Below are 228,764 nucleotides of genomic sequence, written 5' to 3'. Positions count from 1 at the left end.
TAGGCAATCGTCGCGGGCACGCCGCCCAGCCGCGCATTGCCCCGCAGGGACAGTCCTTCGGTCGTCGCGTCGATGGCCAGCCGTCCATCATCCAGCCCGCGTCCCAGCACGACCTTGCCCAGATGAACGTGGGTCAGGTCGGCATGGGCGTCCAGCCTGATCTCGGCCACCTTGACATGGGCCGTCAGCGGCAGGGCGAGATGCAGCCCGATCCGGGCCTGCCCCGACGGCTGGCTGAAGCCCAGCGGATGACGCGACAGCAGATGCAGCCGCGGTTCGGCCAGCAGGGCCAGGACGTCGCGCGCATTGCCGCGCAGGGTCGTGGAGATATCGCCGATCTGGTCCTTTACCAGCAGGCCGTCGATACGCATGTGGCCGGGTCCGACCTCGACGCGGCCGGTGCCGGTCGCATCGACGTTCCGGCCGGTGCGGTCCACCAGCTGGACCCCGTGGTCGAAGGCGATCGACAGCGAATCCGGCCCGTCGAACGTCAGATGGGCATCAAGGCCGTGCACCGGCGGGATCGGACGCAGCCAGTGCAGGTCCATCCCCGATCCGGTCACCCCCCCGCCCAGCGAGACCAGGCGCATCCCGCGCCAGCCGGCACGTCCCTGCAGCCCGATCGAAACATGCAGGTCGGATGCCGCGCCGCGCGTGATGTTGCGCGTTACCCACAGCCGCGCGCCCTTCGCCGCCCCGGCCGGCCAGTAATCGCCGAGGGTCGCGAAATCCAGCGCCGGAATCCCGGCCGAAAGCGTGATCCGGACCGCCCCCGCCCCGGTCAGGGACGCTGCGTCCAGCACGCCGTCGGCCCGCAGCACCGGACCGCTGGCCGGCAGGTCCGGATGGTCGGAGGCACGCAGCTGTGCCACCAGATTGTCGAGGCGCACCGTCGCCGGCCCGGCCAGGAAGGCCCCGGCATGCGACGGTCCGAATGTGGCGGACAGATGCGCATGTCCGCTGTCCACCAGCAGGTGGCCATCCCCGCCGCTGTCGATATGTCCGGCCCCGGCATCGAGACTCAGGTCGGCGGCACCGGGGCGCATCGCCATGCCCGGCCCGTCGGCCAGCAGATGCACCGTTCCATCCAGGCCCAGCGGCAGGTCGACGGCCGACAGCGCCGGCGCGAAGGCCGCGAACGCGGACAGGGTGACGGGCGTCGCCGAAACATGCCAGCCGATCCCCCCGCCGTCGCGCCGCCCTTCCGCCCGCACCACGCCGCGCATGTCCTGCCCGGGCATACCCGGTCCCGACAGGGCGAGGACGGCCCGGCCGGTCAGGCCCAGATGGCCCGCGACCCATTCCGTCCGCACATCCGCCCCAATGCCCTCCAGCCGCCAGCGGGCGGCCGAGCGTGCGTCCGCCAGCGTGACCGCCCCGTCCGCGATCGTCAGGCGCCGGATCTGCATCGGATCCACCGGAAAGCCGGACGCGCCGTCATCCGGCGGCGTCGCCGACCCCAGATCCAGCGCGATCGCCCCGCCCGCCCCCCGACGCAGCGCCAGGCGAACCGAGGACAAATCCATCGTCAGCAGCGCGATCCGACCATGGAGCAGGGGCGCGCCGGCCAGTACCACCCGCATGGACCCGATCCGGTCGGCCACGACCCCGTCGGCCCGCAGCAGGCGCAGGCCATCGGCCTGGATGTCGACCGGCGCGACCAGTCCCCGATGCAGGACGTCCCACCCGATCCGCACCCGTCCTGCCTCCAGCCGGGCCGCCGCCGGACGTCCCGCGCCGCCGGGCACGATCGTCGCCGGCAGGGCCAGCCGGACCAGCGGCGTGACATCCACCGGTCCCATGGACAGGCGCAGCCCCAGGACGACAAGTCCCACGACGGGTACGGCAACCGCCCCCGCCACGATCGGCAGGATACGCCGAAGCCGCCGCGTTTCCCGCCCGCGACCGCCGCCGTCCCCCCCTTCGGGGGCGGCGCCTTGACCCGGGGCCGTCATGCCGTCCACGGTGCGCCGCCGCACGCGGCGGACGCCGCGCCCCCCGCCAAGCCCGAAAACGGATCATGCCCCAGCCGACGACGCCCCCTGCCCCGCCCTGGACGGATCGCCCCTGGCCCGAGCCCGCCGACGCCCGCGGCGCCGCGCTGCTGCTGGAGGACGTGCGCGAAATCTGGGTGGAACACGGCCTGGATCCCGAGCTGCTTGCCGCGGCGGGGGTTGACCGCCTGCTGGCGGCGCTGGGCGGCAACAGCCCGTACCTGGCCGGCCTGGTCCGGCGCGATCCCGAACCGTTCGCCCGCCTGCTGGCCGACGGGCCGGACCGCGCGATGGCCGCCATCCTGGACCGCCTGGCGTCCCTGACGCCGCGCGACAGCCGCGCCGACATCGCCGCAACGATGCGCGCGGCCAAGCGCCAGGCCGCGCTGGCGATCGCACTGGCGGATATCGGCGGCCTGTGGACGCTGGAACAGGTGACGTTGTCCCTCAGCCGCCTCGCGGAGAGCGCGCTGGATGCCGCCGTCAGGCATCTGCTGCGCTCGGCGCATGATACGGGACAGATCGTCCTGCGGGACCCCAATCGCCCCGCGCGCGGCAGCGGCTTCGTCCTCCTGGCGATGGGAAAGCTCGGCGCGCGGGAACTGAACTACTCCTCGGATATCGACCTGATCGTCCTGTACGATCCGGACTGTCATCCCGGGCACGAGGATCTGCGCCGGATCTTCATCCGCATGACTAGCGATCTTGTCGGCCTGATGGAAGCGCGCGATGCCGACGGCTACGTCTTTCGCACCGACCTGCGCCTGCGTCCGGACCCTTCGGCGACGCCGCCGGCCATCCCCTTCCCCGCGGGCATCGCCTATTATGAAAGCCTGGGCCAGACCTGGGAACGCGCGGCGATGACCAAGGCCCGGCCCGTTGCCGGCGACATCGCCGCCGGCCGGCGCTTCCTGCGCGCAATCCATCCCTTCGTCTGGCGCCGCCACCTCGATTTCGTGGTCATCGACGACCTGCACGACATGAAGGCGCGGATCGACCGCCACCGCAACGCCGGCCGCGCCGGCCTGTCGCAGCTGACGGACCGAACGGTCCACGACCCCGGACAGGCCCGCGACTGGCTGCTGGATCACGACCTGAAGCTGGGCCAGGGCGGCATCCGGGAAGTGGAGTTCGTGGCCCAGGCGCTGCAGCTGGTCTGGGGCGGACGCAAACCCGAATTGCGCGACCCCACCACGCTGGGCGCCCTGCGGCGGCTGGTGCGGACGGGCCTGCTGCCCCGCGCCGAGGGCGAGAGCCTGGCGCGGACCTATCGCATGCTGCGCCGGGCGGAACACCGGCTGCAGATGCAGGCCGACCACCAGACCCACCGCCTGCCGGCGACGCGCGACTCCTTCAACGCCTTCGCCACCTTCATGGAGGAAAAGGGCGGCCGGGCGCTGGCGGCCATGATGCTGCCGATCATGCAGGATTCGCGCCGGATCTTCGAACGCCAGTTCGCCGAACCCGGCGGCCCCGGCCCCTCGGTCGATCCCGAGGCCGAGGACCTGGCCGACCATCTGGCGGCGGCCGGCTTCGTCCCGGCCGACATCCCCCCAGCCCAGGCCCTGCTGCAACGATGGAGCGGCAATCGCCTGCGGGCCCTGCGTTCCGACCGCGCACGCATCCTGCTGCGGCGGCTGTTGCCGGCCCTGCTGACCCGGTTCGGCCAGCGGCGCGACCCGCTGACCTGCCTGCGGCGGTTCGACGCCATGCTGGCCCGGCAATGGGCGGGCGTGCAGTTCCTGTCGCTGCTGGAACGCAATCCGGCATTGATCGACCGGATCGCGACCATCCTGGACGGATCGCCCTTCCTGGCGGACCATCTGGCCGAAACACCGGCGGCACTGGACGGCCTGCTGGACACCGCGACCGACGCCCAGGATGAGGCCGAGGACGTGCCCGCCCCCCAGCTGGTGCGGCAGCACGTCGCCCGCGCCACCTCGACCGAACAGGTGCTGCCCATCCTGCGCGGCCTGGTGCGGGGCGAGGAATTCCGCCTGTCCAGCGCACGGCTGGAAGGGCGGATGGACGTCGACCGGGCCAGCCTGGCGCGCACCGGCATGGCCGACGCCGTCATTCGTGGCCTGCTGAAGACCGTGACGGCCGAACACCGGCGGCGCCATGGGCGCGTGCCCGGCGGGGCCATGGCGGTCATGGCGCTGGGCAAGGCAGGATCGCGCGAGATGATGCCGGGATCGGACCTGGATCTGATGCTGGTCTTCGACCATCCGGAAGGGGTTGGCGAAAGCGTCCTGCCCCGGCGCGGGGCGCCCGCGGACGGCGGCCTGCCGCCGCGTCCGCTGGCGGTGGGGCCGTATTTCGTGCGGCTGGCGCATGCCTTCATCGGGGCATTGACCGCCCCGGGGCCGGAAGGGCCGTTGTATGAGGTCGACATGCGCCTGCGACCGTCGGGTTCGAAGGGGCCGGTGGCGGTCTCGCTGGCCGCGTTCCGGCGCTATCATGCCGAAAGTGCCTGGACCTGGGAACGCATGGCCCTGACCCGCGCGCGCGTGGTGGCCGGACCGCCCGCCCTGGTCCGTACCCTGCGGACGGCCATCGGCGTCGCGCTGGACGGCCAGGCCCGAACGGCCAGGGCCCGCAGGACGATCCTGGAGGACGCGCGGGCGATGCGCGAACGCCTGGCGCGGGATCTTCCCTCCACCGGTCCGTGGGATATCCGACGCCGGCCCGGCGGCTTGACGGATGTCGAATTCATCGCGCAGGCCCTGCAACTGGTCGCCGGCACCGCCGTCGCACGCGATCCGTCCACGCGGGTGGCGCTGCGGCGCCTTGCTCGGCACGGCGACCTGTACCCGGCCCACGCACGCCTGCTGGAACAGGCCGATCATGACTGGCGGTCGGTGCAGAGCATGCTAAGAATCCTCTTCGGGCCGCGTCTGCCCGCCGACCCGGTCGCCGCGATCTCCCCCGCCACGGCGGAGATCCTGCTGCGGGAGGTCGGGGCCGGAACGGTGGACGCCGCGCTGGACCTGATGGATCGACGGGCCCAGGCGGTACGGGCGGCCTTCACCCACCTGATCGGCCCGATCTGAACGATCCGGCCCCGCCTTTGACGGAGAACACGCATGCCGGACACCGCACTCCCGATCTTTCCCGCCCCCGGCGCGCCGGTACCGGATTTCGACATGCCGGCCAGCCGGAACCGGCATGTCAGCCTGGCCGGCATGCGCGGGCGACCGTTCATCCTGTATTTCTATCCCAAGGCCAGCACGCCGGGCTGCACTACCGAGGCATGCGGCTTCCAGGAGGCATTGAACGCCCTGGGATCCACCGGGATCCCCGTCATCGGCGTATCGCGCGATGCGATGAAGGCGATCGAGAAATTCGCCGACGCCCAGGGCCTGGATTTTCCCCTGGCCTCCGACACCACCGGCGCGGTGACCGAGGCCTATGGCGTCTGGGGCGAGAAATCCCTGTATGGCCGCACCTATATGGGTATCGAGCGCGCCACCTTCCTGATCGACGCGCAAGGCCGGCTGATCCGGGCCTGGCGCAACGTCAAGGTCCCCGGCCATGTCGCCGAGGTCATGACGGCGGCCGGGGCCGCGTGACCCCGGCCCGCGCGGCCCTCGGGAACCCTCGGGAATCAGTAGCCCGGATAGGCGTATCCATACGGCGCGCCATAAACCGGAGGTGGAGGCGGCGGCGGGGGGGCATAGGCCTGCTGCGCGATCGCCACGCCGGCCGCCCCGATCAGCGCACCGCCGACCAGGCCGCCGACAAAGGCGCCGCCGGGACCGTAGCCCCGGTGATAATAGCCCGGACCCGGGCCGCCCCATCCGCGGCCGCCGCCGCCATGCCACCCGCGATCATGCCATCCATGATCGCGCCACCCGCCATGGTCCCGCCACTCCGCATGAGCCGCGGGCGACGCCGCCGCAAGGCCCCCGGCCACGACCGGAACCACCAGCAGGAAACGTACCATCTTGCGCATGTTCCGCATGTTCGAATCCTCTTGCTGCGCGGGGACTGGCCCGTCCGGACCCCACCGATCCCCGCTTCACCAGCAAGCAGACACGACCGACATGGCGATTTGCGGGCGGATCCGCCTTTTTCCGGTCACAAAACATTTCGATGCGCCATGGGACCGTCAGATCCGCGTTCCCTGGTCCAAATTCCGCTCAGGATCGCACCACAGGGCGAATTTCAAACCTGCCTCCACGGGGCCGCTTGATGTGCCTGCCTGACAATATGGGCCGCCAGGCCAGAACGATCCCGCAGCCACGGCCGACGCAGGTTTTCGAGCACCGAGCGCAGAAATCACGCGTCGAATCGCCTCGGGGCGCATCTGCAGGCAGGCTCTCAAGCAGCCTCTATGGATGGGCTGCCCGTACCTCGGCCAGTCCGTCGGGAATGGCGAAAACCGGGTCGGGCTGCGCGCTCCGCGACAGGCTGTCGGCCTGGACCAGGACACGGCCGTTCTGGACGACCTGCAGCATGACCCCGTCGTCGGTATAGCAGACGTCGCTGGCCCGTCCGTCGGTATCGGTGGTGTGCCAGACGATGCAGGGCTGCCCCGCCACGGTCATCGACGGTCCCCTCGCCCATACGCCCGTGGCCCGCTGGCCGGGCGTCGTCAGCGCCGGCCCCGGCGCCGGGATGGTCGTACGCGCCCGATGGGCCATGTCCACGACCGTCAGCAGGCGCTTGCGGTAATCCGTGATCATGAATGTCGACGACCCCTCGGGATCGACACGCTGGCGTTGCTGCTCCCCGGACCAGCGCATGCGCTGGCGAAACTGCGGCCGCGACGGATCGGGCGAGGCGATGGCATAGGTCACGTCGACATCGTGCTGCGGCGTGACGAAGGGCGCGTCGTCGGCCGCGCGCGACGCCACGGGTGCCATGACCAGCATGCCGGCCAGCACCCCCGCCAGGGGGGGGCGAACGAATGCGGTCATTCGCCCGAATGCGCCATGCCGCCGGTCACCACCTGGCCGCCGCCGATCGCACGCGATGGCGCGACGCGATGGCGCGTCACCTGCTGGTAATCCGCAGGCGGCTGGAAGATCGCCGAGGCGATCGGGCCATAGACGACTTTCGTCGCCTCCAGGCGCCCCTTCATGCCGTCGCCGTCCACGCCGTCCTCTCGCAGGATCACGCCGTCATCGGTCACGCACGCGGTGGCCGATCCGCGGCCCGACACCACGCCCCATTCCGTGCAGGGCACGCTGGCCACCTGCGCCGCGCCCTTGCGCGTGAACTGCATCGACAGGTCCAGCAGGAACGGGTTGCGAATGCCGTACTGCGCGTCGAGCCGGGTATAGACCTTCTGTTTGTTCAGGACGATCGTCACCTGCCGCGCCGCGCGATCCAGGATCGTGGACCCCTCGCCCTCGGGGCTGTCGATTCGCATCATGCCGCCATTGGAGGTGAACCAAGCCTGCACGGTCTTGGGCGCGGGCGCGCCCTCGGGCTGCACGCTGTACTCGACCTGCACGTCGCGCGTGGGCGCCAGCGGCGGATGCGTGACGGCGTCGCCGACCCCCTGGGCGTGGGCCGGCAGGGTCGTCCCCCCCATCGCGGCCGCGAACGCCAGCCCCGAACTCGCCAGCGTCGCGATCGCCAGCCCCGATATCGGCCGGCGGCGGCCCGTCGATGGAACGGTCATGGTCGTGCTCCCTTTTTGATCCGATCGATTCTGTCTGGTCCGGCTGGCCCCGCCCCGCCGTCACCCCGCCCGTCCGCGCGCATTTGCACGATCTCCTGCCGGATGGCGGCGGCCTGGTCGTCGTCCGGCCATGCCGCCGGATGCGCCAAGGCCTGGGCCAGTCGTTGCTTGTAACGCCAGGACGGGATTTCGATCCCGCCGAATCGCGCAAGATGTTCCGTCCCGAACTGCGTATCCAACAGGGTGTACCCCCCCACCCGCAGCCGCGCCACCAGCGCCACCAGCGCCACCTTCGACGCGTCCCGGCAACGGCTGAACATGCTTTCGCCGAAGAACGCCCCGCCGATCGCCACGCCGTACAGTCCGCCCACCAGTTCGCCGTCCCGCCAGCTTTCCACGCTGTGGGCATAGCCCATGGCGTGCAGGTCGCAAAACAGGCGAACGATCTCCTCGTTGATCCAGGTCTTTTCCCGCCCCGGCGCAGGGGCGGCGCAGGCACGTATCGTGGCGCCGAAATCGCGGTCCGCCACGATCGTGAATGAATCGGACAACACGGTCCGCAACAGCCGGCGCGCCACATGGAACCCGTCCAGCGGCAGGATGCCGCGCATGTCTGGATCGTACCAGTCCAGCTGCGTGGCGCCGGCATCGGGCGCCATGGGGAACAGGCCGATGGAATAGGCCCGGACCATCATCTCGGGCGTGATCCTGGATGCGTCGCGCTTGCCCATGGTTCGCGTGCCATCTCCCCCGGAGTTCCGCGTCGCGGCGCCCCCCAATGCCCATGATCGTGACGCCGTGACCGCTGGACACACTTCGCCAATAATCCGATCCTGATACAGGAGCGAGATAAACCGCATCTGTCAAAGAGGTTCCCAATGCCCGACACGCGTCCCCGCCTGATCTACAGCCAGCGCATGCCCACAAACGTCGCCCGGCGAATCGAACGGGATTTCGATGCCCCGCCCGCGCCGGACCACAAGCTGACATCCGACGAACTGGTCGCCCTGGCGCAGGATTTCCGGCCGCATGCGGTCATGGTGACCAGCAGCACCCCGGTCTCGGCGGCGACCGTCGCCGCCCTGCCCGACAGCGTGCGCGTCATCGCCACCGTCAGCGTCGGCACTGACCATCTGGACGGGCCGGCCATTGCCGCGCGGGGCCTCTCACTGACCTATACGCCCGACGTCCTGACCGATTGCAACGCCGACCTGGCGATCATGCTGATCCTGACGGCGGCACGCCGGGGGGCCGAGTACCTGTCGCTGATGCGCGCGGGCTGGGGCCGGGCCCTGGGGATGGAGGAAATGCTGGGCGTCCGCGTGACCGGCAAGACGCTGGGCATCATCGGCATGGGGCGGATCGGCCGGGCGGTCGCCCGGCGCGCCCGCGGATTCGACATGAAGATCCTGTATTCCAACCGCCGCCGCCTGGCGCCGGAACTGGAGGAGGGCGCGACCTATTTCGCCGAGATCCGCGAGATGCTGCCGCAGTGCGATATCCTCAGCCTGCACATGCCCGGCAGCGCCAGCGCGCCGCCCGTCATCACCGCTGAAACGCTGGCCCTGCTGCCGCAGGGGGCGATCTTCGTCAACGCGGCCCGCGGCAATCTGGTGGATGAGGACGCGCTGATCGCGGCGCTGACGGACGGCCATCTGGCCGCCGCCGGCCTGGACGTCTACCGCAACGAACCCCATCCCGACCCGCGCTTCCTGGACCTGCCGAACGTATTCCTGACCCCGCACATGGGCAGCGCCACGATCGAGACGCGAACCGACATGGGCATGCTGGCGCTGGACAATATCGACGCGGTCCTGTCCGGCCGGCCGGCCGTTACCCCCGTCCCAGCCTGACCGGAGGCCCGCCATGCCGTCGCGCATCACCTTCCTGCTGGCCTGTCTGGGCGGGTGCCTGCTGGCGGTTCTGACCGCCCTCGCCGCCCCCCATTACGCCAGGACGGCGCAGATCCTCTGCCTGTTCTATGTGGGCGCCGGCGCATTCGTCTCGCTCCGGCTCCTGCTGCGTCCCGAGGACTGACCCCGCATCGGGACGCACCGACGGATCAGAACGCCGGGTTCACCAGCCCGGCGCGCAGCGATTCGGCGGTGCGGCGAACCTCCGGCCCATGCTCGCGCTCCAGCCGGCGGATGGTGAAATGCGCCCGAGCCAGCGCGCGGTAATGGGCCAGGAACGCCGCATTCAGCGATGCCCCGCACAGCGCGCCGGCGACCGGCATCATCTGCAGCGCCAGCTTGCGCGACAGACCCAGGCCGTAATGCGACGCGACCTCGGAAATCAGCATGACGACCGGCCGGCCACGCAGCAGCGCCCGCGCCGAGAAATAGCCCAACTCGCTTTCATCGTCGGTCGCACCGACGGGAAAGGCGCGCAAGGCGAAGACTTCCAGGCATGCCCGGCGCGCCTCGGGCGTCGACAGGTCCTCGCCTTCGTCGCGGGCGATACGCGCGATCTCGCGCATGATCGTCAGCGTGGTGAAACCGATATCGGGGACCAGCCCGACCAGCCCCGCGAATCCGCCTACCGCGCCGGACAGGGTCACGGCGGCCTGCACCGCCGGCCCGCGCCAGGGCGGCGGCGGCGTGTGGGCGATCGCCATGTCGTCCGGCGCGCGCATGCCCACGATCGCCACGTCGAACGCACGTGACACCGCCGTTTCCGCAATGCCTTTCAGCTTGGCCTCCAGCCCCGGCGCCATGCCGATGCCCCGCAGGCCCAGCCGCGCCGCCTGTCCGACCGCGCCGCCCATCAGGTCGGCCAGCCGCACCAGCACCCCGCGTCCCGATTCGACCTGTTCAAGAGCACGCTGCAACTCGGCAATTGCCGGCGCGTCCAGCACCAGGGGGGCCAGTTCGGCCCCGGTTCGTGTGGTCATTCCCATGCCCTCCCGCCAGTCCGCCGGCCACACCGGCCCGGTCGGGCAGCGTGGCGCCGGATACACAATTCTCCGTCAATCGGAACGGAACCCGTGTTTTCCATCATATTACCCCTCACGCCAATTCATCGCCACGCCGTATATGGTCGAAATGCAGGGCCGCCATGTGTGTGCGGCGGCCGATGGCTCCGGGGTGGCTCCTCCCGGCTGACGCAGTCCTGCCGTGAAGACAGGGCGCGTTGACCCGGCGATGCGACCGCCCTTCCATAAGGCCGAACGCAAGGAGAACCCCGATGGACGCATTGATTGCCGCACGGCTTCCCGGACGGACGACCCATCTGGCGGCCGGCGCGCTGCTCTCCATGACCATGCTGGCCGGAGGGGCCGCCGCCGCACCGCATGCCGCACGACCGGCGCGTGACGCGCTGTCGGCTCCGACCCATTCCCTCCTCGGCCCCGCCACGCCGGCCCCCGCCGCGGCGGAAGACCCGGACAACCCGACGGCCCCGCCGCCGCCCGACGGCTACCAGGTCGTGCAGGACGAGGACGTGAGCGTCCAGGCCTACAGCCCCGCCGTCACGGCTGTCGGCGGCGCCGGCCTGCCGTCGATCGAGGCCCGGCAGACCCCGCGGGAGCCCAATTCCATCCCGTCGCATGTCAGCGTCTTCGGCGTGCCGGTCAAGTTCAACGCTCCGGTGGTGCCGCCCTATAACGCCGCGTTCACCTATTCGACCTACGCGGGGCAGTCCGGCCGTGGATGGGACGCAACCGGCGCCGAAGGCGCGGCCGGGCAGCCCTGACCTGCGTCAGGGGACGGCGATTTCTTTCATCGCCGCTCCCACTCGCCCATCCGGCACAGATGCGCCCAGTGCGCGTCTGAAACCGGCACGACCGACAGCCGCGACTGCCGCACCAGGGCCAGGTCGGCCAGCGCCGGGTCGGCCTTGATCGTCGCCAGGGTCACGGGACGGGGCATCGGCCCCACCGTGCGCACGTCGACGCAGATCCAGCCCCCGGACTCGGCCGTGGGATCGGAATAGGCCTCGCGGACGATTTCGACCACGCCCACGATCTCCTTGCCGATGTTCGAATGGTAGAAGAACGCCAGGTCGCCGCATTTCATGGCCATCATGTTGCGCTTCGCCTGATGGTTGCGCACGCCCGTCCAGGGTTCGACCCCGTGGGCCACCTGCTCGTCCCAGGAAAACGCGTCGGGTTCGGACTTCACCAGCCAGTACGCCATTCCCCCTATTCCACCAGCGCGCCGTCTCGGAACACCGGGCGATAGGCCCGGATCACGACGCTTTCGAACACGTCGGCGCGGGCATAGGGATCGCTGGCGGCGAACCCCTCGGCCGCCGCGCGATCCGTCACGTCCACCAGCAGCAGGCTGCCGCAGGGACGCCCCTCCAGGTTCAGCAGCGGGCCGGCCTGCACGATCCGGTCCTGATAGGCCGCAAGATAGGCCAGGTGCTGCGCTCGTGTGGCAAGCCGCGTGTCCAGCGCGCCCGGCTTGTCCGTGCAGATGATCGCGAAAAGCATGAAGAACACCCTCGTCCAGAATGACCGGCGGGTCCGCCGGGTGAACAATCTGCCATGATCAGCAGAGGCCGTGCCTTTCTTCGCATGATAGTGTAGGAGCGGAAAGCGGATCGCCCTTCCGTCGCCCGACGACGCATTTGCCAGGAGCCTTCCGCCCGACGCGGAGGGATCGGAACCGTCTTGAACGCTACCCATAGTCTCGTCGCACGCACGGGCACATTCTTTCACCGCTACGCCAATCCCGGGCGCTTCCTGCGGCTGGGCGCGCGCCTGCAACCCTGGCTGACATGGCCGGCGCTGATGTTGTCGGTCACCGGCATCATATGGGGCCTCTTCTTCTCCCCTGCCGACTGGCAGCAGGGCGACAGCGTGCGGATCATGTACGTCCATGTGCCTGCCGCATGGCTGGCCTCGTCCGGCTACGCGGGTCTCGCGGTGTGCTCGCTGCTGTCGCTGGTATGGCGCCACCCCCTGGCCGATCTGGCGGCGGTGGAAATCGGGCCGGTGGGCGCGGCCATCACCGCCGTCTGCCTGGCCACCGGCTCGCTGTGGGGCAAGCCGATGTGGGGGACATGGTGGGTATGGGACGCGCGCCTGACCTCGGTCCTGGTGCTGTTCTTCCTGTATCTGGGCCATATCGCGCTAATCCGCGCGTTCGACGAGCCGCAGCGCGGCTATCGCGCCGCCGCCATCCTGGGCCTGGCCGGCGCGATCGACCTGCCGATCATCAAGTTCAGCGTGCAATGGTGGAATACCCTGCACCAGCCGGACAGCATCACCCTGACCGGCGCGCCGACCATGTCCACGGCCATGCTATGGCCGCTGCTGGTCTGCACGCTGGGCTTTACGCTGGGCTTCGCCGCCATCGTGGTGGCGCGCCTGCGCGCGGCGGTGATGGAAAGCCGCATCCGCGCGGCCCTGTCGGCGCGACGCGGACGCGGCGGTACGGTCGCCGGGGACGCCCACGGCAGGGATGTTCCGGACGGGGCGGTCGCATGACCCATCTGCCCTACATCGCCGCCGCCTACGGCATGACCATCAGCCTGGCCGTCCTGCTCGGGACGAACGCCGCCCTGCGGCTGCGCCGGGCCCGCGCGCGCCTGGCCACGATCGACCGTCCGGCCCGGACCGGCCGGGGGACGGAACGATGACCCGCAAGTCACGGCGGCTGTGGCTGGCCTGCGCCTGCCTGATCGGCCTGGGCTCGGCAACGGCGCTGACCCTCAGCGCCTTTTCGTCCAACATCGTCTTCTTCATGGCGCCGTCGCAGATCCGCGCGAAGCCCCCCGCGCCGGACCGGACGGTCCGTCTGGGCGGCATGGTGGTCGCGGGTTCGGTCCGCCGGCAGACGGTCGGGGACACGCCGGTCGCGCTGTTCGACGTCACCGACGGGCAGGCCGCGGTGACCGTCCGCTACGAAGGCATCCTGCCCGACCTGTTCCGCGAGGGGCAGAGCGTCGTCGCCATCGGCACCGCCAGCCCCGACGGCGCCTTCCGCGCGTCCGAGGTCCTGGCCAAGCACGACGAAACCTACATGCCCAAGGAAGTCGCCGAGGCCCTGCGCCGCAGCGGCAAGTGGGATCCGCGCTACGGCAAGGCCCCCGACGCGGCAAGCTGGGACACGATGACCGTCCGCAACGCCCGCAAGGACGCGGCCGGCCCCCAGCAGCAGCATGGAAGCTGAGTGAACATGAGCCCCGAACTCGGAAATTTCGCGCTGGCCCTGGCCTGCTGCCTGGCGGGCGCGCAGGCCGTCCTGCCGTTGATCGGGGCGCAGCGGCGCGATCCGCGCCTGATGGCGATGGCCCCCGCCCTGGCGGTGGGGCAGTTGCTGGCGTTGCTGGCGTCGTTCGCCTGCCTGGTCAATGCCGCGATCAGCGACGATTTCTCGGTCCAGAACGTGGCGGCCAACAGTGCGGTCGCCAAGCCGCTGCTGTACAAGATCACCGGGGTCTGGGGTAACCACGAGGGCTCGATCCTGCTGTGGGCGCTGATCCTGGGGATCTGCGGCGGGGCGGTGGCGCTGTTCGGCCGCAACCTGCCGTCCGCCCTGCGGGCACGGGTCATCGCGGTGCTGGGCGGGGTGTCGGCGGGCTTCCTGCTGTTCTGCCTTACGACCTCGAATCCGTTCGACCGGGTGTGGCCCGCACCGCTGGACGGCCAGGGCATGAACCCGCTGCTGCAGGACCCGGGCCTCGCATTCCATCCGCCCATTCTCTACACCGGCTACGTCGGCTTCGCCGTGCCGTTCGCCTTCGCCATCGCCGCGTTGATCGAGGGCCGCGTCGACGCGGCCTGGGGCCGGTGGGTCCGCCCCTGGGCGGTCGCGGCCTGGTGCTTCCTGACCTGCGGCATCGCGCTGGGGTCGTGGTGGTCGTACTATGTGCTGGGCTGGGGCGGGTACTGGTTCTGGGATCCGGTGGAAAACGCGTCGCTGATCCCGTGGCTGACGGGCACGGCGCTGGTCCATTCGGCCATCGTGGTCGAAAAGCGCGAGGCACTGAAGATCTGGACCGTCCTGCTGGCGATCGGCACGTTCTCCTTCTCGCTGTCGGGCACGTTCCTGGTGCGCTCGGGCATCCTCAATTCCGTGCATGCCTTCGCCAACGACCCGGCGCGCGGCGTGTTCATCCTGGGCCTGCTGGCACTGGTCATCGGCGGGTCGCTGCTTCTGTTCGCCATCCGCGCGCCGGCGCTGACCGCGGGCGGTATGTTCGCCCCGGTGTCGCGCGAAGGGCTGCTGGTGCTCAACAACATCCTGCTCTGCTCGATCTGCGCGGTGGTGCTGACGGGGACGATGTATCCGCCCTTCATGTCGCTGCTGTTCGGCAGGACGATTTCGGTCGGCAAGCCGTTCTTCGACGCCACCGCCGCCCCGCTGGCCATTCCGCTGCTGGCCTTCATGGGGTTCGGGCCGATGATGCCGTGGAAACGCGCGCAATTCTGGCCGGTGCTGCGCCGCCTGTGGTGGGCGGGCATCCTGACGGCGGCGACGTTCGTCCTGGCGGCCTGGCGCATCCGCGACATCCTGCCGCTGCTGGCCGCGACGTTCGCCGTGTGGGTCATCGCCAGCAGCGCCGCCGACATCGCCGAACGCATCCGCCTGTTCCGCCTGCCGCTGGGCCAGAGCCTGCAGCGTGCGCGCCTGCTGCCGCGCGCGGCGCTGGGCGCCGCTCTGGCGCATGCGGGCGTGGGCGTCAGCGTACTGGGGCTGGCCGCGATGTCGCAGGCGTCCCACAAGATCGTGGAGGTCCGCGTCGGGCAGACCGAGATGCTGGCGGGCGACGCCTGGACCCTGACCGACGTTCACGCCGCCCCCGGCCCGAACTACACATCCCTGGTCGCAACGATCGAGGTCCGGCACGACGGCCGCCTGGTCACGGTGCTGCACCCGTCCAAGCGGACCTTCGCCAGCCAGAACCAGACCACGACCGAGGTCGCGATCCACACCAACCTGCTCTCCGACCTGTATGGCGTGCTGGGTGACCGGCACGGCACGAACGCCGATCCGACCTATGTCCTGCGCCTGCATTACAACCCGTTGGCGCCATGGATGTGGCTGGGCGGCCTGATCATGGCGATGGGCGGGGCATTGTCGCTGTCCGACCGGCGCATGCGTGTCGGCGCGCCCCGCCGGGCCCGCCTGGCCGGACTGGTGGCCGCACGATGAACGATACGGTCTCCTCCTCCACCTCCCTCACCCGCCGCCGCGTGCTGATGGCGGCCCCCCTGGTCATCGCCGGCGCGGCGGGGGTGGGATTCTGGCGCATGCTGTCGGGCATGACGCAGGGCTCGTTCGACCCGCATGACATCCATGCCCCGGCGCTCGACCGTCCCGTCCCCGATTTCACCCTACCGGACCAGGCGCCCGGCCAGGGGTTCGGCGCCGCCGACCTGCGCGCGCTGACGCGGCCGGTACTGGTGAATTTCTTCGCGTCATGGTGCATCCCCTGCGTCGCCGAGATGCCGGTTTTGAACGCGCTGAAGGACCGGCTGCCGATCTGGGGCATCGCCTACAAGGACAAGCCTGGGAACGCGGCGGGCTTCGTCCGGCGCGCCGGCAACCCTTATGCCCGCATCGCCAGCGACCTGCCCGGCCTGACCGCGATCGACTGGGGCGTGTCGGGCGTGCCGGAATCCTTCCTGGTCGGGCCGGGGGGCATCATTCGCTGGCACACCGCCGCCCCCCTGGGCGACGAGACCATCCGCGACACGCTGCTGCCCCTGGCCGCGAGCCTGGCACGATGACGCCCCCTGCCGCGCGCCGATCCGTCCTCACCCGCCTCCTCTTCGTCCTCGCGGTGCTGGCCGGCCTGTCCCCGCTGGCGGCGGCGGCGGTGGACGATCCGGCGGAAATGCTGCCCGACCCCCGGCAGGAAGCCCGGGCCGAGGCCATCGGGGCGCAGCTGCGCTGCCTGGTCTGCCAGAACGAATCGATCGAGGACAGCGGCGCCGACCTGGCCCGCGACCTGCGCCACGTGGTGCGCGAACATGTGGCCAAGGGCGAGTCCGACCGGCAGATCATGGACTGGATGGTCGGGCGCTACGGCAATTTCATACGGCTGCGCCCGCCGTTGACGGCCGGCACGCTGCTGCTGTGGATCATGCCGGTCCTGGCATTGCTGGTGGGCGCGGGGGCGGCGTTCCTGTCCTTCCGGCGCAGCCGCCCCGCCACTCCGGTTCCGTTGACCGACGCCGAGCGCGCTCGCCTGTCCGACCTGACCCGACCGCGCTGACCGTCCACTTGAAAACGCATGCCAGGGCGCGATCGGGGCATCCGGTCGCGCCCCCCATCGAACTGATTCTGGGACCGAGATGATCTGGATTGGCTTCTTCCTGCTCAGTACGCTTGCGCTGCTGCCCTCGATCGCCGCCTTCCGGCGCACGGCGCGCCTGCGCGACGAGCGCGAGGCCGCGCTGATCCTGCACCGCGCCCGGCTGGCGGAACTGGACCGCGACATGCAGGACGGGCTGATCGCGCAGACCGAGCATGCGGGCGCCGCGCTTGAAATCCAGCGCCGCCTGCTGGCCACCGACGCGGCCGAGGCCCGTGGCGCCGGACGGCGCATTGCCGGTCCCATCGTGGCCGGCGCGCTGCTGCTGGTCCCGCTCTCGGCCCTGGGGCTGTATCTGGCCTGCGGCCATCCGTCGCTGCCGGCCCAGCCCCTGGCCCCCCGCCTGGCGGAAATTCGCAAGCAGGATCATCGGAGCGACGCATTGCTGGCACAGTTGCGCGCCGGCCTGGCCCACATGCCGGCCGACGATCCGAACCGGTTCCGCGGCTACCTGCTGCTGGGCCAGGCCGAGGCCGCGCGCGCTCATTACGCCGACGCGGCCGCCGCATGGCGCCAGGCCATCGACATCCATTTCGATCCGGAGATCGCGGCCCGCACGGCGGAAGCCCAGACGCTCGCCGATGGTCGGGTCACCCCCGAGACCGCAGCGTTGTACCGCCGCGCCCTGGACGCGGCGCCGGCGGACGCGCCCTGGCGCATGGCGGCCGAACAGCGCATCGCCCAATCCGAGCACCAGTAGGCCGCCCATGATGGAACCCATCCCCAACAGCGTCGAACAATGCCCGTTCTGCCGGCAGACCATTCGCCGCACGGCCGAAATCTGTCCCGGATGCGGGGCGGAACGGCAATATGGCCCGACGCGCCGGGAAAGCCTGACGACCACGGGGATCGGCCTGGTCGCGGGCCCGGCCGCGATCATGGTGGTCGGCGCCGGCCTGACGCTGGCCGTGGTGGCGGCGGCGATCGGCGCCCTGATGGGCTTCTTCGTCGCCCATGCGCGTCATTCCAGCGATCGATGGATGCCGCCGCCCAAGCCGTGACGGACGTAACTGCTGCTGGCAGGACAGGTCGGTATGGCCCGGATCCACCAGGGCCCGATCACACTCCTGTTCCCCGGTCCGGTCCTCGCTTGCCCGCCGGGGCCAGCCGGTCAACACTGCGCGCATGAGCAGCACAGACACCCATACCGACAAGCCGGCGGACGAAACCACGGCCGAGACGACGGGCAAGCCCCCCGAGCCCCCCAAGGAGGCCCAGGAATACGGCGGTCCCAAGGAAGAGCGGCCGACGCGCTATGGCGACTGGACCGTCAAGGGACGCTGCATCGATTTCTGACCGGCCAGCAGGCCGCCAGGATATGAGAGCCTGCTTGTGAAATATGGGCGCTCGTGCGCGAGCGGCCCTAGAGGCCGGTTTCGCCTTGCAGACGGCCAAAGCCCGCGCGGGCGGTCTGCCGATGGCCCGGCGGCCGCACCTCGCATGAAATCAGGTAGATCCCGGCGACGAAGATGATGTTGGCCAGGGAATTGAACCACAGCGCGATTTCGAAATGCGGCGGGGCCGTCGCGCCCTGGTACAGCGCATAGAACGCGAACGGGATCGAAAGCGGCCGCATCCCGGCCAGCATGATGCGCAGCGGATTGAGGTGCCCCGGCCGGACCATCGGCCTGACCCGGTTGATGCCCGTATAGAACGCCAGCCCCAGGCACCAGACCAGCACGTTGAACATGGCGTCGCTGAGGGACATGTGGCCGATCACGATCATGGCCACGATCGACGCCGCCGACAGCATGATCGCCCCGAACTGGAAACTCATACCCAGCGCCAGCGCCGACAGCCGTTCCGGCAGGCGGTCGGCGAAGGGTTGAAAGACCCGGTCCAGCAGCCAGGCATCGAACCGGTTGACGCGATCACCAAGAGACATGCGCATCTTGTATCAAGCCCGTACCGCGACCGCATCCCTTTTCACGGCGCGACGATATTACGGCAGGCCTAGCCCGCGGCCGCGCCATCCAGGGCCATGCCCTCGCCCAGGCCCATCGCGCCCGCCAGTCCGCCCTCACGGGCCTGAAGCGCCCGGCGCAGCAGGCACAGCACGCCCGGCACGCAATTCCCACATTGCGCCCGGCATCCCTTCGACGCGTAAATATCCCGGGGACGGGTGGCGCCGCCATCCACCGCCGTTTCCACATCCCGGTCAGTCAGCAAGTTGCAAGAACAGACAAACATGGTGCGTCCCATTTCCGTGCCGCTCTCTTGAAGCACAGCTGATAACGGTTCGCAATCTCATTCTCAACAACTCAGCGTCCCGCACCTCCTGCATGCGGCAGGCAGGCCGCCGGCCCATTGTGCCGGCAATCCAATGGGAAAAAGGAGCCCGGCGCACCCGATCCCACCGGGGCGTCACAAAACTGGGCAAGCACGAATGCGGCGAGGCGATCGAGAAATCCTGAAATGCGACCCGACGCTGAAGGAAAAGGCGACCGCCGACCGGCGCGAGGGAGTCTCCTATTGCGAATCAGTGCGCTAGACGCCGTAGACCGCGTTCCGAACCGCGTCGCAATAGGGGCCGGCCATTCCGGCCAGGGCCGTATTGCTCATCATCACGATCGTCGTGCCCCGGGCGGGATCGACGATCCACTGGTGGCCGTAGACGCCGCCCCAGGTAAATCCCCCACGCGAAACCGGCGTCCGCACCCGTTCCGGATCGTCCACCACGGCCGCGCCGAGGCCGAAGCGCATGCCCACGTTCATCGGGCCCATCGACACGTCGCCGATCGCGTTCCGCCCGAAGGCGGCCGCACTGTCCGGCGACAGGATCGGGCCACCGCCCGTCCGCAGGGCCTCCAGAAAGCGCAGGAACTCGTCGGCGGTGCCGACCATGCCGGCTCCGCCCGACGGGTAGGAGTCCGGATCCAGCACCCGGTCGGGCGCGAACACGATTTCGCTGGTACGGCCGTCGGACAGCAGACGCGGCATGACGTAGCGTTCCCCCATGGCGATCGGGGCCGGACGGCCGTCGGCATAGGCCCCGGTCAGCACGCCGGGCCCGGATACGGTGAAGCCGGTTTCCGTCCAGCCCAGCGGATCGCCGATATACCGCTGCACCAGTTCAGGCAGAGGCGCATCGCCTGCGCGTTCCAGCACGCCGCCCATGACGTCCAGCGCCAGGGAATATTGCCATCCCTGCCCGGGCGCGAACACCAGGGGCACCGCCGACAGGCGGGCCAGATTCTCGGCCAGCGTCATGCCCGGCTCGGCAATCCCGTCCGATATCCCGGCCTGGGCATACGGGTTGTCGTCGCGCGGGAAGGCAAAGCCGTAGGACAGGCCCGCCATATGGGTCAGCAGATGATGCAGACTGATGACCGGCACGATACCGTCGGGGCCGGCCGGCCGGAAATCGGGCAGGAAGCGCGTCACCGGGTCACCCAGTTCCAGCCGCCCCCGTTCCGCCAGCGCCAGCGCCAGCGCCGTGACCACCGGCTTGGTCAGCGAGGCCAGGCGCATCAGGGCGTCGGCGCGCATCGGGACATCGGCTTCGCGGTCCGCAAGACCGGCGGCGTAGCGCACGACGACCGCGCCGTCCACCGCCACCAGGACGACCGCCCCGACCAGCCTGCCCCGCGCCACCGCGCCCTGCACGACCTGTTCGACCCGTTCCACCATTCCCTCGATCGGCATGGTCCCGGACATCGGCGTCCCCCTTTATTGCTGTTCGGAAGCAGTCAACCGCCATCGCCCGCCATGAACAAGAGGACATGTTCCCGAAATCTGTGCGCGGTTTCCAGGATGCCCGGCCTTCTCTAGGCTGTCGCAGTCATCAGGAGTTCCCACGCGATCATGACCGCCCGCCTGACCACCACCGCCCTCAGCCTCTCCCTCGCCCTGCTGGCCGTCGTTCCGGCCCGCGCGGATACAATGCCGCACACCGGCGCCGCCACGCCGCCGCCGGCGCAGGAGACGCCGCACGCGGAGGCGCCGGTGCGCGCGACGCTGTCCAACGGTCTGCGGGTGGTGGTGGTGCGCGACCGGCTGGCCCCCGTGGTCACGACCGAGATCAACTACCTGGTGGGGTCCAGCGCCGCCCCGAAAGGCTTTCCCGGCACTGCCCACGCACTGGAACACATGATGTTCCGTGGCAGCCAGGGCCTGGACAAGGACCAGCTGGCAGCCATCGGCGCGCGGCTGGGCGGCAGCTACAACGCCGACACGACCGAGAACGTCACCCAGTATTTCTACACCGCTCCCGCCGACGACCTGGGCGTGATCCTGCATATCGAGGCGCTGCGGATGCAGGGACTGACCCTGGATGCGGCCGATTGGGACAAGGAACGCGGCGCGATCGAGCAGGAGGTCGCGCGCGACCTGTCCAGCCCCAGCTACCAGTACCTGTCGCGCCTGCAATCCATCCTGTTCGCCGGCACGCCGTACGAGCAGGACGCGCTGGGCACCCGTCCGTCCTTCGACAGGACGGATGCCGCCCTGCTGCGCGGATTCTACGAAAAATGGTACGCGCCGAACAACGCGATCCTGATCATCACCGGCGACGTCGATCCCGATCGCGCCATCGATCAGGTCCGCACCGCCTTCGGCGGGATTCCGCGCCGCGCGCTGCCCGAGCGCACGCCGGTCCGGCCCGGTCCGGTTGCGGCACAGACCCTGCATTTCCCCACCGACTATCCCGTCGGGCTGATCACCGTCGCGTGGCGCATGCCCGGCCTGACATCGCGCGATTACGCGGCCGCCCAGATCCTGTCCGACGTGCTGTCCAGCCAGCGCGGGGCGCTGTACGACCTGGTGCCGTCGGGCAAGGCCCTGTTCGCGGGCTTCGAATTCGCCCCCAAGGCCGACGCCGGAATCGGCATCGCCGTCGCCGCCTTCCCCAAGGAACAGGATCCCACCCCGCTGCTGCACGAGGTCAACGCGATCCTGGCCACCATCCGCGACAAGGGCGTGCCGGCGGATCTGGTCGAGGCCGCGCGGCGCAAGGAACTGGCGCAACTGGGCTTTTCCGCCAACAGCATCAGCGGCCTCGCCGAAAACTGGTCCCAGGCCCTGGCGGTCATGGGGCTGAATTCGCCCGACGATCTGGCCGCCGCGCTGAACGGGGTGACTCTGGCCGACGTCAACCGTCTGGCCCGCCAGATCCTGGACCCCGGCGAGGCGGTCACCGCGCTGCTGACGCCCGAGGAGTCGGGCAAGCCGGTGGCCGGCAAGGGCTTCGGCGGATCGGAATCATTCGCCGCGACCCCCGACCATCCGGTGCCCCTGCCCGATTGGGCGCGGGCGGCGCTGACCAGCCTGTCCCTGCCCCCGTCCACGACGCCGCCTTCGGTCTTCACCTACCCCAATGGACTGCACCTGATCGTCCAGCCGGCCCATGTCGGCCACACCGTGAATGTCTACGGCATGGTGCGGCAGAACGCCGACATGCAGGAACCGGCCGGGCAGGAAGGCATCGCCGCGATCACCGAGGATCTGTTCACCTACGGCACCCGCACCCTGGACCGACTGGCGTTCCAGAAGGCGCTGGACGACATCGCCGCCACCGAAAGCGCCGGCCCCAGCTTCGGCCTCGCCGTGCTGACCCCGGATTTCGAGCGCGGCATGCAGTTGCTGGCGGATAACGAACTGCATCCCGCCTTCCCCGATCGCGCCTTCCAGGTCGTGCGCATGCAGACCGCCCAGGCATTCGCCGGCACGTTGCGAACCCCCGGCTACCTGTTCGGGCGGGCGGTCAAGGCGGCGGTGTCGCCGCCGCACGATCCTACCCTCCGCCAGCCCGACCCGCAGAAGATCATGCGCCTGACCCTGGCCGACGTGCGGGCGTTCTATGCGGGGGCCTATCGCCCCGACCTGACCACCATCGTGGTCGCGGGCGACATCACCCCCGAACGCGCGCAGGCGGTCGTGGACCGGGATTTCGGCGCCTGGACGGCCGCCGGCGGCGCGACACCGGCCGTCGACCTGCCGGCACGCCCCGACAGCCGCGCGTCGCGCACCCAGGTGCCCGACCGCACCAGCGTGCAGGACACCGCCATGCTGGCCGAAAGCCTGGGCCTGACGGCGGCGCATCCGGACCATTTCGCCCTGACGGTGGGCAACGAGGTCCTGGGCGACGGCTTCTCGTCACGCCTGTACCGCGATCTGCGGGTCCGGACGGGCTATGTCTATTCAGTCAGCAGCCATTTCTCATGGTCGCGGAACCGGGGCGGATACAGCATTTCGTTCGGCGCCGCCCCGGACAAGGTCGGCAAGGCGCGGGATGCCGCCGTCCACGATGTCGCGGCAATGCAGAACAGCCCGGTCTCGGACGACGAACTGACCCTGGCCAAGGCGTCGCTGCTGCGCGGCCTGCCGCTGCAGCGCGCCAGCCTGGATTCGATCGCCGCCGAAGACCTGCATCTGGTCGATCTGGGGCTGCCGCTGGATACCCCGGACCGCGCCGCGCGGGCCTATTACGGCATGACGGCGGCGGCGGTGCAGGCAGCCTTCCGCACGTGGATCCGCCCCCGGGACCTGGCGGAAATCGTCAAGGGACCGGCCCACTGAGTGAAGGCAAGGGCTTTGCCTTTGACCCATCAAAGGGCGAAGCCCTTTGGAAACTCAGGACTTCATAAACGACCGGATCCGGCAAGGGCCTCAGTCCTCCTTGCCGGATCCGGGCACAGCCCGGTCCTCCTGTCCCTGTAGCCTGCAGCGCCGCACGCGGAACCCGGCGGCGCGCCCGGAGTTAGGTTTTCCGGACATGCGACGCGACCGGATCGCGACCCGCACGCATGCCTCGAACCGACTCAGAGAGGGGACGCCGTGCGCGAATGTCATCCCGGGGCGTCCTGCGATCGTACGAACACGGCCCCAAGGACACATGGCCGGGTTCTCGGCCTCGCCGTGATCTGCTCCAGGATTGCGCTTCCCGTCATGGGTCTTGCCGCCCTGGCGCCTTCCGTCCCCCCGGCCCATGCCACCCCGACGATGGCGGAACGGCGGCTATGCGGTGCGACACCGGTCTTCGACGATGAATTCGATGAACTGAACCTGTCGGCATGGATATTGGGCGCCGCGCGCTGGATCACGCATACGCCCTGGGCCGGCGATTTCGGGGACGCGCGCTTCACCGACCCCGGCCCGGGCTCGGCCTTTTCGGTCCATGACGGAATCCTGTCCATCACCGCGCGCAAGGATGCTGAGGGGCACTGGTCATCGGGCCTGCTGGCGTCGGCGGACCGGGACGGCCACGGCTTCTCGACCATGTACGGGTATTTCGAGACCCGTGCCAAATTCCCCCCCGGGCCGGGCACATGGGTCGGGATCTGGCTGAATGAAAACGTGCCGCAGAACTGGATGCGCCCGACTGTCGAGGTCGATACCATCGAATATTATGGCCAGTTCACCGACGCATTTCATTCGACGGTGCATGTCTGGCCCGGACACTCCTCCGAACCCCAGGGCGGGGCCGCGCAGTTGAACAGCGTGCCGGCCCATTCGCTGGTCGATGATTTCCACACCTACGGCACGCTGGTCACCCCACGCTGGATCAGCTTCTATCTCGACCACAAGGAATTCTGGCGGACGCCGACGCCCCCGCAACATCGGCTGCCCTTCATGTTCCTGGTCAATCTGGCGCTCGGTTCGGGGTGGCCGATCGACAAGACCCCCAATCCGACGGCCATGCAGATCGATTACGCGCGGGCCTACCGCCCCGCCGACGCGGATGCATTCGCACGCTGCCTGGTGGCCAGCGCCTCGCCGGGCGGCCCCCGCTGATCGGAACAGGTCGCCGGCTTCGTCACGACCGGCCCCGTCACGACTCGAACAGCGGACAAAAAAAGGGCGGTGCCGAACCCGGCACCGCCCCTTCCTGTCCGCGAAGGACGATCAGCCTTCTGCGTTGCGACGACGGATCGCCGCACCCAGAATGTCGCCCAGCGAGGCGCCGCTGTCGGACGAGCCGTACTCGTTGATCGCCTGCTTGTCTTCCTCGACCTCACGGCCGCGGATCGTCAGCGCCAGCTTGCGGGCCGCGCGATCGACCGAGACGATCTTCGCATCGACGCGCTCGCCAACCGCGAAACGCTCCGGACGCTGGTCGGCCTTGTCGCGCGCCAGCTCGGCCCGGCGGATGAAGCCCGTCAGGACGTCATCGACCTTGACCTCGATGCCGTTCGACTGGACGGCGGTCACGATGCAGGTCACGACCGCACCCTTCTGCACCTTGCCCAGGGCGTCGGCGGCCGGATCTTCATGCAGCTGCTTGATGCCCAGCGAGATACGCTCTTTCTCGACGTCGACATCCAGCACCTTGGCCTGGACGACCTGACCCTTCTCGTAATGGGTCATGGCGACCTCGCCCACCTCGTCCCAGGACAGGTCGGACATGTGGACCATGCCGTCGATGTCCGCGGACAGGCCGACGAACAGCCCGAACTCGGTGATGTTGCGGATCTCGCCCTCGACCGTGGAGCCGATCTTGTGCTCCTCGGCGAACAGCTCCCACGGGTTGCGCTGCACCTGCTTCAGGCCCAGCGAGATGCGGCGCTTCGCGCTGTCCACATCCAGGACCATGACGTCGACTTCCTGCGAGGTCGCGACGATCTTGCCCGGATGGACGTTCTTCTTCGTCCAGGACATCTCGGAGACGTGCACCAGGCCCTCGACCCCCGGCTCCAGCTCGACGAACGCGCCGTAGTCGGTGATGTTGGTGACGCGGCCGGAATAGCGGGCACCCGGCGGATACTTGATCGCCACGTTCTCCCACGGATCGGCCTCGAGCTGCTTCATGCCCAGCGAGATGCGCTGCGTATCCGGGTTGAAGCGGATGACCTGCACGCGGACCGGCTGGCCGATCTGCAGGGCCTCGGACGGGTGGTTGATGCGCTTCCAGGCGATGTCGGTGACATGCAGCAGGCCGTCGACGCCGCCCAGGTCGACGAACGCACCGTAATCGGTGATGTTCTTGACCACGCCGTCGAGGATCATGCCTTCCTTCAGGCCCTGGATCAGCTCGCTGCGCTGCTCGGCGCGCGTCTCTTCGAGGACGGCGCGACGCGACACGACGATGTTGCCGCGGGCGCGGTCCATCTTCAGGATCTGGAACGGCTGCGGCACGCCCATCAGCGGGGTGACGTCGCGGACCGGACGGATATCGACCTGGCTGCCCGGCAGGAACGCCATGGCGCCGCCCAGATCGACGGTGAATCCACCCTTCACGCGGCCGTAGATCGTCCCATTGACGCGCTGGTTGCCTTCGAACGCCTTTTCCAGGTTCGTCCAGGCTTCCTCGCGCCGCGCCTTCTCGCGCGACAGCACGATCGAACCGTCACGGTCCTCATAGCGCTCGACGAACAGCTCGATCACGTCGCCCGGCTTGACGTCCGGGGTCACGCCCGGCAGGCCGAATTCCTTGAGCGCCACGCGCCCTTCGCTCTTGAGGCCGACATCGACGATGGCGAATTCGTCGGTCAGGCGGACGACTCGGCCGGTGACGACCGAACCGTCGAACGCGGTGTCGCGGCCCAGGGTCTCGTCCAGAAGGGTCGCGAAATCCTCGCCGCCGAAATGATCGGTGGTGGATTGTAAGGTGGCTGAAGCCATATGTACCGTAAATCCCGTATCGGGTCCCGCCTGGCGGAACACCGCAAGTCTTGCGCGCCGCCGACTGTGGACGGAACGACTTGCCCGGCTCTATCCGCGACCCGTGTCGCGGCATGCCTGACGGCCGATGCAGACCACGCGCCAACCCCATTGCCGGGTTCCGGCGCGTGGACTCGCACAGACACCCTCAACCCCCGGCCTGTCAACAGAAACCGGCCGTCGCGCGGCCCTTTCCGCCGGAAAACCGATCAACCCGTCTTGAGGTCTTCCGTCCGCCGGCGGACGATCCGCAGGGCCTCGTCCAGGACCTCGTCGGCGGTCATGTCGTCGGTATCGATCCACACCGCGTCATCGGCCGCCCGCAGCGGGGCGACGGCACGGCTGGCATCGGCATCGTCGCGGGCCTGGAGCTGCGCCGCGACCTCGGCGATGCGGGCCGCGCGGTCCGGCACATCGGGGTCGGGCGCCATCTGTTCCCAGCGCCGGCGCGCCCGCGCCTCGGCCGATGCCGTGATGAACAGCTTGACCGTCGCGTCGGGGAAGATGACGGTGCCGATATCCCGCCCGTCCAGCACCCCGCCGCGGGCGACGGCGAAATTACGCTGGGTATCCACCAGAATCGCCCGCACCGCCTTCTGGGCCGCGACCAGGCTGGCGGCCCGATCGATTTCGGGCACGCGCAGGTCGTCGCGCTCCAGGTCCGCCAGCATGATCCGCCGCGCCTGCTCGTCGGCCGGATGGGTCGCCGGGTCCAGTCCGGCATCGACCATGCGCCGCCCGACCGCGCGATACAGCAATCCGGTGTCCAGGTAAGGCAGGTCCAGCGCCGCCGCCAGGCGCCGCGCCAGAGTCCCTTTTCCGGCGGCCGCCGGGCCGTCTATGGCGATGACCAGCGCCTTCTTCATGGCGCAAGACCCGCACCGATCCCGTTCATCAGGTCGATAAAGCCAGGAAAGCTGGTATCGATGAAGGCCGTGTCGTCCACGTCCACCGGCGCGGACGCGACCAGGCCCAGGACGGTGGCGCTCATGGCCAGGCGGTGGTCCATGCGGGTCTCGACCACACCGCCGCCGGGAATCGCGCCGCCGGTGCCGGTGACGATCATGTCGTCGCCCACGACCTGGACCGCCACGCCGTTGCGCTCCAGCAGCGCCACGGTGGCGGACAGGCGGTCGCTTTCCTTGACGCGCAGTTCCTCCAGCCCCCGGAAGCGGGATGGACCGGTGGCATGGGCGGCGGCAACTGCCAGGACCGGATACTCGTCGATCATCGAAGGCGCGCGGTCGGCCGGAACGTCCACCCCATGCAGCGGGCCGGCAATCGCGGTCAGGTCGCCCACCGGTTCGCCGCCCTCGATGCGCTCGTTCGACAGGCGCAGGTCGGCCCCCATCTCGCGCAGGGTGGTGAACAGGCCGGTGCGCAGCGGGTTCAGCCCGACGCCGCGCACCGTGACCGCCGATCCCGGCACCAGCAGGGCCGCGACCAGGACGAACGCGGCCGAGGACGGATCGCCCGGCACCACCACGTCCCGCGCCACCAGGTCCGGCCGGCCGGCCAGCGTGATGGTGCGGCCACCGGCGCCCAGCGGCTCCACCGTCACATGGGCGCCGAAATGACGCAGCATGTTTTCGGTATGGTCGCGGGTCGCCACCGGCTCTTCCACCCGGGTCGTGCCCACGGCGTTCAGCCCGGCCAGCAGCACGGCCGATTTCACCTGGGCCGAGGCGACCGGCAGGCGGTAGGACAGCGGCGCAGGGTCGGCGACGCCCCGGATCGCCAGCGGCAGCCGTCCGCCCGCCCGCGACAGGAAGGCCGCGCCGGTGGCCGCCAGCGGGTCCGTCACGCGCTTCATCGGGCGGCCGCGCAGGCTGGCGTCGCCGGTCATCACCGAAAAGATGCCGTGGCTGGCCAGGATGCCGGACAGCAGGCGCGCCGCCGTGCCGGAATTGCCCATGTCCAGAACATCCGCCGGTTCCTGCAGCTGGCCGATGCCACGACCCGTCACGTGCCACGCGCCCGGACCGGTGCGCAGCACGACGGCGCCCAGCGCCCGCATCGCATCGGCGGTGCGCAGCACGTCCTCGCCTTCCAGCAGGCCGGAAATATGCGTCTCGCCGCGCGCCAGCGCCGCGAACATCAGCGCACGATGGCTGATCGACTTGTCGCCCGGAACCGTGACGGATCCGGAAAGGGGGGCGGCCGGCGCGTGGACGCTCAGCGGGCGCGGGGAAGGAGCATGCACGGTATCCATAGGGGCATCCACTTCCGGATTGTTGGCGGTGAAGTCAATTGCCGGCGCGACAAAAAAAACGCAAAGCGACAGGCCGGGAACGATCATGGTTTGACAGCCGGTCCGCAAGCTGGCATGGGGCTGCGCCTTGTGCCGCTCTCCGTCGCATTTTTTGTCCAACAATATCAGGATCGACAGGTTCAAGATGGCCCAGCCTAATCTCGGCACCAAGCGCGTCTGTGTTTCCTGCAGCGCCCGTTTCTACGATCTGAACAAAAACCCGGTCGTCTGCCCCAAATGCGGCACCGAGCAGCCTGCGGACGTGCCGCGCATCCGCCGCGCCCCCGACGCGGCCGCAGTGGCCCCGGTCAAGCCGAAGGACGATGATGCCGATACGGCCGTCGATCTCGACGCCGACGACGCCGATGGCGAAGACGACGTGATGGAGGATACCTCCGACCTCGATGACGATGACGACGAGATCAGCGCCGACATCGACGTCAGCACGGACAACGACGAGAACGACAACTGACCGCCTGCCCCGCCGGCCTCATCGGGGCGGCGGGACGTGACGCGGTCGGCCGCGCGCCGGGCGCGGCCGCATCCTATCCCAGGTTCAGTACCGCCAGCCCGACCAGGACCCCGACCATTCCTAGCCATTGGTGCGTCGCCACCGGTTCGCGGATGATCAGGCGCGCCTGCAGGACGGTTACCATGCTGGTCAGCGACGACAGCACGGTCGGCAGGGCGATGCTGCCCAGACCGGCGGCGACCGACAGCGACAGGTAGGCCAGTCCCGACAGCAGGCCGGTCAGCGCGGTGACGGCGCCGTAATGCTGTCCCGGAAAGGTGATGTCGCCCCGCATCAGCAGCGCGACCGCCAGCAGGACGACCATCCCGACGGTATAGAACGCCCACACGGTCCCCAGTGCCCCCAGGTACGGGGTCACGAAGCGCCCCTGCACGCAGAACCCGGCGCCATAGAAACAGGCCGACAGCGCGGCCAGCCAGACCCCCTCGCCACCTCCCCTGGCGACTGTCGCGCCCGGGTCGTCGCCCCCCGCCCCCGCTGGCGGAATCGAGGACACGACGCCGCCGGCGATGGCCAGGATCACCCCCGGCAGCACCGACGCCCGAAGGGGTTCGCCCAATGCGGCCGCGCACAGCGCCGCCACGATTCCGTAGCAGGCCATGACCGGCGTCACGACCGAAAAGCGGCCCACCTGCAACGCCCGGAAATACAGGCCCGACGCCCCCAGGATCAGGAAGGTGGAGCCGATCGCCCATCCCCAGACCGCCCAGCCCGCGCCATAGACGGGCCGCCACGCCCCCAGGCCCGCCACGCACATCGCGGCGGCCATGCCCACCGACACGGTGACCTGGCTCCAGAACATCATGCGCAGGACGCCGATCGCCCGGCTGGCGAAGCCGGCGAGAAAATCCCCGGTGCCGTAGAACAGTGCGGCGGAAAGACCCAGCAGGATCGCCGCCGTCACGGCACCGGCCGCCGCCGTTCGATCTCCACCCCCACCGCGTCCAGATCGTCGAAGATATCGAGCTTCTCGACACGCACGCGCACGACCGCCACCCGATCGTCGGCCAGGACGCCGATGGCGATCCGTTCGGCCAGCGTCTCGACCAGGCGGACATGGCCCTCGGCAATGATCCGGCGCACCATCAGCACGATGCGTTCGTACGAGACGGTACGGCTCAGATCATCGCGTCCGACCGCCAGGCCAGGTTCGTCGGCGACTCCGAACGAGATGTTGACCCGGATCCGCTGGGTCACGCCCTGTTCGTGCGGATAGATGCCGATATTGGCGTCGAGCACCATGTCCTTGAGGAAGACGCGGCGCAGCGGCGGCTGCTCCGGCCAGGCGGGAAAGATGGCCATTGCGGTATGTCTTATTCCTCGGGGGCCAGGCCGGGACGCAGGGCCGGCGACCATTGCATGTGTTGCCCGCCATCCAGGGCGAGCATCTGTCCCGTCACCGACGGCAGGCACAGCAGCGCCAGCGCCGCCCGCGCGACCTCGTCCGGCGAGGTGCCAACGCCCAGCGGCACCGACGCGCATTGCCGGGCGAACTGCTCGGCCGACTGGCGCGGGCTGGGCAGCGCCGGGCCCGGCCCGATCGCGTTCACGCGGATCCGCCGCGGCGCCAGCGCCAGCGCCATGCTGCGCGTCAGGGTCCACAATGCCGATTTCGACACGGTATAGCTGACGAAATGCGGCGTCAGCGACCAGACGCGCTCGTCCAGCATGTTCAGCACCATGCCCTCCGCGCCCTCGGGCAGGTGGCGGGCGAAATCCTGCATCAGGACGAAGGGCGCGCGCAGGTTGGGCTCCAGATGCGCGTCCCAGCCGGCCCGGGTCGCATCGTCCCATTCATCGCGCTCGAACGTGCTGGCATTGTTCACCAGCACCCCGACCGGCCCCAGCGACTCGGCCGCCCGCGCCAGCAGGGGCGTCACCTCGGCCTCGCGCGACAGGTCCGCGCGCAGCATGACGGCGCCCACCCCGCGCGCCGCGATGTCGGCCACCGTCCGTCGCGCCTCGTCCTCGGCCGAACGATAATGGATGACGACGGAAAATCCGGCATCCGCCAGCGCCAGCGCCATCGCGCGGCCCAGCCGGATCGCCCCGCCGGTCACGAACGCCACCCGGGGAATGGAAGGGGGAATGGGCCACATGCTCATGTGTCTTTCAGGCCGGCCGGCGCGCCAGCAGCGCCGCCGCCAGCGTGCCGTCATCCAGGACGTCCAGCGCGCCACCCATCGGCACGCCCTGCCCGACGCGGCTGACGGGCACGTCGAACCGCGCCAGGCGGTCCTGCAGCCAGTGGCTGGTCGTCGCTCCCTCGACCGTGGCGCCCAGGGCCAGGATGATTTCCCGCACGCCGCCCTGCTCCAGCCGGGCGAACAGCGGGCCGACATTCAAATCCTCCGGCCCCAGCCCCGCCAGCGCCGACAGCGTGCCGCCCAGCACCTGATAGACGCCGCGATGCACGCCCGCACGCTCCAGCGCCCAGAGGTCGCCCACCGTCTCGACGACGCAGACCAGCCCGCGATCGCGCGCCGGATCGGCGCAGATGCCGCAGGGGTCGCGCGTGTCCAGATTGCCGCAGGTCGCACACGTCTTCACCGCGCGCGCCGCCTGCTCCATCGCCTGCGCCAGCGGCAGCATGCGGGTCTGGGGCTGCCGCAGCAGGGCCAGCGCCGCGCGACGGGCCGAACGCGGACCCAGACCCGGCAGCCGCGCCAGCAGCGCGATCAGCCGTTCGATATCCGTGCCGCCCATCGCGCCGCCCCTATGCCCCGCCGCGCCGTGGGATCAGAACGGAAATTTCAGGCCCGCCGGCAGGTTCATGCCGCCGGTGACCTTCTTCATTTCCTCGGCCGCACGCTCGTCCAGTTGCTTGCGCGCGTCGGCGCAGGCGGCGACCAGCAGGTCCTGCAGCATTTCCATTTCCGAGGGATCGGCCAGCTTGGGGTCGATCTTCACCGCCTTGAGGTCGCCCTTGCCGTTCAGGGTGACGTTGACCATGCCGGCGCCCGCGCTGCCTTCGATCGTCATCCCTTCCAGCGTGGTCTGCATTTCCTCCATGCGGGCCTGCATCTGGGTCGCCTGCTTCATCAGGCCGGCTAGATTCTTCATCGGTGTCGTCTCCTCACCTGTCGTCGTTCATGTCGAGATCATCTTCATCCACCAGGTCGGCGTCGAGGGGCGCGAATTCCAGATCCGGCGCCAGCATGGCAGATGCCGCCTCTTCGGGGGGCAGGCCGTAATCGTCAAGGGAATGATCGGTCACGGCCCCCAGGCGGGCATCGGGAAAGCGCGCGAAAATAGCCCGCACCAGCGGATGGGCCTCGGCCGCCGCACGGTGGAACTGGATGATCTCCGCCCCCTGCTCCGCCAGGGTCGGCTCGCCCTGCTCGGTCGAGGACCGGACCTCCCAGATCGTCTCCGTCTCGCGCCGCAGCAGGGTCTCCAGCCGGCGGGTCAGGCCCGGCAACCCGGCCCGGTCCACCCGAAGGTCGATCCGCGGCGGCGCGAAGGCGACCAGATGCGTGGAATGGCGCAGATGGCCATGCAGCATCGCATCCTTGCCCGAGACGAACGCCACGACCTCGCGCCACGTCGCCAGCGCCGGGGGGGACGGCTCGGACCGGCTCTCCGGCTCGGGCTCGTGCTCCGATTCGTGCTCCGGCACGACCAGGGCCTGGGGGTCGGCCGGCGACAGGTCGGCCACGCGCACGCCGCCGTTGGCGACCATCCGCAATCCGCCATGGGCCGTGACGGGCATCCCGCCGGCGTGGTGTCCGCCGCCCCCGGCCACGCCCGTCCCCGCCGCAGTGACCGGGGATCCCCCCGCCGCAGCGGGCGCTCCGTACGCCGCCGGGACGGTCGCATCGGGGGCTGGGCCGTCCTTGCCGGCCAGGCGGCGCACCAGTTCGCCCGGCGGCGGCAGGTCGGCCACGTAGCACAGGCGGATCAGGATCATTTCGGCGGCTTCGCGCCGGTCCGGCGCCATTTCGATTTCCGACAGGCCCTTCAGCAGCATCTGCCACGTCCGCCCCAGCACCGGTACGGACAGGCGGTCCGCCAGCGCGCCGCCACGCTCGCGCTCGGCCTCCGGCAGTTCGCGACTGTGCCGCAGCGCCGGCAGCGCCTTCAGGCGCGACACCGTATGGACCAGTTCCAGCACGTCGCCCAGCATGACGCCCAGGTCTGCACCCCGGGCATGGGCCTCGTCGGTAATCGCCAGGGCCCGGTCGGGCTGGCCGACCAGCACGGCCTCCAGCAGGTCGAACACCCGTCCCCGGTCGGCCAGACCCAGCATGTCGCTGACCAGATCGGCCTCGATCCGGACGGGGGCGCCGTCCGCGTCCCGGGTATGCGCGCCCTGCGCGATGGCCTGGTCCAGCAGCGACAGGCCGTCACGCACCGAACCGTCCGCCGCGCGCGCGATCAGCGCCAGCGCGTCGGGCGCGCACAGCGCACCTTCGGCCTGGGCGATGCGGCCGAAATGGGCGGCCAGGTCGGTCTGCGGCACGCGGCGCAGGTCGAATCTCTGGCACCGCGACAGGACGGTCACCGGCACCTTGCGCAATTCGGTGGTGGCGAAGACGAAGGTCACCTGCGCCGGCGGTTCCTCCAGCGTCTTGAGCAACGCATTGAAGGCGTTGCGCGACAGCATATGGACCTCATCGATGATGAAGACCTTCATCCGTCCCTGCATGGGTCGGAAGCGCGTCGCCTCGATGATTTCGCGCACATCGTCGACACCGGTGCGCGACGCCGCGTCCATTTCCAGCACGTCGGGGTGGCGGTCGGCCAGGATCGCGACGCAATTCGCGCAGACCCCGCATGGATCGGCGGTCGGGCCGCCCGTGCCGTCCGGCCCGACGCAGTTCAGGGCCCGGGCAATGATCCGCGCCGTCGTCGTCTTGCCTACCCCGCGCACGCCCGTCAGCATGAACGCATGCGCAACGCGCCCCAGGGCGAAGGCATTGCGCAGGATCCGTACCGTCGAATCCTGACCGATCAGGTCATCCAGCGTGGTCGGCCGGTATTTGCGTGCCAGCACCCGATAGGGGACGGATGCCGGCGCAATCGACGCGGAAGGGGCAGCAGGCGCGTCACCGAACAGGCCGGGGCCGTCATCGGGCGACGGCACGGGCAGATCGTCCGCGTCGGCGCGATCCTGGTCCGACGAAACAATCATCGATGCTTCCGGGTAGATGTCGGCGCCAGGCCCGGGGCGGCGGCGCGATCGGGGATATGTTTCCCGGGGTGGGAGACCGGACTGATGACCCGGGCGAAACTCACTGCGGCTGCTTCCTTCCGGACCTGACCGGGTTGGCAAGGCGCCCGTCCACAGCCGGTCTCCCGGCGCCTTCTTAACACGCAACCGGGTGTCGGGCACAAGAGGGTGGACAGGGAAAAGAGGCACGCCATGAGCACCACCCCATATGCGCCCCCCCTCAAAGGTGGGAACTTCTATTCCGGCAGTCCCCTCGACCGTGCCGCGCACGACCGCGCGGACGCGGCGCGAATCGCGTTCTATCTCCTCAAGGCCACCACGCTGTTCCTGCCCTGCTGGCGCGGGCTGCATCTGATCGTCCGGGAAGCCGACGACCGGGCGCGGATCGAACTGCCCACCCGGCGCGATACGCTGATGACACCCGAAATCCTGGAAGCGGCGGACTGGACGTTCCTGGGCTACCTGGACGAACGCCCGCTCTTCGCCCTGGATCTCAGCCTGATGGACCAGCCCGAACTGCTGTTTCCCCGGGCCCGGGGCCGATTCATGGAACTGCGCCCGCTGGCCAGCCTGCTGCCGCCGGACCAGGCGGCCATCCTGGCCCAGGCGCGGGGCCTCGTGCACTGGCGCAATGCCACGCGCTTCTGCGGCGTCTGCGGCGCGCCCAACCGGCCGGACCAGGCCGGGCATCGCCTGGTCTGCACGGCCGATTCCAGCCACCTGCATTTCCCCCGTACCGATCCGGTGGTCATCATGCTGGTGCGGCGGCAGGACCGGGTCCTTCTGGCGCGCGGCGTCCGCTTCGGCCCCGACAGCCGCACGCTGTCGGCGCTGGCCGGCTTCGTCGAACCCGGCGAAACGCCCGAGGAAGCCGTCGCGCGCGAGGTGCTGGAGGAAACGGGCATCCAGGTCGGACACATCCGCTATCACTCATCCCAGCCCTGGCCCTATCCCGGCACGTTGATGCTGGCCTTCACCGCCGTCGCCATCGGCGCCGACGATACACTCCGGCTGGATCCCGAGGAAATCGTCGAGGCCCGATGGCTGACCCGGGACGACATCCGCAACCACGTCGCCCTGGGCTTCACCCTGCCGGCATCCACGACCATCGCGCGAAGGATGATAGAAGACTGGTTGAGCAGCCCCTGAAAAGGGGACCAACCCTTCCGGCCGGAATCGATCATGGACCGGCCGACCGGTTTCCAGAGGGCAATGCCCTTTGGCGGGTTTCAGGGCAGGGCCCTGAACGCACCGCCGAACAGCCCTACCTGACGCGGCACCGGATTATTCGCCGACCGCGGCACCGCCGGCATGGCGGCGGTCGAAGCCGCCATAATAACGCGCCGTCCCCCGTTCGCCGAGGCGCGGCCCCCCGACCAGGATGCCCTCGGCCAGTCCCCAGGGGGCGTGGGGCGCGATCTCATAGCCTTCCTGCGTCAGGGTCCGGGCGACCTCGGCTGTCAAGGCGCCCTGCTCCACCTCGACATGCGAAGGCTGCCATTGTTCGTGGATGCGCGGCAGGTCGACCGCCTGCTGGATGTCCAGCCCGTAATCGACCACGCCCAGGATCGCCGACAGGACGATCGTGGGAATCCGCGACCCGCCCGGGCTGCCGATCACCATGACCACCTTGCCATTGCGCGACAGGATCGTGGGCGACATGGACGACAGCGGCGTCTTGCCGGGGGCGATCTCGTTCGCGCGGCTGCCGACGATGCCGAACATGTTGGGCACGCCGGGACGGGACGAGAAATCGTCCATCTCGTCGTTCATGAAGATGCCGGTGCCGCCGCCCAGGACCTTGGCGCCGAACCAGCCGTTCAGCGTATAGGTCACCGACACCGCCAGTCCTTTGTTGTCCATGACCGAAAACTGGGTCGTCTCGTGCTTTTCCGGCTGCGCCATGCCCGGACGCAGCGAGTCGGACGCCACCGCGCGGTCGGTCGGAATCGCGTCGCGCACCTGCACGGCGTAAGCCGGATCGATCAGATGCCGGACCGGATTATGGACGAAGGCCGGATCGCCCAGGTCCTGGCGGTCGGCATACGCATGGCGCATGGCCTCGACCTCCCGCTGGACCGCGGGGGCGGTATGCAGCCCGAGCCCACGCATGTCGTAGCCCGACAGGATGTTCAGGATCTCGCACAGCGCGACGCCGCCGCCGCTGGGCGGCGGGGCGGTATCGATGCGATAGCCGCGATAGGAACAGGTCAGCGGCGCCATGACGCGCGGGGCATATTTGCGGAAATCCTCCACCTGCAGAATGGCGCCCCCTGCCCGGCCGGCCCGCACGATCTCGTCGGCGATCGGCCCGCGATAGAACGCATCGGCGCCGTCCCGCGCGATCAGCGACAAGGTCCGGGCCAGATTGGCCTGCACCAGCCGGTCGCCGGCCATCAGCGGCGTGCCGTCCGGCCGCAGGAAGATCTTCCGGGCCTCGGCGTCACGCGCGAAATCGGCGGTCGAGGTATTCAGCAACTGGATGTCGCCGTCGGCCAGGACGAAACCGTCCCGCGCCAGGGCGATGGCCGGCGCCATGACCTGCTGGCGCGACAGCCGCCCCCAGCGATGCAGCACCAGGTCCATCCCCGCGACGGTACCGGGCACGCCCACGGCCTTCCAGCCGGTGATCGACAGGCCCGGAATCACATTGCCCTTCGCATCCTGGAACATGGTGGCAGTCGCGGCCAGCGGCGCATGTTCGCGGAAATCGACGAATTGCGTCCGGCCATCTGGCGTGCGCAGGGTCATGAACCCGCCCCCGCCGATATTTCCCGCCGCCGGATAGACGACGGCCAGTGCGTACGCCACCGCCACCGCCGCATCCACCGCGTTGCCGCCCTGCGCCAGGATCCGTGCCCCGGCCTCCGACGCCAGATGCTGCGCCGATACGACCATGCCATGCTGCCCGGCGGCGGGCGCCAGCGGGCCCAGCGCGACCGGCCCGCCACCGAAGGTCAGGGCATCGCCCTGCGGCGCAGGCGCCGACGGGGGCACCGATGCCGCCATGGCGGGCAAAATCATGCCGGCCAGCATCGAACCCGCCAGCATGCACGCGGCCAGGCGCCGTCGCAGGATGGAATACCGCATCATGGTCCCTTCGATCTGTGGATGTGTGCGCAGGCGCGTGTACGCAGGACAGGCGCGGCCGTCACCGGGCCGTATCGTAGGGCGGCCGGTCGAGACCGGCCGGCGAGAACGTGAAGATCTCGCACCCGTCCTCGGTGACGCCCAGCATGTGCTCGAACTGGGCCGACAGCGAACGGTCGCGCGTGACGGCGGTCCAGCCGTCATCCAGCACCTTCACGTCCGGGCGCCCGCCATTCAGCATGGGTTCGATGGTGAAGAACATGCCCGGCCGCAGCACCAGGCCCTGCCCGGGCCGCCCGTAATGCAGCACGTTCGGCGCGGCGTGGAATGTCCGGCCGATGCCGTGGCCGCAGAAATCCCGCACGACCGAGAAACGATGGGATTCGGCATAAGTCTGGATCGCATGCCCGACATCCCCCAGCGTCTTGCCGGGACGGACCTGCTTGATCCCCAGCATCAGGGCGTCGTACGTCACGTCGATCAGCTTCTCGGCCTTCCGGGGCACCGCGCCGACCGTGTACATGCGGCTGGTATCACCGAACCAGCCATCCAGGATCACGGTGACGTCGATGTTCAGGATATCGCCGTCCTGCAACTGCCGCTCGCCCGGAATGCCGTGGCAGACGACATGGTTGAGGGAAATGCAACTGGATTTCGGATAGCCGCGATAGCCCAGCGTGGCCGGCGTCGCACCGTGGTCAAGCATGAAATCGTGGATCAGGCGGTCCAGGGCCTCGGTCGTGACCCCGGCCGTGACGTGGGGCACGATCATGTCCAGCGTCCGGGCCGCAAGCTGGCCCGCCGCGCGCATGCCGACGAAATCCTCTGGCGTATGAAGAATAACCCGCCTTGCGTCCGTATCGCCGTCCATGTCGATGCCCTCTCGCTATCCCATCCAGCCGCCGGAACGGCATCATCATGGGGATAAATGCGCGGGTCGTTCGATCAAGGCAAGGGCGATGCCCCGCTGAGTGCGGTTTTCAGGCCGGCCGGTCAGCCGTGGTTGGCGCCACGATGGCGGTGAACGGCATGCCCTGCGGAGACCATGTGCACATGGGCCGGAAGGTGGGCATGCCCATGCCGCAACGACGTGTGGCGACGCGAGGCCACCGGCAGTTCGGCCAGCTGTTCGGGCCCGGCACCGGCCGAACGCGACGCCGCGGCCAGCATGATCGCCGCCCGGCCGTGGCGGGTCCGCCCGCGTGCCAGGACCATGACGCGCGGCACGTCAGCGACGCCTTCCTGATGGAAACCGTCATCCAGCAGGCTGGCCATCACCGCGCTGCGCTGCGGGTTCGTCCGCGCACCCAGCACCACGCCGATCAGTCGGACATTCTCGCGAATGGCCGACGTCACCAGATTGCGCCCGGCATCGGCGGTGTAGCCGGTCTTCAGCCCGTCCGCACCGGGATAGACCCGCAGCATCGGGTCATGGTTGGGCACCTGCCGGCCATGGAAATAGAAGGCCGGCACTGCAAAATAATGATAATATTCAGGGAATTCGGCAATGATCTGCCGGGTCAGGATCGCCAGGTCGCGGGCCGACGTCACCTGTTCCGCGTTCGGCAGGCCGGATGCGTTGCGGAAGGTCGTGTTGGTCATGCCCAGGGCATGCGCCTGACGGGTCATCATGTCGGCGAAGCGGACCTCGTCCCCGCCCCCCAGCAATTCACCCAGCGCACAGGCCGCGTCATTGGCCGATTTCGTGACCAGCCCCAGCACCGCCTGCTCGACGGTCAGGTAACTGCCAGGCACCAGCCCCAGCTTGGACGGTTCCATCGAGGCGGCATGGGCCGAGACAGGCACCGTTTGATCCAGCGAGACCTGGCCGGCCCGCAGGCCCTTGAAAGCCAGGTAGAGCGTCATCAGCTTGGTCAGACTGGCCGGATAACGCTGAAGGTCAGGGTTGCTCTGGGACAGGACGGCCCCCGTACGGGCATCCATGACGATCGAGCTCAGCTGTCCGACATACTGGGCGCGGGCCTGGGGCGCGAACCCCGCCATCGCGGCGACCCAGCCCGCCGAGAGGCCGAGCGACAGGCGGACGGCCCGCCGCCGGTGCGGCAGGAACGCGATCTGGCGCAAACGGGCGAACCAGCCCTGCTTCTCGAGCACCCTAGAGCAGTCGGCCACCACCCGTTCCCCCGTCACCGGATCCGCATCATCCGCCGACTTTATGGGCAATATTCGGAACCCGTCCAGAGGAAACAACGATAACAGAAAGAAAATGCTGCATTTTCGTCCGGCAGGCCGATGACCCATGCATGCGACGGCGGTCTTCGATGCGGAGACACCCGCCATTTTGATCCGCTCCGGCCCGCAAAACATGCTTAATTTGGCCCCCTGCCCTTTCAACCCGACACGCCTTTCCAATATGGTATCAACATGGCTGTTGCATTTCCCCTCGCCGGGTCTCCTGGAACCGACGCCCGCATGTCCGAACACCCTCATCATGCCCATGGCGGCAACAACCCGGCACGGCGCGGCGGCAACGACCAGGACGGACAGTCCGACAATCCGGATTCGCCCACCATCGGCGTCGTGGTGCGGACCCGCCCGCAGACGCGCAAGCCCGCGATGTACAAGGTCCTGATGCTGAACGACGACTACACGCCGATGGAGTTCGTCGTTCATGTCCTGGAACGTTTTTTCCAGAAATCGCGGGAGGAGGCGACCGACATCATGCTGCATGTCCACAAGCGCGGCGTGGGCGTCTGCGGCGTCTTCACCTACGAGGTCGCGGAAACCAAGGTCACGCAGGTAATGGACCTCGCCCGGCAGAACCAGCATCCGCTGCAATGCACGATCGAGAAGGACTGAACCCGGGGAATCCCGCCCCGGGCGACGACGCGCGTCCCCAGCGCATGGACGGGCGAATTATTTTTCTTTCCACTGGCTTTCCGATCGAAACACACCAAATATGGTCCTGATTTTCCGGTAGCCTTACCCGGGCCCCCCGCCCGTTTTTGGAAAAGGAGCGTCCTGGCATGTTGTCACGCAATCTCGAACAGACGCTTCATCGTGCCCTGACCCTCGCCGGGGAACGCAGACACGAATATGCGACGCTGGAACATCTGCTGCTGGCGCTGGTCGATGACAGCGACGCGGTCACGGTCTTCCGCGCCTGCGGCGTCGATCTGGACAAGCTGCGGTCCGACCTGACGGAATTTCTGGACAAGGATCTTGCGGGGCTGGCGTCCGACCGGACGGTCGATCCCAAGCCCACGGCGGCGTTCCAGCGCGTGATCCAGCGCGCGGCGATCCACGTCCAATCGACCGGCCGGGACGAGGTCACGGGCTCCAACGTACTGGTTGCCCTGTTCGCCGAGCGTGAGAGCCACGCCGTCTATTTCCTGCAACTGCAGGACATGACCCGGCTGGACGCCGTCAACTTCATCTCGCACGGGATCGCGAAGGCGCCCGACCGCTCGACGCGGCGCCCCGTTTCCGGCAGCGCGCCCGAAAGCCCGGAAGGCGAGCGCGAGGAACGCGGCAAGAGCAGCCAGAAGAACCAGGATGCGCTGACGGCCTATTGCACCAATTTGAACCGCAAGGCCGAGGACGGGAAGATCGATCCGCTGATCGGCCGGGATTCCGAAATCGAGCGCACGATCCAGATCCTGTGCCGCCGCACCAAGAACAACCCGCTTTATGTCGGCGATCCCGGCGTGGGCAAGACGGCGATCGCCGAGGGCCTGGCCAAGCGCATCGTCGAGGGCGACGTGCCCGAAGTCCTGCTGAAATCCACGATCTATTCGCTGGACATGGGCGCGCTGCTGGCCGGCACCCGCTATCGCGGCGATTTCGAGGAACGGCTGAAAGCCGTCGTGACCGAACTGGACAACAATCCGGGCAGCATCCTCTTCATCGACGAGATCCATACCGTGATCGGCGCCGGCGCCACCTCGGGCGGGGCGATGGATGCCTCGAACCTGCTGAAACCGGCCTTGGCGGCGGGCACGCTGCGCTGCATCGGCTCGACGACCTACAAGGAATACCGCCAGCATTTCGAGAAGGACCGCGCGCTGGTCCGGCGGTTCCAGAAGATCGACGTGGCCGAGCCGACGCTGGAGGACGCGGTCAAGATCCTGCGTGGCCTGAAAGGCAATTACGAACGCCACCACAAGGTCCGCTATACCGAGGAAGCCATTCGCGGCGCGGTGGAACTGGCGGCCAAATACATCCATGATCGCAAATTGCCCGACAAGGCGATCGACGTGATCGACGAGGTCGGGGCATCGCGGATGCTGGTGCCCGAGAACCGGCGCCGCAAGACCGTGACCCTGAAGGATGTCGAGGACATCGTCGCCAAGATCGCCCGCATCCCGCCCAAGAGCGTGTCGTCCGACGACAAGGAGACGCTGCGGACGCTGGAGCGCGATCTGAAGGGCATGGTCTACGGCCAGAACCGGGCGATCGAAGCCCTGACGGCGGCCATCAAGCTGTCGCGTGCCGGGTTGCGCGATCCCGAGAAGCCGATCGGCAACTATCTGTTCTCCGGTCCCACCGGGGTTGGCAAGACCGAGGTCGCCAAGCAGCTGGCCAAGACGCTGGGCATCGAGCTGGTCCGCTTCGACATGTCCGAATATATGGAACGGCATTCGATTTCCCGCCTGATCGGCGCGCCGCCGGGCTATGTCGGCTTCGACCAGGGTGGGCTGCTGACCGACGCCATCGACCAGCATCCGCATGCCGTCCTGCTGCTGGACGAGATCGAGAAGGCACATCCCGACCTCTATAACGTCCTGCTGCAGGTCATGGACCATGGCCGCCTGACCGACCACAACGGCAAGACCGTGGATTTCCGCAATGTGGTGCTGATCATGACCACTAACGCGGGCGCCGCGGACCTGAACAAGGAGGCCATCGGCTTCGCCCGCGATTCCCGCGAGGGCGAGGACGAGGAGGCGATCAAGCGGATCTTCACGCCGGAATTCCGCAACCGCCTGGATGCGGTCATTCCGTTCGCCAACCTGACGCCCGAGATCGTGGGTCGCGTGGTCGAGAAATTCGTCTTCCAGCTGGAAGCGCAATTGGCCGACCGCAACGTCACGATCGAGATCTCGTCGGCCGCGAAGGAATGGCTGGCCGAGCGCGGATACGACCGCCTCTATGGCGCACGGCCGCTGGGCCGCGTGATCCAGGAGCACATCAAGAAGCCGCTGGCCGAGGAATTGCTGTTCGGCCGGCTGGTCAAGGGCGGCGCGGTGAAGATCACCCTGAAGGACGGGGCGCTGGATTTCGAATATATCGAATCCACCCCCGATAGCCCGGCCGAGGGCGACGAAGGCAGCGAGCGGGAATCCGAAGCCGCAGGCTGATCCGTCCCGATGAAGGAGGGGCCGCCCGGTGCATCACCGTGCGGCCCTTTTTCTTATGGCAAGCCCAGGGCTCTGCCCTGAAACCCGCCAGAGGCCGTCGTCTTTGGAAACCAATCGTTTTCATTCATGATCGGGGGGCCAGGGCCTCAGGGCCCTGGCGGGTTCGGGCAAGGCCCGACCTTTTGCCGGTCGGGATTATTGGTACCGGTTGCCGTTGACGGCGACATATCCTTCCATGCCCCATTTGCGGCCGGTGCCGTGATGGGTCCAGTCGATGCCCTGGCTGCGCGGACTGTCGTAATAGTACCGGCCGACGACATCGGCCATGTCCCCTTTCGCAACCCACGGCCAGGGCGGCGCCACCATCCGGTCGAGGTCGGAAACGATGCGAATGGACACCCCCGCCCCGGTGTCGACGTAGAAATAGCCATGCCAGCCGCTGCGCGTGTGTTTTGGCCGGGAGACCGCGACCACGCGGCCGCAGACATGCACCGGCCGGTCGCCGCGCAGCGACCCGCTTTCGAACGCATGCTGCATCGCCAGGAAATGGCGATTGTCGCAGGCCGGTCCGATCGCCTCCTGTGCATGGGCCGGAACGCCGGCCACAACTGCCCCGGCCAGTGCCAGTACGCCCGCCATGCCGGCCGCGTATCGCGTCATGTCGTCCCTTTCTCCGTGGCCCTCGTCATGCGCGGCATGAGCCGATGCCTGTCCTTTGGGGCCTCGGCCTCCAGCTTCGTGCGGACGTCGTCCATCTCGCGGACGATATCCGGTGCCGGATCGGGAATGGTCATGTTCAGCGATTCCAGCGCCTGGATCATGGTTTCCACCACCAGGATACGCGCCAGCCATTTCCGGTCGGCGGGGATGACGATCCACGGCGCATAGGGTCGCGCCGTATTCCTGATCGCGTCATGATAGGCCTGCTGATATGCATCCCAATGTTCACGCTCGCGCGCGTCGGCGGCCGAGAATTTCCAGTGTTTGTCGTCCTCGTCGATCCGCTGGAGGAAGCGTTTGCGCTGCTCCTCCTGCGAGATGTTCAGGAAGAATTTCAGCACTACCGTCCCCTGCCGCGACAGATAATGCTCGAAATGCCGGATGTCGCGGTACCGCTCGTCCCAGATCGCCGAGGTGCGCAGCGCCGCCGGGATCTTCTGCCTGACCAGCAGTTCCGGATGCACCCGCGTCACCAGGACTTCCTCGTAATGGCTGCGGTTGAAGATGCCGATCCGTCCGCAGGACGGTGCCGCCAGGTGCACCCGCCACAGGTAATCGTGCGCCAGTTCCACCGGCCCGGGCTGCTTGAACGAGGTAACCGTCACGCCCTGGGGATTCACCCCGGACATGACATGCTTGATCATCCCGTCCTTGCCGCCGGCATCCATCGCCTGCAACGCGACCAGCAGCGACCATGTCCCGTTGGCGTACAGCAGGGTCTGCAATTCAGCCAGGCGCCTGACGCCCTGGCGCAGCAGATGCTTGCCTCCTGCCTTGTCCAACCCCTCGATCGCCGTCCGCATCGGGTGGCCGGCCGGATCGAAACGCTCGCCGTTCTCGATGCGGCAATGGGCCAGCAGCGTCCGCAGGTCGGGGTGCGCGGCCATGCGCCGTCAGTCCCCCAGCCCCTTCACGACCGCAAGGCCGGCCGACGCCTGGCAGGTCGGCATCATCTCGATCCGGTTGATATTCACATGGGCCGGCAGGCCAAGAACCCACGATACGGTCTCGGCGATGTCCTCCGGCTGGATCGGATGCGTCCCCTCATAGACGGCGGCCGCCTTCGCATCGTCGCGCAGGCGCACGTTGCTGAATTCGCTGCCGCCGCACAGGCCGGGCTCCAGATTGGTGGCGCGCACGTGGGTTCCCAGCAGGTCACAGCGCAGGTTGCGCATGAATTGGGACACGAACGCCTTGCTGGCGCCGTACACATTGGCCCCCAGATAGGGATAGGTGCCGGCCGTGCTGCCAAGCGAAATAACGTGGCCCCGATTGCGCTCCACCATGCCGGGCAGCAGCGCCCGCGTGATTTCGACCACGCCGGTGACGTTGGTTGCGATCATCCGCTGCCAATCCTCGACCGACGCCTGCTGCGCCTTGTCCAGGCCCAGCGCAAGGCCGGCATTGTTGATCAGGACGTCGACCTCGCCCCAACCGTCGGGCAGACTGCCGGGCAGGGCTCCCATCGCGGCGGAATCGGTCATGTCCAGCACGAACGGCAGCAGGGTCGGCCCCAGCGCGGCCGCCAGTTCATCCAGCCGTTCCTTGCGCCGGCCCGTCGCAATCACACGGTAGCCGTCCCGTACCAGCCGTTCCGCGATCGCCTTGCCGAACCCGGCCGTTGCCCCCGTTACCAGTACCGTCGTCACCATCACGTCGCTCCTGCCTTCTGGTCCATCCGCCGGATCGCCTGGCGCATGGGACCCGATGATCCCTCCCCGTATTAAGCGCCAATCCTGGTGGGGCCGCAAATCGACATGCCAATGGTTGCAAAGCCTGACGGTTCTGTTTCTATCTGGGGTAATGTTCCCCTATCCCCCGACATCGGCCGACACCCTGGCCGGATCCCTGCTGATCGCGACACCGGCCCTGGCGGATGGCCCGTTCGCGCGCAGCGTCATCTATCTGTGCGCACATACCCCGGGGGAAGGCGCGATGGGGCTGGTGGTCAACCGCCGCCTGCCGCAACCGGGGCTGGACGACGTGTTCGAACAATTGGGAATCGCACCGGTGCCACCGCGCCGCCGGATCGATCTCTGCGCCGGCGGCCCGGTGGATGGCGCCCGGGGCCTCGTCCTTCATTCGGCGGACTGGACCGGTGACAGCAGCCTGGCCGTCGATGACCACACCATGCTGACCGCCAGCGTGGACGTGCTCAGGGACATCGCCGACGGCGCAGGCCCCCGTCGCGCCCTGCTGGCGCTGGGCCATGCCAGTTGGCAGGACGACGAACTGGAGGACCAGATCATCCACCAGAATGCGTGGCTACCTGCACCGGCCAGCGACACGATCGTCTTCGGAACCGATCACGCCGCCAAATGGGGGCAGGCGCTGGCCGCCATCCACCTGGACCCGATGCGGTTGAGCTTCGTCGCCGGCCACGCCTGACTTCAAGTCCAGCGGAAACCGGGAACCGTCGCGACCGGCGCCAGCCCGGCAGCGCGGGCCTCGGCCTGCGCCAGGTCGGTGTCATCGCCGATCATTTCCTGGTGAATGCCGCCCAGGACCCAGCACCCATCCACCCCGGCCCGCCGCGCGCCGCGCATGTCGGTGGCCAGCGCGTCGCCGACGGCCAGAACCCGGTCGCGCGGCAGGTCGAGCATGTCCATGACCGGTCCGTAAACCTCGGGGTACGGCTTGCCGATCCAGCGGACCTCGCCCCCTTTCTGCTCGTAGAGACTGGCCAGCAGCCCCGCACAGATCAGGCGACGACCGCCCCTGATGACCTCCATATCCGGATTGGCGCAAACCATCTTCAGCCCATGGGCCGCACACGCCGCCAGCACCGGCAGGTACGGCGCCGGATCGTTTTCGCCGCGAGCCTGATCCGGGCCGGTATTGAGGATGAAATCCGCCGCCGCCGGGTCGGCGACCTGTTCGAGATCCAGCCCTTCGAACAGGTTGAAATCCTTCGGCGCCCCGATATGGAACATGCGCCGGCCCAACCCGGCGAACCAAGAATCGGTCCGTGTCGCCAACTGGCCACGCGTATATTCGCCGCTGGTCATGATCCCGTCATACAGATCGTCCGTCACGCCCATGGCACGCAGGCCGTCGCGCACCACGTCGATCCGACGCGGCGCGTTGGACAGCAGCACGACGCGACGCCCCAGCCGGCGCAATTGGGCCAGACAATCCCGCGCGCCCGGATAGGGCGCCACACCGTCATGAATGACGCCCCACAGATCGACGATGAACCCGTCATACCGCATCGCAAGCGGGGCGAAATCGTCCAGCGTCTTCATCACAGGGCGGTTCCCTTCGCATCGGCCAGCGTTTCGAATCCCTCGGCGTTCAGGGCCCGCACGGTCTCGCGCTTCAGACGGCGCAGGATGGACGGACCTTCGTAGGCGAAGGCGCTGTACAACTGGATCAGGTCGGCACCGGCCCGGATGCGATCCACGATGTCGCCCCCCGTCTCGATCCCGCCGCAGGCAACCAGCGTCAGCCGGCCGGCGGCGACCCGTGCGACCTCGCGGAACACCTCCATCGCACGGACGCGCAGCGGCCGGCCGGACAGGCCGCCGGCTTCACCGGCATGGACGCTGCACAGGCCGGCGGGGCGGGAAATCGTAGTGTTGGTCACCGTCAGGCCCTGCGCGCCGCCGGCGATCGCCGCCTCGACGATCGGACCGATCTCGTCAAATGCCAGGTCCGGCGACAGCTTGACCAGCAAGGGCGGTCGGTCGGGATGGGCCTCCGCAATCGCCTGCAACAGGGTCTGCAGGCGTGCCGCGTTCTGCAGGTCGCGCAGGCCCGGCGTGTTGGGCGAGGACAGGTTGATGACGATATAATCGGCATAATGCTTCACACGGCCGACCAGAAACGGATAGTCGCGATCGGGATCGGCGCCGATTTTATTGATGCCGAGATTGGCCCCCACCGGCACCCGCCCGGCGGCATGACGGCCGGCAGGCGCCGCACGATGCAGGCGCGCCATCCGCACCGCAAACCGGTCGATGCCCTGGTTGTTGAAGCCCATGCGGTTGATGATCGCCCGGTCTTCCTCCAGCCGGAACAGGCGGGGACGCGGGTTTCCTGCCTGCGGCCGCGGCGTGACCGTCCCGGCCTCGACAAAGCCGAAGCCCGCGCGGGCCAGCGGCCGGACCACCAGGGCGTTCTTGTCGAACCCGGCGGCGATCCCGATCGGGTTGGCGAACCGCAGGCCCATGGCCCGCACCGCCAGTGCCGGATCGTCACCCCCCGACCCGTCGCCGCCCCCAAGGCCCAGCAGAAGTGCGTTCAGGGCGAGCCGGTGTGCTTCCTCGGGATCGAGGCGCCGCACCAGAGGCATCATCATGCTCGACACAATATCCATCATGGCCGGATTTTCTGCCGTATATCGCCCGCCAAGAAAAGGGCCCTGTCCAGAAAGACGCGCGACGGCGCAATGCGATCAGGCAGGCTGGCTGCTAAGCGGCGCGGCCACGTCGATGGGACAGCGGATCAGGTAATAGGGAGGCGCCCGCAGGTCGTGGCCGCCATTGAAGCTGGCCAGGCGATTCCATTGCCCCAGAGTGCAATAGACATGCGGGCCGAAGACGAAGATGCCGTCGGGCGACAGCACCCGCGGATCCCGGACGATGGTGTCGAACGTGCCGTCCGTATTGCGCCGGAAGATCGCATCATGTTCGAAATTGGTGGTGTAGATCCGACCTTGCGGGTCGGTGGCCAGACCATCGGCCACGCCCTTCTCGCCCAGGTCGCGGATCGCCTGTGCCAGGTCCTCGTCAGTCTTCGTGAAATCCGCCAGCACGGCGGTGGGAATGCTGTACAGCCGCCGACTGGTCAGCGCGCAGTAATACAGCAGCGCGCTGTCGGGGCTGAGCGTGATGCCATCCGCGCCCCCGGCCACGAAAGCCGGATGTTTCGGATCGAAGGCCAGGGGCCGGCCCTCGACCACCGCCATGAAACCGGCCTCGGCCTGGGTCGAGGGATGGCTGGCCAATACACGGCGCTGCCGTCCGGTGGCGATGTCGACGACGACCAGCGCCGGCGTGGACCCGAACGAGGAATCGGTCACGAACACCGTGCCCTGCGCCCCATGCGTCAGGTCGACCCGCAGATCGTTCATATGGCTTTCGGGCCGCAGGGTCGGCGCGGTCAGGACGATGCTGGCGAAGATCCGGTCGGTCGCGGGATCGATCCCCACGATCTTCGCCGCACCGGGCTGCAGCGGCAATCCGGCCATCTTGCCGTCATCGATCATCCATAGCCGGCCCCGGCTATCGGTCGTCATGCCATGGACCGACACCAGCCGGTCCGCCAGCCGGCGGCCGGAGGGCAGGCTGGTCGCCGCATCGGGATAGGGAACCAGCTTCCCGTCCTTCAGTTCGGCCAGCGTGGCGCCCTTGTGATTGACGGCATGACGGGGAAACCCGATGAACAGCCGACCGCCGGGCGTCAGCGCCACGCCAGACGGACCCGGATCGGCGAATTCAGCGACGATTTCGAACGCGCCGGCGGAATTGAAACCGTGGTCGGTGTTCGTCGCCAGCGTGGCCGGAGGGGCAGCCCGCGCCGCCCGTGCGGCGGCGGCCAATGCCAGCGGCACAGCGGTGCCGAGAACCGATCGACGTTTCATCCTGCCTCCCCTTCTTCATGCGATCGCCCGTCCCGCCATCCGGAGGAACGCCCGGATGGCGGGAGGGCGTGGGCCGCCCTCTTGCCGCGCGATCAGGCCTTGCGGCGCCGGGCGACGATCAGGCCGATCAGCCCCAGCAGCACGACCGCACCGGCCACCATCGCCGGTACGATATAGCCACCCACCCGCGCCAGCAGCGGCTTGGGCCCGCCATTGCGGATCGACACCACGTCCGCCACCGACACCTTCACCGCCGGATTGCCGAACTGCGTCAGGACATAGTTGGCGACATCGGCGACATCCTGGTCCGACAGCTCGTCGACATAGGACCCATGCGAGAAGCCGGGCATGAAGACATGCTGGCCATTCACTGTCCGGTCGACACCTTCCAGGATGGCGGCGATCAGATTGTCGGGGATCGAGGCACCGGTCGCCGTATTGTGGAACAGCTGCGGGTAATAGCCATCCTTGCTGCCGCCGCCGCTCGGGTGATGGCAGGCCGCGCAATCGCCGGTGAAGATCTTCTCGCCGTTGTCCAACGTGCCGGCCGCGCCGCGAATGACGGCCTCACGCCCGGACGCCAGGCCGAAGGAATCGCGTGACTTTCTGTCGGCTGCGTCGCGGATGGCAGGCACCTGCCGGACATAGGCGACGATCGCCTTCAGATCGTCATCGGTCAGATGCTGGAAGCTGTGCTCGATCGCCTCGGCCATCGGGCCGGCGGCCTGCGCCTTGCCCGGCACGTCGCCGGTCTTCAGGTAGCGGAACAGGTCATCGCTGCTCCAGCTACCGATACCGCTGACCGGGTCAGGCGTGACGTTCGGCGCAATCCAGGATCCCAGGGACGCGCCGCCCAGTTCCTTGCCGCCGATTTCGGCCATCATCACGTTGCGCGGCGTATGGCAGGTATCGCAATGCCCCAGCGCGATGGCCAGGTACGCCCCGCGATTGACCTCCGCCGACTTGGCGGGATCGGGGGTGAAGCGTGAATTGTCCAGATACAGCGCGTTCCAGAACATCATCGAGAAACGCAGGTTGAACGGGAATGGCAATTGCGTCGCCGGAGCGCGTTCGTCCACCGGACGGACCTCATGCGTGAAATACGCATAAAGGGCATGGATGTCCTGATCCGTCAGCTTGGCGTAGGACGTATAGGGCATCGCGGGATAGAGATGCGCACCGTCACCGCGAATACCTTCGCGCACCGCACTGCTGAACTGGGCCTCGGTATAATTGCCGATGCCCGCGGTCCTGGACGGCGTGATGTTCGACGCATAGATCGAGCCCAGCGGCGAGGCGATGCCGTAGCCGCCGGCAAACGGCTTGCCGCCATGCGGCGCCGTGTGGCAGGCCGCGCAGTCCGCTGCGGTGGCCAGGTAACGTCCACGCGCGACCAGCGCATCGCTCGCCGCATCCTGGGCCAGGGCGACGCCGGTCATCGACGCCATGCCCAGCGCGGCGCCCAGCACATATCGGACCGAGGCGGCCCGGGTTCCCTTGCCGATCATACCCGGCCTCCCTGGAAATCGGCCTGGATCGAATCAGCGGCCTTGATCCCGAGCGCCACCATGCTGAGCGTCGTATTCACTACGCTGGCCGACGGCATCGCGCCGCCGCCGGGCAGCCAGAGGTTTGAATGGTCATGCGCACGGCAATCGCCATCGACGACCGAATCCTTCGGGTCGCTGCCCATGATCACGCCGCCCATGATATGGTTGTTGGCGTTGAACGACGTTGTGATGCGCAGCTCCGTCCCGCCCAGCAGGCCCGCGACCTGCTTGATCTGGTCGGCGGCGGCGCCGGCACCTTTGCGCACATATTCGCCGACGTCGTAATAGATGTCCGGGCAGGCCAACCCCAGCGGATCGCGCCGCGTCTTGCTCAGCGTCAGGCGGTTGTTCGGATCGGGCAACGGCTCCAGGCTGACCGACAGATCGACGCCGCAGGCCGCGCGGCGACGGATCTCGTCTTCCAGCGCCTGTCCGACCAGGCCCAGTTCCAGTGCCTGCTGCGTCGCGGGGCCGACGCGGCTGATATTGTTCAGGATCATCTTGTTGGCGGAATAGGTGCTGCGGAACCCACCGTCGCGGGGACCGACGATGCAGCTGCTCTGCGCCGGACCGCGACCGAACCACAGCGGTTCGTTGGCCAGGAACGTGGCATGCACGCCCGAATGGTCCATCATGTTCCGGCCGACTTGGTCTGACGAATTGGCGATGCCGGTGGGGTTGTGTTCGTTCGCCGCCAGCAGCAGCAGGCGCGGCGTCTCGATTCCGTTGCAGGCCAGGACGAAGGTGCGGCCCGTCGCCTTGTGCGACTTCTTGTCCGCGTCGTACCAATGGATGGCGGTAACGCGGTTCTTGTCGTCGGTGTCGATGCGGTACGCCACGGCCTGGTCCAGAACGACCGCACCGGCGTCTTCGGCCTTCACGACATGCTGGATGCCGTTGTACATCGCGCCGATCGGGCAGATCGGCTGGCAGTTATTGTTGCCGCAGCAGGACGGACGGTCCTCGAACGGCTGGATGCTGCGCCCCTGGGGAATGGGCACCAGGTGAAAGCCGTGCGGATTGACCAGTTCGGCCACGCGGCGATCGCCATAGCCGAAGGGGATCATGTCGCGCGGATACGGACGGCTGCGCTCCCGCGGGGATTGCAGTTCCGGATCGTGCGGGCCCGAAACGCCCATCGCATCCTCGGCGCGGCAATAATAGGGTTCCAGGTCGTCGTAGGAAATCGCCCAGTCACGGCCGACGCCGTAATTGGTCTTCATCCGGAAGTCGGCCGGCAGATGCCGCCAGCAGGACGCGGCCCAGTGCCAGGTCGTTCCCCCGACGGTCCTCAGGTAGCCCTGCTTGAACGCCGAACCGTCCGGCCCGTTGAGGCCGACATAATCGTTCGCGGGGAAATAGAGCGGGGCCGGGGCCAGAGGCGCCTGCGGATACAGGCCCTGGAAATCCGAATGGACCCGGTTGTGGAACGACATGTTCCGCCAGTTTTCGACGATGTCGGAACGCTTCAGCCGCAATCCGGCCTCCAGCATCACGACGGAATGCCCGGCGGCGGCCATCTGGTGGGCAATGATCGCCCCGACAACGCCGGAACCGACAATAACGACATCGGCCGTGACGTCACCGGAACTGGAAAAAGTGGGATGCGCCACGGATCAGTGCTCCTTCGCGGGGGGCTTGGTGGGCAGGACTTTCGACTGCGCCGGGGGTGGGGACTGGATGCCTACGGGCGGCGGAGGCGGCGCCGGAACCGGGACGGGCGACGTCACCGATACGCCCAGTGCGGGCGGTGTTTCGGTCCACCAGGCGGGAACCGCGAAGCAGTAGGTCGGCACCGGCAGGGCATCGTGGGTGGGCCGGTACATCAGCGCGTCATAGTAGGCGACCATCGGCGCATTGGTCTTGTCCTGCACCGATCCGGTGAACCAGGCCGCGACCAGGCCCAGCATCGTCTGCCGCTGGTTGGCTTCCTCGGCACGGGCCAGGATTTCCTCGGGCTTGCCGCCGGCCTGGGTCAGATGCGACAGGGCTTCGATCCGGGCCCCGTAGCCGGGGAAGGTCCGGACCATCGCCGCGAAAAGGCGCGTCGCGATGTCGGGGTTCAGGTCCTGATGGCCGGTCACGGCCTTGGATACGGCAAGGAAACGTTCCTCGTCCGCACTCAGCGCACGGGCCGCCGCCCGACCGGGTGCCAGCATTTCCGGCGCCAGGGTCGAGACGCCGGCCACCGCCGTCGCCATCATCAGGGTTCGGCGACTGACGCCGGGTCCGGATTCGACCACGTCGGGTCCTGTCCGTAAAGGATCGCTCATTGTCTTGTCACTCCAGCGGAGGCGGTATGTCGTCCGCCACGCGACGGGCATGAAAGAGAATCATGCGCCGCGCGGCAGGGCATTTCGGAAGGGCGCCTAGTTCGGGCCATGGGCGGGCAGCGTCGTCATGCCGGCCTCGGCAGCCAGCTGGTCCTGGGCGTTGGACCCGCCGCTGACCCCGATGGCACCGACAACCTGGCCGTCCTGCAGGACAGGAATGCCACCCGCCGCCGGCATCGCATCCGGCAGCGCCAGCACGGCCATCTTCCCGCCCGTCAGGGCCTGTTCGAAGGCGCCGGACGGCCGTTTGTAGAAGACGGCACTACGAGCCTTGCGATCGGCGAGGGTCAGGCTGGCCAGTTGCGTGCCTTCCATCCGCTCCACCAGGATCGGATATCCGCCGCCGTCGACCACCGTCACCGCAACGCTGGTGTGGTTCTCGGCGGCCTTCCGCTCGGCGGCGCGGGCCATGGTGCGGGCCTGCTCCAGTGTCAGGATCGTACCGGGCTCGCGGGCCTCGGCAGCAGTCTGGCGAATCATGGGCAGGACCGTAGCCGTCCCGGCCAGAAACGATATTAAAAAAAGCTTTCTATTCATCATGACTTCCGAATGGCTTTCACACCGGAGTGGCTACCGGCCGCGGCCCTCCTGAAAAGCAGACAGCCCACCCTTGGGGGGTGGGCTGTCGGTTTCTTCAACTCAGTTCAGCGGCAACGCCGCGTCGCCTTCCGCCTTGGGAAGGGCCTTGCGCACCCGGGCCACGTCCTGTGCCGTCACCGGCGCCGCATTGTTGCCCCAGGCCTTGCGAATAAAGCTGACCACATCGGCAACTTTCTCGTCGGACAGGCGATCGGCGAAGCCCGGCATGACGAAGGCGGACGGCGCATCGTGCGTGGCGCGCAAGATATCGCCCGTCAGAACGATATGGATCAGAGAATCCGGCACCTTGTCCATCACCACCGGGTTGCCGGCCAGCGGCGGGAAGACGGTCGGATAGGCCTGTCCGTCGGTCCGGTGACAGGCGGCGCAGCTGTCGACATAGGTGCGCGCGCCACGGGCCGACACGTCGCCCGAATGCAGCGCCGTCGCCAGCGTCGCGTCATAGGTCCACGGCGTCTGTGTCGTATCGTCGGGCGGCAGCGCCTTCAGATAGCGGGCGATCGCATGCAGATCCTCGTCCGTCAGATGCTGCGTGCCATGTCCCACCGCGTCCGACATGCCGCCGAACGCCGAACCGCGCCGGATGCGGCCGACCTTGAGGAATTCGACAAGGTCGTCCTCGCTCCAGCGCCCCAGGCCCGTCCGGTTCTCGCCGCGCAGACTGGTCGGGATCCAGCCGTCGACGGCGCCGCCGCCGGCCAGGAAACGGGTTCCATCCGCGCTGGTCAGGGCGACTTCCTGCATCGTGATCGCACGCGGCGTATGGCACGCGCCGCAATGGCCCGGACCTTCGACCAGATAGGCGCCGCGGGCCAGGACCGGATCGGCGAACGGACGGGCGCTCTTGGCCTGCGCGTCCTTGACCGACGGTGCGAACATCATCCGCCAGCCGATCAGCGGCCAGCGCATGGACAGCGGCCAGGGAATCGTGCTGGCCTTTACCGTGTTGGCGACCGGCTTCACGCCCTGCATGAAATAGACATACAGCGCATGGATGTCGGCATCCGTCATCCGCGCATAGGACGGGAACGGCATCGCCGGATACAGCGACGCCCCGTCGCGCCGCACGCCCTCACGCACGGCACGGGCGAACTCCGCCTCGGTATATTTGCCGATGCCGGTCTGGGCATCGGGCGTGATGTTCGGCGCGTAGATGGTGCCCATCGGCAGCGCGAAGGACAGGCCGCCGGCAAAGGGCGTGCCCCCCGGCGCGGTGTGGCAGGCCACGCAATCCGACGCGCGCGCGACATATTCGCCCTGCGCGACCAGACCGGTGGTCCCGGGGGCGGATGCCGCGGGCGCCGGGACCTGCGCATGGGCCGTGGGGACGATTGCCGACAATCCGGCCAGCGAAATGCCCAGGCCGCCGAACAGGGCCGCGGCGGTGACCCGCTTACGTTGTCTCATCACAGCTGCACCAGGGGGCCGGGGTTCTTGAGGTAAGTCGTGCGAATATGATGCGCCGACCAGTAAGCCAGCGCCGCCACCATGCCGGTCGGGTTGTAGCCTGTTCCCTGCGGGAAGGCGTTGGCGCCGATGACGAACACGTTCGACACGTCCCAGCTTTGCAGATAGCGGTTCAGGGCGCTGGTCTTGGGATCGTCGCCCATCACCGCCCCACCCGCGAGATGCGTGGTCTGGTAGAAGCGCGTATCGAAATGCTCGCCCGGCTGGCGTTGGCCCAGATGCACGTCCGTGGCGCCCATGGCCTTCGTCACCTTGGCGATCTGGCTGACGACATACCGGTTCATGCGGATGTCGTTGTCCTTCCAGTCGAAGGTCATGCGCAGCATCGGCAGGCCGTACGCGTCCTTCCAGGTCGGATCCAGATCCAGGTACACGTCGCGATAGGCCATGTTGGTGCCGTGCGCGTCCATGCGGACCGAATGCTGGTAGGTATCGACCATGGCCTTCTTCCAGGCCGACCCCCAGTGCGGCGTGCCCGGCGGGCCGCCGATCTTGGCGGCGGCGATGCCCTTGATGCCCGCCTGGTTCACCCAGACCGGCGACCCGCCGATGAAGCCCAGCGGCCCGTGATCGAAATTCTCGCTGTTGAAATCGTCGAAGGCGACGCCGCCGCCGCCCGTCCCGATAAACTGGTTCGTGTAAACGGATTTATCGAACCAGGCCGTCGTGGTGGTGACGTTCTGATAGACGAAATTGCGCCCGACGACACCTTCGTTCGCGACCGGATCGTACGGCTTGCCAATGCCCGACAGCAGCATCAGGTGAACATTGTGGAACTGGAATGCGCTGACGATCACCAGTTCGGCCGGCTGGAACACTTCGTTCCCCTTCCGGTCCAGATAGGTCACGCCCGTCGCCTTGGTCTTCGTGCTGTCAAGCTCGACGCGCAGGACATGCGATTCGGCACGCAGCTCGAATTTCGGGTCGTTGCGCAGCGCCGGCAGGATGTTCACGTTCGGCGACGCCTTCGAGTACATGTAGCAGGCATAACCGCTGCAATATCCGCAGAAATTGCATGGCCCCATCTGAACGCCATAGGGGTTGGTGTACTGCGCCGAGGCATTCGCGGCAGGCATGGCGTAGGGATGGAACCCCACTTCCTCGGCGGCCTTGCGGAACATGTTGGCGCCGTAGACATCCTTCAGCGCCGGCAGCGGGAAATTGTCGGACCGCGACGGGGCGAAGAAATTCCCCTTGCCGACAACCTGCCCGTTGACGGTATAGGCCTCGCCCGACGTGCCGAAGACCTTCTCCGCCTTGTCGAAGAACGGTTCCAGATCGTCATAGGTGACGCCGTAATCCTGGAGGTTCATGCCCTCGGGGATGAATTTCTCGCCGTACTTTTCCTTGACCTTGGTGCGCATGATCAGGTCGTCGGGCGGCATGCGGAAATGCACTCCGGACCAGTGCAGGCCGGCGCCGCCCACGCCCTCGCCCGGGAGGAACGCGGCCATCTGGCGATAGGGGAGCGCGGTCTGATCGGAAGAGTTACGAATTGTAACCGAGCTTTTCGAAAGATTCTGAAAAATCTTGTGCCGGAAGTTCGCCTGCAGTTCGTCGATCGAACCGGGGTAGGCTCCGTCGCTGGCGGTGCTGCGATCGGCGCCACGTTCCAGCATGACAACGCTCTGCCCGGCCTCGGTCAATTCCTTGGCCAGGATCGCGCCCGCCCATCCGCCGCCGATCACCACCGCGTCGACGGATTTCATCTTGATGCTTGCCATGTCAGGCTGTTTCCCCAGAAATCGAAACAGTGCCGAGAGGATACTGCTTCCCGTACTGATCGACCCAATCCATGAAGTCGGCCCGCGCCCCGGGGAAACCGATCGTCGTCCAGCCCCCCAGCCCCTTGTTGCCGCCATGGCTGGGGTCGGCGAACGCGCCTTCCATCGTATTGCCCAGAAGCTGCGCGAAGAAGACCTTGGCCGGCAGGTCGCCGAACAGCGCGTCGCCCTTCTCCAGTCCCGTCAGGACTTCATCCCGGGTCGCGGCATCGAGGTCCTGGAACGCCTTGCCGTACTTCGCCTGGACGAATGCCGCGGCCCCGGCGATCCCCTTGCGGTAGATGTCACGCGGCGCATAAGGAAGCTGGTAGCCGAGATTGGCGGGCCCCTGAACGAAAGGTGCCTGCATGTACCACAGCTTTCCAAAAGCGTATGGCGTGGCCATCTGCCGGTCGATGAATTCCGGCACCCCCAGGGCGATCGCACCCGGGCCGACCGCGTCCTCAGGGATCAGGCGGTCGCATGCGGCGTGCAGGAACGCCCATTCCGCCGGCGTGAAGAAGGTCGGGGAATAGGCCGGTTCACTGGCGGAACGGGCAGCATTGACCGGCAGCGTGGTCGAGGTCAGCGCTGCGGCGCCGGCCAGACCCTGCATGAAGGTCCTGCGAGACGGATCGGGGGGGGGCGTCGTCATAACATCTATGGCTCCGGAACATCTGTCAGGCGACGGCTCACCAAAAAAAACCGTCACCTCGCAGGCAGAGAAACTCTACGGGATTTCATCTGTTACTGGATGATCGCGCGGTTGTGTCCGCTTCACAGACTGCCTAGAGCAGAAATCCCGTCCGTGGCAACCCTGCCAGACGCCGGTCTACCGCGCTCAAAACGGGATTCGGGGATAACGCCGGCAGTACGGAAGGCCCGATTCACATGTCCGCGATCACCCGGAAGCACATCCAGATTGTTACAAGAAATCCATAGCCTGTCGCCAATGTCCCGCAGGTGTACGCCCCTGGGCGGACCGACGGCGGGGTGATGAAAAAGCCAGTCAACACCCGGTACTGGACGAGATGACAGGCCAAATTCTCACACAAATGTTATCTCGTCCCGCCGCAACCATTTCCCGAATATTGAAACCCTGGATTTGTGAATTTAAATTTAAATTTACAAAATTCCGGAATAAATTTAATTCAGATAATCAATATCTTCCATCGTTTATCCCCACGATTAGGGCTGGAAAACTTGCCGCGGCGGTGGGGTCGGACGGCGATCAACTTCCCCACTTCACAACGATCTCAATTGGCCCGCGGATCTTTTATTTCAGAAAAACGTTATGTGTTATCAGGAAGTATGGAAAATGCCCTACAACCATTGACAAGAACGGCGACAAGCCCTCTTTCTAGACTGAACAAATCCAAGAACAAATATTCCCCGTCGCCGTCGTCCCTGCAAGTGACATGCCCAAAATGATGAATCGCACGCTCGCCGTTCTTTCTGTGTCCGCGTTGTCCGCCTGGGCATGGGGATCCACCCCGTCCATTGCGGACGCCGCCCCCACGGCGCCGACCACTCCGGCCCAGGCGGCATCGCCGATGGCGACAGACCCCACGGCGGCGGGCAACCCGACCGCCCCGGACCGGACGGCAGTGCCTCAGGAATCCGGGTCCAACCTGCATATCGAACGCACCCACGGTGCCTCCTATGTCGCACCTCATGTCACATACCGTCCCGCCAGTGCCAGTTCGGTCCCCCCCCTCCCCCGGCCCGAATCGGTCTTCACCGATCCGGGCGGCATTACGTCCTGGCTCACGAATCGCGGGATCTCGTTCCATTTCGACAATACGAACGAATTCGCCGGCGCGGTAACGCCGCCTACTCGTGGCGCCCGCTATGTCAGCTATCGCCAGGGCGCCAGCAATGCCGGGCAGTACTCGGCCAACCTGAACATCAACTGGGAGCAGTTGGCGGGCATACGCGGCTTTTCGACACATGTGATCACGGTCGGACGCTATGGCACGACCGCGAACCGCATGTTCGGCGACTGGCTGGCCCATAGTTCCGAGATCTATGGCGGCGGCGGCAACGTCGCCGTCCATCTGGTATCGGCGTACGGCGAGGAAACGCTTCTTGGCGGCCGCCTGGATTTCGCGGGCGGCCGCATGTCCCAGATGTCGGATTTCGCCGCCAGCCCGCTCTTCTGCCAGTTCATGAACAATTCGATGTGCGGCCGCCCGAAAGGCGCAGCCGACAGTACGTTCTACGGCTCCTATCCGGCAGCGACCTGGGCATTCCGCATCAAGGCCCGCCCCCGCCCGGACATGTATATCCAGACCGGCGTATATTTTGCCGAGAACGGGATCTACATGAACTTCCAGCACCGCACCGGCTTCAAGTTCAACGGCGCGAATATCATCGGCTATGAAGTTCCCGTGGAATTCCAGTGGGAGCCGAAATTCGGCGCCCACGGCAACTTGCCCGGTCATTACAAATTCGGCTTCACGTACGAGGACGTGCCGCGGCCGGACAATTATTACAATGTCAACGGGCAGCCCTTCGCATCCGCCGGCGGGACCGCGATGACGGACCCGCACTCCTGGCAGACCTACATGATGACCGACCAGAAGCTGATTCATTACAAGGGCGGTTCGCCGACGGCGGGCCTGACCTTCCTGGCCGGCTTCATCTACAACGACCCCCGGACCGCAGTCCGCGATTTCGAAGTTTACGGTGCGCTTGAAAATCGCGGGTTCTGGCCGGCCCGTCCCATGGACAGCATCGGCCTGGCCTTCACCTATACCAGCATCGCACCCGGCACCCGCGATACCGAAGCCCTGCTGATGTCGGAAAACAAGGGCGGCCTGCCAAACCACGCGACGGGCGTGCAGACCAATGCCGAGATCATCGAATTCAACTACGCCATCCACGTCATGCGCGGTGTGACGTTCGAACCCGATTTCCAATATTATTTCAACCCGAACGGCCAGCATGCTTTGCGCGACGCGGCAATGCTGGGCTTCAAGACCTATATTTCCATCTTCTGACGGCCTGGGAATCCGCCGGCCGCGTCGTTCCACGACGCAGCCGGCGCGGATTCCAAATCCCGACTTGCAGAAAAGACCCGCCGGATCTCCTGCGCACATATGCAAACAGGCCCCTCAGGCGCCTGCGACCCCGGATCCAACCATATCGATCGGCCTGACCAGCCGGTCGAAAGTCTCGGCGTCGACAGCGCCGGATCGCAGGGCGGCATCGCGCAACGACGTATCGTGGTCCATGGCATCGTGCGCGATGGCCGAGGCCCGATCGTACCCGATCACGGGGCTGAGGGCCGTCACCAGCATCACCGAGCCCTCGACGTAATGACGGATCCGTTCGCGGTTCAATTCGGTGCCCTCGACCGAATATCGGCGGAATGACCGGCAGCCATCGGCCAGGATGCGGATCGCATGCAGGACATTCGCGATCACCACCGGCCGCATGACATTCAATTCGAACTGCCCCTGGCTGCCGGCGAATGCCACGGTCGCATCGTTGCCGAACACCTGCGTGCAGATCATGACCAGCGCCTCGCACTGGGTCGGGTTGACCTTGCCGGGCATGATCGACGATCCGGGCTCGTTGGCCGGCAGGCGCAGTTCCGCCAGCCCGCACCGCGGGCCCGATCCCAGCCAGCGCATGTCGTTGGCGATCTTCATCAACGTCATTGCGACGCCACGCACCGCCGCCGACATCCGCACCATGGCATCCAGGCCGCCAAGGGCTGCGAACTTGTTCGGCGCGGTCACGAAGCGGGCCCCTGCCAGTTCGGCGATGCGCGCCGCGATCGCCGGGCCAAACCCCGCCGGTGCGTTCAACCCCGTCCCGACGGCGGTACCGCCGGCCGCCAGCTCCAGCACACCGGACCGCGCCGCCCGCACGCCAGCCGCCGCGTCACGGATTTGATGGGCCCAGCCCGACCATTCCTGGCCGACGGTCAGCGGCACGGCATCCTGCAGGTGAGTACGCCCGATCTTCACCACATCGTCCCACCGCCTGGACCGATCCTCGATCACCGTGGCCAGGGCATCGAGTTCCGGCAGCAGGCGTTCATCCACGGCCCGCAACGTCGCCACATGCATCGCGGTCGGGAAAGTATCGTTGCTGGACTGCCCCATATTGACGTCGTCATTGGGATGAACCGGATCCTGTGTACCGGGCGTGCCCCCCAGCAGCTGGATCGCACGATTGGCGATGACCTCGTTGGCGTTCATGTTCGTCTGGGTGCCGGAACCGGTCTGCCAGACGAACAGCGGAAAATGATCGTCCAGCCTGCCATCGGCGACCTCTTCCGCCGCGTGGATGATGGCATCGGCCTTCCAGCCCGGCAGGCGTCCATCGGCCAGGTTCACCTGCGCCGCGGCCTTCTTGACGATCCCGTAGGCGCGGCACAGTTCCTGCGGCATCCGGTCGGTGCCGATCGAGAAATGGACCAGGCTGCGCTGCGTCTGCGCCCCCCAGTACCGATCGGCGGGAACCGCGATTGCGCCCAGCGCATCATGCTCCTGCCGCTCGCCGGTCGCGTTCAGCCCGATCGGCAGATCGGACAGGACCCGGGATTCGCCCGTCGCGTTGTCCATCATGTCGTCCTCCCACATCAAGGGGCCGTCTCCCCTTGCCCAGGTGAACGCGGGCAAGGGGGAGGCGGATCCGTCTCGACATGCGCCCTCCGCGTCGGCGCCGCGCGGGCAGACAAGAAAAAAGGCGGTCCGCCACAAGGACGGACCGCCTTTCGTCGGCCTGAAAAGACCAGGCCGTCAGACGACGTTCGCCGTCGTCAGGGCCTGAACATCAGGACTTGGCAGTACCCTTGGTCGCCTTCAACGCGGCAAGGCGAGCCAGCCGGACCTGCTTGCGGGCCTCGCGCGCCTCGCGCCACGCTTCGACGGCCGTGCGCGTGCCCTTCGCGGCACGGCGGGTCGACACCGACTTGACCGCGGCCGGGGCTGCCTTCGGCGCGCGCGCAGCGGGCGCCTTCTTCGCGACATCCTTCGGCGCCACCGTCTTGCCGGCAGCCTTCACCGGCGCGGCCTTGGGCGCCTTGGCGACCGGCTTGGCCGGCGCGACCTTCGCCTCCGGCGCTTTTGCCGCCTTGGCCTTCGACGCCGTCACGGCTGCCTTTGCTTCCGCCTTGGCACGCGTCTTCGGGACTTCAGCCACAACCGGAGCTGGGGTGGCCTTGCGGGCCGCGACGGCCGAAACCCGACGCGCCGGGTTCTTGGCAACGGCAGCACGCACAGTCGTCCGGGTGGCCGGCGCGCTTCGCGGCGCAGGCGCCGCAACCGCGGCGGGCTTGCGGGCTGCCGGGGCCGCGCGCTTGGCGGCGGCGGGCTTGCGGGCGGTGGTCACCACATCCTCGGCAACCGCGCGGATCTTGGCCGCCGGACGCGCCGCGACCTTGGGGCGACCTGCGCCGCGCGCCGGAAGGACCGGAGCGACCGGGGCAACGGCGACCGGTGCCACGGCGGCGCGACGACGCCGCGGGGCCGCAACAGGTTCGGGCACCGGCGCGGGCTCCGGCTCGGCGGCCTTCACGGCGCGCTTGCGCTTCGCCGGCTTGGCCTCGGCCTTCGTTTCGACGGGCGCCTCCACCACGACCGGCGCGATCTCGGCCTTGGTCTCGGCAACCTTCGCCTTCTTCCCGGCGACCTTGCCCTTGGCCTTGATTGGCGTCTCGACCGGCGCGACCACCGTTTCGACGACCATCACCTCGGCCGGCGCGGCCACGACCGGGGTCGCGGAGGATTTCTTCGCCGATACCTTGCGACGACCGCCGCGGGCAGCCGTCTTCGTCTCATCACTCATATACACACAACCTCTTGCAGACCCAGGTTTCCATCGTTCTGGCCAACGACGCGACATTGCCACATGCCAGAGATCAAACGGGTGTCCTGAAAAGCCTTACCGTTCCCCGCCACGCCAGACGCCCCGTCCGCCCGAAAGGAGGCAATGAAATTACCCCATTCTTCCGCATCATCTCGACTCTGAAGGCAGGCATGTCAAGTCAAAGCCACTGCAAATCGTCATTTTTTCTTAGCGCATGACAAAAAATCACACGGCCGCAGATGTTCGTGAAAATAGAAAATGAGTTTCCTCTTTATCATATCTTAATTTTTTCAAATATCGTTCACAATCTCCGACTTCGACCCCAAACTTACCGATCCGGCCGCAATCCGCGCGAACGGCCGGGCCGGCGGGGCTCCTGCCTGGACCGAGGCTGCGATTCCCGCCCGTTTCCGAAACCGGTCGGCTCAACCCTCAAGAATTACGGAGTCGGGATGCGGCATGCACGGCCGGATATTCTCCCTCCCGGAACCGGCGGACGGATGACCGGAAAACCGACCACCCATGCAGCCGAAATCACAAGGGCTGGAGGCCGGCACCCTACCCCGCCGGTCAGGCGATGGTATCGACCAGCACCAGTTCGGAATCCTCCAGTGCCGTCACGCGCAATGTCTCAGTTCCGGCAATGGCCGCCCCGTCCCGTGCGCCAACGCGCTGTCCCTCGATCTCCACCACTCCGGCCGCGGGCACCAGATAGGCCCGCCGCTCCGTGCCCAGCATATAATCGACGGTCTGGCCGGCCTTCAGCGACGCCCCCAGGATACGGGCCTCGCTATGGATCGGCAGCGCCCCCTCGTCGGATGCATAGCCCGAGGCCAGCACGACGAAGCGTCCGGCGCGTTCGCCCCTCGGAAAGGGCCGCGCCCCCCAGGACGGCGCATGGCCGCGCGCGGTCGGCAGGATCCAGATCTGGAAAAGACGTGTCTCCTGCTTTTCCAGATTGAATTCGCTGTGCGTGATTCCGGTACCGGCCGATATGACCTGCACGTCGCCGGCCTCGGTCCGGCCCCGGTTCCCCAGGTTGTCCCGATGCGTGATGGCGCCCTGGCGGACATAGGTGATGATCTCCATGTCCCGATGGTGATGCGCCGGAAACCCGGCACCCGGCGCGATGGCATCATCGTTCCAGACCCGCAGGCGTCCCCACCCCATCCGGTCCGGATCATGATAATCGGCGAACGAGAAATGATGCCGCGCATCCAGCCAGCCGTGATTGGCGGCGCCCAGCGTGTCGAACGGTCTGACATCGATCATGGGAAAATCCTCCGGCCCGCGGGCCTTGTCCATGGACAGGCATAGACCCGGCGGGCATCGTGCAAAATGGCAATGGTGGAAACATATCGGTTCTGGAAATGACATGACGAGACTCCCCGACCTGGAAGCCTGGGCGATCTTCGCCAAGGTGGTGGAAACCGGTTCCTTCGCGCGGGCGGCGGAGGAATTGCAGATCTCGAAACCCACGGTGTCGAAGGCCGTCGGCCGACTGGAACAGCGGCTGGGTTCGCCGTTGCTGCATCGTACGTCGCGGCAATTCTCGCTGACCGAGGTCGGGCGGGGCGCGCTGGACCGTGCCGCACGCATCCTCTCGGACGGTGAAATGGCCGAGGCCGAGGCCCGCGAGCAGACGGTTCATCCGCGCGGGCTGATTCGCCTGACCGCGCCGATGACGTTCGGCATCGCCCACCTGTCGCCGGTCCTGCCCGATTTCATGGCACGCTATCCCGAAATCGACATCACGATCGAGTTCAGCGACCAGATCGTCGACGTGGTCGGGGGCGGATACGACCTGGCCGTACGGATCGCCTCGCTGGCGGATTCATCGTTGCGCGCGCGGCGCCTGTGCGCGGTGCGGCTGCTCATGGTGGCGTCGCCGGGATTCCTGGAGGAACGGGGACGGCCTACCCATCCCCGCGACCTGGAGCAGATGCAGGGATTCATCTACACCAATACATCGTCTCCCGGGCAATTCCGCCTGCACCATGCCGAATCCGGCAATTATACGATCGTGCAGCCCGGCCGCCTGCGCGCCAACAATGCCGAGGCCTTCCGCCCCTTCCTGCTGGCGGGGCTGGGCGTCGCACTGCTGCCGGAATTCATGATATGGGACGATTTGATGGCGGGCCGGCTGGAACCCGTCCTGCCCGACTGGCAGATGACGCCCGTGGCGATCCACCTGGTCACCCCGCCGGGGCAGATGCGCCCGGCACGGGTGTCGGTACTCCTGGATTACCTGGCGGGCCGTTTCGCGACGGCGCCCTGGGCGCAGGTGCAGCCGGGGCCGAACGACGTCGCCCCATGAGGACCGGGAACGCAAAAATACCGAAACCTGCCGCACGGCGCCGATCACGCGTCACAAGGCCGCCGGATTCGTGAAATCCGGCGGCCTGCGGCAGTCAGGACCGGATCAGACCTGGCGTTCGAACGCACCCGCGATGCGAAGCGACACCCCGTCCCCAACCAACGGCACATAGATCTTCACGCCGAAATCGCTGCGCCGGATCTGCCCGGTCGCCTCGAACCCGACCGTATAGGCCCTGTCCAGCGGATTGACGCCGGCGCCAATGAAACGGACCTGCAGCGTTTCGGGCCTGCTGACACCATGCAGGGTCAGGTTCCCGTCACGCTGGCCTGGCCGGTCCCCGTCACCACCACCCGGCTGGAGACGAAAGTGGCATCGGAAAAACGATCCGCATCGAACCAGTCCGCGCCCTTCAGTTCACCGTCCAGCTTTCGTGCTGGTCGTCCGCACCGAGGCGATGGGAATCGTGACGTTCAGCGTTGCGGCCGACGGTGTTGCCGGATCCAGGACCAGCGTGCCCGACACGCCGGAGAAGACGCCCGCATAATAGATGGAACCCAGGTGCAGCAGGGAAAATCCGACCTGCGTGTGCGCAGGCTCGACATGGTGCATGTCGGCCTGGACCTGCGCGGGGCGAATGGCGACAGATTGCGCCGATGCCGCGACAGGGGCCGCGCCAGGGGACAGGACCGCCAGGATCGCGGCGGCCGACAGAAAGGAAAACCGTTTCATGGACAGGATCTTTTCGTAAAGTCAGGGCGCCGCGGCGCGGGCCGGACGTTCAGGCCGCGATCTTCGCCGTCAGACGCGCAACGCGGTCGCCAAGGAAACGCGCGCCATCCGGTTCGGTCTCGCTGCAGGGCAGGTCGTTGATCACCATGCCGTGGTACAGCAGCATCATCAGCAGCAAGAACAGGGGCGTTTCCCGACTGCCAAGCTGCATCGCAGTCGAGATGAAGGCCGTGCCGACCTTGCCGATCAGGCGGCCGGTCTGGTCCCAGAACACCGCCATCTGCGACGGCAGGCGCCCGAAGCGCGTCGGCGCGCCGACGATGATCGCGCCATCTTCCGCCAGACTCTCGGGCCGGGCGACCGGGGCTTGAAATGGCCGGCCTGGACCAGCTCGTCCGGCACGGCTTCGGAAAGGTGGCGGATATCGACTCCGGCCCCCGCGTGCCCTCGGCCACTGCGCCGGCCATGGTTTCGAGATGGTCGTTGGTAGAATAATAGAGCACGAGAACCTCGGTCATGATCGCTCGTCGCACACGTCTCGGATCGTCCGCATGCCGTGCTGTTCCGAGATCCTCCCCCAGGACGGCGAACCCTGGACGCGATGGCGGGGAACTTAGCCCCAGCCCCGCCGTCATAGGATCCGGGCAGGCAGGCAGGCGATGCGTCCTGATATCCCGACAATGGGGAGGAGGCGCGGCATCCGCCGAAAATATAAAGGAAATCTGACGTTTCCGGATCTTGATGAATGCGGCCCGTCCCTGTCGTATCTGGAGAGAACCGACATGACCGATACAGCCGAGCTCACGATCCTGGGCATTTCCGGCAGCCTGCGGAAAGGTTCGTTCAACACCGCGCTGCTGCGGGCGGCCACGACGCTTGCCCCGCCGGGCATGCACATCGCGCTGTACGACGAACTGGCGCTGCTGCCGCCATATGACGAGGATGTCCGCGCCCAGGGCTTCCCGGCGATCGTCGCGCAATGGCGCGAACGCATTCGCCAGGCGGATGGCCTGCTGATCGCGACGCCGGAATATAACCGCTCGATTCCCGGGGTCCTGAAAAACGCCATAGACTGGGCGTCCCGCCCGCCCGAACAGCCCTTCGCCGGCAAGCCCGCGGCGGTCATCGGCGCCACCCCGGGCGCGGTTGGCACGGCACTGGCCCAGTATCATTTACGGCAGGTGCTGGCCGCCGTGGACGTGACCGTCCTGCCGGGCGCGGAATTGATGGTTGGCGCCGCCACCGCGAAATTCGACGAGCAGGGACAATTGACCGACGAGCCGACGCGCCAGCACCTTGCCCGCTACCTGACGCGCCTGCGCGATCTCGTGCAGCAGAGGCGCCGGATGCCGGAACAGTGACAGAGGCACAGTGACATGCGCCCACGCCCCCGCGCGATCAGCGCCGATCCGACTCCTTGACCGTCATGGGCAGGCCCGCGACCATGAACACCACCCGGGTGGCCACGCGCGCGACGGCCTGATGCAATAACCCCGCCTCGTCACGAAAACGACGGCCAAGGGCGGTCTCCGGCACGACGCCCAGTCCGACCTCGTTTCCCACCAGGACGGTGGGGGCATGGCGGCGTTGCAGCGCCGCCAGCAACTCCGCGCTGGCCGCGGCGATGTCACGCCCCTCCAGGATCAGGTTCGTCAGCCACAGCGTCAGGCAATCCACCAGCACCGGCGCGTCGGCCGCCGCATCCAGCGCGCCGGGCAGGTCCAGCGGTTCCTCGACCGTTCGCCAGCCGGCTATCCGCGTCGCGCGATGATGCGCGATCCGCAGCCGCATTTCCTCGTCCCAGGCGCGCCCGGTGGCGATATAGGTCCACGGCCCCGGCCGGGCGGTAATGATCGCCTCGCCCTGCCGGCTCTTGCCCGAACGAACACCACCCAGCACCAGCACGCACGCCGCGCCGTCCTCCTGATCGCCTCCGTTCCCGGCTTGCTCCATTCCGCGTCCTCCATCTTGCGCCGGGCGGCATAACGCCACACAAAATGCGCCATGCCAGCCCCCGAATGCACCGATATCCTCCCCCCTCCCCCAGCCTTCACGACGATGGAGGCACTGCGCACCGCCTGCACGACCCTGCCCGCGCCGGACAGCGCAGCCCGGCAGGTGATCGCGGCGCGTGACGCGACGCTGACGAAACCGCCCGGCAGCCTTGGCCGGCTGGAGGCGCTGGTCGCCTGGCTGGGCGCATGGCAGGGACGGCCCGACCCGATGCTGGATCGCGTACGGGTGGTGATCTTCGCGGGCAATCACGGCGTCGTCGCACAGGGCGTCTCCCCCTGGCCGGCCAGCGTCACGGCGCAGATGATCGGGAATTTCGCCGCCGGTGGAGCCGCGATCAACCAGATCGCCCGCAGCGCCGGGGCCACGCTGCGCGTCGTGCCGTTGGCCGGGCTGGCCCCCACCGCCGATTTCACCCAGGCGCCCGCCCTGGATGATGACGCATTCCTGGACGCCGTGTCGGCGGGCCATGCCGCGGTCGAGGCCGACATGGACCTGCTGTGCCTGGGCGAAATGGGGATCGGCAACACCACCGCCGCCGCCGCCATGGCTGCCGGCCTGTTCGGCGGCAGCGGGCACGACTGGGCGGGACGGGGCACCGGCCTGGATGCGGCCGGGGTCGCGCACAAAGCCCGCGTAATCGACGCGGCGCTGGCCCGCCATGCCGACGTCCGGCACGATCCGCTGGCCGTCGCGCGCTGCCTGGGCGGCCGGGAACTGGCGGCGATTCTAGGCGCCGTGCTGGCCGCACGGCATCGGCGCATTCCTGTCCTGCTGGACGGGTTCGTCTGTACGGCGGCAGCCGCCCCGCTGGCCTGCCTGAACCCGTCCGGCCTGGCGCATACCACCCTGGCCCATCGATCCGCCGAGGCCGGACACGCGGCGCTGGCCCGCGCCCTGAACCTGTCCCCCCTGCTGGAACTCGACCTCCGGCTGGGCGAGGCGACGGGGGCGGCACTGGCGGTGCCCCTGCTGCGCGCCGCCGTGGCGTGTCACGCCGGAATGGCGACCTTCGCCCAGGCCGGGGTCAGCGAGCGGACATGAACTGGCTCGCCCGGCGCCGCGCCGACCTGCTGGCCGGACTGGGCCTGCTGACCCGCCTGCCGATCGGATGGCTGGCACGCGGCGCAGGGCCCGTCGACATGGCCCGGTCGGTCTGGACCTGGCCCCTCGCGGGCATGGGCGTGGGCGCGGTGGGTGGCACGGTCCTGGCGCTGTTGTCGACGGCCGGAGTACCCCGTCTGCCGGCAGCGGGATGGGCGGTGGCGGTCCAGATCCTGCTGACCGGCGCCCTGCATGAAGACGGCTTGGCGGACATGGCCGACGGGTTAGGCGGCGGCCGCGACCGGGACCGGAAGCTGGCGATCATGCGCGACAGCCGTGTCGGCGCCTATGGCGTCCTGGCATTGGGCCTGTCGCTGCTGGTCCGGGTCCCTGCGGCGGCGGCGGCCCCTCATCCCCTCGCCGCGATGACCGTCGCGGGGGCGCTGTCGCGGTCGGCGATGGCAGGAGTGCTGGCCGCCCTGCCCCCTGCCCGCGGCGACGGCATCGCCGGCACGATGGGCCATATTCCGCGGGGCGCCCTCGGGGCCTGTCTCCTGGTGCCGGCGCTGCTGGCATGCCTCGTTACACCGGCGCGGGCCGCAGCGGCCGGCCTGGGCACCATTTTGTCGGCCGTGGTCATCGCCCGGCTGGCCCGGCGGCAGATCGGCGGCCAGACGGGCGACGTCCTGGGGGGGACCGCATCCATTGCCGAATGCGCCGTGCTGACCATGATGGCCGCGGCCTGACTCCGGGCGGATCCGCCTGCAGGCCCACTGCGCACCCGGCCGCACATGACAATCCCATCACATGATCACGATGCCCGCGCCGCCATCTTGCAACCGATCGAACCCGGCCCAGATCCAGCCTGACGGGGACATTTTACCTTCCCCGCGATGGAGAACACGCCATGTTCGGTAAACGCCTGGCCGGGCATCCGACCGGCCACAGATTGTCGGATAATACCAGGCAGACGATCGGCGGGGTCGTGATCGTGCTGCTGATGCTGGTCGCGATCGCCGCAAGCATCATGCTGTCACCGATGATTCCGCTGGGTCATTGATCGTCGGCCGTCAATCGCAAGCCGGGCGGGGCCAAAAAGGCCTCGCCCTATTTACCCTCTGCACCCCCGCTCCACGCCGGACCGGGGTTGGCGTCGCCGCTGAAGACATGGGGCTGCAACGCGGGATCGGATCCGTCCGATTGCGCCCAGCCCTGGGTGAACCATTCACCCTTCAGCGTCAGTGCTTGTCCTGAACCTGCAGTTGCGCCCGGGCCTCGCCATCCGGATGGGCCGCGGTATGCAGGTTGACGTAGACGCGGCCGGCGCGCAACGCCGCCACCTGGTCGGCGGTCATCATCACCGACCCGCGTAGCGGACTGTTATACGGACCGCTGATGGGCACCATTACCCCGGCATCCTGGCCGGGATCGGCGGGTCCATGGAAATGCGCGGCCGTGACCGGGCCGCTCAGCCCGCTCCAGCTCAACCGGTAGGTCACGAGGTTGCGCTTGTCATCCAGCGTCCCGGTGACGCCACCGGTCGGCGTGCCCGTCACGCCCGCGGATGGCGCGAACTGCCCCATGACATGAAAGGTCCGGGCCATCGCCGGGGTAACGACCGCTACCGAACCCGCCAGCGCCATGGCCATGAAAACAGAAGAACGCATCATCAGATTTTCCCCGCTTTTATCGGGTCGCAACGCTCCGGCCCACTTGCCGTTCCGGCCGGAACCGGCACCGGGGCCGCCGACGATCAGATATCGAGGCCGGCGGACCGGTTCAATGCCGACATCTCCGGATCGATCCGGTTTTCGACGAGCCGCGCAACCTGGATACCGCCGACGATGAACAGGCCTGACACCAGAGTGATCATTCCCAGATAGACCATTGCCGTATCTCCTGCTGAAGACCATCCAACAGCGTCAGGATTGACCGTCCCCTGTGCTCGAATCATGGCAAGAGACGGACTTTTCTGCAGCACGACCCATGCCCGGCGACTCTCGCCGACGGCAGTCGCGTGCCTACCAGTGGCCGCTTCCGCCACCATGTCCGTTATTGTACCCGCCAGTATTGTACCCGCCAGGATGGTCGCGGCCATGATCGTAATAGCCACGACGGTGGCCGTGATCGTAGCCGCATCCGGCCAGAGTCAGTACCGCAATGAAAACGCAGAGCGATTTTACCCCGGCCGGCTGCAAGAAACGCTTCATGATCGTTCTCTCCCCCAAACTCGGGGAGGAAACGTCGCAGAGGCGGAAAAGTTTGGTCCGGATTGCCCTTATCGACACGCATCATCGGGGCGAGGAAGGATGCGAACCCGCATGTTCTTGTCTCTGGTCCTATCCGCCATTCTGTACCAGGGTCCAGTTGCCATCGACCTTCTTGAGCGCAAGATTCGCGGTGTTCGTTCCGCCTTTCGTCACGGCCGTCACGACGCACAGATAGACGCCATTGTCCTTGGCCGTGCAATCGGCGTTGCTGATCGCGAGGTCGGCGGGATCGTAGGGGCCGCTGAACAAGCCCAGTGTCCGGTCGGACGTCTTCTGGTTTTCGGTCTGCATGGCCGTGCGGACCACCTGCAGGATCTCGGCTTTGGTCGGGGGACCGGCCTGGCCGCAGGCGACCAGCAGGAATGGCAGCGCCAGGGCGGCACAAACCGCAGCGGCTCCCCGCCGCGGGGCATGGGCATCAGTGCGCATGGTGGCCGTGATCCTTCGTTCTGTGAATATTCGATGCCGCCAGAACGGATGATCCCATCGGGGGTTCGCTGCCCCGCATCAAACCCGCCTTACCAGGGATGGCTATCAGCGAGAAACCGCCCCATCTCCCCGACCATGTCGATGGCGGCGTAGCAGGCCGCCCCGGCAACCAGTAACACGACGAGCATGAATAGACGGCGTATCATGGCGTCCGTATCCCCAACGCCGCCGGGACCGGCGGACGGCTCGTCCGTCGACACCCGCCCGGCATAAGGTCAGGAGAACGATTCATGTCCCGCTTTATCGAAGATGACGATACGCCTTCGGACGCCGGACCGGGCAAGCACGAACAGGCCCGGCGCCTGGCCGAGGCCGCGCTGCGCGCCGAAGAGGACGGGGACCAGACCCGCGCCGACAGCCTGTTCGCCGAGGCCGAACATACCGATCCCCAGGCCGTTGAGAACGTCCTGATGGAGTGGCCCGACCATCCCCGGACACGCCGCCGGACGTCGCGCGGCGGCTGAACGCGGACCGGCCTCAGGACGCCGCGCCGGCGGTAGCCCTGGGGCCCACCTGCCGGTCTTCCGTCTCCGGGCCGCGGGTATCCGGCGTTCGGACAACCTCGCCATGTGTACCCAGGCTGTGGGGATCCGCATTCTGGCGCAGGGACGCCGCCCCATTGGCGACCGCCGTCCATGCGGCCTGCGCCAATGCCTTGCGGCTGGGAAAATCGTCCGGATCCAGGGCCGGATGCAGCAGGACGCTGGCCCGCATGGACCGCCATTGCGCCAGTTGCCAGACATGCGGCGCCAGATCCATGTCGCCGTACCAGGAAAACACCGTCCGGCGCGCGCGATTTACATTCAATCCGTCCAGCCGGTCATATACCAGCGACACCGGCTGGATCAGCGGCGCCATGCCGGGGGCATAGGTCATCATCGGCGGATCGACCTCCAGTCCCTTGCGCAGGACCGGCATTTTCGCAATCGCGAAGAACGCCGACATGAAGGGCAATACCCGCGACCCGTCCGATGACGTGCCTTCCGGGAACAGCACCAGATTGTCGCCGCCGATCAGGCGGCCGACCATCTCGTCCCGCTCGCGCCCCGTGGTGCTGCGCTGGCGGCTGACGAAGATCGTGCGGCCGATCCGCGAGACGGTGCCCATGATCGGCCAGTTGCCGATATCGCCCTTGGCGACGAACACGGACGGCAGGATCGTGCCCAGCACGGGAACATCCAGCCACGAAGCGTGGTTGGACACATAGATGACCGGCCGTTCACCGCGCGCGCGCGCGCGCGCGCCGCCGACCGAACCGGCGCGGGTACCGATCACGCGGATCTCCAGCGACAACAGCCGGCACAGCCCACCCCAGATCACGCGCGTCCAGCGGATCTTGGCGGTTCCCGGCACCAGAAGCAGCACCGCCTCGAACCCGACGGACAGCGGCACCCATATGGCAATGATCAGAAGGCGTGCCGTCGCACGCAGGCGGCGCAAGATACGCCGGCCCGGCTTCATGGACGGCGGGGGTGCGCCCTCGACATCACTCAATGCAGGAATGGCCGCAGAGCGGCGATGCTGGACCCGGCGCGCCGTCATGCCGGGCGCGCCCCGGGCGAACAGGCGGAACGGAGAGCGCGGAAGGAAACAGAAATCATGTGCCATTCATAGCCCGGACGACGCCGCAACCCAAGCGACCGGCGCCTCGCGGTCGCCATGCATCACCAATCGGACGGCATGTCAAATATCCGGCCGCGCGCCGCCTCTGGATGACCGATGACATATCACATGCGCGGGACCATGAAAACATGGCCCCTCGGCGGCGTTCAACCGACATCCCATATTCTATCCTAGGAGGTCGATCATGTCGGACACCACCAGGACGCCGCCTCCGGATAAGGCGCGGGACAATTCGAAGAATATTCCAAAGAAGAACAACGCCGAAACCGAGGAGAAACTCGAGGAGGGGCTGGAGGAGACCTTTCCCGCCAGCGACCCCTTGTCGACCGGCGGGTCGACCGGAGAACGGGACTGCTGACACAGAACATGCCGCCGGATTCCGCTGCCGGGGGCACATCCGCCCCCCGGACCATCCGGCAGAAATCTTTTTATCCGCACGGCCCCAAGGCGCCCGGTTCGGAGACGGAGGACGAAGATGATGACAACGCACCCCCGGTTCGGCCCCATGCGCGGCAAGTCCGCCGTCGGCCCATGGCTCGCGGAAATCAGCCTGGACAGTTGGCTGGATGCCTTCCTTGCGGACAACGCGCCCGAGCGTGGCTATGCCTATCTGATGCGGCAGGCGGCGGATACCGGCCTGTACGACGTTGTCCGGCGCTGGGGCCAGACCGGCAATCCCGCGCCGACCGATGCGGCGACCGTACTGCTCCTGCTGCCATCCGACATGCTGGCCGAAATCGGCCGGAGAACCGGCCTGCGACGCGACGAGGTCGTCGCCCGCCTGGTCGAGGAACTGCCCGTCGCGGTGCGCCAGCATACCGTCGGAAAGCGGTTCAACCGTTTCGGCCATGCGGGATGTGCCGGCGAAGATCCGATGCGGCGATAGACCGGCACGCAAACCGGAGCCTGAAACACCCCAACCGTTCGGGTCGAAATCTTCGTTCCGCCGGCGCCCCTTCAGGCCCCCTGCCGCCACGGCTCGGCAGGGGGCTTTCCATGTGTCTATCCCACCGGACAAATACGACATTTCATTTCACATTCGTTGGTTTTCGGATCACCCAGCCCGGAATGGGGCGATGCCGGACAGACAGCAGGTGGAGATCATGACAAAGCTGTGCAGGGATGAACATTTTGTGGACTTTTTGTTTCCATGCATGATAAGCGTCGATTGCTAATTATAGTATAAAAATAAAATAGAATCGGTTTAAGTTATAGTTCATCATATATTTATTGTAAAAATACATCTATATTGAAGTAAAATAAACAAATTATTTAAAAGGGTTGTTGTCGTGGAAACCCTCGATTTCAGAAAAACGATTGCACCAGATGTTTCCTTTTCAACAGAATCGACTCTTCCGTGCCGGGATTTATTTCTACGGAATGCGCCGGAGGCCAGTCGTGCCGGGACGGCAAGGGGACGCGATGCACTGTTCATATTCGCCTGCGACGTCCTGTCGTTCATCCTGTCCTTCTGCGTCATCCATTTGATATCTGCCGGGGGTGAACGTCTTTTGCATCCGACGGCGCCCCCATCGCATCTCGATCCCATCCCGCCGGCCGACCAGGTTACCCTTCTCACCTTGATGGTGCTCATTTTCTTACGACAGGGACATTATCCCGGCAGGGGACCGTTCTGGGACGAAACCCGCATCGTGACTTTGTCCGCGCTGGGCGCCGCTCTGCTCTCTGGTGCATTCGCCCTGGGGCATCACGCCTCCGCGTATGCCCTGCCAATAACGGGCGGACCTCTCGTGCTGTTCGCACTGCTCGCACCCATCGCCCGCCAGGCAGCCAGGCGCTTCCTCTGTCGAGGTCGCACGGCCCGGCCAGGGCATGACCCTCGCGGTCCTGCGCCTTCATTTCATGTTCGCAATCACGTCGCAGGTTTGTCTTGAGCAGTCGCAATCGTGGAAATGCATTGCTTGCGCATCACCTGTCGCGCCGTCGTCCTCCGTCCCCCCGGGACGCCTGTCCGCCAGCAGGACCGTCATAATGAACGATGCCACACACGCATTTCACCGACCATCAACAGGACAGGACGAGTGTCCATGAATATCTACGTCAACGGACGTTTCATGACCCAGCGCCTCAGCGGCGTGCAGCGTTTCGCGCGCGAGATCACCCGCAAGATGCGCCAGATCGCGGCGCACACTCCTGCCAGCATGCCCCGGATTCTGGTGCCGTCCGGCAATTTGACACAGCCCGAGGCCGACCTTCCGGCAATCCATTGCGGCCGCCTGCATGGACAATTGTGGGAACAGGTCGAACTCCCGCGTCATGTCGACGATGGAATCCTGGTCAATCTGGGCAATACCGCCCCCCTGTTGGGCAGGCCGCAGATCGTGGTCGTCCATGACGCGGGGATCTTCAGCTATCCGACGGCTTATTCCACGAAATTCCGGCTGTGGAACATGGCGCTACTACATGGATTGCGTCGCACGGCCACGCATTTTGTCACCGTGTCCGAATTTTCGCGGCGGGAACTGCAGGCCCGGCTGCATTTGCCCCACCACCGCGTATCCGTCATCACCGAGGGTGCGGACCATATCCTGTCCACCCCCCCCGACATGTCGATCCTGGAGCGGCATCATATTATCCCGGGCCGCTTCGTCCTGGCAGTGGGCAATCTGGCGCCCCACAAGAACCTGCAGGGCCTCTCGAAACTTGCCCGTTCGCTTGCCGCACGGGGGATCGACCTGGTCGTGACGGGCGGCCTGAACGCGACCGTCTTTTCCGAAAGCGACACCGCATCCTCCTTGCCGGTGCCCGCGAAATATATCGGCCGCGTCAATGACACTGAATTGCGGGCACTTTACCAGGCTGCGCTCTGTTTCGTCTTTCCATCCTTCTACGAAGGGTTCGGCCTGCCGCCGATCGAGGCAATGGCCTGCGAATGCCCCGTGGCGGTGTCGGCGATCCCTTCTCTCCAGGAAGTCTGCGGCCTGGCGGCGACATATTTCGATCCGGCCAGCCAGGACGATATCGACCGTGCCGTCCTGCACGTCATCGACAACCCGGCCCTGCGCGCCCACCTGCGCAGCGCGGGACGATCCCATGCCGCCTCATTCACCTGGGAACACGCGGCGCGCCAGCTGATGGGCGTGATCGGCCAGCAATTGGCATACGGGCCCCCCCGTTACGCCACGCTTCATTGATCCCGACGAATGATCCGGACAGACAACAGAGCCAACGTCCTGATATCGTTTGACAGGACCGGATTTCCGTTTGAGCACGCTTCCGGATCCATGATAGGTTCAGTCCCGATACGCCGGGACAACGCACATTTTCCGACGGGGCGCCGGAACGATCGAGGCGTCCAATCCGTCATATGATGACGCGGCGCCGAAGGGTGGCATGCACGACGGATTTCTCACACCGATCGGTTTGTTCCCCTCCTTATTGCCATGTCTTGACCATTATGTTCGTTTTCCATCCCCTTCCCCGCACGACAGAAGGACATGAGGCATGTCGGAAACCACCTTCCCGCTGATCGGCACGAAGGCCCCCAGCACGACCCGCATCGTTCCCGTCATCCTGTCGGGGGGGTCAGGGAGCCGCCTCTGGCCGGTCTCCCGCGCCAGCTACCCCAAGCAGCTCTGGCCCCTGGTCAGCGACAGGACGATGCTGCAGGAAACGGCGTTGCGCGGGGTCGGGGAGATGTTCGAGGCGCCGATCGTCATCTGCAACAATGAGCATCGCTTCCTGATCGCGGAACAGCTGCGCGCGGCCGGGATCGAGGACGCGCGGATCGTGCTGGAACCCGTTGGACGCAATTCCGCCCCGGCCATCGCCGCGGCGGCGCTGCTGGTCGCGGAAACCGATCCGGACGCGGTCCTGTGGATCATGGCCGCCGACGCGGTGATCACCCGGCCGGAGACCATGGCCCAGTTGATGCCCGCGGCGGCGGCGGCGGCCCAGCGCGGACATATCGTGGTCTTCGGGATGCATCCCACCCGACCGGAAACCGGATATGGCTATATCGAGGCCGGCAAGCCGCTGGCGAAACTGCCGGAAGCCAGCACCGTCGCCTCGTTCATCGAAAAACCCGATGCCGCCACCGCGTCCGACCTGATCGCATCGGGGAAATATATGTGGAATTCCGGCATGTTCGTCTTCACTGCCGGAACCCTGCTGAAGGAGATGGAGACCTACGCCCCGGCGGTGCTCACGCCCGTCCGCCAGGCGGTCGAGCGACGGGCGAGCGACCTCGTATTCCAGCGCCTGGACGCACCGTCATTCACGGCGACCCCCGACATCTCGTTCGATTACGCGGTCATGGAACATACCGACCATGCGGTGGTGATCGCGGGCGATTTCGGCTGGACCGACGTCGGAAGCTGGGACGCCCTGTGGGATATCAGCGACAAGGACGACAGCGGCAACGTCATCCATGGGAACGTCTTCCTGGAGGCGGCACGCGGCAGCTATGTCCGATCGGACGAGATCCTGACCGCCGTCGTCGGCGTCGAGGACGTGATCGTGGTCGCGACCCGCGACGCGGTGCTGGTCACGCAGCAGAGCAAGGCGCAGGACGTCAAGAAAATGGTCGCCCGCCTGCAATCCGCCGGCCGCCGCGAGGCCCAGTCCCACAATCGCTGCTACCGGCCGTGGGGCTTCTACGAGAGCCTGATCCAGGACAGCCGCTTCCAGGTGAAGCGGATCGTCGTGACCCCCGGCGAGAAACTGTCCTTGCAGAAGCATTACCATCGTGCCGAGCACTGGATCGTCGTCAGCGGTGTTGCGCGGGTGACGCGTGACGAAGAACAGATCACGGTGCATGAGAACCAGAGCATCTACCTGCCGCAGCATTGTACCCACCGGCTGGAAAATCCCGGCAGGATCCCGTTGGTCCTGATCGAAATCCAGACCGGGTCGTACCTTGGCGAGGACGATATCATCCGCCTAGAAGACACCTACAACCGGAATTGACTGGCAACCGGAATTGACAGGAAAACGGGCATGATGGCGCGATCAAGATTCCTGGTCACGGGCGGGGCCGGCTATGTCGGCAGCCACGTGGTCGCGGCCCTGTGCGATGCGGGACACGACGTGGTGGTCTTCGACAATCTGCGGACCGGACATGAGGCCTCGGTGCCCGGAACGGCGCGTTTCATCCAAGGCGACCTGCAGGATCGCGCCCTGGTCGACACCGTGCTGGCGGATGGTCCGTGGGATGGAGTGCTGCATTTCGCCGCACTGTCCCTGGTCGGGGAAAGCATGCAGCACCCCTTCCTGTATATGCAGGCCAATGCCGGACTGGGTTTCGCGTTGATCGAGGCCTGCGTCCGCCACGGCGTCAAGCGGTTCGTCTTTTCCTCCACCGCCGCCCTATTCGGGATGACGGAGGATCCGCTGATTACCGAGGATACACCCATCATACCCGGGTCACCTTATGGCGAGAGCAAGCACATGGTGGAACGGGCCCTGCTGTGGGCGGACAGGATCCATGGGCTGCGCAGCGCCTGCCTTCGCTATTTCAACGCGGCGGGCGCCGATCCCGGCGGCCGGCTGGGCGAAGACCACACGCCGGAAACCCACCTGATTCCCCTGGTCATCGACGCGGCATTGGGACGTCGGGCGGAATTGCAGCTCTTCGGCGATGACTACCCGACGCCGGACGGCACCTGCATCCGCGACTACATCCACGTCACGGACCTGGCGCAGGCCCATCTGGCCGCGCTGGATGTCATCCGCGACCGCAGCGTCGTCTATAATGTCGGCAACGGTCACGGCCACTCCAACATGGACGTGATCCGGAGCGTTGAGCGCGTGACCGGCAGGCGGGTTCCCTGGCGGCTGGCCCCCCGCCGTCCCGGCGATCCCGCCCGACTGGTCGCCGGCGCCGGACGGTTGAAGGCCGAAACCGGCTGGACCCCCCGCTATGCCGACCTCGACCAGATCGTCGAGACCGCGTACCGGTGGCGCCTGGCCCATCCGGAAGGCTATCGGACCCGCGTGCCGGCCGACGCCGCCTGCATCTGAAGGAAACCCTTCCCCGACCTTCCGGGGGGAAGGGTTTCAAGCCCTTTGACAGGCCCGGGAGACGAAGCGTCCCCGGTTTGCTGCTCCTCTGGGCCGCATGCACACGCCAGGGACGCCCATCTCGAATCGATATCGGAACATGTTGCACATCGGCCACAACGCGTGGGCTGCATCGTTTTGATGTTGACCGCCAGTCGAAAAAAGGGCCCGACACCCCGTCATCCTGCCCCCGAAACCAGTATTTCCAGAAATTTTCATATCTATAGATCGTCAATACACGACTCAAAACCTCCGGCCTTGGCTTAGGCTCCTGACCGGACCCCGGCGGCCTTGCACATCGGGTGCATCGAGGCGCCGCGTCCGATCGCTTTTCAGGAGCCGACCATGTCGTTGAAGCCCAACCTCCACAGCATCTCCGCCGCCACTGTCGCCACGATGAACCCGGCCCTGTCCGTCGCCGGACGGCCGATGGGCGCCATGCGTTCCATTCCCGGACAATCGGCCGTGGCCAATCATCCGACGGTCGAGGTATCGCTGGACGCGGTCGGCCGCACATTGTGGAGCTTCATGCGTCCCAACGGCCGCCCCAGCTTTTCCCCGCCCCTGCTGCGCGACTTGCACGCCATGCAGCGATCGATCCACGACATGGCCGCCGAGGCCGACGGTAGCCTGCCCTTCCGTTACATGGTCGTGGGATCGCGCGTGCCGGGGATCTTCAACCTGGGGGGTGACCTGGCCCTGTTCGCCGAAAAAATCGCCCGGGGCGACCGCGAGGGACTGCGCCAGTACGCCCATGCCTGCGTCGACGTCGTGTTCGCCAACGCCGACGGATACGGCCATTACATCACGACGGTCGCGCTGGTGCAGGGCGACGCGCTGGGCGGCGGGTTCGAGGCCGCCCTGTCATGCAACCTCATCGTGGCCGAGAAACAGGCCAAGTTCGGCCTGCCCGAAATCCTGTTCAACCTGTTCCCGGGCATGGGTGCCTATACGCTGCTGACACGGCGCATCGGTGCACGGATGGCCGAAAAAATGATCCTCAGCGGCCAGACCTATACCGCGACGGAACTGCACGACATGGGGGTCGTGGATATCCTGGCCGAGCAAGGCGACGGCGAGGCGACGGTGCGCGAGCACCTGGCGCGCATCGACCGCCGCTATAATGCGCACGAGGCCATCCTGCGGACAAAGCGCCTGGTCAATCCGGTCAGCCACCAGGAGTTGCGCGACGTCACCGACATCTGGGTCGACGCCGCGCTGCGCCTGACAGAGACCGACCTGCGCAAGATGATGCGCCTGGTCAACGCGCAGAACCGGCGTATCCAGACCATCCAGGTCGAAAGCGTCGCAAGCTGACGCCACACCCTTCCACCCCTCCGACCCGGCGCGACCGATCCGGCGCGACAGGGGGAACGTCCACAATTCCGGCCGTTCCTTCCTGGCCGCCCGGCGGATGGCGCCAGAGCGCGTTGCGCGACCCGAATGTTGCCGGCTTTATACCGCCCCGTCCTCTGCCGGCATGACCATATAGGGTGTCAGGGTCTCCCTGACCTTGCCCATTTCCTGCCGGATAGCATACAAGTGGGCGAATGCCCTGTCCGGCGCGTGATGGCCGTTGATGCCACGCCATTCGTGACACATGGCAGTCAGACGCTCCGCCCCGACATTTCCCGCGGCGCTGCGCAAGGAGTGGGCCTCGTCCAGCAGGACGGTCCAATCGCCCACCTCCAGCGCCCGCTCCATCCGATCGATGATGGTATCGGCATCCGCCAGGAAGTCGCCGATGACGTCCGCCCTGAACCGGTCGCCGCCCAACGTCCGCAGGTCCTGGACCATCTTCCGGTTGATCGTCACCGCCGGGAAGGGAACGATGACGGCTTCATCCGCCACCGGGACTGCGTCGGCAGCATCGATCCCGGCAGGTCTCGGCCGCCTCTGCCCTGCCGCGGGGGGAACCAGCGCATCGATGGTTTCCAGTAGGGGTTCGATTTCGACCGGCTTCAGCAGAAAGCCGCTCATACCCGCATCGCGGCAACGCTGCTGCACCTCAGGCGTGCCATCGGCCGTCAACGCCACGATCGGCAGAGCGGCCCCGCCGCCGACCTCCGAGAACCGGTACAGTTTCGTCGCCTCCAGCCCGTTCATCACCGGCATGTTGATGTCCATGAGAACGAGGTCGAACCGCTCTTCTTCCAGCATGTCCAGGGCGTCCTCGCCGTTGCCAGCGACCCGCCACCGATGCCCCGCCCGGCCGAGAATCTTGCCCAGCACCTTCTGGTTGACCAGATTGTCTTCGACCAGAAGGATATTCAGTGATCGCTCGGCCCCGCTGGTCTCCGTCCCCGAGCCGATTGCCTTGCCGTCCACCCTGGCCGGACCTAGCCCGTCCACGATCGTCAGGAAAGAGGATATCGCGGCATCGTCGGCATCGGGCGAGAGGATCGAGACGAACCGGCACCGCAGGGCCTCGGGCGGCAATCCGGACGCGACAGCCCGGTCGAGCAGGACAGTCGGAAACGGCGCCCCTTCCATGTCGGATGCGTCCCCGGCGGTCATGTCCGTCAGCAGGACCGACCGGCATTCCGGCCGACGCATCAGCAGCGCCGCCGCTGCCCCGTCCGGGACGAAAACGACCCTGGCGCCATGCCGCACCAGGCGCGTGACAAGATCGGCAAGATGATTGCCCTGGCCGGTCAGCAGGACAATGTCCGGCCATGACACGGCCTCCACAGCGGGAGGACGTTCGGCTGGGGGCCGTTCGGGTGCCGGGGGCGCGGGCAACACCGCTTCGGCCAGAGGCAATGCGGGCGAGGATGCGGCGACCGACTGCATCGGAATGACGAACCAGAAGGTGCTGCCCTCGCCAACGACGCTGCGCACTCCGATTTCACCGCCCAGCAGGTCCACGAGCTTCCGGCAGATGGCCAACCCCAGCCCGGTACCACCGAAACGGTCGATCACCGTGTCGTCCGCCTGGGTGAATGTTTCGAAAACCCGCTCCTGCGCCGCCGGGGAAATGCCGATGCCGGTATCCGACACCTCGACACGCAAGCTGGTCCTGCCGTCGCGCAGAGGCGTCCCGTCGACCGCGATGACCACATGCCCGCGATCGGTGAATTTGACGGCGTTTCCGGCGAGGTTGAGCAGGATGTCGCGCAGATGCCGCTCGTCCCCGACCAGCTGTATCGGAGTACGCGCGGTTACGTGGCAGGCAAGTGTCAGGCCCTTCGCCCGCGCATCGACATCGACGATCCTTTCCACCTCGCGCATGACCGCGACCAGATCGAAGGGACGCAGGCGGACGGGCATCCGCCCTTCCTCGATCCGGGAAAAGTCTAGCAGATCCTCGATCATGCCCAGCAGCGACGCTCCGGCTCCCCCAATCGTGCGCACCATATCGCGCTGCTCGTCGTCGAGGACCGTATCGTCAAGCAGCCGGCTCATGCCGATCACGGCATTGAGCGGCGTACGCAGTTCGTGGCTGACGCTGGCGAGGAACAAGGTCTTGGCCCGGCTTGCCTCCTCCGCCCGCCGCCGGGTTTGCGAGAGGAAGCGGATGAGCGATGCCGAATAGAGCGGAATGATCAGCAGCCCGCCGACCAGTCCCGCGAACAGATATCCCGTGTCCCGCCACACCGCCAGGCCGTGGACGGCAACGGTGAAGCCAATGGCGCCGACACATGCCGCACCCGCCAAATAGACCAGCCCGAAGCGGAAGCCGTATCCGAGGATCGCCCAGAGATAAATCGGATAAAGCGGGATCACCGCGATCTCGCCGATGTACATGCCCAGGGAGAGGAAGATGAAATCCCAGAACATCTGGCCGATGCGACGGATCGCCGAGGGGGATGGAAACATGATCAGCGCGACTGCGACCACGATGCCTCCCGCCAGGAAGGTATCGCAGACGCCCGACAGCTGCAGCATCCTCCGCAACGCCAGCGTCCCGTACAGATACGACCCCAACAGGTAGGCCTGGATGATGCAAGCGATCACGAGGCGGTTCAGGACGATCTGGTGTTCGCCATCCCCACCGCGCTTCATCCGCGACAGGATCTTACGCACCCACATGGGTCATCACTTCTTCAGGGTCTCGCTGTCCTGTCGGCATTCCATGGCCCCATCGCGAAGACCCCGCGATCCTGGAGCAGATCGCATTGGGGCCGAAGATCCAATCGCGCTCCAGAGGGAACTGGGACGGACGCCCGAATGGCGGCATATCCCGCCCCGGGCCGGAGTCGATTCTACGCGCTGCCGGTCGCGTCCGGCACCGGGGTGGGCAGCACCAGGGACCCGCTTTCGATCGCCGCCCGCAGCCGTGCCGGCGACACGGGACGGCCGAAATAGAAGCCCTGCGCCTCCTGGCAGTTCTGATCCTCGAGCCAGCGAAGCTGGTCCTCCCGCTCGATCCCCTCGGCAATGACCTTGATTCCCAGATTTTCCCCCAGGGCAAGGATCGCCTTGATGATCGTCCGGCTTCCGGACGAGGAATCGATTTCCTGGATGAAGGCTGAATCGATCTTGAGGCGGCGGATCGGCAACCGAGTCAGATAGATCAGGGACGCATAGCCCGTTCCGAAATCGTCGATGGTGATCGACACCCCCATCTGCTGCAGCGACGTCAGCTGGCGGCTGGCGGCTTCAGGATTTTCGATCAGCGCAGTTTCGGTCAGCTCCAGTTCCAGAAATGCAGGATCCAGACCGGTTTCCATGATCGCGTCGACCACCAGCTGGTAAACATCGTTCTCGCGAAAGAGGACCCCGGACAGGTTGACTGCCACGCGCAGCGGCATGCCGTCGCGCTTCCACAGCGCCGCCTGGCGACAAGCTTCCCGCAAGGTCCAGACGGTCATCGGCACGATCAGGCCCGTCTCCTCCGCCAGCGGCAGGAATCGCCCGGGATAGATCAGCTCGTCACCCGGCCTCGCCCACCGGATCAGGGCCTCGACCCCTACGACGGTACCTGACCGAAGATCGATCTCCGGCTGGTAGTGCAGGACGAATTCCTCCTTACCGACCGCGCTGCGTAACGCCTGCTCCAGTTCGGTCGCCGCGAAAAATGCCTGTTCCATCGCGGCGTCGAAAAAGGCGTAACGGCATCTTCCTTCGTTCTTGGCCTTGTACATGGCCAGGTCGGCGTGCTTGAGCAATGTCTCGAAATTCGTGTCGTCGCCGGGGAAGAGGGTCACGCCGACGCTGGCACCGACATTCATCGTCCGCTGGCCCAGGACGAACGGACGGGCGAAAATACCCACGATCCGTTCGGCCAGTTCCGCGGCGGCATCGGCGTCCACGATATCGTGGACGATCGCGAACTCGTCGCCCCCCAGGCGCGAGATGATCGCGGCATGCGGCAAAGCCGTCCGCAACCGGACGGAAACCTTGCGCAGCAGCAGGTCCCCGACCGTATGACCCTGGGTATCGTTGACCCCCTTGAAGCGGTCCAGGTCCAGCAACAGGAAGGCGAAGGGCGGACCATCCCCCTTCCGCTGGCCCAGCATCGTCTGAATCTCGACCTCCAGCTTGGACCGGCTCGGCAGTCCCGTCAGCTGGTCGTAATAGGCCAGGTGGTGCAGTTCCCACTCGGCCTTCTTCCGGTCGGTAATATCCAGCGACGTGGTCAGGACGTAGCGCAGGCCGGTGGAATCGTCATGAAGTGGAATCTTGGAGGTCAGCAGGACCCGTTCCATCCCGTACCGGTCGGCGATGGTTTCCTCATAGCGCGGCGTCGGCAGCCCGGTTTCCAGCACCTGGCGGTCACGGACCAGCGACGCCGCGCTGCCTGGCCCTTGCCGGGCGCCCAGCACTCGCGCGTGAAACCTGTTGGCGAAAATATAGTTCCCGTTCGCGTCCGTCGCGCTGACCATGGCCGGAACCGTGTCGATGACCTGCAGCAGCCTGTCGCGGCTGCCCCGCAGGATCTCAGCCCGTTCCTGGCGGCTGCTTTCCAGTTCCTGCTGCAATTCGACCGCCCTGACGCGCGCGCGCCGCCGATGCCAGCTGAGCTGCAGCAGGTTGCGCGCGCGCGTCAGGAATTCGGTATGATCAACGGGACTGAGCAGGAAATCCGTCGCGCCCGCGTCCAGCGCGTTGAGGCGGTAATCGCGGTCTTCATATGCTGTCACCACGATGACCGGCACGTCATGGCCCCAGTCCATGGCCCGGACGCGCGCGGTCAGAGCCGCCCCGTCCATCAGAGGCATCTTGTAGTCGGTGATGATCAGGTCGGGAATGTTGTCGTCCCCGAACCAGTCCAGCGCCTCGAGCGGCGTCGCGAAAACTTCGACCTGGATATCGGTCCCAAGCGTCATCGCCAGCCGCGCGAAGATCGTCCGATTGGTGGAACGGTCGTCAACGATGGCAACAAGTCGCATTCAAGCCTCGGCAGGATGGGAATTCTGGCCGGATACCCGGCATGGCAAATACCTGGATCCGTGCCGCAATGCGGCACGCGCATCGTCGTCGTGTGGAGGTCATTCCCCCGCGCCCGGTGTCGTATCCCCATATATGGCGGGACAGCATGGAGCATGACGCAGCCCCGTTGCCAAGCTTTTTTCCTCCTGGAATCCAGGCATGTGCGCCCGGGCACCAGGGCTGCGTGGCCCACCGCTCGGCCAGACGCCCGTCGCGTGATCGTCTCGTGCGGGCCCCGCAAACCGGGCGGCGCCCACTGTCGCAAAAGAGACACACCGGTATCGAAATATTTTTATACCCGCTTTTTTGAGCCGGTATCACCCGCAAAATCCATATTAAATTATTGAAACAAAATCGAAAGCAACGGAGTGCATTATCGTTGCGAAACAAAAAGGATGATCATATACGATATAAGCAATGGATCGTCGTTCGAGGATCCACAATGCGAGCAGGAAGCATGAAGGGCGTGGAGCAATGAGACGGAACAGTGTGACATGGGCGCTGCTGGCCACGACCATGTTTGTTTCGGGCGGGGGGACGATGTCTCTCGCCGCCCCCGCACACAAGGCACGGCATTCCGCGACGAAAGCGGCCGCCCCCACACCCAGCGCGGCCCCCGTCGCCGTCGCGGCGGCCCCGACACCAGCTGCCCCCGTCGTCCGCCGCCGCACGACGCTGCCCCGCGTGTCGGCCGAGGAAGTCGGCGTGACGGCCCGCCATCTCGTGCGCGGCGCTGACATCTCGGTCGGATCGGAAATGATCTCGCGCGCGGTTCCGGGCACCAACCCGCTGAAGGTCCTGGCATCCCAACCGGGCGTCATGTTCCAGTCGGATGATCCGCAGGGCGTCGACACCTGGTCTGCACAGATCTACATGCACGGGTTCATGCAGAACCAGATCGGCACGACGATGGATGACATCCCGCTGGGCGAGCTTGTCTATCGCAACTATAACGGCCTGAACCCCGTGCAGGCCATCAGCTCGGAAAACGTGCAGCGCCTGAACGTCTCGATGGGCGCCGGCGCCGAGGAAGTCGCCAGCACCAACAATCTGGGCGGCTCGATCGAGTACGTGTCCTCCGACCCGAAGAACAAGATGGGCGGGACGCTGGCTCAGACCTTCGGCAGCAACAATCTCTTCCACACCTTCATTCGCCTGGACAGCGGCAAGCTGAACAGCTCCGGCACCAAGTTCTTCGTGTCCTACATGCGTAACGACACGGACAAGTGGAAGGGCGGCGGCATCCAGTTCATGCAGCAGGTCAATGCGAAGCTGGTCCAGCCTGTCGGTGAAAACAGCCGCATCTCCGCGTTCTTCGATTACAGCAACCTGGCCCAGTTCAACTACCAGGATTACTCTCTGGATATCTGGAAGAACGGCGGAAAGAATATCGACAACTATTACAACGGGAAATATAGCGGCTACCAGGCAGCCTATGCCGCAGCGCTTTGCACCGCGTACGCCACGCCTCAGGCCGGTTGCAAATATCCCGCCAGCCTCAGCAAGATCGGTGACAAGGCCGATGCCGCCTATTATGACGGCGCAACTGCGGTTACCGACTATTTCGGCGGCCTGACGGGCGATTTCGAGCTGACGGACCGCGTCCGCTGGAAAACGACTGTCTACGGTCACGGCGAGACCAGCCATCTGACCTGGTCGAACCCGTTCTATCCCTCGCCGAACGGCGCGCCGATGTTCGAACAGGTGAAGGAGCCGGATATCCAGCGCTTCGGCATCCTGTCGTCCGCGACCTACGACATCGCCCACAACCATATCAGTGGCGGCGTCTGGTACGAGAACAACAAGTTCGTATCGAGCATGGTCGGCTATGAGCAGCCCCTGCTGGGCCAGGGCGCGCCGATCTATACGATCGGCGACTATTCCAAACTGACCCCGTTCATGAAGATCTTCGGGCAGACCATCAACACGAACACGTTCACCGCGTTCGTCGAAGACACCTACCACCCGGTCCGCAACCTCGACCTGCATTTCGGTTTCAAGTCGCTGCTCAACACGTCGCGCGCCGGCGATGGATATTACAACAACGCGTATTACGGCACTGCGGATACCATGGCTGCCGGCACGCTGACCTCGGCCGCCGCCTTCCTGCCGCATATCAGCGCGGACTGGCACTTCCTGCAGCATCACGAACTGTTCTTCGACGTCTCCGAAAACATGCATGCCTATCCGCAGGCGCAGTTCAAGACGGCCGCATCTCCGTTCGCGGTGACGCAGGCGGCTTACAACCTTGCCTCGCCGAGCCTGAAGCCGGAAACCGACTGGGCCTATTCGGTGGGATACCGCTTTACCCACCGCCTGCTGAGCGCCTCGCTCTACGCGTATCACGTCAATTACAAGAACCGTCTGCAGCAGATCACCGCCGGCAGCATCGTGAACCCGGTCGCTTCGGTGTTGAACGTGGGCGGCGTGACGATGAACGGCGTCGACGCCGGCCTGACGCTGACGCCGGTCGAGGGACTCTCGCTCTTCAACAGCGTGAGCTACAATCACTCGACCTATGACGACAACATTACGCAGGGCACCACGGTCTACCATCTGGCAGGCAGCCAGGTCGTCGCCTATCCGCGCTTCATGTATAAATCGAGCCTTTCCTACGAATGGGGCGACCTGCTGGCGCATATCGATGCAAACTATATGTCGCAGCGTAACCTGAGCTATAACGGCGACACCAAGGTTCCGGGCTACTGGCTGGCCAACGCAGGCCTGCGCTATCGCCTGGGCAACATGGGGAAATACAACCACCATCTCGCGTTCATGCAGAACCTGACTTTCGACTTCAACGTCTACAACCTCGCCAACACGACCTATGTCGCGACGATGGGCGAGAACGGCTTCCCGCTGTCGGGCGATTTCCAGTCCTTCGAACTCGGTGCGCCGCGTCAGTTCTTCGGATCCGTGCGCGTGGAATTCTGACGGTGAGGTGTGTCCCCTTCCTGGAAAGGGGCACGCCTGCCGAACACGCGACAGCGGGGCCGAACGCACGTTCGGCCCCGCTTCTTTGTCCGCGGAAGAAGATGGCCTTCACATCACTCGATATGCACGCGACGGGCTCGACCAGCCGCGCGTCGTCAATATCCACGCCCCCGGTTCACCAGCCCGACGGGCGTCTGCCCGGCCTGCAGCCGGCGCAGGTTGTCCACCACCTGATGGGCGGCGCTGGCCGGCGTTGTGTGGCTGGCCACGTGCGGCGTGAGGGTGATGGCGGGGTGATCCCAGAACGGATGATCCGCCGGCGGCGGTTCCTGTCCTGCGACATCGAGGATGGCGTGGGACAGATGCCCCGATTCCAGTGCTGCCATAAGATCGGCCTCGACCACATGGCCGCCACGCCCGCAATTGATTACCCCCGCCCCTTGCGGCAGGGCGGCGAAGGTCCGGGCCGACAGGATGCCCCGCGTCTCATCCGTCAGCGGCAGCAGGCAGATCAGGATGTCCGTCCGGTTCAGGAATGCGGCCAGAGCGTCCTGGCCGGCGAAGCAGGTCACGCCGTCGATGACGTGGGTGCCGCGGCTCCATCCCGCGCATGGGAAACCGAACAGATGCAACCGCCGCAGCAGGGCCGTCCCCAGGACACCCAGGCCCAGCACCCCGACCCGGCGGTCCCGCGCCAGGGGCTGGGTCAGCGGGCGCCAGTCATGCGCGGCCTGTAACCGGCGATAGGCCGGGGCCTGCCTGTGCAGCGCCAGCGTGGCCCATACGCCGTATTCGACCATCATGTCCGTCAGCGCCGGATCGACGATCCGCACCAGGCTGACGCTGTCGGGCAGGTCGAGCGACAGGAACTGATCCACCCCGGCGCCTTCCGAGAAGACGGCCCGCAGGTTGGGAAAGCGCGTCATGAGGTCGGACGGGGGCTTCCATGTCAGCAGATGGGTGACCGCGTCCGGATCGCCGACGTCGGGCCAGATGCGGATATCGAGGTCCGGTGCCAGGGCCGACAGGGCGGCCCGCCAGGCGGCGCTGCGTGCGGACGACGTTCTGATGACAAAGGACATGCTGCGGCTTCCTGCAACGATGCCGGGCACGCGGAATCCGCAGGCGTCCCGGACGAAGCCCGATTTATGAACGCCGCCCCGGCACCCGGCAAGGATCGCCCCGGCCCCGGGCGGCGGATGTCAGGCGTGCAGCGCCAGCGCGAACTGCGGGCTGGCGTCGTCACCCGCGGATTGAAGATTGGACAGCGTCACGCCCAGCAGGCGGATCCCCTGGTCGGGCGGAAAGCCGGGACGCAACAGGTCCCGCGCCACGCCCAGCAATTCCGCCTGCGTGGACGCCGGCGCCGGCAGCGAGCGCGCGCGCCCGGTCTGCCGGAAATCGGCATATTTGATTTTCACCGTCACCGTGCGGCCGCCCATCCCCCGCGCGGTGCAGGCTTGCCAGACGCGTCCCGACAGATCGTCCAACGCCGCCGTGGCCTCCGCCCACTCGTGGATATCGCGTTCGAATGTCCGTTCCGCGCCGATCGATTTGCGCCGGCGCTCCGCGTCGACGGGCCGGTCGTCCTGGCCCCGGGCGATGCCATGATAGAATGCGGCCGACTTGCCGAAATGCCGCGCCAGGACCGTCAGGTCCTGTCGGCGGAGGTCCAGGCCGGTGCGGATCCCCAGGGCGCGCATGCGGGCGGCGGTCGCGGGGCCGATTCCGTGAAAGGCCTCGACCGGCAGGGATTCGACAAAACCCGGCCCCATGCGCGGCGTGATGACGAACAGGCCGTCCGGCTTGCGGTAATCCGACGCCAGCTTGGCCAGGAATTTGTTGTACGACACGCCCGCCGACGCCGTCAGCCCGGTTTCCGCACAGATGGCGGCGCGGATCGCCTCGGCGATCGCGGTGGCGGACGGCGCTTCGACCAGGGGATGGGTGACGTCCAGATACGCCTCGTCCAGCGACAGCGGCTGGATCAGCGGCGTATAGCGCGCGAAGATCGCCTGGATCTGCGCCGAGACGGCCCGATAGACATCGAAGCGCGGCGGCACGAAGACCAGGTCGGGACATTTGCGCCGGGCGGTGACGGACGGCATGGCGGACCGCACGCCGTACCGACGGGCCTCGTAGCTGGCGGCCGCGACCACGCCGCGCTGGCGGCTGCCGCCGACCGCCACCGGCCGGCCCCGCAGGGCGGGATCGTCCCGTTGCTCGACGGACGCATAGAACGCATCCATGTCGATATGGATGATCCGGCGTATGGGCGCCGGCCCGGGATCGCGTTGCGCCATGTCCTCCTGCCCGGCGTCACCGACAGGTCCGTCCCGGGATGTCCCCGGGACGGAGGCGGTCAGGCGCAGGCCTTCCCCTTGCAGCAGATTTTCTTCTTCACGAAGCAGAGCACCGCCACCGCGAGGCCCAGGGCCAGAAGTCCCTTCAGGCACGGGGATTTCATCGAACATTTCACAGGGCAGTCAGCCATTTGTCTTTCTTTCCTTGCACGTGCGTCCGGCATCGGGATGGCCGGAGCGTTCCTGCATTCTACCCGCCCCAACCCACATGGCTACCCATCCCCGTCGCGCCAGCCCCCCGAACGTCAGACCCGTTTCCCGGAGTCCCGAACGGCGGGCGCGCCGGATACCGCATAAGCATCGGCCGCACGGACCAGATGGGCGATGTCGGACGGCAGGTCCGTCCCATCGACCGGCGGCCCGGCGGGTCCTTTCCCACGCAGCCGGGCCGCCATCGCCGCGCCGATCGCGGCATAGGCCGCCGCACGGTCGCCATCCGGGCGCGCCTGGCCCGACATCCGCTCCAGCCACGCAACGCTGGCCATCCCCGCAACCTGGCGCAGGGCCAGCAGCAGATCGGCCGCCAGATCCAGTTGGGCGGAGCGGCGCAGTCCTTCCAGCCGCAGGCGCTGGCGCGCGATCTCCGCGGCGGTGCTGGCCACGCCGGCGTCACGCCGGGCCGCGTCGATCCGCGCGGTATCCGACACCGCGGGGTCGGCCACCAGGGCAAGATAGCGCATGTTCGCCCCCACCGCCTCCGCCAGGCGGCCGGGGAAGGTCGCCACCGTTCGTTCGGGCCAGAGCACGAGGCAGCCCAGCAGCCCCACGACGCTGCCCAGCACGTTGTCGACCGCCCGGGCCAGCGCCACCCCCCAGCCATGGCCCGGACTGCCCAGGTCCGTCACCAGGACGAACAGGGGCGTGAGGAACAGGACGAACAGCGTGTAATTGACCGAACGCAGCGCGATCGTCGCGGCCGCCAGCGGAAAGATCAGCAGCAGCGTCGCCGCCATGGGCAGCGACGCGCCGAGAATGGCCGCCATGATCCCCCCCGCGACACTGCCGAGCATGCGTTCGACCATCCTCGGTCCCGTCGTCGCGGCCTGCGGCTGCATGACGACGACCACGGCCATGGTCGCCCAATAGGCATACGGCAGGCCCAGCAGGATGGTCAGCCCGTACGCCACGACCACCGCGACGGACAGGCGCGCGGCATGACGCGCCGCATGCGGCAGGACGATCCGGCGCCACCACGGCCCCGGCGGGGATCCGGACGCATGGGACGGGCCGGCCGGAGTACGGCCGCCGCCATCGGGGGCGCCGGCCACCGCCTCCGCCGCGCGTTCCCACGCATCCGCAAGCTCTTGCAGCGCGTCGCCGCAGACGGCCAGCGCCTGGGCGGCCACCCCGTCCACCGTGCGGGCCTGCCGGCGCAGCGACACCGCCAGCCGACGCATGCGGACATGATCCGGATCGACCCGCAGGACCTGCTGCCGCGTGCGGACGATGGCGGCGACGATCCGCCGCAGGGCGCGCCGGTCCGCCGGGCGCCCCGACCCATGCGCCGCGGCCCGATCGTGTTCCATCGCGATCAGCGCCACGAAGATCCGGTCACCGGCCTCGATCCCCGCCGACAATGCCCGCCGGACCGGGCTGCCGCCCTCCTCCGCCCCGATCGTGCCCACCATGCCGCGGGTCCGCTCGATCCGGGCCCGGATGGCGCGCCGATAGGCACCGACACGGGCGGTGGCCGGCTGGGCCGGCCCGGCGCCGGCCCGGTCCAGCAGGTCGTACGCCATCCCCGCCTCTTCGCGCAGCAGGGCCGCCGTGGCGCGCCGCGCCGGGGCATAGGGATCGACCGGCCATGCCAGGACGCAGATGGCCAGCGCCCAGCCGGCCCCCAGCGCGAACAGGCCGGCCAGCATCAGCGCCCCCGACGGCGCCATCGGATAACAGACCGCGACCACGCCCACGATGGCGGCCAGCACGCCCACCTGCGTCGCGGCGGCCCCATGCCCCCGGGCCAGGCCGCACAGGAACGTCACCGTCGCCAGCATGGGAAACGCCACGGCCAGCCCCATGCCGGCGACACAGGACATCAGCCCCGCCAGCACGGTGCCGACGATGCCGAACAGCACCATGGCGCGCAGGCGCGGACGGCGCGGACCACCCGGATCGACCAGGCAGGTCCAGAAGGCGGCAAAGGCGGACCAGGCCATCAGCGGCCGGCCCCACGCCGTCGCCAGCCCCATCATGACGCCGACCGCGATGGCCGAGCGCAGGCCTTCGCGCAGGCCAACCTGTTCGGGGGCGACCAGGATGGCGCGCATGCCCAGCCAGTGACCCAGCCGGGCGGCGCGTGACGCCTTCGCGGGCGCACCGAACAGTCGACGCAGGCGTGTCCGCCCCCTGTCGCGCATCGCATCGCGTGCCGGCATGCGGCCTCTAGGCCACCGGCCGGACGCGCCGGCCAAAGACCGGACGAGCAAAGGGTACGGAACAGTCCAGGACGGGCGGCACGGTGTGGAAACCCCAAGGGAGCAGTTTGTTATAACTGACGCGAAGCCGCCCCCTTGTCCATTCCCCCCGGCGCGCGGAGTTCTGCGATCAGGGCAGTTCCGCGATCACGTCGACCTCGATCAGCCATTCGGGCCGTGCCAGCGCAACGACGACCAGGCCGGTAAAGACCGGAAAGACCCCCTTGAGCCAGCGGCCGAGGACGCGGTACGTCGCCTCGCGATACCGGATGTCGGTCAGATAGACCGTCACCTTGCAGATGTGCGACAGGTCGGACCCGGCCTCATCCAGCAGCAGCGCGATGTTCGCCATCACCTTTTCGGCCTGGCCGACGGGATCGCCCACCGCGACATTTTCCCGCGTGTCCAGGTCCTGCGGCACCTGTCCGCGCAGATAGACCGTCTTGCCCGCGACCACGGCCTGGCACAGATCGTTGTCCAAATCCTGCTCGGGATAGGTGTCCTTCGTATTGAAGGGGCGGATGCGCTTGTGGATCATCGTCGAATTTCCTGTTCGGTCGTTGCGGATCAGGACGCGCGGTCCAGCACGCGCGGGTCCAGCCCGGCGGACCGCTGCACGAACGAGAGCGGGCTGTCCCAGTCGAAATTGCGATATACCGCCGCCAGATGCGCGAAGGGCGGCGACTGGGCGAACAGCTGGAACGTCAGGCGGTGCCCCGCATAATCCGAATTCAGCAGGTCGCGGCCATAGGCCAGCAGGCGGCGGCGGTCGGTGGCCGCCCAGGCGTCGTTGATGGTGTAGAATTTCTCCAGCCACGGTCCCGTTTCGGGGTCGGCGAAGGCCGCCGCGTCGGGCGTGACGCAGATCTGGCCGCCGCACAGCTCGCGCGCCAGATGCATCATCTCGTGCAACTGGGAACAGGCCAGCACACGGCCGCTGAACAGCAGCGACTGGTTCGGCATCAGCAGGCCGCCGGGGCTGGGCTCGGCAGTGGCGATCGCCGCCGTCAGGTGGGCGTTGATCCCTTCGCGATAGCACGCCAGGCGCGCCAGCTTCTCCTGCACCGCCTGCTGGCGGTCCAGGCCGGTCTGGCGCACGTTGAACAGCGCGGTGCCGATCATCATGTCCGCCAGCTTCAGGTTGCGCTGCACGAAGGCGAACGCGCTGTAGCGATGCAGGGTGGCGCGGATGAAGGTCGCGGCCTTGGTGTGCCGGTAGAACAGCACGTTTTCCCACGGGATCAGCACATCGTCGAAGATGACCAGGGCCTCGACCTCGTCATACCGGTTCGACAGCGGATAATCCTCGGCCGGCGCGCGGCCGGCGAAGCCCGTGCGACAGATGAATTTCAGGTTCGGCGAGGAAAAATCGCAGACGAACCCGACCGCGTAATCCGACAGCGCCGCATCGCCCCAGTTCGCGATCGTCGGCTTGGTGAAGGCCTGGTTGGCATAGGCGGCGGCGGTTTCGTATTTCGCGCCGCGCACGACAATGCCGGCATCGGTTTCCCGCACGACATGCAGCAGCATGTCCGGGTCCTGGTCCTGCGGCCGCTTGGACCGGTCGCCCTTGGGATCGGTATTGGCCGAGACATGGAACGGATCGGCGCGGATCGCCTTGTCGACATGATGGCGGATATTGCGCGAAAAGGTCGGATCGACCTCGTTCAGGATCTCCTGCCCGTCGAACAGCGACCACATCTCGCCGATCGTCTCGTCGCCCACGCGGGTGACGACGCCGCCGACCTCGTCCAGCACCGTGTCGGTCGCCAGGCGTTTCGCCTGCCAGTCCGCCTGGGTGCGCGGCAGCTTCAGCGCGATGGAGGAGGGCTCGCCATTTTCGTCCAGCCACGTCATGCGGTCGCGGAACGCGGCCTCGTGCTGCATGTCGTAGATGCGGGCGCGGATGTCGACGATGGGCTTGAACATCGGATGCCGCGTCACGTCGGCCACGCGCTCGCCATTCATCCAGACCCGGCGCCCGTCGCGGATCGAATCGATATAGTCCTGACCGGTGCGTATCATGAAACCGTCCTCGTTCTCGTCAGGCCGAAGCCGAAAGGCCGACCGGCCGGCAGAATTCCCGCCGGCAATACAGAAGCGCGCTGGCGTCGCGGACGACGGTGCGCAGGACCCGGCCGATGACGATCACATGCGTGCCGGCCTGCACCACCTGTTCGGGCGTGCAGGTCAGGGTGGCAATCGCATCGTCCAGGCAGATTTCCCCCTGCGTGCCGGCCTGCCACGCGCCGCAGCCGAAATCGTAGGCCGGATAGCGTCCGTCACGGCCGGCGAAGCGTTCCGCCATCTCGGCCTGCGCCGGTGAAAGCATGTTGACCGTATAGAGCCGGTTGGCCGCCAGGGGCCCGGCGATCGGGCTGCGCTGGTTGATGCAGGCCAGCACCATCGGCGGATCGGCCGACACCGAGACGACCGAGCTGACGGTGATGCCATAGCGGCCCGCCGGCCCATTGGTGACCACGATCCCCACGGGTGCCGCGACCCGGCTCATCGCCTCCAGGAACAGGGCGCGGGCCTCGGCCTGGTCCGCGTGCGTCTCGTCCCCATACATGTCCTGCGCCATCTGCCACTCCCCTGTTGCCGGAAGCCCTGGACCATCCGTCCGATCCTGACGGTCCCATATCCCGAACCTCACAAAAAGAAATGAATACGGACGATTTTCGTCAGTTTTTCCGACGCATCTGCATCACGGCGATGCAGCCGGCGGATCATTCGTCGCCCGGCACGCCGTAGGACGGCGCGGCGTCGGGATTCAGCGCCCGTTCGACATAATCGTACATCTGCGGCCGCCAGACCGCCCAGATGTCCGCCAGGCGGCCGACGGGCCGGTCGTCCCAATCCACCCGCAGGTCCGTCAGCGGCCAGGCTTCGCGGTCCACCACCACCATGCCGGCGGAATGGACCGGCCCGGCCTCGCCGCCCGCGGCCAGGCCGGCCTGCAACGCCAGCAGCAGCCGGTCGCCCAGTTCCAGCGCCGGGTCGCTGCCTTCGAACGCGCGCACGATCGCGCCTGGAACCTCGCGATTGGCCAGCAGGTTGCCCGCCGATACCACGTCCGCCCCACGGGCGCTGGCGTACAGCCCCAACGTGCCGCTGCCCGACCAGACGGCCGTGCCGCCGTGCCGGTCGACGATCGTCAGTTGCCGGAAGGCGCTGCCGGGCGCGGTGCGGGACAGGACAATGCAGCATTCCTCGGCCGTCAGCCCGCGCGCCAGCAGGTCCAGCCCCGCCGGCCCCAGCCGAGGGTCGGTCACGTTCTGCGTCGTCACCGCGCCGACCCCGGCGCGGGCCCAGGCACAGCGCGCCGCGACCGCCGGCGACGAGGAGACGACGGCCGATCCGAACTGGCCGGTCCTGGCGCAGCGCGCCGCGATGGAAAAGGTCATGGCAGCCTCCCGCCCGGCAAGGACATGCCCATTCGCCCGTCCGGACCTGATGGAACTGTGCATGACAATCCCGGCACGATCGCCCCGGTTTTTCCGATCCCCATACCCGGAAAAGCCGGGGCCGATGCCCAGCAAGCCGGCAGGAACGGGGACGGACGTCCGCGCCGACCGCCCACGGTTGCGCGCCGTCGCCGGCGCGCGATAGATGGACGCACCGTCACGCCGTACGGACCGCGCATGCATCCCCCCAGACGCTTCCTGCCCTCGCTCTCCCTCCTGACGGCGTTCGAGGCCGCCGCCCGCACCGGCAGCATCACCCGCGCCGCCCACGAACTGTCGCTGACGCAGAGCGCGGTCAGCCGGCAGATCAAGGCGCTGGAAGACCGGCTGGGCGTCGAATTGTTCACCCGCGACCGCCAGACCATCCGCCTGACACCCGGGGGGGATTCCTATGCCCGCGAAATCCGCGAGGCCCTGCGCCGCATCAGCACCGCGTCGCTGTACCTGCGCGGCAACCCCTATGGCGGCACGCTGAACCTGGCCACGCTGCCGACCTTCGGCGCGCGCTGGCTGGCCCCGCGCCTGCCTGCCTTCCTGGCCGCCTGCCCCGGCATCACGATCAACGTGGGCACGCGATTGTCCTATTTCGATTTCCGCCTGGAATCGTTCGACGCCGCGATCCATTTCGGCCAGCCCGACTGGCAGGGCTGCCAGACCGACCTGCTGCGGCAGGAAACCGCCGTGCCCGTCTGCAGCCCCGACCTGGCGCGGCGGTTCGACATCCACACCCAGGACGACATCCTGAAGGCGCCGCTTCTGCATATGGTGACCCGTCCGGATGCCTGGGAGCGCTGGCTGGGCACGCAGGGGGTGGCGTTCGACCTGGTCCACGGCATGCTGTTCGACCAGTTCACCATGGTGGCCGAGGCCTGTGTCGCCGGCCTGGGCGTGGCCCTGCTGCCGACGTTCCTGATCGCGGACGAACTGCGCGCGGGCCGGCTCGTGGTCCTGTTCGACCGGCCGGCCGAGGAACGGGACGCCTATTACCTGGTCTGGCCCGCCGAACGCGCGGATTATGGCCCGCTGGCCTGCTTCCGGGACTGGATCCTGGCGGAAACCGCCATCGACCGCCTGGCCGCCCCCGGCGGCACGCCGAGCGGACCTGGGTGGCATTCCCCCCGGGAATGACCTGTTTACGATTTGCCGATGGCGGCACGTCCGCGCCGATCCTATCGTGATCCCCGTTTGAAGCAGCCGAGACGAACCCCACGATGGCGCCTGTCCCTTCCCCCGGCCCCGACGCGATCCGCCTGGCCTTTTCCCGTGCGATGTCCGCAATGTATCGCAGCGAGGTCCCGCAATACGGAACGCTGCTGGACCTGGTGCGCGACGTCAATGCGGCGGTGCTGGACGCTGATCCGGCCCTGCGCGCGCATCTGGCCCGGACCGGGGAGCTGGAGCGCATCGGCGACGAGCGGCACGGCGCGATCCGCCTGGGCACGGCGGCGGAACTGTCCGATATCCGGCGGGTCTTCGCCGTGATGGGCATGGAACCGGTGGGGTATTACGACCTGGCGGCGGCGGGCGTGCCCGTTCATTCCACCGCTTTCCGCCCGGTCGGCGACACGGCGTTGGCGGCGTGCCCGTTTCGCGTCTTCACCTCGCTGATCCGGCTGGAACTGATCGAGGATCCCGAACTGCGCGCCCGCGCCGCCGCCATCCTTGCCCGCCGGCAGATCGTCAGCCCCCGCCTGATGGCGCTGGTTGCCCGGCACGAAGCCGGCGACGCGCTGGATTCGCACGAGGGTGCGGAATTCGTCGCCGAGGCGCTGGAAATCTTCCGCTGGCACAGCGCCGCGACGGTCGATTTCGACATCTATCGCCAGTTGCATGCCGCCCACCGCCTGATCGCCGACGTGGTGTGCTTCCGGGGGCCGCACATCAATCACCTGACGCCCCGCACCCTGGACATCGACCGGGTGCAGGCCCTGATGCCCGCGCGTGGCATCACGCCCAAGGAGACGATCGAAGGACCGCCGCCGCGCCGTTGCCCGATCCTGTTGCGGCAGACCAGCTTCAAGGCGCTGGAGGAGGCGATCGCCTTCACCTCGCCCGACGGCGCACCGGTCGCCGGCCACCACACCGCGCGCTTCGGCGAGATCGAGCAGCGCGGCGCCGCCCTGACCGAGGCCGGCCGCATGCTGTACGACCGCCTGCTGGCCCACGCCCGGGCCAATGCCGGCGGACGACCCTACGACCAGGCCCTGCGTGACGTCTTCACGGCCTTTCCCGATACGTGGGACGGCCTGCGCCGGCAGGGGCTGGCGTTTTTCCGCTATGCCGCCACACCGGCCGGCCGGGCGGCGGACGCCGCAGACCGCGACGGCCTGGATGTGGACGGGCTGATCGATGCCGGATTCCTGGCCTGCGATCCCCTGGTCTACGAGGATTTCCTGCCCGTCAGCGCCGCCGGCATCTTCCAGTCCAACCTGGGCGGCGGCGGCCCGCAGGCATACCGGCCGTCGGACGCCCGCGCGGCGTTCGAGGCCGCGCTGGGCCGCCCGGTCCTGAACGAGCTCGACCTTTATGCGACGCAGCAGGCGGCGTCCCTGCGCCAGGCCCTGGCCGACTTGGACCGGAGCGACCTCGCCGCCTAGATCATTGTTTCAGGAGCCTTTACTGACGGCCGCCTGACACGGTCAGAACGCCAGAAGATTGTCCCGGAACTGCCGATGCTCGTACGCCCTGCGCGTCAATCCGCGCTGCTGGAGGGCGGGTATCAGCCCATCGGTGATTTCGGCGACGCTCCTGCGGCTGACATCGGGAAGGGTGATCAGAAATCCGTCCCCGCCGACCTCCTGCATGATTTCGTCCATCTGCGCCGCCACCCCGTCCGGGGTACCGACGAGATCGACACTGGCACCGCTGGAACTGTATGCGACAATCGCTTCGCGCAGCGTGTTCTTGCCGGCCTTGCGAAGGAAACCGGCGAGGCTCGACTGATGGCCGTTGGTCGAAAGCGACCCCACCGGGGCGTCGAGATCGTGGCCGGAGAAATCGATGTTCGTGATCCAGCCCAGTTGCGCGAGCTTCTTGTCCACGTTCTGCGTCGCCTCGGTCACCCGCCGCGCCGCGCGCTCGCGCGCTTCCGCCTCGGACCCGCCCAGAACCGGGGAGATCATGAACAGGATCTTGCATCCGTCCGGGTTGCGTCCGGCCGCGCGCATCTGCGCGCGGACGTCGTTGCGATACTCCTTCATCGCCTCGATCCCCTTGGGGTGCGCCACGATCGTGTCGGCATGGCGCGCCGCGATGGCCCGTCCCTTCGCCGAGCCGCCGGCCTGCGCGATGACCGGACGGCCCTGCGGGCACGGGCCGGAATTCAGCGGCCCGCGGCTGGCGTAATATTCTCCCTTGAAATCGATCGTATGGACCTTTTCGGGGTCGATCAGCACGCCGGTCTTGCGGTCGGCGACAATGGCACCGGGCTCCCACGAATCCCACAACCGTGTCACGACATCGATATATTCCGCCGCCATCTCGTACCGGTGGTCATGTTCGGGGAGGTGGTCCATGCCGAAATTCTGTGCGGCGTAGTCCGAGCTTCCGGTGACCATGTTCCAGCCTGCCCGTCCGCCCGATATCTGGTCCAGCGTTCCCACCATCCGTGCCGTCAGATAGGGATGATAGGCGAAGGTGGACAGCGTCGGCACCACGCCCAGGCGCGACGTCGCCGCCAGCATCAGGGACGCGACGACCGAGGGCTCCTGCCGCGGAACGGACATGCCGTTCCTGAGGAACAGGTCGCGGCGATTTTCCCAATTCTGGCCGATATAGATCGAATCCTCGATCAGGATGTAGTCGAATCCGGCACGCTCGATGGATCGGGCAAGATCGAGGAACATGCCCGCCGACATCCAGTCCTCGCTGATATTGCCCGTCCACGGCTCTCCCCAGGCCTGAATGCTCGAACCCTGAAGGAACCAGGCGAGATGGAACGGATCGGCAGCCATGGGGATCTCCGTCGGAAAGGACCGGGGTGAAAACGATTGTGCATCGTAACGTCTGGCGCGAACAGAGTATTTCCACTCCGCAACGCCAGTGTGGGGCATGGGGCATGTTGTCTCTCCCCCCTTGTCTACGCCGGGGGAACGAAAGGCTGGACGACCTCCGCAAAGGCGTCCATTCCCTCGCATCGCGCGGAGTGAACGGCGAGCGGGGGCCAATGACCCCGCGCGTGGATGGCCGGATGGGCTTCCGCGAGAAACCGAAACGCACAGGCGACGGCGATATCGGCGTGGCCCGGCCGTCCCCCCGACCAGAAGGGCGCGGCATGTGTCGCACGATCCGCTTCCAGGACGTCCAGGACACTGCCCACCTGCGTCATGCACCGCCCGATCCAGGTCTCGGACGTGGTCTCATGCAGGGCACGCTCGTAGATCAGGCTGACCATCTTGTCGCACAGGCCGGTCGCCAACGCGCATGTCTTCAGCGCCGCGCGACGATCGGCCCCTGACGCGGGAAGCATGCTGCGCCCGGCACCGGCCCGTTCGTCCAGATAATCCAGGATCGCCGCGCTTTCGATGAGCACCTCGCCATCGTCGAGGAGCAGCGTGGGCACGCGGCGCAGCGGGTTGTATGCGGCCAGCCTCTCCGCATCGCCGAAGGTCGACCAGGGCCAATGCGCGTAGGGCAGATCATACAGCCGCAGGGCAACGGCCACGCGCCGGACGAAGGGTGAGTCATACTGACCGATCAGGATCATCGTCTCTCCGATGACAACGGGATTGGACCACGCCACCGCATTCCATGATGGCATCGGAACGATCGCCGCGCCAGAGCCTCAATCCGGCTGGCAGTCCCCGCGACCACCCGACACGGCGTCCGGTCCATTACGGGACGATGTCCGGCCGGATCGCATCGCACAGCCCGATATCGACCCCCGGCGCATAAGGCAGGCCCACGACATCATGCAGGTACGCCTGCGTCGCGCGACAGACGGCCGCGGCGGCGTGGGACCGCAGCGAGGACGCGATGACATGGGTGTCCGCATCGGGGAAATCCACGCGCCGCCGCAGGGTGTCGGGGGTCGCCAGCCTGTCATACATCTTCCGCATCGCGGCCACCGACACGGTCGGGTCCTGATGATCGGGATCGCGATCGTAATATCCCATGAAGACCGGGGCCGTGACCTGGCGGAACACATCGTCGGTCATCAGCCCCCGCGTCAGTTCGGCCAGGGCGACATAGCCGTCCAGATGCACGTCCCCCGTCCAGACCGGGCCCAATGCCGGTTCGTGCGTCACGTCCTGCCCATGATTATGGACCAGCCACATCAGCGACGTGCCCCACGGCCACAGCAACGGATCCAGCTGGTTGCCGCGTTCGCGCACCAGCGGCGACCACAGCACCAGGGCGGACACCGCCTGCGGCTGCTGCGCGGCCAGCGCCAGCGCCAATGCCCCGCCGGTCGAGGTCCCGATGACGATCACCCGGTCCCCGATCGCCCGGCCGACCGCCAGCGCGGTGGCCGCGCCCTGCATCAGTCGCGCGGCCGACAGGCCCCGCATGGCGTCGGGGGCGCGCAACCCATGCCCCGGCAGCCGGGACAGATACAGGTTGCAGCCGAACAGCCGCGCCAGGTCCCGATGCGCGGGAAAGCCCTCGCCCTGGCTGGCGGTGAAGCCGTGCAGATAGACCATGGCGCAGGCCGTCCGCGCCGGATGCACCGGATCGGCCCAGACGATCCGGGCCCCGGTATCCGGACGCAGGGGCCCCGCCCGGCGTTCCCCGGCCGCGATCCACGCGTCCAACGCCGCCGGGTCACGCGGAACGTCCGGCAGGACGACATTCCCCGTCCACGGCCGCACGCGCGGCCCCGCGGCGAGCAGGAAGGCCAATGCCACCGACAGCACCACCCCGCTCCGCCGCCACCCTGCCCATCGGCCGTTCATTCTGGCCCCCGCATCATCCCTCTCCGCACCCTTGTCGCCACCATAGTGTTCCATTGCGGATCCGTCATATTCTGCCGCGACGGTCCCCTTGCTGCCCGAGGTTCGTCAAAGCGGCCCCTGGTTGCCGACCGCGATTTCAGATTTCATACAATGGCCTGACAAGAACTGCTCTCCGGAGAGGGGTGGATGCAAAAATTGCACCTTTTGCCGTTCACGGAACGGCATTTCGAAATGCTTTCCGGCTGGTTTCGAGACCCGAGAGAACTCGCGCAATGGGGAGGCACGGCTCTGGCCCATCCTCTCGACAGAACGCAATTGAACCATATGCTGGACGAAGGCGGCTTTTCTCCGCCCGCACGACTGTGCTGGATGGCCGGGGATGATGCTGGCAACGCGGTCGGGCACGCACAGCTCGCGTTTGACTGGCGAGACGGCGTTGCAAGAATGTGCAGGGTGGCGATCGATCCGCATAAGCGCGGAGAAGGTCTGGCCGTTCCGATGTTGCGCGCCGTCATGGAGAAGGCCTTCTCCCATCGCCAGATCGAACGCGTCGAACTCAACGTCTATAGCTGGAACAAGGCCGCTATCCGCACCTATTTGCGGCTTGGTTTCGTTCAGGAAGGGATCAGACGATCATCGGCCCGGGTCGGAAGCGAACGGTGGGATACGGTGATGATGGGAATCCTGCGTCCGGAATGGTTGAAGACGGAAGAGGCGGGCTCGTCGGTATCAATGGGTCGCGTGCTGCCAGCTTGATACAAGCGTCACGCAGACCGACTGTACGCCTGGGTTCAGGTCAAGGGGATTGCCGTTCGCGGCAACCGAAGATTTCGGGACAGCCGGTAGAAAAACCGACGGCGAAACGGACGGTCCTTGGGAACACGCGGGTGATCGAGATCATCAGCAGAATCATGCACCCTGCCTGCCCCCCTGTTCCGAGGGGGCCGCGCATCTGCACGCAGAAAATCTGCTTACCAAATATCTGCTATTGAAACTCCGGGACACGAGGTCCGCTTTCCGATCTCCTAATCCGCAAGACGAATGAAAGGGAGGGGCCGTCATGCAACGGGCCGCTCCAGGGACGCGTCGATCTCCAGCGCCAGACGCGCCATTTTCAGTGCGCCGTCCCTGCTGGCCGCGCCGCAGATGAAGCGGGCCGGGTGCGCGAAGACCGCATCCGGAACGCCGGACACCTGGGCGAGCGCTTCCCGTTCCAGGCCGCCCCATGCCTGCGGCAGGGAAACCCGTTGTCCGAAATCGCCCCGCTTGGGCGGCACGGCCTTGACGTTCCACTGGCCGGCCGCGGCCGGCGAAACCACGTAGACGACGGGAAGGTCCTGTTCGAAAATCACCTTCTCGGTCGGCATTCCCGTGTCCATGACCAGGATGCGTTTGTCGTCCGCCCGGTCATAGGCCGCCATCACCCGGTTCGCCGCCTTCAGGCCGGCACGCACGCGGTCAACCATATTGACCAGATGAGACGCCACGGCGACCGCGGCATTCGCAAAGCCCTGGGCCTCGCGCGACCGCGCCTCGTCCGGGCCATACAGTTCGGCGGTATCCCAGGCCGGACCGCAGGCCGACACGATGTCCGCCAGGGACAGCTTGCCCATCTTCGCGACACCATTGTCGTCCTGGTCGATCGGCAGGACCAGGGCGTGATCGACGGCCTGCCAGATCGCGGCGAGCCCGTCGTCGTCTACCGGCGTCGCGAGAATATTGCGGATCGCCGCGACCCCGTAATCCTTCCACAGCAATCCGGCGGCGCTGTAGGGCGTGCCGTCCTCGCGGAGCGGCTTGTCCTTCATGTGATGGTCGTATCGTCCCCTGGACGGTTCATACGCACCGCCCACGTCGAACACGATGTCGGCCGCCTTGATGCGTTCCGGCGACCGCGTGCGCGTGAAATCAAGCCGATCGACGGGCGCGTCCGCGAGGACACGCCCCCTCAGATCGCCCCGCGGCGCCAGGGCATAATGCAGGATGACATATCCCAGCGTTTCATCGACATGGAAATTCCCTGAATGGGTCAGCGCCTTGACGGTTTCCGTCCCATCTTCGAGACCAATGGGCGTGTGCTCTGACATACAAGTACCTGCTGACAAACAAGGGTGGATTTCCGATCGTGCTCCGTCATGCCGCACGGGCCCCGGCCACACAACACCCTTTGTCGGAAACGGGCGTCGAAAGCGCGCCTGTTCATGAGGCAGCACCGGCCCGTCTTGACCTGCCAATCCTGACCTGGGGCGGCCTGCGCGGCGGCATTTCGGTCGCGCAGGCGCTGGGCCTGCCGGATGATGCGATACGGCCCGTCCTGCTGCCGGTCTGCTATGGCGTCGCGGTCTTTACCATCGTCGTGCAGGGGCTGACGATCAAACGCCTGGCGCGGGTTCTTTATCCGTCGGCCAGGTCCTGACCCGTCCGGGGTCCGAGACGCGTCAGGCGCGCGACCGCCGCGCGGCCATCGGCCAAGCGAACCACAGGCCGAACAGGACCGCCGCCACGGTGGCGGCCACGACCGTCCCGGCGGTGCGTGACATGGCGATACGCGCAACCACCACATAGCTGTCCCCGGTCAGGCCGAGCGCCAGTGGCACCAGGGCCGTGGCCGTGATGGTGCCGCCGATACGCAGAAACCGTTCGCTGTCCTCGCCTGCCCAGACGATGCGGTGCAGGGCGGCCGGCATGACCAGCAGGATCACGGCCGCCGCCACGCACAGCAGAGCGCCACCATGTACCAGGCGCGACAGGGCGGGCAATTTCTCGAACGCGGCCATCAGCACGATGACAAGCTGGAAACCCAGCAGCGCCTGCGCGCCCGGCAGGATCACCCGCCCCTCGGTCAGCATCTGTTCGATCCGGGCATGCAGCGGCGTGCATTCGCGCCGGTGCTGCTCCGTGCGTGCCATGTGACGTTCCGCGATGCCCAGATGCCGCTTCATCATCGCGCCCACCCCGTACCAACCGGCCAGGGCCAGAACGGTCACGCCCGCGCCGGCGGCCCCGCCTGCCCCGATATCGCCGCCCGACATGTGTTCCGTGGCGATCGCCACATCAAGACCGAAGGCGGCGGCGAACGGCAACAGCGCCAAGGCGGCCAGGGAGCCGATCAGCATGTGGATGTGCCCCGTGCTGCGTCCGTGCTCCGCGATGCGGTGGTAGGCGGACGGCGCGACCAGCAAGCCGATGGTCAGCAGCATCAGGCCCAGGGCGCCCGCCGCCATCACGCGGGCATGCGGCGGCAGCGCGTCGAACCGGTCCTCGAAGGCCGCCTGGTACTGGAAGCCGAGCAGGATCTGCGCGCCCAGGATCAGGGTGCGCGTTTCATCCAGCGCCGTCTTCACCCTGTCGTGCAGAGCCATGACCCATCCCCGGCGAGACTGCCAGGGGAGCTTACACCAAAGCCCGGCGGATTTGACCCACGGGACCGGAGCCCCGATCAGACGAGATCCCGGGGAATCCGCTGTTCCCATGTGCGGGAGAACACGAGCCTGTCGCCTTCCCACGCCTCCAGCGTCTCGCGGCAGTGGAAATGCGTAGCCGTCGAACGCATCAGGCTCCAGGCCCGCAGACGGGTCTTCCAGTCGCCGCGCTGATGGATCGCATTCGCCTCGGCCTCCATCTCGGCACTGTTGGGATCGTCCTCGCGGATCGTGCGGCGCGCGCGATAGGCGTAGCCGATCGTCATGCCGATCGCCTCGACCAGATGCGGATCCGGCGTGTTGGTGCCGGTGTTCAGGCTGAACACGCGCTGGCCGGCCGGTCCGCTGACGGTCACGTTCGCCAGCCTGTCGCCATAGGGCGCAGGCGGCAGGCCGGATTGGGCGTACCGGTCGGCCCAGACGGTGAAGGGCGGGGAAATGTCATCCCGGACCGGCCGCACGGGCAGATCCACCGACGAGGCGCCGGTGGTGATATGCAGGCTGCCCAGGCCGGGCGACGGCCAGGTGACGGGCCACCAGTTCTCGCTGACCGCGACGCGCAGGCGGCTGCCGGGCGCGAAGCGATGGCAGGTGAACAGCCCGTCCATCGTCACATCGTAATCATGCCCCGGTACCAGGGGACTCGGCGTCACGTGCCCGTCGCGATGCGTCAGGTTCAGCACCGCATGGCTGACCAGATGCGACCGGCCGTCCGGCGCCAGTTCGGTCAGGCGCACGAACAGTTTCGCGACCGGCCGGTCGGCGCGCACGCGGATACGGAAAACCGGCCGCCCCATCAGATCCAGCGGCGCGTCCAGCACGGCGGAATCGAAGGTCAGGCAGCCGGCGTCATCCCCGCTCTGCTCTCGCCACCAGCTTGTCGTGTCGCCGGACGAATAGGTCGTGGGCGTCGCGAAGCCGACCAGCAGGTCGGTGCGGTGTTCCCGCAGGACCCGCGCCCCCGCGGCGCGGCCCAGCCCGTCGGGGTTGAGGAACCAGGCCTGGCGTTCGATGCCGGCGCTGGGCCATTTGTCTTCGGATATCCATTCCCCCATCGCGTCACGCGGAAAGACGGCGCCCGCCGCCAGCCGTTGGCGAAAGGCCCAGAAGCGGGGTTCGTCCATGATGCCATTGGCCTCGCCCGCCAGCCAGTGACGCCACCACCGGGCCTCGACCGGCAGCCAGTCCAGGCCCGGGCCGGGCACGCCGTTCGCGGCCGGGGTCGGCGGCCCGCGGTGGCCCGGCGGATCGGGATAGCCGGGCCATTTATGCGTCCACGGCCCGATCAGCGCCTTCTGCGGCAGGGTGGGCGCGCCCTCCATCATCCGGACCGGGGCATCGACATAGCAATCCAGCATGCCGCCGACATGAAAGACCGCACAATGGACCGACCGGTAATCGGCGATGGACCCGTACTGCCATTTGTCGTCCAGGCGCTGGTGCCGCGTCCAGTCGATGGTCACCGCCCGCGCGGCCTCCAGCCTCTGCCGCCACAGCGCGCGCCAGCGATCGGCCCCCACCACTGTCGGGTCCGGCGGCGAACGCATCACCGCCTGCCATTCCATCGCCCAGTCGATCTGCGCCTGCAACAGGCAGCCGCCGCGATAATGGATGTCGTCCAGGTACCGCTGGTCGGTCCCGCAGGTCGAGACGATGGCCCGCAGCATCGGCGGATTCTTCGCCGCGGCCTGCAACCCGTCGAACGATCCGTAGGAAATACCGCGCATGCCGACCTGGCCGTTGCACCAGGGCTGCCGTGCGATCCAGGCCAGGACGGTCAGCGCGTCGCCCTGCTCGGCCGGCATGTATTCGTCGATGATGATGCCTTCGGAATCGCCCGTGCCGCGAATATCGACCCGGACCAGCGCAATACCGGCCCTGGCCAGCGCCGGCCCGGCGATGTCGTCGCGATAGCGGTAGCCGTCCCGCAGGCGATAGGGCAGATATTCCAGTACCGCACCGACCGGCCGGGCCTCGGCCCCCGCCGGCAGGAACAGCCGCGCGGCAAGGCGCGTGCCATCGGCCATCGGAATCCAGACCGTTTCCATCGCCCGGATGGCCGGATCGTCCAGCGCCACGGCCCAGTCGGTGCGGGCGGCGTCGGCGGCCGGATCGGACCGGGCCGGCCCCGCAACGGTCGTGGCCGCCACGCCGGCCGCGAGGCCCAGCACGGTGCGGCGGGTCGCGTCGTTCCTGTCGTTCATCTGTCGTGGGTGTCCAATGGTACCGGTTTCTGTTGTGATCGGGGTCCAGGACCTGAGGCCCTGGTGGGTTCGGGCGAAGCCGACCTGTCCAATGTGCCCGCTACCTCATCGGGTGATACCCGGCTCTGGCAGGACATCGGCCTCGCGCAAGCGCAATCCGTCCGTGTCCTGGACGCCCCGCCGGTAGAAAAACAGCAGGAGCGAGCAGACCAGGATCGCGACGGCGACGATCTGCTGCATATGGCCGCCATATCCGGCGGCGGCGGGATGCAGGAAGCCGACCCCGATCATGGCCAGGTTGAAGGCCACCAGGAGGATGGCGATCCCCGTCCAGATCCGCCCGCGACAGATCGCCGGCACCTGGTCCGGCCGATGCCGCCGCAGGATCATGAAACCGCCCAGCGCCAGGATCACCGACAGGATGTAGCCGATATTCCCCGCGAAGATGATGCCGGTGATATTGGCGATGAAGAACACGATGAAGATGTTGACCACAAGGTCCACCACCATGGCGCGGGCCGGCACGCCCCGCGCGTTCAGCCGGTCCAGCTGCCGCACGGTCAGTCCCCGTTCGGCCAGGCCGTGCAGCGCGCGGCTGGACCCGGCGATGGCCGAATTCATCGTCACGAACTGCGCCAGGCAGATCACCGCGATGAACACGCCGGTCAGCCCGTGGCCGATGATCCGGTCGACGACGGCGACGTAGAACCCGATCGGATCGTCGCCGATGGCCTGCTCCCCCACCACCGACGGCAGGACGACGCAGCTGAGCACCGCGACCAGGATCACGATCAGCGACGACACCACCAGGGCCCAGCGGATGTGATCGCGCGGATTATGGTATTCGGGCGCGAACGTCGCGCACAGTTCGGTGCCGTAGCTGGTCCAGGACGTGATGAAGGACCAGACCAGGAAGGCCTGCCACAGCGGCAGCCCGCCCGTCCCCTCGAAATGCCAGTGCAGGCGCGACAGGTCGATGGGCACCACGAAGAACGGACCGATCAGGCAGACCGCGCCCAGCAGGGCCAGCAGCACGCTGACGATACGATTGATGCGGGCCACCAGGGCGATACCCCGCACGTTCAGCACATAGACCAGCAGGATCATCGCCGCGGCGATGACGTGCGGCAAGCCGACCGCGCCGCCGCCCAGCGATATCGTCCCGGTCCAGGACGGAAACCATTCGGCCTGCGTCAGCCGCCCCACCTGCAACCCGCAGACCGCCAGCGTCACCGACCAGCCGGCCCAGTAGCCGAAGACGGCCAGCGCCCCCAGCGGGGTGGCGTATCGCCGCCAGGCCTCATGCGCGAAGACGCCGATCCCGCCCGACCGGTCGGGCAGCAGCAGCGCCAGTTCGGCATAGATCAGGTTCTGGACCAGCGCGACCAGGCTGGTGACGCACCAGACCGCCAGCGCGCCCCATGCCCCGATCGGCCCGATTTCCAATCCGATCAGGCAGAAGGTGGTCACCGGCGTGCCGATCGCCAGCATCACGCCGTCGCTCCAGCGCAGGGACCGGACGAAGCCGGTGGCGGTATGGGCTGTCACGATGCTGCCTCCCTGGAAACGGTTTCCTGACCCTGCGCGGACGACGGACACGCCTCGAACCATTCCAGTCGCGGCGTACTGCCTAGATGTCCCAGCCCGCCCGCAGCCCGTCCATGACCGCTTCCTCCGCCGTGCGGGGGGCCAGGCAGTCCCCGGCCATCCGGACATCCGCCACCAGTTCCCGCGCCACCCGCTCCAGCTCCGTTTCCGGCACATGGCCGCAGGCCAGCACCAGCGTGTCGATCCCCTCGACCACCACCGGCGCGCCCGTCACCGCATGTTGCAGGAACACGGTCGATCCATCGCAGCCATAGAAGCGCACCATCGGCGTGATGTCGATCTCCAGCCGGTACAGTTCGCCGATCGTATCGTCACGGACGTAGAACGGAAGCTGTTCGCCCGGATGGTGGCCGCTGGTTGCCAGGCGCACCTGCCGCCCCGCCAGGGCCAGGGACTCGGCCACGCCGGGGGCGATCCAGTCGCCGCGCCAATCGACCACCAGCACCCGCGCGCCGACGGGAACCGCATTGCGCAGCACCTGCCAGGCGTCCACGACCTGCATGTCCGCGCCCTCGGCGCCGGGCGGGACATAGGGGCGCGCGCCGGATGCCAGGATCAGGCTGTCCGGCCGTTCCTGCCGGATCAGATCCGCATCGACGCGCACGCCGGTCACGACCCGCGCGCCGCTGCGCGACAGTTCGTGCGCCAGATTGGTCACCAGGCCGCCGAATTCGGCCCGGCGCGGCAGCAACTGGGCCAGCAGCGCCTGCCCGCCCAGCCGGGGCCCGGCCTCGTACAGCGTCACGTCATGTCCGCGCCGGGCGGCGGTGATCGCGGCCTTCATCCCGGCCGGGCCCCCGCCCACGACCATCACCCGGCGCGGCGCGTCGGCGGGCGCGACGCGGCCATACTGGCGTTCGCGCCCGGTTTCGGGATGCTGGATGCAAGAAATCGGCAGGCCGCGATGGAAATGCCCGATACAGGCCTGGTTGCAGCCGATGCAGGCCCGGATATCGTCCAGCCGTCCCAGCGCCGTCTTCGCCGGCATTTCGGGGTCACAGATCATCGCCCGCGTCATGCCGCACATGTCGGCGGCGCCCGATTCCAGGATCTTCTCCGCCTCCTGCGGCTGGTTGACCCGGCCGTTGACGAAGACGGGGATATCCAGCGCCGCGCGGATCGGCACCGCATCGGGCGCGACATAGCCGGGCCTATAGGACATCGGCGGCACGATATGCACCGCGCCGCCATAGGATGCGGACGTGCCGGCCGTGACGTTCACATAATCCAGCAACGGTTCCAGATCGCGGCAGGCCGCCAGCACCTCGTCACCGGTCAGCCCGTCCTCGTCCCGCTCGCTGCCGCTGATGCGCATGCCGATGACGAAGCCGTCATGCGTACGCCGCCGCATCTCGGCCAGCGCCTCACGCGCGAAGCGCAGCCGGTTGTCCGGCGTGCCGCCATAGGCGTCGTCACGCAGGTTGACGCGGGGATTGAGGAACTGCGCCGGCAGGTAGCCATGGCTGGCGACGAATTCCACCCCGTCCAGGCCCGCCCGGCACAGCCGTTCGGCGGCCGCGCCGTAGCCCGCGACGATCTCGGCGATCAGTTCGGGATCGAGCGCGCGCGGCATGACGCGGAACCGGTCGCTGGGCACGACCGAGGGCGCATAGGCGACGGCCAGCAGGCCGTCGGCCGATTCCATGATCTCCCGGCCAGGATGGAACAGCTGCCCGAAGACGGCGCAGCCATGGGCATGGCAGGTCTCGGCCAGCCGGCGATAGCCGTCGATGCACCCGTCGTCGGTGGCCATCAGCATATGCGAGGTATAGCGCGCGGTTTCATGCACGCCCGCGACCTGCACCACGATCAGCCCGACGCCCCCACGCGCCCGGGCCTCGTGATACGCCACCAGCGTGTCGTTGACCCGGCCATCGGTCGGCATCGTCGTGTCATGCCCGGTGGACATGATCCGGTTCTTCAGGACCACGTCACGGATGCGCAAGGGCGCGAACAGATGCGAAAACGCCTGTGTCATCCTGGCTCCCCCGCGGCCGGACCGACGTCCCGGCCCTGCATGCTTCGCCAGCCTACCAGCGGCACGTCAAAATCGTCAATTAATGAGAACAATATTTTCTCATAGAGAAAACATTGTCTTTGGCTGACAGGTGCCGAGCCGCCTGGCGCCATCGGGAAAACGTGGAAGTCGACGGCATCTGGCATGGGAACGATACGTTCGACGACCCGACACGCAGGTACGAAGACGGCGTGGATGCCGTGCACAACTCCAGCAAGGTTGCGCAGGCGGCGGCCTGGCGGGCGGCTTCATTCATACCAACACATTCCAGTATGAGCTGCTGACCCATCATATCATTTCGGGCATGACGGTCGGCGGCCGGGCGGGTCCGGCCGAAGCCCGCGTCACCTTCACGGCTCCACGCGATCCCGTGCCGGCGCGATTCCGAATTCCGCCCGATAGGCACGCGAGAAATTCGATCGGCTTTCGAAACCGCACGCGTCGGCGATATCCACGATCGACAGGGCGGTTTCCCGCAGCAGGGTCCGTGCCCGCGCCAGGCGCAGCTTGCGGTGATGGGTCGCCGGTCCCCAGCCGTAATGCCGGCGGAACAGCCGTTCGACATGACGGGGGGAGCGACGGGCCAGGTCCGCAAGTTCCCCGGGCGTCACGCGCCGGTCGGCCACGCTTTCCATCCAGGCCGTCAGGCGCGCCAGCGTTCGGCCGCCGGCCGGCGCATCGCGCGGCGCGCGGCGGCGCTGCGGTTCGCCGGGCAGGCGGATCGCGGAATGAATGAACTGCTCCGCCACGCGGCGGGCCAGGCGGGGACCGTGCAGGCGGCCGATGCGATGCAGCATCAGATCGATCGATGCCGTCCCCCCCGCGCTGGTGAAGATGCGCCCGTGGTCCTCGAACAATTCGGTCGAGGGCGTGAGGTCGGGAAAGGCCTCGGCAAAGGCGGCGCAGACTTCCCAATGCATGGTGACCGGCACCTGATCGACCAGCCGCGCCTGGGCCAGGACGAACGCCCCGGTATCCAGCGCCCCGATTTCGATCCGCCGTGCCGCCAGCCTCCGCAACAGGCGCGGTAGGGCGGAGGAAATCTGCTTCAGCGGCTCGAACCCCGCCACGACGATCAGGCTGTCGAGGGCCGCCTCCGGCCCCAGCGGTGCGTCGGCCGCGACCTGCATCCCGTTCGATGCCGCAACCGGGCGGCCGTCCTCGGAAAATACCGTCCATTCGAACAGCTTTTCCTCGGCCAGGCGGTTGGCGACGCGCAACGGTTCGGCCGCGCACAGAAAGCCCAGCGCCGAAAAGCGGGGGATCAGCAGGAATCCGATGCGCACGACCATGCCGGCAGTCAAGCAGACGCAAAACGGCACATCAATGCCGGTTTTCGGCACACCTGCCCCGACCACACGGCCCTACGCTGCCGGTCATCCCGTCGCGACCAGGCCAGGGTGGCCTGACAGGTCGCGGCTCTGGCCGGAGTCCGAGCAGCCATCATGACCTCGAAACTGTTCATCACCTGCGCCGTCACCGGGTCCGGCGACACGGCGTCGCGCCATCCCGACCTGCCGATCACGCCGAAGCAGATCGCCGACGCCGCCATCGCGGCCGCCAAGGCCGGGGCCGCCATCGCCCATATCCATGTCCGCGATCCGAAGACCGGCGCCGCCGCCCGCGACATCGCGCTGTATCGCGAGGTCGTCGAGCGGATCCGGGATTCGGACACCGACGTCGTGATCAACCTGACGGCCGGCATGGGTGGCGACCTGGTCCTGCAACCCGGCGAAACGCCGTTGCCGCCGGTGGCCGGGTCGACCGACCTGGTGGGCCCGACAGAACGGCTGGCGCATGTCGCCGAACTGCTGCCCGAGATCTGCACGCTGGATTGCGGCAGCATGAATTTCTCGCTGGGCGACTACATCATGGTCAATACGCCGTCGCAGCTGCGCGCCATGGCGGCGCAGGTGCAGGCGCTGGGCGTCCGGCCGGAACTGGAGGTCTTCGATACCGGCCATCTGGTGTTCGTCAAGGACCTGCTGAAGGAAGGATTGCTGGACGCGCCGCTGATGATCCAGCTGTGCATGGGGGTGCCTTACGGCGCGCCCGACGACGTCCTGACCCTGCTGTCGATGGTCAACCAGCTGCCCCCGGGCACGATCTACAGCGCGTTTTCGCTGGGCCGCCATCAGCTGCCCTATGTCGGCCTGGCGCCGATGATCGGCCACAACATCCGCGTGGGCCTGGAGGACAATCTGTATCTGTCGCGCGGACAGTTCGCCAGCAATGCGGACCTGGTGAGCCGTGCCGTCACGACGCTGGAGGCGATGAACGTCGCGATCATGACGCCGCAGGAGGTCCGCGCCCACCTGAAACTGGTCAAGCGGGGCTGAACCATGACGCATGACACGATAGACGGCCACGGCGCGGCAGGCATCCGGCGCGCCGCCGTCGTCGGCGGCGGGGTGATCGGCGCGGGATGGGCCGCACGCTTCCTGCTGAACGGCATCGACGTCGCGTTCTACGACCCCAGCGACAGCGCCCGGGACCGGGCGCACGCCGTCCTGGCCATGGCGCGGAAGGCGTGGGCGCGGCTGTATCCCGGCAGCAGCGTGGCGGAAGGACATCTGGTTTTCGCGCCGACCCTGGCCGACGCGGTGCGCGACGCGGATTTCGTGCAGGAAAGCCTGCCGGAAATCGAGACGCTGAAACGTAACGTACTGGCGCAGATCGACGCCGCGGCGCCGGCGGACACGATCATCGGGTCGTCGACGTCCGGCCTGCTGCCCAGCCGGTTGCAGGCCGACATGCGCCATCCCGGCCGGCTGGTGGTCGGCCATCCGTTCAACCCGGTCTATCTGCTGCCGCTGGTCGAAATCTGCGGCGGCGACCAGACGACGGACGCCACCAGGGACCGCGCCGCCGCGTTCTATACGCGCATCGGCATGCAGGTGCTGCGCGTGCGCAAGGAAGTCGACGGCTTCATCGCCGACCGCCTGCTGGAGGCCCTGTGGCGCGAGGGGCTGTGGCTGATCGAGGAAGGCGTCGCCACGACGTCGGAGCTGGACGACGCCATCCGCTACAGCGCAGGGCTGCGCTGGGCGTTCATGGGCACTTTCCTGACCTATCGCCTGGCCGGCGGCGACGACGGCATGCGGCATTTCCTGCATCAGTTCGGACCGGCGCTGAAACTGCCCTGGACGAAGCTGGTGGCGCCCGAACTGACCGACGCGCTGATCGACCGGATCGCCACGCAGTCCGACGAACAGGCCGCCGGCACGTCGATCCGCACGCTGGAGGCCCTGCGCGACGACGCGCTGGTCCGCATCCTGAACGCCCTGTCGCAGGTCGGGCCGGACGGGTACGCGGCAGGCCGGACCCTGAATGATTTCCGCGCCGCGCGCGCCCTTGCGGATGCCTCCACGCCCGACCCCGACGGCCTGATCGTGTCGTACCAGGGCCACGTCCTGGACGAATGGATCGATTATAACGGGCATATGACAGAGCATCGCTATCTGCAGGTGTTCGGCGAGGCTACGGACCACGTGCTGGCCCTGATCGGCGCGGGCGACGCGTACGTCCGGGCGGGCCACAGCTTCTACACCGTCGAAAGCCATATCCGTCACCTGGGCCAGGTCCATGCCGGCGACGCGATCCGGGTCCGATCGCAGATCCTGGGCCATGACGCCAAGCGTCTGCATCTGTTCCATACCATGACCGGCGCCGACGGAACGACGGTGGCGACATCGGAACATATGCTGATCCATGTCGACGCGCAGAAGGGCGCCAGCGCCCCGATCCTGCCGGATGTGCAGGCGGCCGTCGCGGCGATCGGGGACGCGCATGCGGCGCTGCCGCGCCCGGCCGCCGCCGGTGGCAGCATCGGCATCCGCCCGAAAACCCCCTGACCCCGGGGCCGGACATGGGCCATGCGGCCTGATGGCCCATGTCCGCCCCCCTATCGCGCGGAGACCGCCATGGGCCGATATGCACGACATGCCCGATGCCTGCTGGCCGCGATGGCGATGGCCGCCCTGCCGGCGATCGCGCATGCCGCCCCGCTGGACGCCGCCGCCATCGCGCGGTTCGACGGACGCAAGCAGGCCGTAAAGCTGGACGACGGCATGACGATGTCCGTCATCGACATGGGGCCGCGCGACGGCATTCCGGTCATCCTGATCCATGGCTACACCGACAGTGCGCGCGACTGGCTGCCGATCGTGTCCGACCTGTCGCCACGCCTGCGCCTGATCATCCCCGACCTGCGCGGACATGGCGGATCGTCCAAGCCGGAATGCTGCTACACCGTCGTGGATTTCGCGTACGATCTGAAAAGACTGATGGATCGCCTGCATGTTTCGCGGGCGGATATCGTCGGACATTCGCTTGGCAGCATCGTCGCGCAATCCTTTGCCGAGACCTGGCCCGAGCGTACCGGCAAGGTGGTGCTGATTTCCTCGACGGGGGGCGAAAAGCCCTGCCCCACGGCCGCCGAACGACGGAACCGGCAGACGGGCATGGATTTCCGCACACCGATCCTGGCCCTGCGCGACCCGATCGATCCCGAGTCCGCATTCATGAAGGAATGGTGGTCGTCGCCGACGCCGGTCGACCCCGCATTCCTGGCGCGCCAGCGCGAAGACGCCGCCCGCATCCCGGCCAAGGTCTGGCTGGCGATCCTGGACCAGGGGCTGGCCAGTACGAACATCCAGGCCGGCCTGCCACGCCTGCGCGCGCCGACCCTGCTGATCTGGGGCGAGAAGGACCCGATCATGCTGCCCGAGGTCCGGCAGACGCTGATCGACGCCCTGCCGCAGGCCAAGCGCGCGATCTTCCCCGGCCTGGGCCACAATCCGTTCTGGGAGAAGCCCCGCGCGGTCGCGGACACGATCGACAGCTTCCTGCTGGCGCCGTGATCCATCAAATCATCGTTCAAGAATAAAAAAATATGATTTTCAGGCACAATTTCATTGCATCGGCGCGAAACGTCATGCGACGCTTCTGCCGCAATCCGGGGCCACACCGCCATGAATGAACTTGCGAAGATCAAGGTCACGTCCGATCCCGCCGATTCCAACAGCCTGCCGGGCTGGGTCTATCGCAATCCCGAAATCTATGAACGCGAACGGAACGAGATCTTCTTCCGTTCCTGGCAATATGCCGGATGGGTCGGCGACCTGAAGGCGCCGGGCGACTACATCACCGCGAACGTCCTGGACCAGAGCGTCATCATCCTGCGCGACCAGGACGGCAACCTGCGCGGGTTCCACAATGTCTGCCAGCATCGCGGGCATCAGCTTCTGTCCGGATGCGGGCACGTCAATACGATTTCCTGCCCGTACCACGCCTGGGTGTACCGGCTGGACGGGCATCTGCGCAACGCGCGCGGGGCGGAACGCCTGGCCAATTTCAACGCCGCGCAATTCGATCTGCGCCCGATCCGGGTCGAGCTGTTCGCGGACATGTTCGTGTTCTTCAACCTCGACATGAACGCCGTCCCGCTGGGCGAACTGGTCGGCGATCTGATGGCCGACGTGGTGGCCGAAATCCCGGAACTGAAGACCCTGGTCCGCACGCAGTCCGGCCCGGTGCAGCAGGACGGCAGCGTTCCCACCATGTTTCCCTGCCAGGCGAACTGGAAGATCGTGGTCGACAACTTCCTGGAATGCAATCACTGCCGCCCGTCGCACCCCGGCTTCTGCGACATCGTCGACATGAAGACCTATCGCACCTACGCCTCCGGCGAATGGTCGACGCAGAAGGGCCTGACCCGCGACGGCAGGAAGGTGCGGTTCTGGTGGCTGTTCCCCACCACCACGATCAGCGTGATCGACGACGCGGACGATTTCGCCTTTTCCATCGGCCCGTTCACCACGCCGGACGGGGTGGACCGCTCCCTTGCCGGCCATGTCGACCTGTATCGCAAGCCCGGAACGGATCTGACACGGCCACGCGGCGCGATTTTCGGGGCGATGACCGGGATCGAGGACCGCGCCCTATGCGAATCCGTCCACCGGGGCCTGGCGTCGATCGGGTATGATTCCGGCCGTATCATCTATGACGCCGAAGGATGTGAAACCACCGAAGTCGGTATTCATGCCTTCCACAAGCTGGTGGTCGACCGGCTGGGCCTGTGAGGCGGAGGTGCCGTCGCATGAAATCCGTCGCATGAAGAACGCACCGCCTGTTTCCCGAACCGTTTTCCCCAGGACCGTCCTAGGCAAGGCGGAAGTGCTGGTGGTCGTCCTGCTGGTGGCCATGATCTCGGTCATGACGATGTTGCCGCTGGGCGTGCATGACACGATGGACGTCGCCTCGGCCGGGGCGGGCGCGGAGGCGCGGACATCGACGCTGACGGATTGACCGCCCGGCCGGAGGAGCATCGGGCCGTCGGGCCGGCCGCCACCGACCGGCCTGGCCTGGCCGGCCACCCCTACAGCATCCTGTGCGTGCTGTGCCTGTTTTCCATGCTCGATTCCATCGACGAGGGCGGGTTGAGCCTGGTGATCGACCGCATCCGGCACGACCTGTCCCTGACCCATGTCGAGGTCAGCTTCATCCTCGGCTTCGCCAGCACCGCGATCACCAGCCTGCTCCTGCTGCCGGCGGGACTGCTGGTCGATTCCGTCAGCCGCAAGCGCCTGCTGTTCGGCATGGCGCTGGTCTGGTCGGGCATGTCGTTCATGAACGGCATCGCCAACGGGTTCTGGCGCCTGCTGTTCGCCCGCAGCGGTTCGGCCGCCGCCGACGCGATCCTGAAGCCCGGATCGCAGTCGATCCTGCGCGACGTCTTCCCGCCCGAACGACGCGGCCTGCCGTTCAGCCTGTACTGGGGCAGCTTTTCGCTGGGCAACGGCATCAGCTTCTATCTCAGCGGCAGCCTGATCCGCCTGGCGGACAGCGGGTTCTTCCGCGCCTGGCCGGTGGTGGGGCGCTTTCTTCCCTGGCAGATCGTGCTGGGGCTGCCGGGCATGTGCACGCTGCCGCTGGCGTTCGTGATCCTGCTGATCCGCGAACCCGCGCGCGAGGCCCGTGCCGCGACGGCCGGGGCGACGCTGGGCGACACGGTGCGCTTTATCCGGTCCTATTGGTGGCTGTACTGGCCGTCCTTCGCCTACAGCATCGTCTGGTCCATTCCCAACGCGGGCTACCTGTGGACGCCGACGGTCCTGACCGAAAGCTGGAAGATTCCGGAGGCCGATGTCGGCCACATGATCGGCCTGCTGGGCATCGTCATGAGCATCGCCGGCACGCTGGGCGGTGGCTGGCTGGTCGACGCCCTGTCGTCACGGGGCATCCGCGACGTGGCCATCCGCGTGTCGATCGTCGCCAGCGCACTGATGGCCTTTTTCCAGACGGCCATCCTGCATGTCTATCCGCCCTGGCAGGTCTTCAGCCTGATCAGCCTGATGTACGTCTTCCAGGGCACGATCAACGCGTCCTATTACGTGGCGATCGCGTCCGTGACGCCAGGACGGTTCATGGGCCGGATGTTCGCGCTGCAATTCATCTGCCTGAGCCTGCCCGGCGCGCTGGCGCCCACGCTGATCGCGATGACGGCGCGACATGTCCCGGCCCATGCGGCGATGGCATCGGCAGTGAATCTGAACGTCGGGTTCGGATCGGTCGTCTATCTGCTGCTGTTGCTGCTGTTTTCCTACCGGATCCATCGGTTCCGGCAGGGTGCAGCGGGGGACGCCCTGTCGCACGTATAGTCGGGCGCATGTGTGGTCGGGCGCCGCCTGAACCGGGCAAGGGCCTCGGCCCTTGCCCGGTTCGTTTCGTAGAGTCCTGACGTCCGGGGTTTCCAGAGGGACATGCCCTCTGGCGGGGTGCAAGGGCAGCGTCCTTGCGGAAACTTACCCCTCCGGTTCGCCGCTTTTCAGGAATGCCTCCAGCGAATCGTCCAATGCCTCCATCCACACCGTATGGTGGACGGGCGCCCGCTTCCCGGTCAGGGCCGAGACGTAGGACCGGTCGCGATAGGTCAGGATGCCCTCGGCCTTGTCGTGCTTCCATTCCTTGAAGGCGTCGGCGACATGATCGAGGTCGAAGGCCGGGTAATCCGTCCGCTCGATCAGGTCGCGCACATATTCCGTCTGGAAATCGATTTCCTCGTACGGGTTCGCGGCGGCCTCTTCCTTGCGCCGCCACAGCAGCGTGTCCTCGGTCATCGCCTCGGACGTCGGCAGGGTGATGCGTCCCATGATGACGTCGCGCGCGTACCAGGCCTGGGCGTCGAACATGTTGAACGTGTAGTACTGGTCCTGCATGCCCAGATAGAACAGGCGCGGATTGGCGATCCAGCACACCCCCTTGTAAAGGCCCAGCGGGTAGAGACGGTTGTTCGTCTGCAGCCGCAGGTCGTCCGGCAGGAACGGGAAATGGTGCCGGTATCCGGTGCACAGGACGATGGCATCGACGTCGCGGGTCGCGCCGTCGCTGAAATAGGCGGTCTTGCCCTCGACCTTCTGCAACAGCGGATGTTCCACGAACCCTTCGGGCCATTCGAACCCCATCGGGCGGCTGCGATAGGAGAACGTGACCGACTTGGCGCCGTACTTATAGCATTGCGTCCCGATATCCTCGGCGGAATAGGAGCTGCCGACCAGCAGGACGTCCTTGCCGGCGAATTCGTTGGCGTCGCGGAAATCGTGCGCGTGCAGGATTCGTCCGGGGAAGGACTGGAAGCCCGGGAAGTCCGGAACGTTCGGCACCGAGAAATGTCCCGACGCGACGATGACGTCGTCGAACAGCTCGGAATAGACGTGGCTTTTCGTCAGGTCCTCGACCGTGACGCGGAATTTGTCGAGGTCGCTCTTCCATTCCACCCCGCGAACCGGGCAGCGGAAACGGATATAGTCGCGCAGCCCCCCCTTGCTGATCCGCCCGGTGATGTAATCGTACAGGACCGCGCGCGGCGGGTAGGAGGGAATGGGACGGCCGAAATGTTCCTCGAAGGAATAATCGGCAAATTCCAGGCATTCCTTGGGGCCGTTCGACCACAGGAAGCGATACATGCTGCCATGGACGGGCTCGCCATGCTCATCCAGCCCGGTGCGCCAGGTGTAGTTCCACAACCCGCCCCAATCGTCCTGCTTTTCGAAGCACACGATTTCGGGAATCTCGGCCCCCTTCTGCCGGGCGGATTCGAAGGCCCGCAAGGCGGCAAGACCGCTGGGCCCGGCACCGATGATCGCAACGCGCTTGGTCATGGGTTATTCCTTCCGTTCACAATAAGAAATGAGGCATTCAGAATGCTGTTTGAAAATATGGGCTGGTGAGCGAGATCGGCCCTGACAGCCGTGAGCGCCGGAGCGCAGGAAACGCGCGTCGGATCGCCACCGGACCACATCTGCAAACGGCCTTTCAGGATCGGACCCGGGTCTTCTGCGGGTCGTAGGCGGGGAACGGGGCCACCTGGGCCGCGATGCGTTTCTGCTGGCCGTCCAGCTTGCCGATTTCAACCGCCTGGCCGACGGTGGCGATCCCGGCATCCAGTTGCGCCAGGGCGATGGTCCGTTTCAGGATCGGCGAGCGCGTGGCGCTGGTCACCACGCCGACGCGGGCACGACCGACATAGACCGGGTCGCCATGGCCCACCGTTTCGTTGCCCGCAACATCCAGCCCGACCAGGCGACGGCGCGGGGCCTCGCGCCGCTGGCGCAGGATATCCTGCCCGACATAGGCCTCGTCCTTGGCGGCGGGGACGGTGAAGCCGATCCCGGCCTCGAACGGATCGGTTTCCGAGCAGAATTCGTACTGCGCGAAGACCAGCCCGGCCTCGATCCGCAGCCAGTCCAGCGCGTCCAGCCCGATCGGGGCCAGGCCGTGCGGCTGACCGGCCGCCCATACGGCGTCCCATACGGCGGGCGCATGGTCGGGATGGCACCAGATTTCATATCCCAGTTCGCCGGTATAGCCCGTCCGCGATACCAGGACCGGAATGCCCTGGGCATCGCCGATCCGCCCGATGGTGAAGCGGAACCATTTCAGGTCGGCCAGCGCGGTCTGGTGCGGCGGGGTCCAGATCAGGCCCGACAGGATCTCGCGGCTTTTCGGTCCCTGGACGGCCAGGTTGTGCAACTGGTCGGTCGAGGACCGCACGGTCGCCGCCAGCCCCCGCGCGCGTGCCAGGTCGCGCAACCACTGGCCGCAGAAATCGTCCCCGCAGACCCAGCGGAACGCCTGCGGCCCCATCCGGAACACGGTGCCGTCGTCCAGCATGCCGCCGTGGGGGTAGCACATGGCGGTATAGACCACCTGTCCGACCGCCAGCTTGCGCATGTCGCGGGTGACGGCGTACTGCATCAGCGCCTCGGCGTCCGGGCCGACGATCTCGAACTTGCGCAGGGCCGACAGGTCCATGACGCAGGCGCGTTCGCGGCACGCCCAATATTCGGCGACGGGCCCGTACCCGTCGAACGAGGACGGCAGCCAGAATCCCCGATATTCGACGAACCGCGCCGTCAGGGCCTGCGTGCGCGTATGAAATCCCGTTTCTCGGGAAAAGACCGGGGGGGCATCGGGGGTCATGCGATGGGCGATCCCTCTGGCAAAGGCGTGATGTCCGTCATAGATCCGCACATGGATGTCCGTCGGCTGCCATCCGTTGGCAGGATCGATGTCGTCGGCGCAGGACGAAGCGGCGCAGACCAGGTCGGTCAGCGCGCGCAGCAGCACATAATCGCCGGGGCGCGACCAGGGCTCGTCCATCGTGATGGTGCCGCAGGGCGCGACATTGGTGTTGTAGAAGAAATTGATCGCCGGCCATGCCGCGCGCGGCGCAATGCCGTGACCGGCCAGGGCCGCGTTGAAATTGTCGGTGCAGTTCGCATGGCCGGGATAGCCCGCGTCCTCGTAATAGCGTGGTGCGCAGGCCATCAGGAACGCGTCGTGGCGGCCGACCGTATCCTGCACGACCTCGACCAGCGGGCGCAGCCGCGCGTCGAGAAATTTGGCATGCAGGCCAGGCAGAGGCATCGCCAGGCCCATCACCGTCCGCGTCGCGGTGGCGTCCAGGCCAAACTCCTCGCCCTCCGCCAGGGCGGCGGCGTCGAACGCCAGGAAATCGGAACATTGCCGGCCGGCGACGTCGATGATCTGGATATAATCGCCCTTGCGGACACGAAACGCCCGTGCGCTGGCAGCCGGTACGCGCACGTCCTCCAGCGGCGGGGCCAGCGGGTCTGGCAGGCGGTCGCCTGCCGGGCCGGCGCCGTGGAGTGTCACGTCCAGCGCCGTGGGCGGGCTGTTCTGGCCGGGTTCCATCCGCCCCCCCGGCGCCGCCAGCAGCAAGGTGCCCGCCCGCGCGACATGCAGCACCGCCGTGGCCCCTTCCGGGGCGTCGTCGGCAAACAGGACATGTCCGACGCAGGCGCCGCCGGCCGTCCCGCCGATGGCACGGTCCCAGGCGGCGCGGGCATCCGCCAGGGCATCGGCCAGGCCGCCGGACGGCGGGACGTCCGTCGCCGTCCCGTCGATGGAAACCATGTCGGGGGCGGCCAGCAGAAGGCCGGGCTGCCCTCCGTCCCGATTGACGACCTCGACCCTGTCGCCCGCGCGCACGCCCAGGAACCGGTGGTGGCCGCCCGCCACGACCAGTCGGTCGAAAAATACCCGTTCGGCAGGATCAATCAGCAGCACGGACCCGGTTCCCCGTCTGTTACGTAGCCGATCCTAGAGGGGCGAGGCCGGCATGGACAACGATGACGCTTGGTACCATTGCGGGGAGAAATCGGGCGAATTCGTCTATTTTTCGTTCATCTGCCCATTGTTTGAACATATATTCCCTGGATCGTCCCCGCCGGACCCGCCCCGGGGGGCAAGGGAATTCCAGCGCAGGAAACGGGATGCGTGGATGCGGTGCAGGCCCCATGGTCCATCCCACGACCATGGCAGCAGACGAGGACAGGAACATGCTGGCAGAGACATGCACCGCCGGGACGACAGACAGCATGACGGAACGCGATCCGCGCTGGGCCCGCATCGTTGCGCGGGACCCGTCCGCCGACGGCGCGTTCTGGTATTCGGTCGCGACCACGGGCGTTTATTGCCGGCCGTCCTGCCCGTCGCGGACGGCGAAAGCGGCCCATGTGCGCCTGCACGACACGCAGGCGGACGCGCGGGCGGCAGGCTTCCGGCCCTGCCTGCGCTGCCGCCCCGACGACGCGCCCCGCGCGGTGCGGAACGCGGCGATCGTCGCCGCGGCCTGCCGGACCATCGATCAGGCGGAGGACCTGCCGTCACTGGACGACCTGGCCGGCGCGGCGGGGTTGAGCCCCGCCTATTTCCACCGGATGTTCAAGGCCGAAACCGGCCTGACGCCGCGCGATTATGCCGTGGCACGACGCGGCGCGCGCCTGCGCCGGGGCCTGGCGGACGCCCCGACCGTCACCGCCGCGATCTTCGATGCCGGGTACGGGTCCAGCAGCCGGTTCTACGACGCGGCCGAGAACCTGCTGGGCATGACGCCAAGCGCCTATCGGAACGGCGGGGCGGGCCAGACCCTGCGGTTCGCCATCGGCCAGTGTTCGCTGGGCGCGCTGCTGGTCGCCAGCAGCGACAGGGGGGTCTGCGCCATCACGCTGGGCGACGATCCGGAGGCGCTGGTCCGCGACCTGCAGGACCGGTTTCCCAAGGCGAACCTGACCGGCGGCGATGCGGCATATGACGCCCTGGTGGCGCGGGTCGTGGGCTTTGTCGAGGCCCCGCGGCTGGGGCTGGACCTGCCGCTGGACATTCGCGGGACGGCGTTCCAGCACCGGGTCTGGACCGCGCTGCGCGCCATTCCCCCCGGCCGGACCGCGACCTACGCCCAGATTGCGCGGCAGATCGGCGCGCCGGGGGCGGTGCGCGCGGTGGCCGGGGCGTGCGCGGCCAATGCGCTGGCCGTCGCCATCCCCTGCCACCGCGTGGTCCGCACGGACGGGTCGCTGTCGGGCTATCGCTGGGGCGTCGCCCGCAAACGCGCCCTGATCGCGCGCGAGGCATCGGCATGATGCAGGACAGCCTGCCCTTTGCCGCCCCGCCCCCGCCGGACAGGGAACCGGGACCGGACTGGTCCCACGTCGCCGCCGCCCTGGATGCGCGCGGCTGGGCCTGCCTGCCGGGGATGCTGGCGCCCGCCGACGCCGACGCGATCGCCGGCCTGTATGACCGCCCGGATGGATTCCGGTCGCGGGTGGTGATGGAACGGCACGGGTTCGGGCGCGGTGAATACAGATATTTCGCCTACCCGCTCCCGCCCCTGGTGGAAACATTGCGCAGGACGCTCTATCCGCCGCTGGCGGCCATTGCCAATGGATGGCATGCCCGCATGGGACTGGCGGCCCGCTTTCCCGCCCGCCATGCCGATTTCATCGCGACCTGCCATGCGGCCGGGCAATGCCGCCCCACGCCGCTGCTGCTGCGATACGGACCGGGCGATTATAACTGCCTGCACCAGGACCTGTACGGCGCGCAGGTCTTTCCCCTTCAGGTCGCCATCCTGCTGTCGCGCCCGGACGACGATTTCACCGGCGGCGCCTTCATCCTGACGGAACAGCGACCGCGCATGCAGTCCCGCGCCGATGTCGTGCCGCTGGACAAGGGCGATGCGGTGATCTTCGCGGTCAACCACCGGCCCGTGCAGGGGACGCGCGGCCCCTACCGGGTGGCGATGCGCCACGGCGTCGGCACCGTCCGGTCGGGCCTGCGCCACACGCTGGGGATCATCTTCCACGATGCCGCCTGATCCCGTCCCGCCCGGCCATCCGTCGTTCGACCTGTTCACCGCACCGCGCGACCATGTGCTGGCGCCCGGGGCGATGGTGCTGGGCGGCTTCGCACGGAACGACGCGCCGGCGCTGCTGGCGGCCATCGATCACATCGCGGCCGCGGCGCCGTTCCGCCGCATGACGACGCCGGGTGGACGCACGATGTCGGTCGCCATGACTAATTGCGGGCAGGCCGGCTGGATATCGGACCGGTCGGGCTATCGCTACACGCCGGTCGATCCCGCGACCGGCCGCCCCTGGCCGGCCCTGCCCGTCCTCTTTTCCGCCCTGGCCGCGCAGGCGGCGGCACAGGCGGGGTTCGCAGGCTTCCAGCCCGATGCCTGCCTGATCAACCGCTACGATCCCGGCACCCGCCTGACCCTGCACCAGGACAGGAACGAACGGGATTTCGACCGGCCCATCGTGTCGGTCTCGCTGGGCCTACCGGCCCTGTTCCTGTGGGGCGGTCCCGCGCGGACGGACCGGGTGCGGCGCATCCCGCTGGAACATGGGGACGTCGTGGTCTGGGGCGGGCCGGCCCGCCTGACCTATCACGGCATCCATACGCTGGCCGACGGAATCCATCCCCTGACCGGGCGCACGCGCCTGAACCTGACTTTCCGGCTGGCGCGATAGAGGCGAATCACGTTCAGATCGCAGGCCTGACGGCGTGGGGATGCTCGATGAAATAATGATCCGGAGCCCGGATGGACATCGGCGGCGGCGGCACCTATGCACGCCCGATGTCATCGACCGCCCCGAAAACTCCCCTCAGGAACCGTACCTGGATCGGCATCGATTTCGGCACGACCAACAGCGTCGTGGTCATCGCCGAACCGGACGGGCGCACGCGCACCGCGCGCTTTTCCTTCCCCGGCCACCCGGACGCCGACACCTGCCGCACGCTGCTGTGCCTGTGGCAGGAAGAGGTGCGCGGCCGCCTGGCGGTGCATGAGGCGATCGGCCCCGCCGCGATCGACGCCTATCTGGACGACCCGGCGGAAAGCCGGCTGATCATGTCCATGAAGTCGTACCTGGCGCAGAGTTCGTTCCGCGAGACCCGGCTGCTGGGGCGCCGGCTGACGCTGGAGATGCTGGTCGGCCAGTTCCTGGCCTGCCTGATGCGCGAAATCGGAATCGACCCGGCCGAGGTCAGCGCCACCGTCGGCCGGCCCGTCCGCTTCGCCGGAGAAATGCCCGACGATGCGTTCGGCGAGCAGCGCCTGCGCGACGGCTTCGCCGCGGCGGGCTTCGGCGGCATCGCCGTGGCGCTGGAACCCGAGGCCGCCGGCTGGCGCTTCGCCCAGCGCCTGGACGCGCCGGCCACCATCCTGGTCGGGGATTTCGGCGGCGGCACCAGCGATTTTTCGGTCCTGCGCTTCGACCCCGGCGACACGCGCCGCGCGGTGCCGCTGGGCCATGCCGGCGTCGGTATCGCCGGGGACCAGTTCGATTACCGCATCATCGACAATGTGGTCTCGCCCTGCCTGGGACGCGACAGCACCTATCGCGTGATGGGCGGCGAACCGCTGCCGGTTCCCATCGAATGGTACGCCAGCCTGGCGCGCTGGCATCGCCTGTCGCTGATGCGCACGCCGCAGACGCTGCGCGCCATCGCCGACGTCACGCGCACCGCATCGGAACCGGACCGGCTGCGGGCGCTGTCGAACCTGATCGAGGACCAGCAGGGCCAGGCGCTGTATCGCGCGGTCGGGGCCGCGAAAAGCGCGCTGTCCACCGCCGACAGCACCATCCTGCGCTTCGCGCACAAGGACATCCGCATCGAACGCGCGATCACCCGCGCGGAATTCGAAGGCTGGATCGCCCCCGACCTGGCGCAGTTCGATGACGCGGTGTCGGCGGCGCTGGACAGGGCAAACCTGGCGGCCGGCGAGATCGACCGGGTGTTCCTGACCGGCGGCACGTCCTTCGTGCCGGCCGTGCGGGCCCTGTTCGTCGACCGGTTCGGCGCGGACCGCGTCGATACGGGCGGCGAATTCGTCTCGGTTGCCGAGGGCCTGGCCCTGATGGGCGGTCACTGACCCGCGGGATTTGCCAACCCGGCCCCCGGCGGGAAAGATGGGCCCGGACGGAGGCCGCCATGCGATTTACCCTGAAGCAGATCGAATATTTCGTGGCGGCGGCGGAAAGCGGGTCGATCACGACGGCGTCGCGGCTGGTGCATATTTCGCAACCCTCGATCTCGGCCGCCATCGCGCATCTGGAGGACGTGTTCCAGATCCCGCTCTTCATCCGTCACCATGCGCTGGGCCTGTCCCTGACCGCCGAGGGCCAGATCTTCCTGCGCGAGGCCCGGGTCCTGCTGCAGCAGGCGCAGGACCTGGATGCCGCAGGCGCAACGATCGCCGAGCGGATCGACGGCCTGCTGGAGGTCGGATGCATGACCACGCTGTATCCGCTGGTGGTGCCGGACCTGATCCAGACCTTCGAGGCCCGCCATCCCGGCGCGCGGCTGAAGGTCGTGGCCGGCCATCATGGCGAACTGATCGAGAAACTGCGCAACGGGGAAATCGCCGCTTTCCTGGCCTATGACCTGAACATTCCCCCCGACCTGGAATTCGAACCGCTGGCCACCCTGCCGCCCTTCGCCTTCGTGTCGGCCAGCCACCGGCTGGCCAAGCGGCGGACGGTGACCCTGGCGGAACTGGCGTCCGATCCGTTCCTGCTGCTGGACCTGCCGCTGTCGCGCGACTATTTCCTGATGCTGTTCAGCCAGGCGGGCCTGACCCCGCAGGTCGCCGGACGGTTCCAGAGCATCGACGTGGTCCGCAGCCTCGTGGCCCGGGGCGTGGGATTCAGTCTGGCCAACGCCCGTCCGCGCAATCGCGCGGCGCTGGACGGACGGCCCTTGTCCTACCTGGCGCTGAAGGGCACGCACCGCGAACTGAAATACGGCACCGCGCGGATCGCCGGCCTGCGCCGCACGCCCCGCACGGCCGCCTTCCTGTCGCTGTGCGGCGAGATCCTGGCCAACCGCCCGCTGCCCGGCACGGATTGATGCCAAGCGGCGACGGCAAGGGCGCCGCCCTTTGGAAACCCAGGACTTCATAAAACGAACGGGATGCATGGGCCGAGGTCCTTGCCGGGTTCGGGCGGAGCCCGATCTATCCATGGAGCAGCATCCCGAAGCGGGATCACCCCACCAGCGCGTCGATCACCCGCGCCAGGAAGCGGTCCCCCTCCGCCAGTTCGGCGCGGGTCACATATTCGTCCGGCTTGTGCGCCCGGTCGATCGAGCCGGGGCCGCAGATAATGCAGGGCAGGCCGAGCTGTTCCTGGAACAACCCGGCCTCGGTCCCGAAATCGACGCTGACGACCTCGTTCCGTCCCGCTGCCGCCAGGCCCAGCGCACAGATATCGGACCCGGTATCCGGCACCAGCCCCGGATAGGCGTTGTCCACCGTGATCGCGATTTCGCCGCCGGTGCCGGAGGCCGGGGCACGCTCGCCCACGATGCGGGCGGCGGCCTGACGCAGCCGTTCCAGATAAGGCGCAGGGTCGTCGCCCGGCAGCAGCCGCATTTCGAACGCGACCGTGCAGCGGTCCGGCACGATGTTCAGCGCGGTGCCGCCCTGGATGATGCCGACCTGCACGGTGCCGAAGGGCACGGCATAGCCGTCGGCACGCGCGCCATCGCGTTCCAGGTCATGTTGCAGGGCCTCGATCGCGCGCACCATGTCGGCCGCCATCAGGATCGCGTTCCGGCCCAGATAGGGATTGGCCGAATGGGCGGCCCGCCCGGTGCAGGTGATCGTCGCCGCGACCTTGCCCTTGTGCCCCACGGCGACCTGCAGGTCGGTCGGTTCGCCCACCACACAGCCCCCGGCCCGGAACCCGTCATCGCGCAACTGCCGCAGCAGCGATCGCACGCCGACGCAGCCGATTTCCTCGTCATACGACACGGCCAGATGCAGCGGGCGCGCCAGCGCCGGACGCCGCGCGGCCTCATGCGCCGCCGTCAGCATGCAGGCCAGGAAGCCCTTCATGTCGCTGCTGCCGCGTCCGTACAGCCGGCCGTCGCGTTCGGTCAGTTCGAACGGGTCGGACGTCCAGTCCTGCCCCGCCACCGGAACCACGTCGCTGTGCGCCGACAGCACGATCCCGTCGTCGCGGTCGGGACCGATGGTGGCCAGCAGGCTGCCCCGTCCCGGCGCGTCGCCCGGCAGGCGGCGGATGCGCGCGCCGGTCCCCGCCAGTTCGCCCTCGACCCAGTCCAGCAGCGGCAGGTTGGTCTGCCGGCTGATCGTGGGGAAGGCCACGAGACGGGCCAGGAAATCCACGGTCCGGTTCATAGCCCGTTCCCCGCCGCGATGCGCGCGCCGCCATCGGGCATGGTGCCCGATACATCGGTCAGGCCGGCGCGCACGGCCATCCAGAGATAGAGCGGCGCCGTCACCGCCAGCCCCACCAGCCAGGACAGGTCGACCCCGCCCATCGCCCGCGCCAGCGGACCGGTATAGAGCCCGTTCGACAGGAACGGCACCTGCACGGCGATCCCGACCACGTAGCAGATCAGCGCCGGGCCGTTGACGTAGCCGTAGATGCCCCCGTCCGCATGGAAGAACGAGTCCACGTCATAGGCGCCATGGCGGACGAGGTAGTAATCCACCAGGTTGATCGCGGTCCACGGCACCAGCACCGCCATCAGCAGGTTCAGGAATTCGGTATAGCTTTCCATGAAGCTGCCGGCGAAGAACAACGCCATCAGCAAGGCGGCGACCATCAGGACGACGGCCATGGCCAGGCGCCAGCCCAGCCCGAAGCGGGCATGCGGCCAGAAGGTCTGGAGCACCGTCAGCGACGACAGCGTGCCGCAATACACGTTCATCGCATCGGTCACCGCGATGCCCACCGACAGGATCACCATGACCGGCGTCGCCACGGGGCCGAGCAGGCCCGACATCGTCGCCACCACGGGCCCGCCATGGGCCAGCCCGCCCAGCACCACCCCCAGCGCCATCGGCAGGACCGACCCCAGCACCGTCCCCCAGTAGGTGGCATGGAACGCCATGCGCATCCCGCGTTCGTCCGCCGGCATGTAGCGCGAATAATCCGAGACATACGGCGCATAGGCGATCTGCCACAGGGCCGAGACCGAGAACGCGCCCAGGACGCCGGTGACGGACGCGCCGCCCGACATCCAGGCGACCGTCCCGCCGGCCCGCACGCCCACCCACAGCAGCGACAGCAGCACCGCGCCGCCGCACAGCACCGTCATCAGCCGGGTCGCGGCATGGATCAGGCGGTATCCCCAGATGACGGGCGGCACGACCAGCGCAGCGATGATCAGGATGCCCGGCATGCGCCCCAGGCCCGGGGTCATGCTCTGCAGTCCCTCGCCCCCCAGCACCAGGTTCGACGCGGCGAAGCCCACGTACATCACCACCATCAGCACGGTGACCGGCACGGCGCCCAGCGATCCGAACTGGCCGCGCGTCTGCACCATCTGCGGCACGCCCAGGCCGGGCCCCTGCGCCGCATGCAGCGCCATGAAGACGGCACCGACCAGGTTGCCCGCCACGACGGACAGCAGGCCCACCACCGGCGACAGATGAAAGACGGTCGTCGCCAGCGCGCCGGTGACGATCGTCAGCATCATCATGTTCGACCCGAACCAGACGGTGAACAGGTCGCGCGACCGGCCGTGCCGGTGGGCGTGCGGAATGCTGTAGATCGTTCCCGTCTCGATCCCGCCTGTCGCCGCGCCCTCTGTCGTCAGACCCATCCGTCCCGTCCCCTCTGGTGGCCGCCGGACCGGTCCGGGCAGGCGAAGCGCGCCGGCGCGGCGCCATGTTCCACGACCCGATCCGTCCGCGCAACAGATGCGCAGGCAACCGACGCCGCGCAAATTCATAATCGTGACGAGCAAGAACGGTTTCCCCGGGGATCAGGCCATCCTTGCGGCAACCTCAGCCGAAGGGATTGCGCACCCGGTCCGGCGGCTTCGGGCCGGGCACGGCATCCGGCAGCGCAGGGTCGGCCTCCAGCGCGATGACCACGTCATGCAGCATCGCCAGCAGGCGCCGCGCGCGGTCCAGCCCCGGCCGGTCGCGCGTCAGGTCGGTCCGGCCGTAGAACGCGATGGCGTCACGCCCGTTTTCGATCGTCATGCCGTCGATCGTTTCCGACATCGTGTCGTCGGCGAATGGCACCAGGCGTCGCGTCATGTTCCCTACCCCTTCAGCCATCTGCGCCACAGGCGCTCGATCTCGCGCATCTGCTGCCGCGTCCTGCGATCCGCCGGGCCGGCATCGGGATGCGGCAGGTCGAAGCGTGCCGTCTTCACCGCATCCGGCAGCGCGGGAAACGGATCGATCCCGACCACGCGGATCAGCGTGTCGACCGTCACCTCGTTGCAGGTCGGGCGTACCGCGCGATTGCGGCAGACATAGACCCCGGCCCCGTTCCGCGCCGGATCATAGACCGCCTTCCAGGTCGAGGTCGGCACCAGCACATGGCCGCCGATGCGCGACAGGTCGCGCGCATGAAAGGCCGGGCCGGTGACGACGTACAGATCGCCGTCCCGCCGGGCCAGGTTCCGCACCGCCTCCTCGATCCCGGCCCAGATGCCGCGGTTCAGGTCACCGGCCTGCGGTACGATGTTGGACAGCAGGAAGCTCTCCTGCTGCGCCGCGTCGTCGGCCATGTCGCCCGACGGCGCCATATGGCCGCGATCGTAGCCCGAACGGCGAAAATCGTCGATTTCCGCCCGATCGGATGGCGGCAGGCGCGGGTCGGCGGCGAAAGTGCCCGTACGCGGCAGGGCCCCGGCCGCCACGACCGCGGCCGCCGTCAGATGTTCGGCCGACCACAGCGGACCGCGCGACACGCCCGACGCCAGCACGGCATAGGCCCGATTGCACAGCAGGTGCGTCCGCACCGCCAGCGCCGGCCGCACGAGCGTCGGCAGGACGCCGCCGGCGCCGAAATCCGCGCATGCCGTCTGCGCCCACGCACGATCGGGGACCAGGGCCAGGCACAGCAGCGCAAGGCCGGTCCGGATTCCGCGAGCGCGGCGACAGGACGCGCGCGTCGGATCGCCGGCAGGGCGAATTTTACACCGGCCTCTCAGGCCTGCCCCATCTGTCGCAGGGCCACGCGGCAGGCGGCCAGGTCCCAGGCGGCGCAGCCGACGCTCTTGAACACCACCGGCCGATCGGCCGGCGGCGGAGGGCCGTCGACCGCCTCGACCAGGGGGTGGACCTGCCCCCACGCGACGCCGGCCTGGATGTAATCCCCGGCCTCGACCGGCGCGCCTACCGGATCGTCGACATACAGGACACTGCCGCCAATGGTGGTGGCGCCGATTTCCACCATGTCGGGACGGAAGGCCCCGACGCCGACGATCAGGCGGCCGGGCCGGGGCGGCAGGTCATAGAGCGGCACATGCGACGTCGTGACCAGGATCACGACATCCACGTCGCCCGGATCGTCCCCCGCGGATACGAGGCCGACCGGCAGGCCGGTCCGTCCCGCGACCGCGCGTTCGCGCGCGACCGAACGCCCCTGCACGAACACCGCCGCCTGGGGCCAGGTGTCGGCCAGCGCCTGGACATGGGCATCGGCCTGCGCCCCCGTGCCGATGACCAGGATGCGGCGCGGGGCATGGGGCAGCAACCGGCGTATTCCCACCAGCGTCACCGCCGCCGTCCGGCGACCGGTCGTCACCGGGCCGTCCAGGGTGAACAGCAACCGCCCGGTCCGCGCGTCGCCGCACGTCACCTGCCCGTGGATGGCCGGCAGGCCCTGGGCGGGGTTGCCGGAATAGACGGTGACCAGCTTGTGGCACAGCAGGTCTGGCCCGGCGCAAGGCATGGACAGTAGCACGCCAGCGCCCGACGGCGCCTGCATCACCTGCCGTTCCGGGCACAGGATGGCGCCGTCGCGATAGTCCGCCATCGCGGCTTCCAGCGCCTCGACCAGGGCGGCATAGGGCAGAAGGCGGGCCGTCGCCGTTGCATCGTACATGTTCATGACAAATGTCCCGATCCGATCAGGGACGGGGCCGGGACCCCGATCATGGATAAAACAGAGTGGTTTCCAAAGGCCGATGGCCTCTGGCGGGTTTCAGGGCAGAGCCCTGACAGCCTGTTGCACATGCGCGCCGGGGCAATCCGACGCGCGTTCTCTATGCCCCGGAGCAGCCGGTTCATCAGGCCGCCCCGCTTCGGTGCTGGAAAACCCACGCCGGACACGGCCCCGAAGGCCGCCCCCGCGCGCCTGTCCCCGTTTTCGGACAGGCTTGGAGGGATTCCGCCATTAACGCGAACCGGCCTTACACGATATCGAAGGACACACCCTGCGCCAGCGGCAGGGTAGAGCCGTAATTGATCGTGTTGGTCGCCCGGCGCATATAGCCCTTCCACGCATCCGAACCGGATTCGCGGCCACCGCCGGTTTCCTTCTCGCCACCGAACGCACCGCCGATCTCGGCCCCCGACGTGCCGATATTGACGTTGGCGATGCCGCAATCGGACCCGGCCGCCGACAGGAAGCGTTCCGCCTGCCGCAGGTCGGTGGTGAAGACCGCCGAAGACAGGCCCTGCGGCACCGCGTTCTGTGCGGCGATCGCCTGGTCCAGGTCGGTGTATTTCATGACGTACAGGATCGGCGCGAACGTCTCGTCCAGGACGGGGCCTGCCTGTTCGGCCATTTCGACCAGGGCCGGCCGGGCATAGAACGCATCGGGGAAATCCTCGGCCTTTTCGCGATTGCCGCCGGTCACGACGCCGCCCAGGGCGCGTGCCGCGTCCAGCGCCTGCTGCATGCGGTCCATCGACGCCGCATCGATCAGCGGGCCGACCAGATTGCCCTCGTCCAGCGGGCTGCCGACCGTGACCGATTCGTACGCCGACTTCAGGCGCGCGACGAAACCGTCATAGACGCTGTCATGCACGAACAGGCGACGCAGCGTGGTGCAGCGCTGTCCCGCCGTGCCCATGGCGGCGAAGGCGACGCCGCGCAGGGTCAGTTCCAGGTCCGCCGACGGCGTCACGATGGCGGCGTTGTTGCCGCCCAGTTCCAGGATGGCGCGGGCGAAGCGGTCGGCCAGGCGCTGGCCGACCGCGCGGCCCATCGCCGTCGATCCCGTGGCCGATACCAGCGGCACGTCCGGATGATCGACCAGGATCTCGCCGATCTCGCGCCCGCCGTTCAGCAGGACCAGCAGCCCGTCGGGCACGGCGCTGCCCGACGCCGCGAAGCGGTCGGCGGCCCGGCGGAAGATGGCCGCGCAGGCCAGGGCGGTCAGCGGCGTCTTCTCGGACGGCTTCCAGACGACCGAATTGCCGCAGACCAGCGCCAGCGCCGCGTTCCACGACCACACCGCGACCGGGAAATTGAAGGCCGAGATCACACCCGTCACGCCCAGCGGGTGCCACGTCTCCATCATGCGGTGCTCGGGCCGTTCGGTCATGATGGTCAGGCCGTGCAGCTGGCGCGACAGGCCGACGGCGAAGTCGCAGATGTCGATCATCTCCTGGACCTCGCCCAGCCCTTCGGACGGGGACTTGCCGACCTCGATCGACACCAGGCGGCCCAGGGCCTCCTTGCCGGCGCGCAATTCCTCGCCCAGCAGGCGCACCAGTTCGCCCCGGCGCGGCGCGGGCACCAGCCGCCAGGCCAGGAAGGCGGCACGGGCCGCCGCGATGCCATCCTGCGCCTCCTGCGGCGTCGCGGCACGCACCCGCGCGATGTCGCGCCCGTCCACCGGGGAGCGGACGGACATGTCGCCGGCCAGCGCGTCGGCCGGAACATCGAGCGAGGCCAGAAGGGATCGGGTTTCGGCGGAAAGGTCGCGCATCGGATATCCTGTCAGAACATGATCGTACGAAGAATTGGGGGAAAGTTGGGGAAAACGGGTCAGCCTCGGGTCTTCACCCGCTCCCCCGCCGCATGGGCAAGGCAGGCACCGGCTTCATAGAAGATCTGCCGCGCCCGGCGAAACCCCGGCGGGCGGATATCCGCGACCGGCAACGGCAGGGACGCATCGTCGGTGACGCCGCGCACCACGTCGGCCAGCACGCGGCCGAACACGGTACCCGGCGCGATACCCCGCCCGTTATAGCCGCAGATCGCGACGATTCCCGGCGCCAGGCGATGAAAGCGGGGCAGATTGTCGGCGGTCATTCCGATGGTGCCGAACCATTCGGTTTCGAACCGCACCGGCCCGACCTGCGGGAACATCCGCGCCACCGAACGCCGCGCCCATTCCCGGTGCACGCTCAACCCCGCGCCGGACAGCGCGCCGACACTGCCGAACACCAGCCGCCCGGCATGGTCCATGCGGAACGACCTCAGGATGCGGCGCGTGTCCCAGGCCCCCTGCCGTCCGGGCAGGATGGTCTGCCGCACGGACTCGGGCAGTGGCGGCGTCGCGCAGTTGAAGTAAGGCAGCGGCATCAATTCCTGTGCCAGAGCGGTCCATGGGCCGGTGCCGTAGGCATTTGACGCCACGATGACCTGGTCCGCCAGCACCTGCCCGCCCGGAAGATCCAGCTGGTAGCGCGCGCCGGACTGCATGCAGCCGGTGACGGGCGAACGCGTGAAGATCCGCGCCCCCGCCGCAATGGCCGCCGACGCCAGCCCGCGCGCATAGGCCAGGGGCTGGATCGTCCCCGCGCGCGGGTCCAGCATGGCGGCGCGATAGGCCACGCTGCCGGTCATGGTGCGCGTTTCCGCCGAATCCAGCAGGCGCACGGCCACGCCGCGCGCCTGCCATTGCCGGGCGCGTTCGCGCAGTTCGCGCGTCCCCTTTTCATCGTCGGCGCAATGCAGGGTGCCGGCCCGTTCGGCCTCGCACGCGATGGCATGCCGGTCGATCAGGTCGAAGACCTCGGCCGGCGCGTTGCCCAGCAGGGACAGCAGCCGTTCGCCATGAGGCTGGCCCAGCGTGCCCGGCAGGTCGTCGGGCATGACCCACATGCCGGCGTTGACCAGGCCGACATTGCGCCCCGATCCCCCGAAGCCGATCTCGGCGCCGTCCAGCACCACCGCCTCGATTCCCGCAGATGCCAGATTCAGGGCGGCGGACAGGCCGGTATACCCCGCGCCCACGATGGCCACCCGTGTCGTGACCTGTCCGGACAGCGCCGTCGAGGCCGGAGCGGCGGGCGCGGTGCATTCCCACAGGCCGTGGGATCGCGGATCAGCCAGCATATCGCGTCGTCCCAGCCCGGCGGGCCGGGCGCACGCCCTGCCCCGCCTGCCCGCGCCCGTTCGTTCCCGTCAGCATCATCCGCCGCCCTGTGTCCGCTGCTCTGGCCGCATCGCGCAATCCGGCCTCGCGCCGGATCGTCATCCGCCGGACTGATGTGCGTTCTGGCGCCGCAACGCTCAAGTGCTACTTGGTCAGGGGGTCATTCCCATCCGGAATGACCTGTGCCGCCCGGCGGAAACCGGCGATCCGCCCCGGCGTCCATCCTTGCGAGATTGTCATCGATCTTTGATCCAGATCATGTCGCCGCCCCCGCCGTCCTGCCATAAGGACAGGGCGATGGGGGCATCGCATATCGAATCATCATTTTGAACTTGCAGGGTCTTCGGACCCTGCTTTTTTTTTGGACCGCGTCCCGGCGGCATTGCCGGCAGGGACCGGGATCAGAGTGCGGTAAGGGACGACGCCCGGCCGGCCGCCGGGACCGCGACGGACTTTACCGCCATCGTCCGAGGCACCGCGTCCTCCTTCAGCATATATCCCTGGCCCCAGACCGTGGTGATCAGGTTCTCGGCCCCGGCCTGCTGAAGCTTCTTGCGTAACTTGCAGATAAAGACGTCGATGATCTTCATTTCGGGCTCGTCCATGCCGCCGTAGAGGTGGTTGAGGAACGCGTCCTTGGTCAGCACCATGCCCTTTCGCAGCAGCAGCAACTGCAGGATCAGGTATTCCTTGCCGGTCAGGTGCACCGCCCGCCCGTCGACCGAGACCTCGCGGCTGTCCAGGCAGAGCTGCAGTCGTCCCGCCCGCAAGGTCGGCTCGCAATACCCTTTCGACCGCCGGACCACGGCCTGCATCCGCGCCGCCAGTTCCGTCGGATCGTACGGCTTGGTGACGTAGTCGTCCGCCCCGGCGGAGAAGGCCTTCACCTTGGCCTGCGGCCGGACCAGGCTGGACAGGACCATCGCCGGCGTGTCGATCCGCGCGGCCCGGATCGATCGCACGACCTCGTACCCCTCCATGTCCGGCAGGACCATTTCCAGAAGCGCCAGGTCATAGTCGTACCGACGAAGCATCTCGACCGCCTCCCGCCCCGTGGAGACATGGTCTACCGAATAGCCGATTGACCGCAATGTGCCGGAAGTACCTTCAGCCGTGTCACCATCATGTTCGACGAGAAGAACGCGCATTGGACCACCACAGGTTTTATTTACAAACAATTACTACCTATAAGTGTGATTTTTCCCGGAAACAATCTTCATGAGACGTCTATCGCGACTTACAACCCCACGTTTCACGCATATGTTATATCAACGATCTCCTCACCTGAGGCATTGAACCCTGCCCTTCCTTCGATGCGGTTTCGTTTCGAGATACGTTTTTTCCTTGAACCGGGCAGGAAAGCGGGTGTATCCAGCCGCACCGAACGTCGTCTTGCGGCCACTGGACGCGATGCGGCACCCCAAACAAGAAACGATCATGAACCCCCGATCTAGAAACGCCTCGCGGGGGGGCCACGCCCGACACATGTCGTGCGCCCGGTCCGTTCGCAGGCATCGTGCGTATCCGGGTCTGACCGTCCTGCCAGCCTGCTGACCCCGTCCGGTCGGCCGACCGGCTTCGGGCTTCCCGGTTCGAGCAACCCGCTTGAGCAGCAGGAGGCCCGTTTCATGGCTTTTTGTCCCATTCCGCATGTTCCGCGCCCCGCGTGGCGGGATCCGCGCGCATGAACCGCGCGCCTGCCACCGCCACATCCCGGGCGTTGCGTGGCGCGACACCGGCCGTTCCCCTGCGGGCCTGGTGCCGCGGCAGCGTCCTGCGCCACACGATTCCCCCGGCCCCGCGGCCCCACCGGGCCGAGGCGGATCGCAGCCCGGCGGGGTCCACCGCGGACCGGCTTGGCTTCACCCATCACGTCGCGCTGGGATGCGCGTGGGTTGCGGTGCGTGCCATCCAGGGATTGCGCACCCGTGGCGTTCTGCGGCCGCGCCATGTCTCGCGCCTGTTGCCGGTCATCGTCAGGATGTCGGGCGTATCGGACGGCCCCGCGTGCGACGGGCTGGAGTCGCCCCTCCGGCAGGGCCCCGCGCCCCGGCGGCGGCCCCCTCACGGACGTCGCTTCTGATCTCCAGCCCCCGCGGGGCGGACCGCATTCGGGTCGCGGACCCGAATGCGTGAAAATGCTTTATAAAACAGCCCGCCAGAAGTCTGCCTGAAAGCGCCGGCCGCGCGACGCAAGGGGAACCCGCGTCGGATCGCCGGCAAGGATTGTTAAACGGGGTCGGAGTTTACGGCAGGATGTCCGGCCGCATCGTCACCCCGTGATCCAGCGGCCCGGCCCCGGCGCCATAGCCGGGCGCCGCCGCGATCGCCGCCCGCAGGTAGGTGCGCGCCCGCACCACCGAATCATGCAGGCCCATGCCCTGCGCCAGTCCGGTGGCGATCGCGCTGGCGAGGGTGCATCCGGTCCCATGCGTATGGCGCGTCTGCAGCCGCGCCCCCGCAAACAACTCGGTGCCCGACTCGCTGACCAGCACGTCGGTCAGCACGTCGCCCTCCAGGTGACCGCCCTTCAGCAGCACGGCCCGCGCCCCGGCACCGCGCAGTTCCATCGCCGCGCGGCGCATGTCATCGACATTCCGGATCGGGCGGCCGACCAGCACCTCGGCCTCGGGCAGGTTGGGGGTCAGCAGGGTCGCCAGCGGCAGCAGGTCGCGCTTCAGCGTGTCGACCGCGTTGTCCTGCAGGAGCCGCGATCCGCCCTTAGCCACCATGACGGGATCCAGGACGTAGGGGATATCCGGCCGGGCACGGATGACGCTGGCCACCGCCCTGATGATGTCCGCCCGGTCGAGCATGCCGCTCTTGAACGCATCGGCGCCGAGATCGTCCAGGACGCAGAGCATCTGCCGCGTGACGAATTCCACCGGGACGGCGAAGACCTCCTGCACGCCCAGCGTGTTCTGCGCCGTCAGCGCCGATACGGCCGTCATGGCGAAACCGCCCAGCGCCGTGATCGCCTTGATATCCGCCTGGATCCCGGCCCCGCCGCCGGAATCGCTGCCGGCGACGACGAGAACGCGGCCTTTCATCGCCCTACGCCCTCACGCCCCGCCATCACGCCGCGACCTGGGCCGAACCGATCGCGGCGCACATGGCGGCGACCACCCGTTCCACCAGCGCGGGATCCTCGGCCTCGGCCATCACGCGGACCAGCGGCTCCGTCCCGCTTTCGCGCAGCAGCAGGCGGCCCGCCGTGCCCAGTTCGGCCTCCGCCTGGCGCTTGGCCTCCTGCACCGACGGGGCGTGCAGCGGGCTTTCGCCGATGAAGCGCACATTGCGCAGCATCTGCGGGAACGGCGTGAACATCCGGCAGACCTCGCTGGCCGGACGGCCTTCCTCCACCAGAACCGCCAGGACCTGCAGGGCCGCCACCAGCCCGTCGCCCGTAGTGGCGAAATCGGACAGGACCATGTGGCCGGACTGCTCGCCGCCGATATTGGCGCCCAGTTCGCGCATGCGCTCCACCACATACCGGTCGCCGACCGCCGTGCGCACCAGTTCCAGGCCCATCCCCTCCAGGCAGCGGGCCAGCCCCATGTTCGACATCACGGTGGCGACGATCTGCGCCGTGTTCAGCCGCCCCTGCCGGGCCCAGGACCGGGCGATCAGCGCCAGGATCTGGTCGCCGTCGATCAGCCGCCCCTGCTCGTCGGCGATCAGTACCCGGTCGGCGTCGCCGTCGAGCGCGATGCCGATATGCGCCGCATGCTCCAGCACCGCCGCGCAGAGGGCCTCGGGCCGGGTCGATCCGCATTTCTCGTTGATGTTGATGCCGTTGGGCTCGCAGCCGATCCGGATGACCTCGGCCCCCAGCTCCCACAGCGCCGTCGGTGCCACGCGATAGGCCGCGCCGTTCGCGCAATCGATCACGATCCGCAGCCCGTCCAGGCGCCGTCCGCGCGGGAACGAGCCCTTGGCGTTCTCGATATACCGGCCGACGGCGTCGTTCAGGCGCGATGCCCGCCCGATCCGGTCGGGCGCCGCCAGCTGCCCGGTCAGGTCGGAGCGCATCAGGGCCTCGATCCCGGCCTCGGTCTCGTCCGACAGTTTGAACCCGTCCGGCCCGAACAGCTTGATCCCGTTGTCGCCGAACGGATTGTGCGAGGCCGAGATCATGACGCCCAGGTCGGCACGCAGCGAGCGCGTCAGCATCGCGATCGCGGGCGTGGGCATCGGCCCGACCAGGGTCACGTCCATGCCGGCGGACAGGAAGCCGGAGACCAGCGCGCATTCGATCATGTAGCCGGACAGCCGCGTATCCTTGCCCAGCAGCACCCGGTGGCGATGAGTTCCGTGCGTGAAGTGCAGGCCGGCGGCCTGTCCCAGCTTCTGCGCGATTTCCACCGTCATGGGGTCCTGGTTGGCGGTCCCCCGGATTCCGTCGGTGCCGAACAGTTTTCTCGTCTTGGTCATGCCTTGGCTATCCCTGGGTACGCGTGGCCGTGGGCCGGCCTGCCACAGCCTTATCGCAGGTCCACAGCCCCTGCCAGACCCGCACGGCCTGCACCATGGACGCCACGTTGTGCACCCGCAGGATGGGATTGCCCAGTGCCATGCCCGGCAGGCTGCTGACCAGGGTGCCCGGATCGCGTTCCGAGGCCACCGGCACATGCGCCAGGTCGCCCAGCATGCGCTTGCGCGAGGTGCCCAGCAGCACCCGGCAGCCCAGGTTCGCCAGGATCGGCAGCCGTGCCAGCAATTCGGCGTTCTGCGGTCCGGTCTTGGCGAACCCGATGCCGGGGTCGATGACGATCCGGCGACGGTCGATGCCCGCCGCGACGGCCTGGTCGATCCGCGCGGCCAGTTCACGGACCACGTCGACCGCCACGTCGTCGTAGACCGCCAGGCGGCCCATCGTCTGCGGCGTACCGCGCATATGCATCAGTACCACCGGACAGGCCGCATCGGACACGACCGCCAGCGCATATGGATCATGCATCAGGGCCGAGATGTCGTTGATGACCCTGACCCCCATCGCCAGCGATGCCGCCATGGTACGCGCATTGCGCGTGTCGACCGACAGGGCCACGTCGGTCTGGGTTCGCAGTTCCGCGAAGACAGGGGCGATTCGGGTCCATTCCTCCTGCGGCGTGATGACGGCCGAACCCGGGCGGGTGCTTTCGCCGCCGATATCCAGCAGGCCGGCACCGGCCGTCACCATCGCGATCCCCGAACGCATCGCGGCCTCGGGGCCGAAATGTCGGCCGCCGTCGCTGAAACTGTCGGGGGTCACGTTCAGGATGCCCATGACCTGTGGCCCGTCCGGCAGGTCCGCCGACGGCAGCGGCGTCGTCACCCGCGCCAGCGCCGGCAGCCAGTCGGCGGGAATGTCGGATGCCGGCACCAGGCGCGGCGTCCCGTCGCCGATCAGCCGGGCCAGGGTAAATGCGGCCGGCCCGCCGACCAGCCAATGGGCGAAACCCGCCGCCACGGCCGCGTGCGCGTCCTGCCCGAAGACCAGTCCCATCGGCTCGACCAGCCGAAAAGCATCCATGCCGCCATTCCCATCATCGTACGGTCGGAACGAAAACAGGCGGAGAAAATTCCCCGCCTGTTTCCAGAATTCGAATGAGATGGAACTTTAGCCCGGCTGTGGGGCGGGATCCAGCCCCCCGCCGCCCGGCGAGGGCAGCGGCGTCGCCGGCGGAGTCGGCGGAACCGAGGCCCGGCGGTTCTCGGGCATCGGGTCGTCGACCACGATCCGTTCGATCTTGTCGCCGCGCAGCACCTTGCGGATTTCCTCGCCCGACAGGGTTTCGTATTCCAGCAGCGCTTGCGCCAGGCGATGCAGCTCGTCGATATGCTCGATCAGCAGCGTCCTCGCGCGGACATAGGCCGCGTCGATCAGGCTCTTGATCTCGTCATCGATCTCGCGAACCGTTTCTTCCGACACGTTCTTGTTCTGGGTCACGCTGTGGCCGAGGAACACCTCCTGGCCGTTGTCGCCATAGGCGATCATGCCCAGCTTGTCGCTCATGCCCCATTCGGACACCATCCGGCGCGCCAGGTCGGTCGCCATCTTGATGTCGCCCGATGCCCCGTTCGAGACGTTGTCGGCGCCGAAGATGATCTCCTCCGCCGCGCGCCCGCCCATGGCCAGGGTCAGCTCGCCCAGGCATTTGGCGCGGCTCTTGGAATAGCGGTCGCCCTCCGGAAGGCTCATGACCAGGCCCAGCGCGCGGCCGCGCGGAATGATCGTGGCCTTGTGGACCGGATCGGCGCCCGGCGTCAGGATCGCGACCAGCGCGTGCCCGCCTTCGTGATAGGCGGTCATCTTCTTCTCGTCGTCGCTCATGACCAGAGAACGACGCTCGGCGCCCATCAGCACCTTGTCCTTGGCGTTCTCGAACTCCAGCATCGCCACGGTGCGCTTGCCCAGGCGGGCGGCCATCAGCGCGGCCTCGTTCACCAGGTTGGCCAGGTCCGCGCCCGAGAAGCCCGGCGTCCCGCGCGCGATCACCTTCGGATCGACGTCGGAGGCCAGCGGCACCTTGCGCATGTGGACGCGCAGGATCTTCTCGCGCCCCACCACGTCGGGGTTGGGCACGACCACCTGGCGGTCGAAGCGGCCGGGACGCAGTAGCGCCGGGTCCAGCACGTCCGGACGGTTGGTCGCGGCGATCAGGATCACGCCTTCGTTGCTCTCGAACCCGTCCATCTCGACCAGCATCTGGTTCAAGGTCTGTTCGCGTTCGTCGTTGCCGCCGCCCAGGCCCGCGCCACGATGGCGGCCCACGGCGTCGATTTCGTCGATGAAGATGATGCAAGGGGCGGCCTTCTTGCCCTGCTCGAACATGTCGCGCACGCGCGAGGCGCCGACACCCACGAACATCTCCACGAAATCGGAACCCGAGATCGTGAAGAACGGCACGTTCGCCTCGCCCGCGATGGCCCGCGCCAGCAGCGTCTTGCCGGTGCCCGGCGGTCCGACCAGCAGCACGCCCTTGGGGATCTTGCCGCCCAGCCGGGTGAATTTCTGCGGATCGCGCAGGAAGTCGACGATTTCCTGCAGCTCGGACTTCGCCTCGTCGATGCCGGCGACGTCATCGAACGTCACGCGCCCCTGCTTTTCCGTCAGCATGCGGGCGCGGGACTTGCCGAAGCCCATCGCCCGGCCGCCGCCGGCCTGCATCTGGCGCATGATGAAGATCCACGCGCCGAACATCAGCAGGATCGGGGCGTAATTGATCAGGTAGCGCAGGAAGGGGTTGGAATCGCTGTCCTGCGGCTTGGCGACGACTTCCACGCCCTTTTCGGTCAGGCGGGGGATCAGCGTCGGATCCTGCGGCGTGTAGGTCTCGAACGACGTGCCGTCCGTCAGCGTGCCGGAGATATTGTGCTCCTGCACGACGACCGAGCGCACCCGCCCGCCATTCACGTCCCCGATGAAATCGGAATATGCAAGCTGCTGCGACGCGTGCTGCACGCTTCCGGGCTGGAAGACGTTGAACAGCAACAGCAGCAACACGATAATGATAACCCAGAGGGCCAGGTTCCGGCCAAAATTGTTCATCTTGCCCATTGTTCCATACGCTGGCGCCACCCGGTTCCCGTACGGTGCCGGAGCACGCAAGACCGTTCATTCTGACCAGGGGCCAGACGCCTTTTCAACCTAATGTTCATCCTTACATAGGCCGATCGGGTGACATTCACACCCCCATGCCCGGTCTTTCTTGCCCCACGAGGGCAAATTCACCCCGTCCGTCCCCCGGGCAGGTCGCCGAACAGGCCGCTTTCCGCCACCGTCGTCCCGGGCAGCAACGCGATCCGCACGCCCGCCAGGTCCGGCACATGGCAGATCCCGGCCAACGGCACCGCCGCCACGCGGCCACCGCGATGCAGGGCCGGCAGCGTCCGCCAGGCCCGCGCCGGCCAGCGCGACCGCCACCCCGGGGGCGCCCAGCGCGCGACCGGTCCCGCCGCGCCGAACGTCACGCCATCCAGCACGGTTCCGGGGGGCGCCCACAGGACGAACCGTCCGTCCCAGCAGGCCCCGGAACGGGCCGGAACCGCGTCGGCCATCGCCGATTCCTCGCGCACCGCCAGCCAGACCAGCCCGGCCCGGCGCAGCGCCGGGCCGGCCGGCACCAGGCAGGCCCCGCCCAGGGTCGCCGCCCGGGGGGCGTTGACCAGTGCGGCCACCGCCTGGCGCGGCGGCGGATAGTCGCGTCCCGAGACCGTCCGCAGCACGGAGGCCAGTATCCGGGCGGACAGCAGGTCCGCCGGCAGCGCGACCCAGCCCCCCGGCGCATATTCCGCCCGCGCGGCCAGCATCGCGGCCTGGTCGCGGTCCGCCGCCATGCGCGCCCGTCCCGCCCGCGCCGCCGACCGGCCGGCCCGTGCGGCGTGATCCGGATCGCGGGCCAGCGCGTCGCGCACCCGTGCCCGCTCGGCGCGCCGGTCCGCATTCGACGGATCCTCGACCCACGCCAGCCCGGCGTGGCGGAGGGTGGCGCGCAGCCTTTCCTTTCCGAATCCCAGGAACGGCCGCACCAGCCGCAGGTCCGCCGTCGACGAGATCCACGCCATGCCCGCCAGCCCGTCGGGACCGCTGGCGGCGCGACGACGGATCACGATCGTTTCCGCCTGGTCGTCCGCATGATGTCCCAGCAGCAGGTCGACGATGCCCGCCTGCCGGCAGGCCTGCGTCAGGGCGGCGTAGCGGGCGCGCCGCGCGCGATCGGCCAGGCCGGGGCCGCGCATCAGGCCGTCCAGTACCAGGAGGTCGGCCGGAATGCCGAGACCATGCAGCCGGTCCAGCGTCAGGCGCGCCTCCTGCCCCGATTCGGCGCGCAGCCCGTGATCGACCACCAGTGCCCGTACCGCGCGCCGCCAGCGCGCCGCGAGGAATGCCAGGCAGAGACTGTCCGCCCCCCCGGACACCGCGATGCCGACCGCCGGCATGTCCGGCCCGTCGGGCACCCAGGGGCCGAGTCCGGCCATCACCCGTCCGAACGCCGCATCATCCACCGGGGCGTCCGACGGGCCTTCCGGGAGGCAGAGCCGGTCGGCCACGCCTTTCAGGCCGGTGTCAGTGGCATCCCGCGCGGGTGCGATAGCTTGCCTCCGCCGCGCGGACCTTGGGCGCGGGGGACGGGAATTCGCTTTTCAGCTTGCCCAGCGCCTGGCAGGCGGACGTCTTGTCGCCCAGCGCCAGCAGGGTCGCCGTCACGCCCAGCAACGCGTCCGGCGCCCTGGCCGAGCGCGGCGCGCGATTATAGGCATCATAATAAGCCACCGCGGACTGGCGATACTGCTTCTGGCCGGCCAGGGACTGCGCCAGCAGGAACTGGGCGTCGACCTGGCGCGGACCGCGCGGACCCGCCAGGGCCTCCTGCGCCGCGACCTGCGCGCCGGCATAATCCCGGCGCAGCAGCGCGGCATTGCCTTCCTGCAGCGCGGCCTCGGCCGTGCGCTTGGCGGGGGCGGGGGCCGGGGCGGCGGGTACCGGCGCGGGCCCCGCGGCCGACGGCGCAGCCGCCGCCCCATGTCCGTTCTGGGCCGCGAAATTCATGTCGTCGATCTGCTTCGACATCGCCGCGTTCTGGGTCTGGACCTGGTTCGTCAGCTGGTCCAGTTGCCCGCGCATGTCGCGGACCTCCTGCTCCAGCGTGCTGACGCGGTCCAGCAGCTGCGCCGTCAGGTCGCCGTTGACCGGCGCCGACGGCGCGGTACCGGGCGCCACCGGGGGCGGCAACGCGCCGCCCGAACCGGCGGCGGACTGAAGCTGCGACATCTGCTGGCGCAAATCCATGATCTGGTCCTGCAACGCGATGCCCTCGCGGCTCGTCACGTCCTGGGCCAGCGCCTGCACCGGCGGGAGGACGCACAGGCCGGCCAGCAGTGCCAGGGCCGGCAGTCCCGGCGCCAGGAGGGAAGCGCGGAAGGAAGGAGGGCGGAATGCGACAGACCGCATGAACGGATTTCCCTTGCAAGACGGCAGAGCTTTTCGGATGGCGGTCCCAGGGGACCCACCACGCGTCCTGCCCCTTACCTAAAACAAAACCGGCCAGGCGATAAGCGCCTGGCCGGTTCCATCCGGGTCCGAAAAGATCCGGCAGGCCGGATCAGCGAACCGAAGTAATCGCGTTACGGTTCTGGGCCCACGACTGCTCGTCATCGCCCGTCGCCGTCGGACGATCCTTGCCGTAGGAGATCGTGGTGATGCGCGAGGCGGCAACGCCCTTCGCCACCAGGTAGTCGCGCGCGGCGTTGGCGCGGCGCTCGCCCAGGGCGATGTTGTATTCCTCGGTGCCGCGGTCGTCGCAATTGCCGGCAACCTGGATCGTCACCTGCGGATACTTGGCCAGCCAGGCGGCCTGACGGTCGAGCGTCGCCTGGGCTTCGGTGGACAGGTTGTTCTTGTTCAGGTCGAAGAACACGCGATCACCGACATTGGCAACCAGGTCGGCTTCGCTGCCGGGCGTGACGCCAGTGCTCTGCGCGGCGGCGCCGGTTCCGGTCGTTGCGCCCTTGTCCGAGTTGTCACCAGAGCACGCCGCCAGAAGCACGGCCATGCCAAGCGCACCAAGAAGCTTCAGTCTCATTCTTTTTGATCCTGAGATCGGTTCCCTTATTGGAACCATATGATTAAGTTGCCGGGTAAAGTCTCTGGTCCCGACACTCGTTTTGTTCCGCCAACAACCGGGCGACAGAACGTTGCGAACACTGGAGACCAGTTGCCCGTTAGCGCCAGACATGACTAATCGTCAAGGTGTCCGGAACACATACCCGTCATCTTGTTTTCGTATCGACCGGAAAAGCACAGTAGAGTGCCTTTCCGGTCTTGAATGTCTTGAATGTTTAACCGTTCAGCGGCGACCAGGCCGGGTCCGACGCGCCACCCACGGGGATCGCGCGTTCGTGAAATCCGGTGATGTCGACGGTGCTGATCCCCGACGAGAACCCGGCCCCGCCGGCCCCGGCCGCCGTCTGGCGGCAGAAGGCCAGGACCCGTCCGTTCGGGCAGAAGGACGGGCTTTCGACCGTGAAGCCCTGCGTCATAATCCGCTCGCCCGTGCCGTCCGGTGCCATCACGCCCAGCGAGAAGCTGCCGTTGGCGATTCGGGTGAACGCGATCAGGTCGCCGCGCGGTGACCAGACGGGCGAGCCATAGGTTCCGCTGCCATAGGAAATCCGCTTCGCCGCGCCGCCGCCCGCACTCATGATATAAAGCTGCGGGATGCCGCCGCGGTCCGAATTGAAGACGATCTGCGATCCGTCGGGGCTGTAGCACGGGCTGGTGTCGATCGCGCCGGAACTGGTCAATTGCCGCTTGGCCCGGGTCACCAGGTCCACGGTGAAGATGTCGGACCCGGCGCCGCGCGTCGCCGACAGGATGACCGACCGCCCGTCCGGGGCGAAGCGCGGGGCGAAGGAAATCCCCTCGAAATCGCCCAGCAGCTGCTGCCGCCCGGTCGCGAGGTTGAGCATGTAAACCCGCGGACGATTATTGGCATAGGACATGAATGCCAGCTGGTCGCTGGTCGGGCTGAAGCGCGGCGTCAGGGTCAGCCACTGGCCGCCCGACAGGTAATGGCTGTTGGCCCCGTCCTGGTCCATGATCGCCAGGCGCGTCGTCTGGTGCGCGCGCGGGCCCGACCGCGCGATATAGGCAATGCGGGTGTTGAAATAGCCCTTCTCGCCCAGCATGCGCTCATAGATCACGTCGGAGATGATATGCGCGATCTTGCGGACGTCGGCCGCCGCCGCGGTATAGGCGGTGCCCTGGATCTGCGTCCCCGTCAGCACGTCCCACAGGCGGAATTCCACACGCAGCGCGCCGCCGCTGGCCGTGGCCGTCCCGCTGACCAGCGCGCGGGCGCCCAGCGATTTGTAGGTGCCGAAATCCGGCACGCCGACCGGCAGCGTACCCGCGATGGGACGGAACAGGCCGCAATTCCCCAGGTCGGACGACACCACGTCGCTGACCTGCTGCCCGAAATCGCCGCCCAGCGCCGGAATCACGATGGGAATCGGTTCCGAACGCGCCTGGTCCACCGTGATCTCGGCGGCGCCGGGCGCGGGCGCCCCCTGCGCCAGGGCCGCCAGCGGCGAAGACAGGAGGCCGCCGGCAATGCCCGCGCCGATCAGGCCGCGGCGGCCGAAGGCGCTGGCCAGCAGCGATGCATCCACATCGGAAATCATCGGAAAATCATTCGGACGCATGGGGTTCTTCTCCTCGGCCCGCCACATGGTGATCTGTCGTTTCTTCATGGGCGGAAAACGAATTTCAATTGTCGTGTCTGTCCCAGCAAATTCTTCGGCAACGGCAGCTGCGCGCAGGTCGGGCTGAGCACTGCGGCACGCGCCCGTTCCGCCAGGGCGCGATAGGACGGATCGCCATCCACCCGTGCCTGGGTTTCCGGGGCGAACTGCACCAGGCGCGCCATGCCGGTCGAATCCACCGTCACGACCAGATGGGCCACGAATTGGGCATAATTGCGGGCCGCCGTGTCCTCGGAATAACAGCGGCGCACCGCGTTGCCGATCGCCTTCTGGTCGGCGGCGTTCAGCGCGCTGGTGATGTCGCCGTCCGGGGTGCCGCCGCCCTCGGGCGCGCCGCCCTGCAGCGGATTCGCGCGCGCCTTGGGCGGATGGGTCTGCTTCTGGTCGGCGCGGAACGCATCCAGCGTCGCCAGCAGGGAATGGGTGTCCGGCACCGCCTTCTTCGTCGGGTTGGGCTGCGTGACGTGCGAGAACTGCTGCGTCTGCGGCAGCGCATTGGGTTCCGGCTGCGGCGAGGGCGGGGCCACGGCGTGCGACGGCACCGGCGGGGACGGCGGCGTCGGCGGCGCCTTCACGGCGTCGGGCGACGGCTGCTCCACCTTGGGCGGAACCGGGGTGTCGGGCAGCTTCACCGGCGGCGTCTCCGGCGGCGGCGGCACGGGCGGGGGCGGCGGCGGCGGGGGCGGTGCCTCCTCGGGCGGGGCCTTTTCCGGCGGAGTGGGGGCGGGCGGGGCCTCCTGCGGGACAGGGGCCGGGGCCGGCGCGGGCTTGGGTGCCGGCTTGTCCGCCTTGTGGGGCGCGCCGCCGCTGTCGGACGCGGTGAATTCCATCTCCACCGTCGGCGGCGGAGGCGGTTCGGGCGGAATGGGCGACGGCAGCCCCAGCAGCACCGCCAGCAGCAGCGCGACATGGGCGCAGCCGGACACCAGGACCGACCGCCGCATCAGAATGATTTCGGAACGACGCGGCTGAACCACGACGGTGATGCTCCTACCCGGCGAACGGGCGATCAGGGCGCCGCACCGCCGGACGGCGGCTGCTGGGCCAGCAGGGCGACATGGGTGAAGCCGCCGGCGGTGATCCGTCCCATCACCTCCATGACGCGGCCGTAATCGATGTGGGAATCTCCGCGCACGAAGATCCGGTGCGCCGAGTCGTTTTCCGACGCCGCGCGCAGCTGGTCCACCAGCTGGTCCGACGACACCGGGTTGTCACCCAGGTACAGGGCCCCATCCGACCGGATGGACACGGTGATGGGCTTGCTGTCCGCGTTGACGGGCGCGGCATCGGTCTTCGGCAGGTCCACATTGACGCCGCTGGTCATCATCGGCGCGGTCACCATGAAGATGATCAGCAGCACCAGCATGACGTCCACCAGCGGGGTGACGTTGATGTCCGACATGGGGCGTCGGCGGCCGCGACGGCCCCCGCCTCCACCGAGCGAAACGCCCATGGTTCAGCCCCTTTCCTCGGACTGGCGCGACAGGATGGCGGCGAACTCGGTGCCGAACGCGCCCAGCCGGTCCTCGAACAGCGCCAGGCTGTTGTTGATGACGTTATAGGCGATCACGGCCGGGATCGCGGTCACAAGGCCGATGGCGGTGGCGAACAGCGCCTCGGAAATGCCGGGAGCGACGACGGCCAGGTTGGTGTTGTGCATCGCCGCGATCGCCCCGAAGGCGTGCATGATGCCCCATACCGTCCCGAACAGGCCGATGAACGGCGCCACCGGCCCGATGGTGGCCAGGAAGATCATCCAGCGGCCCAGCCGTTCCATCTCACGCGTGATGGTGATGGTCATGGCGCGGTCCACGCGTTCCTGCACGCCGCCGCGGGCCAGGTCGACGCCGGCGATCCGCGCCGAGCGGCGCCATTCGCCCATGGCGGCCCCGAATACCGCCGCCAGCGGATGCTGCGGCTTGGCGCCGTCGGATTCGTACAGATCGTCCAGGCTGCCGCCCGACCAGAACCGGTCCTCGAATTCCGAAGCCTGGCGGTTGACGCGCCGCAAGGTCACGATCTTGTCGAAGATGATGCCCCACACGACGATGCTGCTGAGCACCAGGCCGATCATCACCAGTTTGACGACGATCGCCGCGTGTAGGAACAGACTCCAGAGCGACAAACCGCCGGCCGCAGCCGCGCCCAGATTCGCCGCGTTAACCGCTTGGTCCAAAAACGCCTCCTGCACCTTCTGCCCGCAGCCGCGTGATCGCGATTCCGACCGCCGCGCGGGGCAGTCTGACACTGCACTCCAGTGCGTTCCTTATAGGCTTCCGCAGGAAAGCAGAAGCACCCCCGCCGCTGTTCCCCATGGCGGGACGAAGAATTGTCGCCCCGGTCCCGTCAGTCCACCAGTCCGCCCAGAAGATCACGCCATAACGGCGGAAATCGGGCAGGCCGGCCGTCGGAGACGCGGATGCAGGCCAGGCGGATATCCATTTCGGCGCATCGTGTCCGGCCCAGCAGGAACAGCTGTTCCAGGCGGCAGCTGGCCGAGCCCAGTTCGGTCAGGCGCGTGGTGACGGTCACCAGATCGTCCAGGCGCAGCGACTGGCGGTACCCGATGGCCGCGTGCTGCACGACGAAGGCCAGCCCGTAGTCCTCCAGCAGGGCGGAAACCGGCTGGCCCAGGCCGCGGATCGCCTCGGTCCGCGCGCGTTCGGCGAAGGCGAGGTAGCGGGCGTGGTAGACGACGCCGCCGGCATCGGTGTCCTCGTAATAGATCCGGAACGTGATGCCGTGCCTCATGCGTCGTCCTCTCGCAACAGGTCGCCCTGGCCGGGGACCGCCGCCGGCGGGACCAGTCCCAGGTGGCGCCAGCCTCGCTCGCCCAGCATCCGGCCGCGGCTGGTCCGCAGCACCAGCCCTTCCTGGATCAGGTAGGGTTCGACCACGTCCTCGATCGTGTCGCGGGCCTCGGCCAGGGCGGCGGCCAGCGTTTCCACCCCCACCGGGCCGCCATGATGATATTCGGCGATGCGGCGCAGATAGCGCCGGTCCATCCCGTCCAGCCCTAGCGAATCGACCTCCAGCCGCGACAGGGCGGCGTCGGCCATGGCCCGGTCCACCGGTCCGGCCGACGGCCGCCCGACGGACGCGAAATCGCGCACCCGGCGCAGCAGGCGGCCGGCGATGCGCGGCGTGCCGCGCGACCGGCGGGCGATTTCCTCGGCTCCCTCGGGCGTCAGGTCGAACTGCAGCTTCTGCGCCCCGCGCGAGACGATCAGGCGCAACTCCTCGGCCGTGTAGAACACCAGGCGCAGCGGGATGCCGAACCGGTCGCGCAGCGGCGTCGCCAGCAGCCCCGCCCGCGTCGTCGCCGCCACCAGGGTGAAAGGCGAGAGGTCGATGCGCACCGACCGCGCGGCCGGCCCCTCGCCGATGATCAGGTCCAGCTGGAAATCCTCCATCGCCGGATACAGCACCTCCTCGATGGCGGGCTGCAGGCGGTGGATCTCGTCGATGAACAGCACGTCGCGCGGCTGCAGGTTGGTCAGGATCGCCGCCAGGTCGCCCGCCCGCTGGATCACCGGGCCGGAGGTCGCGCGAAACCCCACGCCCAGTTCCCGCGCCACGATCTGCGCCAGGGTGGTCTTGCCCAGGCCCGGCGGGCCGTGCAGCAGCACATGGTCCATCGCCTCGCCGCGCTTGCGGGCGGCGGCGATGAAGATCGCCAGATTCTCGCGGCTGGCCTTCTGGCCGGTGAAATCGTCCAGGGTCTGGGGACGCAGCGTGGCCTCGGCCGCGTCCTCCGCGCCGCGTGCGGCGTCGACCGTGCGTTGCGGCGTATCGGTCATCGCGCCAGCTCCCGCAGGCTTTCGCGGATCACGACGTCGAGATCCGCCTTATTGTCCAGCCGGGCGACGATCCGCGCCACCACCGGCTGGGCCTCGACACGCCGGAATCCCAGGCCCGCCAGCGCCAGCAGCGCATCGGCCTCGACCCCGCCACCGGCCGCCTGGACCGGCATCGCGATCCCCGGGCCCGCCGGCATCCGCCCCGTCTTGTCGCGCAGTTCGGTCAGGATCCGCTCGGCCAGCCGCGCGCCGACGCCGGGCGCGCGGGTCAGGCTGCCCTTGTCGGCCGAGGCGATCACCGCGATCAGCTCGGCCGGCGACAGGGACGACAGGATGGCCAGCGCCACCTTCGCCCCCACGCCCTGCACCGTCGTCAGCAGGCGGAACCATTCGCGTTCGGCGCTTTCGGCAAACCCGTACAGCAGGAACGCGTCCTCGCGCACCACGGTCTCGACCAGGACCCGCGTCGTCTCGGGCGGGCGGGGCAGGACGGACAGCGTGCGGGTCGAGGCCTGGACCAGGTAGCCGACGCCATTGACGTCCACGACGCAGCGATCGGCCTCCACCTGGCTGACCAGGCCCGTCAGGTGCGCGATCATGCCATGCGCGTCCCGGCCATCACGCGCAGGGCGCTGGCGCGGTGATGCGCGTGGCAGATCGCGACCGCCAGCGCGTCCGACGCGTCGGCCCGGCGGATCGTGGCCCCGGGCAGCAGGCGGCGCACCATCATTCCCACCTGGTCCTTGCTGGCGGCGCCGGTGCCGACCACCGCCCGCTTCACCGCCATCGCACCGTATTCGGAAACCGCGATCCCGGCCAGCGCCGGCACCAGCAGGGCGACCCCGCGCGCATAACCCAGCTTCAGCGTCGAGGACCCGTTGCGGTTGACATAGGTTTCCTCGACCGCCGCCTCCTGCGGGCGGTGGGCCTGCACCAGCGCCAGCAAGGCGTCATGCAGCAGGCGCAGCCGCTCGGGGACCGGGCTGTCGCCATCGGTCGCGATCACCCCGTCGGCGACATGGCACAGCCGGTTGCCGTCGACATCGACGATGCCCCAGCCCGTGAAGCGCAGGCCCGGATCGATGCCCAGCAGCCGGACCATGCGGGCGGTCAGGCCGAAAGCCTCTCGGCCACGTCGTCGGGCAGGTCGAAATTCGCGTACACCGCCTGCACGTCGTCATTCTCCTCCAGCACGTCCACCAGCTTCAGCAGGCTGCGCCCCTTGTCCTCGTCCAGGGTGACGACGGTGCCCGGGCGCCAGTCCAGCCGGGCGCTGGCGGGCTCGCCGAAACGGGCCTCCAGCGCGTCGCGCACGGCGAAGAACGATTCGACGGGGCAGGTGATTTCGTGCGTCTCGTCCGATGATTCCACGTTCTCGGCCCCGGCCTCGATCGCGGCCTCCAGCATCTCGTCCTCGCTGGCGACGGATGCCGGATAGGTCACGACGCCCAGCCGGGTGAACATGAAGGACACCGAATTGGTCTCGCCCAGCGACCCGCCATGCTTGGAGAACGCGGCCCGCACGTCCGACGCGGTGCGGTTGCGGTTGTCGGTCAGGGCCTCGACGATCACCGCGACGCCGGCCGGGCCGTAGCCCTCGTAGCGGACCTCGATGTAATCGTCGCCGCCACCGGCGCCGGTGGCCTTCTTGATCGCGCGCTCGACCGTGTCCTTGGGCATGTTGACCTCGCGCGCCGCCGAGATCGCGGCGCGCAGGCGCGGGTTGGACGCCGGATCCGGCAGGCCGGACCGCGCGGCGACCGTGATCTCGCGGATCACCTTGGCGAATTGCCGGGCCCGCCGCGCGTCCTGCGCGCCCTTGCGGTGCATGATGTTCTTGAACTGGGAATGACCCGCCATCGTTCGTCTCTAACCTTCGTCTTCAATCCCTGGGCGCGGTGCGATCGGGCGTGCCCGATCATGCGCTCTTATCCCGTGTACCGGTGGTCCGTGCAGGCATCGTCCTGCCGGACGGTCAGACCAGCCGGCCGTGGCAATGCTTGTATTTCTTGCCCGACCCGCAGGGGCACAGGGCGTTGCGCGGCGTTTCGCCCCAGCTGGACGGATCGTCGGGCATGATCGCCGCCGCCCCGATCGGCGTCGCCATCGTCACGTCCGGCGCCGTCCCGCCCAGGGCCGGCAGCAGGCCGGGGGCGGGTTCCGAGGCCAGTCCCGGCACCCCGGGGTCGGCATGGATCTCGGCCATGCCCGACTGCGCGATGCCGGCGAACGGGGCGTTGGTGGGGAACGGCGTGCTGGGAAGCGGCACCCCCGTGAAGGGATTGTCCATCACCGGCGGCGCCACCTCGACCCGCGCCATGGTCGAGGTCACGCGCAGGCGCAGATCGTCCAGCATGGCGGTAAAGAGCTGGAAGGCCTCATGCTTGAATTCGTTCAGCGGGTCCTTCTGGCCATAGGCGCGCAGGCCGATGCCCTGGCGCAGCTGGTCCAGCGCCAGCAGATGTTCCTTCCACACGGAATCGAACGTGGTCAGCAGCACCTGCTTCTCGATATAGCGCATGATCGCGGGGCCGAAATTGGCGGCCTTGGTCGCCTGGCCCTTTGTCGCGGCCTGTTCGATTCGCGCGGTGACCGTCTGGCCGTCCACGCCGTCTTCCTTCGCCCAGTCGGCGATCGGCAGGTCCAGCCCCAGGACCGCGCGCGCTTCCTCGGCCAGTTCGGCACTCTGCCACTGTTCGGCGAAGGCGCGCTCGGGGATATGCCGGGCCACCATCTCGTGAATCACGTCGGCGCGCATGTCCTGCACCGTCGCCGCCACGTCGTCGGCCGCCATGTATTCCCGGCGCTGGGAATAGACCTCCTTGCGCTGGTCGTTCATGACGTCGTCGTATTTCAGCGTGTTCTTGCGCATGTCGAAGTTGCGGGCCTCGACCTTCTTCTGCGCACGCTCCAGCGCCTTGTTGATCCAGGGATGGACGATCGCCTCGCCTTCCTTCAGGCCCAGGCGCTGCAGCATGCCGCCCATCCGCTCGGTCCCGAAGATCCGCATCAGATCGTCTTCGAGCGAGATGAAGAAGCGCGAATTGCCCGGGTCGCCCTGTCGCCCGGCGCGGCCGCGAAGCTGGTTGTCGATGCGCCGGCTTTCATGGCGCTCGGTGCCGATGACGTACAGGCCGCCCGCCGCCTTGACGATGTCATGATATTCGGCGACCTGGGCGCGGATCTCGCCCTCGCGGCGGGCACGTTCCTCGGGGTCCTCGACCCCCGCCAGTTCCTGGCGGATGCGCATCTCCACATTGCCGCCCAGTTTGATGTCGGTGCCGCGGCCGGCCATGTTCGTGGCGATGGTGATGGCCCCCGGCGCGCCGGCCTGGGCCACGATGGTGGCCTCCATCTCGTGGAAGCGGGCGTTCAGGACGCTGTGCTTCACGCCGCGCTTGTTCAGCAGCTCGGACAGGTATTCGCTCTTCTCGATCGAGGTCGTGCCGACCAGGACCGGCTGCGACGTCTTGGCGATTTCCTCGATCAGGGTGCTGACGGCGTCGTATTTCTCGCGGGCGGTCAGATAGACCTCGTCATCCGCGTCCTGGCGGGACACCGGCAGGTTGGTCGGGATCTCGACCACGTCCAGCTTGTAGATCTCGGCGAACTCGTCGGCCTCGGTCATCGCGGTGCCGGTCATGCCCGACAGCTTGGGATAGAGGCGGAAATAATTCTGGAAGGTGATCGAGGCCAGCGTCTGGTTTTCCTGCTGGATCTCGACATGCTCCTTGGCTTCCAGCGCCTGGTGCAGCCCGTCGGAATAGCGCCTGCCGTCCATCATCCGGCCGGTGAACTCGTCGATGATGATGACCTTGCCGCCGCGGACGATGTAATCCACGTCGCGCGCGAACAGCGTGTGCGCCCGCAGCGACTGCTGGACGTGATGGATCACCGCCACGTTGTGGATGTCGTACAGCCCGCCCTCGACCAGCACCCCGGCCTCGCGCAGCATGGCCTCGACCTGCTCGGACCCCGCGTCGGTCAGGATGACGGAGCGGAATTTCTCGTCCTTCTCGAACGCCTCCGGCGTCTTCACCAGCTCGTTCACCACCGCGTCGACCGAGCGATAGAGGTCGGAGCTGTCCTCGGCGGGGCCGGAGATGATCAGCGGCGTGCGCGCCTCGTCGATCAGGATCGAATCGACCTCGTCCACGATCGCGTGGTGGAAGGGCCGCTGGACCATGTCCTCGATGCGGTACTTCATGTTGTCGCGCAGGTAGTCGAACCCGAACTCGTTGTTCGTGCCGTAGGTGATGTCGGCCTGGTAGGCGGCGCGCCGTTCCTCGTCGGGCATGTTCGGCACGATGACGCCGGTGGTCAGGCCCAGGAAGGAATACAGCTTGCCCATTTCCTCGGCGTCGCGGCGGGCGAGGTAGTCGTTGACCGTGACCACATGCACGCCCCGGCCGGACAGCGCGCTGAGATAGACCGCAAGGGTGGCGACCAGCGTCTTGCCCTCGCCGGTGCGCATCTCGGCGATCCGGCCGGCATGCAGGACCATGCCGCCGATCAGCTGCACGTCGAAATGCCGCATGCCCAGCACGCGGCGCGCGGCCTCGCGGGCGACCGCGAAGGCTTCGGGCAGAAGAGAATCCAGCGATGCACCGCCCGCGATCCGGTCGCGGAATTCGGCCGTCTTCGCCGCCAGCGCCCCGTCATCCAGCGCACGGACCTCTGCCTCCAGCGCATTGATCTCCGGCACGCGGCGCTGAAACGCCTTGAGCGAGCGATCATTGGCAGTTCCAAACAAGGCACGGGCAAGACTGGCGAACATGTAGACCTTCCGGAATGGCGCGGCTCCGCACCCGTCCGGACCCCCGGGCAGGCTGGAACTGTAGGAATGGCATTCTCGCGCGGCATCTGAGATAGGACCCACGCCGCCACCGGTCAACCGAAGCGACCGCCTTCCGGCCACGGCGCGACGGGGCGCGGCGCGCGCGGGGCAGCCTTGCAGGACCGGGCAGCCTCGGCCATGATGCCCCGAGACGCTTTATATCTTAGGGTTTTCAACACATGCGGCTTTCCAGCCCGGCAGCCTCCTTCATGGCGGCAGCCCTGCTCGCTCCTGCGCTTTTCGTTCCTCATGCCCATGCCGCCCCCCCCGCGGCGACGCCGGCCGCACCGGCGGCGGCCCCGGCCGCCCCGGCCAATCCGAACCCGGTGGTCGCGACCGTGAATGGCGAGGACATCCATCTGGACGACGTGCGCCAGGCCGCGGCCTCGATGCCCGCGCAACTGCGCCAGCTGCCGCCCAACATGATCTTCCCGATGCTGCTGAACCAGCTGATCGACCAGAAGGCCATCCAGGCGGCGGCCCTGCGCTCGGGCATGCAGAACCAGCCGGACGTCCAGGCGCAGATGCATGCCGCCGCCACGAACGCGCTGCAGAACGCCTATCTGTCGCAGCAGGTCACCCCGACCCTGACGGACGCGGCGATCCAGGATTATTACAACCAGAACTACGCCAACAAGAAGCCCGAGACCGAGATCCACGCCCGCCACATCCTGGTGGCGACCGAGGCCGAGGCGACCAGCATCATCAAGCAGCTGAAGGCCGGGGCCGATTTCGGGGCGCTGGCGGCCAAGCTGTCGACCGACAAGGCGTCCGCCAAGCAGAACGGCGGCGACCTGGGCTGGTTCAAGAAGGGCGACATGCTGCCGGCGTTCTCGGACGCGGCCTTCGCCATGAAGCCCCACACCTTCAGCCAGACGCCGGTTCATTCGCAGTACGGCTGGCATGTGATCGAGGTGCTGGACACCCGCACCGCCGCCGTGCCCAAGCTGGACGCGGTACGTGACGAGATCCGCCAGAAGCTGATCCAGCAGGGCGTCCGCCAGGCGGTGGACAAGGCGGTGGCGGCGGTGACCGTCGTGCGTTACGATCCCAGCGGCAAGCCGGTCCCGGCCACCCCGGCCCCGGCGGCCCCCGCGAAGAAGTAAAGGCGGGCGGCCCACGCCGCCTTCACCCGGCCCTTTCATCGGGGCCGGGCACTACCGCCCCCGTAGCCGCGCAGGATAGAAGACCGGACCGATGGCAGCTTCCCTTCCCGTATCCCCCCTCGCCCGGCCGATGCCGGCACTGACGCCGCTGGCCGGCGTCCGGTTCGGCGCGGCCGCCGCCGGCATCCGCTATACGGGGCGAACGGACCTGGTCATGGCCGAATTCGCGCCCGGCACCACGGTCGCGGGCGTCTTCACCCGCAGCAAATGCCCCGGCGCCCCCGTCGACTGGTGCCGCGCGGCCCTGCCGGAGGGCACCGCCCGCGCGCTGGTGGTCAATGCGGGCAACGCCAACGTCTTCACCGGCCGCGCCGGGTTCGAGGCCACGCAGGCCAACGCCGCCGACGCCGCCCGCCTGGTCGGCTGCGCGGCCAACCAGGTCTTCCTGGCCTCGACCGGCGTGATCGGCGAGGTCCTGCCGTACCAGAAGATCACCGCCGCCCTGCCCGGCCTGTACGCCACCCTGTCGGACGACGGCTGGGCCGATGCCGCGCGCGGCATCATGACCACCGACACCTTCCCCAAGGGCGCCGTCCGCGAAACCACGATCGGCGGCACGCCCGTACGCATCCAGGGCATCGCCAAGGGCAGCGGCATGGTGGCCCCCGACATGGCGACCATGCTGTGCTTCGTCGCGACCGACGCCGCCTTGCCGGCCCCGGTCCTGCAGGCGCTGCTGTCCGCCGGCACGAACAGGAGCTTCAACCGCACCACGGTCGATTCCGATACATCGACCTCGGACATGGTGCTGCTGTTCGCGACCGGGCAGGCGGGCAATCCCCCCATCGCGTCCGAGACCGACCCCGCCCTGGCCGCGTTCGCCGAAGCCCTGGACTCCCTGCTGCTGGAACTGGCGCTGCTGGTGGTCCGCGACGGCGAGGGCGCCACCAAGCTGATCCGCATCCAGGTCACCGGCGCCACGTCCGACGAATCCGCCCACCGCGTGGCGCTGGCCGTCGCGAACTCGCCGCTGGTCAAGACCGCGATCGCGGGCGAGGACGCGAACTGGGGCCGCGTGGTCATGGCCGTCGGCAAGAGCGGCGAACCCGCCAACCGCGACACGCTGTCGATCGCGATGGGCGGGGTCTGGATCGCGCGGAACGGCACCGTCGTGGCGGGATACGACGAAACGCCAGTCGTCGCGCACATGAAGGGACACGAGATCGACATCGACATCGACCTGGGCCTGGGCAACGGGGGCAGTACCGCTTGGAGCTGCGACCTGACCCACGGCTACATCGACATCAACGGATCCTACCGAAGCTGACCGCCGGCGCGGGCCGGCCCGTCCCAGCCTTCGATAATCCCCGTCCCAAGGACCCGCACCATGTCCGTCAAGCCTTTTGGGTCCGATACGCCTTTCGGCGCCAGCCCGTTCGGCCGCGTCCCGCCCCGCCATGTCTGGCTCTATGCCGGTTTCTGGTTCCGTGTCCTGGCCTGGTGGATCGATACGATGGTCCTCTGCGTCCTCGGCTGGGCGATCAGGCTTGCGGTGGCGCCCAGCCTGTCGATCACCGTCCTGGACAATGGGACGGGCGGCGGGATGGGGGGCGGCAAGTACCAGATCGCCGACATCGTGCCCGTCGATTATTCCTATTCGTACAACATGGTCCAGCCGACCTGGCATGGCAGCGGCCTGTATGAATTCCTGCAGTTCGTGCTGCCGGCGCTGTATTTCATCCTGTTCGAGGCCTCGCGCCTGCAGGCCACGCCGGGCAAGCTGGTGTGCCGCATGCGCGTCACCGACCTGCAGGGCGGGCGGATCAGCGTCCGCCGCGCCATCGGCCGGTATTTCGGCAAGTTCCTGTCCCTGCTGCTGTGCGGCTTCGGCTTCCTGATGGTGATGTGGACGGCGCGCAAGCAGGCCCTGCACGACCTGCTGGCCGGTACCTGCGTGATCCGCCGGCAGGAGGAGGCCCTGCTCAGCTTTACCCCGCCGGGCTGACCCCGGCGTGGAGGGAGGTTCCATGACCCTTTCCCCGCCAGCCCCGTTCACGCCCGCCGCCGTCGCCGACACGCTGGACCGGATCCGGGCGCGCACGCCGCTGATCCATAACATCACCAACATCGTCGTGGCGAACAGCACCGCGAACGCCCTGCTGGCCATCGGCGCATCGCCCGCGATGGTCGAGGCCGAGGAGGAGGTCGCGCAGCTCGTCCCCCTGGCGGCGGCGCTGGTGGTCAATGTCGGCACGCTGACCGTGCCGCAGGCCGCAGCCATCGCGCGGGCCACCCGGGCGGCCCGACTGTCGGGCACGCCGTGGATCCTCGATCCGGTCGCGGTGGGGGTACTGGATTTCCGCTCCCGCGTCGCGCTGGACAGCCTGGCCGAGGGTCCGCGGGCCATTCGCGGCAATGCGTCGGAAATCATGGCGCTGGCGCATCTGCGCGGGGCGGGCGGCGATGCCCCGCCGCCAGGGCGCGGGGTCGATTCGCTGTCCGGCGCGGCCGAGGCCCTGCCCGCCGCGCGAGACCTGGCGCGGGCCACCGGCGCCTGCGTCACCGTCAGCGGCGCCACCGACCACATCACCGACGGGTCCCGGGTGGCGACGGTGGCCAACGGCCACCCGATGATGACCCGCGTGACCGGGCTGGGCTGCACGGCCACCGCGATCGCCGGCGCCTGCCTGGCGGTCGCGGACGATGCCATGGCCGCCTGCGCCCACGCCATGGCCCTGATCGGCCTGGCCGGCGAACTGGCCGCCCGCACGGCGTCGGGGCCCGGCAGCCTCCAGGTCGCGATCCTGGATATGCTGTACCGTCTGGACAGGCAGGCGATACTGGACCATGCGCGGATCGCCCCCCTCGAACCCTGATCCGATCTTCCCTATACAGGGATCCCCGCCCGGTCCGCACCGGACCGTTCCAACGGCAACAGGAGGCCCCGAACAGGCATGCCGGTTTCCCCCGTTTCCAGAGTCCCGTCCCCCCGTTCCCCGGGGAAGGCCGTCCATCGGAGAGGGGTATCCAGCCTGCTCGCGGCGCTGTTCCTGGTCCTGGCGACAGGCGCGCGGCCGGCCCTGGCCGCCGATTCCGCGCCCGCCCCTGCCCCCGCCATGACCGCCCAGCAGGCACGGCAGGTGCTGGACGTCCTGAACGATCCGCAGAAGCGGGCGGACTTCACCCGTACCCTGTCGGCCATCGCGGGCGCGATGCCCGTCGCGCCCTCCACCCCTTCCGCACCCGCACCTGCCCCCGCGGCCAAGCCCGCCCCGGCGGACACGTCCGACGACGTGGGGCTGGAACCGGACAGTCTGGGCAGCGACGTCATCGGCGAATTGTCAGGCATACGCGACGCCACGGTGCGGCAGGCCCGGCAGTTCGCCGGCCTGTTCTCCGACCTGGCCTTCGTCGGGCGCTGGGTGCGCAGCGAACTGGCCAGCCCGCAGTCGCGCCAGACGCTGCTGGACGCCTTCGCGCGGGCCGGGGCGATCGTCCTGGTGGCCCTGGCCGCCGAACGCGGCCTGTCCATCGCCCTGCGCCGGCCGCTGACCGCCGTGACGGCGCGCGCGGTCGAGGCCGAACGGCGCCTGAACCGGCGCGCGGTGGAGGCCCCCCCGGTCACCGAGACCGCGCCCGAAACGGCGGCCGAGCAGAAGACGCAGGAAACCCGCCAGCAGGACGACCGCAAGCAGCATGAAACCCTGCGCATCATCGGGCGCATCCCGTTCTCGCTGCTGCACCTGCTGATCAAGCTGGTTCCCGTCGCGCTGTTCCTTGGCGTCGGCTACGCGGGGGCAGCCTTCCTGACCGTCACCGACCAGGCGGAACTGGTGACCCTGACCCTGACCAATGCCTATGTCATCGCGCGGGGCGTCTATCTGCTGGTCGAAACGGTCTTCGTCCCGAAATCGCCCACCATCCGCCTGTGCAAGGCGTCGGATTCCACCGCGCGGACGGTGATCCGCTGGTGGACCCTTCTGGTCGCGGTACCGTCGATCATCGTCTGCCTGTCGTCGCTGGGCGCGCTGTTCCACCTGGCCCCGCGCGGGACCCAGGCGCTGATCCGCGCCATCGTCCTGGGCGAACATATCCTGATCGCCCTGTTCATCTGGCGGATCCGCCGGTCGGTCGCCGGCGCCCTGCAGCCGCCCGCACGGTTCCGGGGACGGTCGTTCTGGATCTTCGTCGGACGCCTGGCGCAGTTCTGGTGGCTGCCGGCCATGGTCTTCGACCTGGCGCTGTGGCTGGTGTGGGCGACGCAGGTGCGCGGCGGCTATGCCTGGATCTGGCGCACGACCGCCCTGACGGTCATCGTGATCCTGCTGTCGCGGGTCCTGGCGGTGCTGGCCTTCGGCGTGCAGAATCGCCTGTTCCATGTCAGCGACGATATCGAGGCCCGCTATCCCGGCCTGCAGGCGCGGGCGGATTACTACTACCCCTTCGCGCGGCGCAGCCTGTCGGCGCTGCTGGTCTTCGCAACGATCGTCATCCTGCTGCAGGCGTGGGGAATTCCCACATTCGCCTTCTTCCTGCACGGCGCGCTGGGCACCCGCATCGTGGCCGCCGTGCTGTCGATCCTGATCGCCTTCACCGTCGCCGCGGTGGTCTGGGAAATCGCCAATGCGGCCCTGCAGACCCAGATCACCCGCTTCGAGACGACCGAACAGGCGTCCCGCGCGATCCGGCTGCGCACCGTCCTGCCGATCATCCGCACCGTCCTGCTGACCTTCATCGTCATCATCGTCGCCGTGACGACCCTGTCGCAGATCGGCATCAACGTCGCACCGCTGCTGACCGGCGCCGGCATCCTGGGCGCCGCCATCGCCTTCGGATCGCAGAGCCTGGTCAAGGATTTCATCACCGGCTTCTTCATGCTGGTGGAAAACGCCATGCAGGTCGGGGACTGGGTGACGGCGGGCAGCGTCTCGGGCACGGTCGAACATCTGTCGATCCGCACGCTGCGGCTGCGCACGACGTCGGGCGACGTGCATATCATCCCGTTCTCCTCGGTCACGTCGATCGCCAACACCTCGCGCGACTACAACGTCATCATCGTGTCCTTCATGCTGGACCTGAGCGAGGATCCGGACCGCGTCGCCGCCATCCTGGCCGACGTGGTGGCGGGCATGCGCGCCGACGACGCCTTCGCCCCGCTGATCCTGTCGGACTTCACGTTCCTGGGCGTCGAGGTCGCGGACGGAAACGGGGCGAAATTCCTGGGGTCGATCCGCACGACGCCGGGAACCAAATGGAAGGTGTCGCGCGAATATTACCGCCGCTTGGGCCTGCGCATGGTCAAGGAAGGCGTGAAATTCCCGATCCCGACGGCCATTTCCATGATGACCAATTTCGGGCCGGCCCCGCTGCGCATCGGCCAGGACGCGCCCGAACCGCCCCATCCGGACCCCGCCCATGACTGACGCCGCCGCCCCTTCCATCGAACAGGTCGAGGCCCCTCTGCGCACCGACGGATTCGCCTTCCTGCGCGCGCCGGTGATGCAGGCCCTGCTGACCCCCTGCGGACTGACGGACTGGGCGGGCTTCGCCGACAGCTGGAACCGCCTGGGGCTGGACCGCTACATGGCCGATGGCGGCCGCTATCGCCGCCGCCGGCACGCGACCTTCACCGTCACCGCCGAGGGACCGGAGCGCAAGAAGCACCAGCCCCATTACCAGAGCCGCGACTACAACGAACTGAATGGCGGCATCGAACGCTGGTTCCGCCCGGTCGAGACCCCGATCGGCACCCACCCGGCCCTGCTGGCCATCCTGCGCCTGATGCACCGGCTGGTGACGGATCTGACGCCGCCCGACGGGCGGCCCGACGCCTGGCATGCCGAAATCCATCAGTTCCGGATCGAGGCCCGTCCGGGCGAACCGGGCGAACCGACGCCCGAGGGGCTGCATCGCGACGGCGTCGACTGGGTCCTTGTCCTGATGGTCCGGCGCGAGAACGTGGCCAGCGGCGAGACCTCGATCCACGACCTGCATCGGCGGCAGGTCGGCCAATTCATCCTGGCCGAACCGCTGGACGCGGCGCTGGTCGACGACAACCGGGTCTATCACGGGGTCACCGCCGTCCGGCCGATCGACCCCACGCGCCCCGCCTATCGCGACGTGCTGGTCGTGACCTTCCGGCACCAATAGGGCCGCGCCGCGCCGACATGCTGTTCAGTACCCAAGGCTTCCTGCTGGGCTTCCTGCCGGCCACGCTGATCCTGTTCCATTTCTGCGCCCGTCGCCGCACGGCCCGGCAGGTCGTGCTGGTGGGCGCGTCGCTGGTGTTCTACGGGCTGTGGGACTGGCGCTTCGTCCCCGCGCTGGTCGGGCTGACGCTGGTCAACTGGGGGCTGGGCCGCGCGTGGGCGGCGACCGGGCAGAGGATCTGGCCCGTCGCGGGGCTGGTGCTGAACCTGCTGATCCTAGGCTTCTTCAAATATGCGAACTTCTTCGCCGACAGCATCGCGACCGCCCTGGGACGGCATCACGCGGCCTGGGCGATCATCCTGCCATTGGGCGTGTCGTTCTTCGTGTTCCAGAAGATCGCCTATCACGCCGACCTGCTGCGCGGCGGCCGGCCGGTGCGCAGCGTCCTGGACTTCCTGGAATTCGTCACCTTCTTCCCGCAACTGATCGCCGGCCCGATCGTCCGGCACAGCGAGATCGTGCCGCAATTCGAAAACGACCCGCACGGCCCCGCCCTGTGGGAAAACCTGTCGCGCGGATCGATGCTGCTGCTGCTGGGGCTGGCGAAGAAGGCCGGCCTGGCCGACAGCCTGGCGCAGATCTGCAACCCCCTGTTCGACCAGGCGGCGCATGGCGCGGCCCTGAACATGGCGCAGGGATGGCTGGCGGCGATTTCCTACAGCTTGGAAATCTTCTTCGATTTTTCCGGCTATTCCGACATGGCGATCGGCATGGCGCTGCTGTTCGGGCTGCGCCTGCCGTTCAATTTCGACGCACCCTATCGCGCGACCAGCATCCGGATCTTCTGGCAGCGCTGGCACATGACGCTGTCGCGTTTCCTGCGCGACTACCTCTACATCCCGCTGGGCGGCAACCGGAAGGGCGCGGCGCGGCAGGTCGCCAACCTGGTCGCGACGATGATGCTGGGCGGCCTGTGGCATGGCGCGGGATGGACCTTCGTGGCCTGGGGCGCGCTGCATGGCGCGGCCCTGTCGGTCAACCATGTCTGGACGCGGATCCGGACGGGGAGCGGCGTCCGGCTGGCCACGCCGGTGGCCTGGGGCGCGACCATGCTGTTCGTCATCGTGGGCTGGGTCCTGTTCCGCGCGCCCGATTTTCCGACCGCCGCACGGATGCTGCATGCCATGTCGGGCCTGCAGGGCGTGGGCCACGTGAAAATCCACGACGCCGCCCTGTTCTGGATCGCGCTGGCGGTGGCCCTGATCGGGCCGTCGTCGCAGGCTGCGGTGTTCGCGATGCGCCCCGCCCCGCTGCTGGCCGTGCCGGCGGGCGTCGCCTTCGTGCTTCTGCTTCTGCTGATCGGGGGGCGGATTCCGGATGCGTTCATCTATTTCCAGTTCTGAGGGGCCGCCCGGACATCGGGTGGGACAGCGACCCGATGCCTGGCGCCGCTTCGCCCTGACCTTCGCCGCCACCCTGGCCGGGGCGGGGCTGTTCGTCTTCCTGTTCGTCGCCACGGTCGATCCATGGGACATGCTGCCGCTGTCGCCGCCGCTGCACCGGATTCCGATCTCGACCAACGCGCGCTATACGATGCCGTCGCTGGCGCGCAGCGACCGCTTCGACTCCGCCATGGTCGGCACCTCCACCGGCCGCCTGCTGCAGCCGGCGGTGATGGACGCCCCGCTGGGCGCGCATCTGGCGAACATGGCGATGAACAGCGCCACCCCGTGGGAGCAGGACCGGCTGCTGCGCCTGTTCCTGCGCCACCATACGGCCCCGCATGTCGTGCTGATCGATATCGACGCGGCCTGGTGCTTCGCCTCTCCCGCCACGATCTCCGGCCCCAACCGGCCGATGCCCGACTGGATGTACCAGGGCTCGCCCTGGCGCGGCTATGCGGAGATGATGAACCTGTATGCCGTGCAGGAAGCCGCCAACCAGTTCATGTGGCTGATCGGGCACAAGCGCCAGCGCTATGGCTCCGACGGCTATACCAGCTTCGTGCCCCCCGACGACCGGTACGATCCCCGCCGGGTCGACGAATTGTTCCGGGGCTGGGACATCGACCGCCGCATGGCGACGGGACCGGCCGCCGCCCCGCTCTCGATGCCGATGCTGCGCCGGTTGGTCGATGCCATTCCCGCCGGCACCACCAAGATCCTGTGGTTCCCGCCCGCGGCGCGCGACATGCAGGGCGCGCCGGGCAGCGTCGTCGCCGCGACGCGGGCCGCCTGCCGCCAGGCCGTGGCCGCGATCGGCCGCGACAGCGCCCGGACTCTGGTGATCGATTTCGACATCCCGGGGCCGCTGACGGCATCGCGCGACAATTTCTGGGACCCCATCCATTACCGCATGGCCGTCGCCCGGACCATCATGGACGACCTGGCCGCCGCCGGCACAGGCCGCTCCGTTCCCCCGGGCGACGCGCGCGTCCTGGTCCCGCTGGCGCGCTGACGCTCCGCTTCCGCGCGTCGGGCGCCATGCGCCGGCCGGCCTTGCCGATGACCGGTCATCTGTTATGGAAGACTGATCGTGCCGATGGAGGACCGAACCGATTGGAGAGGCTGGTGAACACGACCGATCACGGCCAGCCGGAATGGCACCTGGACAACGACGGGTCCGGTCACGTGATCGTCCTGTCCGGGGAATGGATCGCCCAGGATGGCCGGATCCCGCCCTTTCCCGCCGACGCGCTGCGCCAGGTGGAAAAGGGACAGGACATCACCTTCCGGACCGAGGCGCTGGGACGGTGGGACACTGCGCTGATCAGCTTCCTGTGGGACCTGAAACAGCAGGCGACCGGCGCCGGGCTGACGTTGCGCACGGACACGCTGCCGGATTCGGCGCGTAAACTGCTGGATCTGCTGCCGGAACAGGCCGCCCCGCCGCCACCGCCGCCGCATCGTGGCTTCGCGCCCGTCACGGCCGTCGGCGCCTACACGCTGGACAGCCTGACCGAAATCGGAACCGTCACCGAACTGGGGGCCGAGACCGCACGCGGCGCCCTGGCGGCGGCCACCGGTCGCGGCCGGATGCGGATGACGGACCTGATGTCCAACGTCCGCGACGCCGGGCCGTCGGCGCTGCTGATCGTCAGCATCGTCAATTTCCTGATCGGCGCCATCCTGGCCTTCGTCGGCGCGGTGCAACTGCGCAAATTCGCCGCTGACATCTATGTCGCCAGCCTAGTCGGCATCGCCATGGTGCGCGAGATGTCGGCCGTCATGACTGCGATCATCATGGCCGGGCGCACCGGCGGCGCCTATGCCGCGCGGATCGCCACCATGCAGGGCAACGAGGAAATCGACGCGCTGACCGTCTTCGGCATTCCGGTGTCCAGCTACCTGATCCTGCCGTCGATCCTGTCGCTGATCCTGACCATGCCGTTCCTGTACCTGTACGGCTGCCTGATCGGGATGCTGGGCGGCTTCTGCGTGGCCATCGGCATGCTGACGGTGACGGGGGCCGGCTATTTCCACCAGACGGTCAATGCCATCGCCCTCAACCAGTTCGAATTCGGTTTCGTCAAGAGCATCTTCTTCGCCGCCCTGATCGGCCTGACCAGCTGCCGCATCGGCCTGCGGGCCGGGCGCAGCGCGGCCGACGTCGGGGTCGCGGCGACACGGGCGGTGGTGGTCGGGATCGTCGGCGTCATCGCGCTGGACGCGATCTTCGCCGTCATCGCCAACACGCTGGGGATCTGAGGCATGAGCGACATGGCCCCCGACATGCCGCCTGGAGACGACGGGCGCGAGACCCTGATGTCGCTGCAAGGCATCACGCTGGCATTCGGATCGAAGATAATCCAGCAGAACGTGTCCTTCGACGTCCGGCGCGGCAGCATCTTCGCCGTCATGGGCGGGTCGGGATGCGGCAAGAGCACGATCCTGAAAAGCATGATCGGCCTGCTGCGCCCGCGCCAGGGGCGCTATCTGGTCGGCGGCGACGATTACTGGCAGGGCGACGACGCCCACCGCGTGACGGTCAGCCGCCGCTTCGGCGTGCTGTTCCAGAGCGCGGCATTGTGGAGTTCGCTGACGGTGGGCGAGAACGTCGCCCTGCCGATGCAGATGTTCACCAGGCTGGACGCCGGCACCATCCGCCGCCTGGTGGAACTGAAGCTGGGGCTGGTCGACATGCTGCATGCGATCGACCAGTACCCTTCGGAACTCAGCGGCGGGATGAAGAAGCGCGCGGGGCTGGCGCGGGCCATGGCGCTGGACCCCGACATCCTGTTCTTCGACGAACCATCGGCCGGGCTGGATCCGATCACCTCGGCCCGGCTGGACGACCTGATCGTCAATTTGCGCGACGGGCTGGGGGCGACGATCGTCATCGTCAGCCACGAACTGCCCAGCCTGTTCGCCATCGCCGATGACGGCATCTTCCTCGACGCGCAGACGAAGACACCGATCGCCCATGGCGCGCCGTCCTGGCTGCGCGACCATTGCGACGATCCGCAGGTCCGCGCCTTCATGCATCGCGAACGCCCCGAAACCCTGTCCGGGAGGACCGACTGACCCATGGCAAACAGACAGACAGCCGTCGGCGCGTTCGTCGTCGGCGGTGTGGCGCTGGGGATGGCGGCCCTGCTGCTCTTCGGCAATTTCCATTTCTTCGCCGGCACCCGGCAGGCGATGGTGATCTTCCAGGGATCGACCTCCGGCCTGACGGTGGGCGCGCCGGTCACGTTCCGGGGCGTGCGCGTCGGCGCGGTGGACGGGATTTCGATCACCTTCGACCCCAAGGTCCACGCGGCCTTCATCCCCGTCACGATCGAGCTGCAACCCGGCAAGGTGACTTTGAGCGGCGAGGGCCATGACCACCGCCCCCTGCGCCTGCAGGACCTGATCAACCACGGGCTGCGGGCGTCGCTGAACGTCCAGAGCTTCGTGACCGGACAATCGGAAATCGACCTGGATTTCGATCCGTCCTCGCCCGCGATGCTGCACCCCGACATCGCGACCATCACCGAAATCCCGACCCGGCAATCCACCATCCAGAAGGTCCAGGAAACCCTGACCCAGCTGCCGCTGAAGGAGCTGTCGGACAATGCCAACGTCGCGATGCAGAGCATCCGCCAGCTGGCCGAGCGGCTGGACCACGACCTGCCCCCCCTGGTCGACAGCGTGAAGGAGACGTCGGATCATTCGCGCGTCGCCGTGGACACCGCCGCCCGCGCCATCGCGGACCTGCAACAACGCCTGGATACGACCCTGGCCAGCATCGACAGCCTGGCCACCACCGGCACGCGCCAGCTGGACGCCCGGGGGGCCGACCTGCACGTCCTGCTGGCCAATTCGGACCAGACGGTGATCCAGGCGCGCGAGGCGCTGGCCGGCATCCGGGACATGACCTCGCCCCGTTCGGCCGATCGCGCCAATCTCGAATCCACCCTGCGCGACCTGTCGGCCGCCGCCGCCGCGCTGCGCGGCTTCGCCAGCGACGTGGAACGCAATCCGCAACTTCTGCTGATGGGACGTCGCCCATGATGACCCGACCGCCTTCCCGCCCGTCGCGCCGGGCTCGCATGGCCCGCACGGCATTGTCCGCGATGCTGCCGCTCGTGCTGCTGGCGGGCTGCGCCTCGCCGCCGGTACGCTTCTACACGCTGGGCGCGCCGGCGATCGCCACCGGCGCGGTGCCCGTCACCTCGGCCGCCCTGGCCCCCACCGCGCCGGTGGTCGAGGTCGGGCGGATCGTCGTTCCGGATTACCTGGACGGGCAGGACATCGTGGTCCGCAGCGGCAACCAGATCGACCGCAGCGCCAGCGGCCGGTGGGCCAGCCGCCTGTCGGTGGGCGCGACCGACCTGATCACCGCCCGCCTGGCGCAGGCGCGGACCGACCTGTTCGTGACCGACCAGCCGCAGCCCCTGCCCGCGACATGGCGCCTGACGGTGAATGTCAGCCGGCTGGACGTGACGCGCGACGGCACGGCGGCACTGGACGCCGACTGGTCGATCATCCCGCATGACCCGCGTCTGCCGATCCTGCACAACCGCGCCAGCCTGACGCAGTCGGGTTCGGCCGCCACCGACGGCGCGGTGGCGACCCTGACGCAGGCGCTGCTGGACCAGCTGGCCGACCGGATCGTGGCCGGCTGGCCCAAGGGGTAAGCCTTCGGGGCATCAGGCCGATTGATGCGAAGGCAAGGGCCGCGGCCCTTGCCGGGTCCGGGTAGGGCCCGCCCTCCCTACGGCACAGCGGGCCCCGCTTCGGGCACATGCGCGGCATAGCGGTCCCAGTTGCGGGACAGTTCGCGTACCACCACGCTGCCGACCTGATAGGCCGCGGCGACCGACGGCAGGTAGCCGGAATACCCGCCCTCGCTCGCTTCGGATTTCAACAGTTCGGCCGCCGTCTCGCCGGGCGGGGGCATGTCGAAATTGCTGGCGGTCCGCAGCAGCAGCACGCGGTCCAGGTCCACGCGCCCGGCCTGCGCCTGCAACGACAGGGCCTGCATGAAGCCGACGTCCTCCTCAGCCGTGGTGGCGAAGGTGCCCTCGCCCTTCGTCCAGTAGGCGACCCAGCGTTCGGCCCACGCGTTCATCCGGCCGCCGACCCAGAAGGTCTCGCCGGACAGCGTGTCGCCCAGCAGAACCGACGGCGGCTGCTGCGCCGGGCCGTAGCCGGTATAGCGCGCCCGGATCGCCTTCAGCGCCGTCGTGTCCTCCAGCGGCAGGGACCGCGTCAGGGCATAGGCCCACCGGACCAGGCCGGGATTGAGCGTATAGGCCATGTCGCCCGACAGGGAATGCAGCGGGGGCACCGGCCGTTCGTCGGGGCGGCTGCCCTGCACCGGGGTATAGCCGTCGGGCCAGTCCGCCGGGATCTCACGCGCGTCGATCGCATGGGCCAGCCCCCCGTTGACCACGCGCGGCGCCCAGACCGCCGAGCCCACCGACCCGAATTTCGGATCGATCCCGGCAATGCCCGCCAGCACGAAATAGGCGTGCCGGAGGTCGAAGCGCGGATCGAGGACCAGGGCGGTGATGGCCGAGGCCATGTGTTCCGGCCCCTCGCCGCTGGCGATGCCCAGGACCTGCAGGTCGGGGTTGTAGCGCATCACGCCATGCCAGGTCCCGGGGGCCGGCAGTTCCTGCTTCAGCGGCAGCTTCTCGACCCAGGTCTGGAATTCGCCGGGCACGTCGCCGGTGTCCCTGCCGATCTCGAACGTGGTCACGACGACCACCCGAACCGGGATCCGCGCGGCGGCGACGGCGGTGGCGGCCGCGCGGACCGGGGCCGGGGCCATCAGGCCGGCGGCGATACCGGCCCCCATCGCGCAGGCCCCCATCATGCCTGTCAGGCGCACTGTCAGTTTCATCCGTTCCCCTCTTGCCGACCGGTCGCGGCCCCCCGGCCGCCCTCGCCGATCAGTCCGATCTCGAAATCATGAAGCCGGCGTTCCAGCTCCCATTGCAGGCGCGCCTTCTCGCTGCGGGCCAGCAGGTCGTGGCAGGCGCCGCGCGCGGGCGCCGGTCCGGCCGGCAAGGCGACGCAGGCCGCGACCATGCGATAGGGCGCTGTGGCGCGCCACAGGCTGTCGCCCGGGACGAACGCATATTCCAGCCCGGCGCGCGACAGGTCCCGCAGCGCGTCGTACGCCAGCGCATAGGTCGTCGCCGCGCGTTCATATTCCCGCGTCAGGTCGATGCGCGACACGCCCTCGTCATCCGTCGACAGGGCCATCGGAACGCCGGCGGCGCGATAGGCGGTGAAGGGATGGGCGGCGCCGGCAACCCCGAGGATGACGTCGTTGCTGGTCAGGTTGATTTCCACCATCACGTGGCGGCGCGCCATTTCGGCCATCAGCCCGTCGGACCCGTCCTCATGCACGATATCGACGCCATGGCCGATCCGCCGGGCCCCCGCGACCTCGACCGCCTCGCGGATATGGACGCGCAGCCCTTCGGGCGGAACCAGCCCCGGCGCCAGTTCCCCCGCGTGCAGCGACAGCTTCACCTGCGGATCGCGGCGGGCCAGCCAGCCGAACATGCGCATGTGCAGGCTGTAGTCGCGCATGGCGACGGCATCGTCCTCGGGCGCCACGATGTTCACGCCCACGAAACGCGGATCGGCCTTGACCATCGCGTAGCCGAAATCGAGCTGCGGAAACACCATCGCCGGCGGCATCGTGCGGACCGTCTGGTACAGATAGCGCACGGTGACGCCGCATCCCGGCCGCGCCTGGGCGGTGCCGCAGCGCAGGACGCCGCGCATGCGCGCCTCCATCGCGTCCACCTCCTGCCGTGCCGCCGTCACCAGCGCGGGCACGGCCGGTGCCATCGCGCGGTCGGCCGCCGCGAACCCCTCGTCGCGCAGCGGGTACTTCAAGCCCAGCCGGGCCACCGGCAGCAGTTGCGGCGAGATCATCAGTTCCAGATACAGGACATGGTCGCCCGCGGCATGGGTCACGGCCTCGGCCAGCATGTCGCCGCCGTGGGATGCCTCGACCGGCATGAAACGGGCGAAGGTGGCGAAGAAATGGTCGTGCCCCGACCGGTCGTCCGGCGTGGGCACGAAATCGCGCATCGACAGCGCGTCGATCATCCGCGCCCGCGCGTCCGGGCGGCCGGCAAGGTCGCCGGCCGCCACCTGCCCGGGCGCGGGCGTGCAGGGGCCGGGCACGATACGTCCCTGGTCCGGCGCGACGCACATGCCGTCCCGGGCCGCCCAGTCCAGCAGGCTTTCGGCATAGATCGCCCCGGCCAGATGGTTGTGCAGGTCCGCCCCCTTGGGCATGGCGCGCAGCACGACCGCCAGCCGATCGGGATCATTGCGGATACGGTCGAAGGCCGCGACCGCCGGATCAGGCGCGGACGCCACGGCGGGCATGAGGGTGCAGAGCGAGGCGGCAAGCCCCCCGGCCAGAGCGCAGGCGACGATGAGTCGGGACATGCGGCGATGGTGGGACGATCGATTCCAAAACGCAACAGGCGCCCGGCGACGCGGATCAGACCGCCACGGATCAGACCGCCGGGGATCAGGTCCCGGACGCTTCATCCGGCCCGATCGGGCGGAAGCGGGGCACGCCGTCCACATCCTCGACCCACATCGCCAGCGGACGGACCCAGTAATCGCCCTGCGCCTCGCTGCGATAGGTCACCAGCCATTCCTCGGTCTCGGAATGGCGGCCGACGCACAGCAGGGTATAGAGCCCGCCCTTGTAATGCCGGTACGGCCCGGGCCGCGTCCTGTCGGTGCCGGTCATGCGTCGTTTCCCTCCGTGATGCGTTGCCTGTTGCGTCTCGCCCCCTGCACCGGCCGAGGCTATCATCGCGACGGCCGTGCCGCGGCGGCCGGTACGAACCGACGGAACCTCATCGCATGAACCGCCTGCCCCGTCATATGTTTCCCTTCCTCCTCCTGACCGCTGCGCCGGCCCTGGCCATGCCCGCCGGGGCGGCACCCGCCCATCGGACCTCACGCCCCGCCATTCCGGACGGCCCGGTCGTGCTGACGCAGCAGCCGGGCACGGCCCTGGACCAGACGGCACGGACGCTCAATGCCAGCGACCTTGCGGCGGCGAGCCGGCGTGGCGATGCGCCGGTGGTGCTGGTGGGGTCCGCGCCGCTCTCGACCCGCGCAGGGGAGACGGCATTGTTCGTGCAACTGCAATCCGCCGACCTGTGCGGCTCCGCCGGATGCGCCACGTCGGTCTATCTGCAGAAGGGCCATGACGACTGGACCAAGGTGCTGGATTCCGTCAGCGGCCCGGTCTCGCTATCGCCGCGGACCCACGGCGGCATGCATGACCTGATCATCAACGGCACCGATCGCTGGATCTGGAACGGTCACGCCTACCGCGACACGATGCCGGCCGCGCCGATGGGCGACCTGCGCCAGTCGATCGAACGCTACCAGGCGCAGCACCCGAAGCCGCACTGACAGTGCGCAAAAGGCGTTTCCAAGCAGCCTATGAAGCATCGATTGTCGGGGATGGGCGTGGAGCGGGTGAAGGGAATCGAACCCTCGTATGCAGCTTGGGAAGCTGCCGTTCTACCATTGAACTACACCCGCGACGCTGACGCCCTATAGCCCAGCGGCGCGGGCGATGCAATCCGCGCAGATGGGCCGTGAACAGGCATCGGCCTGCCGGACGCGATGGTTGACGACGCCCGCCTCGATCCGCAATAACGCTGTCGTCCGGCGTGGCCCTGCGGTCTGCCCGGACCCTCGTGATTTGATCGGCCGGCTTGCGACGAGGTTAAACAGACGCGCTAAAGAGGCCTGACTCCGCCACAATCCTGCGGGCGTCACGGTTTCCACGGTCGGATAGCCGCGTCGGGGCGGGGCCGGTCGTGTCGACAGGACACCGGACGGCCACAGCCCCGGCACTTCTGACGATTCTGTTCCGGGAGTTCCTGATGAGCAACGACTCGACCGATACCGCCTACCGCCCCGCGACGCGCCTTCTGCATGCCGGCCTGGACCGCACGCCCTTCGGCGAGACCAGCGAGGCCATGTTCCTGACCTCCGGCTTCGTCTACGACAATGCGGAGCAGGCCGAGGCGACCTTCACCGGCGATGTCGTCCACTACCAGTACAGCCGCTTCGGCAACCCCACCGTCGCGGCGCTGGAACGGCGCCTTGCGGACCTGGAGGGCGCCGAGGCCTGCATCGCGACCTCGACCGGCATGGGCGCGGTGTCGTCCGCCCTGCTGTCGCACGTCAAGGCCGGCGACCGGGTGGTGGCGTCGCGGGCGCTGTTCGGGTCCTGCCACTGGATCGTCGCCAACCTGCTGCCGCGCTACGGGGTCGAGACGGTGTTCGTCGACGGTGGCGACATGGCGGCCTGGGCGGCCGCACTGGCGCAGCCCACGGCCGCCGTGCTGCTGGAAAGCCCGTCGAACCCGATGCTGGAAATCCTGGACATCCGCGCGATCGCCGACCTGGCGCACGCGGCCGGGGCCGTCGTCGTCGTCGACAACGTCTTCGCCACCCCGCTTCTGCAGAAACCGCTGGAACTGGGGGCCGACGTCGTCGTCTATTCCTGTACCAAGCATATCGACGGCCAGGGCCGCGTGCTGGGCGGCGCCGTGCTGGGCAGCCAGGACTGGATCGCCAACACCCTGCAGCCGTTCACGCGCAACACCGGCAATGCTCTGTCGCCCTTCAACGCCTGGGTCATGCTCAAGGGGCTGGAGACGCTGACCCTGCGCGTCCGCGCAATGACCGAGAACGCCGCCGCCGTCGCCGACTACCTGGCCGGGGCCGAGGGGGTCACGCGGGTATTCTATCCCGGCCGGCCGGACCATCCGCAATATGAGCTGGCGCAGCGCCAGATGACGGACGGATCGACCCTGGTCGCCTTCGAGGTCGCGGGCGGCAAGGAGGGGGCCTTCGCCTTCATGAACGCGTTGCGGCTGATCGCGATTTCCAACAATCTGGGCGACGCGCGGTCGATGGTCACCCATCCCGCCACCACCACCCACATGAAGATCAGCCCCGAGGACCGCGCGCAGCTTGGCATCACCGACGGCGTCATCCGCTTCTCGGTCGGGCTGGAAGACGCCGAGGACCTGAAGAACGACCTGGCCCGCGGCGTCGCCGCCCTCGGGCTTCGCTGACGCCCGCAGGCAGGAACGCGCCATGGCCAACGACAGACTGCCTCCTCCCGGGATGGATCCCGACCCGGACGCCGCCCTGGCCGAGGCCATGGAAAACGCGCCGTGCTACGAGGCGACGACCGGCGCGATCCGCGTCATCGTGCGGACCTTCTGGCTGGACGACCAGTCCCAGCCGGACGAGCACCGCTTCACCTGGGCCTATCGCATCCGGATCGAGAATCACGGCACCGAGACGGTCCAGCTTCTGCGCCGCACCTGGGACATCACCGACGGTGCCGGCCGGATCGAACATGTCCATGGCGACGGCGTGGTCGGCGAGCAGCCGATCCTGGAACCCAGCCAGGCGTTCGAATATACCTCCGGCGCGGCATTGCAGACGCCGACCGGCTTCATGCGCGGGCTGTACCACATGATCCGACCGCACACGCACCAGCAGTTCGACGTCCAGATCCCGCCCTTCAGCCTGGACTGCCCGTATCACCCGGCGATCATCCACTGACCCGCGTCGCCGTCCCTTCCATCTGACCCGCACCCTGTTCCTGGATGTTCCCCGGACGGGGCGCCTCCTCGGCAAGACATCGCAATGACCCCCACCGATTCGTTCCCCCTGGCCCGTCCCTCACGCGAGGAGGCGGAAGACGCGATCCGCACCCTGCTGCGCTGGGCGGGCGAGGATCCGTCGCGCGAGGGGCTGCTGGACACGCCCGGCCGCGTCGTGCGGTCGTACGAGGAATTCTTCCAGGGCTATGGCGAGGATCCCACCGCCATCCTGGCGCGGACCTTCGCGGAAGTGGAGGATTACGACGAGATCGTCCTGCTGCGCGACATCCGCTTCGAAAGCCATTGCGAACATCACATGGTGCCGATCATCGGCGTGGCCCATGTCGCCTACCTGCCGCGCAGCCGCGTCGTGGGCATTTCCAAGCTGGCCCGGGTGGTCGAGGCCTATTCCCGCCGGCTCCAGATCCAGGAGCGGCTGACGGCGCAGATCGCCAATACGATCAACGACGTCCTGCAACCGCACGGGGTCGCCGTCATCCTGGAGGCCGGACATCAATGCATGACGACGCGCGGCGTGCATCGTCCGGGCGTGTCGATGGTGACCAGCCGCATGCTGGGCGTGTTCCGCAGCAATTCGGACACCCGGCGCGAGTTGATGGCGATGCTGAATCGCCCCTCCGTCGCCAACGCCCACATCTAGGCGGGGTACATCCAGGCGGACGGCTTGAAATACGCCCTGCTGCGCAGCTCTCTCGCTCCAGGGGCCGTATTTCAAGCCTCTCCCTGAGGCCCCCCGCCTGCGTCGTACGCCCGCATGGCGGCGCGGGCTCCGCGCCGCCATGGCCGGATCAGTCGCCCGATTTCTCGGTGATCTGATAGGTCAGGATGACATGGTTGTCGTGGTTCGGCTGGCTGGGCACCACCTGGATCGCGACGCCGATGTTCTTCTTCTGGTACACCGCCTGGACGGCCTTCTGGTCGGCCATCACCGCGTCCTGGTCGACCGGCGAACCCGGACGCAGCTTGGTCGCCGCCGTCAGCGCATCGGACGAAATCTGCTTGTTCCCCTGGAACACGATCTGGTCGACCACCAGCGCCGCCGCCGGGGCCGCGGCCTGCGGAGCCTGCTCCTCGATGATCCACTGGACCTGGACGGCGTTGCCGAGGAATTTCAGTTTCTCGCCGAATTTCAGGCCGACATTCTTCTTCTGGTAGACCGCCATGACATCCTGGGCACCGGCGTCGATCTGGTTCCGGGTGACGGTATCGCCCTCGTGGAACGGCACGGCGGCCAGGATGTCGGCGGTCGAGACCTGCTGGTTGCCGGTGATCGTCAGCGATTTCAGCTTCAGCGGCGTCGTGGGCGACGGCGGGGCGGCGGCGAACACCGCCGTCTGCGGGGCGGCCAGGGCGACGATGCCGCCCGACGCGATGGCGACGGCCAGCGCGGAACGGGCGAGGATATGACGGGTGGTGCGCAAAACGGAAGACTCCCCATGACAGCAGGCGCGGGCACGTGCTTGTCGCACGCACCGGACGCCCGGTCCCTCATGATGCACACCTCTCCGCGGATGCCAATGTCACGTCCGGCATGTGCGTGCGAGCGCCGATGCGGAGCGCAGGAAACACGGGTCGGATCGCCGCCCGCGCGCATTTAAAAGCGCGCATTTCAAATCAGTTTTTCAGATGGAAATCCGGGCGCCCAGCGCCGCGACGAACTGGGCCAGCCAGCGCGGATGGGCCGGCCAGGCGGGCGCCGTGACCAGCAGGCCGTCCGTCACCGAGTCGTCCACCGCGATGTCGGCATAGATCCCGCCGGCAAGCTCGACCTCCGGCCGGCAGGCCGGATAGGCGGACACCGTGCGCCCCTCGATGATCCGGGCGGCGGCCAGAAGCTGCCCGGCATGGCAGATCGCGGCGATCGGCCGGTCGGCGAAGGCACGCACCAGGGCGATCACCTGCGGGTCCAGGCGCAGATATTCCGGCGCACGGCCGCCGGGGATCACCAGGCCGGCATATTCCGCCTCGTTCACCGCGGCGAAATCCGCCGTCAGGGTAAAGCGGTGTCCGGGTTTTTCGCTATAGGTCTGCGCGCCCTCGAAATCATGGATCGCGGTCAGGACGTACTCCCCCGCCTTCTTGCCCGGGCAGACCGCATCGACCTGGTACCCGAGCATCGACAGCGCCTGGTACGGCACCATGATTTCATAATCCTCGACATAGTCGCCGGCCAGCAGCAGCAGCTTCTTCACGCTCATCGCCACCTTGCTCCGTTCAGTCATGGGTGGGGTCCAGATGTTCGCGCAGGCGCGGCATCAGTTCCACGAAGTTGCAGGGCATGTGCCGGCTGTCCAATTGCCAGACCAGGATGTCGTCCCATCCGTCCTTTACCGCGCCCGACGAACCGGGCAGCGCGAACAGGTAGGTGCCGTTGGCGACACCCGCCAGCGCCCGGGACTGAATCGTCGAGGTGCCGATCTTCTGGTACGACAGGATGCGAAACAATTCGCCGAAGCCCTCGATCCGCTTCTCGATCACGCGATCGAACGCCTCCGGCGTTACGTCGCGGCCGGTCACACCGGTGCCGCCGGTGGAAATCACCGCGTCGATGGCCGGATCGGCGATCCAGCCCGCCAGGCGCGCCGCGATACGATCCGCATCGTCCGGTTCGATGACACGGTCGGCCAGATGGTGGCCGGCGGCCACGATCCGTTCGGCCAGGAGGGCGCCGGAGGTATCCGTCGCCATCACCCGGGTGTCGGAAACGGTCAGCACCGCGATGCGGACCGGCAGGAAGGGTCTTGTATGATCCAGTCGTGACATGGGGCGCATGTTTCCCGCCGCCGGCCCCGCCGTCAATGAATTTGGACGCCCCGGCAGGGGATGCCCGCCGATCAGAATGTCAGGCCGGTTTCCATGTCGATGATCAGGGCGTTGGGGTAGCGGTTGGTACCGCCCGGATGCCACAGATATTGCAGCCCCGGCCGCAGCGTCGCCCATGGCGTCGGCCGCCAGCCATAATTCAGTTCGATCCCCGGTTCGTTCGACGGGCGCAGCGCCTTTTCACCCGCCTGCTGCAGGGTCGCTGCATATTCCCCCAGCTTCGGATTCAGCACGGCCATCTTGCCGCCGAAGCTGATCGTGTCGTTCGGACGGTTGGCGAACGTGCCCTTGCGGATGATGCCCCAGGTCGCGAAATACGGCGTCAGGGCGGTGCGCGGATCGCCCCAGATGAACGAACCGAAAATGACCGTGCCGCGCCCGCTGCCGGCATGGTCGCGCTGGATCATCTGATCGGCTTCGACCCATCCGCCGAAACGTCCGCGGATCTGGTTGTCGGGCAGGTCGATCATGGCGACGCCGACCGGCTGGTAGGCCGCGGTCCGGGACGACACGATCGCGACCTCGGACGTGTCCCAGTAGCCGCCGATCCGGATATTGCCTTCCAGATCGCCATCGTAATCGTTGCCGTGGTGCCAGCCGAGCTGGAACGGCAGGTAGACGCCCGTCGTGTTGTTCAGCCCCAGCTTGAACCCGTTATGCGTGTTCGAAATGGTGTTATCGACGTTATAGATCCCCGCCGAGACGAGGTAATGGTCGTTCCCGGCCGGATACAGCTTCAGCCACGCGCCGGGATGGGCCGTCGGATACCAGCCATAGCCGCCATTCATCGCCAGGCCCTGCGGCATGCCGCAGATCGCATTGGTCTGGAACTGGCAATAGAGCGACAGGCCCCAATGCTGGGTGGACTGGCCGAAATCGTTTTCGGTGTTGATCCAGCCGGCCTCCATGGACACGTAGCGGTTGAAATTCTTCTCCAGCGACAGCCGCGTCAGGCGCACCGTCTCGCCCGAGCCGAAGATCTGCTGCACGGAATCCACCGCGCCGCCCAGCGGCCCGTTGGCAAGGCTGAGGCCCGCGCGCTCCGTCAGCAGGATATGCAGCGTGCCGATATCGTGGTGGATCAGCCGGGCGAAATCGATATCCGCGCCCAGGGCGAATTCATGGGCATAGCGCACGCCGGCATATTTGCCGCCGACCGGGTTTCCGGACGCGTCCTCGAGGTAATGGCCCTGAAAATGCACGCCCCGGTTTTCCAGGTGGGTGCGCAGCCCGCCCCAGTCCCCCGTCATGGTGCTGCCGCGAATCCAGCTCTGGTAGCTGTCGGGGAAATACCCCGCCAGGGTGGGCGGCGGAACGTAATGATCGGCACCCGTCGCCGGCGCGGGCGCCGGCGTCACGGTGCGCGCGGGCACGCGGCCGGCATACCCCCCGACACGTCCGACGGCGGGCGCCGGAACGGATTGCGCGCGGGTGGGACCGGCAGGCAGCAGCAGGCAGGATGCGGACAGCAGGAGCGCCGTCCCATGCACTCGTCGACTCATTCAGTTCCAACTTATCCCTTGTCCCCCGGTAACGGCCATCCAGGCCGTCGGGGTGTCATCACGTCTGCGCGCGATCCGTTCCTGATTGTCCGGCACGGCATCTGCCGGGGCGTCGGCCTCGGGCGAAGGCGTATAACATTTTCATTACCGGGATACGAAAGAAGATTGATTACAAATTCCGAGCGGCCCACAGGGAACGTCCGCCGTTGTCCAAGTGAAAATATATTGTTTTAAAACAATATATTATATGGTTTTGGCTATCGCCTCGACCGTCAGGGACCGGGCGCCCAGCCCGGTGAACAGCTCGGCCCGGCAGGTCAGGACGATGATCTGCATCCGGTCGGCGGCGTCGGTCAGGATGTCGAACAGCCGGTCCAGCCGTCCGGCGTCGGAATAGGTCAGCGCGTCGTCCAGCACCAGCATCGCGGGCCGACCCCGGGCCCGCAGCAGGTCCGCGAGGCCCAGCCGGACCAGCACCGCGATCTGCTCGCGCGTGCCGTCCGACAGGGTGTCGAACGGTTCGTCCAGACGCCGCATCAGGCGGGATACGCTGAAATCGGCCTCCATCGTCACGCCCGCCCGGGGAAACAGCGCCGCAAGCGCCGGCTGGACCGCGCGGCAGAGCGGGGCGAGGTACCGTTCCGTCGCCGCGCGTTCCGCCGTCGTCAAACTGTCGCGCAGGCAGTGCAGGATCGCGACCTCGCGCGCGCAGGCCGCGCGTTCGGCGGCATGCGCCTCGCGCAGCCGCTCCTGCCCGGCGATCCGCTCGTCCAGGCCATCGCCTTCGGCCGCGTGGATCCGGGCCTCCAGCGCCGCCATGTCCTGCCGCAGGCTGCCCAGCCGGGCCTGGGCGTCCTCGATGATGCGTTCCTGCCGCCGGATCGCGGCGTCCGCCAGGGCCTCGGTCCCGTCGGGTCGCGCGGCCTCGATGCGGCGCACCGCCTGCTCGGCCTCGGCCAATGCGGCGCGCTCCGCATCCAGCCGGGCGGACAGCGCATCGTCGGCCTCGGCCGCGCGGGCGGCCGCCATGTCGCGGGCCAGCCGTCCGGCGACCTCGCGGGCGGATCGGTCCTCGCCCTGCAGCCGTGCCAGGTCGGCAGCGGCCTGCCGCAGGGTCTCGTCCGGGGCGAACAGGGCCTGCCGGGCGTCGGCGGCCCGGGCGTCGGCCCCCTGCATCGCCCGCAGCGCCAGATCGTGCGCGGCGGCGACGTCGGCATCCGGTCCCGCCGCGGCGGTGTCCGCCCGGTCCGGCCCCTGCGGCAGCGCCGCCCTCTGATGCGCGATCCGCTCGTCCAGCAGCGCCACGCGTCGCCGCGCCTCGGCCATCGCGGCCGCGACGTCCTGTGTCCCCTGCCCTCTGCCCCCCGCGGCTTTCCCCCCGGGACCATCGGCCGGCAACAGATGGGCCAGGCCGGACCGGGCCGCGTTCAGCGCCAGGTCCGCCTGGCGACGCTGGGCCAGGGCGATCTCGGCCGCGTCCGGATCGGCGCACCCCGCCTGGTCCAGAACCCGGTGCAGCGCGTCCTCCGCCGCCGCCAGCTCGTCGCGCAGGCGGTCCCGGTCGCGGCTGGCCGGCTCGATCCGGATGGTGCCGACCCCGTCGATATGCAGGGTCGCGCTGTCGGTCAGGTCGACGCGCCCGGATTGCAGTACCCTGCCGTCCAGGACCAGCCGGCCCGCCGTCCCGTCTTCCAGCAGCACGTCCAGCACGGTGGCCTGGGCGCGGCTGGCCGCGCGGGCGGCCTGGACCGCGCGATCCGCCTGGCGGATCGTCGCCATGCGGGCGTCATCCATGGTGCAGGCGGCCAGGCGCAGCGCGGCACGCGTCACCTCGGCCTCGGCACGGTCCAGCCGGTCCAGGCGCGTGGCCTCCTCGTGGCGTTCGCGCTCCAGTCGCGCCAGGGCGAGACGGGCCTCCACCCGGTCCAGTTCCCGCCGCGCCGCCGCACATGCGCGCTCCGCGGCCTCGACCGCCTGCCGGCGGGCGGCGTGGGCGGCCTGCGCCGCCGCATGCCGGGCCTCGGCCAGGCCCAGGCCATCGGCCAGATCGGCCAGCCGCGCCGTCTCGCCATCCAGCGCGGCCTGCCACGCGGCGCGGCGGGCGACGTCCTGCCCGGCTGCCTCGACCCTGGCGGCGGCGTGGGCCTGCGCGGCACGGGCGGCGCGGTACAGCGCGTCATGATCGCGCAACCGGTCGCGCAGCCGCCTGGCCTCGGCCAGGTCGGCATGCTCCTTCGCGCGCCGGTCGGCATTGTCCTCGTGCGCCAGCCGCCGGCGGCATTCGGCCATCGCCGCCAGATCGTCCTCCAGCATCCGGCGCCGGGTGTCGAGGCGCGCGATATTCTCCGCCGCCTCCGCTTCCCCTTCGATCGCCGCGCGATAGCGCCCCTTGGGATTGCCGCGCCCGTCCTGCAGGATCGCCAGATCGACCCGCACCCGCGCCAGGATCCTCTCGGCCTCGGCACCGCCGGTCATTGCGCCCAGGTCGGCCTCCAGGCAGGTGCGCACCGTGGCGCGCGCGGGGTCGGACAGGTCGGGCTGGGCCAGGCTCTGCCCCTGCCCGACCCACAGCGCGCTCAGGATTCCCAGCGCCTCCGTCCCCCGCTTGCCCGGTTCCAGCCCGATCAGGCGCTGCAGGCGTTCCTCGGCCTCGTCCCCCTCCAGCACCCGCCCCCCTTCGGTCAGGCGGGCGGAGGGGCGCGAGACGAAACGTTTCTCGATCCGGCAGTCCGTGCCGTCGACGCTGAAATCCGCCGCGATGCGCGGGGCCGTGCTGTTGCCGTAGGGCTGCAACGACCGCACGGCCTCGCTCTTGGACCCGTGCTGGAGCATGAAGACCGCGCGCAGGGCGGCCAGCAGGGTCGATTTCCCGAACTCGTTCGGCGCCGCCAGCAGGTTCAGCCCCGGCCCCAGCCCGTTCAGCCGGACCGGGTCGCCGAAGCGCCGGACCTGCTCGACCTCCAGCCCCCGCAGCATCATGCGCCGCCCCCCGCCCGCACGTCGCGGGCCAGCAGATGCAGGCGTTGCAAGGCGGCGGTCGCGACGTCGCGCGTCTGGGCATCCCCGGCACCCGCCTGCGCCACAAGCGATTCGGCCGCCGCCCGCACGGCCCCCGCCATCCCGAAGCCGTCCAGATCGTCGGGCGACGTCGCCAGGTCCGGCGCGCCGTCGATGCGCAGCAGCCGCAGGGCGGACCCCAGGCCCGCCACGACCTGCGCCTGGTACAGTTCAAGGTCCGTCAGCGTCAGCGCCCCGCTGACGGCCAGCCGGACCAGCACCCGGCTGGGATCGTCGCGGTCGATCCCGCGCAACCGCGCCTCCAGCCCCCGCACGTCCTCGGCCGAGGTCAGGACCGCCTGGTCCCGCGCCCAGCGGAACCGCCCCGTATCATGAACGGTGACCACCGGTTCGGCACGCGGCCCGTCCAGCGATACCAGCAGGGCCTGCCCGCCGCCCGCGCCCCCCAGGTCGAATCCGTCGATTTCGGGCGTGCCGGAATACCACGTCCGGGCATCGATCCGCAGGGCGCCATGCCAGTCGCCCAATGCAAGATAGCCCAGGTCCGCCGTGCGCGCCCGCTCCAGGGCGATCACGTTGCGCGCCGTCGCGTCGTCGCTGCCGAAGGTCCGGACCGAACCGTGCGCCAGCCCGACCCGGATCGCGCCCTCGGGCGTCGGGGCGGCATCCATCGCGGCGGTGGGATCGCCGATGAGGTGGCGGCGTCCCAGCCCGGCGGGCACCACCCAGGCGTCGCCCGCCGCGTCCAGCGGGGCCGGTTCGGGGGTCAGGTGCGCCACCACATTGTCCGGCAGCCCCATCCCCAGCAGCCTGTCCCACAGGCCGTCGGGTTCGTGAAAATCGTGATTGCCCGGAATCAGGTGCCAGCGCAGGTCGGGAAACTGCCGCATCCGCTCGATCGGCTGGCGCAGCGTCCGTTCCGCCGGGCGCAGATGGTCATAGACGTCCCCGGCCACCAGCACGGCCGACGCCCCCTGGGCTCGGGCCAGACGGCCGATCCGGCCGATGGCTTCCAGCCGTTCCTGCTGCAGGACCGGAAGGACCTCGTCATCGGCAAAGCGGAACACCTTGCCGATCTGCCAGTCGGACGTGTGAATCAGGCGCATCCCGCCTTATCGCCCGAACCCGCGCCGGGGACCAGAGGGGGCGGCCGTACCCGCCCCGTCACCGGAAGACCTTGTCCGCGCCCCATTTCCGACACCAAGGCCCGGCATACGGAAGATCTGCCGCCCGGCATCCCGCCCGCGCGGCAACGGTCACGCGACAGGTACGAAACACGACGATGATGGCCCAGCTTACCAAGACCACCCAGCCCGCCCCGCAGGCACCGGCGCGCCGCACCCGCCTGCCTCCGGCGATGTCCGAGACGATCCGCGCCATCCATGCCCGCCACCGTCAGGGCCTGCGGTCCCATGCCCGGACGAAGGTTTCAGAGGCCCGGGTCATGCGGAAGGCGCATGACTGACACGCCGCCGCCGGCAGACCTCTGGCCGGCCGCGATTTATCATGATGATATAAAACGGATTTTCCGATATCCTCCGCATCCCTCGCGCCGTGCGCGGACATGGTTTGTCGCGGGACCGATACACATGACGCCTGGCCCCCTGCCATAGTCGCGACCATGTGATCCGCACGGGAACCGGGAGGACAGGCGGAAATGGGGGAAAGCGCCCGGGGCGCGACGGCCGGCGTTCTGCGCTGGGTCTGGTTTCCCGATCTTCCGCAGGAATGGTTCCCGCCCGGATGGTTCGCGTTCTGCATGCGGACCTGGGCGTCGGCCGTCCTCGCGCTGTCCGTCGCCTTCTGGCTGCAGATCGACGCTCCGGCCTCGGCCGGGGTAACGGTGATGATCCTGGCCCAGCCCCTGCGCGGCCAGGTCCTGTCGAAATCGCTGTACCGGATGGGCGGGACGCTGGTCGGGGCGGCGGTGGCCATCCTGCTGGTCGCCGCCTTCGGCCAGGACCGGATCATGCTGCTGGGCGGCGCGGCGCTGTGGCTGGGCCTGTGCGTCGTCGTCGGCACCCTGGCGCGCGATTTCCGGGCCTATGGGGCACTGCTGGCCGGCTATACCGTCTCCATCGTCGGCGTCAGCTGCATCGACCGGCCCGAGGACGTCTTCACCGTCGCGATCTTCCGCGTGTCCGCCATCATGGTGGGCATCGCATCGGTGGCGGTCGTGAACGACCTGTTCGGATCCCCCTCGGCCTGGCAGGCCCTGGCCGCGGGCCTCCGCCGCTCGGCCGGCAAGGTGCGCCAGATCGCCCGCGATGCCGTGGCCGGGCAGGGCATTCCCGACAATGGCGCCTGCACCGCACTGGCCGCCGGGATCATGTCCCTGACCAGCCAGGTATCGTTCGCCCGCACCGAACTGGAAGACAGCGCCCTGCGCACGACGGGCGCGCGATCGGCGATGGTGGCGTTGCTGGACGTGATGTCCTGCGCCCGCGCCATCGGCGGCATCCTGCGCGAGGGCGACGTGCGCGCCTCCGTGCTGGCGCGGGTGCGCGCGCGGTTCGGCGACGGGACGCCCTTCGCCTCGGCCACCGAGGCGCGCGCCGCACTGGTCGAACTGGTGGCGCATGACGCGGGCGAACCCCCGCTGACCCCGCCCGAAGCCTATCTGATCGAACGGACGCTGGCCCTGCTGTCCTACGGGCGGTGGGTCGAGGACGGCATCCGCACGCTGGAGGACGGACGCGCCGCCCCGCGCGTCGCGCATGACGTCCGGATCATCCGGCACCAGGATCCGGTCCTGGCGCTGCTGAACGGCCTGCGGATCCTGATGGGGTTTTCCGCCGCCGCCGCGATCTGCATCCTGTCGGACCTGCCGGGCTCGACCGTCGCGCTGGTGCAGGTCGCCATCGTGCTGACGCTGTCGGTCACGACATTCAACACGCAGGCCTTCGGCTTCGGCGCTCTGATCGGCGTGCCCCTGGCCACGGCGTGCGCGCTGGTCCTGAACTATCACGTGCTGCCGCTGGGCTCGGGCATGGTGTTCCTGGCGATGGTGATCGCCCCGATCATCTTCGTGACCTGCCTGCTGCTGATCCATCCGAAGAGCTTTGCGATCGGTTTCAATTTCGGCGTCTTCTTCTTCGTCATGCTGGGCCTGGACAACATCCATAACTACGACCCGACCCAGTTCATCGACCGCAACGTCTTCTACATGCTGTCGGCGGTGATCGTGTTCGTCTCGCTGGTGCTGCTGCTGCCGCCCTCGGCGCGGCGGCGCCGGTTCCGCGTGGCGATGGCGGTGGCGGTGTCGCTGCGGCGGCAATTCGCCGGACGGGGCGAGGTCGCCGGCCCGGCGCTGATCAGCCGCCAGTACGACCGGCTGATCCAGGCGCGGACCTGGACCGGCTACCTGCCCGACACCCTGGCGGCACGGCGCGTCTTCGGCCGTATCGTGGCGCTGGGGGACCTGATCGGCGCCCTGGCCCGGGCCCGCCGCCACTTGCAGCGCGCCATCACCATCGACGCCGTCGCCGACCAGGCGCGCCAGGCCCTGGACGCGCTGACGGTCCGCGACGTGCCCATGACGGTGGAACGGACCATGCGGCACGCCACGGCGCTGCTGGCGCAGAGCAACGACCTGCAGCCGGCGGACCGGGAAACCGTGATCGGCGCGGTATCCGGCCTGTTCGGCGCGTCACGCCTGCTGGAGCGCAACGCGCGCGCACTGCGGCATTACGGCCTGCTGCCCCGGGGCGAGGCAGGCTGACATGGAGCAGGTCATCGATATCGACGGGATCCTGATCTCGTCCTTCGTGATCAATGGCGCGCTGGCGCTGCTGACCCTGATCGCGCTGCGGCCGCTGCTCGGCCGCTTCGGCATCCAGCGGCTGGTCTGGAACATGCCATTGGCCGAATTCGGCATCCTGATCTGCCTTCTGGGCATCTATACGTTGTTGCTGTGAAAGGCCTGCCGGTGTTCGAACGCGCCCGCCACGTCATGCGGATCATGACGACCCTGATCATCCTCGGCATCGCCGCCGTCGTGGCGCTGGCGCTGTGGGATTATTACACCGCCGCCCCCTGGACGCGGAACGGGCAGGTGCGCGTCCAGGTCGCCAACATCGCCCCGCGCGTGTCGGGGCAGATCGTCGCCGTCCATGTCGCCGACAACCAGTACGTGCACAAGGGCGATGTCCTGTACGACATCGATCCGTTCGATTTCCGCGTGGCCGTGGCCTCCGCCACCGCGCGGGTCAACGAACGCCAGGCCGACCTGACCCTGCGCCTGTCGCAGCACCAGCGCCGCCAGCAGCTCTCCTCGGCCTCGGCCTCGGCCGAGGAAAAGCAGCAATTCGAAGCCATCGCCGAACAGGCCAAGGCCCAGTACGCCGACGCGCTGGCCGCCCTGTCGCAGGCGCGCATCAACCTCGACCGCACGCAGATCCGCAGCACCGTCACCGGCTACGTCACCAACCTGACGATGCGCGTCGGCGATTTCGCGACCGCCGGCACCCCGAATATCGAAGTGATCGATGCGGAATCCTATTGGATCGACGGGTATTTCGAGGAAACGAAGATGCACGCGATCCATCCCGGCGACCTGGTCCGCATGGACCTGATGGGCTATTCCGCCCCGCTCTGGGGCCATGTCGACAGCATCACGCGCGGCATATCCTCGGCCAATGCCGAACGTTCCACCCAGGGCCTGCCGTCCGTCAATCCGGTCTATACCTGGGTGCGGCTGGCGCAGCGCATCCCGGTGCGCGTGCACATCGACACCCTGCCCGCCGGAATCGTGCTGGCGGCGGGCATGACCGCCACCGTGTCGATCGTCGGCCCCGACGGCCACCGCCCGCGCCTGACGATGCGCGAGGCCGTGGCGCGCATCCGCCGAAACGCCGGATCGGGGCCGCCGCCCAACGCCGCGATGGCCGGCCACCATGGCGCACCCTCCCCCCCGGCACCTTCATCCGCGCCGGAAGCAGGCGAGGACCGGTAGGCGCCCCCGCCCTGCCGATCGCCGCGCGGGCCGGCCCCGCGCGCGCGCCACTTTCAAAACGGGCCGCGTCCCCATACCCTTGGGGAAAACACCCCGGAGGAGCGGCGATCTCCGGGACCGCCAAGCCGGAGGACGACACCAATGACCCGCTTCGATCCGCCCCCGCCCGCCCGCCTTCACCGCGCCCGCGCCGCTCTGGCCGCGATGGCCCTGCTGGCCGTCGGCGCGGCCGCCCTGCCGGCGGCGGCGGCCCCCGCCGATCCGTTCACCGGCCGCTGGGCGGCGATGGGCCTGTCGCCGGTCATCGTCGATGCCCCCGACGCCCGGTCCGAGGTGCACATGACGCTGCCGGACGAACTGCATGTCGTGGCGCGCCATGATGTGATGCTGACCCGCAAGGACGCCACCACCCTGCAATCGCGCGACAGCGACCCGCTGGTGATTTTCCACCTGGTGTCCGCCAACAGCGCGGACCTGACGATAAAGGGCCGGAAAGCCGGCCAGACCCTGGACCTGCCGTTAAGTCGCGACGACTGAGACAGGTCGGGCGTTGCCCGAACCCACCAGGGCCTGAGAGGCGGGTGTGACCTGGGCCCTGGACCCCGATCATGGAGTCGGGAGAGATCCGAGCGCCGAAGCACGGGAAACATAGGTGGGACCGTCGGCGGACCCGCTTTTGAAACGGTTTTTCAGGGGCGGGACGGCAGGTCGGCCAGCAGGCTGCGCACCCGCGCGCGGATATCGTCGGCCTGGGGCGTTTCCAGCGCATCGCGCAGGCGCATCATCTGCCGCCGCGCGTCATACAGCTGGTCCAGCAGCGACAGCACCAGGGGCATGCCCTCGTCGCTGACACCGAGGTCGGAGCGCAGCTCGGCGATCAGGCGCGCGCGGGCCGCGTCGATGTCCTGGAACGCATAGGCGCCGGGCGCGCCCTCGGGCCGCAGCCAGTCGCTGTCGATCCAGCGCTCGATGTCCGCGACCGTCACGTTGCCCACGCGGACGCACAATGTCTCGATTGTCATCATGATGCCGCCTCCCCGCCCGCCCCGCCGGGCGGCGTCCAGGATTTCAGGAATGTTTCCAGCGCCTCGTCGGTCGGGCCGATCACGACCTTCAGAGTGACGTAGAGATTGCCGGCCTCCCGCCCGCCATGCGCCTTCACGCCCCGGCCGCGCAGGCGCATGACCCGTCCGCTGTCCGAATGGGCCGGCACGTTCATCGAGACCGGGCCGCCCGGCGTCGGCACCGTGACGGGGCCGCCCAGCACGGCGGTCTTCAGCCCGACGGGCAGCGTCAGGCGGATATCGTTCCCGTCACGGGTATAATCCGGGTCCGGCGCGACGCCGATCGTGATCAGGGCGTCACCCGCGGGGCCGCCCTGATGCCCCTCGCCGCCCTTGCCGCGCAGGCGCAGCACCTGGCCGTCCTCGATCCCGGGCGGGATCTTCACGTCCAGGGTGGCGCCCCCGGGCAGGGTGATGCGCGACGTGCCACCATTCACCGCGTCGGCAAAGCTGACGGTCAGGGAATAGCTGCGATCCTCGCCGCGCGCCGGCCCCTGCGGACGGCGGCGGAAGCCCCGCTGCTGGCCGAACATGCTGCCGAAGACGTCGCCCAGGTCGTCCTCGGAAAAATGGCCGGCGGAATAACGGAAACCCTGCGCGCCCTCGGCATGGTCGCGATAGCCGCCCCCGCCGGGCGCCCAGCCGCGTTCCTGCCCCGTGGCGTCGATCTCGCCCCGGTCGAAGCGCGCCCGCTGCTCGGGATCGGACAGCAGGGTATGCGCGCTGCTGATGGCCTTGAACTTCTCTTCCGACACCTTGTCGCCCGGGTTCAGGTCCGGGTGATGGGTCTTGGCCAGCTTGCGATAGGCCTTGCGGATGTCGTCCTGGCTGGCCGTGCGCGACAGGCCCAGGATCTCGTATGGATCATTGCTCACGATTGTGGGTCTTCTCCCCGGCTTGAAGCGAAATCGAGCGTGTCGAGCAGGTCCAGCAGAACCGCGACCGCGACGTCCGTGTCGATTCCGTCCCGCCGCGCCTCTGCCACCAGGGCCCGAAGACGGGGACGAAAATAATCCTCCACCGCTGCCATCCTGCCTTCACCTTTTCATGACGTCCCGCGCCCCGCCCGGACGCACGCCCTTGTTGAAATAATGGGGAGCCACCGGCAGGCGGTCAATGCGACCGCCTGCCCGACCGTAACGGGTCCCGGCCGGCCATGACGGGACGAAATCGAATATCTGCCCCGTGGCCAGCCGCATTTACACATCCGGCCGCGTCGCCTAGGAGCCTGTCTGCAAATGCGCGCTGTCGGCGACCCGACGCATCCCTTTCCGCTTCGGTGCTCGAAAACATGCGCCGGGCGCTTCCCTGCGTTCCGCTCTCGCTCGCTGGCCTACATTTGCAGACAGGCTCTAACGGGATGGGCCGCCAGCCGATCGCGGACATGACGCGGGACGACAGACATGCATGCCGTTTTCATGACGCTGGCCCTGCTGGCAGTGACGGGACTGAGCAGCCTCATCTCGAAAGTCGGGCGCGTGCCCGTCCCGCTGCCGCTGGTGCAGATCGCGATCGGATCCGTGGCGTCGCTGGCCGGACTGCGGATCGGCTTCGACCCGGACATGTTCCTGCTGCTGTTCATCCCGCCGCTGCTGTTCGCCGACGCCTACCGCATGCCGATGCGCGAATTCGGCGAATTGCGCAATGTCATCATCATGCTGGCGCTGGGCCTGGTAGTCTTCACCACCGTCGGCTGCGGCTATTTCATCCACTGGCTGATCCCGCCCATTATCCTGCCGGCGGCCTTCGCGCTGGCCGCCGTGATGTCGCCCACCGACGCGGTTTCGGTGGGCAGCATGCTGGAAGGCGGCCGGGCGCCGGCCCGCGTCGTCCATATCCTGCATGGCGAGGCGCTGCTGAACGACGCGTCCGGCCTGGTCTGCTTCAAATTCGCCGTGACCGCCGCGATGACGGGGCTGTTCTCGTTCCAGCAGGCGTTGGGCAGCTTCATCGTCATGTCGCTGGGAGGGGTCGCCGTGGGCGTCGCCATCGCCTGGGCGGCATGCCGGGCCGAGCATTATCTGCTGCTGCGCGGCTACGACGACCCGCCGACCCACATCACACTGGCGATGATGCTGCCGTTCGGCATCTATCTGATCGCCGATGCCGCCGGTTGCTCGGGCATTCTGGCCGCCGTGGCGGGGGGCATGACCGTCAAGCTGACCGGCGTGATGAGCGAGGCCCGGACCGAAACGCGCCTGAAGTCCACCACCGTGTGGGACATGCTGAATTTCACGTTCAACGCGGTGATCTTCCTGCTGCTGGGGCTGCAACTGCCCGATCTGGTGACCGGCGGCATCCGCCTGGCGCGGGCCGGCGGCTTGTCGCCCTGGTCGCTGCTGCTGGCCATCGTCGCCATCCAGGTGGCCATGAGCGCGATGCGCTTCGCCTGGATCTGGATCTCGATCACCATGCGGGTGGTCCTGGCGCGCTTCCGCCATCGCAACACCGTCATCCCGTCCTGGCGCAGCGTGCTGGTCATGACGGTGGCCGGCACGCGCGGGGCGATCACCCTGGCCGCCGTGCTGTCCCTGCCCGTCGCATCCGCCGCCGGGCCGGCCTTCCCGGGGCGCGACCTGCTGGTGACCCTGGCGGCCGGGGTGATCGTCTGTTCGCTGCTGATGGCCAGCATCGCGATGCCCGGATTGCTGGCCGGGCTGGTTCCGGGGGAAAACGACCCGTCCCTGCGCGAGCTGGACGCGATGCGCATCGAACTGGCGCGCGCGGCGATCCAGACCATGCACGACGAACAGGAACGGCTGACCGCCGGCGGCGCCCAGCTGGACGAGGCCGCCGAGTTGCGGCAGGAGGCCATTTCCCGCCTGCTGCACGAATACCAGGACACGCTGCGCCGGCTGGACGATACACAGTCCGCCGAGGCCGACATCCGCGCCGCCGCGATCCGCGAGAAACGGACCGAACTGGCCCTGCGCCTGCACGTCATCCGTCACATGCGCGAATTGCTGCACCGAAGGGTGGTGGACAAGCGCATCAACGACGAAACCGAGTGGACGATCACCCAGGAACTGGATTTCATGGAACATGAACTCCAGATCGAGGCCAAGGCCCTGCCGCGCGCCACACCCCGCGACGCGCCATCCCCCGGGCCCCGGCGCATGGATTTCCAGGGAGCATCGTCATGACCGCCCGAACCACCGCGACCCGGCTGGCATGCCTGCTGATGCTGGCGGGGGCGTCGATGGGCACCGCCCGTCCGGCCGGGGCCCACCGGCATCATCGTCATCACGAACATACGGTGTACGGGAACGTCGGGGGCTATCAGACGGTCATCGACCCGCACGGGTCGAAATACCAGTCCGACGATGCCTTCTGCCAGACCGATGCGACGATGGCCGCGACGCCGACCGGAAGCGCCGCGCCCGCCGGCGGCAGCCAGCGCGTGCGCATGAAACACGCCTATGCCGCCTGTATGCAAAGCCGCGGCACCTGGCAGCGCATCGGCACCGGGGCGGGCGGGGGTGGTGCCGCCGTCAGCCCGGGCGCGGCTCCGCCATCGTGATCAGCATCTTCATCGCCTGATGCCGGGCCGCCTGGCCGAAGACGTCATAGGCCTCCATGATGGTGTCCAGCGTGAAGCGATGGGTGATCAGCCGCGCCGGGTCCAGACGGCCCGACAGCACGCTCTTCATCAGCATCGGCGTCGTCACCGTGTCCACCAGCCGGGTGGTGATCGTGATGTTGCGCGACCATAGCGTTTCCAGGTGCAGGTCCACCTTGCATCCATGGACGCCGACATTGGCGATCGTGCCCCCGGGCGCCACGATATCCTCGCACAGCTGAAACGTCGCGGGAATGCCCACGGCCTCGATCGCCGTATCGACGCCCCGCCCGCCGGTCAGGGCCATCACCTGCGCCGCCGCGTCGCCTTCGCCGCTGTCGATGGTGCGCGTCGCACCGAACCGCCGCGCGACCTCCAGCCTGTGGGGATCGAGGTCGATCATGATGATCTCGGCCGGGGAGTAAAGCTGCGCCGTCAGCAGCGCCGCCATCCCAATCGGCCCCGAGCCCACGATGGCGACCGTGCCCCCCGGCGCGACCTTGCCGTTCAGCACGCCGCATTCGAACCCGGTCGGCAGGATGTCGCTGAGCATGACCAGCGCCTCCTCGTCCGCGCCGGCGGGAATGGGATAGAGGCTGGTTTCTGCATGCGGGATCCGGACGAATTCGGCCTGCGTCCCGTCGATCGCATTTCCCAGGATCCATCCCCCGGTCTCGCAATGCGATGGCATGCCCCGCCGGCAATAGTCGCAGCGGGCACAGGCGGTGATGCAGGATATCAGGACCCGATCGCCCGCCCGGAACGTGGTGACGGCCGCCCCGACCGCATCGATCACCCCAATCCCCTCATGCCCCAGGATACGGCCCGGCGCACAGGTGGGCACGTCGCCCTTGAGGATATGCAGGTCCGTTCCGCACAGGGTCGTCCTGACCATCCGGACAATCGCATCCCCCGGCTGGACGATCTGCGGCTTCGGCCGCTCCTCCACCCCTTTGTCGCCGGGGCCGCGATAGACAAGCGCCTTCATCATCCCGCCTCCTGTCCCAGGCGGGCCCGGGCAGGAAAGCCCGTCCCGCCCGTCCGCCGCGCGGCGGTAACGCCCGCCACGGCGCGACGTCGCGCCCGGTGGGATTTTCACGACCGGGATAACGCGACCTTGATGATCTGCGCCGGAAAATACGGGTGCACCTCGACGGCCAGCGGGTTTTCAAAACCATCGATTCCTCCGGACGCCTTCTTCGACGGGCCGGGCCTCGCCCTCCGCCCCAGGACCAAGGTGCGCCGGCGGACCGCGGACGGTACGCTGGAACATGTCCTGATCCGATATACGCGGAGCTGCCTGGATACCTTCTCCACGCCCCGTCCCGCCGCCATTTTTCCACGGCATTCAGCCTCCTGCCGAAGATCGCGCGCTACCGGACGTAAGAGCCCTTCTTTCGAGAAATGACCGGTGTGCGCCTGGATCCGGGATGGGCGCAACGCAGGATGAAAAGTCCTGTCAGGAACTCATACGGTCCCGCGCTGTTATAACTGGGGCAGGCGGGGCGACAAAACAGCAATACACATAGCAATATGGTCGTGATCTGTGTCCGTGGTCCCCTTCCGGAGACAGGCATGACGGATATCATTTATCGTAACGGCATTTTCTTCGATGGATCTGGAAGCGCTCCCGTCATTTCCGACATAGCCATAACGGATGGCCGGATCTCCGCGATCGGACGCCAGCTGGAGGCGGACGACGGCACCACCGAGGTAGACTGCCGGGATTTGTGGCTGATGCCGGGTTTGCTCGACATCCATACGCACCTTGATCTCGAGGTCGAGCTTTCCCCCGAACTGCCCGAGGTGGTGCGTCACGGCACCACGACGGTCATTATGAGCAATTGTTCCATCGGCGTGACATACGGCCATCAGCGGCGGGACGGAGAGGATCCGATCGTGGACTGCTTCGCGCGCGTCGAGAACATGCCCAAGACGGTCCTGAGGCGGGTGGCCGACGCCTGCACATGGACGGATTCGGGAGGATATCTCGACCATCTGGAAAGCCTCCCGCTTGGTCCCAATGTCGTGCCGCTGATACCGCATTCCATGCTCCGGATCGAAGTCATGGGGCTGAACCAGTCCGTAGCCCGTCCCCCCACGAGGCGGGAGCTTGCCCGCATGGAGCATCTGCTGGACGCCGGGATGTCCCAGGGCTATGCGGGATTTTCTACGGACGCGCTGCCGTTCCACTTTCTCGCCAACGCGCCGAACAAGAAGAAAAAGATCCCCACGCAATATGCGGGATTCCGGGAACTGTCGTGTCTGACCGGTGTCGTACGTCGCTACGGCCGGGTCTGGCAGGCGACGCCGCCAAAGGACGACATCCTGGCCGCAGTCCGCAGTTTCCTGCTGACCAGCGGACGTCTGTATGGCCGGCCGCTCAAGACCACCGTGCTGGCGGCGCTCGACCTGCGGACCAATCGATCCGCCATGTATCTCTGCCTGCTCCTGTCCCGGATCCTGAATTCCGGAATGCTGGCCGGAAGATTCCGCTTCCAGGCCCTGTCGTCATCATTCCGGATCTGGAGCGACGGCGCCATCAACCCGATCGCGGACGAGGTTCCGGAATTCAGGGCTCTCAACGAACTGGAACTCGATGACCGTCAGGGGCGCGCCCGTATTCTGAACGATCCCGCCTGGATCGAGGCATTCCACAAGATGTGGCTCAAGGGAAAACGGGGCTGGTCGCTGGCCAGGCTGCGGCGGCGAATGCGTCAGGAGGAGGTCGTCCTCACGCGGCGGCTGGACGACATGGTCATTGCCGAATGCCCGCTTGCCAACTGGGCCGGCGAAACGCTGGGGCAGCCCTATCGCAGGCTTCTGGCGACCCAGGCGTCAAACGGACGGCAAGGGCCGGCCAATGAAGCCGAGGCGGAACTGTTCTCGGGATTCCCCGATCCGATCGGGAGCGACGCGGCTTTCTTCCTGCATCTCCTGCGGGAATGGGATACGGATCTGCGCTGGGAAACGACCATCGCAAATCACGATGCCGGAATCGTCAGGAAACTCCTGTTTCACGATCAGACATTGCCGGGCTTTAACGACAGCGGCGCGCATCTGGCCAACATTGCGTTTTACGATGGCAACCTGCGGACGCTGCAAATCGCGCAGCGGGACGGATTGTCGCAGGTTTCTCATGCCGTCCACCGGTTGACCGGGCTTCCGGCGGAATTCTTCGGGTTGAATGCGGGGCTGGCGCGGGTCGGCGCACAGGCGGACCTGTGCGTCATCGATCCCGTGGCGCTGAAGAGGTGGAATCCGGAAAACACCTATCGTTTCGTCCACCGCGAACGGTTCGGCTGCAGACAGGTGGTCAATCGCCCCGAGTCCATCGTACGGAATGTAATGATCGGGGGCAGGATCGCCTGGGACGGCGACAGATATGCCCCCGGGTTCGGGAAAGATGCCTACGGGCGCGTCCTGAGGTCGCGAGATCATCCTCGGGAACGGGACTATATGGCCCGGCACCCTGGATGCCGCAAACGGTCGCAAAGGTGAATCCCGCCAATCCATCGATACTTCCGGTCCGGATGGACCGAACGAGGAATCCCGACAGGAAGATCCAGATTCCTCGAAATACCGAAACCGATGACGGTATCATTGTCGAAAACAATGAAAAATATGGCCTGTATCACGTCGTCACATTACTGTATTTCGAATCATCCTGCTCCACCATGACATCAGGATTTTCCCACGATGAAGCGCCTGCTTGCCGTCGCCTTCCTATGCGCCTTTTCCGGGGCGTGTACGGATGACCACGGCAAGGGTGCCCTGCATGCGGCGGTTTCCCGATGTTTTGCACGATATCCATTTAAGAAAGGCACCGCATACGTGCGGTTCAGTTGCATCGCCGGGGCCCATTTCAGATATGGTCCGGATACCATAGGAACCAATTATGACCTGCTTTCACAGGTCGATATGGCCTCTCTGCGCATTGGTCTGGACGTTGATACCGGCACTCTCAGCGTCCCTGAGGCAGAGACAGCCCTGCACTGGGTCACCACCAAGGCCCAGAACCAGGCCATTCAGCGGTCAAATGACGGCCATCCGGTAAAAATGCAGACCCGTGGGTGACCGGGATCGGGCAACTGATGTGACAACCCCCGTCGGCTCGGTCAGCACTCTCCTGCCGAACCGACGTCGCAGACAGCTGGTACCTCGGCGGACCCTTCACTGGGGCCGGGGGATGATGACCGAGTCCGAAGATTTGTTGTCAGGATTGAGCACCGCCGCGCCGGACTGCGACGAATATGTGCCGGATGTCGACTGATTCGGCGTAATGGGCGGGTGGAACGCCGAAACCGGACCAAACACGCCTCCGGCGGACCTCTTCATCGTGCCTTCAGGCTGACGGGCGCACCCACGGGTGATAATGGAACAGATCCCGTCCGTTCCGACCATTTCGTCATTGTCGCCCGTGTAATGCACGTCCGATACCCGGTCATGGTCCAGGCGGATCACGGCCGTGCAGGTCGTCCCGCCACCACCGCCAAGCTGTGACATCGTCGTTACGATGTCACCGACCGGAATGAGCGTCGAGCCTCCATAGTTCGGCTGTGCATGCGTGCCGGTATAGATGAAGACCTGGGTGGTATCATTGAGCTGCTTGGTGGCGGCTGGAAGCCCCGCACAGGCCTGAAGATCGTAGGACGTCATCCCGATCATGGTGATCTGCGCCTTGTGAGCAGCCCGTGAATCAAAATATCCGCACCCACCCAGACCGAGAGAGAGCGATGAGACAGCGAGCACACACAGAACGCGACAGTTCATTTCCTGGATTATCCCCACACCTCGATCGGAACACGCCCGGCACGGCGCATCTGTTCGACAAACCTAGTGCGCTCTTTCCGGTCGATGCAAGGGCCAAGCCAAGCGTAAAATGTTTCTTTCGCGATTAAATACAATGTTGGCAAAATTGTGTCCCTGTCATCTACGATTGAATCTATGAACATCTGGTGAAAGGAAATGCGCCTTTACTTCGCCATTGCCTTTCTCGCCCCGCGCTCTCATCATGGGACATATCATCAGCCAAGAGGGCGGCCGTTACGGATCTGGACCGGGAATGCCGGCCACGGCAACGGCTTCTTCGAAACGTCATCGGGCATCACGGGCCGTCATTCGGAACCGCATCGAACCCAAGGAGAATCTGCCGATCATGTCGCTATCGTCACGTCGCAAATCGCTTGCCCTTCCCCCTCTCATGGCCGCACTTCTGGCACTCGGTGCCTGCAGTGCGGGGCAGCCGTCCGCGCCGCCATTGCCCGCAGTGGAAAAAGCCGCTCCGCTTACAACCGCCGACGCGGATTTTGTGCAGAAACTCAACGAAATGGACATGACGCAGATCGCGCTGGCCAAGATCGCCGAAACCCATGCGGCCCGCAGCGATGTCGCAACCCTTGGCGCAACCATCGTCAAGGATCTGACGGGAAACCAGGATAGGCTGACGAAGCTTGTAACGACGCACGCCATCACCCTGACAGCCAAGCCGTCCAGCGAAGACCAGAAAATCATCGACCGGATGCAACATGTGCATGGCGCAGCATTTGACCGGAACTACATCCGGTATCTTTCACGTGACCATGCCAAGATGAAGCCCGTCATTGAAAGCGAGATCGCCAGTTCGAAGAATCCGGACCTAGTGAAACTTGCGAACGACACCAAGGCCATGCTCGCCGCCTATGAAGCGCAGCTTAAATAAGCCCCCGTTCCGGGATCGGACGCTGGCCATACCGACTGGGGCGTGAGCCCCGCCAGCATCCCGTTCCAAGAGGTGATCGGGCCGATTGCCGTGGCAAGATTGCCTGGGCAAAGGTTCCGCCAGCAGACCCAAGGCGCCTTCCCGGACCGGGCCGCCACCTTGGGAAGCGGCCAGTCCCTCCCCACCCGACCCGGCCATTGAAACCATTTTCGCTCAACGTCGGCGGAAACCGATGGGCGTGCATTGCGGACCGGGATGGACCGGAGCAGGCATCAGCGCATCTGTGGCGTCAGGCGAAACATCCCTCCAACCCAGCCGGACAGGGGCCGCCCGTAGCCCAGTCCAGCAGCTGTACCGTGTGCACGAACGGAATGCCAACCGCGTCCGCAAGCTGCGTCATGCAGCCGATATTTCCGCTGGCAGCCACCTGCGCGCCGACCATGCGGATGGCAGCGACCTTGCGCTGCTTCAGTTCGCCGGCGATGACGGGTTGCAGCAGGTTGTAGGTACCCGCCGAGCCGCAGCACATATAGCCGTCGGGAATGTCCAGCACCGTGAACCCCGCCGCCGCCAGCAAGGCGCGGGGCTGGCGGGTGATGCGCTGGCCGTGCTGCATGGAGCATGCGGCGTGGTAGGCCACGCGCAGGCCGGGCCGGATGACCGGGGGCCTCAGGCCGATCCGGTCCATCAATTCGCTGATATCCACCGTCATGGCGGAAATCCGCGCCGCGCGCGCCGCCCAGGCGGGATCCAGGCGCAGGGCGTGGCCGTATGCCTTCACCGACGTGCCGCAGCCGGACGCATTGACCACCACCGCATCCAGCCCGTCCGGGCCATCGGCCTCGCGCAGCCACGCCGCGATATTCGCCTTCACCAGGGGCAATGCCTGCGCACTGTCGCCCATATGTTCGGCCGGCGCGCCGCAGCATCCGGCGCCGGCCGCCACCACGATTTCCACCCCGTGGCGGCGCAGCAGGCGGATCGTCGCCTCGTTGATCGCGGAATCCAGCACCGTCTGCACGCAACCGGCCAACAGGGCCACGCGCATCCGCCGGCCGCCCTCCGCCGGGAAGATCTGCGGCCGGTCGACCGGGCTCGGCGCCGGCAGGGGCGCCGTGGGCACCATGTCCAGCATCGCGCGCAGCGGGCCGGACAGCAGCGCGCGGAACGGCCGCCCGACGCGCCCGGCGGCCAGCCCCATCCGGAACAGCCGTGGCCGGGACAGCAGCGTCACCAATATCCGCCGCAGCGCCGCCTGGGCCGGCGGGCGGCGGTAATGGGCGGCCACATGTTCCCGTCCATGGCCGATCAGCTTGGAATATTCGACACCCGACGGGCAGATCGCCTCGCACGCCAGGCAGGTCAGGCAGCGGTCGAGATGCTCCACCGTGCGCACGTCTGGCGAACCACCCCGTTCGTACATCTCCTTCATCAGGAAAATACGCCCGCGCGGACTGTCATTTTCATCATGCCGGACCTGGTAGGTCGGGCAATGCGACAGGCAGATCCCGCAATGCACGCAGGCACCGATGATTTCGCCGGCAAGGGCGACGTTCGGATCGGCCTTCGCCGCCGGGGAAATCGTGTTCAGCATGCTTCTGCCCCTTCCCGCACGAGCGTCATCCGGCCGGGATTGAGGATCCCGACGGGGTCGAAGACACGCCGCGTGCGCGCCGCCAGGGCACGCACCGTCGGCTCCGGCGCGGGGAAGGCGCCATGGGCCGCGCGGATGCCGTCGGGCGCACGCAGCAGGATCGCCCGTCCCCCGGCGCCCGCCGCCAGCGCGCGCAGGCGGGGCACGGCTGTGTCCAGGCCGGCCAGAACAATGGCGGGCGTGACGCAGAACATCAGCGCGCCGCCCCAATCCAGCATCAGTGACGATACCAGGCCCGCCTGTCGCAGGGAATCGGCCAGGGCCGCCGCGCGCGTCGCCGGCTGGTGAATACGCCAGAGGACATCGTCGTCCCCGGCCCCCAGCGCCTCCAGTTCGCGCACGCGCGCCCAGAAGGCGCGGCTCTCCTCCGCCGCCAGCACCCGCCCGGGCGGCAGGCCGGTTCCGTCCAGCCGCGCGGCGTGATCGGCGACCCCGGGGGCGCTGCTTTCCAGGCGCAGCGCCACCGCCATGCCATCCCCGTCGGGCACGATCGCCGCCCCGGTCACCGCCAGCGGGCGGGACAGGATCGCCGCCAGCGCCGCGATATCCCCCGCCAGCCCGGCCGACGGGAACAGCATCGTCCGTTCCGCTTCCGGCGCGGGCAGCACCTTCAGGGTCAGGGTCGTCAGCACGGCCATCGTCCCGAACGAACCGCACAGCAGCTTCGACAGATCGTATCCGGTCACGTTCTTCATCGTCCGGCCGCCGGCGACAAAGGCTTCGCCCTGCCCGTTCACGCCGTCCACCCCCAGGACGAAATCGCGTGCGGCGCCGACCTGGAAACGGCGCGGCCCCGACAGGCCGGTGGCGACGGCCCCGCCGATCGTCGCCCGCGCCGGGTCGCCGCCGTACAGCGCCGCGTGGCGGGGCGGTTCGAACGGCAGGTACTGGCCCTGCCCGGCCAGCATCCGTTCGACCTCCGCCAGGGGCACGCCCGCATCGACGCGGATCACCAGATCGTCGGGTTCGTAGAAATGCACGCGGTCCAGCCCGCCGAGTTCCAGCCGCACGGCGGCGGCCACCGGGTTGCCCAGGCCCCGCCGCGTGCCGTTGCCCGCGACCTCCAGCGCCTGCCCCTTGGAGCATGCGGCGCGGACGACATCCGCGACATCGTCCGCGCAGGCGGGACGGCAGACGACGGGATCAGACGATGGGGTCATGAAGAAGGGCGATCATCGGTTCTTGCCAATCGGAAACGCGGGCCGGTCAGAAACGCGGAATGTCGGGAAAACGCATCTCGCCGCCCCGCACATGCATGCGCCCGAATTCGGCGCAGCGGCAGGGGGTGGGAAAGACCTTGCCGGGGTTGAGCAGTTCCCCTGGGTCGAACGCGCATTTCAGCACCTGCTGCTGCCGCAGGTCGGCGGGCGCGAACTGGTGGGTCATCAGGTCCCGCTTTTCCACCCCCACCCCGTGCTCGCCGCTCAGAACCCCGCCCATGTCCACGCAGGCCCGCAGCACGTCCGCCCCGAAGGCCTCGGCCTTGTCCAGATCGCCCGGCCGGGCGGCGTCATACATGATGATGGGGTGCAGATTGCCATCCCCGGCATGAAAGCAGTTCGCGTAATCCAGCCCGTACGTGCGGGACAATTCCGCCATCCGGTCCAGGATGTCCGGCAGGCGGTTGCGGGGGATCGTACCGTCGGTGCAGTAATAATCCTTGCACATCTTGCCGATCGCGGAAAAGGCCAGCTTGCGGCTGCGCCAGATCCGCTCGCGCTCCTCCTCCGTGCGGCTGGTGCGGATGTCGATGGCGCCGGCCTGGTCCGCCAGGCCCCGCACCCGGTCGATCAGCGCGTCGATTTCCGCCGCCGTGCCGTCCAGTTCGCACAGCAGCAACGCCGCCGTCCGCGGATCGTGCTCCTCGCGCAGCAGCGAGGCCACGGCGTTCAGCACCTTGCGGTCCATGAATTCCAGGCCGGCCGGGATGATGCCCGCGCCGATGATGGCGCCGACGCAACGGCAGGCGTCCTCGACACTCGCGAAGCCCATCGACATGACGCGCGCGGCCTCGGGCAGCGGGACCAGACGGACGGTGATTTCGGTCACGACGGCCAGCAGCCCCTCGGAGCCGGTCAGCAGGCCGATCAGGTCCAGTTCGCCATCGGCGGCCCCCTGGAAGGCGCCGCCCAGGCGTATAACCTCGCCGGACATCAGCACGGCCTCCAGCCCTACGACGTGGTTGGAGGTCATCCCGTACTTCAGGCAATGCACGCCGCCCGAATTCTCGGCGACATTGCCCCCGATGGTCGAGATCATCTGGCTGGACGGATCGGGCATGTAGCACAGGCCGAACGGACGCGCGGCCTCGGAAATCCGGATGTTCGGCACCCCGCACTGCACGCGCGCCACGCGGTTTTCCACGTCCATCGCGACGATCGCGCACAGGCGCGACGTGACCAGCAGCACCCCGTCCTCCAGCGGCAGGGCACCGCCCGACAGCGACGTGCCCGACCCGCGCGGCACCACCTTCACGCCCTGTTCCCGGCACAGGGCCAGCACGGCCTGGATTTCCGCCGTGCTGGCGGGCAGGACCACCAGGAGCGGCGTCGCCTGGTAGGCGGTGATGCCGTCGCAGCGATAGGGACGGCGCTCGGCCTCGTCATCCAGCACCCATTGCGCGCCGACGATCCGGCGCAACCGCGCGGCCAGTTCGCCGCGTCGCGCCATGATCCCTCGATCCGGATCGGGCATGCGCATGGTTCGTCCCCTCCCGCGTCGCCACATGGCGCGCCGCGACCTTGAGTCCGCGCGGATTTATGTAATAACGTCGCGAAGGCGGAAACAGAAGCCGAAAAGCTCCGTGCGTCCCGGACGGGATCGCGGCGTTTCCCGACAGCATCCCCCGACGCGGCGCACCGGGCATCGCCCGCCGGCCCGTCCCTGTCCCGAACGGATGGTATCTGATGAAGGTCGGCTTGTTCGTCCCCTGCTATATCGACGCGTTCTATCCCCGCGTCGGCATCGCGACCCTGGAGTTGCTGGAACGGCTGGGTCAGCAGGTCGATTATCCGCTGGGGCAGACCTGCTGCGGGCAGCCGATGGCCAATTCGGGCTGCAATTCCGACGCCGCCGCCGCCGAGGCCCTGTTCGTGCGCAATTTCGAACGGTTCGACGCCATCGTCATGCCCTCCGGCAGCTGCGCGCATCACGTGCGCGACCATTTCGACGCCATCCCGCAGACCGATGCCGTCCGCCATGTGCGCACGCATACCTACGAACTGGTGGAATTCCTGCACGACGTGCTGCAGGTCGGCGATTTTCCCTGGGCCGAATTCCCGCACACGGTCGGCCTGCACAACAGCTGCGGCACGTTGCGCGCGCTGCGGACCGCCAGCATGTCGGAACTGGGCGAACCCCCGTTTTCCAAGCCGATGGGCCTGCTGTCCAAGGTCCGGGGCATCCGCTTCGCCACCCCGGCGCGGCCGGACGAATGCTGCGGCTTCGGCGGAACCTTCTCGGTCGCCGAGGAAGCCGTGTCCGCCCGCATGGGCCTGGACAAGGTCCGCGACCATCACGACGCGGGGGCCGAGTATATCGTATCGGCCGATTCGTCGTGCATCATGCACCAGCAGGGTTGCGCCGAACGCGCCGGCATCCCGCTGCGCTTCATCCATATCGCCGAAATCCTGAACGGGGCACGGGAATGAAGGACAAGCGCATCGATCATGCCGGCGCGGCGGCGGCCTTCATCGCCGACGCGCCGCACCTGGCGTTCCACGACGAACGCCTGTGGGACATGCGGCAGAAGCGCGACGCCCAGATGCACCTGCTGCCGGAATGGCAGGAATTGCGCACCCTGGCGTCGCAGATCAAGGAACACGCGCTGGCGAACCTGCCCGAATATCTGGAGCAGTTCGAGGAAAACGCCACCCGCAACGGCATCCGCGTCCACTGGGCCCGCGACGGGGCGGAACATAACCGCATCGTCGCCGAAATCCTGCAGGCGCGCGGCGCGACGACGCTGATCAAGAGCAAGTCGATGGTGACCGAGGAATGCGACATGCGCCCCTACCTGGCGGCGCGGGGCATCACGGTGACCGAGACCGACCTGGGCGAACGCATCCAGCAGCTGGATGACCAGTTGCCCAGCCACATCGTCGTGCCGGCGGTGCACAAGCTGACGGGCGACGTGGCGCGGGTGTTCGCGACCCATTACGGCACCGACCCCAAGGCCGACGACCCCCGCCAGCTGGCCGAGGCGCAGCGCCAGGCGGCGCGGCCGGTCATCCTGCATGCCGACGCGGGCATGACCGGCGCCAATTTCGCGGTGGCCGAAACCGGGACCTTCGTCGTCTGCACCAACGAGGGCAATGCCGACCTCAGCGCCACCGTGCCGGGCGTGCATATCGCCACCCTGGGCATCGAACGGCTGGTGCCGCGCCTGTCCGACCTGGGCGTGTTCGTCCGCCTGCTGTCGCGCAGCGCCCTGGGGTCGCCGATCACGCAATACACCACCCATTTCCGCGGCCCCCAGGATGGCGGAGAGATGCATGTCATCCTGGTGGACAACGGCCGGTCGGCGCGCCTGGGCATGGCGGATTTCTGGACGTCGCTGAAATGCATCCGCTGCGGCGCGTGCATGAACACCTGCCCGGTCTATCGCCGGTCCGGCGGCCTGTCCTATGGCGCGGTCTATTCCGGACCGATCGGCGCGATCATCGACCCGACCTTCAACGAACGGAAATACAGCACCCTGCCGTTCGCCTCGACCCTGAACGGCAGCTGCACCAATGTCTGCCCGGTGCGGATCAATATCCACGACCAATTATACAAATGGCGGCGGGTGCTGGTCGACCACCATCAGATGCCCTTCGTGAAGCGCGAGATCATGCATATGGCCGGCAAGCTGATGGGCCAGCCCCGCCTGTATCGGGCCGCGATTTCGGGCACCGAAACGGCGCTGGGCACGCTGCCGCGCTTTGCGCTGTATAACTGGCTGAATCCTTGGGGCAGGCATCGGGAACTGCCCCACCCGGTCAAGGAAACCTTCCACGCCTGGTACAGGCGCAACCGCTCCGCCCCCGGCGCGGCGGACACCGAAAAGACGAAAACCGACCCGACAAAAACCGGACGGACGAAGGACACCGGACAATGACCGCGCGCGACACGATCCTGGACGCGCTGCGCCGCAATCGGCCCGATCCCGGGTCGCACCCGCTGCCGCCGCCTGCGACGCTGGGCGACCTCGATGCGGGGCGGGAACGTTTCGTCGCCAGCCTGCGCCTGCTGGGCGGCGACGTGATGGAACGCGCGGCCGGCGAGCCGCTCGCCGCCGCGATCGCCCGCCATTTCCCCGCTGCGCGCATGATCTGCGCGGCGGTGCCCGGGGTGGACGGCGCGATACCGGTGCAGGACCTGCCGGACGCCCGGGCCGCCGATCCCGTCGACGTCGCCGTCGTCCGTGCCGCCTTCGGCATCGCCGAAACCGGGTCGATCTTCCTGAGCGAGGCGCAATTGCACCTCAACGCCCTGGCGCATCTGGCCCAGCATCTGGTCGTGCTGCTGGATCCGGCGCAACTGACGGCGAACCTGCATACGGCCTATCGGCGCCCGGAATTCCGCACCGCCCGCTATGGCGTTCTGATGAGCGGCCCGTCCGCCACCGCCGACATCCAGGGCGTCCTGATCCGGGGCGCGCAAGGCGTGCGCAGCCTGTCGGTCTGTTTCGATCCTTCCTGATATAACCAGTGTGCAACCCTGTCCTGTTCAGCGCGTCATCATGGCGTCTGAACAGAGGGACACATGCGCGCCTCGACAACGATCATCCTGACCATCGGCCTTCTTTTCGCCCTTGGCGGATGCGCAGAAAAAGAATCGGTCAGCCAGAAGGCCGCCCAACGGACAATGGCCAATCATAATTCGTACGGTTTCGAGGATTACGGCGATCGTACCGCCAATCCCCCCGGCCTGGGCAGCCCGCACTGACAGCCTGGCATAAAATTCGTCCTGTTGTCGGCAATCCGACGCACTTTTTCTGCGGGTCAGTACCCACGGCCATCAAGGCCGCTCCGATGCTCAAAAAATCACGCCGGACTCACGCCAGGCCGTGCCGCTACGCGGCACTCTCACTCGACAGAGTTTTTACACCAGTCTCCCGGGACGCGCTGCGTCCCGGGAGAGAGCCGTATCAGCCACCGGGCGGCGCCATGAATTCCGGTCCGACCGGGTCGGTGATGCAGGTGCCCAGGATCCGGTCGATCTCCGCCTTGTCCTCCGCCGACAGCGTCCAGCCGAAAGCCTGGTCGATTCCCGCGATCTGTTCGGGCTTGCGGGCGCCCCACAGGGCGATCGTCGGCCCCTGGTCCAGCACCCAGCGAATGGCCAGCGCCAGCACCGATCGGCCACGCTGCCGGGCAAAATCCTGCAACGCCGACACGGCGGCCAGGTACTGTGCGAAGCGCGGCGCCTGGAATTTGGGGTCGGAGGCGCGCAGGTCGTCGGCGCCGAATACGGTGTCGGCGGTCATCCGGCCCGACAGCAATCCCCGGCACAGCGGCCCATAGGCCAGCACCGCCAGATCGTGCGCGACCGCCCAGGGCAGGACGTCCTTCTCGATCTCGCGCTCGAACAGATTATAGGGGGGCTGGATTGCCGCCAGCGGGGCGACCGAGCGGAACAGCTCCATCTGCGCGACGGAAAAATTGCTGACCCCCAGCGCCAGCACCTTGCCCTCGCGATGCAGGCGCTCCAGTTCGCGGGCGGTGTCGTCGATCGCAACCGAGGGATCGGGCCAGTGCACCTGGTACAGGTCGATGCGGTCGGTGCGCAGGCGACGCAGCGAATCCTCGATCTCCTGGCGGATGCGCGCGGGCGAGGCATTGCGGAACGGCTTGCCGTCCTTCCAGTCCAGCCCGACCTTGGTGGCGATGGCGACGCCATCGCGACGCCCGACCAGGGCCTGGCCCACCACCTCCTCCGAATGGCCGAATCCATAGACCGGGGCGGTATCGATCAGGGTAATGCCCATGTCCAGGGCCTCGTGGATCGTGGCGATCGCGTTGCGGTCGTCGGGACCGCCCCACATCCAGCCGCCGATCGCCCAGGTTCCCAGCGCGATGCGCGAAACGGGAGAGGGAATGCCGGCAATGGCAAGGGTTTCCACTGACATCGTTCTTCCTTTCTATGATGTCCGTCCCGGACGGGCCCGCAATGCCCATGTCGGACGGGGCATCGGACAAGGGGCCGGGCCGCCGCGCGGGGCGCGGTCCGGCGGGAACATGCGAAAAAAGGACCGGGGTGTCGCCACCCCGGCCAAGTGTTCCCTCGTATGCAAGTGACGGATGTCCCGTCGCCCCTATCGTCCTCCGAATGCAGAAATGCACAATAAAAAATCGTTTTATCAACTTGTCTATATTGTGAACACCCCGTTGTTACAGTCACGCGCGCGCCCGTCCGCGATGGATGCCGCCTCTTCCCCACGCCCACGCCGCGTCCTATGGGTAGAAGGTCGGAGCGGTCGGTACCAGGCCACCCGGTCCGCGCCGAATCTGGAGATGCAATGCCGCGCAAGATCGTATCGTTGGCGCCTCTGGCGTTGCTGGCTGCCTGCGCCGGCCAGCCCGTTCCGTCCCACCAGCCGACACGTACGCCGGTGGCGCAATACGCCGCGGGACAGGGGCCGCTGGCGGTGGACGATCACGTCCCTGATTTCGCCACGCGGAATTTCGAACCCTTCACCCGGCAGGACGTGGCGGCCATCGCCCTGCGGGAATGGCGGCTGTTCGGCCAGCCGGTGGACGACGACGATCCCGAGCAGCGCCCCGAAGCCCAGTCCGCCAGCGTCAAGCCGGAACGCATGCCCGGCCTGTGGCAGCGCATCGGCGAATATTGGTGGATCGGCCAGGACCCGTCGGAGACCGAGGTCGGATGGACCGGCAAGCACGACGCGGACGGGCATCTGACGGATTTCGTGCATGACGGGTTCTATGCCTGGTCGGCGGCGTTCATTTCCTATGTGATGCGGGTGGCGGGGGCGAACGACCGGTTCGCCTATTCCCCCAACCATTCGACCTATATCAACGCCGCCGCCGCCGGTACCGAAAGCGGCGTGCGCGCGCATGATCCCGCAACCTATGCCCCCCTGCTGGGCGATCTGATCTGCGTCGGACGCGGCGCCAGCAAGGCGGTCCAGTTCGCCGACCTGCCCACCACCTATGGCTTTCCCGCCCATTGCGGGATCGTGGTCGCGACCGACCAGAACGGGCCGCCCTTCGGCCACCAGATCAGCATCGTCGGCGGCAATGTCGACGACGCGGTGACGCTGACCCATGTCCCGGTGGGCCCGGACGGGCGCCTGGCCGACGCGACGGGCCACAGCTACGACCCGCGCTATCCCTGGTGCGCCGTCCTGCAAATCCTCTACGACGCCGACGCCGAGCCCCCCGGCCGCGACTGACGGGGCGAGGCGTCGCGCCCGTCAGAGGTTGCCTGAAACGCGGCCGGCCAGGCGAGAGTGCGTACTATGCGTACTACGTACTACATAGCACAGCTGGTGTGATTTTCCGGGCATCGAGGCGGGGCGGCCTTGATGGCCGCCCCGCCTCGAAGCACAGGAAACGCGCGGCGAATCGCCGGCCGACTGCGTTTCGAACAGCCTCTCAGCCTTGGCGCCAGGGGAGGCCTTCGGCCTTCCACCCGGCAAGCGCGCCGCGATGGCTCTGTGCGTCGGGCGGCCCCTCGAACCCGCCGGCAACGTTGAAGACATGCCCGAATCCCGCCTGCCGTGCCGCGATGGCGGCGGAATGGCTGCGCGCGCCCGACCGGCAGATGAAATAGATCTCGCTCTCCGGCGTCAGGCCGGCAGCCGAGAGTTGCTCCACGAATCGGGGATTGGGCTGGCCGTTCAGACCCTGCCACGAGATCGGCAGAACCCGCTTGCCCGTGGCCGACAGGTCCGGCAGCCCGACGAACATCCATTCGGCGTCCGTGCGGACATCGACCAGCTGTGCCTGCGGCCGGGCGTCCAGCGCCGCCCAGGCCGTGGTGGGCGTTACATCCTCGATCATCTTGTTTCCCATCGCAAGAATGCACATTGTGCGCCAATCGCGCGCCCTCGCCCATACCGGGGCGCACCCGGCGGCCCGACCGCCACGCACGATCCAGAGAAGGTGCTGCCTTATGGCCGAAAGTGCAAATCCGTCCTCCGTCGGATGGACCACGTCCTCGCCCGACATGACCGCCGCGATCGGCCATACGCCGCTGATCCGCCTGCGTCGGGCGTCGGAGGCGACGGGGTGCGAGATCCTGGCCAAGGCCGAATTCATGAATCCGGGCGGGTCGGTCAAGGACCGCGCCGCGCTGGCGATCATCGACGACGCGGAACGGCGCGGCGTTCTGGCGCCCGGCGGCGTGGTGGTGGAAGGCACGGCCGGCAATACCGGCATCGGCCTGACGCTGGTGGCCAATGCGCGGGGCTATCGCTCGGTCATCGTGATGCCCGAGACGCAGAGCCAGGAGAAGATCGATTTCCTGCGCATGATCGGCGCCGACCTGCGGCTGGTTCCGGCCAAGCCCTTTCGCGATCCCGGCAATTACGTCCACGTCTCGCGCCGGCTGGCCGAGGAGATCGGCGGCGTCTGGGCGAACCAGTTCGACAACCTGGCGAACCGCGAGGGACACCGGGCCGGCACGGGTCCCGAGATCTGGGCGCAGACCGACGGCCGGATCGACGCCTTCACCTGCGCGTGCGGGACGGGCGGTACCCTGGCCGGCGTCGCGCTGGGGCTGGAGGATTGCGCCCGCGCCGCCGGCCAGGCCCGGCCCCAGATCGTCCTGGCCGACCCCGAGGGGTCGGGCCTGTACGGCTGGGTGAAGGCGGACGACCTGAGCATCACGGGCTCCTCGATCACCGAGGGGATCGGGCAGTCGCGCGTGCCGGGGAACCTGGACGGCATCGCCATCGACGACGCCGAGCGGATTCCCGACCCCGAGGCCCTGGACCTGATCTATGACCTGCTGATCCATGAAGGGCTGTCGATCGGCGGATCGTCGGGCATCAACGTCGCCGCCGCGATCCGGGTGGCCCGGCGGATGGGTCCAGGACACCGGATCGTGACCATCCTGTCGGACGGCGGCAGCCGGTATCAGTCCAAGCTGTTCAATCCGACGTTCCTGCGGGAACGGAACCTGCCGGTTCCCGCCTGGCTGGATCGTTGAACGACCGGCGGGGCCGGGCGGCACGCCGGAACAGCGTCCGCCACGCCCCGTCCGGCCGCGACGTATCGCCCATCAGCAGCCACACCAGGATCACGCAGACCAGCCCCGCCCCGGCCAGGATCAGGAAGGCCAGCGTCATCGACCGGTCGGCCACCGTCCCGGCCAGGGTGGTGGAAAAGCTGGCCCCCGCCCCCATGGCCAGGCCCAGGATGCCCATGCACAGGTTGAACCGCCCGCTGGCCCGGGTCAGGTCGGCGGCCACCAGCGGCATCATCACGCCGAACGATGCCGAACTGAGCCCGTCCAGCATCTGGATCGCCACGATCAGGTAGGGATTGCTGGTCGTCGCCAGCAGCGCCCCGCGCAGCGGCAGGGCGGCGAACGTCACCAGCATGACCGGCCGCCGGCCCACCGTTTCCGCCAGCCGCCCGATATGCGGCGACAGGGCCGCGCCGACCAGTTGCGGCAGCAGGATGCAGGCGGCGATCACGATCTCGGCCACGTTGCCGGCCTGCCGGGTCACCTGTCCGGCCGCCAGCGGCAGCATGCCGGCGTTGGACAGGTGGAAGAACGCCACGCACACCGCGAAGGCGAACAGGCGCCGGTCCCGCAGCAGGTCCCACATCCGTCCCTTGGTGCGCAGCGCCCGGTCGCCCTCGGCCACGGCGGCGGTGTTCACCGACGCCGGGGGCTCCGACCGCTCGATCATCAGCAGCGCCAGCAGGCCGGGGACCGCCATCGCCGCCCCTAGGAAGAACGTCGCCTGGGCGGACACCCAGTAGCCCACCGCCCCCATCAGGCCGGCGGCGATGGCGTTGCCCACCGCGGCGAAGCTGGCATTGCGGCCGAATCGCTCGCCCAGCAGGCCCGCCCCCGTCCCGCTGGAGCGCATGACCTGCGTTGCCACGACCGACAGCGTGATGGCGCTGATCGCCGGATTGAGCGTGCAACTGGCCAGCCCGTGCAGGACCTCGGCCACCGCCACCGGCAGCTGCTGGGGAAACACCGCCAGCAGCAGGCAGGAAAAGATCACCGCCAGGATCGACAGGAACGCCACCCGATGCTTGTCGCGCAGGCGATCGACCATGATGCCGGCGGGCACCTGGCTGACCATGGCGGTGATCGAACCGATACTGAGCGCAAGGCCGATCTGGCCCTGGGTCCAGTGGGCCCCGGTCAGATACACCGCGATGAACGAACCGAAGGCGGCCTGAAGGTTCGCGACAAAGAAGTTCAGCCAATCCAGTCCGCGCTGACTGTTCTGCGGCGGACGCTTCACGCAGGACCGCCCCCGGATTCCCAGCTTGGGAAACCCGGTCCGGAAGGCCGTTTCGACGAAGGCGGGGGCAGGCGGGGCGGCATCATCGCACCATCTGCCCCGAACGGGGGGCGGGCGGCCGCGTGTCGGGCGATGCGCCGCCGCGGCTGGACGAATCGGGCAGCGCCGGCGCGGGCTGGGGCACCACCGCGGGCGGCGGGGGCGGCGGCATCTCCACCGGGACGGGGGGGGCATCGGCTTCCGGAGGCGGCGGCGCGGGCGCAGGCGGGGGCACGGGCGCGCCATGCACCACCGTCACGTCCATCGACGAGGCGTCATAGGCCGGCGCAGACCGGACCTCGGCCGCGCCGATCCGCAGGGTCACGGGGCTTTTTTCGGTCATGCCGGCCAGGTTGAACTGGTCCCACGCGATGGCGATGCGGCGGTTGCCCACGCCCAGGAAGCCGCCGACATCCACGACCACGGCGGCGGGATGGCCATCCTGGTCCACCAGCACGTCGATGGCCTGCCCGACATGGCTGCCGTCCGGGGCCACGACGTCGCGGTCGATCAGGCTGCCCAGATGGCGGTTGGACACCGTCGTCGCGGTCTGATGGCCCGCCGCCTCCGGTGCGGGGGACGCCGCGGGCAGCGTCGGCCCGGCCAGTTCCGGCTCGTCACCCGTCGGCATGTCGACCGCCGGATTGCCCGGGATCGCGCCCGCGACTCCGGGCAGGACCGCCGGGCCGGCCGGCTCCGCCGCGCGGCCGGTTCCGGGCAGCATCAGGAACGGCAGCAACAGGACGGGCATCACGCCGCGCCATGCGGCCGCCATGCGTACGGAACGGCCGGACTGGGACCCGGCCGGGGACAGGGGAGGATGTTCCATGCCCCATCCTGTGCACGAACCGGATCGTCCTGTCACAGGCTTCGACGCACCGATTCGTGTTTTTTCCATCCCGTGCCGACGTGTGGACGCCCCCGGGGCGTCCAAAAGGGCGGCTGGACGGGCGATTGCAACCGAATGAAACACCTGATGTCGCCCGCGCGCTTTGACGGTAGGATGGAAGGCATGGACCCCTTGCCGCATATTCTTGTCGTCGACGACGACCGTGAAATCCGTGACCTCCTGGCCCGTTTTCTGGAGCGCAACCAGTTCCGCGTGACCACCGCCCGCGACGGACGCGAGACACGCAAGACATGGCTGGCCGGGCACTACCAGATCGTGGTGCTGGACCTGATGCTGCCGGGGGAAAGCGGCCTGGAACTGGCGCGCTGGCTGCGGACCCAGGCCAACGTGCCGATCATCATGCTGACCGCGATGGGCGAGGAAACGGACCGGATCATCGGCCTGGAACTGGGGGCCGACGACTACGTGCCCAAGCCGTTCAACCCGCGCGAACTGCTGGCCCGCATCCGCGCCGTGATGCGCCGCAGCGGGGACGGGGTGGATACCCGCGCCGGCGAGCAGCGCAACCTGCATTTTTCCGGCTGGACGCTGGAACCCGCGCGCCGGCGGCTGCTGAACCCCGAGGGCACCGAGGTCCCGCTGACCGGCGGGGAATACGACCTGCTGATGGCGCTGCTGGACCGGGCGAACCGGGTGCTGACGCGCGACATGCTGTTCGACCTGCTGCGGGGGCGGCAGGCCGGACCGTTCGATCGCGCGATCGACGTCGCGATCAGCCGGCTGCGCCGCAAGCTGGAGGATAACGGCCGCCAGGCCCAGCTGATCAAGACGGTGCGCGGCGGCGGATACGTCCTGGCCTGCGAAGTCGAACGGAGCTGACGCCGTGCAGGCTCCCCCGGTCGACGACCGCGCGGATGCCGCCGCGGGGCCCGGGCGCGGCGCGGCGCGGCGGATCGCCGACTGGCTGCGTCCCCGCTCGCTGGCGGCGCGGACCAGCCTGCTGCTGATCGTCGGCCTGGGCATCATCGAGGCCATCGGCCTGACCATCCATGCGCTGGACAGGATCGATTTCGACCGCCGCATGGTCGAGCAGGAGGCCCAGAACCGGGTCGGCATGATCTACCGCTCGATCGTCGAGACCCCCCCCGCCGATCGCGAGAAGGAGCTGGAGGCGCTGCACCTGCCGCCCAGCTTCCATGCCACCCTGACCCCGGGACCGGACCCGGACATGGTCGACCATGCGGTGGACGCCCCCTCCGGCCCGCCGGGCATGGACCGGATGGAACGCATGGACCGGATGACGCGGATGGTGCTGATGCACCCGGCGGACAATCTGCCGCCGTTGCCGCCGCATCTGCGCCCGCGCCACATCATGTTCCAGCCGGACCACCATTCGCCCCGCCGCGCGGTGGCCTTCCTGCTGCCTGACGAGACGCGCTGGCTGACGATCCATTTCGTGCCGCCGCCGCCCAACCTGTTCCGTTCGCCGACCTTTCCCACGGCCTTCCTCCTGATGACCGTCGCCGGCAGCATCCTGATCGTCTGGGGCGTGCGGCGCCTGATCGCGCCTGTCGGCACCCTGGCCGCCGCGGCCGAGGCCCTGGGCCGCGACGTCAACGCCCCGCCGATGCCCGAGGACGGGCCGCTGGAAATCGCGCGGGCCGGCCGGGCCTTCAACACCATGGCCAGCCGGATCCGGCGCTTCCTGACCGACCGCACTCTGCTGCTGACGGCGATCGGGCACGATCTGCGCACCCCGATCACGCGGCTGAAGCTGCGGTCCGAATTCATCGACGACGACGAATTGCGGGGCAAGTTCCTGGCCGACCTGGACGAGCTGGAATCCATGGTCGCGGCGACCCTGTCCTTCGGCCGCGACACGTCGCGACGCGAACCGATGGGGCGGCTGGACCTGACGGCGCTGCTGCAGACCATCCTGGACGAGGCGGCGGAAACCCATCCCGACATCGCCGACGCCATCGGCTTCGCCGAGGATCCCCCCACCGTGACGATCCATGCACGGCCCGTCGCGTTGAAGCGCGCGCTGAACAACCTGGTTCAGAACGCCATCAACTATGGCGGCGGGGTGCGGATCACCCTGCAACCGCCCCGTCCCGGGGGCACGAGCGGCACGGGGGCGGCGACGGACGAGGAAATCGTGACCATCCTGATCGAGGACGACGGCCCCGGCCTGCCGCCCGAGGACCTGGAACGGATGTTCGAACCCTTCGTCCGCGCCGAGAGCAGCCGCAACCGCGAAACCGGGGGAACCGGGCTGGGACTGGCCATCACGCGCAACATCATCTGGGGACTGGGCGGGGACATCCGCCTGGGCAACCGCACGCCACACGGGCTGCGCGCGACGATCACGCTGGTGTGTTGACCGGATAGTTGCGGATCCGGATGGTGAAGGACGTTGCCTGCGAGGCCGCTTTCCCGCAGCCTCTGCTCCCCTGCCCCTGATCCGGTAGCCCGCCCATGCTCGACCGTCTCTATACCCGTGTCCTCAATCTGGCGGCCAGCCCCCGGGCGGGGCTGTGGCTGGCCATCATCGCGTTCGCCGAGGCCAGCGTCTTTCCCCTGCCGCCCGACGTCCTGCTCGTCCCCATGGTGCTGTCGCGCCGGGACCAGGCCTGGCGGCTGGCGGCGACCTGCACCCTGGCCAGCGTCTGCGGCGGACTGCTGGGCTGGTATATCGGGGCGTTCCTGCTGCAGTACGCCGCGATGCCGATCGTGCATTTCTACCATGCCGAGGCCAGCCTTGCCGCGATGCAGGACCGGTTTCGCGAATGGGGCGTATGGATCATCCTGATCAAGGGCCTGACGCCGATTCCCTTCAAGATCGTCACCATCGCCAGTGGCGCCGCCCATTTCCCGATCCTGCCCTTCGTCGTGGCCTGCCTGATCACGCGGGGTGCGCGCTTCTTCCTGATCGCCGGCCTGCTGCGGCTTTATGGCGCGCCGATACAGACCTTCATCGAACGACGCCTGACGCTGGTCGCCTCCGTCTTCGGCGTGACGCTGGTCGGGGGCGTCCTGGCTCTCAAATACCTCTGACGGCCCGAAAGGCTCCGGCGCGCCAAACGTTCCGCCGCACCTTGCGAAGCGGCCGCTTCCGGCGCAAACACGGTCGGGTCACAGAGCATTCCGGGCGGCCGCCGCCCGACTTATCGCGGAGCCTTCGCCATGCCACAACAGGTTGCCGTCGTTACCGGAGCCGGGGCCGGCATCGGCCGGGCCACCGCCCGGACACTCGCCCGGGCCGGATGCGACGTCGCCCTGATCGGCCGTGACCGCGCGCGGCTGGACGATGCCGCGGCCGAACTTGCGGGCCTGCATATCCGTACGGTCGTCATCTGTGCCGACGTCGCCGACCCTGACGCGATCGAACGCGCGGCGGACGATATCGAGTCGGCGCTGGGTCCCATAACCCTGTGGGTGAACTGCGCGGGCGCCAGCGTGACCGGGCAACTGGTCACCCTGCCCGCCGACGAGATCCGCCGCGCGACCGAGGTCACCTATCTGGGAACCGTCTACGGCACCCAGGCGGCGCTGACCCGCATGCGGCGCCGGGGCTACGGCACGGTGGTCAATCTCGACGCGCTGGCGCTCCCCCGTCCCCTGCGTTCGATCGAAAGCGGCGCCCGGGCGGCGATCCGCGCCTTCACCGAAAGTCTGCGGCCCGAAATCCTGCATGACGGCGACCGGATCCATGTCGCGCTGGTACACCTGCCGGCCATCAACACGCCGCGCTTTTCCTGGACGCGCAACCATACCGGCAAACGGCTGCGCCCGTCCGGCCCGGTCTACGAACCCGAAATCGCGGCCGAGGCGATCAGCCGCGCCGCCTTCGGGCGGCATCGCGACGTATGGGTCGGCCTGTCGGGCGTCGCGGGCTGGCTGGCCGGGCAATTCGCCCCGTCGCTGCGGGACCGGCGGCTGTCGACCCATGCCTATAGCGGGCAACTGGAAAAGAACGCGGCCGAGTCCGACGCGCCCGACAGCCTGTTCGAACCCGTCCCCGGTGCCTACGCCGCCCATGGCCGATTCGATGCCATCAGCCGCAAGGCGATGCCGCCGCTGGTGACGACCACGATCCGCACCGCGATCGGGGCGGCCGTCCTGCTGGCCGGCGGGGGCGCGATCCTGGCCGCGCTGCGCCGCCGGGCGCATACGCCCGCCTGACGGGCCGCCTGTTTTCGGGCTTTGCCAGAACCCACAAGGGCGCCCGGCGTCCTTGACCCCGGTTTTTTGCGACTGCCCCTGCGGGGCAGCGCGCCGCCATGACGATCGATATCAGCCGAACGTCCCGGCCACGATGCGCGCGGCCGATGCCACCACATCGTCGCGCCACGGCGCCGCCTTCCGGGCCTGCGTGAAATAGATGACCATCACGACGGGCGGCCGCCCGGGCGGCCAGGCCACGCCGATATCGTTCGTCGTGCCGTAATCGCCCGACCCGGTCTTGTCCGCGACCGACCATCCCGCCGGCACACCGGCGCGTATTCGCCGGTCGCCGGTGGTATTGCCCCGCATCCAGCCTACAAGCGTCGCCCGCGCGGAGGCATCGAGCCCATCGCCCAGCGCAAGGCGGCGCATATCCCGCATCATCGCGGCCGGCGTCGTCGTATCGCGCGGCTCGCCCGGCACGGCGGTGTTGAGTGCCGTCTCCCACCGGTCGAGGCGAAACCGGTCGTCGCCGATCGCACGCGCGAACGCGGTCACGGCGGCGGGGCCGCCCAGCAGCCGGACGATCAGGTTGGCCGCCGTGTTGTCGCTGTGTCGCAGGGCGGCGGCGCAAAGGTCGGACACCGTCAGGCCGGTACCGACATGCGCTGCCGTGACCGGCGAATACGCCGCCACCTCGTCGCGCGCATAGGCGATGCGCCGGCCCAGCAGGCCGCCGTCGGTCGCGCTGCGCTTCAGCACGGCGGAAACGGCCAGCAGTTTGAACGTGCTGCAGAAGGCGAAACGCGCGTCCGCGCGATAGGCCACCTCCTTGCCATCGGCAGTATTCAGCGCGGCCACGCCAAGCCGCCCGCCCGCCTCGCGCTCCAGGGCGGCCAGGCGATCCCCGGCCGATGCCGCGGCGCGGGATCGGCCCGGCCAGGATACCCCGCCGCCGACGAACGGGATTGCAAGGGCCGCGCGCAGTACCCCGCGCCGGTCGGGCGGTGTTCTCATGCCATGTCGTTCCCCGCGTCGTTCCCTGCCCGGACCGTGAAAAAGGATATCGACGGTCCTCGTTCCCGGGCCGCCGGAAGATGGGACGGTCAGCTCGGCTTGCTGGCCGCATCGCGGCTGGAATGCACCATGCCCTGATGGCGGGTCAGCGCCTGGACCACCCTGCGCGCATCGGCGGGGACCAGCGCCAGGCCCACCGGACCGTAGGCCGGGTGCTGGAAAGCGATCAGCGAGCCCTCGGTCAACGCCTCGGGCTGCACCGCCCAGTTGGTCCGGAATACCGGCACCACCGGCACGCCTTCGATCGGCGGCGGGGGGATGTGATCCACCATCGCGGCGCGCACCGCCCCCAGGCTGCTGATCAGCTGCGTCATCTGGTCCAGCGAGAGCGGGATCGACCCCTCCAGCCCGCTTCCCTCAAGGAAGGTCAGGGTCGCGGTGCGGCGATCGTCGGACAAGCCGACCTGCATTCGGGCGCTCATGCGATTGGGCCTTTCCGTCCTCGTACTGCGGACGTCGGCGCGCGACGTCAGGACGAACTTATCATACCGCCCGGCCGACCGTACCACCTGTCTGCGCGCTACGTTCCTCGCCGTGCAGGCCCCCGGCCCAGACCCACCAGCCGGGTCGCTCGACCGCGACGCACGCGTCGCGTGCCGCCTGCGCGCTGTCGAACAGGGCGAAGCAGGTCGCGCCGGACCCGCTCATCCGCGCCAGCCGGCAGCCCGGCGCGGCCGCCAGGACCTGCAACACCGTGCGAATCGCGGGACAGATGGCGCAGGCCGCGTCCTCCAGGTCGTTCGTCAGGGCCGACAGGTCCCGCACCATCGCGCCCACGTCCGCCCATCCGGCCGACAGGGCGGCAGGCGGGTGGAAGACCGCCGCGCGCGACCGGAAGACCGACGGGGTCGGAACCGCCTCGCCGCAATTGACCAGCATCATGCCGCAGGCGGGCAGCTCCGGCGCGGGGTCCAGCACATCGCCGACGCCACCCATCCGGGCGGCAGCCTGCTCGACGCAGACCGGCACGTCCGCGCCCAGTTCCGCCGCCAGGACCATCAACCGGTCGCGCGGCACCCGCAGGTCGGGCCATGCGCGCAACAGCAGGCGCAATGCCGCCGCCGCGTCCGCCGACCCGCCGCCGATCCCCGAGGCGACCGGAAGCCGCTTGTCCAGCACGATCCGCAGCGGTGGCAGACGGTCAGGCACATCCGCAGTGGCGGCTGCGCGCAGCAGGCGGGCGGCCCGCAGGATCAGGTTGCTGTCCGATTCGGCCACCAGCCCGGCGCCGAACGGCCCCGTGATCTCCAGCGTCACCGCCCCCGGGGCGCCCTCGGCGGGATGCACGGCCAGCCGGTCCGCCGCCCCTGCGAAGACCGCCAGGCTGTCCAGCAGATGGTAGCCATCCGGACGCCGCCCCGTCACATGCAGATACAGGTTGATTTTCGCATGGGCGGAGTCATGCAGGATCGCGGTCACGACGATGGTCAGTCCTTCTTCTGGCCGCTCTGCGGGCCGGGCGGCGCGTCTTCGTGGCCGGATCGGGCGGCATCGGCAAGGGCGGCACGGATCTTTTGCGCATCAGATGCCTCGGCGGGCAGCAATTCCGCCATGTGCCACTGGTTGACCGCCTCGCGCGGGCGGCCGGACCGCCAGTACGCGACCCCCAGATGATAATTCACCGCCGGATCCTCGGGCGTCTGCTCGGCGGCGCGTTCCAGCAGCCGCAGCCCGTCGGCGACGCGCCCCTGCCGCACCAGCGCCCAGCCCAGGCTGTCGCGAATCGCGGCGTCGTCGGGCGCGATCGCCACCGCCCGACGCAGCAGCGCCTCGGCCTTCGGCAGGTCCTGGTCCCGTTCGACCCATGAATAACCAAGATAATTCAGCAACATCGCCTCGTCGGGCGCCAGATCCAGCGCATGCTGAAGGTCAGCCTGGGCCTGCGGCCAGCGGCCCGACCGGTCATAGGCGACGGCCCGGTCGAACAGCAGCGACCAGCCCTCACCGGCCAGATGGCCCGAAACGGCGACCGCCCGGTCGAACGCCGCAATCGCGGCATCCCAGTCCTGCCGGCCGGAATACAGATTGCCCAGCATCTGCCAGATCAGCGGCTGGTCGGGATGTTCGCGCGCCAGGCCGGTCAGGATCTGCCGCGCATCGGCCCACTGGCCGGTCGCAACGTCCAGCCGCGCCTGCTGCAGCCGGATGACGGTCGAAAGCGGATCGCCGGCGGCCGCCTGGCCGATCGTGTCGCGGGCCAGGGCCGCCTGCCCGGCATCGAACTGCAGCGACGACAACATCAGGCGTCCCTGTCCGAAGCCGGGATCCAGCGCCAGCGCGAACCGCAGCAGCAGCATCTGGATATCGCGAAGCCCCTCGTCATGGGACGGTCGTCCCCCGGGATCGGCCAGGCGCGCGGCCTGCTGGCCGATCAGCGCGGACAGGAAGACATAAGCCTGCGCCAGCCCCTGCCGCGGTGTCGTCACCGGCGGGCGCGCGAACGACGCCACGATACCGTCGCGCGCCAGGGCCAGGCCCGGCACGGCGATCACCAGGCTGTCGGCCATCCGTACGGCCTCGTCCCGGCGTCCCTGCCCGACCAGCCAGTGGCCCAGGGCCCAGGTCGTGAAGACATCATGCCCCGACGACAGGGCCAGGGCGATGCGATAAAGCCCGTCGGCACGCTGCCGCTGCCCCGCCGCCTCCGCGATCAGGGCGGCGTGAATCGCGTAATAGCCGCCCAGGCCACCTTCCCCTGCCGCACGGGTATCGGTCCAGGGGGCCAGGACGGAGAGCGCCCCGTCGACCTGCCCCTCGCCCGCCAGGCTCCAGGCCTCCAGCAACGGCCTCAGCATGGCCAGCATCGCATCCTGCGGCGCGCGTCCGTAATGGGTCCGGGCGTCGCTCCATCGGCCGGCCAGGGCCGCGTCATCACCCATCACCAGCTCGGCCATGAGCTGCCCCGGCAGCCGCGGGGCGAGTTGGCTGGCCGCGCCGTCGCCAGCCAGGGCGCTGTACAGGAACGCCTGGCGCAGCAGGCTCGTCCGCGTCGGATCCAGCCGGAAGGCCTCGCGAAAGGCCTGCCCGGCGGTGCGGTCGTCGCCCTCCAGGGCCGCGACGGTCGCGACCAGCACCGCCCCCGCCAGACCGGGCGCTTCGGCGCCTGCCGCACCCGCGGCGCCGGTCGTCGCGACCGGCGCCGCGCCGGCTCCATGACCCGGCAGGCAGGCGGCCATTGAAACGGCGACGACAAGCACGGACGTGCACATGGCGCGGAAACACTGCATGATGGCGGACCCTACCTCGCGTCGGGTAAACTGCCAAACCCTGCCGGCAGGCGCCCCGCCTACCGGACACACCCCGTTAATGGACAAGGCCGCGCCGACCGGATGATGGATGCCCTCGCCCTGCTGCGCCTTTATGTGGATTGGGGGGCGGACGCCGCGCTGGACGACGATCCGACCGACCGCCTGGCCGCCCCGCCGCCGTCCGCGCGCGCGGTCCCTCCGACGGCCCCCTCGCCCCTTGCTTCTGCCCCCCATGATCCGGCGCTCCGTCCCCCCGTGCGCCAGGATTCGCCCTCCCCGTCCCCACCAGCCCGCCGGCCGTCCGGGCCGGAGGACGGCCTGACGCTGATCGACCGCGCGGTCCTGCGGGCCCGGCAGGTGGCAGAGGCTGCATCGTCGATCGCCGACCTGCAGACCGCCCTGGCCGCCTTCGACGGCTGCGCCCTGCGCGAGACCGCCACCCATACCATTGCCCCTGCGGGCCGGGCCGATGCCGGCCTGATGCTGATCGGCGAGCCACCCGACGCGGCCGAGGACCGGGGCGGCACGCCCTTCGCCGGGCCGACGGGACAGATGCTGGACCGCATGCTGGCCAGCATCGGCCTGCGGCGGGAGGATCTGCTGCTGGCCCCGGTCATTCCATGGCGTCCCCCGGGCGCGCGTCCGCCCTCGGCCGCCGAACTGCGGATCTGCGAACCGTTCCTGCATCGCCTGATCGTGCTGGCCGCTCCCCGGCGGGTGATCCTGATGGGCAACATGCCGGCCAGGCTGCTGACCGGTGAACAGGGGGGAATCGCCCGGTTGCGCGGGCGCTGGCGCGACATCGCGATCCCCGGTCTGTCCCGACCCCTGCCGGCCCTGCCGATGCGCCATCCGTCCCAATTGGGGGCCAGCCCCACCGCCCGGCGCGACGCATGGAAGGACCTTTTGTTACTGCGCGCAACACTGGATGCGGACAAGGATACGTAAAGGAAACAGTAAGAAGCGAACACGATGCGAACTGTGTTCAAACTATGGCTACTGCACCGCAACACACGATTTATTCACCACCGAAACGCGACGCTAACCAGCCGTTTTTATTGCCGTTTGCCCAACTGTTCTGCATGCATATTTCCGCCCGCACCATCATAAGGGTTGCGTTTCCCCCGATAACCCCTTAGACGCCCCTCGGCCATGCGAGGGACAACACATATACCCCCCCAGCTTGCGGTTCGGGCCTTTCTGGCCGGTGCCGCCTTTCTGGCAGGCGCAGCGATGGTTCCGCTGCGTGGCCAGAGCGCGAACGCCCAGACTCCGGACGGAAGGTCGTCCGGCCCGGGCGAGCGAAACGAGGAAACGGCCCTGGCCATGCCACGGATCGCCCCCCCGGGCGGCGGGGCGGTCGGGCTGGCCCAGCCGCTGCCCCCCGATGTCGCCCTGCATGTCCGCCGGATCTTCGGCCTGCAGCGCGCCGGGGCGTTCGATGCCGCGATCCGCGAGACCGCGTCCCTGCCGGACGATACCCTGCTGGCCGACATCCTGGCCGATCGATACCTGAACCCCGCCTATCATCCCACGCCGAGCCAGCTGCGCCTGTGGCTGCGGACATTTTCCACCCTGGCGGATGCCCCGGCGATCCATGCGCTGCTGGTCAGCCTGTCGCCCCGCGGCAGCGTTCCGCCACTCGTGGCGGCCCCCGCGGCCCTGGCCGCCGGCGCCGAGGCGGCGCCCAGTCGCGCGCCGGAGGAAGACGACCCGGCCAGCCGCGCCTTCACCCGCAACGCCCTGCTGGACCGGACGGTCCACGACCGTGCCGAGCAAGGTCTGAAGGGCGCGCGCAGCGCCCTGCACCTGATCAAGATCACCCCGGGCATGAACGACCTGTACGCGGCCCAGTTGCGCGCCGAGGTCGCGATGGCGATGTTCAGCGCAGGGGAAACCGCCTTCGCCCTGCGCACCGGGCAGGATGCCTTCACCCAGTCCGGCGGCCGGATCGGCCTGGCTGGCTATGTCGCCGGCCTCGCGGCCTGGCGGCGGGGGCGGCCCGATATCGCCGAATCCCTGTTCGAGGCCGCGTCGCGGGCCGAACTGACCCCGGCCAGCATCCGGGCCGGCGCCGCCTTCTGGGCCGCGCGGGCGCACCGCAATACCGGCGACATCGCGGCCTTCCGCCCATGGCTCCACCGCGCCGCCGCCGCCCCGCACACCTTCTACGGCCTGCTGGCGGCCCAGATGCTGGGCCAGCGTCCGGCCCGGCCTGCCACGGAGTCCCGCCTGTCCGACAGGCCGACGCTGGCCGCCGACCGGACGCTGCTGGTGGCCGGCACGCCGGTCCTGGGCGAAATCGACGTGGAGGCCGTCGCGGCCACCCCGGCGGGCCGCCGGGCCTTCGCCCTGCTGCAGGTCGGCGAAACCGGCCGGGCGGAGGCTGCCCTGCGCCGCCTCTGGCCCGACGTGCAGGGGGACGCGGCGCTGTGCCGTTCGATCCAGCTGGTGGCCGATGCCGCCGGGCTGAAGGGCCTGTCGGACCAATTGTCGGCCCTGCTGCTGGCGCGGGGCGCGACCCCGCCGACCACGCAGGCCCGCTTCCCCACGCCACGCCTGACGCCCAGCCACGGCTTCCGGGTCGATCCGGCGCTGGTCTATGCGCTGACGCGGCTGGAATCGAATTTCGACAGCGGCGCGGTCTCGGGATCCGGCGCGCACGGGCTGATGCAGATCATGCCGGTGACCGCCGGCTTCGTGACCGGCAACGCACGGCAATACGCCGCCGCCCCGTCCCTGCTGCACGACCCGGCGTTGAACCTGGAAATCGGCCAGCTTTACGTCCTCTACCTGGCGCATCTCAGCGAACAGCACGACGCCGGCCGGCGGACGCCGGGCGGCGACATGGTCCGCATGCTGGCCAGCTACAATGCCGGCCCCACCGCCATCTCGCGCCAGGACGCCCTGAACGATTGCGGCGACGACCCGCTGCTGTTCATCGAGAGCCTGCCCAACCGGGAAACGCGGGACTATGTCCACCGCGCCTTCACCTACCTGTGGATCTACGCCGACCGGCTGGACATGCCCACCCCATCTCTGGACACCCTGGCCCGCGGGGAATGGCCCGCCTTCGCCGCCGAACGCGACCTGGCCGGACATCATTTCCAGACCCTGCACTGATCCTCTGGTCGACGGCCGGGGCCACTGCGGCCACCTAAAATCCGGCTGAAGACGCGGTTTGCCGAGCGAGAGCGCCACAACGCGGCGCGCCCGGCGTGTTTTTCCGAGCATCGAAGCGGAGCGGCCTTGATGGCCGTGAGCATCGAAGCACAGGAAAAGCGCGTCGGATCGCCGGCAAACCGCGTCTCCAGCCGGATTTTCAATTTTCGGCCAGGATCTGGCGACTGGCCCGCACCTTCACCACGCGGCGCTGGTCGGTTTCCATCACCTCGAACAGCCAGCCCGAGAACACGACCTTGTCGCCGGCCGCGGGCACCCGGCGCAGCAGCGCCAGGATCAGGCCGCCCAGCGTGTGGTAGCTGCCTTCCTGCGGCAGGTCCGCCAGACCCAGCCGGTCCTTGACCTCGTCGGCGGGCATGAACCCGTCCAGGATCAGCACGTCTTCCTGCGCCAGCAGCCGCTTGGGCGTGCTGCCGGGCTCGTGATGCTCGCCGACGATGGCGGCGAACAGGTCCGATGCGGTGACGATTCCCTCGAACGACCCGTACTCGTCCAGCACCAGCGCGATGCCCAGCGGAACCGACCGCATCCGCTCGACCATGTCGAAGGCGGAAATCGTATCCGGCACCACCACCGGCTTGCGCAGGCCCGATTCGATCGACACCGGCCTGCCATCCAGCATGCGGTCCAGCATGTCCTTGGCCAGGATGACGCCGACCGGGTTGTCGACGCCGCCGTCGCACACCACGATGCGGGTATGGACCGTGGTGCGCAGCATGCGGCGCAGTTCCTCGCGGCTGGCCCGCCGCTCGATCCAGAACAGTTCGTTACGCGGGGTCATGATGGCGCGGACCGGCCGGTCGGCCAGGCGCAGCAGGCGCTCGATCATGTTGCGCTCCTCCTGCTCCAGCACGCCGGACTGCGCGCCCTCGGCGATATAGGCCTTCAGTTCCTCTTCGGTCAGGGCTTCGCGCGTCGTCGCGCCCACGCCCATCAGGCGCAGCACCAGCCCCGAGGAATGGCCCAGCAGCCACACCACCGGACGGGTCAGCAGGGCCAGCCCTTCCAGCGGCAGGGACAGGCGCGCCGCGATGGTTTCGGGATGGCGCAGCGCAAGCTGCTTGGGCACCAGTTCGCCCAGCACCAGCATCAGCGAGGTGATCGCCACGACCACCACCGCCATCGACAATTCGGCGGCGAACGGGCGCAGCAGGGCGAAGCGGGCAAGCCAGGGCGTCAGGTACGCCTCGATCCGCGTGCCGCCGAAGGTTCCTTCCAGGATCGAAACCAGGGTGATGCCGACCTGCACCGTGGGCAGGAAGCTCTGCGGATCCTCGGCCAGGCGCAGGGCCCGCTCGGCGCCCTTGACTCCCTTGCGCTGCAGGACGGCCAGGCGCGCGGGGCGCGCCGAAATCAGCGCCAGTTCCCCCATGGCGAACACGCCATTGAGGACGACGAGAAAGAGAATGACGAGAAACGGCACGATCATGATGGCCGCGATCCTAGATCAACGCGCCCCCGGCGCAAATGCGGCCCGGGATGAATGCGGTCCAGGAGAGGGGCGGACATGAAAAATGGCGGGACCGGGCCCCGCCATTCCATCATTGGTCCGTCATTCATCCGTCCCTGCGGCCGGCAGCCGGCCTCAGTCCGCGGCGTCGGCGGCCTCGACCGCCGGGGCGGCGTCGACGACCGTGACGCGCGGCGGCTTGGCCGGCTTCTTCGCGGCCGCGAGTTCGGCCATGCGCGCGTCGACATGCTGGGTGAAGACGTATTCGGCCGGACGCTGGTTGGCCAGCGAGATCTCGGGCGCCATCGGCTTCTCGGTCTCCGGCCCGAACAGGGCGACCTTGGCGATGTGCCACGGACGGCGCACCGCATCCATCACCGCAGTCGATTCATAGCCGGAATGGACCATGCAGTCGGCACATTTTTCATAGTTGCCGGTGCCGTAATCATCCCACTTCGTGTCTTCCATCAGCTCGTTGAAGGTCTTGGCGTACCCTTCGCCGAGCAGATAGCACGGACGCTGCCATCCGAAGACGTTGCGCAGGGGCTTGCCCCACGGCGTGCAATGATATTCCTCATTCCCCGCAAGGAAGTTCAGAAACAGCGGCGATTGCGTGAAGCGCCACTTCTTGCCCTTGCCCAGGCGGAAGACGTCGCGGAACAGCTGCTTCGTCTTCTGGCGATTCAGGAAGTGCGCCTGATCGGGCGCGCGCTCGTAGGCATAGCCCGGGGCGGTCATGATGCCGTCCACGCCCATGGCCATCACCTCGTCGAAGAAGGCGGCGATGCGCTTCGGGTCGGCCCCGTCGAACAGCGTGCAGTTGATCGACAGGCGGAATCCGCGGGCCTTGGCCTTCTTGATGGCCGCGACGGCGCGTTCGTAAACGCCTTCCTGGCAGACCGAGGCATCGTGCATGTCCTGGTCGCCGTCCAGATGCACATCCCACGAGAAGAAGGGCGAGGGCTCGTAATCGTCCATCTTCTTTTCCAGAAGAAGGGCGTTGGTGCAGAGATAGACGTACTTCTTGCGCGCGATCAGGCCCCGGACGATTTCCGGCATTTCCTTGTGCAGCAGGGGTTCGCCACCCGCGATCGCGATGACGGGGGCATTGGCCTCGGTATCCGCGTCGAGGCATTCCTGCACGCTCATGCGCTGGTTCAGGATCTGCGCCGGATAATCGATCTTGCCGCACCCCGCGCAGGCCAGGTTACACCTGAACAACGGTTCGAGCATCAGGACAAGCGGATAACGCTTCCGGCCGGTGATATGCTGCTTAACGACGTAAGCACCAACCCTGACAGCCTGCATAATAGGAACGGCCATGAAACCTCTGCTCCTGCACCGGCATGATCGCCGGCCTTCTTCAAATCAAGTGGCCTTATTATGGACACGTCCGTACGAAAGATAACAACCCCAGCCTGTCCAAGCCGTGCGCGAAAGACATATCGAGGTTGCGGACATGTTACGCCACGCGATCCCGTTCACGGGGGTATAGGACATGTCGGGTCTTATACTCAATTCCCATCGCATGCACTGTGCCCTAATCAACACACCTGTCGGACAGAGTCCGTCTTTGCTTCCATCGCGGGAGTAAAACCCGAACTGTAAAAGACCCAGGGGCGTTACGAGTGTCCGGCTCGGGAAACGTCGCATACAAACCGGACCAGGATCCACCCGCCCCCGGGTGATATCCCGGCAAAACATAATGGACGCCGTCGTCATGGATCAACCGAACCCCACCCAGCCCGCCGGCCCCACCGGCGTCGTGGCAGGCCGAGCCGGACAGCGGGATCCGTCGGCGCACCCGGCGGACGAGCAGCAGGCGGGATCGGTGCCGACGCGGGGTCGCTTTCCGCTTCTGGACCGGGTGTCCTGCCCGGCGGACCTGCGGAACCTGTCGGTGGAGCAGCTGAAGCAGTTGGCCGA

206 protein-coding genes, 1 tRNA gene, 1 other RNA gene, 3 pseudogenes and 1 riboswitch (1 of these 212 running past the window's edge) are annotated in these 228,764 nt (G+C 68.0%); of the genes and pseudogenes, 90 read left to right on the top strand and 121 right to left on the bottom strand.

Going from position 1 to position 228,764, the window contains the following annotated elements; translation table 11 throughout:
* On the bottom strand, positions 1-1,979 hold the 5' portion of the coding sequence (locus HLH28_RS01055) for an AsmA-like C-terminal region-containing protein (RefSeq protein ID WP_182953311.1). It extends 1,336 nt beyond the left edge of the window; only the first 1,979 of its 3,315 coding nucleotides appear in the window; it begins with the start codon at positions 1,977-1,979; its stop codon lies off the left edge, out of view.
* A 41-nt stretch (positions 1,980-2,020) separates the two neighbouring features.
* Between HLH28_RS01055 and HLH28_RS01050 the strand changes: the two genes are divergently transcribed.
* Together HLH28_RS01050 and HLH28_RS01045 are read left to right on the top strand one after the other, a co-directional pair.
* Positions 2,021-5,047: a bifunctional [glutamine synthetase] adenylyltransferase/[glutamine synthetase]-adenylyl-L-tyrosine phosphorylase gene (locus tag HLH28_RS01050; RefSeq protein ID WP_182953310.1), complete on the top strand. Its 3,027-nt coding sequence runs from the start codon at positions 2,021-2,023 to the stop codon at positions 5,045-5,047.
* A 33-nt stretch (positions 5,048-5,080) separates the two neighbouring features.
* Complete coding sequence (locus HLH28_RS01045; protein WP_182953309.1) at positions 5,081-5,566, top strand: peroxiredoxin; 486 nt, start codon at positions 5,081-5,083, stop codon at positions 5,564-5,566.
* Positions 5,567-5,601: 35 nt separating this feature from the next.
* On the opposite strand, the gene HLH28_RS01040 is transcribed toward HLH28_RS01045, so the two are convergent.
* The 4 genes from HLH28_RS01040 to aat all read right to left on the bottom strand — a co-directional run bounded on the left by HLH28_RS01040 (position 5,602) and on the right by aat (position 8,357).
* Positions 5,602-5,958 (bottom strand): hypothetical protein, encoded by a 357-nt coding sequence (locus tag HLH28_RS01040; RefSeq protein ID WP_246395570.1) that lies wholly within the window; start codon positions 5,956-5,958, stop codon positions 5,602-5,604.
* A 370-nt stretch (positions 5,959-6,328) separates the two neighbouring features.
* Positions 6,329-6,916, bottom strand: coding sequence for a hypothetical protein (locus HLH28_RS01035; protein ID WP_182953307.1), 588 nt, complete (start codon positions 6,914-6,916; stop codon positions 6,329-6,331).
* Positions 6,913-7,626 (bottom strand): hypothetical protein, encoded by a 714-nt coding sequence (locus tag HLH28_RS01030; RefSeq protein WP_182953305.1) that lies wholly within the window; start codon positions 7,624-7,626, stop codon positions 6,913-6,915. The genes HLH28_RS01035 and HLH28_RS01030 overlap by 4 nt, the downstream gene beginning before the upstream one ends.
* The gene (gene aat, locus HLH28_RS01025) at positions 7,623-8,357 is read right to left on the bottom strand and encodes a leucyl/phenylalanyl-tRNA--protein transferase (protein ID WP_182953303.1); all 735 of its coding nucleotides are present in this window, start codon (positions 8,355-8,357) and stop codon (positions 7,623-7,625) included. Before aat ends, HLH28_RS01030 begins: the two co-directional genes overlap by 4 nt.
* A gap of 147 nt (positions 8,358-8,504) precedes the next feature.
* On the opposite strand from aat, the gene HLH28_RS01020 reads away from it, so the two are divergent.
* Both HLH28_RS01020 and HLH28_RS01015 read left to right on the top strand, forming a co-directional pair.
* A complete protein-coding gene (locus HLH28_RS01020; protein WP_182953301.1) occupies positions 8,505-9,479 on the top strand; it encodes a 2-hydroxyacid dehydrogenase in 975 nt (324 codons plus the stop codon).
* A gap of 13 nt (positions 9,480-9,492) precedes the next feature.
* Positions 9,493-9,663, top strand: coding sequence for a hypothetical protein (locus HLH28_RS01015; RefSeq protein WP_182953298.1), 171 nt, complete (start codon positions 9,493-9,495; stop codon positions 9,661-9,663).
* Between the two features lie 25 nt (positions 9,664-9,688).
* Here the strand turns inward: HLH28_RS01015 and HLH28_RS01010 are convergent, their stop codons facing one another.
* Positions 9,689-10,519, bottom strand: coding sequence for an EcsC family protein (locus HLH28_RS01010; RefSeq protein ID WP_182953296.1), 831 nt, complete (start codon positions 10,517-10,519; stop codon positions 9,689-9,691).
* A gap of 293 nt (positions 10,520-10,812) precedes the next feature.
* Here HLH28_RS01010 and HLH28_RS01005 point away from each other — a divergent pair, with 293 nt between their 5' ends.
* Positions 10,813-11,319, top strand: a complete 507-nt coding sequence (locus HLH28_RS01005) for a hypothetical protein (protein WP_182953294.1) — start codon at positions 10,813-10,815, stop codon at positions 11,317-11,319.
* A 26-nt stretch (positions 11,320-11,345) separates the two neighbouring features.
* Here the strand turns inward: HLH28_RS01005 and HLH28_RS01000 are convergent, their stop codons facing one another.
* Both HLH28_RS01000 and HLH28_RS00995 read right to left on the bottom strand, forming a co-directional pair.
* Positions 11,346-11,762 (bottom strand): EVE domain-containing protein, encoded by a 417-nt coding sequence (locus HLH28_RS01000; protein WP_182953292.1) that lies wholly within the window; start codon positions 11,760-11,762, stop codon positions 11,346-11,348.
* 5 nt (positions 11,763-11,767) lie between these two features.
* Positions 11,768-12,061, bottom strand: coding sequence for a YciI family protein (locus tag HLH28_RS00995; protein ID WP_182953290.1), 294 nt, complete (start codon positions 12,059-12,061; stop codon positions 11,768-11,770).
* 180 nt (positions 12,062-12,241) lie between these two features.
* Between HLH28_RS00995 and HLH28_RS00990 the strand changes: the two genes are divergently transcribed.
* The 9 genes from HLH28_RS00990 (at position 12,242) to HLH28_RS00950 (ending at position 18,192) form a co-directional block, all read left to right on the top strand.
* Entirely contained in the window at positions 12,242-13,060 is an 819-nt protein-coding gene (locus HLH28_RS00990) for a heme ABC transporter permease (protein ID WP_182953288.1), read from the top strand.
* Positions 13,057-13,212, top strand: a complete 156-nt coding sequence (locus HLH28_RS00985) for a hypothetical protein (RefSeq protein WP_182953286.1) — start codon at positions 13,057-13,059, stop codon at positions 13,210-13,212. Before HLH28_RS00990 ends, HLH28_RS00985 begins: the two co-directional genes overlap by 4 nt.
* Complete coding sequence (ccmE, locus tag HLH28_RS00980; RefSeq protein ID WP_182953283.1) at positions 13,209-13,745, top strand: cytochrome c maturation protein CcmE; 537 nt, start codon at positions 13,209-13,211, stop codon at positions 13,743-13,745. Before HLH28_RS00985 ends, ccmE begins: the two co-directional genes overlap by 4 nt.
* 6 nt (positions 13,746-13,751) lie before the next feature.
* Complete coding sequence (locus HLH28_RS00975) at positions 13,752-15,731, top strand: heme lyase CcmF/NrfE family subunit (protein ID WP_182953281.1); 1,980 nt, start codon at positions 13,752-13,754, stop codon at positions 15,729-15,731.
* Complete coding sequence (locus HLH28_RS00970; protein WP_182953278.1) at positions 15,728-16,309, top strand: redoxin domain-containing protein; 582 nt, start codon at positions 15,728-15,730, stop codon at positions 16,307-16,309. Before HLH28_RS00975 ends, HLH28_RS00970 begins: the two co-directional genes overlap by 4 nt.
* Positions 16,306-16,797, top strand: coding sequence for a cytochrome c-type biogenesis protein (locus tag HLH28_RS00965; protein WP_182953276.1), 492 nt, complete (start codon positions 16,306-16,308; stop codon positions 16,795-16,797). The genes HLH28_RS00970 and HLH28_RS00965 overlap by 4 nt, the downstream gene beginning before the upstream one ends.
* A gap of 79 nt (positions 16,798-16,876) precedes the next feature.
* Complete coding sequence (gene ccmI, locus HLH28_RS00960; protein ID WP_182953274.1) at positions 16,877-17,596, top strand: c-type cytochrome biogenesis protein CcmI; 720 nt, start codon at positions 16,877-16,879, stop codon at positions 17,594-17,596.
* Between the two features lie 7 nt (positions 17,597-17,603).
* Positions 17,604-17,897, top strand: coding sequence for a hypothetical protein (locus HLH28_RS00955; RefSeq protein ID WP_182953271.1), 294 nt, complete (start codon positions 17,604-17,606; stop codon positions 17,895-17,897).
* Positions 17,898-18,021: 124 nt separating this feature from the next.
* On the top strand, positions 18,022-18,192 hold the full coding sequence (locus HLH28_RS00950) for a DUF1674 domain-containing protein (protein WP_182953268.1): 171 nt from the start codon (positions 18,022-18,024) through the stop codon (positions 18,190-18,192).
* Between the two features lie 67 nt (positions 18,193-18,259).
* Here the strand turns inward: HLH28_RS00950 and HLH28_RS00945 are convergent, their stop codons facing one another.
* The 3 genes from HLH28_RS00945 to HLH28_RS00935 all read right to left on the bottom strand — a co-directional run bounded on the left by HLH28_RS00945 (position 18,260) and on the right by HLH28_RS00935 (position 20,553).
* Positions 18,260-18,781: a hypothetical protein gene (locus HLH28_RS00945; RefSeq protein WP_182953265.1), complete on the bottom strand. Its 522-nt coding sequence runs from the start codon at positions 18,779-18,781 to the stop codon at positions 18,260-18,262.
* Positions 18,782-18,849: 68 nt separating this feature from the next.
* A complete protein-coding gene (locus tag HLH28_RS00940; protein ID WP_182953263.1) occupies positions 18,850-19,086 on the bottom strand; it encodes a (2Fe-2S)-binding protein in 237 nt (78 codons plus the stop codon).
* 297 nt (positions 19,087-19,383) lie between these two features.
* Complete coding sequence (locus HLH28_RS00935) at positions 19,384-20,553, bottom strand: serine hydrolase domain-containing protein (RefSeq protein ID WP_182953261.1); 1,170 nt, start codon at positions 20,551-20,553, stop codon at positions 19,384-19,386.
* A 147-nt stretch (positions 20,554-20,700) separates the two neighbouring features.
* On the opposite strand from HLH28_RS00935, the gene HLH28_RS00930 reads away from it, so the two are divergent.
* Both HLH28_RS00930 and HLH28_RS00925 read left to right on the top strand, forming a co-directional pair.
* Positions 20,701-23,412 (top strand): M16 family metallopeptidase, encoded by a 2,712-nt coding sequence (locus HLH28_RS00930; protein WP_182953258.1) that lies wholly within the window; start codon positions 20,701-20,703, stop codon positions 23,410-23,412.
* 369 nt (positions 23,413-23,781) lie between these two features.
* A complete protein-coding gene (locus HLH28_RS00925; protein ID WP_182953256.1) occupies positions 23,782-24,627 on the top strand; it encodes a glycoside hydrolase family 16 protein in 846 nt (281 codons plus the stop codon).
* A 111-nt stretch (positions 24,628-24,738) separates the two neighbouring features.
* Here the strand turns inward: HLH28_RS00925 and rpsA are convergent, their stop codons facing one another.
* From rpsA to aroA, 3 genes are all read right to left on the bottom strand, one after another.
* Positions 24,739-26,454: a 30S ribosomal protein S1 gene (rpsA, locus tag HLH28_RS00920; RefSeq protein WP_182953252.1), complete on the bottom strand. Its 1,716-nt coding sequence runs from the start codon at positions 26,452-26,454 to the stop codon at positions 24,739-24,741.
* Positions 26,455-26,702: 248 nt separating this feature from the next.
* Complete coding sequence (gene cmk, locus HLH28_RS00915) at positions 26,703-27,359, bottom strand: (d)CMP kinase (protein WP_182953250.1); 657 nt, start codon at positions 27,357-27,359, stop codon at positions 26,703-26,705.
* Positions 27,356-28,705 carry a 3-phosphoshikimate 1-carboxyvinyltransferase gene (gene aroA / locus HLH28_RS00910; RefSeq protein WP_182953248.1) on the bottom strand — a complete coding sequence of 450 codons (1,350 nt, stop codon included), beginning with the start codon at positions 28,703-28,705 and terminating at the stop codon, positions 27,356-27,358. Before aroA ends, cmk begins: the two co-directional genes overlap by 4 nt.
* Before the next feature lie 184 nt (positions 28,706-28,889).
* Here aroA and HLH28_RS00905 point away from each other — a divergent pair, with 184 nt between their 5' ends.
* Positions 28,890-29,216: a TIGR02300 family protein gene (locus tag HLH28_RS00905; RefSeq protein ID WP_182953245.1), complete on the top strand. Its 327-nt coding sequence runs from the start codon at positions 28,890-28,892 to the stop codon at positions 29,214-29,216.
* Between the two features lie 73 nt (positions 29,217-29,289).
* Here HLH28_RS00905 and HLH28_RS00900 read toward each other — a convergent pair whose 3' ends face one another.
* The 7 genes from HLH28_RS00900 to ffs form a co-directional block, all read right to left on the bottom strand.
* Positions 29,290-30,180, bottom strand: a complete 891-nt coding sequence (locus tag HLH28_RS00900) for an EamA family transporter (RefSeq protein ID WP_182953242.1) — start codon at positions 30,178-30,180, stop codon at positions 29,290-29,292.
* Positions 30,177-30,578, bottom strand: coding sequence for a dihydroneopterin aldolase (gene folB / locus HLH28_RS00895; protein ID WP_182953240.1), 402 nt, complete (start codon positions 30,576-30,578; stop codon positions 30,177-30,179). Before folB ends, HLH28_RS00900 begins: the two co-directional genes overlap by 4 nt.
* An 11-nt stretch (positions 30,579-30,589) precedes the next feature.
* Positions 30,590-31,375 (bottom strand): SDR family oxidoreductase, encoded by a 786-nt coding sequence (locus HLH28_RS00890; RefSeq protein ID WP_408869807.1) that lies wholly within the window; start codon positions 31,373-31,375, stop codon positions 30,590-30,592.
* A 13-nt stretch (positions 31,376-31,388) separates the two neighbouring features.
* A complete protein-coding gene (gene recR / locus HLH28_RS00885; RefSeq protein ID WP_182953234.1) occupies positions 31,389-31,982 on the bottom strand; it encodes a recombination mediator RecR in 594 nt (197 codons plus the stop codon).
* A 33-nt stretch (positions 31,983-32,015) separates the two neighbouring features.
* Entirely contained in the window at positions 32,016-32,339 is a 324-nt protein-coding gene (locus HLH28_RS00880) for a YbaB/EbfC family nucleoid-associated protein (RefSeq protein WP_182953232.1), read from the bottom strand.
* Positions 32,340-32,352: 13 nt separating this feature from the next.
* Complete coding sequence (locus HLH28_RS00875) at positions 32,353-34,410, bottom strand: DNA polymerase III subunit gamma/tau (protein WP_182953230.1); 2,058 nt, start codon at positions 34,408-34,410, stop codon at positions 32,353-32,355.
* A gap of 68 nt (positions 34,411-34,478) precedes the next feature.
* Positions 34,479-34,575, bottom strand: an RNA gene (gene ffs, locus HLH28_RS00870) — signal recognition particle sRNA small type.
* A gap of 66 nt (positions 34,576-34,641) precedes the next feature.
* Between ffs and nudC the strand changes: the two genes are divergently transcribed.
* Positions 34,642-35,598: an NAD(+) diphosphatase gene (nudC, locus tag HLH28_RS00865; RefSeq protein WP_182953228.1), complete on the top strand. Its 957-nt coding sequence runs from the start codon at positions 34,642-34,644 to the stop codon at positions 35,596-35,598.
* A gap of 135 nt (positions 35,599-35,733) precedes the next feature.
* On the opposite strand, the gene ggt is transcribed toward nudC, so the two are convergent.
* From ggt to HLH28_RS00850, 3 genes are all read right to left on the bottom strand, one after another.
* A complete protein-coding gene (gene ggt, locus HLH28_RS00860) occupies positions 35,734-37,539 on the bottom strand; it encodes a gamma-glutamyltransferase (protein ID WP_246395598.1) in 1,806 nt (601 codons plus the stop codon).
* A gap of 61 nt (positions 37,540-37,600) precedes the next feature.
* Positions 37,601-38,410, bottom strand: coding sequence for a type I methionyl aminopeptidase (map, locus tag HLH28_RS00855; protein ID WP_182953226.1), 810 nt, complete (start codon positions 38,408-38,410; stop codon positions 37,601-37,603).
* A gap of 122 nt (positions 38,411-38,532) precedes the next feature.
* Positions 38,533-39,543 (bottom strand): D-alanyl-D-alanine carboxypeptidase family protein, encoded by a 1,011-nt coding sequence (locus tag HLH28_RS00850; RefSeq protein WP_182953823.1) that lies wholly within the window; start codon positions 39,541-39,543, stop codon positions 38,533-38,535.
* Positions 39,544-39,972: 429 nt separating this feature from the next.
* Between HLH28_RS00850 and clpS the strand changes: the two genes are divergently transcribed.
* Positions 39,973-40,359, top strand: coding sequence for an ATP-dependent Clp protease adapter ClpS (gene clpS / locus HLH28_RS00845; RefSeq protein ID WP_182953223.1), 387 nt, complete (start codon positions 39,973-39,975; stop codon positions 40,357-40,359).
* Positions 40,360-40,526: 167 nt separating this feature from the next.
* The gene (clpA, locus tag HLH28_RS00840; protein ID WP_182953221.1) at positions 40,527-42,860 is read left to right on the top strand and encodes an ATP-dependent Clp protease ATP-binding subunit ClpA; all 2,334 of its coding nucleotides are present in this window, start codon (positions 40,527-40,529) and stop codon (positions 42,858-42,860) included.
* 195 nt (positions 42,861-43,055) lie between these two features.
* Here clpA and HLH28_RS00835 read toward each other — a convergent pair whose 3' ends face one another.
* The 3 genes from HLH28_RS00835 to HLH28_RS00825 are packed head-to-tail and all read right to left on the bottom strand — an operon-like array spanning position 43,056 to position 45,232.
* Entirely contained in the window at positions 43,056-43,520 is a 465-nt protein-coding gene (locus HLH28_RS00835; protein ID WP_182953219.1) for a DUF3465 domain-containing protein, read from the bottom strand.
* Entirely contained in the window at positions 43,517-44,467 is a 951-nt protein-coding gene (locus HLH28_RS00830) for a polyphosphate kinase 2 family protein (protein ID WP_182953216.1), read from the bottom strand. The genes HLH28_RS00835 and HLH28_RS00830 overlap by 4 nt, the downstream gene beginning before the upstream one ends.
* A 6-nt stretch (positions 44,468-44,473) precedes the next feature.
* Positions 44,474-45,232, bottom strand: coding sequence for an SDR family NAD(P)-dependent oxidoreductase (locus HLH28_RS00825; protein WP_182953214.1), 759 nt, complete (start codon positions 45,230-45,232; stop codon positions 44,474-44,476).
* A gap of 151 nt (positions 45,233-45,383) precedes the next feature.
* On the opposite strand from HLH28_RS00825, the gene HLH28_RS00820 reads away from it, so the two are divergent.
* Complete coding sequence (locus HLH28_RS00820) at positions 45,384-45,968, top strand: YqgE/AlgH family protein (RefSeq protein ID WP_182953211.1); 585 nt, start codon at positions 45,384-45,386, stop codon at positions 45,966-45,968.
* Positions 45,969-45,970: 2 nt separating this feature from the next.
* On the opposite strand, the gene HLH28_RS00815 is transcribed toward HLH28_RS00820, so the two are convergent.
* From HLH28_RS00815 to HLH28_RS00770, 10 genes are all read right to left on the bottom strand, one after another.
* Positions 45,971-46,825 (bottom strand): TIGR01459 family HAD-type hydrolase, encoded by an 855-nt coding sequence (locus tag HLH28_RS00815; protein WP_182953209.1) that lies wholly within the window; start codon positions 46,823-46,825, stop codon positions 45,971-45,973.
* Positions 46,825-47,901: a quinone-dependent dihydroorotate dehydrogenase gene (locus tag HLH28_RS00810; RefSeq protein ID WP_408869795.1), complete on the bottom strand. Its 1,077-nt coding sequence runs from the start codon at positions 47,899-47,901 to the stop codon at positions 46,825-46,827. Before HLH28_RS00810 ends, HLH28_RS00815 begins: the two co-directional genes overlap by 1 nt.
* 75 nt (positions 47,902-47,976) lie before the next feature.
* The gene (locus HLH28_RS00805; protein ID WP_182953207.1) at positions 47,977-49,164 is read right to left on the bottom strand and encodes an L-dopachrome tautomerase-related protein; all 1,188 of its coding nucleotides are present in this window, start codon (positions 49,162-49,164) and stop codon (positions 47,977-47,979) included.
* Positions 49,165-49,256: 92 nt separating this feature from the next.
* Complete coding sequence (locus HLH28_RS00800; RefSeq protein ID WP_182953205.1) at positions 49,257-50,672, bottom strand: cytochrome c; 1,416 nt, start codon at positions 50,670-50,672, stop codon at positions 49,257-49,259.
* Entirely contained in the window at positions 50,669-52,327 is a 1,659-nt protein-coding gene (locus HLH28_RS18325; protein ID WP_182953203.1) for a GMC oxidoreductase, read from the bottom strand. Before HLH28_RS18325 ends, HLH28_RS00800 begins: the two co-directional genes overlap by 4 nt.
* Before the next feature lie 3 nt (positions 52,328-52,330).
* Entirely contained in the window at positions 52,331-52,987 is a 657-nt protein-coding gene (locus HLH28_RS00790; protein ID WP_182953201.1) for a sorbitol dehydrogenase family protein, read from the bottom strand.
* 96 nt (positions 52,988-53,083) lie between these two features.
* Complete coding sequence (locus tag HLH28_RS00785; RefSeq protein WP_246395569.1) at positions 53,084-53,527, bottom strand: GlcG/HbpS family heme-binding protein; 444 nt, start codon at positions 53,525-53,527, stop codon at positions 53,084-53,086.
* Between the two features lie 159 nt (positions 53,528-53,686).
* Positions 53,687-55,054 carry a cytochrome c gene (locus HLH28_RS00780; protein WP_182953199.1) on the bottom strand — a complete coding sequence of 456 codons (1,368 nt, stop codon included), beginning with the start codon at positions 55,052-55,054 and terminating at the stop codon, positions 53,687-53,689.
* Positions 55,054-56,838 (bottom strand): GMC family oxidoreductase, encoded by a 1,785-nt coding sequence (locus HLH28_RS00775; RefSeq protein WP_182953197.1) that lies wholly within the window; start codon positions 56,836-56,838, stop codon positions 55,054-55,056. Before HLH28_RS00775 ends, HLH28_RS00780 begins: the two co-directional genes overlap by 1 nt.
* Position 56,839: 1 nt before the next feature.
* Complete coding sequence (locus tag HLH28_RS00770; RefSeq protein ID WP_246395568.1) at positions 56,840-57,532, bottom strand: gluconate 2-dehydrogenase subunit 3 family protein; 693 nt, start codon at positions 57,530-57,532, stop codon at positions 56,840-56,842.
* A gap of 898 nt (positions 57,533-58,430) precedes the next feature.
* Between HLH28_RS00770 and HLH28_RS00765 the strand changes: the two genes are divergently transcribed.
* Positions 58,431-59,879 (top strand): carbohydrate porin, encoded by a 1,449-nt coding sequence (locus HLH28_RS00765; RefSeq protein ID WP_246395567.1) that lies wholly within the window; start codon positions 58,431-58,433, stop codon positions 59,877-59,879.
* Between the two features lie 114 nt (positions 59,880-59,993).
* Here the strand turns inward: HLH28_RS00765 and fumC are convergent, their stop codons facing one another.
* The 3 genes from fumC to HLH28_RS00750 form a co-directional block, all read right to left on the bottom strand.
* Entirely contained in the window at positions 59,994-61,457 is a 1,464-nt protein-coding gene (gene fumC, locus HLH28_RS00760) for a class II fumarate hydratase (RefSeq protein WP_246395566.1), read from the bottom strand.
* Positions 61,458-61,665: 208 nt separating this feature from the next.
* Positions 61,666-62,679 (bottom strand): hypothetical protein, encoded by a 1,014-nt coding sequence (locus HLH28_RS00755; RefSeq protein ID WP_182953195.1) that lies wholly within the window; start codon positions 62,677-62,679, stop codon positions 61,666-61,668.
* A 591-nt stretch (positions 62,680-63,270) separates the two neighbouring features.
* A complete protein-coding gene (locus HLH28_RS00750; protein WP_182953193.1) occupies positions 63,271-63,972 on the bottom strand; it encodes a pirin family protein in 702 nt (233 codons plus the stop codon).
* Positions 63,973-64,075: 103 nt separating this feature from the next.
* On the opposite strand from HLH28_RS00750, the gene HLH28_RS00745 reads away from it, so the two are divergent.
* Complete coding sequence (locus HLH28_RS00745; protein WP_182953191.1) at positions 64,076-65,017, top strand: LysR family transcriptional regulator; 942 nt, start codon at positions 64,076-64,078, stop codon at positions 65,015-65,017.
* 105 nt (positions 65,018-65,122) lie between these two features.
* Here the strand turns inward: HLH28_RS00745 and HLH28_RS00740 are convergent.
* Positions 65,123-65,749: pseudogene (locus tag HLH28_RS00740) on the bottom strand (YceI family protein).
* 49 nt (positions 65,750-65,798) lie between these two features.
* Entirely contained in the window at positions 65,799-66,029 is a 231-nt protein-coding gene (locus tag HLH28_RS18320; protein WP_338029624.1) for an NADPH-dependent FMN reductase family protein, read from the bottom strand.
* Between the two features lie 502 nt (positions 66,030-66,531).
* Here HLH28_RS18320 and HLH28_RS00730 point away from each other — a divergent pair.
* A complete protein-coding gene (locus HLH28_RS00730; RefSeq protein WP_182953189.1) occupies positions 66,532-67,110 on the top strand; it encodes an NADPH-dependent FMN reductase in 579 nt (192 codons plus the stop codon).
* Positions 67,111-67,147: 37 nt separating this feature from the next.
* Here HLH28_RS00730 and cobU read toward each other — a convergent pair whose 3' ends face one another.
* The gene (gene cobU / locus HLH28_RS00725; RefSeq protein ID WP_182953187.1) at positions 67,148-67,702 is read right to left on the bottom strand and encodes a bifunctional adenosylcobinamide kinase/adenosylcobinamide-phosphate guanylyltransferase; all 555 of its coding nucleotides are present in this window, start codon (positions 67,700-67,702) and stop codon (positions 67,148-67,150) included.
* 51 nt (positions 67,703-67,753) lie between these two features.
* On the opposite strand from cobU, the gene cobT reads away from it, so the two are divergent.
* The 3 genes from cobT to HLH28_RS00710 all read left to right on the top strand — a co-directional run bounded on the left by cobT (position 67,754) and on the right by HLH28_RS00710 (position 69,866).
* The gene (gene cobT / locus HLH28_RS00720) at positions 67,754-68,806 is read left to right on the top strand and encodes a nicotinate-nucleotide--dimethylbenzimidazole phosphoribosyltransferase (protein ID WP_182953185.1); all 1,053 of its coding nucleotides are present in this window, start codon (positions 67,754-67,756) and stop codon (positions 68,804-68,806) included.
* A complete protein-coding gene (cobS, locus tag HLH28_RS00715) occupies positions 68,803-69,552 on the top strand; it encodes an adenosylcobinamide-GDP ribazoletransferase (protein ID WP_182953182.1) in 750 nt (249 codons plus the stop codon). Before cobT ends, cobS begins: the two co-directional genes overlap by 4 nt.
* Before the next feature lie 161 nt (positions 69,553-69,713).
* Positions 69,714-69,866 (top strand): hypothetical protein, encoded by a 153-nt coding sequence (locus HLH28_RS00710; protein WP_182953180.1) that lies wholly within the window; start codon positions 69,714-69,716, stop codon positions 69,864-69,866.
* A gap of 178 nt (positions 69,867-70,044) precedes the next feature.
* On the opposite strand, the gene HLH28_RS00705 is transcribed toward HLH28_RS00710, so the two are convergent.
* The 4 genes from HLH28_RS00705 to HLH28_RS00690 form a co-directional block, all read right to left on the bottom strand.
* A complete protein-coding gene (locus HLH28_RS00705) occupies positions 70,045-70,476 on the bottom strand; it encodes a CHRD domain-containing protein (RefSeq protein ID WP_182953178.1) in 432 nt (143 codons plus the stop codon).
* Between the two features lie 83 nt (positions 70,477-70,559).
* Positions 70,560-70,760 (bottom strand): hypothetical protein, encoded by a 201-nt coding sequence (locus HLH28_RS00700; RefSeq protein ID WP_182953925.1) that lies wholly within the window; start codon positions 70,758-70,760, stop codon positions 70,560-70,562.
* Between the two features lie 67 nt (positions 70,761-70,827).
* Positions 70,828-71,016, bottom strand: a complete 189-nt coding sequence (locus HLH28_RS00695) for a hypothetical protein (RefSeq protein WP_182953176.1) — start codon at positions 71,014-71,016, stop codon at positions 70,828-70,830.
* 129 nt (positions 71,017-71,145) lie between these two features.
* A complete protein-coding gene (locus tag HLH28_RS00690) occupies positions 71,146-71,505 on the bottom strand; it encodes a hypothetical protein (protein WP_182953174.1) in 360 nt (119 codons plus the stop codon).
* A 290-nt stretch (positions 71,506-71,795) separates the two neighbouring features.
* Here HLH28_RS00690 and HLH28_RS00685 point away from each other — a divergent pair, with 290 nt between their 5' ends.
* The gene (locus HLH28_RS00685; RefSeq protein ID WP_182953171.1) at positions 71,796-72,029 is read left to right on the top strand and encodes a hypothetical protein; all 234 of its coding nucleotides are present in this window, start codon (positions 71,796-71,798) and stop codon (positions 72,027-72,029) included.
* Between the two features lie 13 nt (positions 72,030-72,042).
* On the opposite strand, the gene HLH28_RS00680 is transcribed toward HLH28_RS00685, so the two are convergent.
* A complete protein-coding gene (locus HLH28_RS00680; RefSeq protein WP_246395596.1) occupies positions 72,043-73,026 on the bottom strand; it encodes a lysophospholipid acyltransferase family protein in 984 nt (327 codons plus the stop codon).
* A 346-nt stretch (positions 73,027-73,372) separates the two neighbouring features.
* On the opposite strand from HLH28_RS00680, the gene HLH28_RS00675 reads away from it, so the two are divergent.
* The 7 genes from HLH28_RS00675 (at position 73,373) to HLH28_RS00645 (ending at position 80,526) form a co-directional block, all read left to right on the top strand.
* On the top strand, positions 73,373-73,546 hold the full coding sequence (locus tag HLH28_RS00675) for a hypothetical protein (RefSeq protein ID WP_182953922.1): 174 nt from the start codon (positions 73,373-73,375) through the stop codon (positions 73,544-73,546).
* A 117-nt stretch (positions 73,547-73,663) separates the two neighbouring features.
* The gene (locus HLH28_RS00670) at positions 73,664-74,074 is read left to right on the top strand and encodes a YidB family protein (RefSeq protein WP_182953168.1); all 411 of its coding nucleotides are present in this window, start codon (positions 73,664-73,666) and stop codon (positions 74,072-74,074) included.
* 403 nt (positions 74,075-74,477) lie between these two features.
* Positions 74,478-75,083 (top strand): hypothetical protein, encoded by a 606-nt coding sequence (locus HLH28_RS00665; protein ID WP_182953166.1) that lies wholly within the window; start codon positions 74,478-74,480, stop codon positions 75,081-75,083.
* A 153-nt stretch (positions 75,084-75,236) separates the two neighbouring features.
* Positions 75,237-76,343, top strand: a complete 1,107-nt coding sequence (locus HLH28_RS00660; protein WP_220789876.1) for a glycosyltransferase family 4 protein — start codon at positions 75,237-75,239, stop codon at positions 76,341-76,343.
* Positions 76,344-76,653: 310 nt separating this feature from the next.
* Positions 76,654-78,117: a mannose-1-phosphate guanylyltransferase/mannose-6-phosphate isomerase gene (locus HLH28_RS00655; protein WP_182953162.1), complete on the top strand. Its 1,464-nt coding sequence runs from the start codon at positions 76,654-76,656 to the stop codon at positions 78,115-78,117.
* Between the two features lie 30 nt (positions 78,118-78,147).
* Positions 78,148-79,170 carry a UDP-glucose 4-epimerase GalE gene (gene galE, locus HLH28_RS00650; protein ID WP_182953160.1) on the top strand — a complete coding sequence of 341 codons (1,023 nt, stop codon included), beginning with the start codon at positions 78,148-78,150 and terminating at the stop codon, positions 79,168-79,170.
* A gap of 384 nt (positions 79,171-79,554) precedes the next feature.
* On the top strand, positions 79,555-80,526 hold the full coding sequence (locus HLH28_RS00645; protein ID WP_246395565.1) for a crotonase/enoyl-CoA hydratase family protein: 972 nt from the start codon (positions 79,555-79,557) through the stop codon (positions 80,524-80,526).
* 138 nt (positions 80,527-80,664) lie between these two features.
* Here the strand turns inward: HLH28_RS00645 and HLH28_RS00640 are convergent, their stop codons facing one another.
* Positions 80,665-83,241: an ATP-binding protein gene (locus HLH28_RS00640; protein WP_182953158.1), complete on the bottom strand. Its 2,577-nt coding sequence runs from the start codon at positions 83,239-83,241 to the stop codon at positions 80,665-80,667.
* Positions 83,242-83,414: 173 nt separating this feature from the next.
* A complete protein-coding gene (locus HLH28_RS00635; RefSeq protein ID WP_182953156.1) occupies positions 83,415-85,544 on the bottom strand; it encodes a putative bifunctional diguanylate cyclase/phosphodiesterase in 2,130 nt (709 codons plus the stop codon).
* A 514-nt stretch (positions 85,545-86,058) separates the two neighbouring features.
* On the opposite strand from HLH28_RS00635, the gene HLH28_RS00630 reads away from it, so the two are divergent.
* Positions 86,059-88,518, top strand: a complete 2,460-nt coding sequence (locus HLH28_RS00630) for a TonB-dependent receptor (protein WP_182953154.1) — start codon at positions 86,059-86,061, stop codon at positions 88,516-88,518.
* Positions 88,519-88,673: 155 nt separating this feature from the next.
* Here the strand turns inward: HLH28_RS00630 and HLH28_RS00625 are convergent, their stop codons facing one another.
* The 7 genes from HLH28_RS00625 to HLH28_RS00595 form a co-directional block, all read right to left on the bottom strand.
* Positions 88,674-89,600 (bottom strand): 2-hydroxyacid dehydrogenase, encoded by a 927-nt coding sequence (locus HLH28_RS00625; RefSeq protein WP_182953151.1) that lies wholly within the window; start codon positions 89,598-89,600, stop codon positions 88,674-88,676.
* Between the two features lie 120 nt (positions 89,601-89,720).
* Positions 89,721-90,821, bottom strand: coding sequence for a DNA polymerase IV (gene dinB / locus HLH28_RS00620; RefSeq protein WP_182953149.1), 1,101 nt, complete (start codon positions 90,819-90,821; stop codon positions 89,721-89,723).
* A gap of 305 nt (positions 90,822-91,126) precedes the next feature.
* Positions 91,127-93,259, bottom strand: coding sequence for an FUSC family protein (locus HLH28_RS00615; RefSeq protein WP_182953147.1), 2,133 nt, complete (start codon positions 93,257-93,259; stop codon positions 91,127-91,129).
* A gap of 169 nt (positions 93,260-93,428) precedes the next feature.
* Positions 93,429-93,836, bottom strand: a complete 408-nt coding sequence (locus tag HLH28_RS00610; RefSeq protein WP_182953145.1) for a RidA family protein — start codon at positions 93,834-93,836, stop codon at positions 93,429-93,431.
* Between the two features lie 29 nt (positions 93,837-93,865).
* Positions 93,866-95,323: a 4-hydroxyphenylacetate 3-hydroxylase family protein gene (locus HLH28_RS00605; protein WP_182953143.1), complete on the bottom strand. Its 1,458-nt coding sequence runs from the start codon at positions 95,321-95,323 to the stop codon at positions 93,866-93,868.
* A gap of 19 nt (positions 95,324-95,342) precedes the next feature.
* Positions 95,343-95,882 carry a flavin reductase family protein gene (locus HLH28_RS00600; protein ID WP_246395564.1) on the bottom strand — a complete coding sequence of 180 codons (540 nt, stop codon included), beginning with the start codon at positions 95,880-95,882 and terminating at the stop codon, positions 95,343-95,345.
* Positions 95,883-96,027: 145 nt separating this feature from the next.
* A complete protein-coding gene (locus tag HLH28_RS00595; RefSeq protein ID WP_182953141.1) occupies positions 96,028-96,705 on the bottom strand; it encodes a DUF1028 domain-containing protein in 678 nt (225 codons plus the stop codon).
* Positions 96,706-96,942: 237 nt separating this feature from the next.
* Between HLH28_RS00595 and HLH28_RS00590 the strand changes: the two genes are divergently transcribed.
* Together HLH28_RS00590 and hglS are read left to right on the top strand one after the other, a co-directional pair.
* Entirely contained in the window at positions 96,943-97,893 is a 951-nt protein-coding gene (locus tag HLH28_RS00590) for a LysR substrate-binding domain-containing protein (protein WP_182953138.1), read from the top strand.
* Between the two features lie 83 nt (positions 97,894-97,976).
* Positions 97,977-99,362 (top strand): 2-oxoadipate dioxygenase/decarboxylase HglS, encoded by a 1,386-nt coding sequence (gene hglS, locus HLH28_RS00585; RefSeq protein ID WP_182953136.1) that lies wholly within the window; start codon positions 97,977-97,979, stop codon positions 99,360-99,362.
* A 42-nt stretch (positions 99,363-99,404) separates the two neighbouring features.
* Here the strand turns inward: hglS and HLH28_RS00580 are convergent, their stop codons facing one another.
* From HLH28_RS00580 to HLH28_RS00570, 3 genes are all read right to left on the bottom strand, one after another.
* Complete coding sequence (locus tag HLH28_RS00580; RefSeq protein WP_182953133.1) at positions 99,405-100,718, bottom strand: NtaA/DmoA family FMN-dependent monooxygenase; 1,314 nt, start codon at positions 100,716-100,718, stop codon at positions 99,405-99,407.
* A 125-nt stretch (positions 100,719-100,843) separates the two neighbouring features.
* Positions 100,844-101,470: a glutathione S-transferase family protein gene (locus tag HLH28_RS00575; RefSeq protein WP_182953131.1), complete on the bottom strand. Its 627-nt coding sequence runs from the start codon at positions 101,468-101,470 to the stop codon at positions 100,844-100,846.
* Between the two features lie 127 nt (positions 101,471-101,597).
* Positions 101,598-102,659 (bottom strand): alpha/beta hydrolase, encoded by a 1,062-nt coding sequence (locus tag HLH28_RS00570; protein WP_246395563.1) that lies wholly within the window; start codon positions 102,657-102,659, stop codon positions 101,598-101,600.
* Between the two features lie 186 nt (positions 102,660-102,845).
* On the opposite strand from HLH28_RS00570, the gene HLH28_RS00565 reads away from it, so the two are divergent.
* Complete coding sequence (locus HLH28_RS00565; RefSeq protein WP_182953129.1) at positions 102,846-103,415, top strand: GNAT family N-acetyltransferase; 570 nt, start codon at positions 102,846-102,848, stop codon at positions 103,413-103,415.
* Between the two features lie 302 nt (positions 103,416-103,717).
* On the opposite strand, the gene HLH28_RS00560 is transcribed toward HLH28_RS00565, so the two are convergent.
* Positions 103,718-104,746, bottom strand: a complete 1,029-nt coding sequence (locus HLH28_RS00560; protein WP_182953127.1) for an MYG1 family protein — start codon at positions 104,744-104,746, stop codon at positions 103,718-103,720.
* A gap of 140 nt (positions 104,747-104,886) precedes the next feature.
* On the opposite strand from HLH28_RS00560, the pseudogene HLH28_RS00555 reads away from it, so the two are divergent.
* Positions 104,887-105,075, top strand: a pseudogene (locus HLH28_RS00555) (cation:proton antiporter); the annotation flags it as partial.
* Positions 105,076-105,097: 22 nt separating this feature from the next.
* On the opposite strand, the gene HLH28_RS00550 reads toward HLH28_RS00555, so the two are convergent.
* From HLH28_RS00550 to HLH28_RS00530, 5 genes are all read right to left on the bottom strand, one after another.
* A complete protein-coding gene (locus HLH28_RS00550) occupies positions 105,098-106,021 on the bottom strand; it encodes a DUF6328 family protein (RefSeq protein ID WP_182953123.1) in 924 nt (307 codons plus the stop codon).
* A gap of 77 nt (positions 106,022-106,098) precedes the next feature.
* Positions 106,099-108,285 (bottom strand): CocE/NonD family hydrolase, encoded by a 2,187-nt coding sequence (locus HLH28_RS00545; RefSeq protein ID WP_182953121.1) that lies wholly within the window; start codon positions 108,283-108,285, stop codon positions 106,099-106,101.
* A gap of 105 nt (positions 108,286-108,390) precedes the next feature.
* On the bottom strand, positions 108,391-109,833 hold the full coding sequence (locus tag HLH28_RS00540) for an amino acid permease (protein ID WP_182953120.1): 1,443 nt from the start codon (positions 109,831-109,833) through the stop codon (positions 108,391-108,393).
* Positions 109,834-109,915: 82 nt separating this feature from the next.
* Positions 109,916-111,871 (bottom strand): oxidoreductase, encoded by a 1,956-nt coding sequence (locus tag HLH28_RS00535; RefSeq protein WP_182953118.1) that lies wholly within the window; start codon positions 111,869-111,871, stop codon positions 109,916-109,918.
* A 389-nt stretch (positions 111,872-112,260) separates the two neighbouring features.
* Positions 112,261-113,202 (bottom strand): GlxA family transcriptional regulator, encoded by a 942-nt coding sequence (locus HLH28_RS00530; RefSeq protein WP_182953116.1) that lies wholly within the window; start codon positions 113,200-113,202, stop codon positions 112,261-112,263.
* Between the two features lie 153 nt (positions 113,203-113,355).
* Between HLH28_RS00530 and HLH28_RS00525 the strand changes: the two genes are divergently transcribed.
* The 6 genes from HLH28_RS00525 (at position 113,356) to HLH28_RS00500 (ending at position 119,571) form a co-directional block, all read left to right on the top strand.
* Positions 113,356-114,249 (top strand): BKACE family enzyme, encoded by an 894-nt coding sequence (locus tag HLH28_RS00525; protein ID WP_182953114.1) that lies wholly within the window; start codon positions 113,356-113,358, stop codon positions 114,247-114,249.
* A gap of 3 nt (positions 114,250-114,252) precedes the next feature.
* Entirely contained in the window at positions 114,253-115,764 is a 1,512-nt protein-coding gene (locus HLH28_RS00520; RefSeq protein ID WP_182953112.1) for a carnitine 3-dehydrogenase, read from the top strand.
* A 69-nt stretch (positions 115,765-115,833) separates the two neighbouring features.
* The gene (locus HLH28_RS00515) at positions 115,834-116,772 is read left to right on the top strand and encodes an alpha/beta fold hydrolase (RefSeq protein WP_182953110.1); all 939 of its coding nucleotides are present in this window, start codon (positions 115,834-115,836) and stop codon (positions 116,770-116,772) included.
* A gap of 111 nt (positions 116,773-116,883) precedes the next feature.
* Positions 116,884-117,993 carry an aromatic ring-hydroxylating oxygenase subunit alpha gene (locus HLH28_RS00510; protein WP_182953108.1) on the top strand — a complete coding sequence of 370 codons (1,110 nt, stop codon included), beginning with the start codon at positions 116,884-116,886 and terminating at the stop codon, positions 117,991-117,993.
* A 31-nt stretch (positions 117,994-118,024) separates the two neighbouring features.
* Positions 118,025-118,219: a hypothetical protein gene (locus HLH28_RS00505; protein ID WP_182953106.1), complete on the top strand. Its 195-nt coding sequence runs from the start codon at positions 118,025-118,027 to the stop codon at positions 118,217-118,219.
* A complete protein-coding gene (locus HLH28_RS00500) occupies positions 118,216-119,571 on the top strand; it encodes an MFS transporter (protein ID WP_182953104.1) in 1,356 nt (451 codons plus the stop codon). Before HLH28_RS00505 ends, HLH28_RS00500 begins: the two co-directional genes overlap by 4 nt.
* A gap of 144 nt (positions 119,572-119,715) precedes the next feature.
* Here HLH28_RS00500 and HLH28_RS00495 read toward each other — a convergent pair whose 3' ends face one another.
* On the bottom strand, positions 119,716-121,071 hold the full coding sequence (locus tag HLH28_RS00495; protein WP_182953102.1) for an NAD(P)-binding domain-containing protein: 1,356 nt from the start codon (positions 121,069-121,071) through the stop codon (positions 119,716-119,718).
* A 154-nt stretch (positions 121,072-121,225) separates the two neighbouring features.
* The gene (locus tag HLH28_RS00490; RefSeq protein ID WP_338029623.1) at positions 121,226-123,502 is read right to left on the bottom strand and encodes a DUF1989 domain-containing protein; all 2,277 of its coding nucleotides are present in this window, start codon (positions 123,500-123,502) and stop codon (positions 121,226-121,228) included.
* A gap of 272 nt (positions 123,503-123,774) precedes the next feature.
* Between HLH28_RS00490 and ada the strand changes: the two genes are divergently transcribed.
* From ada to HLH28_RS00465, 5 genes are all read left to right on the top strand, one after another.
* A complete protein-coding gene (ada, locus tag HLH28_RS00485; RefSeq protein ID WP_182953100.1) occupies positions 123,775-124,857 on the top strand; it encodes a bifunctional DNA-binding transcriptional regulator/O6-methylguanine-DNA methyltransferase Ada in 1,083 nt (360 codons plus the stop codon).
* Positions 124,854-125,591, top strand: a complete 738-nt coding sequence (locus HLH28_RS00480; RefSeq protein WP_246395562.1) for a 2OG-Fe(II) oxygenase — start codon at positions 124,854-124,856, stop codon at positions 125,589-125,591. Before ada ends, HLH28_RS00480 begins: the two co-directional genes overlap by 4 nt.
* The gene (alkB, locus tag HLH28_RS00475; protein WP_182953098.1) at positions 125,581-126,249 is read left to right on the top strand and encodes a DNA oxidative demethylase AlkB; all 669 of its coding nucleotides are present in this window, start codon (positions 125,581-125,583) and stop codon (positions 126,247-126,249) included. The genes HLH28_RS00480 and alkB overlap by 11 nt, the downstream gene beginning before the upstream one ends.
* Positions 126,250-126,356: 107 nt before the next feature.
* Positions 126,357-127,655, top strand: coding sequence for an Hsp70 family protein (locus tag HLH28_RS00470; protein ID WP_182953797.1), 1,299 nt, complete (start codon positions 126,357-126,359; stop codon positions 127,653-127,655).
* Between the two features lie 59 nt (positions 127,656-127,714).
* Entirely contained in the window at positions 127,715-128,632 is a 918-nt protein-coding gene (locus HLH28_RS00465) for a LysR family transcriptional regulator (RefSeq protein WP_182953096.1), read from the top strand.
* Positions 128,633-128,768: 136 nt separating this feature from the next.
* On the opposite strand, the gene argE is transcribed toward HLH28_RS00465, so the two are convergent.
* The 8 genes from argE to HLH28_RS00425 all read right to left on the bottom strand — a co-directional run bounded on the left by argE (position 128,769) and on the right by HLH28_RS00425 (position 137,979).
* A complete protein-coding gene (argE, locus tag HLH28_RS00460) occupies positions 128,769-129,926 on the bottom strand; it encodes an acetylornithine deacetylase (protein ID WP_182953094.1) in 1,158 nt (385 codons plus the stop codon).
* Positions 129,923-131,359, bottom strand: a complete 1,437-nt coding sequence (locus tag HLH28_RS00455; RefSeq protein WP_182953092.1) for a purine-cytosine permease family protein — start codon at positions 131,357-131,359, stop codon at positions 129,923-129,925. Before HLH28_RS00455 ends, argE begins: the two co-directional genes overlap by 4 nt.
* Before the next feature lie 184 nt (positions 131,360-131,543).
* Complete coding sequence (locus HLH28_RS00450) at positions 131,544-131,801, bottom strand: hypothetical protein (RefSeq protein WP_246395561.1); 258 nt, start codon at positions 131,799-131,801, stop codon at positions 131,544-131,546.
* Positions 131,802-131,806: 5 nt separating this feature from the next.
* On the bottom strand, positions 131,807-132,532 hold the full coding sequence (locus HLH28_RS00445; RefSeq protein ID WP_338029622.1) for a DNA/RNA non-specific endonuclease: 726 nt from the start codon (positions 132,530-132,532) through the stop codon (positions 131,807-131,809).
* A 170-nt stretch (positions 132,533-132,702) separates the two neighbouring features.
* Positions 132,703-133,608, bottom strand: a complete 906-nt coding sequence (locus HLH28_RS00440) for a delta(1)-pyrroline-2-carboxylate reductase family protein (protein ID WP_182953088.1) — start codon at positions 133,606-133,608, stop codon at positions 132,703-132,705.
* A gap of 301 nt (positions 133,609-133,909) precedes the next feature.
* Positions 133,910-135,436, bottom strand: a complete 1,527-nt coding sequence (gene amaB, locus HLH28_RS00435; RefSeq protein WP_182953085.1) for an L-piperidine-6-carboxylate dehydrogenase — start codon at positions 135,434-135,436, stop codon at positions 133,910-133,912.
* A 59-nt stretch (positions 135,437-135,495) separates the two neighbouring features.
* Entirely contained in the window at positions 135,496-136,791 is a 1,296-nt protein-coding gene (locus HLH28_RS00430; RefSeq protein ID WP_182953083.1) for an NAD(P)/FAD-dependent oxidoreductase, read from the bottom strand.
* 441 nt (positions 136,792-137,232) lie between these two features.
* Positions 137,233-137,979, bottom strand: a complete 747-nt coding sequence (locus HLH28_RS00425) for a response regulator transcription factor (RefSeq protein WP_182953081.1) — start codon at positions 137,977-137,979, stop codon at positions 137,233-137,235.
* A 536-nt stretch (positions 137,980-138,515) separates the two neighbouring features.
* Between HLH28_RS00425 and HLH28_RS00420 the strand changes: the two genes are divergently transcribed.
* The gene (locus HLH28_RS00420) at positions 138,516-138,914 is read left to right on the top strand and encodes a hypothetical protein (protein WP_182953079.1); all 399 of its coding nucleotides are present in this window, start codon (positions 138,516-138,518) and stop codon (positions 138,912-138,914) included.
* A gap of 163 nt (positions 138,915-139,077) precedes the next feature.
* Here HLH28_RS00420 and thiD read toward each other — a convergent pair whose 3' ends face one another.
* From thiD to secA, 17 genes are all read right to left on the bottom strand, one after another.
* Positions 139,078-139,881, bottom strand: coding sequence for a bifunctional hydroxymethylpyrimidine kinase/phosphomethylpyrimidine kinase (thiD, locus tag HLH28_RS00415; protein ID WP_182953077.1), 804 nt, complete (start codon positions 139,879-139,881; stop codon positions 139,078-139,080).
* A 25-nt stretch (positions 139,882-139,906) separates the two neighbouring features.
* Positions 139,907-141,265 carry a phosphoglucosamine mutase gene (glmM, locus tag HLH28_RS00410; protein ID WP_182953074.1) on the bottom strand — a complete coding sequence of 453 codons (1,359 nt, stop codon included), beginning with the start codon at positions 141,263-141,265 and terminating at the stop codon, positions 139,907-139,909.
* Positions 141,266-141,272: 7 nt separating this feature from the next.
* Positions 141,273-142,346 carry a dihydropteroate synthase gene (folP, locus tag HLH28_RS00405; RefSeq protein ID WP_182953072.1) on the bottom strand — a complete coding sequence of 358 codons (1,074 nt, stop codon included), beginning with the start codon at positions 142,344-142,346 and terminating at the stop codon, positions 141,273-141,275.
* An 87-nt stretch (positions 142,347-142,433) separates the two neighbouring features.
* Positions 142,434-144,365 carry an ATP-dependent zinc metalloprotease FtsH gene (ftsH, locus tag HLH28_RS00400; RefSeq protein WP_275943697.1) on the bottom strand — a complete coding sequence of 644 codons (1,932 nt, stop codon included), beginning with the start codon at positions 144,363-144,365 and terminating at the stop codon, positions 142,434-142,436.
* A 179-nt stretch (positions 144,366-144,544) separates the two neighbouring features.
* On the bottom strand, positions 144,545-145,822 hold the full coding sequence (gene tilS, locus HLH28_RS00395) for a tRNA lysidine(34) synthetase TilS (RefSeq protein WP_338029621.1): 1,278 nt from the start codon (positions 145,820-145,822) through the stop codon (positions 144,545-144,547).
* Between the two features lie 61 nt (positions 145,823-145,883).
* Entirely contained in the window at positions 145,884-146,768 is an 885-nt protein-coding gene (locus tag HLH28_RS00390) for a tol-pal system YbgF family protein (protein ID WP_182953068.1), read from the bottom strand.
* 151 nt (positions 146,769-146,919) lie between these two features.
* Positions 146,920-147,399, bottom strand: a complete 480-nt coding sequence (pal, locus tag HLH28_RS00385) for a peptidoglycan-associated lipoprotein Pal (RefSeq protein WP_182953065.1) — start codon at positions 147,397-147,399, stop codon at positions 146,920-146,922.
* A 256-nt stretch (positions 147,400-147,655) separates the two neighbouring features.
* The gene (tolB, locus tag HLH28_RS00380) at positions 147,656-149,020 is read right to left on the bottom strand and encodes a Tol-Pal system beta propeller repeat protein TolB (RefSeq protein ID WP_182953790.1); all 1,365 of its coding nucleotides are present in this window, start codon (positions 149,018-149,020) and stop codon (positions 147,656-147,658) included.
* A gap of 44 nt (positions 149,021-149,064) precedes the next feature.
* Entirely contained in the window at positions 149,065-150,057 is a 993-nt protein-coding gene (locus tag HLH28_RS00375) for an energy transducer TonB (RefSeq protein ID WP_182953063.1), read from the bottom strand.
* A 32-nt stretch (positions 150,058-150,089) separates the two neighbouring features.
* Positions 150,090-150,533 (bottom strand): protein TolR, encoded by a 444-nt coding sequence (gene tolR / locus HLH28_RS00370; protein ID WP_182953061.1) that lies wholly within the window; start codon positions 150,531-150,533, stop codon positions 150,090-150,092.
* A gap of 3 nt (positions 150,534-150,536) precedes the next feature.
* On the bottom strand, positions 150,537-151,256 hold the full coding sequence (tolQ, locus tag HLH28_RS00365; protein WP_182953059.1) for a protein TolQ: 720 nt from the start codon (positions 151,254-151,256) through the stop codon (positions 150,537-150,539).
* A gap of 170 nt (positions 151,257-151,426) precedes the next feature.
* On the bottom strand, positions 151,427-151,831 hold the full coding sequence (locus HLH28_RS00360; RefSeq protein ID WP_182953057.1) for a YbgC/FadM family acyl-CoA thioesterase: 405 nt from the start codon (positions 151,829-151,831) through the stop codon (positions 151,427-151,429).
* Positions 151,828-152,880 (bottom strand): Holliday junction branch migration DNA helicase RuvB, encoded by a 1,053-nt coding sequence (gene ruvB, locus HLH28_RS00355; RefSeq protein ID WP_182953054.1) that lies wholly within the window; start codon positions 152,878-152,880, stop codon positions 151,828-151,830. Before ruvB ends, HLH28_RS00360 begins: the two co-directional genes overlap by 4 nt.
* Entirely contained in the window at positions 152,877-153,479 is a 603-nt protein-coding gene (gene ruvA / locus HLH28_RS00350; protein WP_182953052.1) for a Holliday junction branch migration protein RuvA, read from the bottom strand. The genes ruvB and ruvA overlap by 4 nt, the downstream gene beginning before the upstream one ends.
* On the bottom strand, positions 153,476-153,982 hold the full coding sequence (gene ruvC, locus HLH28_RS00345; RefSeq protein WP_182953050.1) for a crossover junction endodeoxyribonuclease RuvC: 507 nt from the start codon (positions 153,980-153,982) through the stop codon (positions 153,476-153,478). Before ruvC ends, ruvA begins: the two co-directional genes overlap by 4 nt.
* Positions 153,983-153,990: 8 nt before the next feature.
* Positions 153,991-154,740, bottom strand: a complete 750-nt coding sequence (locus HLH28_RS00340; RefSeq protein ID WP_182953047.1) for a YebC/PmpR family DNA-binding transcriptional regulator — start codon at positions 154,738-154,740, stop codon at positions 153,991-153,993.
* Between the two features lie 115 nt (positions 154,741-154,855).
* Positions 154,856-157,657, bottom strand: coding sequence for a preprotein translocase subunit SecA (gene secA, locus HLH28_RS00335; RefSeq protein ID WP_182953045.1), 2,802 nt, complete (start codon positions 157,655-157,657; stop codon positions 154,856-154,858).
* A 239-nt stretch (positions 157,658-157,896) separates the two neighbouring features.
* On the opposite strand from secA, the gene HLH28_RS00330 reads away from it, so the two are divergent.
* The 12 genes from HLH28_RS00330 (at position 157,897) to HLH28_RS00275 (ending at position 171,094) form a co-directional block, all read left to right on the top strand.
* Positions 157,897-158,823 carry a peptidylprolyl isomerase gene (locus tag HLH28_RS00330; protein ID WP_182953043.1) on the top strand — a complete coding sequence of 309 codons (927 nt, stop codon included), beginning with the start codon at positions 157,897-157,899 and terminating at the stop codon, positions 158,821-158,823.
* A 91-nt stretch (positions 158,824-158,914) separates the two neighbouring features.
* Positions 158,915-160,150 carry a bifunctional glutamate N-acetyltransferase/amino-acid acetyltransferase ArgJ gene (gene argJ / locus HLH28_RS00325; protein WP_182953041.1) on the top strand — a complete coding sequence of 412 codons (1,236 nt, stop codon included), beginning with the start codon at positions 158,915-158,917 and terminating at the stop codon, positions 160,148-160,150.
* Positions 160,151-160,210: 60 nt separating this feature from the next.
* Positions 160,211-160,828, top strand: coding sequence for an RDD family protein (locus HLH28_RS00320; protein ID WP_182953039.1), 618 nt, complete (start codon positions 160,211-160,213; stop codon positions 160,826-160,828).
* A gap of 22 nt (positions 160,829-160,850) precedes the next feature.
* Complete coding sequence (gene thiM, locus HLH28_RS00315) at positions 160,851-161,699, top strand: hydroxyethylthiazole kinase (protein WP_182953037.1); 849 nt, start codon at positions 160,851-160,853, stop codon at positions 161,697-161,699.
* A 78-nt stretch (positions 161,700-161,777) separates the two neighbouring features.
* A complete protein-coding gene (locus HLH28_RS00310) occupies positions 161,778-164,246 on the top strand; it encodes a mechanosensitive ion channel family protein (protein ID WP_182953034.1) in 2,469 nt (822 codons plus the stop codon).
* Positions 164,239-164,973 (top strand): 2OG-Fe dioxygenase family protein, encoded by a 735-nt coding sequence (locus HLH28_RS00305; RefSeq protein WP_182953032.1) that lies wholly within the window; start codon positions 164,239-164,241, stop codon positions 164,971-164,973. Before HLH28_RS00310 ends, HLH28_RS00305 begins: the two co-directional genes overlap by 8 nt.
* Before the next feature lie 17 nt (positions 164,974-164,990).
* Complete coding sequence (locus tag HLH28_RS00300; protein ID WP_182953030.1) at positions 164,991-166,376, top strand: MBOAT family O-acyltransferase; 1,386 nt, start codon at positions 164,991-164,993, stop codon at positions 166,374-166,376.
* Positions 166,377-166,395: 19 nt separating this feature from the next.
* A complete protein-coding gene (locus HLH28_RS00295; RefSeq protein ID WP_338029620.1) occupies positions 166,396-167,430 on the top strand; it encodes a hypothetical protein in 1,035 nt (344 codons plus the stop codon).
* Between the two features lie 113 nt (positions 167,431-167,543).
* A complete protein-coding gene (locus tag HLH28_RS00290) occupies positions 167,544-168,680 on the top strand; it encodes an ABC transporter permease (protein WP_338029619.1) in 1,137 nt (378 codons plus the stop codon).
* A gap of 12 nt (positions 168,681-168,692) precedes the next feature.
* The gene (locus tag HLH28_RS00285) at positions 168,693-169,496 is read left to right on the top strand and encodes an ABC transporter ATP-binding protein (protein ID WP_408869806.1); all 804 of its coding nucleotides are present in this window, start codon (positions 168,693-168,695) and stop codon (positions 169,494-169,496) included.
* Between the two features lie 3 nt (positions 169,497-169,499).
* Positions 169,500-170,468 carry an MlaD family protein gene (locus HLH28_RS00280; RefSeq protein WP_182953022.1) on the top strand — a complete coding sequence of 323 codons (969 nt, stop codon included), beginning with the start codon at positions 169,500-169,502 and terminating at the stop codon, positions 170,466-170,468.
* Entirely contained in the window at positions 170,465-171,094 is a 630-nt protein-coding gene (locus HLH28_RS00275) for a PqiC family protein (RefSeq protein ID WP_338029618.1), read from the top strand. The genes HLH28_RS00280 and HLH28_RS00275 overlap by 4 nt, the downstream gene beginning before the upstream one ends.
* Positions 171,095-171,258: 164 nt before the next feature.
* On the opposite strand, the pseudogene HLH28_RS00270 reads toward HLH28_RS00275, so the two are convergent.
* From HLH28_RS00270 to HLH28_RS00260, 3 genes and pseudogenes are all read right to left on the bottom strand, one after another.
* Positions 171,259-172,233, bottom strand: a pseudogene (locus HLH28_RS00270) (purine nucleoside permease); the annotation flags it as partial.
* A gap of 68 nt (positions 172,234-172,301) precedes the next feature.
* Positions 172,302-173,879: an adenosine deaminase family protein gene (locus HLH28_RS00265; RefSeq protein WP_182953018.1), complete on the bottom strand. Its 1,578-nt coding sequence runs from the start codon at positions 173,877-173,879 to the stop codon at positions 172,302-172,304.
* An 85-nt stretch (positions 173,880-173,964) separates the two neighbouring features.
* Positions 173,965-174,192 carry a DUF1653 domain-containing protein gene (locus tag HLH28_RS00260; protein WP_182953016.1) on the bottom strand — a complete coding sequence of 76 codons (228 nt, stop codon included), beginning with the start codon at positions 174,190-174,192 and terminating at the stop codon, positions 173,965-173,967.
* Between the two features lie 116 nt (positions 174,193-174,308).
* Between HLH28_RS00260 and HLH28_RS00255 the strand changes: the two genes are divergently transcribed.
* A complete protein-coding gene (locus HLH28_RS00255) occupies positions 174,309-174,869 on the top strand; it encodes a hypothetical protein (protein WP_182953014.1) in 561 nt (186 codons plus the stop codon).
* Between the two features lie 58 nt (positions 174,870-174,927).
* Here HLH28_RS00255 and HLH28_RS00250 read toward each other — a convergent pair.
* Positions 174,928-175,001 (bottom strand) — tRNA-Gly (locus HLH28_RS00250).
* Between the two features lie 145 nt (positions 175,002-175,146).
* Positions 175,147-175,226: riboswitch (SAM riboswitch) on the top strand.
* Positions 175,227-175,348: 122 nt separating this feature from the next.
* On the opposite strand from HLH28_RS00250, the gene metZ reads away from it, so the two are divergent.
* The 3 genes from metZ (at position 175,349) to folE (ending at position 177,752) form a co-directional block, all read left to right on the top strand.
* Positions 175,349-176,551: an O-succinylhomoserine sulfhydrylase gene (gene metZ, locus HLH28_RS00245; RefSeq protein WP_182953012.1), complete on the top strand. Its 1,203-nt coding sequence runs from the start codon at positions 175,349-175,351 to the stop codon at positions 176,549-176,551.
* 88 nt (positions 176,552-176,639) lie between these two features.
* Positions 176,640-177,050, top strand: a complete 411-nt coding sequence (gene apaG / locus HLH28_RS00240) for a Co2+/Mg2+ efflux protein ApaG (RefSeq protein ID WP_246395590.1) — start codon at positions 176,640-176,642, stop codon at positions 177,048-177,050.
* A gap of 84 nt (positions 177,051-177,134) precedes the next feature.
* Positions 177,135-177,752: a GTP cyclohydrolase I FolE gene (folE, locus tag HLH28_RS00235; RefSeq protein WP_182953007.1), complete on the top strand. Its 618-nt coding sequence runs from the start codon at positions 177,135-177,137 to the stop codon at positions 177,750-177,752.
* 148 nt (positions 177,753-177,900) lie between these two features.
* Here folE and HLH28_RS00230 read toward each other — a convergent pair whose 3' ends face one another.
* From HLH28_RS00230 to HLH28_RS00205, 6 genes are all read right to left on the bottom strand, one after another.
* Positions 177,901-178,533, bottom strand: coding sequence for a POTRA domain-containing protein (locus HLH28_RS00230; RefSeq protein ID WP_182953005.1), 633 nt, complete (start codon positions 178,531-178,533; stop codon positions 177,901-177,903).
* A gap of 201 nt (positions 178,534-178,734) precedes the next feature.
* Entirely contained in the window at positions 178,735-179,310 is a 576-nt protein-coding gene (locus HLH28_RS00225; protein WP_182953782.1) for a DJ-1/PfpI family protein, read from the bottom strand.
* Between the two features lie 16 nt (positions 179,311-179,326).
* Positions 179,327-179,875: a molybdenum cofactor biosynthesis protein B gene (gene moaB, locus HLH28_RS00220; RefSeq protein WP_182953003.1), complete on the bottom strand. Its 549-nt coding sequence runs from the start codon at positions 179,873-179,875 to the stop codon at positions 179,327-179,329.
* A gap of 71 nt (positions 179,876-179,946) precedes the next feature.
* On the bottom strand, positions 179,947-181,437 hold the full coding sequence (locus tag HLH28_RS00215) for a carbohydrate porin (RefSeq protein ID WP_246395559.1): 1,491 nt from the start codon (positions 181,435-181,437) through the stop codon (positions 179,947-179,949).
* A 243-nt stretch (positions 181,438-181,680) separates the two neighbouring features.
* Positions 181,681-184,416 carry an AAA family ATPase gene (locus HLH28_RS00210; protein WP_182953000.1) on the bottom strand — a complete coding sequence of 912 codons (2,736 nt, stop codon included), beginning with the start codon at positions 184,414-184,416 and terminating at the stop codon, positions 181,681-181,683.
* Positions 184,413-185,561, bottom strand: coding sequence for a metallophosphoesterase family protein (locus tag HLH28_RS00205; protein WP_182952998.1), 1,149 nt, complete (start codon positions 185,559-185,561; stop codon positions 184,413-184,415). The genes HLH28_RS00210 and HLH28_RS00205 overlap by 4 nt, the downstream gene beginning before the upstream one ends.
* Positions 185,562-185,737: 176 nt before the next feature.
* Between HLH28_RS00205 and HLH28_RS00200 the strand changes: the two genes are divergently transcribed.
* The 5 genes from HLH28_RS00200 to HLH28_RS00180 all read left to right on the top strand — a co-directional run bounded on the left by HLH28_RS00200 (position 185,738) and on the right by HLH28_RS00180 (position 189,946).
* Complete coding sequence (locus tag HLH28_RS00200; RefSeq protein WP_182952996.1) at positions 185,738-185,920, top strand: hypothetical protein; 183 nt, start codon at positions 185,738-185,740, stop codon at positions 185,918-185,920.
* A gap of 192 nt (positions 185,921-186,112) precedes the next feature.
* On the top strand, positions 186,113-188,176 hold the full coding sequence (locus tag HLH28_RS00195; RefSeq protein WP_182952994.1) for an FUSC family protein: 2,064 nt from the start codon (positions 186,113-186,115) through the stop codon (positions 188,174-188,176).
* A 1-nt stretch (position 188,177) separates the two neighbouring features.
* Positions 188,178-188,372, top strand: coding sequence for a DUF1656 domain-containing protein (locus HLH28_RS00190; protein ID WP_182952992.1), 195 nt, complete (start codon positions 188,178-188,180; stop codon positions 188,370-188,372).
* Positions 188,373-188,383: 11 nt separating this feature from the next.
* Complete coding sequence (locus HLH28_RS00185; protein ID WP_182952990.1) at positions 188,384-189,409, top strand: efflux RND transporter periplasmic adaptor subunit; 1,026 nt, start codon at positions 188,384-188,386, stop codon at positions 189,407-189,409.
* A 141-nt stretch (positions 189,410-189,550) separates the two neighbouring features.
* Positions 189,551-189,946, top strand: coding sequence for a hypothetical protein (locus HLH28_RS00180; protein WP_182952988.1), 396 nt, complete (start codon positions 189,551-189,553; stop codon positions 189,944-189,946).
* Between the two features lie 152 nt (positions 189,947-190,098).
* Here the strand turns inward: HLH28_RS00180 and HLH28_RS00175 are convergent, their stop codons facing one another.
* The 3 genes from HLH28_RS00175 to HLH28_RS00165 are packed head-to-tail and all read right to left on the bottom strand — an operon-like array spanning position 190,099 to position 191,494.
* Complete coding sequence (locus HLH28_RS00175; protein ID WP_182952986.1) at positions 190,099-190,434, bottom strand: chaperone modulator CbpM; 336 nt, start codon at positions 190,432-190,434, stop codon at positions 190,099-190,101.
* Positions 190,431-191,348: a DnaJ C-terminal domain-containing protein gene (locus HLH28_RS00170; protein WP_182952984.1), complete on the bottom strand. Its 918-nt coding sequence runs from the start codon at positions 191,346-191,348 to the stop codon at positions 190,431-190,433. The genes HLH28_RS00175 and HLH28_RS00170 overlap by 4 nt, the downstream gene beginning before the upstream one ends.
* On the bottom strand, positions 191,345-191,494 hold the full coding sequence (locus HLH28_RS00165) for a hypothetical protein (protein WP_182953919.1): 150 nt from the start codon (positions 191,492-191,494) through the stop codon (positions 191,345-191,347). Before HLH28_RS00165 ends, HLH28_RS00170 begins: the two co-directional genes overlap by 4 nt.
* A gap of 382 nt (positions 191,495-191,876) precedes the next feature.
* On the opposite strand from HLH28_RS00165, the gene HLH28_RS00160 reads away from it, so the two are divergent.
* On the top strand, positions 191,877-193,616 hold the full coding sequence (locus HLH28_RS00160; RefSeq protein ID WP_182952982.1) for a Na+/H+ antiporter: 1,740 nt from the start codon (positions 191,877-191,879) through the stop codon (positions 193,614-193,616).
* Entirely contained in the window at positions 193,613-193,993 is a 381-nt protein-coding gene (locus tag HLH28_RS00155) for a hypothetical protein (RefSeq protein ID WP_182952980.1), read from the top strand. The genes HLH28_RS00160 and HLH28_RS00155 overlap by 4 nt, the downstream gene beginning before the upstream one ends.
* Here the strand turns inward: HLH28_RS00155 and HLH28_RS00150 are convergent.
* Positions 193,965-195,023, bottom strand: a complete 1,059-nt coding sequence (locus tag HLH28_RS00150; protein ID WP_220789875.1) for a zinc-dependent alcohol dehydrogenase family protein — start codon at positions 195,021-195,023, stop codon at positions 193,965-193,967. The genes HLH28_RS00155 and HLH28_RS00150 overlap by 29 nt on opposite strands.
* 584 nt (positions 195,024-195,607) lie before the next feature.
* Between HLH28_RS00150 and HLH28_RS00145 the strand changes: the two genes are divergently transcribed.
* Positions 195,608-197,533 (top strand): N-acyl-D-amino-acid deacylase family protein, encoded by a 1,926-nt coding sequence (locus tag HLH28_RS00145; RefSeq protein ID WP_182952978.1) that lies wholly within the window; start codon positions 195,608-195,610, stop codon positions 197,531-197,533.
* A gap of 198 nt (positions 197,534-197,731) precedes the next feature.
* Entirely contained in the window at positions 197,732-198,109 is a 378-nt protein-coding gene (locus HLH28_RS00140; RefSeq protein WP_182952976.1) for a hypothetical protein, read from the top strand.
* A 96-nt stretch (positions 198,110-198,205) separates the two neighbouring features.
* On the opposite strand, the gene HLH28_RS00135 is transcribed toward HLH28_RS00140, so the two are convergent.
* Complete coding sequence (locus HLH28_RS00135) at positions 198,206-198,700, bottom strand: hypothetical protein (protein WP_182953775.1); 495 nt, start codon at positions 198,698-198,700, stop codon at positions 198,206-198,208.
* A gap of 397 nt (positions 198,701-199,097) precedes the next feature.
* Between HLH28_RS00135 and HLH28_RS00130 the strand changes: the two genes are divergently transcribed.
* A complete protein-coding gene (locus HLH28_RS00130) occupies positions 199,098-199,733 on the top strand; it encodes a DUF4142 domain-containing protein (protein ID WP_338029617.1) in 636 nt (211 codons plus the stop codon).
* 289 nt (positions 199,734-200,022) lie between these two features.
* Here HLH28_RS00130 and glcF read toward each other — a convergent pair whose 3' ends face one another.
* From glcF to HLH28_RS00115, 3 genes are read right to left on the bottom strand one after another with little or no spacing between them, the layout of a single operon-like run.
* Positions 200,023-201,327 carry a glycolate oxidase subunit GlcF gene (gene glcF / locus HLH28_RS00125; protein ID WP_182952973.1) on the bottom strand — a complete coding sequence of 435 codons (1,305 nt, stop codon included), beginning with the start codon at positions 201,325-201,327 and terminating at the stop codon, positions 200,023-200,025.
* The gene (locus HLH28_RS00120; RefSeq protein ID WP_182952971.1) at positions 201,321-202,547 is read right to left on the bottom strand and encodes an FAD-binding protein; all 1,227 of its coding nucleotides are present in this window, start codon (positions 202,545-202,547) and stop codon (positions 201,321-201,323) included. The genes glcF and HLH28_RS00120 overlap by 7 nt, the downstream gene beginning before the upstream one ends.
* 46 nt (positions 202,548-202,593) lie before the next feature.
* A complete protein-coding gene (locus HLH28_RS00115; protein ID WP_456305437.1) occupies positions 202,594-204,057 on the bottom strand; it encodes an FAD-linked oxidase C-terminal domain-containing protein in 1,464 nt (487 codons plus the stop codon).
* A gap of 236 nt (positions 204,058-204,293) precedes the next feature.
* Between HLH28_RS00115 and HLH28_RS00110 the strand changes: the two genes are divergently transcribed.
* From HLH28_RS00110 to HLH28_RS00100, 3 genes are read left to right on the top strand one after another with little or no spacing between them, the layout of a single operon-like run.
* Positions 204,294-205,037: a (Fe-S)-binding protein gene (locus HLH28_RS00110; RefSeq protein ID WP_182952967.1), complete on the top strand. Its 744-nt coding sequence runs from the start codon at positions 204,294-204,296 to the stop codon at positions 205,035-205,037.
* Positions 205,034-206,485: a lactate utilization protein B gene (locus HLH28_RS00105; RefSeq protein WP_182952965.1), complete on the top strand. Its 1,452-nt coding sequence runs from the start codon at positions 205,034-205,036 to the stop codon at positions 206,483-206,485. Before HLH28_RS00110 ends, HLH28_RS00105 begins: the two co-directional genes overlap by 4 nt.
* Positions 206,482-207,069, top strand: coding sequence for a LutC/YkgG family protein (locus HLH28_RS00100; RefSeq protein WP_182952963.1), 588 nt, complete (start codon positions 206,482-206,484; stop codon positions 207,067-207,069). The genes HLH28_RS00105 and HLH28_RS00100 overlap by 4 nt, the downstream gene beginning before the upstream one ends.
* Before the next feature lie 448 nt (positions 207,070-207,517).
* On the opposite strand, the gene HLH28_RS00095 is transcribed toward HLH28_RS00100, so the two are convergent.
* Positions 207,518-208,498: an aldo/keto reductase gene (locus tag HLH28_RS00095; protein WP_182952961.1), complete on the bottom strand. Its 981-nt coding sequence runs from the start codon at positions 208,496-208,498 to the stop codon at positions 207,518-207,520.
* Between the two features lie 390 nt (positions 208,499-208,888).
* Between HLH28_RS00095 and HLH28_RS00090 the strand changes: the two genes are divergently transcribed.
* Positions 208,889-209,785 carry a DUF2272 domain-containing protein gene (locus HLH28_RS00090; protein ID WP_182952959.1) on the top strand — a complete coding sequence of 299 codons (897 nt, stop codon included), beginning with the start codon at positions 208,889-208,891 and terminating at the stop codon, positions 209,783-209,785.
* Positions 209,786-209,987: 202 nt separating this feature from the next.
* On the opposite strand, the gene HLH28_RS00085 is transcribed toward HLH28_RS00090, so the two are convergent.
* A complete protein-coding gene (locus HLH28_RS00085) occupies positions 209,988-210,395 on the bottom strand; it encodes a rhodanese-like domain-containing protein (protein ID WP_182952957.1) in 408 nt (135 codons plus the stop codon).
* A gap of 112 nt (positions 210,396-210,507) precedes the next feature.
* On the opposite strand from HLH28_RS00085, the gene HLH28_RS00080 reads away from it, so the two are divergent.
* Positions 210,508-211,545, top strand: a complete 1,038-nt coding sequence (locus tag HLH28_RS00080) for a cysteine synthase A (protein ID WP_182952955.1) — start codon at positions 210,508-210,510, stop codon at positions 211,543-211,545.
* On the opposite strand, the gene HLH28_RS00075 is transcribed toward HLH28_RS00080, so the two are convergent.
* Positions 211,487-212,824, bottom strand: a complete 1,338-nt coding sequence (locus tag HLH28_RS00075; protein WP_182952953.1) for an MFS transporter — start codon at positions 212,822-212,824, stop codon at positions 211,487-211,489. The two genes, HLH28_RS00080 and HLH28_RS00075, sit on opposite strands and share 59 nt — an antisense overlap.
* An 82-nt stretch (positions 212,825-212,906) precedes the next feature.
* The gene (locus HLH28_RS00070) at positions 212,907-213,692 is read right to left on the bottom strand and encodes a PRC-barrel domain-containing protein (protein ID WP_182952951.1); all 786 of its coding nucleotides are present in this window, start codon (positions 213,690-213,692) and stop codon (positions 212,907-212,909) included.
* Positions 213,693-213,875: 183 nt separating this feature from the next.
* On the opposite strand from HLH28_RS00070, the gene HLH28_RS00065 reads away from it, so the two are divergent.
* From HLH28_RS00065 to HLH28_RS00050, 4 genes are all read left to right on the top strand, one after another.
* Complete coding sequence (locus HLH28_RS00065; RefSeq protein WP_182952949.1) at positions 213,876-214,592, top strand: response regulator; 717 nt, start codon at positions 213,876-213,878, stop codon at positions 214,590-214,592.
* A gap of 73 nt (positions 214,593-214,665) precedes the next feature.
* A complete protein-coding gene (locus HLH28_RS00060) occupies positions 214,666-216,096 on the top strand; it encodes an ATP-binding protein (protein ID WP_182953769.1) in 1,431 nt (476 codons plus the stop codon).
* 95 nt (positions 216,097-216,191) lie between these two features.
* Positions 216,192-216,770: a YqaA family protein gene (locus HLH28_RS00055; protein ID WP_182952947.1), complete on the top strand. Its 579-nt coding sequence runs from the start codon at positions 216,192-216,194 to the stop codon at positions 216,768-216,770.
* A 129-nt stretch (positions 216,771-216,899) separates the two neighbouring features.
* Positions 216,900-217,898, top strand: a complete 999-nt coding sequence (locus HLH28_RS00050) for an SDR family oxidoreductase (RefSeq protein ID WP_182952945.1) — start codon at positions 216,900-216,902, stop codon at positions 217,896-217,898.
* 111 nt (positions 217,899-218,009) lie between these two features.
* Here the strand turns inward: HLH28_RS00050 and bla are convergent, their stop codons facing one another.
* From bla to HLH28_RS00030, 4 genes are all read right to left on the bottom strand, one after another.
* Complete coding sequence (bla, locus tag HLH28_RS00045) at positions 218,010-218,897, bottom strand: class A beta-lactamase (protein ID WP_182952943.1); 888 nt, start codon at positions 218,895-218,897, stop codon at positions 218,010-218,012.
* Positions 218,898-218,986: 89 nt separating this feature from the next.
* Positions 218,987-219,379 (bottom strand): hypothetical protein, encoded by a 393-nt coding sequence (locus HLH28_RS00040; protein WP_182952941.1) that lies wholly within the window; start codon positions 219,377-219,379, stop codon positions 218,987-218,989.
* 61 nt (positions 219,380-219,440) lie between these two features.
* Positions 219,441-220,382 (bottom strand): 4-(cytidine 5'-diphospho)-2-C-methyl-D-erythritol kinase, encoded by a 942-nt coding sequence (locus HLH28_RS00035; protein ID WP_408869805.1) that lies wholly within the window; start codon positions 220,380-220,382, stop codon positions 219,441-219,443.
* Positions 220,383-220,384: 2 nt separating this feature from the next.
* Positions 220,385-222,184 (bottom strand): tetratricopeptide repeat protein, encoded by a 1,800-nt coding sequence (locus HLH28_RS00030; RefSeq protein ID WP_182952936.1) that lies wholly within the window; start codon positions 222,182-222,184, stop codon positions 220,385-220,387.
* A 102-nt stretch (positions 222,185-222,286) separates the two neighbouring features.
* Here HLH28_RS00030 and HLH28_RS00025 point away from each other — a divergent pair, with 102 nt between their 5' ends.
* Positions 222,287-223,153: a uracil-DNA glycosylase gene (locus HLH28_RS00025; protein WP_246395558.1), complete on the top strand. Its 867-nt coding sequence runs from the start codon at positions 222,287-222,289 to the stop codon at positions 223,151-223,153.
* A 204-nt stretch (positions 223,154-223,357) separates the two neighbouring features.
* Entirely contained in the window at positions 223,358-225,328 is a 1,971-nt protein-coding gene (locus HLH28_RS00020) for a lytic transglycosylase domain-containing protein (RefSeq protein WP_182952934.1), read from the top strand.
* Between the two features lie 199 nt (positions 225,329-225,527).
* On the opposite strand, the gene HLH28_RS00015 is transcribed toward HLH28_RS00020, so the two are convergent.
* Positions 225,528-226,817: a hemolysin family protein gene (locus HLH28_RS00015; protein ID WP_182952932.1), complete on the bottom strand. Its 1,290-nt coding sequence runs from the start codon at positions 226,815-226,817 to the stop codon at positions 225,528-225,530.
* Positions 226,818-226,973: 156 nt separating this feature from the next.
* Positions 226,974-228,161 (bottom strand): adenosyl-hopene transferase HpnH, encoded by a 1,188-nt coding sequence (hpnH, locus tag HLH28_RS00010; RefSeq protein WP_182952930.1) that lies wholly within the window; start codon positions 228,159-228,161, stop codon positions 226,974-226,976.
* Between the two features lie 397 nt (positions 228,162-228,558).
* On the opposite strand from hpnH, the gene HLH28_RS00005 reads away from it, so the two are divergent.
* A partial coding sequence (locus tag HLH28_RS00005) for a hypothetical protein (RefSeq protein ID WP_182953917.1) occupies positions 228,559-228,764 on the top strand: 206 nt, incomplete at its 3' end.

It is taken from the genome of Gluconacetobacter tumulisoli (assembly GCF_014174155.1).
GTDB lineage: Bacteria > Pseudomonadota > Alphaproteobacteria > Acetobacterales > Acetobacteraceae > Gluconacetobacter > Gluconacetobacter tumulisoli.
Note: the sequence above shows the minus strand (reverse complement) of the source record. Positions and strands in the feature narration are given on the sequence as shown.

What these genes read in the sequence shown, in the direction of transcription:
- HLH28_RS00550 (WP_182953123.1), bottom strand. Translation starts at nt 106,021, where the DNA reads ATGGCTCTGCACGACAGGGTGAAGACGGCGCTGGATGAAACGCGCACC.
- HLH28_RS00590 (WP_182953138.1), top strand. Translation starts at nt 96,943, where the DNA reads ATGCATCCCCCCAGACGCTTCCTGCCCTCGCTCTCCCTCCTGACGGCG.
- HLH28_RS00135 (WP_182953775.1), bottom strand. Translation starts at nt 198,700, where the DNA reads ATGATCGGGATGACGTCCTACGATCTTCAGGCCTGTGCGGGGCTTCCA.
- HLH28_RS00440 (WP_182953088.1), bottom strand. Translation starts at nt 133,608, where the DNA reads ATGAACATGTACGATGCAACGGCGACGGCCCGCCTTCTGCCCTATGCC.
- pal (WP_182953065.1), bottom strand. Translation starts at nt 147,399, where the DNA reads ATGAGACTGAAGCTTCTTGGTGCGCTTGGCATGGCCGTGCTTCTGGCG.
- HLH28_RS01020 (WP_182953301.1), top strand. Translation starts at nt 8,505, where the DNA reads ATGCCCGACACGCGTCCCCGCCTGATCTACAGCCAGCGCATGCCCACA.
- HLH28_RS00340 (WP_182953047.1), bottom strand. Translation starts at nt 154,740, where the DNA reads ATGGCGGGTCATTCCCAGTTCAAGAACATCATGCACCGCAAGGGCGCG.
- HLH28_RS00935 (WP_182953261.1), bottom strand. Translation starts at nt 20,553, where the DNA reads ATGTCCGGGACCATGCCGATCGAGGGAATGGTGGAACGGGTCGAACAG.
- HLH28_RS00305 (WP_182953032.1), top strand. Translation starts at nt 164,239, where the DNA reads ATGACTGACGCCGCCGCCCCTTCCATCGAACAGGTCGAGGCCCCTCTG.
- HLH28_RS00280 (WP_182953022.1), top strand. Translation starts at nt 169,500, where the DNA reads ATGGCAAACAGACAGACAGCCGTCGGCGCGTTCGTCGTCGGCGGTGTG.
- HLH28_RS00450 (WP_246395561.1), bottom strand. Translation starts at nt 131,801, where the DNA reads ATGACGCGACGCCTGGTGCCATTCGCCGACGACACGATGTCGGAAACG.
- HLH28_RS00210 (WP_182953000.1), bottom strand. Translation starts at nt 184,416, where the DNA reads ATGATGCTGCGGGGGCTGGAGGTCGAGCAGGTCCGGCGCTTCGGCGAC.
- tolB (WP_182953790.1), bottom strand. Translation starts at nt 149,020, where the DNA reads ATGCGTCCGAATGATTTTCCGATGATTTCCGATGTGGATGCATCGCTG.
- HLH28_RS00950 (WP_182953268.1), top strand. Translation starts at nt 18,022, where the DNA reads ATGAGCAGCACAGACACCCATACCGACAAGCCGGCGGACGAAACCACG.
- HLH28_RS00455 (WP_182953092.1), bottom strand. Translation starts at nt 131,359, where the DNA reads ATGGGTCTGACGACAGAGGGCGCGGCGACAGGCGGGATCGAGACGGGA.
- HLH28_RS00660 (WP_220789876.1), top strand. Translation starts at nt 75,237, where the DNA reads ATGAATATCTACGTCAACGGACGTTTCATGACCCAGCGCCTCAGCGGC.
- HLH28_RS00275 (WP_338029618.1), top strand. Translation starts at nt 170,465, where the DNA reads ATGATGACCCGACCGCCTTCCCGCCCGTCGCGCCGGGCTCGCATGGCC.
- HLH28_RS00625 (WP_182953151.1), bottom strand. Translation starts at nt 89,600, where the DNA reads ATGTCCTTTGTCATCAGAACGTCGTCCGCACGCAGCGCCGCCTGGCGG.
- ruvB (WP_182953054.1), bottom strand. Translation starts at nt 152,880, where the DNA reads ATGACCGATACGCCGCAACGCACGGTCGACGCCGCACGCGGCGCGGAG.
- HLH28_RS00025 (WP_246395558.1), top strand. Translation starts at nt 222,287, where the DNA reads ATGATGGATGCCCTCGCCCTGCTGCGCCTTTATGTGGATTGGGGGGCG.
- HLH28_RS00605 (WP_182953143.1), bottom strand. Translation starts at nt 95,323, where the DNA reads ATGATACGCACCGGTCAGGACTATATCGATTCGATCCGCGACGGGCGC.
- HLH28_RS00655 (WP_182953162.1), top strand. Translation starts at nt 76,654, where the DNA reads ATGTCGGAAACCACCTTCCCGCTGATCGGCACGAAGGCCCCCAGCACG.
- HLH28_RS00730 (WP_182953189.1), top strand. Translation starts at nt 66,532, where the DNA reads ATGACCGATACAGCCGAGCTCACGATCCTGGGCATTTCCGGCAGCCTG.
- HLH28_RS00615 (WP_182953147.1), bottom strand. Translation starts at nt 93,259, where the DNA reads ATGCCGGCACGCGATGCGATGCGCGACAGGGGGCGGACACGCCTGCGT.
- HLH28_RS00140 (WP_182952976.1), top strand. Translation starts at nt 197,732, where the DNA reads ATGAAGCGCCTGCTTGCCGTCGCCTTCCTATGCGCCTTTTCCGGGGCG.
- HLH28_RS00470 (WP_182953797.1), top strand. Translation starts at nt 126,357, where the DNA reads ATGTCATCGACCGCCCCGAAAACTCCCCTCAGGAACCGTACCTGGATC.
- HLH28_RS00785 (WP_246395569.1), bottom strand. Translation starts at nt 53,527, where the DNA reads ATGATTCGCCAGACTGCTGCCGAGGCCCGCGAGCCCGGTACGATCCTG.
- bla (WP_182952943.1), bottom strand. Translation starts at nt 218,897, where the DNA reads ATGAGAACACCGCCCGACCGGCGCGGGGTACTGCGCGCGGCCCTTGCA.
- argE (WP_182953094.1), bottom strand. Translation starts at nt 129,926, where the DNA reads ATGAACCGGACCGTGGATTTCCTGGCCCGTCTCGTGGCCTTCCCCACG.
- HLH28_RS00705 (WP_182953178.1), bottom strand. Translation starts at nt 70,476, where the DNA reads ATGATGCGTTCTTCTGTTTTCATGGCCATGGCGCTGGCGGGTTCGGTA.
- HLH28_RS00565 (WP_182953129.1), top strand. Translation starts at nt 102,846, where the DNA reads ATGCAAAAATTGCACCTTTTGCCGTTCACGGAACGGCATTTCGAAATG.
- HLH28_RS00330 (WP_182953043.1), top strand. Translation starts at nt 157,897, where the DNA reads ATGCGGCTTTCCAGCCCGGCAGCCTCCTTCATGGCGGCAGCCCTGCTC.
- HLH28_RS00225 (WP_182953782.1), bottom strand. Translation starts at nt 179,310, where the DNA reads ATGAGCGTGAAGAAGCTGCTGCTGCTGGCCGGCGACTATGTCGAGGAT.
- cmk (WP_182953250.1), bottom strand. Translation starts at nt 27,359, where the DNA reads ATGAAGAAGGCGCTGGTCATCGCCATAGACGGCCCGGCGGCCGCCGGA.
- HLH28_RS00825 (WP_182953214.1), bottom strand. Translation starts at nt 45,232, where the DNA reads ATGGTGACGACGGTACTGGTAACGGGGGCAACGGCCGGGTTCGGCAAG.
- HLH28_RS00610 (WP_182953145.1), bottom strand. Translation starts at nt 93,836, where the DNA reads ATGATCCACAAGCGCATCCGCCCCTTCAATACGAAGGACACCTATCCC.
- HLH28_RS00160 (WP_182952982.1), top strand. Translation starts at nt 191,877, where the DNA reads ATGCATGCCGTTTTCATGACGCTGGCCCTGCTGGCAGTGACGGGACTG.
- HLH28_RS00640 (WP_182953158.1), bottom strand. Translation starts at nt 83,241, where the DNA reads ATGTGGGTGCGTAAGATCCTGTCGCGGATGAAGCGCGGTGGGGATGGC.
- HLH28_RS00815 (WP_182953209.1), bottom strand. Translation starts at nt 46,825, where the DNA reads ATGAAGACGCTGGACGATTTCGCCCCGCTTGCGATGCGGTATGACGGG.
- moaB (WP_182953003.1), bottom strand. Translation starts at nt 179,875, where the DNA reads ATGTCACGACTGGATCATACAAGACCCTTCCTGCCGGTCCGCATCGCG.
- folE (WP_182953007.1), top strand. Translation starts at nt 177,135, where the DNA reads ATGACCCCCACCGATTCGTTCCCCCTGGCCCGTCCCTCACGCGAGGAG.
- HLH28_RS00955 (WP_182953271.1), top strand. Translation starts at nt 17,604, where the DNA reads ATGATGGAACCCATCCCCAACAGCGTCGAACAATGCCCGTTCTGCCGG.
- HLH28_RS00070 (WP_182952951.1), bottom strand. Translation starts at nt 213,692, where the DNA reads ATGGAACATCCTCCCCTGTCCCCGGCCGGGTCCCAGTCCGGCCGTTCC.
- HLH28_RS01000 (WP_182953292.1), bottom strand. Translation starts at nt 11,762, where the DNA reads ATGGCGTACTGGCTGGTGAAGTCCGAACCCGACGCGTTTTCCTGGGAC.
- ggt (WP_246395598.1), bottom strand. Translation starts at nt 37,539, where the DNA reads ATGCGGTATTCCATCCTGCGACGGCGCCTGGCCGCGTGCATGCTGGCG.
- HLH28_RS00205 (WP_182952998.1), bottom strand. Translation starts at nt 185,561, where the DNA reads ATGCGCCTGATTCACACGTCCGACTGGCAGATCGGCAAGGTGTTCCGC.
- HLH28_RS00215 (WP_246395559.1), bottom strand. Translation starts at nt 181,437, where the DNA reads ATGAGTCGACGAGTGCATGGGACGGCGCTCCTGCTGTCCGCATCCTGC.
- HLH28_RS00890 (WP_408869807.1), bottom strand. Translation starts at nt 31,375, where the DNA reads ATGTGGCCCATTCCCCCTTCCATTCCCCGGGTGGCGTTCGTGACCGGC.
- HLH28_RS00830 (WP_182953216.1), bottom strand. Translation starts at nt 44,467, where the DNA reads ATGGCCGCGCACCCCGACCTGCGGACGCTGCTGGCCCATTGCCGCATC.
- HLH28_RS00190 (WP_182952992.1), top strand. Translation starts at nt 188,178, where the DNA reads ATGGAGCAGGTCATCGATATCGACGGGATCCTGATCTCGTCCTTCGTG.
- HLH28_RS00090 (WP_182952959.1), top strand. Translation starts at nt 208,889, where the DNA reads ATGCCGCGCAAGATCGTATCGTTGGCGCCTCTGGCGTTGCTGGCTGCC.
- HLH28_RS00905 (WP_182953245.1), top strand. Translation starts at nt 28,890, where the DNA reads ATGGCCCAGCCTAATCTCGGCACCAAGCGCGTCTGTGTTTCCTGCAGC.
- HLH28_RS00875 (WP_182953230.1), bottom strand. Translation starts at nt 34,410, where the DNA reads ATGATTGTTTCGTCGGACCAGGATCGCGCCGACGCGGACGATCTGCCC.
- HLH28_RS01050 (WP_182953310.1), top strand. Translation starts at nt 2,021, where the DNA reads ATGCCCCAGCCGACGACGCCCCCTGCCCCGCCCTGGACGGATCGCCCC.
- HLH28_RS00100 (WP_182952963.1), top strand. Translation starts at nt 206,482, where the DNA reads ATGACCGCGCGCGACACGATCCTGGACGCGCTGCGCCGCAATCGGCCC.
- HLH28_RS00145 (WP_182952978.1), top strand. Translation starts at nt 195,608, where the DNA reads ATGACGGATATCATTTATCGTAACGGCATTTTCTTCGATGGATCTGGA.
- amaB (WP_182953085.1), bottom strand. Translation starts at nt 135,436, where the DNA reads ATGCGCGACCTTTCCGCCGAAACCCGATCCCTTCTGGCCTCGCTCGAT.
- HLH28_RS01010 (WP_182953296.1), bottom strand. Translation starts at nt 10,519, where the DNA reads ATGACCACACGAACCGGGGCCGAACTGGCCCCCCTGGTGCTGGACGCG.
- ruvA (WP_182953052.1), bottom strand. Translation starts at nt 153,479, where the DNA reads ATGATCGCGCACCTGACGGGCCTGGTCAGCCAGGTGGAGGCCGATCGC.
- argJ (WP_182953041.1), top strand. Translation starts at nt 158,915, where the DNA reads ATGGCAGCTTCCCTTCCCGTATCCCCCCTCGCCCGGCCGATGCCGGCA.
- ftsH (WP_275943697.1), bottom strand. Translation starts at nt 144,365, where the DNA reads ATGAACAATTTTGGCCGGAACCTGGCCCTCTGGGTTATCATTATCGTG.
- fumC (WP_246395566.1), bottom strand. Translation starts at nt 61,457, where the DNA reads ATGATGGACAACGCGACGGGCGAATCCCGGGTCCTGTCCGATCTGCCG.
- HLH28_RS00195 (WP_182952994.1), top strand. Translation starts at nt 186,113, where the DNA reads ATGGGGGAAAGCGCCCGGGGCGCGACGGCCGGCGTTCTGCGCTGGGTC.
- HLH28_RS00965 (WP_182953276.1), top strand. Translation starts at nt 16,306, where the DNA reads ATGACGCCCCCTGCCGCGCGCCGATCCGTCCTCACCCGCCTCCTCTTC.
- aat (WP_182953303.1), bottom strand. Translation starts at nt 8,357, where the DNA reads ATGGGCAAGCGCGACGCATCCAGGATCACGCCCGAGATGATGGTCCGG.
- HLH28_RS00560 (WP_182953127.1), bottom strand. Translation starts at nt 104,746, where the DNA reads ATGTCAGAGCACACGCCCATTGGTCTCGAAGATGGGACGGAAACCGTC.
- HLH28_RS00925 (WP_182953256.1), top strand. Translation starts at nt 23,782, where the DNA reads ATGGGTCTTGCCGCCCTGGCGCCTTCCGTCCCCCCGGCCCATGCCACC.
- cobT (WP_182953185.1), top strand. Translation starts at nt 67,754, where the DNA reads ATGCCAGCCCCCGAATGCACCGATATCCTCCCCCCTCCCCCAGCCTTC.
- thiM (WP_182953037.1), top strand. Translation starts at nt 160,851, where the DNA reads ATGACCCTTTCCCCGCCAGCCCCGTTCACGCCCGCCGCCGTCGCCGAC.
- HLH28_RS00420 (WP_182953079.1), top strand. Translation starts at nt 138,516, where the DNA reads ATGAACCGCGCGCCTGCCACCGCCACATCCCGGGCGTTGCGTGGCGCG.
- HLH28_RS00675 (WP_182953922.1), top strand. Translation starts at nt 73,373, where the DNA reads ATGTCGGACACCACCAGGACGCCGCCTCCGGATAAGGCGCGGGACAAT.
- HLH28_RS00670 (WP_182953168.1), top strand. Translation starts at nt 73,664, where the DNA reads ATGATGACAACGCACCCCCGGTTCGGCCCCATGCGCGGCAAGTCCGCC.
- ccmI (WP_182953274.1), top strand. Translation starts at nt 16,877, where the DNA reads ATGATCTGGATTGGCTTCTTCCTGCTCAGTACGCTTGCGCTGCTGCCC.
- HLH28_RS00985 (WP_182953286.1), top strand. Translation starts at nt 13,057, where the DNA reads ATGACCCATCTGCCCTACATCGCCGCCGCCTACGGCATGACCATCAGC.
- HLH28_RS00685 (WP_182953171.1), top strand. Translation starts at nt 71,796, where the DNA reads ATGTCCCGCTTTATCGAAGATGACGATACGCCTTCGGACGCCGGACCG.
- HLH28_RS00770 (WP_246395568.1), bottom strand. Translation starts at nt 57,532, where the DNA reads ATGACGACGCCCCCCCCCGATCCGTCTCGCAGGACCTTCATGCAGGGT.
- HLH28_RS00570 (WP_246395563.1), bottom strand. Translation starts at nt 102,659, where the DNA reads ATGAACGGCCGATGGGCAGGGTGGCGGCGGAGCGGGGTGGTGCTGTCG.
- HLH28_RS00630 (WP_182953154.1), top strand. Translation starts at nt 86,059, where the DNA reads ATGAGACGGAACAGTGTGACATGGGCGCTGCTGGCCACGACCATGTTT.
- alkB (WP_182953098.1), top strand. Translation starts at nt 125,581, where the DNA reads ATGCCGCCTGATCCCGTCCCGCCCGGCCATCCGTCGTTCGACCTGTTC.
- HLH28_RS00780 (WP_182953199.1), bottom strand. Translation starts at nt 55,054, where the DNA reads ATGAGACAACGTAAGCGGGTCACCGCCGCGGCCCTGTTCGGCGGCCTG.
- HLH28_RS00820 (WP_182953211.1), top strand. Translation starts at nt 45,384, where the DNA reads ATGTTCCCCTATCCCCCGACATCGGCCGACACCCTGGCCGGATCCCTG.
- HLH28_RS00805 (WP_182953207.1), bottom strand. Translation starts at nt 49,164, where the DNA reads ATGAAACGTCGATCGGTTCTCGGCACCGCTGTGCCGCTGGCATTGGCC.
- HLH28_RS00065 (WP_182952949.1), top strand. Translation starts at nt 213,876, where the DNA reads ATGGACCCCTTGCCGCATATTCTTGTCGTCGACGACGACCGTGAAATC.
- HLH28_RS00300 (WP_182953030.1), top strand. Translation starts at nt 164,991, where the DNA reads ATGCTGTTCAGTACCCAAGGCTTCCTGCTGGGCTTCCTGCCGGCCACG.
- HLH28_RS00975 (WP_182953281.1), top strand. Translation starts at nt 13,752, where the DNA reads ATGAGCCCCGAACTCGGAAATTTCGCGCTGGCCCTGGCCTGCTGCCTG.
- HLH28_RS00575 (WP_182953131.1), bottom strand. Translation starts at nt 101,470, where the DNA reads ATGATCCTGATCGGTCAGTATGACTCACCCTTCGTCCGGCGCGTGGCC.
- ccmE (WP_182953283.1), top strand. Translation starts at nt 13,209, where the DNA reads ATGACCCGCAAGTCACGGCGGCTGTGGCTGGCCTGCGCCTGCCTGATC.
- HLH28_RS00600 (WP_246395564.1), bottom strand. Translation starts at nt 95,882, where the DNA reads ATGGCGCAGGACATGTATGGGGACGAGACGCACGCGGACCAGGCCGAG.
- hglS (WP_182953136.1), top strand. Translation starts at nt 97,977, where the DNA reads ATGGCGCCTGTCCCTTCCCCCGGCCCCGACGCGATCCGCCTGGCCTTT.
- HLH28_RS00200 (WP_182952996.1), top strand. Translation starts at nt 185,738, where the DNA reads ATGATGGCCCAGCTTACCAAGACCACCCAGCCCGCCCCGCAGGCACCG.
- HLH28_RS00480 (WP_246395562.1), top strand. Translation starts at nt 124,854, where the DNA reads ATGATGCAGGACAGCCTGCCCTTTGCCGCCCCGCCCCCGCCGGACAGG.
- HLH28_RS00510 (WP_182953108.1), top strand. Translation starts at nt 116,884, where the DNA reads ATGAATGAACTTGCGAAGATCAAGGTCACGTCCGATCCCGCCGATTCC.
- galE (WP_182953160.1), top strand. Translation starts at nt 78,148, where the DNA reads ATGATGGCGCGATCAAGATTCCTGGTCACGGGCGGGGCCGGCTATGTC.
- HLH28_RS00765 (WP_246395567.1), top strand. Translation starts at nt 58,431, where the DNA reads ATGGCGACAGACCCCACGGCGGCGGGCAACCCGACCGCCCCGGACCGG.
- HLH28_RS00120 (WP_182952971.1), bottom strand. Translation starts at nt 202,547, where the DNA reads ATGACCCCATCGTCTGATCCCGTCGTCTGCCGTCCCGCCTGCGCGGAC.
- HLH28_RS00425 (WP_182953081.1), bottom strand. Translation starts at nt 137,979, where the DNA reads ATGCGCGTTCTTCTCGTCGAACATGATGGTGACACGGCTGAAGGTACT.
- glcF (WP_182952973.1), bottom strand. Translation starts at nt 201,327, where the DNA reads ATGCTGAACACGATTTCCCCGGCGGCGAAGGCCGATCCGAACGTCGCC.
- HLH28_RS00970 (WP_182953278.1), top strand. Translation starts at nt 15,728, where the DNA reads ATGAACGATACGGTCTCCTCCTCCACCTCCCTCACCCGCCGCCGCGTG.
- glmM (WP_182953074.1), bottom strand. Translation starts at nt 141,265, where the DNA reads ATGACCAAGACGAGAAAACTGTTCGGCACCGACGGAATCCGGGGGACC.
- ruvC (WP_182953050.1), bottom strand. Translation starts at nt 153,982, where the DNA reads ATGGTCCGGCTGCTGGGCATCGATCCGGGCCTGCGCTTCACGGGCTGG.
- HLH28_RS00080 (WP_182952955.1), top strand. Translation starts at nt 210,508, where the DNA reads ATGGCCGAAAGTGCAAATCCGTCCTCCGTCGGATGGACCACGTCCTCG.
- HLH28_RS00710 (WP_182953180.1), top strand. Translation starts at nt 69,714, where the DNA reads ATGTTCGGTAAACGCCTGGCCGGGCATCCGACCGGCCACAGATTGTCG.
- HLH28_RS00930 (WP_182953258.1), top strand. Translation starts at nt 20,701, where the DNA reads ATGACCGCCCGCCTGACCACCACCGCCCTCAGCCTCTCCCTCGCCCTG.
- HLH28_RS00645 (WP_246395565.1), top strand. Translation starts at nt 79,555, where the DNA reads ATGTCGTTGAAGCCCAACCTCCACAGCATCTCCGCCGCCACTGTCGCC.
- HLH28_RS00745 (WP_182953191.1), top strand. Translation starts at nt 64,076, where the DNA reads ATGACGAGACTCCCCGACCTGGAAGCCTGGGCGATCTTCGCCAAGGTG.
- folB (WP_182953240.1), bottom strand. Translation starts at nt 30,578, where the DNA reads ATGGCCATCTTTCCCGCCTGGCCGGAGCAGCCGCCGCTGCGCCGCGTC.
- HLH28_RS01045 (WP_182953309.1), top strand. Translation starts at nt 5,081, where the DNA reads ATGCCGGACACCGCACTCCCGATCTTTCCCGCCCCCGGCGCGCCGGTA.
- HLH28_RS00085 (WP_182952957.1), bottom strand. Translation starts at nt 210,395, where the DNA reads ATGATCGAGGATGTAACGCCCACCACGGCCTGGGCGGCGCTGGACGCC.
- HLH28_RS00995 (WP_182953290.1), bottom strand. Translation starts at nt 12,061, where the DNA reads ATGCTTTTCGCGATCATCTGCACGGACAAGCCGGGCGCGCTGGACACG.
- HLH28_RS00515 (WP_182953110.1), top strand. Translation starts at nt 115,834, where the DNA reads ATGGGCCGATATGCACGACATGCCCGATGCCTGCTGGCCGCGATGGCG.
- HLH28_RS00940 (WP_182953263.1), bottom strand. Translation starts at nt 19,086, where the DNA reads ATGTTTGTCTGTTCTTGCAACTTGCTGACTGACCGGGATGTGGAAACG.
- HLH28_RS00050 (WP_182952945.1), top strand. Translation starts at nt 216,900, where the DNA reads ATGCCACAACAGGTTGCCGTCGTTACCGGAGCCGGGGCCGGCATCGGC.
- HLH28_RS01015 (WP_182953298.1), top strand. Translation starts at nt 9,493, where the DNA reads ATGCCGTCGCGCATCACCTTCCTGCTGGCCTGTCTGGGCGGGTGCCTG.
- HLH28_RS00945 (WP_182953265.1), bottom strand. Translation starts at nt 18,781, where the DNA reads ATGTCTCTTGGTGATCGCGTCAACCGGTTCGATGCCTGGCTGCTGGAC.
- HLH28_RS00680 (WP_246395596.1), bottom strand. Translation starts at nt 73,026, where the DNA reads ATGAAGCCGGGCCGGCGTATCTTGCGCCGCCTGCGTGCGACGGCACGC.
- HLH28_RS00310 (WP_182953034.1), top strand. Translation starts at nt 161,778, where the DNA reads ATGCCGGTTTCCCCCGTTTCCAGAGTCCCGTCCCCCCGTTCCCCGGGG.
- hpnH (WP_182952930.1), bottom strand. Translation starts at nt 228,161, where the DNA reads ATGGCCGTTCCTATTATGCAGGCTGTCAGGGTTGGTGCTTACGTCGTT.
- HLH28_RS00260 (WP_182953016.1), bottom strand. Translation starts at nt 174,192, where the DNA reads ATGACCGGCACCGACAGGACGCGGCCCGGGCCGTACCGGCATTACAAG.
- HLH28_RS00105 (WP_182952965.1), top strand. Translation starts at nt 205,034, where the DNA reads ATGAAGGACAAGCGCATCGATCATGCCGGCGCGGCGGCGGCCTTCATC.
- map (WP_182953226.1), bottom strand. Translation starts at nt 38,410, where the DNA reads ATGGACGGCGATACGGACGCAAGGCGGGTTATTCTTCATACGCCAGAG.
- HLH28_RS18320 (WP_338029624.1), bottom strand. Translation starts at nt 66,029, where the DNA reads ATGGCGGTGTTCTGGGACCAGACCGGCCGCCTGATCGGCAAGGTCGGC.
- HLH28_RS00175 (WP_182952986.1), bottom strand. Translation starts at nt 190,434, where the DNA reads ATGATGACAATCGAGACATTGTGCGTCCGCGTGGGCAACGTGACGGTC.
- HLH28_RS00535 (WP_182953118.1), bottom strand. Translation starts at nt 111,871, where the DNA reads ATGACACAGGCGTTTTCGCATCTGTTCGCGCCCTTGCGCATCCGTGAC.
- HLH28_RS00285 (WP_408869806.1), top strand. Translation starts at nt 168,693, where the DNA reads ATGGCCCCCGACATGCCGCCTGGAGACGACGGGCGCGAGACCCTGATG.
- HLH28_RS00545 (WP_182953121.1), bottom strand. Translation starts at nt 108,285, where the DNA reads ATGAACGACAGGAACGACGCGACCCGCCGCACCGTGCTGGGCCTCGCG.
- HLH28_RS00495 (WP_182953102.1), bottom strand. Translation starts at nt 121,071, where the DNA reads ATGACCAAGCGCGTTGCGATCATCGGTGCCGGGCCCAGCGGTCTTGCC.
- HLH28_RS00850 (WP_182953823.1), bottom strand. Translation starts at nt 39,543, where the DNA reads ATGGCGGGGTTCGCGCCCCAGGCCCGCGCCCAGTATGTCGGACAGCTG.
- HLH28_RS00520 (WP_182953112.1), top strand. Translation starts at nt 114,253, where the DNA reads ATGACGCATGACACGATAGACGGCCACGGCGCGGCAGGCATCCGGCGC.
- dinB (WP_182953149.1), bottom strand. Translation starts at nt 90,821, where the DNA reads ATGGCGCAACGCGATCCCGGGCCGGCGCCCATACGCCGGATCATCCAT.
- HLH28_RS00635 (WP_182953156.1), bottom strand. Translation starts at nt 85,544, where the DNA reads ATGCGACTTGTTGCCATCGTTGACGACCGTTCCACCAATCGGACGATC.
- HLH28_RS00580 (WP_182953133.1), bottom strand. Translation starts at nt 100,718, where the DNA reads ATGGCTGCCGATCCGTTCCATCTCGCCTGGTTCCTTCAGGGTTCGAGC.
- HLH28_RS00390 (WP_182953068.1), bottom strand. Translation starts at nt 146,768, where the DNA reads ATGCGGTCTGTCGCATTCCGCCCTCCTTCCTTCCGCGCTTCCCTCCTG.
- HLH28_RS00505 (WP_182953106.1), top strand. Translation starts at nt 118,025, where the DNA reads ATGAAGAACGCACCGCCTGTTTCCCGAACCGTTTTCCCCAGGACCGTC.
- ada (WP_182953100.1), top strand. Translation starts at nt 123,775, where the DNA reads ATGCTGGCAGAGACATGCACCGCCGGGACGACAGACAGCATGACGGAA.
- HLH28_RS00020 (WP_182952934.1), top strand. Translation starts at nt 223,358, where the DNA reads ATGCGAGGGACAACACATATACCCCCCCAGCTTGCGGTTCGGGCCTTT.
- HLH28_RS00775 (WP_182953197.1), bottom strand. Translation starts at nt 56,838, where the DNA reads ATGGCAAGCATCAAGATGAAATCCGTCGACGCGGTGGTGATCGGCGGC.
- HLH28_RS00595 (WP_182953141.1), bottom strand. Translation starts at nt 96,705, where the DNA reads ATGACCTTTTCCATCGCGGCGCGCTGCGCCAGGACCGGCCAGTTCGGA.
- HLH28_RS00750 (WP_182953193.1), bottom strand. Translation starts at nt 63,972, where the DNA reads ATGATCGATGTCAGACCGTTCGACACGCTGGGCGCCGCCAATCACGGC.
- HLH28_RS00800 (WP_182953205.1), bottom strand. Translation starts at nt 50,672, where the DNA reads ATGATCGGCAAGGGAACCCGGGCCGCCTCGGTCCGATATGTGCTGGGC.
- HLH28_RS00055 (WP_182952947.1), top strand. Translation starts at nt 216,192, where the DNA reads ATGCTCGACCGTCTCTATACCCGTGTCCTCAATCTGGCGGCCAGCCCC.
- HLH28_RS00835 (WP_182953219.1), bottom strand. Translation starts at nt 43,520, where the DNA reads ATGACGCGATACGCGGCCGGCATGGCGGGCGTACTGGCACTGGCCGGG.
- cobS (WP_182953182.1), top strand. Translation starts at nt 68,803, where the DNA reads ATGAACTGGCTCGCCCGGCGCCGCGCCGACCTGCTGGCCGGACTGGGC.
- HLH28_RS00880 (WP_182953232.1), bottom strand. Translation starts at nt 32,339, where the DNA reads ATGAAGAATCTAGCCGGCCTGATGAAGCAGGCGACCCAGATGCAGGCC.
- recR (WP_182953234.1), bottom strand. Translation starts at nt 31,982, where the DNA reads ATGGGCGGCACGGATATCGAACGGCTGATCGCGCTGCTGGCGCGGCTG.
- HLH28_RS01005 (WP_182953294.1), top strand. Translation starts at nt 10,813, where the DNA reads ATGGACGCATTGATTGCCGCACGGCTTCCCGGACGGACGACCCATCTG.
- HLH28_RS00790 (WP_182953201.1), bottom strand. Translation starts at nt 52,987, where the DNA reads ATGAGCGATCCTTTACGGACAGGACCCGACGTGGTCGAATCCGGACCC.
- cobU (WP_182953187.1), bottom strand. Translation starts at nt 67,702, where the DNA reads ATGGAGCAAGCCGGGAACGGAGGCGATCAGGAGGACGGCGCGGCGTGC.
- HLH28_RS01035 (WP_182953307.1), bottom strand. Translation starts at nt 6,916, where the DNA reads ATGACCGCATTCGTTCGCCCCCCCCTGGCGGGGGTGCTGGCCGGCATG.
- HLH28_RS00430 (WP_182953083.1), bottom strand. Translation starts at nt 136,791, where the DNA reads ATGCTGGCTGATCCGCGATCCCACGGCCTGTGGGAATGCACCGCGCCC.
- rpsA (WP_182953252.1), bottom strand. Translation starts at nt 26,454, where the DNA reads ATGGCTTCAGCCACCTTACAATCCACCACCGATCATTTCGGCGGCGAG.
- folP (WP_182953072.1), bottom strand. Translation starts at nt 142,346, where the DNA reads ATGGATGCTTTTCGGCTGGTCGAGCCGATGGGACTGGTCTTCGGGCAG.
- clpA (WP_182953221.1), top strand. Translation starts at nt 40,527, where the DNA reads ATGTTGTCACGCAATCTCGAACAGACGCTTCATCGTGCCCTGACCCTC.
- HLH28_RS00030 (WP_182952936.1), bottom strand. Translation starts at nt 222,184, where the DNA reads ATGCAGTGTTTCCGCGCCATGTGCACGTCCGTGCTTGTCGTCGCCGTT.
- HLH28_RS00810 (WP_408869795.1), bottom strand. Translation starts at nt 47,901, where the DNA reads ATGATGGATATTGTGTCGAGCATGATGATGCCTCTGGTGCGGCGCCTC.
- HLH28_RS01030 (WP_182953305.1), bottom strand. Translation starts at nt 7,626, where the DNA reads ATGACCGTTCCATCGACGGGCCGCCGCCGGCCGATATCGGGGCTGGCG.
- HLH28_RS00180 (WP_182952988.1), top strand. Translation starts at nt 189,551, where the DNA reads ATGACCCGCTTCGATCCGCCCCCGCCCGCCCGCCTTCACCGCGCCCGC.
- HLH28_RS00095 (WP_182952961.1), bottom strand. Translation starts at nt 208,498, where the DNA reads ATGTCAGTGGAAACCCTTGCCATTGCCGGCATTCCCTCTCCCGTTTCG.
- HLH28_RS00690 (WP_182953174.1), bottom strand. Translation starts at nt 71,505, where the DNA reads ATGCGCACTGATGCCCATGCCCCGCGGCGGGGAGCCGCTGCGGTTTGT.
- HLH28_RS00755 (WP_182953195.1), bottom strand. Translation starts at nt 62,679, where the DNA reads ATGAGTGATGAGACGAAGACGGCTGCCCGCGGCGGTCGTCGCAAGGTA.
- HLH28_RS00695 (WP_182953176.1), bottom strand. Translation starts at nt 71,016, where the DNA reads ATGAAGCGTTTCTTGCAGCCGGCCGGGGTAAAATCGCTCTGCGTTTTC.
- HLH28_RS00265 (WP_182953018.1), bottom strand. Translation starts at nt 173,879, where the DNA reads ATGTCCCGACTCATCGTCGCCTGCGCTCTGGCCGGGGGGCTTGCCGCC.
- tolR (WP_182953061.1), bottom strand. Translation starts at nt 150,533, where the DNA reads ATGGGCGTTTCGCTCGGTGGAGGCGGGGGCCGTCGCGGCCGCCGACGC.
- nudC (WP_182953228.1), top strand. Translation starts at nt 34,642, where the DNA reads ATGAGCACCACCCCATATGCGCCCCCCCTCAAAGGTGGGAACTTCTAT.
- HLH28_RS01040 (WP_246395570.1), bottom strand. Translation starts at nt 5,958, where the DNA reads ATGCGGAACATGCGCAAGATGGTACGTTTCCTGCTGGTGGTTCCGGTC.
- thiD (WP_182953077.1), bottom strand. Translation starts at nt 139,881, where the DNA reads ATGAAAGGCCGCGTTCTCGTCGTCGCCGGCAGCGATTCCGGCGGCGGG.
- HLH28_RS00530 (WP_182953116.1), bottom strand. Translation starts at nt 113,202, where the DNA reads ATGGTCGTGCGCATCGGATTCCTGCTGATCCCCCGCTTTTCGGCGCTG.
- HLH28_RS00130 (WP_338029617.1), top strand. Translation starts at nt 199,098, where the DNA reads ATGCCGGCCACGGCAACGGCTTCTTCGAAACGTCATCGGGCATCACGG.
- HLH28_RS00320 (WP_182953039.1), top strand. Translation starts at nt 160,211, where the DNA reads ATGTCCGTCAAGCCTTTTGGGTCCGATACGCCTTTCGGCGCCAGCCCG.
- secA (WP_182953045.1), bottom strand. Translation starts at nt 157,657, where the DNA reads ATGTTCGCCAGTCTTGCCCGTGCCTTGTTTGGAACTGCCAATGATCGC.
- apaG (WP_246395590.1), top strand. Translation starts at nt 176,640, where the DNA reads ATGGAAAACGCGCCGTGCTACGAGGCGACGACCGGCGCGATCCGCGTC.
- HLH28_RS00155 (WP_182952980.1), top strand. Translation starts at nt 193,613, where the DNA reads ATGACCGCCCGAACCACCGCGACCCGGCTGGCATGCCTGCTGATGCTG.
- HLH28_RS00255 (WP_182953014.1), top strand. Translation starts at nt 174,309, where the DNA reads ATGAACCGCCTGCCCCGTCATATGTTTCCCTTCCTCCTCCTGACCGCT.
- HLH28_RS00040 (WP_182952941.1), bottom strand. Translation starts at nt 219,379, where the DNA reads ATGAGCGCCCGAATGCAGGTCGGCTTGTCCGACGATCGCCGCACCGCG.
- metZ (WP_182953012.1), top strand. Translation starts at nt 175,349, where the DNA reads ATGAGCAACGACTCGACCGATACCGCCTACCGCCCCGCGACGCGCCTT.
- HLH28_RS00110 (WP_182952967.1), top strand. Translation starts at nt 204,294, where the DNA reads ATGAAGGTCGGCTTGTTCGTCCCCTGCTATATCGACGCGTTCTATCCC.
- clpS (WP_182953223.1), top strand. Translation starts at nt 39,973, where the DNA reads ATGTCCGAACACCCTCATCATGCCCATGGCGGCAACAACCCGGCACGG.
- HLH28_RS00115 (WP_456305437.1), bottom strand. Translation starts at nt 204,057, where the DNA reads ATGGCGCGACGCGGCGAACTGGCCGCGCGGTTGCGCCGGATCGTCGGC.
- HLH28_RS00465 (WP_182953096.1), top strand. Translation starts at nt 127,715, where the DNA reads ATGCGATTTACCCTGAAGCAGATCGAATATTTCGTGGCGGCGGCGGAA.
- HLH28_RS00700 (WP_182953925.1), bottom strand. Translation starts at nt 70,760, where the DNA reads ATGATTCGAGCACAGGGGACGGTCAATCCTGACGCTGTTGGATGGTCT.
- HLH28_RS00525 (WP_182953114.1), top strand. Translation starts at nt 113,356, where the DNA reads ATGACCTCGAAACTGTTCATCACCTGCGCCGTCACCGGGTCCGGCGAC.
- aroA (WP_182953248.1), bottom strand. Translation starts at nt 28,705, where the DNA reads ATGGATACCGTGCATGCTCCTTCCCCGCGCCCGCTGAGCGTCCACGCG.
- HLH28_RS00150 (WP_220789875.1), bottom strand. Translation starts at nt 195,023, where the DNA reads ATGATGAAGGCGCTTGTCTATCGCGGCCCCGGCGACAAAGGGGTGGAG.
- HLH28_RS00015 (WP_182952932.1), bottom strand. Translation starts at nt 226,817, where the DNA reads ATGATCGTGCCGTTTCTCGTCATTCTCTTTCTCGTCGTCCTCAATGGC.
- HLH28_RS00360 (WP_182953057.1), bottom strand. Translation starts at nt 151,831, where the DNA reads ATGAGGCACGGCATCACGTTCCGGATCTATTACGAGGACACCGATGCC.